At 41.3% G+C, this 230,686-nt stretch carries 243 protein-coding genes, 1 tRNA gene, 1 other RNA gene and 3 other annotated features (2 of these 248 only partly in view); of the genes, 62 read left to right on the forward strand and 183 right to left on the reverse strand.

Annotated features, from left to right (window positions below):
• The 5 genes from ppdK to DYI25_RS08210 form a co-directional block, all read right to left on the reverse strand.
• Positions 1–583 carry the beginning of a pyruvate, phosphate dikinase gene (ppdK, locus tag DYI25_RS08190; protein ID WP_213367907.1) on the reverse strand. Its footprint begins 2,090 nt before the window's first position, so the window shows 583 of its 2,673 coding nt (coding positions 1–583); its start codon is at positions 581–583; its stop codon lies beyond the left edge, outside the window.
• Positions 583–1,401, reverse strand: coding sequence for a pyruvate, water dikinase regulatory protein (locus DYI25_RS08195; RefSeq protein ID WP_213367908.1), 819 nt, complete (start codon positions 1,399–1,401; stop codon positions 583–585). The genes ppdK and DYI25_RS08195 overlap by 1 nt, the downstream gene beginning before the upstream one ends.
• A 14-nt stretch (positions 1,402–1,415) precedes the next feature.
• Complete coding sequence (locus DYI25_RS08200; RefSeq protein WP_213367909.1) at positions 1,416–2,063, reverse strand: CBS domain-containing protein; 648 nt, start codon at positions 2,061–2,063, stop codon at positions 1,416–1,418.
• Positions 2,064–2,667: 604 nt separating this feature from the next.
• Positions 2,668–3,423 carry an exodeoxyribonuclease III gene (locus DYI25_RS08205; protein WP_213367910.1) on the reverse strand — a complete coding sequence of 252 codons (756 nt, stop codon included), beginning with the start codon at positions 3,421–3,423 and terminating at the stop codon, positions 2,668–2,670.
• 59 nt (positions 3,424–3,482) lie between these two features.
• Positions 3,483–4,892 carry a PLP-dependent aminotransferase family protein gene (locus DYI25_RS08210; protein WP_213367911.1) on the reverse strand — a complete coding sequence of 470 codons (1,410 nt, stop codon included), beginning with the start codon at positions 4,890–4,892 and terminating at the stop codon, positions 3,483–3,485.
• 139 nt (positions 4,893–5,031) lie between these two features.
• On the opposite strand from DYI25_RS08210, the gene DYI25_RS08215 reads away from it, so the two are divergent.
• The gene (locus tag DYI25_RS08215; RefSeq protein WP_213367912.1) at positions 5,032–5,925 is read left to right on the forward strand and encodes a DMT family transporter; all 894 of its coding nucleotides are present in this window, start codon (positions 5,032–5,034) and stop codon (positions 5,923–5,925) included.
• On the opposite strand, the gene DYI25_RS08220 is transcribed toward DYI25_RS08215, so the two are convergent.
• The 4 genes from DYI25_RS08220 to DYI25_RS08235 form a co-directional block, all read right to left on the reverse strand.
• A complete protein-coding gene (locus DYI25_RS08220) occupies positions 5,908–7,293 on the reverse strand; it encodes an FAD-binding domain-containing protein (RefSeq protein ID WP_213367913.1) in 1,386 nt (461 codons plus the stop codon). The two genes, DYI25_RS08215 and DYI25_RS08220, sit on opposite strands and share 18 nt — an antisense overlap.
• Positions 7,294–7,398: 105 nt before the next feature.
• Entirely contained in the window at positions 7,399–8,271 is an 873-nt protein-coding gene (locus DYI25_RS08225; RefSeq protein ID WP_213367914.1) for a DUF3307 domain-containing protein, read from the reverse strand.
• Between the two features lie 21 nt (positions 8,272–8,292).
• Complete coding sequence (locus DYI25_RS08230) at positions 8,293–9,036, reverse strand: hypothetical protein (protein WP_213367915.1); 744 nt, start codon at positions 9,034–9,036, stop codon at positions 8,293–8,295.
• Positions 9,037–9,242: 206 nt separating this feature from the next.
• The gene (locus DYI25_RS08235; protein ID WP_213367916.1) at positions 9,243–9,680 is read right to left on the reverse strand and encodes a peptidylprolyl isomerase; all 438 of its coding nucleotides are present in this window, start codon (positions 9,678–9,680) and stop codon (positions 9,243–9,245) included.
• Positions 9,681–10,093: 413 nt separating this feature from the next.
• Here DYI25_RS08235 and DYI25_RS08240 point away from each other — a divergent pair, with 413 nt between their 5' ends.
• Positions 10,094–10,585, forward strand: a complete 492-nt coding sequence (locus DYI25_RS08240; protein WP_213367917.1) for a VanZ family protein — start codon at positions 10,094–10,096, stop codon at positions 10,583–10,585.
• Complete coding sequence (locus DYI25_RS08245; RefSeq protein WP_213367918.1) at positions 10,575–11,054, forward strand: GNAT family N-acetyltransferase; 480 nt, start codon at positions 10,575–10,577, stop codon at positions 11,052–11,054. The genes DYI25_RS08240 and DYI25_RS08245 overlap by 11 nt, the downstream gene beginning before the upstream one ends.
• A gap of 31 nt (positions 11,055–11,085) precedes the next feature.
• On the opposite strand, the gene mug is transcribed toward DYI25_RS08245, so the two are convergent.
• From mug to DYI25_RS08270, 5 genes are all read right to left on the reverse strand, one after another.
• Positions 11,086–11,604, reverse strand: coding sequence for a G/U mismatch-specific DNA glycosylase (gene mug / locus DYI25_RS08250; RefSeq protein ID WP_213367919.1), 519 nt, complete (start codon positions 11,602–11,604; stop codon positions 11,086–11,088).
• A 41-nt stretch (positions 11,605–11,645) separates the two neighbouring features.
• Positions 11,646–11,891 (reverse strand): hypothetical protein, encoded by a 246-nt coding sequence (locus DYI25_RS08255; protein ID WP_213367920.1) that lies wholly within the window; start codon positions 11,889–11,891, stop codon positions 11,646–11,648.
• A 352-nt stretch (positions 11,892–12,243) separates the two neighbouring features.
• Positions 12,244–12,801: a DUF1641 domain-containing protein gene (locus DYI25_RS08260; protein ID WP_213367921.1), complete on the reverse strand. Its 558-nt coding sequence runs from the start codon at positions 12,799–12,801 to the stop codon at positions 12,244–12,246.
• Positions 12,794–15,751 (reverse strand): formate dehydrogenase subunit alpha, encoded by a 2,958-nt coding sequence (gene fdhF, locus DYI25_RS08265; RefSeq protein ID WP_213367922.1) that lies wholly within the window; start codon positions 15,749–15,751, stop codon positions 12,794–12,796. Before fdhF (DYI25_RS08265) ends, DYI25_RS08260 begins: the two co-directional genes overlap by 8 nt.
• 200 nt (positions 15,752–15,951) lie before the next feature.
• Positions 15,952–16,383 (reverse strand): hypothetical protein, encoded by a 432-nt coding sequence (locus DYI25_RS08270; RefSeq protein WP_213367923.1) that lies wholly within the window; start codon positions 16,381–16,383, stop codon positions 15,952–15,954.
• A 181-nt stretch (positions 16,384–16,564) separates the two neighbouring features.
• Here DYI25_RS08270 and DYI25_RS08275 point away from each other — a divergent pair, with 181 nt between their 5' ends.
• Positions 16,565–16,720, forward strand: a complete 156-nt coding sequence (locus DYI25_RS08275) for a hypothetical protein (protein WP_213367924.1) — start codon at positions 16,565–16,567, stop codon at positions 16,718–16,720.
• An 85-nt stretch (positions 16,721–16,805) separates the two neighbouring features.
• On the opposite strand, the gene DYI25_RS08280 is transcribed toward DYI25_RS08275, so the two are convergent.
• Positions 16,806–17,048 (reverse strand): hypothetical protein, encoded by a 243-nt coding sequence (locus DYI25_RS08280; protein WP_167832490.1) that lies wholly within the window; start codon positions 17,046–17,048, stop codon positions 16,806–16,808.
• Positions 17,049–17,310: 262 nt separating this feature from the next.
• Entirely contained in the window at positions 17,311–17,499 is a 189-nt protein-coding gene (locus DYI25_RS08285; RefSeq protein WP_213367925.1) for a hypothetical protein, read from the reverse strand.
• 330 nt (positions 17,500–17,829) lie between these two features.
• Here DYI25_RS08285 and DYI25_RS08290 point away from each other — a divergent pair, with 330 nt between their 5' ends.
• Both DYI25_RS08290 and DYI25_RS08295 read left to right on the forward strand, forming a co-directional pair.
• Entirely contained in the window at positions 17,830–18,078 is a 249-nt protein-coding gene (locus tag DYI25_RS08290; RefSeq protein WP_213367926.1) for a hypothetical protein, read from the forward strand.
• Between the two features lie 143 nt (positions 18,079–18,221).
• Entirely contained in the window at positions 18,222–18,596 is a 375-nt protein-coding gene (locus tag DYI25_RS08295; protein WP_342032511.1) for an energy-coupling factor transporter transmembrane component T, read from the forward strand.
• A gap of 42 nt (positions 18,597–18,638) precedes the next feature.
• Here DYI25_RS08295 and DYI25_RS08300 read toward each other — a convergent pair whose 3' ends face one another.
• The 4 genes from DYI25_RS08300 to DYI25_RS08315 form a co-directional block, all read right to left on the reverse strand.
• Positions 18,639–19,571 carry a c-type cytochrome gene (locus DYI25_RS08300; protein ID WP_213367928.1) on the reverse strand — a complete coding sequence of 311 codons (933 nt, stop codon included), beginning with the start codon at positions 19,569–19,571 and terminating at the stop codon, positions 18,639–18,641.
• Between the two features lie 151 nt (positions 19,572–19,722).
• Positions 19,723–20,151 (reverse strand): ferritin-like domain-containing protein, encoded by a 429-nt coding sequence (locus DYI25_RS08305; RefSeq protein WP_213367929.1) that lies wholly within the window; start codon positions 20,149–20,151, stop codon positions 19,723–19,725.
• A 67-nt stretch (positions 20,152–20,218) separates the two neighbouring features.
• Complete coding sequence (locus DYI25_RS08310; protein ID WP_213367930.1) at positions 20,219–20,818, reverse strand: class I SAM-dependent methyltransferase; 600 nt, start codon at positions 20,816–20,818, stop codon at positions 20,219–20,221.
• A gap of 144 nt (positions 20,819–20,962) precedes the next feature.
• Positions 20,963–22,096, reverse strand: coding sequence for a zinc-dependent alcohol dehydrogenase (locus DYI25_RS08315; RefSeq protein ID WP_213367931.1), 1,134 nt, complete (start codon positions 22,094–22,096; stop codon positions 20,963–20,965).
• A gap of 145 nt (positions 22,097–22,241) precedes the next feature.
• On the opposite strand from DYI25_RS08315, the gene DYI25_RS08320 reads away from it, so the two are divergent.
• Positions 22,242–22,442, forward strand: coding sequence for a hypothetical protein (locus DYI25_RS08320; protein WP_213367932.1), 201 nt, complete (start codon positions 22,242–22,244; stop codon positions 22,440–22,442).
• Positions 22,443–22,445: 3 nt separating this feature from the next.
• Positions 22,446–22,697, forward strand: a complete 252-nt coding sequence (locus DYI25_RS08325) for a sigma-G-dependent sporulation-specific acid-soluble spore protein CsgA (protein ID WP_213367933.1) — start codon at positions 22,446–22,448, stop codon at positions 22,695–22,697.
• Between the two features lie 81 nt (positions 22,698–22,778).
• Here DYI25_RS08325 and DYI25_RS08330 read toward each other — a convergent pair whose 3' ends face one another.
• A complete protein-coding gene (locus DYI25_RS08330; RefSeq protein WP_213367934.1) occupies positions 22,779–23,639 on the reverse strand; it encodes a YihY/virulence factor BrkB family protein in 861 nt (286 codons plus the stop codon).
• A gap of 250 nt (positions 23,640–23,889) precedes the next feature.
• Between DYI25_RS08330 and DYI25_RS08335 the strand changes: the two genes are divergently transcribed.
• Complete coding sequence (locus DYI25_RS08335) at positions 23,890–24,027, forward strand: hypothetical protein (protein WP_213367935.1); 138 nt, start codon at positions 23,890–23,892, stop codon at positions 24,025–24,027.
• A gap of 174 nt (positions 24,028–24,201) precedes the next feature.
• Here the strand turns inward: DYI25_RS08335 and DYI25_RS08340 are convergent, their stop codons facing one another.
• Positions 24,202–24,957 carry a TraR/DksA C4-type zinc finger protein gene (locus DYI25_RS08340; protein ID WP_213367936.1) on the reverse strand — a complete coding sequence of 252 codons (756 nt, stop codon included), beginning with the start codon at positions 24,955–24,957 and terminating at the stop codon, positions 24,202–24,204.
• Positions 24,958–25,109: 152 nt separating this feature from the next.
• On the opposite strand from DYI25_RS08340, the gene DYI25_RS08345 reads away from it, so the two are divergent.
• Positions 25,110–25,889: a hypothetical protein gene (locus DYI25_RS08345; protein WP_213367937.1), complete on the forward strand. Its 780-nt coding sequence runs from the start codon at positions 25,110–25,112 to the stop codon at positions 25,887–25,889.
• Positions 25,890–25,929: 40 nt separating this feature from the next.
• Here the strand turns inward: DYI25_RS08345 and DYI25_RS08350 are convergent, their stop codons facing one another.
• The 3 genes from DYI25_RS08350 to DYI25_RS08365 all read right to left on the reverse strand — a co-directional run bounded on the left by DYI25_RS08350 (position 25,930) and on the right by DYI25_RS08365 (position 31,521).
• A complete protein-coding gene (locus DYI25_RS08350) occupies positions 25,930–26,703 on the reverse strand; it encodes a 3D domain-containing protein (protein WP_213367938.1) in 774 nt (257 codons plus the stop codon).
• A 389-nt stretch (positions 26,704–27,092) separates the two neighbouring features.
• Positions 27,093–29,438: a formate dehydrogenase subunit alpha gene (gene fdhF, locus DYI25_RS08355; protein ID WP_342032487.1), complete on the reverse strand. Its 2,346-nt coding sequence runs from the start codon at positions 29,436–29,438 to the stop codon at positions 27,093–27,095.
• Positions 29,362–31,521, reverse strand: coding sequence for a PAS domain S-box protein (locus tag DYI25_RS08365; RefSeq protein WP_213367941.1), 2,160 nt, complete (start codon positions 31,519–31,521; stop codon positions 29,362–29,364). Before DYI25_RS08365 ends, fdhF (DYI25_RS08355) begins: the two co-directional genes overlap by 77 nt.
• 359 nt (positions 31,522–31,880) lie before the next feature.
• On the opposite strand from DYI25_RS08365, the gene yhfH reads away from it, so the two are divergent.
• From yhfH to DYI25_RS08385, 4 genes are all read left to right on the forward strand, one after another.
• Entirely contained in the window at positions 31,881–32,015 is a 135-nt protein-coding gene (gene yhfH, locus DYI25_RS08370) for a protein YhfH (protein ID WP_079509337.1), read from the forward strand.
• An 847-nt stretch (positions 32,016–32,862) separates the two neighbouring features.
• Positions 32,863–33,039 carry a hypothetical protein gene (locus tag DYI25_RS08375; RefSeq protein WP_213367942.1) on the forward strand — a complete coding sequence of 59 codons (177 nt, stop codon included), beginning with the start codon at positions 32,863–32,865 and terminating at the stop codon, positions 33,037–33,039.
• Between the two features lie 76 nt (positions 33,040–33,115).
• Positions 33,116–33,364: a transcriptional regulator SplA domain-containing protein gene (locus DYI25_RS08380; RefSeq protein ID WP_213367943.1), complete on the forward strand. Its 249-nt coding sequence runs from the start codon at positions 33,116–33,118 to the stop codon at positions 33,362–33,364.
• Between the two features lie 342 nt (positions 33,365–33,706).
• Positions 33,707–34,738: a class I SAM-dependent methyltransferase gene (locus DYI25_RS08385; RefSeq protein WP_249745288.1), complete on the forward strand. Its 1,032-nt coding sequence runs from the start codon at positions 33,707–33,709 to the stop codon at positions 34,736–34,738.
• Positions 34,739–34,771: 33 nt separating this feature from the next.
• Here DYI25_RS08385 and DYI25_RS08390 read toward each other — a convergent pair whose 3' ends face one another.
• The 3 genes from DYI25_RS08390 to DYI25_RS08400 form a co-directional block, all read right to left on the reverse strand.
• Positions 34,772–34,930, reverse strand: a complete 159-nt coding sequence (locus DYI25_RS08390; protein WP_213369613.1) for a hypothetical protein — start codon at positions 34,928–34,930, stop codon at positions 34,772–34,774.
• A gap of 20 nt (positions 34,931–34,950) precedes the next feature.
• Entirely contained in the window at positions 34,951–35,154 is a 204-nt protein-coding gene (locus tag DYI25_RS08395; RefSeq protein ID WP_213367944.1) for a YozQ family protein, read from the reverse strand.
• A 144-nt stretch (positions 35,155–35,298) separates the two neighbouring features.
• Entirely contained in the window at positions 35,299–36,471 is a 1,173-nt protein-coding gene (locus DYI25_RS08400; RefSeq protein WP_213367945.1) for an MFS transporter, read from the reverse strand.
• Positions 36,472–36,679: 208 nt separating this feature from the next.
• Between DYI25_RS08400 and DYI25_RS08405 the strand changes: the two genes are divergently transcribed.
• Positions 36,680–36,850 (forward strand): XapX domain-containing protein, encoded by a 171-nt coding sequence (locus DYI25_RS08405; protein ID WP_213367946.1) that lies wholly within the window; start codon positions 36,680–36,682, stop codon positions 36,848–36,850.
• Positions 36,851–37,279: 429 nt separating this feature from the next.
• Here the strand turns inward: DYI25_RS08405 and DYI25_RS08410 are convergent, their stop codons facing one another.
• On the reverse strand, positions 37,280–39,208 hold the full coding sequence (locus DYI25_RS08410) for an endonuclease MutS2 (RefSeq protein ID WP_213367947.1): 1,929 nt from the start codon (positions 39,206–39,208) through the stop codon (positions 37,280–37,282).
• Positions 39,209–39,890: 682 nt separating this feature from the next.
• On the opposite strand from DYI25_RS08410, the gene DYI25_RS08415 reads away from it, so the two are divergent.
• Both DYI25_RS08415 and DYI25_RS08420 read left to right on the forward strand, forming a co-directional pair.
• Positions 39,891–40,553 carry a Crp/Fnr family transcriptional regulator gene (locus DYI25_RS08415; protein WP_213369491.1) on the forward strand — a complete coding sequence of 221 codons (663 nt, stop codon included), beginning with the start codon at positions 39,891–39,893 and terminating at the stop codon, positions 40,551–40,553.
• A 330-nt stretch (positions 40,554–40,883) separates the two neighbouring features.
• Positions 40,884–41,483, forward strand: a complete 600-nt coding sequence (locus DYI25_RS08420) for an SCO family protein (protein ID WP_213367948.1) — start codon at positions 40,884–40,886, stop codon at positions 41,481–41,483.
• 117 nt (positions 41,484–41,600) lie between these two features.
• Here DYI25_RS08420 and DYI25_RS08425 read toward each other — a convergent pair whose 3' ends face one another.
• A complete protein-coding gene (locus DYI25_RS08425; RefSeq protein ID WP_023627787.1) occupies positions 41,601–41,738 on the reverse strand; it encodes a hypothetical protein in 138 nt (45 codons plus the stop codon).
• Positions 41,739–42,073: 335 nt separating this feature from the next.
• Between DYI25_RS08425 and DYI25_RS08430 the strand changes: the two genes are divergently transcribed.
• A complete protein-coding gene (locus tag DYI25_RS08430; protein WP_213367949.1) occupies positions 42,074–43,693 on the forward strand; it encodes an ABC-F family ATP-binding cassette domain-containing protein in 1,620 nt (539 codons plus the stop codon).
• 51 nt (positions 43,694–43,744) lie between these two features.
• On the opposite strand, the gene DYI25_RS08435 is transcribed toward DYI25_RS08430, so the two are convergent.
• Positions 43,745–43,879, reverse strand: a complete 135-nt coding sequence (locus tag DYI25_RS08435) for a YuzL family protein (RefSeq protein ID WP_213367950.1) — start codon at positions 43,877–43,879, stop codon at positions 43,745–43,747.
• A gap of 103 nt (positions 43,880–43,982) precedes the next feature.
• Here DYI25_RS08435 and DYI25_RS08440 point away from each other — a divergent pair, with 103 nt between their 5' ends.
• The 3 genes from DYI25_RS08440 to modB all read left to right on the forward strand — a co-directional run bounded on the left by DYI25_RS08440 (position 43,983) and on the right by modB (position 45,848).
• The gene (locus tag DYI25_RS08440) at positions 43,983–44,234 is read left to right on the forward strand and encodes a YkuS family protein (protein WP_102263149.1); all 252 of its coding nucleotides are present in this window, start codon (positions 43,983–43,985) and stop codon (positions 44,232–44,234) included.
• Positions 44,235–44,412: 178 nt separating this feature from the next.
• Positions 44,413–45,186: a molybdate ABC transporter substrate-binding protein gene (gene modA / locus DYI25_RS08445; RefSeq protein ID WP_249745289.1), complete on the forward strand. Its 774-nt coding sequence runs from the start codon at positions 44,413–44,415 to the stop codon at positions 45,184–45,186.
• Positions 45,187–45,191: 5 nt separating this feature from the next.
• Positions 45,192–45,848 carry a molybdate ABC transporter permease subunit gene (modB, locus tag DYI25_RS08450; RefSeq protein ID WP_213367951.1) on the forward strand — a complete coding sequence of 219 codons (657 nt, stop codon included), beginning with the start codon at positions 45,192–45,194 and terminating at the stop codon, positions 45,846–45,848.
• 197 nt (positions 45,849–46,045) lie between these two features.
• Here modB and DYI25_RS08455 read toward each other — a convergent pair whose 3' ends face one another.
• The 4 genes from DYI25_RS08455 to DYI25_RS08470 form a co-directional block, all read right to left on the reverse strand.
• Positions 46,046–46,699 carry a DUF4352 domain-containing protein gene (locus DYI25_RS08455; protein ID WP_213367952.1) on the reverse strand — a complete coding sequence of 218 codons (654 nt, stop codon included), beginning with the start codon at positions 46,697–46,699 and terminating at the stop codon, positions 46,046–46,048.
• Positions 46,700–46,762: 63 nt separating this feature from the next.
• Positions 46,763–48,151, reverse strand: a complete 1,389-nt coding sequence (locus DYI25_RS08460; protein ID WP_213367953.1) for an alkaline phosphatase — start codon at positions 48,149–48,151, stop codon at positions 46,763–46,765.
• A gap of 175 nt (positions 48,152–48,326) precedes the next feature.
• Entirely contained in the window at positions 48,327–49,493 is a 1,167-nt protein-coding gene (locus DYI25_RS08465) for a D-alanyl-D-alanine carboxypeptidase family protein (protein WP_213367954.1), read from the reverse strand.
• A gap of 509 nt (positions 49,494–50,002) precedes the next feature.
• Positions 50,003–51,196 (reverse strand): DHH family phosphoesterase, encoded by a 1,194-nt coding sequence (locus DYI25_RS08470; protein ID WP_213367955.1) that lies wholly within the window; start codon positions 51,194–51,196, stop codon positions 50,003–50,005.
• A gap of 138 nt (positions 51,197–51,334) precedes the next feature.
• Here DYI25_RS08470 and DYI25_RS08475 point away from each other — a divergent pair, with 138 nt between their 5' ends.
• The 4 genes from DYI25_RS08475 to DYI25_RS08490 all read left to right on the forward strand — a co-directional run bounded on the left by DYI25_RS08475 (position 51,335) and on the right by DYI25_RS08490 (position 55,979).
• Positions 51,335–51,784: a cupredoxin domain-containing protein gene (locus DYI25_RS08475; protein WP_213367956.1), complete on the forward strand. Its 450-nt coding sequence runs from the start codon at positions 51,335–51,337 to the stop codon at positions 51,782–51,784.
• A 327-nt stretch (positions 51,785–52,111) separates the two neighbouring features.
• Entirely contained in the window at positions 52,112–54,337 is a 2,226-nt protein-coding gene (pflB, locus tag DYI25_RS08480; RefSeq protein WP_213367957.1) for a formate C-acetyltransferase, read from the forward strand.
• Positions 54,338–54,413: 76 nt separating this feature from the next.
• On the forward strand, positions 54,414–55,154 hold the full coding sequence (gene pflA / locus DYI25_RS08485) for a pyruvate formate-lyase-activating protein (protein ID WP_213367958.1): 741 nt from the start codon (positions 54,414–54,416) through the stop codon (positions 55,152–55,154).
• A 90-nt stretch (positions 55,155–55,244) separates the two neighbouring features.
• Complete coding sequence (locus DYI25_RS08490; protein ID WP_213367959.1) at positions 55,245–55,979, forward strand: sulfite exporter TauE/SafE family protein; 735 nt, start codon at positions 55,245–55,247, stop codon at positions 55,977–55,979.
• Between the two features lie 737 nt (positions 55,980–56,716).
• Here the strand turns inward: DYI25_RS08490 and DYI25_RS08495 are convergent.
• Positions 56,717–57,037 (reverse strand): hypothetical protein, encoded by a 321-nt coding sequence (locus DYI25_RS08495; RefSeq protein WP_213367960.1) that lies wholly within the window; start codon positions 57,035–57,037, stop codon positions 56,717–56,719.
• A gap of 181 nt (positions 57,038–57,218) precedes the next feature.
• Here DYI25_RS08495 and DYI25_RS08500 point away from each other — a divergent pair, with 181 nt between their 5' ends.
• The 3 genes from DYI25_RS08500 to abc-f all read left to right on the forward strand — a co-directional run bounded on the left by DYI25_RS08500 (position 57,219) and on the right by abc-f (position 60,472).
• The gene (locus DYI25_RS08500; protein WP_213367961.1) at positions 57,219–57,509 is read left to right on the forward strand and encodes a hypothetical protein; all 291 of its coding nucleotides are present in this window, start codon (positions 57,219–57,221) and stop codon (positions 57,507–57,509) included.
• A gap of 17 nt (positions 57,510–57,526) precedes the next feature.
• Positions 57,527–58,297 carry a membrane protein insertase YidC gene (gene yidC, locus DYI25_RS08505; RefSeq protein WP_213367962.1) on the forward strand — a complete coding sequence of 257 codons (771 nt, stop codon included), beginning with the start codon at positions 57,527–57,529 and terminating at the stop codon, positions 58,295–58,297.
• Positions 58,298–58,774: 477 nt separating this feature from the next.
• The gene (abc-f, locus tag DYI25_RS08510) at positions 58,775–60,472 is read left to right on the forward strand and encodes a ribosomal protection-like ABC-F family protein (protein WP_213367963.1); all 1,698 of its coding nucleotides are present in this window, start codon (positions 58,775–58,777) and stop codon (positions 60,470–60,472) included.
• A gap of 84 nt (positions 60,473–60,556) precedes the next feature.
• Here abc-f and DYI25_RS08515 read toward each other — a convergent pair whose 3' ends face one another.
• The 12 genes from DYI25_RS08515 to DYI25_RS08570 form a co-directional block, all read right to left on the reverse strand.
• A complete protein-coding gene (locus DYI25_RS08515; protein ID WP_213367964.1) occupies positions 60,557–60,907 on the reverse strand; it encodes a fluoride efflux transporter FluC in 351 nt (116 codons plus the stop codon).
• Positions 60,904–61,293, reverse strand: a complete 390-nt coding sequence (gene crcB / locus DYI25_RS08520) for a fluoride efflux transporter CrcB (RefSeq protein WP_213367965.1) — start codon at positions 61,291–61,293, stop codon at positions 60,904–60,906. The genes DYI25_RS08515 and crcB overlap by 4 nt, the downstream gene beginning before the upstream one ends.
• Positions 61,294–61,317: 24 nt before the next feature.
• Entirely contained in the window at positions 61,318–61,902 is a 585-nt protein-coding gene (locus DYI25_RS08525) for a GNAT family N-acetyltransferase (protein WP_213367966.1), read from the reverse strand.
• 153 nt (positions 61,903–62,055) lie between these two features.
• The gene (locus DYI25_RS08530) at positions 62,056–62,262 is read right to left on the reverse strand and encodes a DUF6501 family protein (RefSeq protein WP_213367967.1); all 207 of its coding nucleotides are present in this window, start codon (positions 62,260–62,262) and stop codon (positions 62,056–62,058) included.
• A gap of 68 nt (positions 62,263–62,330) precedes the next feature.
• A complete protein-coding gene (locus DYI25_RS08535; protein WP_213367968.1) occupies positions 62,331–62,534 on the reverse strand; it encodes a hypothetical protein in 204 nt (67 codons plus the stop codon).
• Positions 62,535–62,640: 106 nt separating this feature from the next.
• Positions 62,641–63,309, reverse strand: a complete 669-nt coding sequence (locus DYI25_RS08540) for an SOS response-associated peptidase (protein ID WP_213367969.1) — start codon at positions 63,307–63,309, stop codon at positions 62,641–62,643.
• A gap of 108 nt (positions 63,310–63,417) precedes the next feature.
• Positions 63,418–63,687 carry a hypothetical protein gene (locus DYI25_RS08545; RefSeq protein WP_213367970.1) on the reverse strand — a complete coding sequence of 90 codons (270 nt, stop codon included), beginning with the start codon at positions 63,685–63,687 and terminating at the stop codon, positions 63,418–63,420.
• 173 nt (positions 63,688–63,860) lie between these two features.
• Positions 63,861–64,955 (reverse strand): threonine aldolase family protein, encoded by a 1,095-nt coding sequence (locus tag DYI25_RS08550; protein WP_213367971.1) that lies wholly within the window; start codon positions 64,953–64,955, stop codon positions 63,861–63,863.
• Positions 64,956–64,965: 10 nt separating this feature from the next.
• Positions 64,966–65,517 (reverse strand): GNAT family N-acetyltransferase, encoded by a 552-nt coding sequence (locus DYI25_RS08555; RefSeq protein WP_213367972.1) that lies wholly within the window; start codon positions 65,515–65,517, stop codon positions 64,966–64,968.
• Between the two features lie 193 nt (positions 65,518–65,710).
• The gene (locus DYI25_RS08560) at positions 65,711–67,351 is read right to left on the reverse strand and encodes an AMP-binding protein (RefSeq protein WP_213369493.1); all 1,641 of its coding nucleotides are present in this window, start codon (positions 67,349–67,351) and stop codon (positions 65,711–65,713) included.
• 157 nt (positions 67,352–67,508) lie between these two features.
• Positions 67,509–68,078: an FAD-dependent oxidoreductase gene (locus DYI25_RS08565; protein WP_213367973.1), complete on the reverse strand. Its 570-nt coding sequence runs from the start codon at positions 68,076–68,078 to the stop codon at positions 67,509–67,511.
• Between the two features lie 346 nt (positions 68,079–68,424).
• The gene (locus tag DYI25_RS08570) at positions 68,425–69,558 is read right to left on the reverse strand and encodes an MBL fold metallo-hydrolase (RefSeq protein WP_213367974.1); all 1,134 of its coding nucleotides are present in this window, start codon (positions 69,556–69,558) and stop codon (positions 68,425–68,427) included.
• 317 nt (positions 69,559–69,875) lie between these two features.
• On the opposite strand from DYI25_RS08570, the gene sda reads away from it, so the two are divergent.
• Together sda and DYI25_RS08580 are read left to right on the forward strand one after the other, a co-directional pair.
• Positions 69,876–70,010 carry a sporulation histidine kinase inhibitor Sda gene (sda, locus tag DYI25_RS08575; protein ID WP_167833663.1) on the forward strand — a complete coding sequence of 45 codons (135 nt, stop codon included), beginning with the start codon at positions 69,876–69,878 and terminating at the stop codon, positions 70,008–70,010.
• 211 nt (positions 70,011–70,221) lie between these two features.
• Positions 70,222–71,130 carry a nuclease-related domain-containing protein gene (locus tag DYI25_RS08580; RefSeq protein WP_213367975.1) on the forward strand — a complete coding sequence of 303 codons (909 nt, stop codon included), beginning with the start codon at positions 70,222–70,224 and terminating at the stop codon, positions 71,128–71,130.
• Between the two features lie 939 nt (positions 71,131–72,069).
• Here the strand turns inward: DYI25_RS08580 and odhB are convergent.
• From odhB to DYI25_RS08605, 5 genes are all read right to left on the reverse strand, one after another.
• The gene (gene odhB, locus DYI25_RS08585) at positions 72,070–73,371 is read right to left on the reverse strand and encodes a 2-oxoglutarate dehydrogenase complex dihydrolipoyllysine-residue succinyltransferase (protein WP_213367976.1); all 1,302 of its coding nucleotides are present in this window, start codon (positions 73,369–73,371) and stop codon (positions 72,070–72,072) included.
• On the reverse strand, positions 73,358–76,213 hold the full coding sequence (sucA, locus tag DYI25_RS08590; RefSeq protein WP_213367977.1) for a 2-oxoglutarate dehydrogenase E1 component: 2,856 nt from the start codon (positions 76,211–76,213) through the stop codon (positions 73,358–73,360). The genes odhB and sucA overlap by 14 nt, the downstream gene beginning before the upstream one ends.
• Before the next feature lie 274 nt (positions 76,214–76,487).
• Positions 76,488–76,724 (reverse strand): hypothetical protein, encoded by a 237-nt coding sequence (locus DYI25_RS08595; RefSeq protein WP_213367978.1) that lies wholly within the window; start codon positions 76,722–76,724, stop codon positions 76,488–76,490.
• A 223-nt stretch (positions 76,725–76,947) separates the two neighbouring features.
• Positions 76,948–78,006 carry a tRNA 2-selenouridine(34) synthase MnmH gene (gene mnmH, locus DYI25_RS08600; RefSeq protein WP_249745290.1) on the reverse strand — a complete coding sequence of 353 codons (1,059 nt, stop codon included), beginning with the start codon at positions 78,004–78,006 and terminating at the stop codon, positions 76,948–76,950.
• Positions 78,007–78,149: 143 nt separating this feature from the next.
• Entirely contained in the window at positions 78,150–78,728 is a 579-nt protein-coding gene (locus tag DYI25_RS08605; protein ID WP_213367980.1) for a hypothetical protein, read from the reverse strand.
• A 424-nt stretch (positions 78,729–79,152) separates the two neighbouring features.
• Between DYI25_RS08605 and DYI25_RS08610 the strand changes: the two genes are divergently transcribed.
• A complete protein-coding gene (locus tag DYI25_RS08610; protein WP_213367981.1) occupies positions 79,153–79,752 on the forward strand; it encodes a class I SAM-dependent methyltransferase in 600 nt (199 codons plus the stop codon).
• 94 nt (positions 79,753–79,846) lie between these two features.
• On the opposite strand, the gene trpA is transcribed toward DYI25_RS08610, so the two are convergent.
• The 8 genes from trpA to DYI25_RS08650 all read right to left on the reverse strand — a co-directional run bounded on the left by trpA (position 79,847) and on the right by DYI25_RS08650 (position 87,548).
• On the reverse strand, positions 79,847–80,620 hold the full coding sequence (gene trpA / locus DYI25_RS08615) for a tryptophan synthase subunit alpha (RefSeq protein WP_213367982.1): 774 nt from the start codon (positions 80,618–80,620) through the stop codon (positions 79,847–79,849).
• On the reverse strand, positions 80,620–81,825 hold the full coding sequence (gene trpB, locus DYI25_RS08620) for a tryptophan synthase subunit beta (RefSeq protein ID WP_213367983.1): 1,206 nt from the start codon (positions 81,823–81,825) through the stop codon (positions 80,620–80,622). Before trpB ends, trpA begins: the two co-directional genes overlap by 1 nt.
• A 1-nt stretch (position 81,826) precedes the next feature.
• Positions 81,827–82,444, reverse strand: a complete 618-nt coding sequence (locus DYI25_RS08625) for a phosphoribosylanthranilate isomerase (RefSeq protein ID WP_213367984.1) — start codon at positions 82,442–82,444, stop codon at positions 81,827–81,829.
• Entirely contained in the window at positions 82,434–83,228 is a 795-nt protein-coding gene (gene trpC / locus DYI25_RS08630) for an indole-3-glycerol phosphate synthase TrpC (protein WP_213367985.1), read from the reverse strand. Before trpC ends, DYI25_RS08625 begins: the two co-directional genes overlap by 11 nt.
• A gap of 1 nt (position 83,229) precedes the next feature.
• Complete coding sequence (trpD, locus tag DYI25_RS08635) at positions 83,230–84,255, reverse strand: anthranilate phosphoribosyltransferase (RefSeq protein WP_213367986.1); 1,026 nt, start codon at positions 84,253–84,255, stop codon at positions 83,230–83,232.
• Complete coding sequence (locus DYI25_RS08640) at positions 84,239–84,841, reverse strand: anthranilate synthase component II (protein WP_213367987.1); 603 nt, start codon at positions 84,839–84,841, stop codon at positions 84,239–84,241. Before DYI25_RS08640 ends, trpD begins: the two co-directional genes overlap by 17 nt.
• On the reverse strand, positions 84,822–86,219 hold the full coding sequence (gene trpE / locus DYI25_RS08645) for an anthranilate synthase component I (RefSeq protein WP_213367988.1): 1,398 nt from the start codon (positions 86,217–86,219) through the stop codon (positions 84,822–84,824). The genes DYI25_RS08640 and trpE overlap by 20 nt, the downstream gene beginning before the upstream one ends.
• A 58-nt stretch (positions 86,220–86,277) precedes the next feature.
• Positions 86,278–86,538, reverse strand: a binding site (T-box leader).
• A gap of 60 nt (positions 86,539–86,598) precedes the next feature.
• Positions 86,599–86,845 (reverse strand) — a binding site (T-box leader).
• A gap of 61 nt (positions 86,846–86,906) precedes the next feature.
• Positions 86,907–87,548, reverse strand: coding sequence for an MOSC domain-containing protein (locus DYI25_RS08650; protein WP_249745291.1), 642 nt, complete (start codon positions 87,546–87,548; stop codon positions 86,907–86,909).
• 162 nt (positions 87,549–87,710) lie between these two features.
• Between DYI25_RS08650 and DYI25_RS08655 the strand changes: the two genes are divergently transcribed.
• Positions 87,711–88,985, forward strand: a complete 1,275-nt coding sequence (locus DYI25_RS08655; protein ID WP_213367989.1) for an MFS transporter — start codon at positions 87,711–87,713, stop codon at positions 88,983–88,985.
• Between the two features lie 33 nt (positions 88,986–89,018).
• Here DYI25_RS08655 and DYI25_RS08660 read toward each other — a convergent pair whose 3' ends face one another.
• The 7 genes from DYI25_RS08660 to DYI25_RS08685 form a co-directional block, all read right to left on the reverse strand.
• Entirely contained in the window at positions 89,019–89,789 is a 771-nt protein-coding gene (locus DYI25_RS08660) for an alpha/beta fold hydrolase (RefSeq protein WP_213367990.1), read from the reverse strand.
• A gap of 244 nt (positions 89,790–90,033) precedes the next feature.
• Entirely contained in the window at positions 90,034–90,123 is a 90-nt protein-coding gene (locus DYI25_RS22795; RefSeq protein WP_225649917.1) for a putative holin-like toxin, read from the reverse strand.
• A gap of 161 nt (positions 90,124–90,284) precedes the next feature.
• Complete coding sequence (locus DYI25_RS08665; RefSeq protein ID WP_213367991.1) at positions 90,285–91,085, reverse strand: DUF2935 domain-containing protein; 801 nt, start codon at positions 91,083–91,085, stop codon at positions 90,285–90,287.
• 108 nt (positions 91,086–91,193) lie between these two features.
• Entirely contained in the window at positions 91,194–93,053 is a 1,860-nt protein-coding gene (locus DYI25_RS08670; protein WP_213367992.1) for a PTS fructose transporter subunit IIABC, read from the reverse strand.
• A 15-nt stretch (positions 93,054–93,068) separates the two neighbouring features.
• Positions 93,069–93,980 carry a 1-phosphofructokinase gene (pfkB, locus tag DYI25_RS08675; protein WP_213367993.1) on the reverse strand — a complete coding sequence of 304 codons (912 nt, stop codon included), beginning with the start codon at positions 93,978–93,980 and terminating at the stop codon, positions 93,069–93,071.
• Entirely contained in the window at positions 93,977–94,729 is a 753-nt protein-coding gene (locus DYI25_RS08680; protein ID WP_213367994.1) for a DeoR/GlpR family DNA-binding transcription regulator, read from the reverse strand. Before DYI25_RS08680 ends, pfkB begins: the two co-directional genes overlap by 4 nt.
• 212 nt (positions 94,730–94,941) lie before the next feature.
• A complete protein-coding gene (locus DYI25_RS08685) occupies positions 94,942–95,151 on the reverse strand; it encodes a hypothetical protein (RefSeq protein WP_213367995.1) in 210 nt (69 codons plus the stop codon).
• A 137-nt stretch (positions 95,152–95,288) separates the two neighbouring features.
• Here DYI25_RS08685 and DYI25_RS22590 point away from each other — a divergent pair, with 137 nt between their 5' ends.
• Positions 95,289–95,423, forward strand: a complete 135-nt coding sequence (locus DYI25_RS22590) for a hypothetical protein (RefSeq protein ID WP_274609497.1) — start codon at positions 95,289–95,291, stop codon at positions 95,421–95,423.
• A gap of 49 nt (positions 95,424–95,472) precedes the next feature.
• Here the strand turns inward: DYI25_RS22590 and DYI25_RS08690 are convergent, their stop codons facing one another.
• Positions 95,473–96,102: a LysE family transporter gene (locus DYI25_RS08690; RefSeq protein ID WP_213367996.1), complete on the reverse strand. Its 630-nt coding sequence runs from the start codon at positions 96,100–96,102 to the stop codon at positions 95,473–95,475.
• 139 nt (positions 96,103–96,241) lie between these two features.
• Between DYI25_RS08690 and DYI25_RS08695 the strand changes: the two genes are divergently transcribed.
• Positions 96,242–96,325 (forward strand) — tRNA-Leu (locus tag DYI25_RS08695).
• Positions 96,326–96,604: 279 nt separating this feature from the next.
• On the opposite strand, the gene DYI25_RS08700 is transcribed toward DYI25_RS08695, so the two are convergent.
• On the reverse strand, positions 96,605–96,811 hold the full coding sequence (locus DYI25_RS08700; protein ID WP_041967496.1) for a cold-shock protein: 207 nt from the start codon (positions 96,809–96,811) through the stop codon (positions 96,605–96,607).
• 428 nt (positions 96,812–97,239) lie between these two features.
• Between DYI25_RS08700 and DYI25_RS08705 the strand changes: the two genes are divergently transcribed.
• Together DYI25_RS08705 and DYI25_RS08710 are read left to right on the forward strand one after the other, a co-directional pair.
• A complete protein-coding gene (locus tag DYI25_RS08705; protein WP_213367997.1) occupies positions 97,240–97,860 on the forward strand; it encodes a LysE family transporter in 621 nt (206 codons plus the stop codon).
• A 738-nt stretch (positions 97,861–98,598) separates the two neighbouring features.
• A complete protein-coding gene (locus tag DYI25_RS08710; protein WP_213367998.1) occupies positions 98,599–98,910 on the forward strand; it encodes a DUF6509 family protein in 312 nt (103 codons plus the stop codon).
• A 35-nt stretch (positions 98,911–98,945) separates the two neighbouring features.
• On the opposite strand, the gene DYI25_RS08715 is transcribed toward DYI25_RS08710, so the two are convergent.
• The 5 genes from DYI25_RS08715 to DYI25_RS08735 all read right to left on the reverse strand — a co-directional run bounded on the left by DYI25_RS08715 (position 98,946) and on the right by DYI25_RS08735 (position 102,618).
• Entirely contained in the window at positions 98,946–99,341 is a 396-nt protein-coding gene (locus DYI25_RS08715; RefSeq protein WP_213367999.1) for a cytosolic protein, read from the reverse strand.
• Between the two features lie 40 nt (positions 99,342–99,381).
• Positions 99,382–99,879, reverse strand: coding sequence for a metallophosphoesterase family protein (locus tag DYI25_RS08720; RefSeq protein ID WP_213368000.1), 498 nt, complete (start codon positions 99,877–99,879; stop codon positions 99,382–99,384).
• Between the two features lie 58 nt (positions 99,880–99,937).
• The gene (locus DYI25_RS08725) at positions 99,938–100,474 is read right to left on the reverse strand and encodes a hypothetical protein (RefSeq protein WP_213368001.1); all 537 of its coding nucleotides are present in this window, start codon (positions 100,472–100,474) and stop codon (positions 99,938–99,940) included.
• Between the two features lie 235 nt (positions 100,475–100,709).
• On the reverse strand, positions 100,710–101,600 hold the full coding sequence (locus DYI25_RS08730; RefSeq protein ID WP_213368002.1) for an NAD-dependent epimerase/dehydratase family protein: 891 nt from the start codon (positions 101,598–101,600) through the stop codon (positions 100,710–100,712).
• 163 nt (positions 101,601–101,763) lie between these two features.
• Positions 101,764–102,618: a Ku protein gene (locus DYI25_RS08735; RefSeq protein WP_213368003.1), complete on the reverse strand. Its 855-nt coding sequence runs from the start codon at positions 102,616–102,618 to the stop codon at positions 101,764–101,766.
• A 137-nt stretch (positions 102,619–102,755) separates the two neighbouring features.
• On the opposite strand from DYI25_RS08735, the gene DYI25_RS08740 reads away from it, so the two are divergent.
• Positions 102,756–104,591, forward strand: coding sequence for a DNA ligase D (locus DYI25_RS08740; RefSeq protein WP_213368004.1), 1,836 nt, complete (start codon positions 102,756–102,758; stop codon positions 104,589–104,591).
• A 113-nt stretch (positions 104,592–104,704) separates the two neighbouring features.
• On the opposite strand, the gene dapF is transcribed toward DYI25_RS08740, so the two are convergent.
• The 8 genes from dapF to DYI25_RS08780 form a co-directional block, all read right to left on the reverse strand.
• On the reverse strand, positions 104,705–105,685 hold the full coding sequence (gene dapF / locus DYI25_RS08745) for a diaminopimelate epimerase (protein ID WP_213368005.1): 981 nt from the start codon (positions 105,683–105,685) through the stop codon (positions 104,705–104,707).
• Between the two features lie 277 nt (positions 105,686–105,962).
• Positions 105,963–106,292, reverse strand: a complete 330-nt coding sequence (locus tag DYI25_RS08750; RefSeq protein WP_213368006.1) for a four-helix bundle copper-binding protein — start codon at positions 106,290–106,292, stop codon at positions 105,963–105,965.
• A gap of 90 nt (positions 106,293–106,382) precedes the next feature.
• Positions 106,383–107,174 (reverse strand): hypothetical protein, encoded by a 792-nt coding sequence (locus DYI25_RS08755; protein ID WP_213368007.1) that lies wholly within the window; start codon positions 107,172–107,174, stop codon positions 106,383–106,385.
• Between the two features lie 127 nt (positions 107,175–107,301).
• A complete protein-coding gene (locus DYI25_RS08760) occupies positions 107,302–108,693 on the reverse strand; it encodes a S8 family peptidase (RefSeq protein ID WP_213368008.1) in 1,392 nt (463 codons plus the stop codon).
• Between the two features lie 264 nt (positions 108,694–108,957).
• The gene (locus tag DYI25_RS08765) at positions 108,958–109,737 is read right to left on the reverse strand and encodes an ABC transporter permease (protein ID WP_213368009.1); all 780 of its coding nucleotides are present in this window, start codon (positions 109,735–109,737) and stop codon (positions 108,958–108,960) included.
• The gene (locus DYI25_RS08770) at positions 109,734–110,642 is read right to left on the reverse strand and encodes an ABC transporter ATP-binding protein (protein WP_213368010.1); all 909 of its coding nucleotides are present in this window, start codon (positions 110,640–110,642) and stop codon (positions 109,734–109,736) included. The genes DYI25_RS08765 and DYI25_RS08770 overlap by 4 nt, the downstream gene beginning before the upstream one ends.
• Complete coding sequence (locus tag DYI25_RS08775) at positions 110,642–110,842, reverse strand: PLD nuclease N-terminal domain-containing protein (protein WP_213368011.1); 201 nt, start codon at positions 110,840–110,842, stop codon at positions 110,642–110,644. The genes DYI25_RS08770 and DYI25_RS08775 overlap by 1 nt, the downstream gene beginning before the upstream one ends.
• A gap of 243 nt (positions 110,843–111,085) precedes the next feature.
• Complete coding sequence (locus DYI25_RS08780) at positions 111,086–111,406, reverse strand: DUF4870 domain-containing protein (protein WP_213368012.1); 321 nt, start codon at positions 111,404–111,406, stop codon at positions 111,086–111,088.
• Between the two features lie 183 nt (positions 111,407–111,589).
• Here DYI25_RS08780 and DYI25_RS08785 point away from each other — a divergent pair, with 183 nt between their 5' ends.
• Positions 111,590–112,714 (forward strand): amidohydrolase, encoded by a 1,125-nt coding sequence (locus tag DYI25_RS08785; RefSeq protein ID WP_213368013.1) that lies wholly within the window; start codon positions 111,590–111,592, stop codon positions 112,712–112,714.
• Between the two features lie 274 nt (positions 112,715–112,988).
• On the forward strand, positions 112,989–113,549 hold the full coding sequence (locus DYI25_RS08790) for a GNAT family N-acetyltransferase (RefSeq protein WP_213368014.1): 561 nt from the start codon (positions 112,989–112,991) through the stop codon (positions 113,547–113,549).
• 40 nt (positions 113,550–113,589) lie between these two features.
• Here the strand turns inward: DYI25_RS08790 and DYI25_RS08795 are convergent, their stop codons facing one another.
• Complete coding sequence (locus DYI25_RS08795; protein WP_213369615.1) at positions 113,590–113,754, reverse strand: hypothetical protein; 165 nt, start codon at positions 113,752–113,754, stop codon at positions 113,590–113,592.
• A 200-nt stretch (positions 113,755–113,954) separates the two neighbouring features.
• The gene (locus DYI25_RS08800; protein ID WP_213368015.1) at positions 113,955–114,734 is read right to left on the reverse strand and encodes an SDR family oxidoreductase; all 780 of its coding nucleotides are present in this window, start codon (positions 114,732–114,734) and stop codon (positions 113,955–113,957) included.
• Positions 114,735–114,905: 171 nt separating this feature from the next.
• On the opposite strand from DYI25_RS08800, the gene DYI25_RS08805 reads away from it, so the two are divergent.
• Positions 114,906–115,379 carry an Hsp20/alpha crystallin family protein gene (locus DYI25_RS08805; protein ID WP_213368016.1) on the forward strand — a complete coding sequence of 158 codons (474 nt, stop codon included), beginning with the start codon at positions 114,906–114,908 and terminating at the stop codon, positions 115,377–115,379.
• A 168-nt stretch (positions 115,380–115,547) separates the two neighbouring features.
• Here the strand turns inward: DYI25_RS08805 and DYI25_RS08810 are convergent, their stop codons facing one another.
• The 11 genes from DYI25_RS08810 to DYI25_RS08860 form a co-directional block, all read right to left on the reverse strand.
• Positions 115,548–116,276 (reverse strand): CAP domain-containing protein, encoded by a 729-nt coding sequence (locus DYI25_RS08810; RefSeq protein ID WP_213368017.1) that lies wholly within the window; start codon positions 116,274–116,276, stop codon positions 115,548–115,550.
• 372 nt (positions 116,277–116,648) lie between these two features.
• The gene (locus DYI25_RS08815) at positions 116,649–117,110 is read right to left on the reverse strand and encodes a FixH family protein (RefSeq protein WP_213368018.1); all 462 of its coding nucleotides are present in this window, start codon (positions 117,108–117,110) and stop codon (positions 116,649–116,651) included.
• A gap of 110 nt (positions 117,111–117,220) precedes the next feature.
• Positions 117,221–118,624, reverse strand: a complete 1,404-nt coding sequence (locus DYI25_RS08820; RefSeq protein WP_213368019.1) for a sensor histidine kinase — start codon at positions 118,622–118,624, stop codon at positions 117,221–117,223.
• Positions 118,621–119,301, reverse strand: a complete 681-nt coding sequence (locus DYI25_RS08825; RefSeq protein WP_213368020.1) for a response regulator transcription factor — start codon at positions 119,299–119,301, stop codon at positions 118,621–118,623. Before DYI25_RS08825 ends, DYI25_RS08820 begins: the two co-directional genes overlap by 4 nt.
• A 4-nt stretch (positions 119,302–119,305) precedes the next feature.
• Positions 119,306–120,271, reverse strand: coding sequence for a WD40 repeat domain-containing protein (locus tag DYI25_RS08830; protein WP_213368021.1), 966 nt, complete (start codon positions 120,269–120,271; stop codon positions 119,306–119,308).
• A 136-nt stretch (positions 120,272–120,407) separates the two neighbouring features.
• Positions 120,408–120,692 carry a hypothetical protein gene (locus DYI25_RS08835; protein ID WP_213368022.1) on the reverse strand — a complete coding sequence of 95 codons (285 nt, stop codon included), beginning with the start codon at positions 120,690–120,692 and terminating at the stop codon, positions 120,408–120,410.
• 215 nt (positions 120,693–120,907) lie between these two features.
• Positions 120,908–121,201: a rhodanese-like domain-containing protein gene (locus DYI25_RS08840; RefSeq protein ID WP_213368023.1), complete on the reverse strand. Its 294-nt coding sequence runs from the start codon at positions 121,199–121,201 to the stop codon at positions 120,908–120,910.
• Positions 121,202–121,221: 20 nt separating this feature from the next.
• Positions 121,222–121,587, reverse strand: a complete 366-nt coding sequence (locus DYI25_RS08845) for a rhodanese-like domain-containing protein (RefSeq protein ID WP_213368024.1) — start codon at positions 121,585–121,587, stop codon at positions 121,222–121,224.
• Positions 121,588–121,710: 123 nt separating this feature from the next.
• Positions 121,711–121,974, reverse strand: a complete 264-nt coding sequence (locus DYI25_RS08850) for a metal-sensitive transcriptional regulator (protein WP_213368025.1) — start codon at positions 121,972–121,974, stop codon at positions 121,711–121,713.
• 11 nt (positions 121,975–121,985) lie between these two features.
• The gene (locus tag DYI25_RS08855) at positions 121,986–122,312 is read right to left on the reverse strand and encodes a sulfurtransferase (RefSeq protein WP_213368026.1); all 327 of its coding nucleotides are present in this window, start codon (positions 122,310–122,312) and stop codon (positions 121,986–121,988) included.
• Between the two features lie 309 nt (positions 122,313–122,621).
• A complete protein-coding gene (locus tag DYI25_RS08860) occupies positions 122,622–122,906 on the reverse strand; it encodes a hypothetical protein (protein ID WP_249745293.1) in 285 nt (94 codons plus the stop codon).
• 110 nt (positions 122,907–123,016) lie between these two features.
• On the opposite strand from DYI25_RS08860, the gene DYI25_RS08865 reads away from it, so the two are divergent.
• Complete coding sequence (locus tag DYI25_RS08865; protein ID WP_023627701.1) at positions 123,017–123,256, forward strand: hypothetical protein; 240 nt, start codon at positions 123,017–123,019, stop codon at positions 123,254–123,256.
• A 79-nt stretch (positions 123,257–123,335) separates the two neighbouring features.
• Here DYI25_RS08865 and DYI25_RS08870 read toward each other — a convergent pair whose 3' ends face one another.
• The 8 genes from DYI25_RS08870 to deoD form a co-directional block, all read right to left on the reverse strand.
• Positions 123,336–124,172, reverse strand: coding sequence for a hypothetical protein (locus tag DYI25_RS08870; protein WP_213368028.1), 837 nt, complete (start codon positions 124,170–124,172; stop codon positions 123,336–123,338).
• Between the two features lie 163 nt (positions 124,173–124,335).
• Positions 124,336–124,515, reverse strand: a complete 180-nt coding sequence (locus DYI25_RS08875) for a hypothetical protein (protein WP_213368029.1) — start codon at positions 124,513–124,515, stop codon at positions 124,336–124,338.
• A gap of 64 nt (positions 124,516–124,579) precedes the next feature.
• Entirely contained in the window at positions 124,580–125,494 is a 915-nt protein-coding gene (locus DYI25_RS08880) for a CobW family GTP-binding protein (protein ID WP_213368030.1), read from the reverse strand.
• Between the two features lie 62 nt (positions 125,495–125,556).
• Complete coding sequence (locus DYI25_RS08885) at positions 125,557–127,044, reverse strand: S41 family peptidase (protein ID WP_213369499.1); 1,488 nt, start codon at positions 127,042–127,044, stop codon at positions 125,557–125,559.
• Between the two features lie 212 nt (positions 127,045–127,256).
• The gene (gene copZ / locus DYI25_RS08890) at positions 127,257–127,463 is read right to left on the reverse strand and encodes a copper chaperone CopZ (protein ID WP_144479845.1); all 207 of its coding nucleotides are present in this window, start codon (positions 127,461–127,463) and stop codon (positions 127,257–127,259) included.
• 28 nt (positions 127,464–127,491) lie between these two features.
• Positions 127,492–129,888 (reverse strand): heavy metal translocating P-type ATPase, encoded by a 2,397-nt coding sequence (locus tag DYI25_RS08895; protein ID WP_213369501.1) that lies wholly within the window; start codon positions 129,886–129,888, stop codon positions 127,492–127,494.
• Positions 129,889–130,103: 215 nt separating this feature from the next.
• Entirely contained in the window at positions 130,104–130,961 is an 858-nt protein-coding gene (locus DYI25_RS08900; RefSeq protein ID WP_213368031.1) for a M15 family metallopeptidase, read from the reverse strand.
• A gap of 507 nt (positions 130,962–131,468) precedes the next feature.
• A complete protein-coding gene (gene deoD, locus DYI25_RS08905) occupies positions 131,469–132,173 on the reverse strand; it encodes a purine-nucleoside phosphorylase (RefSeq protein WP_213368032.1) in 705 nt (234 codons plus the stop codon).
• A gap of 181 nt (positions 132,174–132,354) precedes the next feature.
• On the opposite strand from deoD, the gene DYI25_RS22595 reads away from it, so the two are divergent.
• Positions 132,355–132,486, forward strand: coding sequence for a hypothetical protein (locus DYI25_RS22595; protein ID WP_274609498.1), 132 nt, complete (start codon positions 132,355–132,357; stop codon positions 132,484–132,486).
• A gap of 51 nt (positions 132,487–132,537) precedes the next feature.
• Here the strand turns inward: DYI25_RS22595 and DYI25_RS08910 are convergent, their stop codons facing one another.
• Positions 132,538–133,308 (reverse strand): sporulation protein, encoded by a 771-nt coding sequence (locus DYI25_RS08910; RefSeq protein ID WP_213368033.1) that lies wholly within the window; start codon positions 133,306–133,308, stop codon positions 132,538–132,540.
• 160 nt (positions 133,309–133,468) lie between these two features.
• On the reverse strand, positions 133,469–133,642 hold the full coding sequence (locus DYI25_RS08915) for a YozD family protein (RefSeq protein ID WP_144479852.1): 174 nt from the start codon (positions 133,640–133,642) through the stop codon (positions 133,469–133,471).
• A 135-nt stretch (positions 133,643–133,777) separates the two neighbouring features.
• Here DYI25_RS08915 and DYI25_RS08920 point away from each other — a divergent pair, with 135 nt between their 5' ends.
• Positions 133,778–133,948 (forward strand): hypothetical protein, encoded by a 171-nt coding sequence (locus tag DYI25_RS08920; RefSeq protein ID WP_213368039.1) that lies wholly within the window; start codon positions 133,778–133,780, stop codon positions 133,946–133,948.
• Here DYI25_RS08920 and DYI25_RS08925 read toward each other — a convergent pair.
• From DYI25_RS08925 to DYI25_RS09000, 16 genes are all read right to left on the reverse strand, one after another.
• On the reverse strand, positions 133,945–134,643 hold the full coding sequence (locus tag DYI25_RS08925) for a hypothetical protein (protein ID WP_213368041.1): 699 nt from the start codon (positions 134,641–134,643) through the stop codon (positions 133,945–133,947). The genes DYI25_RS08920 and DYI25_RS08925 overlap by 4 nt on opposite strands.
• A gap of 195 nt (positions 134,644–134,838) precedes the next feature.
• Positions 134,839–135,060 (reverse strand): YozE family protein, encoded by a 222-nt coding sequence (locus DYI25_RS08930; protein ID WP_213368043.1) that lies wholly within the window; start codon positions 135,058–135,060, stop codon positions 134,839–134,841.
• Positions 135,061–135,178: 118 nt separating this feature from the next.
• A complete protein-coding gene (locus DYI25_RS08935) occupies positions 135,179–135,370 on the reverse strand; it encodes a hypothetical protein (protein WP_213368045.1) in 192 nt (63 codons plus the stop codon).
• 130 nt (positions 135,371–135,500) lie between these two features.
• The gene (locus DYI25_RS08940) at positions 135,501–135,782 is read right to left on the reverse strand and encodes a YokU family protein (protein ID WP_213368047.1); all 282 of its coding nucleotides are present in this window, start codon (positions 135,780–135,782) and stop codon (positions 135,501–135,503) included.
• Between the two features lie 11 nt (positions 135,783–135,793).
• Positions 135,794–137,227: a lysine 2,3-aminomutase gene (ablA, locus tag DYI25_RS08945; protein ID WP_213368049.1), complete on the reverse strand. Its 1,434-nt coding sequence runs from the start codon at positions 137,225–137,227 to the stop codon at positions 135,794–135,796.
• A gap of 175 nt (positions 137,228–137,402) precedes the next feature.
• Complete coding sequence (locus tag DYI25_RS08950) at positions 137,403–138,803, reverse strand: sigma-54 interaction domain-containing protein (RefSeq protein ID WP_213368051.1); 1,401 nt, start codon at positions 138,801–138,803, stop codon at positions 137,403–137,405.
• Positions 138,804–138,849: 46 nt separating this feature from the next.
• Positions 138,850–139,716, reverse strand: coding sequence for a putative beta-lysine N-acetyltransferase (gene ablB, locus DYI25_RS08955; RefSeq protein ID WP_213368054.1), 867 nt, complete (start codon positions 139,714–139,716; stop codon positions 138,850–138,852).
• Between the two features lie 74 nt (positions 139,717–139,790).
• Positions 139,791–141,212, reverse strand: a complete 1,422-nt coding sequence (locus DYI25_RS08960; protein WP_213368056.1) for an aldehyde dehydrogenase family protein — start codon at positions 141,210–141,212, stop codon at positions 139,791–139,793.
• A gap of 12 nt (positions 141,213–141,224) precedes the next feature.
• Positions 141,225–142,553, reverse strand: coding sequence for a 4-aminobutyrate--2-oxoglutarate transaminase (gabT, locus tag DYI25_RS08965; protein ID WP_213368058.1), 1,329 nt, complete (start codon positions 142,551–142,553; stop codon positions 141,225–141,227).
• A 194-nt stretch (positions 142,554–142,747) separates the two neighbouring features.
• The gene (locus tag DYI25_RS08970; protein WP_213368060.1) at positions 142,748–144,016 is read right to left on the reverse strand and encodes a peptidase; all 1,269 of its coding nucleotides are present in this window, start codon (positions 144,014–144,016) and stop codon (positions 142,748–142,750) included.
• 13 nt (positions 144,017–144,029) lie between these two features.
• Positions 144,030–144,695, reverse strand: a complete 666-nt coding sequence (locus DYI25_RS08975) for a 3-oxoacid CoA-transferase subunit B (protein WP_213368062.1) — start codon at positions 144,693–144,695, stop codon at positions 144,030–144,032.
• Entirely contained in the window at positions 144,680–145,372 is a 693-nt protein-coding gene (locus DYI25_RS08980; RefSeq protein ID WP_213368064.1) for a CoA transferase subunit A, read from the reverse strand. The genes DYI25_RS08975 and DYI25_RS08980 overlap by 16 nt, the downstream gene beginning before the upstream one ends.
• Entirely contained in the window at positions 145,373–146,734 is a 1,362-nt protein-coding gene (locus DYI25_RS08985; protein WP_213368066.1) for an aspartate aminotransferase family protein, read from the reverse strand.
• A gap of 1,189 nt (positions 146,735–147,923) precedes the next feature.
• Positions 147,924–148,904 (reverse strand): S66 family peptidase, encoded by a 981-nt coding sequence (locus tag DYI25_RS08990; protein ID WP_213368068.1) that lies wholly within the window; start codon positions 148,902–148,904, stop codon positions 147,924–147,926.
• Between the two features lie 66 nt (positions 148,905–148,970).
• Entirely contained in the window at positions 148,971–150,437 is a 1,467-nt protein-coding gene (locus DYI25_RS08995; RefSeq protein ID WP_213368071.1) for an NAD(P)/FAD-dependent oxidoreductase, read from the reverse strand.
• Positions 150,438–150,627: 190 nt separating this feature from the next.
• A complete protein-coding gene (locus tag DYI25_RS09000; RefSeq protein ID WP_213369503.1) occupies positions 150,628–150,801 on the reverse strand; it encodes a YjcZ family sporulation protein in 174 nt (57 codons plus the stop codon).
• Between the two features lie 266 nt (positions 150,802–151,067).
• Between DYI25_RS09000 and DYI25_RS09005 the strand changes: the two genes are divergently transcribed.
• Both DYI25_RS09005 and DYI25_RS09010 read left to right on the forward strand, forming a co-directional pair.
• Positions 151,068–152,162 (forward strand): SGNH/GDSL hydrolase family protein, encoded by a 1,095-nt coding sequence (locus DYI25_RS09005; RefSeq protein WP_213368073.1) that lies wholly within the window; start codon positions 151,068–151,070, stop codon positions 152,160–152,162.
• A 63-nt stretch (positions 152,163–152,225) separates the two neighbouring features.
• A complete protein-coding gene (locus DYI25_RS09010) occupies positions 152,226–152,831 on the forward strand; it encodes a DUF502 domain-containing protein (protein WP_213368075.1) in 606 nt (201 codons plus the stop codon).
• 102 nt (positions 152,832–152,933) lie between these two features.
• Here DYI25_RS09010 and DYI25_RS09015 read toward each other — a convergent pair whose 3' ends face one another.
• The 4 genes from DYI25_RS09015 to rsgA form a co-directional block, all read right to left on the reverse strand.
• Complete coding sequence (locus DYI25_RS09015) at positions 152,934–153,434, reverse strand: PTS sugar transporter subunit IIA (RefSeq protein WP_213368076.1); 501 nt, start codon at positions 153,432–153,434, stop codon at positions 152,934–152,936.
• Positions 153,435–153,466: 32 nt separating this feature from the next.
• Positions 153,467–153,901 carry a peptide-methionine (R)-S-oxide reductase MsrB gene (msrB, locus tag DYI25_RS09020; protein WP_213368078.1) on the reverse strand — a complete coding sequence of 145 codons (435 nt, stop codon included), beginning with the start codon at positions 153,899–153,901 and terminating at the stop codon, positions 153,467–153,469.
• On the reverse strand, positions 153,901–154,440 hold the full coding sequence (msrA, locus tag DYI25_RS09025; protein ID WP_213369506.1) for a peptide-methionine (S)-S-oxide reductase MsrA: 540 nt from the start codon (positions 154,438–154,440) through the stop codon (positions 153,901–153,903). Before msrA ends, msrB begins: the two co-directional genes overlap by 1 nt.
• 142 nt (positions 154,441–154,582) lie before the next feature.
• The gene (gene rsgA / locus DYI25_RS09030; RefSeq protein ID WP_213369508.1) at positions 154,583–155,632 is read right to left on the reverse strand and encodes a ribosome small subunit-dependent GTPase A; all 1,050 of its coding nucleotides are present in this window, start codon (positions 155,630–155,632) and stop codon (positions 154,583–154,585) included.
• Positions 155,633–155,990: 358 nt separating this feature from the next.
• Here rsgA and DYI25_RS09035 point away from each other — a divergent pair, with 358 nt between their 5' ends.
• Complete coding sequence (locus DYI25_RS09035) at positions 155,991–156,752, forward strand: DUF4397 domain-containing protein (RefSeq protein ID WP_213368080.1); 762 nt, start codon at positions 155,991–155,993, stop codon at positions 156,750–156,752.
• A gap of 152 nt (positions 156,753–156,904) precedes the next feature.
• On the opposite strand, the gene DYI25_RS09040 is transcribed toward DYI25_RS09035, so the two are convergent.
• From DYI25_RS09040 to ilvA, 10 genes are all read right to left on the reverse strand, one after another.
• The gene (locus DYI25_RS09040; protein ID WP_213368082.1) at positions 156,905–157,489 is read right to left on the reverse strand and encodes a YpmS family protein; all 585 of its coding nucleotides are present in this window, start codon (positions 157,487–157,489) and stop codon (positions 156,905–156,907) included.
• A gap of 35 nt (positions 157,490–157,524) precedes the next feature.
• Positions 157,525–158,328, reverse strand: coding sequence for an SGNH/GDSL hydrolase family protein (locus tag DYI25_RS09045; protein ID WP_249745295.1), 804 nt, complete (start codon positions 158,326–158,328; stop codon positions 157,525–157,527).
• Positions 158,329–158,526: 198 nt separating this feature from the next.
• On the reverse strand, positions 158,527–159,111 hold the full coding sequence (locus DYI25_RS09050; protein WP_213368086.1) for an SCO family protein: 585 nt from the start codon (positions 159,109–159,111) through the stop codon (positions 158,527–158,529).
• Positions 159,112–159,210: 99 nt separating this feature from the next.
• Complete coding sequence (locus DYI25_RS09055; RefSeq protein ID WP_213368087.1) at positions 159,211–160,185, reverse strand: nucleoside hydrolase; 975 nt, start codon at positions 160,183–160,185, stop codon at positions 159,211–159,213.
• A gap of 75 nt (positions 160,186–160,260) precedes the next feature.
• Positions 160,261–161,886, reverse strand: coding sequence for an ATP-binding protein (locus DYI25_RS09060; RefSeq protein ID WP_213368088.1), 1,626 nt, complete (start codon positions 161,884–161,886; stop codon positions 160,261–160,263).
• 167 nt (positions 161,887–162,053) lie between these two features.
• Positions 162,054–162,896 (reverse strand): DegV family protein, encoded by an 843-nt coding sequence (locus tag DYI25_RS09065; RefSeq protein ID WP_213368089.1) that lies wholly within the window; start codon positions 162,894–162,896, stop codon positions 162,054–162,056.
• 219 nt (positions 162,897–163,115) lie between these two features.
• Entirely contained in the window at positions 163,116–163,367 is a 252-nt protein-coding gene (locus DYI25_RS09070) for a DUF2535 family protein (RefSeq protein WP_213368090.1), read from the reverse strand.
• Between the two features lie 582 nt (positions 163,368–163,949).
• A complete protein-coding gene (gene tatC, locus DYI25_RS09075; protein WP_213368091.1) occupies positions 163,950–164,723 on the reverse strand; it encodes a twin-arginine translocase subunit TatC in 774 nt (257 codons plus the stop codon).
• A gap of 102 nt (positions 164,724–164,825) precedes the next feature.
• The gene (locus DYI25_RS09080; protein WP_213368092.1) at positions 164,826–165,029 is read right to left on the reverse strand and encodes a twin-arginine translocase TatA/TatE family subunit; all 204 of its coding nucleotides are present in this window, start codon (positions 165,027–165,029) and stop codon (positions 164,826–164,828) included.
• Positions 165,030–165,201: 172 nt separating this feature from the next.
• Positions 165,202–166,470: a threonine ammonia-lyase IlvA gene (gene ilvA, locus DYI25_RS09085; protein ID WP_213368094.1), complete on the reverse strand. Its 1,269-nt coding sequence runs from the start codon at positions 166,468–166,470 to the stop codon at positions 165,202–165,204.
• Between the two features lie 162 nt (positions 166,471–166,632).
• Between ilvA and DYI25_RS09090 the strand changes: the two genes are divergently transcribed.
• Entirely contained in the window at positions 166,633–166,854 is a 222-nt protein-coding gene (locus DYI25_RS09090; RefSeq protein WP_213368096.1) for a hypothetical protein, read from the forward strand.
• Between the two features lie 85 nt (positions 166,855–166,939).
• Here DYI25_RS09090 and DYI25_RS09095 read toward each other — a convergent pair whose 3' ends face one another.
• The 17 genes from DYI25_RS09095 to DYI25_RS09175 all read right to left on the reverse strand — a co-directional run bounded on the left by DYI25_RS09095 (position 166,940) and on the right by DYI25_RS09175 (position 186,549).
• Positions 166,940–167,671, reverse strand: a complete 732-nt coding sequence (locus DYI25_RS09095) for a lysophospholipid acyltransferase family protein (RefSeq protein WP_213368098.1) — start codon at positions 167,669–167,671, stop codon at positions 166,940–166,942.
• A gap of 190 nt (positions 167,672–167,861) precedes the next feature.
• Complete coding sequence (locus tag DYI25_RS09100; RefSeq protein WP_213368100.1) at positions 167,862–168,347, reverse strand: dihydrofolate reductase; 486 nt, start codon at positions 168,345–168,347, stop codon at positions 167,862–167,864.
• Positions 168,344–169,138, reverse strand: a complete 795-nt coding sequence (locus DYI25_RS09105; RefSeq protein ID WP_213368102.1) for a thymidylate synthase — start codon at positions 169,136–169,138, stop codon at positions 168,344–168,346. The genes DYI25_RS09100 and DYI25_RS09105 overlap by 4 nt, the downstream gene beginning before the upstream one ends.
• A gap of 157 nt (positions 169,139–169,295) precedes the next feature.
• Positions 169,296–169,997: an anthrax toxin lethal factor-related metalloendopeptidase gene (locus DYI25_RS09110; protein ID WP_213368104.1), complete on the reverse strand. Its 702-nt coding sequence runs from the start codon at positions 169,995–169,997 to the stop codon at positions 169,296–169,298.
• Between the two features lie 216 nt (positions 169,998–170,213).
• Positions 170,214–171,317 carry a toxic anion resistance protein gene (locus DYI25_RS09115; RefSeq protein WP_213368105.1) on the reverse strand — a complete coding sequence of 368 codons (1,104 nt, stop codon included), beginning with the start codon at positions 171,315–171,317 and terminating at the stop codon, positions 170,214–170,216.
• A gap of 4 nt (positions 171,318–171,321) precedes the next feature.
• On the reverse strand, positions 171,322–172,959 hold the full coding sequence (locus tag DYI25_RS09120; protein ID WP_213368106.1) for a YceG family protein: 1,638 nt from the start codon (positions 172,957–172,959) through the stop codon (positions 171,322–171,324).
• Positions 172,960–173,525: 566 nt separating this feature from the next.
• Complete coding sequence (locus DYI25_RS09125; RefSeq protein WP_213368107.1) at positions 173,526–174,314, reverse strand: TerC family protein; 789 nt, start codon at positions 174,312–174,314, stop codon at positions 173,526–173,528.
• Positions 174,315–174,506: 192 nt separating this feature from the next.
• Positions 174,507–175,088, reverse strand: a complete 582-nt coding sequence (locus DYI25_RS09130; RefSeq protein ID WP_213368108.1) for a YpjP family protein — start codon at positions 175,086–175,088, stop codon at positions 174,507–174,509.
• Between the two features lie 440 nt (positions 175,089–175,528).
• The gene (locus DYI25_RS09135) at positions 175,529–176,305 is read right to left on the reverse strand and encodes a class I SAM-dependent methyltransferase (RefSeq protein WP_213368109.1); all 777 of its coding nucleotides are present in this window, start codon (positions 176,303–176,305) and stop codon (positions 175,529–175,531) included.
• Between the two features lie 157 nt (positions 176,306–176,462).
• A complete protein-coding gene (locus DYI25_RS09140) occupies positions 176,463–176,897 on the reverse strand; it encodes a BrxA/BrxB family bacilliredoxin (RefSeq protein ID WP_213368110.1) in 435 nt (144 codons plus the stop codon).
• Between the two features lie 82 nt (positions 176,898–176,979).
• Complete coding sequence (ilvD, locus tag DYI25_RS09145) at positions 176,980–178,692, reverse strand: dihydroxy-acid dehydratase (protein ID WP_213368111.1); 1,713 nt, start codon at positions 178,690–178,692, stop codon at positions 176,980–176,982.
• A gap of 204 nt (positions 178,693–178,896) precedes the next feature.
• Positions 178,897–180,027 carry a conserved virulence factor C family protein gene (locus tag DYI25_RS09150; RefSeq protein WP_213368113.1) on the reverse strand — a complete coding sequence of 377 codons (1,131 nt, stop codon included), beginning with the start codon at positions 180,025–180,027 and terminating at the stop codon, positions 178,897–178,899.
• Positions 180,028–180,286: 259 nt separating this feature from the next.
• A complete protein-coding gene (locus DYI25_RS09155) occupies positions 180,287–182,170 on the reverse strand; it encodes an ABC-F family ATP-binding cassette domain-containing protein (protein ID WP_213368115.1) in 1,884 nt (627 codons plus the stop codon).
• Complete coding sequence (locus tag DYI25_RS09160; RefSeq protein WP_213368117.1) at positions 182,167–182,811, reverse strand: HD domain-containing protein; 645 nt, start codon at positions 182,809–182,811, stop codon at positions 182,167–182,169. The genes DYI25_RS09155 and DYI25_RS09160 overlap by 4 nt, the downstream gene beginning before the upstream one ends.
• Positions 182,812–183,124: 313 nt before the next feature.
• Positions 183,125–183,973, reverse strand: coding sequence for a DegV family protein (locus tag DYI25_RS09165; RefSeq protein WP_213368119.1), 849 nt, complete (start codon positions 183,971–183,973; stop codon positions 183,125–183,127).
• 222 nt (positions 183,974–184,195) lie between these two features.
• The gene (locus DYI25_RS09170) at positions 184,196–184,729 is read right to left on the reverse strand and encodes a hypothetical protein (RefSeq protein ID WP_213368121.1); all 534 of its coding nucleotides are present in this window, start codon (positions 184,727–184,729) and stop codon (positions 184,196–184,198) included.
• 131 nt (positions 184,730–184,860) lie between these two features.
• Complete coding sequence (locus tag DYI25_RS09175) at positions 184,861–186,549, reverse strand: formate--tetrahydrofolate ligase (RefSeq protein ID WP_213368123.1); 1,689 nt, start codon at positions 186,547–186,549, stop codon at positions 184,861–184,863.
• A 180-nt stretch (positions 186,550–186,729) separates the two neighbouring features.
• Between DYI25_RS09175 and metA the strand changes: the two genes are divergently transcribed.
• The gene (metA, locus tag DYI25_RS09180; protein ID WP_213368124.1) at positions 186,730–187,638 is read left to right on the forward strand and encodes a homoserine O-acetyltransferase MetA; all 909 of its coding nucleotides are present in this window, start codon (positions 186,730–186,732) and stop codon (positions 187,636–187,638) included.
• A 31-nt stretch (positions 187,639–187,669) separates the two neighbouring features.
• Here the strand turns inward: metA and DYI25_RS09185 are convergent, their stop codons facing one another.
• The 3 genes from DYI25_RS09185 to DYI25_RS09195 are packed head-to-tail and all read right to left on the reverse strand — an operon-like array spanning position 187,670 to position 189,774.
• Positions 187,670–188,371: a DUF2711 family protein gene (locus DYI25_RS09185; protein WP_213368126.1), complete on the reverse strand. Its 702-nt coding sequence runs from the start codon at positions 188,369–188,371 to the stop codon at positions 187,670–187,672.
• A gap of 14 nt (positions 188,372–188,385) precedes the next feature.
• A complete protein-coding gene (locus DYI25_RS09190; RefSeq protein WP_213368128.1) occupies positions 188,386–189,078 on the reverse strand; it encodes an AIM24 family protein in 693 nt (230 codons plus the stop codon).
• A 12-nt stretch (positions 189,079–189,090) separates the two neighbouring features.
• A complete protein-coding gene (locus DYI25_RS09195) occupies positions 189,091–189,774 on the reverse strand; it encodes a class I SAM-dependent methyltransferase (protein WP_213368130.1) in 684 nt (227 codons plus the stop codon).
• Positions 189,775–189,895: 121 nt separating this feature from the next.
• On the opposite strand from DYI25_RS09195, the gene DYI25_RS09200 reads away from it, so the two are divergent.
• Positions 189,896–190,114 (forward strand): DUF3892 domain-containing protein, encoded by a 219-nt coding sequence (locus DYI25_RS09200; protein WP_213368132.1) that lies wholly within the window; start codon positions 189,896–189,898, stop codon positions 190,112–190,114.
• Between the two features lie 39 nt (positions 190,115–190,153).
• Here the strand turns inward: DYI25_RS09200 and mntR are convergent, their stop codons facing one another.
• From mntR to DYI25_RS09220, 4 genes are all read right to left on the reverse strand, one after another.
• Positions 190,154–190,576: a transcriptional regulator MntR gene (mntR, locus tag DYI25_RS09205; protein WP_213368134.1), complete on the reverse strand. Its 423-nt coding sequence runs from the start codon at positions 190,574–190,576 to the stop codon at positions 190,154–190,156.
• A gap of 70 nt (positions 190,577–190,646) precedes the next feature.
• Positions 190,647–192,824, reverse strand: a complete 2,178-nt coding sequence (locus tag DYI25_RS09210) for a DNA topoisomerase III (protein ID WP_213368136.1) — start codon at positions 192,822–192,824, stop codon at positions 190,647–190,649.
• A gap of 184 nt (positions 192,825–193,008) precedes the next feature.
• Complete coding sequence (locus DYI25_RS09215; protein WP_213368138.1) at positions 193,009–193,296, reverse strand: hypothetical protein; 288 nt, start codon at positions 193,294–193,296, stop codon at positions 193,009–193,011.
• A 60-nt stretch (positions 193,297–193,356) separates the two neighbouring features.
• Complete coding sequence (locus tag DYI25_RS09220; protein ID WP_213368140.1) at positions 193,357–194,343, reverse strand: HD-GYP domain-containing protein; 987 nt, start codon at positions 194,341–194,343, stop codon at positions 193,357–193,359.
• A 351-nt stretch (positions 194,344–194,694) separates the two neighbouring features.
• Between DYI25_RS09220 and cspD the strand changes: the two genes are divergently transcribed.
• The gene (gene cspD, locus DYI25_RS09225) at positions 194,695–194,895 is read left to right on the forward strand and encodes a cold-shock protein CspD (protein WP_213368142.1); all 201 of its coding nucleotides are present in this window, start codon (positions 194,695–194,697) and stop codon (positions 194,893–194,895) included.
• Positions 194,896–195,244: 349 nt separating this feature from the next.
• Here cspD and DYI25_RS09230 read toward each other — a convergent pair whose 3' ends face one another.
• Positions 195,245–195,418 carry a zinc-finger domain-containing protein gene (locus tag DYI25_RS09230; RefSeq protein WP_213368144.1) on the reverse strand — a complete coding sequence of 58 codons (174 nt, stop codon included), beginning with the start codon at positions 195,416–195,418 and terminating at the stop codon, positions 195,245–195,247.
• Positions 195,419–195,442: 24 nt separating this feature from the next.
• A complete protein-coding gene (locus tag DYI25_RS09235) occupies positions 195,443–196,099 on the reverse strand; it encodes a reverse transcriptase-like protein (protein WP_213368146.1) in 657 nt (218 codons plus the stop codon).
• A 198-nt stretch (positions 196,100–196,297) separates the two neighbouring features.
• Here DYI25_RS09235 and DYI25_RS09240 point away from each other — a divergent pair, with 198 nt between their 5' ends.
• Positions 196,298–196,705: a reverse transcriptase-like protein gene (locus tag DYI25_RS09240; protein ID WP_213368148.1), complete on the forward strand. Its 408-nt coding sequence runs from the start codon at positions 196,298–196,300 to the stop codon at positions 196,703–196,705.
• A gap of 1 nt (position 196,706) precedes the next feature.
• Positions 196,707–197,645, forward strand: coding sequence for a DMT family transporter (locus DYI25_RS09245; RefSeq protein ID WP_213368150.1), 939 nt, complete (start codon positions 196,707–196,709; stop codon positions 197,643–197,645).
• Positions 197,646–198,059: 414 nt separating this feature from the next.
• Here the strand turns inward: DYI25_RS09245 and DYI25_RS09250 are convergent, their stop codons facing one another.
• Positions 198,060–198,329 (reverse strand): DUF6123 family protein, encoded by a 270-nt coding sequence (locus DYI25_RS09250; RefSeq protein WP_213368152.1) that lies wholly within the window; start codon positions 198,327–198,329, stop codon positions 198,060–198,062.
• Positions 198,330–198,395: 66 nt separating this feature from the next.
• The gene (locus DYI25_RS09255; protein ID WP_213369510.1) at positions 198,396–198,857 is read right to left on the reverse strand and encodes a divergent PAP2 family protein; all 462 of its coding nucleotides are present in this window, start codon (positions 198,855–198,857) and stop codon (positions 198,396–198,398) included.
• 156 nt (positions 198,858–199,013) lie between these two features.
• Between DYI25_RS09255 and sspL the strand changes: the two genes are divergently transcribed.
• The gene (sspL, locus tag DYI25_RS09260; RefSeq protein ID WP_023627620.1) at positions 199,014–199,145 is read left to right on the forward strand and encodes a small, acid-soluble spore protein L; all 132 of its coding nucleotides are present in this window, start codon (positions 199,014–199,016) and stop codon (positions 199,143–199,145) included.
• 327 nt (positions 199,146–199,472) lie between these two features.
• Here the strand turns inward: sspL and DYI25_RS09265 are convergent, their stop codons facing one another.
• The 6 genes from DYI25_RS09265 to DYI25_RS09295 form a co-directional block, all read right to left on the reverse strand.
• Positions 199,473–200,339 carry a 5'-3' exonuclease gene (locus DYI25_RS09265; RefSeq protein WP_213369512.1) on the reverse strand — a complete coding sequence of 289 codons (867 nt, stop codon included), beginning with the start codon at positions 200,337–200,339 and terminating at the stop codon, positions 199,473–199,475.
• Positions 200,340–200,552: 213 nt separating this feature from the next.
• Positions 200,553–201,392 (reverse strand): sulfurtransferase, encoded by an 840-nt coding sequence (locus tag DYI25_RS09270; RefSeq protein WP_213368154.1) that lies wholly within the window; start codon positions 201,390–201,392, stop codon positions 200,553–200,555.
• A 210-nt stretch (positions 201,393–201,602) separates the two neighbouring features.
• Positions 201,603–205,250 carry a dynamin family protein gene (locus tag DYI25_RS09280; RefSeq protein WP_213368158.1) on the reverse strand — a complete coding sequence of 1,216 codons (3,648 nt, stop codon included), beginning with the start codon at positions 205,248–205,250 and terminating at the stop codon, positions 201,603–201,605.
• 299 nt (positions 205,251–205,549) lie between these two features.
• Positions 205,550–206,149, reverse strand: a complete 600-nt coding sequence (locus DYI25_RS09285) for an isoprenylcysteine carboxyl methyltransferase family protein (protein ID WP_213368160.1) — start codon at positions 206,147–206,149, stop codon at positions 205,550–205,552.
• A gap of 1 nt (position 206,150) precedes the next feature.
• Entirely contained in the window at positions 206,151–207,236 is a 1,086-nt protein-coding gene (locus DYI25_RS09290; protein WP_213368162.1) for a type III polyketide synthase, read from the reverse strand.
• A 301-nt stretch (positions 207,237–207,537) separates the two neighbouring features.
• On the reverse strand, positions 207,538–208,311 hold the full coding sequence (locus DYI25_RS09295) for an SDR family NAD(P)-dependent oxidoreductase (protein WP_213368164.1): 774 nt from the start codon (positions 208,309–208,311) through the stop codon (positions 207,538–207,540).
• A gap of 1,413 nt (positions 208,312–209,724) precedes the next feature.
• Here DYI25_RS09295 and DYI25_RS09300 point away from each other — a divergent pair.
• Genes DYI25_RS09300 through DYI25_RS09310 form a run of 3 tightly spaced genes read left to right on the forward strand, consistent with a single transcriptional unit; the run spans position 209,725 to position 212,033 of the window.
• Positions 209,725–209,874: a cytochrome c oxidase subunit 2A gene (locus DYI25_RS09300; protein ID WP_213368166.1), complete on the forward strand. Its 150-nt coding sequence runs from the start codon at positions 209,725–209,727 to the stop codon at positions 209,872–209,874.
• Between the two features lie 27 nt (positions 209,875–209,901).
• Complete coding sequence (locus tag DYI25_RS09305) at positions 209,902–210,378, forward strand: cytochrome c oxidase subunit II (protein WP_213368168.1); 477 nt, start codon at positions 209,902–209,904, stop codon at positions 210,376–210,378.
• Positions 210,378–212,033 carry a b(o/a)3-type cytochrome-c oxidase subunit 1 gene (locus DYI25_RS09310; protein ID WP_213368170.1) on the forward strand — a complete coding sequence of 552 codons (1,656 nt, stop codon included), beginning with the start codon at positions 210,378–210,380 and terminating at the stop codon, positions 212,031–212,033. Before DYI25_RS09305 ends, DYI25_RS09310 begins: the two co-directional genes overlap by 1 nt.
• 382 nt (positions 212,034–212,415) lie before the next feature.
• Here DYI25_RS09310 and asnS read toward each other — a convergent pair whose 3' ends face one another.
• From asnS to DYI25_RS09330, 4 genes are all read right to left on the reverse strand, one after another.
• Positions 212,416–213,807 carry an asparagine--tRNA ligase gene (asnS, locus tag DYI25_RS09315; protein WP_213368172.1) on the reverse strand — a complete coding sequence of 464 codons (1,392 nt, stop codon included), beginning with the start codon at positions 213,805–213,807 and terminating at the stop codon, positions 212,416–212,418.
• Between the two features lie 53 nt (positions 213,808–213,860).
• Positions 213,861–214,094: a binding site (T-box leader), on the reverse strand.
• Between the two features lie 293 nt (positions 214,095–214,387).
• Complete coding sequence (locus DYI25_RS09320) at positions 214,388–215,293, reverse strand: EamA family transporter (protein ID WP_213368174.1); 906 nt, start codon at positions 215,291–215,293, stop codon at positions 214,388–214,390.
• 195 nt (positions 215,294–215,488) lie between these two features.
• A complete protein-coding gene (locus DYI25_RS09325) occupies positions 215,489–216,997 on the reverse strand; it encodes a carboxypeptidase M32 (RefSeq protein WP_213368177.1) in 1,509 nt (502 codons plus the stop codon).
• 129 nt (positions 216,998–217,126) lie between these two features.
• A complete protein-coding gene (locus DYI25_RS09330; RefSeq protein WP_102263356.1) occupies positions 217,127–217,360 on the reverse strand; it encodes a DUF2249 domain-containing protein in 234 nt (77 codons plus the stop codon).
• Between the two features lie 195 nt (positions 217,361–217,555).
• On the opposite strand from DYI25_RS09330, the gene DYI25_RS09335 reads away from it, so the two are divergent.
• On the forward strand, positions 217,556–217,693 hold the full coding sequence (locus DYI25_RS09335) for a hypothetical protein (protein ID WP_213368179.1): 138 nt from the start codon (positions 217,556–217,558) through the stop codon (positions 217,691–217,693).
• A gap of 35 nt (positions 217,694–217,728) precedes the next feature.
• Here the strand turns inward: DYI25_RS09335 and DYI25_RS09340 are convergent, their stop codons facing one another.
• Positions 217,729–220,089, reverse strand: coding sequence for a nitric-oxide reductase large subunit (locus tag DYI25_RS09340; RefSeq protein WP_213368181.1), 2,361 nt, complete (start codon positions 220,087–220,089; stop codon positions 217,729–217,731).
• A gap of 224 nt (positions 220,090–220,313) precedes the next feature.
• On the opposite strand from DYI25_RS09340, the gene DYI25_RS09345 reads away from it, so the two are divergent.
• The 5 genes from DYI25_RS09345 to DYI25_RS09365 all read left to right on the forward strand — a co-directional run bounded on the left by DYI25_RS09345 (position 220,314) and on the right by DYI25_RS09365 (position 223,136).
• Positions 220,314–221,003: a Crp/Fnr family transcriptional regulator gene (locus DYI25_RS09345; protein ID WP_213368183.1), complete on the forward strand. Its 690-nt coding sequence runs from the start codon at positions 220,314–220,316 to the stop codon at positions 221,001–221,003.
• A gap of 107 nt (positions 221,004–221,110) precedes the next feature.
• Positions 221,111–221,350 carry a DUF2249 domain-containing protein gene (locus tag DYI25_RS09350; RefSeq protein ID WP_213368185.1) on the forward strand — a complete coding sequence of 80 codons (240 nt, stop codon included), beginning with the start codon at positions 221,111–221,113 and terminating at the stop codon, positions 221,348–221,350.
• Between the two features lies 1 nt (position 221,351).
• Positions 221,352–221,567: a DUF2249 domain-containing protein gene (locus DYI25_RS09355; RefSeq protein WP_213368187.1), complete on the forward strand. Its 216-nt coding sequence runs from the start codon at positions 221,352–221,354 to the stop codon at positions 221,565–221,567.
• 5 nt (positions 221,568–221,572) lie between these two features.
• A complete protein-coding gene (locus tag DYI25_RS09360; RefSeq protein WP_213368189.1) occupies positions 221,573–222,817 on the forward strand; it encodes a hypothetical protein in 1,245 nt (414 codons plus the stop codon).
• Between the two features lie 13 nt (positions 222,818–222,830).
• Positions 222,831–223,136 carry a metal-sulfur cluster assembly factor gene (locus tag DYI25_RS09365; RefSeq protein ID WP_213368192.1) on the forward strand — a complete coding sequence of 102 codons (306 nt, stop codon included), beginning with the start codon at positions 222,831–222,833 and terminating at the stop codon, positions 223,134–223,136.
• Positions 223,137–223,216: 80 nt separating this feature from the next.
• Here the strand turns inward: DYI25_RS09365 and DYI25_RS09370 are convergent, their stop codons facing one another.
• The 8 genes from DYI25_RS09370 to DYI25_RS09405 all read right to left on the reverse strand — a co-directional run.
• The gene (locus DYI25_RS09370; protein WP_213368194.1) at positions 223,217–223,384 is read right to left on the reverse strand and encodes a hypothetical protein; all 168 of its coding nucleotides are present in this window, start codon (positions 223,382–223,384) and stop codon (positions 223,217–223,219) included.
• A gap of 179 nt (positions 223,385–223,563) precedes the next feature.
• Positions 223,564–224,706, reverse strand: a complete 1,143-nt coding sequence (locus DYI25_RS09375) for a THUMP domain-containing class I SAM-dependent RNA methyltransferase (protein WP_213368196.1) — start codon at positions 224,704–224,706, stop codon at positions 223,564–223,566.
• 133 nt (positions 224,707–224,839) lie between these two features.
• An RNA gene (rnpB, locus tag DYI25_RS09380) (RNase P RNA component class B) lies at positions 224,840–225,226 on the reverse strand.
• Between the two features lie 83 nt (positions 225,227–225,309).
• A complete protein-coding gene (gene gpsB / locus DYI25_RS09385) occupies positions 225,310–225,609 on the reverse strand; it encodes a cell division regulator GpsB (protein WP_213369514.1) in 300 nt (99 codons plus the stop codon).
• Between the two features lie 121 nt (positions 225,610–225,730).
• The gene (locus DYI25_RS09390; protein ID WP_213368199.1) at positions 225,731–226,291 is read right to left on the reverse strand and encodes a DUF1273 domain-containing protein; all 561 of its coding nucleotides are present in this window, start codon (positions 226,289–226,291) and stop codon (positions 225,731–225,733) included.
• Between the two features lie 310 nt (positions 226,292–226,601).
• Entirely contained in the window at positions 226,602–226,919 is a 318-nt protein-coding gene (locus tag DYI25_RS09395) for a CotD family spore coat protein (protein WP_213368200.1), read from the reverse strand.
• A gap of 409 nt (positions 226,920–227,328) precedes the next feature.
• Positions 227,329–228,606 (reverse strand): ribonuclease H-like domain-containing protein, encoded by a 1,278-nt coding sequence (locus DYI25_RS09400; protein ID WP_213368201.1) that lies wholly within the window; start codon positions 228,604–228,606, stop codon positions 227,329–227,331.
• 15 nt (positions 228,607–228,621) lie between these two features.
• A protein-coding gene (locus tag DYI25_RS09405; protein WP_213368202.1) for a DEAD/DEAH box helicase crosses the window boundary here: on the reverse strand, positions 228,622–230,686 show its 3' portion. 212 nt of this gene lie beyond the right edge of the window; the window shows 2,065 of its 2,277 coding nt (coding positions 213–2,277); its start codon lies off the right edge, out of view — the gene reads right to left on this strand; its stop codon occupies positions 228,622–228,624.

Consider the following 230,686-nt stretch of genomic DNA (forward strand, 5'->3'; position numbering starts at 1 on the left):
AAGGCTTTCTTGTATGTTTTGTCACAATATTCTTATAGCCCTGAATGACTTCCTTCCAATCCTCAGCAGTCATTTCCGGATCAGATGCATATCCTTTTGCTTCCCTAGTTTCTTCAAGCAAGCGTTCAAAAAAGAACACATCAACATCAAGGACGACGTCACTGAACATTTGGATAAAACGTCGGTAAGAATCATAAGCAAACCTTGGGTTGTTCGTAAGCTTTGCCATACCCTCGACTGTTTCGTCATTCATTCCAAGGTTCAGGATGGTGTCCATCATTCCAGGCATTGAGAACACTGCACCAGATCGCACGGATACAAGCAGTGGGTTCTCAGGGTTTCCTAGCTTCTTGCCAGTTTTCTCTTCAAGCTCCCCAAGCGCTTCAAGTATCTGTGCCTGTACTTCCGCCGGAATCGTTTTGCCAGCGTCATAATATGCATTACACGCTTCCGTAGAAATTGTGAATCCGAAAGGTACCGGCAGGCCGATATGTGTCATTTCCGCCAAGTTCGCTCCCTTACCTCCCAGAATTTCTTTCATACCGCTATTTCCTTCATTAAAAAGATAAACAAATTTAGACATCAGCCAAAACTCCTCTCACTTTTTAAAATATCGAGTATCAATCCTGCAGTTTCTTCGATCGCTTTATTGGAAACATTGATGACAGGGCAGCCAACACGCTTCATGATTTTCTCTGCATAATCAAGCTCTTCCAGGATTCGTTCATAGCTTGCATAATTTGCCCTCGCACCCAGTCCAAGCGCTTTCAGCCTTTCAGTCCTGATTTCGTTCAGCTTATCCGGCGAGATGATCAAACCGACACATTTACTTCTTGGTATCTGGAACAATTCATCTGGCGGCTTTACCTCGGGAACAATTGGTACATTGGCTACCTTATAACGCTTGTGAGCAAGGTACATCGATAATGGTGTTTTTGAAGTCCGTGAAACGCCAACCAGTACGATATCCGCTCTTAATATGCCGCGCGGGTCTCTGCCATCATCATATTTGACGGCAAATTCAATCGCTTCAATCTTACGGAAGTATTCATCATCGAGCTTTCGCATCATTCCCGGTTGATGGTTTGGCTCCTTATTGAACTTCTTCTCAAAGGCATTCATCAGTGGATTCAGCAAATCCACTGCATATATCCCTTCCTCTTGGGCCCTTTTATCAAGATAAGCCTTGAGAGCTGGAACGACGATGGTATAAGCAATGATTGAACGCCCTTGCTTCGCAACCATGATGACATCTTCAATATCTTCTTCGTCCTCAACATATGAATTCCTTCTAATATCAACCTGGCCTCCGTTAAACTGGGTTGCCACAGCCTTAACTACAAATTCTGCCGTTTCCCCGACTGAATCGGATACCACGTAGACAACTTCCTTCATATCCAAAATGCGCTCACTTCCTAGACAGATTTTTGCTCTGCGATTTCTAGATAAACCTTTGTAATGGTTGTTTTCGTTATTCTTCCGATGACTTCGTATGATTCGGGTTTATGCTTGAGTTCCCGAACGACAGGGAGAGAATCAATTCTGTTTGTAACAAGCTTCTTAGCAGCCTGGACCAATGTTTCTTCAGGTTTCACCGTAATAATGTTTGGCATCCTCGTCATGATGACGCTTACAGGAAGATCCTCGAGATTCTTGTTTCCGATAGCAGCCCTCAACAGGTCTTTCCTTGAGATGACTCCAGCAAGGCAACCTTCAGAATCAACAGCATAAAGCGTTCCTACATCTTCAAGGAACATCTGGACAATGGCATCATAAACAGAAGAAGATTTTTGAACGACAATCGGATGGCCTTTATAGTCATTGACCTTAAGGTTAAGAACTTCTGTCGGTTCAAACAGTCTCTCTTTATCCTTATTGAAAAAATAGCCGACTCTCGGCCTTGCCTCGAGGCTGCCTGCCATCGTCAGAATCGCTAAGTCGGGACGGAGAGTCGCCCGCGTCAACTTCAGCTTTTCAGCAATTTGTTCACCGGTTATCGGGCCATCCTCCTTGACAATTTGGACGATTTCTTCCTGTCGTTTTGTTAGTTTAATAGAACTCACCACCAACGTACCCCCAATAATTAATATGTAACATTATCAAGGATTTTTCTAATGTGTTATCCTTATTAACTTATAGTATATAACATTTAGCGAAAAAGCAAAAGGAAAGGTTTTGATAATTCTTTGAATATATTAAAGAGCTGGATTTGTAGCGTTTTAATGGGATAGATATTAATTTTATAAGCTTAAAATATGTCATACTGTTTCTCATAGTTAAAGGTTGTATGTCTTAACATGCAGATTTTTTGTACTGCTTTTAGTGAAATCGGCGAAAAGTTGTCTGAACCTGGTGCTACTTCTGACAGCCTAAGGGAAATAGGCGATAAGCTGTCTGGACCTGGTGCTACTTCTGACAACTTTAAGGGAAAACGGCGGTAAGCTGTCTGAACCTGGTACTACTTCTGACAGCTTTAAGGGAAATCGGTGAAAAGTTGTCCGAACCTGGTACTACTTCTGACAGCTTTAAGGGAAAACGGCGGTAAGCTGTCCGAACCTGCTGCTTCTTCAGACAGCTTTGAGTGAAAGTAGCAAATAGTTGTACTAAATCATGGAAAATAACCTTAAAAAATCCCCCTGAGCACGGTTCAGGGGGATACAATCAAATTTATAGACTTAGTTCTAACGTAACGGGGCAGTGGTCACTCCCCATGACAAAGCATTCTGCTCCTGCTTCTTTAATTGCAGGTGCCAGTTTTTCAGAAACAATGAAATAATCTATACGCCATCCAATGTTCTTTTCTCTTACTTTATTCATGTAAGACCACCAGGTGTACACATCTTTAGCCTCAGGATGCAGGTGACGGAAGGAATCGACGAAGCCACTGGCGAGTAGCTCAGTCATTTTTCCCCGCTCCTCTTCTGTAAATCCGGAATTTCCACGGTTTGGTTTTGGGTTTTTCAAATCGATCTCATTATGGGCGACATTCAAATCGCCACAAAGGATTACTGGTTTAGTCTCGTCCAATTCAAGTAAGTACTCCTTTAGCTTGTCTTCCCAGGCCAAGCGGTATCCGAGGCGGGCCAAATCACGCTGCGAGTTTGGGGTGTAGACATTAACGAGATAAAACTTTTCGAATTCTAAAGTGATTGCTCTGCCCTCATGATCGTGTTCAGCCGATCCAATTCCATACTTTACTGATAGAGGCTTTTGTCTCGAAAAAATAGCTGTTCCGGAATAGCCTTTCTTTTCAGCATAGTTCCAGAACTGGTGGTACCCTTCTAATTCAAGGCTGATCTGGCCTTCCTGCAGCTTTGTTTCCTGAATACAAAAAAGGTCTGCGTCCGCTTCTTTAAAGAAATCTAAAAACCCTTTACGAGCACAAGCCCTTATTCCATTTACATTCCATGATACTAATTTCATAAATCAATAATCTCCTTGATGTTTTTTCATCCACAGTTAAAAACTCATATTGTTCTATTCTAGCAGTCTTCAATCAGTGATTCTAATATAGTGATTCCCTTTTTGATATCCTCAACGGGTGCATTCGCAAAAGAAAGCCTGAAATGCTGCATTTTTTGGGTTGCATAAATCCGCCCGGGATTAATCAACACACCATTAGCGAGAGCTCTCCTGTACAAATCAGGTAATGAGATATTATGATTCAATTTAACCCATATGAAAAATCCGCCAGTAGGCCTGTTCCATTCAGCAAAACGGCTCAAGTGTTTTTCCAGTGCTTCCAGGGCAGCATTTCTTCGTACCTTTAGCTGTTTTCTTACATTCGATAAATGCTTCTCATACAATCCGCTGGATAGCCATTCTGCGGCGGCACGTTGCGATAAAGAGCTTGAACCGTAGTCGGTCTGCATTTTTAGGTCAGCCAGCCGGTCAATGACCGCTTCCGGACCGGCAATCCATCCAATTCGCAATCCAGGATTCAGGCTCTTCGACAGGCTCCCAAGATACAAAACATTTCCATGCCTGTCATGCGATTTAATGGAAGACGGCGGAGGGGAGTCCAGCCATAAATCGCCGTACACATCGTCCTCAATGATTGGAAGCTGTGCACTTTCTGCCAGCTTGAGCAGTTCTTGCCTTCTTTTTTCCCCCATAAGAGTCCCAGTGGGATTATGAAAGGTTGGATGGCAGTATAACACAGATTTCTTACTGTGATGCGATGCCTTTATCATCTCAGGAATGATGCCCTCATTGTCCATCGGGATTCCATGCAGCTTCATTCCTGCAGACTGGAAAGTGGATAAAGAATATAGATAAGATGGATCCTCGAGGAATACTGTTGACTCTTTTTCCAATAACCCAATCGAAATAAGGTGTAAAGCCTGTAATGCACCCGAAACGACTAAAATGGATGAAGCATGGACCATGATTCCTTTTTGATTTAGGTATTTAGCAATGGCTTCCCGCAACTGTGGATTTCCTTTCGGGTCTTCATAGCCGAACGGCTCCAGTTCTTGTCCAATCTTTGTTAAAACAGTCCTCATATCCTCGAGTGGGAATAAATCTTTTGATAGTTCTCCTTTACTCAGCTGAATTAAATTCTCATTGGACTCTGCCAGATTTATAGCCTGAACCGTCGACAGGCTCGCCTGATGGGTGCCCAGTCCCACTTGTTCATTCCAATTTACTGGAGGTGCAGACCGCATGAGTGTCCATGTATTGTTAACGACTACCGTTCCCATTCCCAACTTACCTTCAACCAGCCCATCAGCAGCCAATTCATCGAGCGCTGTTACAACTGTGCTTCTGTTCACACCGAATTGCTTTGCAAGGTCACGCTGACTCGGGAGCCTGCTGCCAACTGGCCAAATACCGTTTGTAATCTGTTCTTTTATATAATGGATTATCATTTTGTACTTTGGCGCTTTCATGTCTCCTGCTCCAATCAAAATTGGTTGGGTTTAAAATACCCCTATTGGTTGGATACATTTTACCAAGACCCAATTATATTTAAAAGATAAAACTGATTTACTGGGGTAAATTGGATGGTTTTTAACAGGGGTTGATTACATGGACATTAGAATGGCAGCAGCACACTTGCTCGTAATTTTATTATGGGGATCGGCATTTGCGGGGATCAGGCATGGTCTCGAAGGGTATTCTCCAGAGCACTTGTCATTCCTGCGGCTTTTGATCGGGTCAGTCGTACTTGTTTGCTATGCAGCATTAAGAAAAATGAAGCTTCCAGAAATAAAAGATTGGCCAGTGATATTCCTGTTTGGATTCCTTGGATTCGCAGTCTATCAAACAGCTCTTAATTTTGGTGAACAAACTGTCCGAGCTGGCGCTGCAAGCCTGCTCGTTTCTACTTCACCAGTTTTTATTGGTTTATTAGGAAGGATGTTCTTCCAGGAGCGCACCGGGAAATGGTACTGGTCTGGCGCATCCATCAGCATGGCAGGAATTTTTCTCATTTCCTTCGGGGCTGGCGGAAGTTTCGAGCTTGGTATTGGCATACTCCTTATACTAATTGCTTCATTATCTGAGTCAATTTACTTTGTGTTCCAAAAAAAATACTTAGATAAGTATGGAGCTCTACCTTTTACTGCCTATACGATTTGGGCAGCCACTATTTTCATGGGTTTCTTTGCTCCAGGCATAGTTTCCCAGATTACTGAGGCACCAATAGGAGCTACGATTAGCGCTGTTTACCTTGGTCTATTCCCTACGGTGGTTGCTTACTTTGCAATTGCTTATATTACAGCTCAATCTGGCGCATCTGAAGCAGCAAGTTCCCTATACCTCACTCCAGCAGCTTCATTCCTTATTGCCTGGATTTGGCTGGGAGAAGTACCGGCAATCCTGACAATAGCAGGCGGTGTGATTACCCTTTTAGGAGTTTCCCTGACCTATTTCAAGGGGAGGCATGAAATGGCAGAACCCTCTTTAAAAATCAAAGGATAGCTGCTCCGATTCGCCTTCCTCTTTTTTCAGGATGTCCTTTCCTTTGCTTTTTAAGGCCTGGTATTGAAGCCGGGCATGTTTATTCATCTTTTTCACATCAACCATAGGTGCTTCATAGCCAAGCTGATAAAAAGCAGGGTAAAGCCACGGTTCGTGGATGTATTCGTCCGGAAGCTTACTTAACTCAGGGATATATCGGCGGATGAAAGCGCCATCCGGATCAAGCTGCCTCCCAACTTTAACAGGGTCAATGATTTTCATCTTCCTTTTCATTCCCACTTGTTGCTGGACATAGAAATCATGTACTGCTGGTTCGTAGTCTAAATATAACTCTGCCAGGGCAGAGGATGGGTTCCGCTCATCCAGCGATAAAGTATTTGCAATAAAAGACGTAACCATAGCGCGCAACGAGAAATTCATCCATCCCGTTTTATCCAGACTCCTCATGGCTGCATCGATAATCGGGATTCCCGTCCTTCCCTGCAGCCATCGCTGGAACCAATCTTCATTCCATTCCCTTTTGATGTTACTATCATTTGGAAGTTGCTGATCTTTATTTTCTGTACTGCAAATTTTCATTCGGGCAGTAAGCTTTGATAAAAACTCCTCAAGCTGGATTTTATCTTCCTCCAGCTCACATGCTTGCAATTTCTCATCAGTTTTTTGAAAAACAGTTCTGACCGATATATTTCCCCATGTTATATAAGCAGAAAGCCTTGATGACGAAAGCGAGGATGGCAGCGGTTTTTGGTGATTTTCGATGTAGTTTGAGAATCTGCCTTCTAGGAATGAATCCAGCGTTTCAGCAGCCTTCATTTCTCCACCTTGCTGACCAAAGCGGATTTTATTTCCCTTGACTTTGAAATTCTGAAGTTTTTTAAAATCAGTGAACAAAAAATCAGGTATTTTTGACGGTACATCAATCTTGTTTGGAACTTCAGCAAGCAGTTCTTTTAAATAAGAGTTCAAACGATTATTAAATAGCTTACCCGGGACATTTTCAAGTTCAGGACCATAAGAAAACACGCGCTGCTCATTTTGCCTCGCCCACTCCGCAACTATGTCCATTAATCTTATATCATTGTGCAGAAATAAGTTAATAGAATCATAAATATCCAACAATTTATCCAGGACCATCTTCATCTCATTGATTGCGAAAAAAAGTTTCCCGCCCTGGTCCTCTATGCCTTTTGCCAGCTCATCCAGGCTCTCAACAACAAATTCAAAATGGCGGGCGGAAAGCGGCGCCTCCTTCCATAGTGAAGGCTCAAAAACGTACAGTGGCAATACCTCTCCTGCCCTGGCTGCTTCAGTCAAAGGCTGATGATCAGAAATACGCAAATCTTTATTGAAAAGGACGATGTTCATTCGAATCACTCCGTAATTTACTCAAATGCCATGGCACTTTAGAAAGCTCAGTGCCGTCAATATTAAACCTGAAGCTGAAAAACAGAAAAGGCCGCCTAGGCACTTCTAATTTAATATTTCTCTTAAAAGGATTCCGAACATGATACCCATGAACATGGATGTCAAGGTGCCAAGGAGAAAGTATTCCGCCCAGTCACGATCATCCATTTGTTTAAAACGGGCGATTGATTTTGCGGTAACAATGAAGGCGATTGCAGGATACGAGCTGTAGTATGTAAGTAAGATAACCAGAAGTCGCTCGATATAGCCAATCAGCTTCCCGCGTGACATATCGTGTTTATTGAAGATCATATAGCTGTATTGCTCGGACAGCCCTCTTTCACCATTGCTGGTTTGCTGATATGCCGGCTCTTTCAGCTCATTTTTAAAAGTATATTTCCCTTCAAAGGTTAACAGCTGTCCGGGCAGAGAGCCGAGAAGGATGCGGATTAAATGTCCGCTGACTGTTGTCCCCAATATTAAAATAATCACAATGACGAGGATCGTACTAGCAGCGTCCATTTGGCGCCCTTCCTCAAACAGAAGCTTTATAAAACTATCAAAATTGGAGATTAGCGATTTTTGATAAAACAATTGCAACGCTATCAATAGCATGAAAAGATGCAGCAGCTGGTCTAATATAAAAAACCATAGTTTATTTAAATTTTCGCGTGCCGTATATTGATCCACGAGCTTGATTTTTACAAGGTCAATGATTAGATGTGTACTCGTTATGAATAGAACCGGCCAGACGACATTCATTACAGGGTCATTCTCCCGATAAAAAAGGAGCCAGCCTGCCGCGAGCACAGCTGTGTTCACCAGGAAATGATGTAGTATATGCTTTTTAATATTGTTCAGCTTGTCGTGCACCATACGATCAGTCTGAAGGTAAAAATCTGCTAGCAGATGCGCAATAATCAAACTCAATAAAAGCATGCCTTCTCCTTTCACCAGAACCTAGAAGCTGAAAATATCCTGCAACTGGCTTTTTATATTTGTTCTAATGCTTTCTTCAAAAGTCTTCGTTTGGTTAAGTTTCAAATCCGGGAACTCGTTTCCCTGGCTGGCATCTAAAACACTGACGATATCACGGAAACTTCGGAGGACTTGCTCGCAATGGCCCTTCTTAAAATGGCTGTAAACCGTAGGAGCTGAACGATCGAGAAGCTCTGCTACGGCATTCTGCTTTCCGTAAATGAGATAAAGCGAGCACACAAGCCGTTGGATTTCAGTCTGCTGCATTCTCAATACATGCTGCAGCATGAGCATGCCATTCATTAATGTCTGCAAATTAGGATCACCATCGTGTCTTTGAAAAAAGAAGGAATCCCTGTCCTTTTGTTTTTTAAGATGGTCGTTCGCGTTTCTCGCCTGCTTCACCAATGGATGAATCCACTTTTCAATATCAACCTCTTCTACTTTCCTATCCAGACTTCCATAGGCAAGTCCAAAATACGGAAGGTTATTTTGATATTTCCAGAGCAAGCTGAGATAAAAGGCTGTAATAAAAGCGGATGAATACCCTTCGGCCAGAAGAATAAGTTCATCCCCAGATCGGTGTTTAACCTGAACAGACACGTTTTTTCCGTACCAATTTTTAATATATGTCTCAAGCTGCCCTAAATAACTGCTCAATTCCTCACCATACCCTGCAGAAGAAGATTTTGTTACATCCATTATGAATACAGAAACTGGCCGCATTGCCATTCCACCCAACATTTAAAATTAGACTTATTAACCTAATAATATGTAAATTAGATAGTATAGTCAAATTTATTGAATATTAGACTGGACAATTAAATTATTTTTATACAGTTAACCTCTTCTGTATTTTAACAAGAGCGTATGTTCGATTCAATGGGTAAATACGTACAAAAAAAGAGCCCTCAGGCTCTTTTTTTAAATTCTTATTCTTCGGTAACAACGACCTTTTCCATAACATCTCCATTGCGCATCGCTTTTGCCGCTTCTAAATTAGAAGTAACTTTCCCGAATACAGTGTGCACGTCATTTAAGTGTGGCTGTGATTCATGCACGATGAAGAACTGGCTGCCGCCTGTGTCTTTACCCGCGTGTGCCATTGAAAGTGAACCTGGTTCATGCTTATGCGGATTACCTTCTGTTTCACACTTGATTGTGTAGCCTGGACCGCCAGTCCCTGTTCCAGAAGGGCACCCACCCTGACTAACAAAACCAGGAATTACCCGGTGGAAGGACAAACCGTTATAAAAGCCTTCGTTTGCAAGCTTCTCAAAGTTCGCAACTGTACCAGGTGCTTCATTAGGGTAGAGTTCGATTTCGATTTTTTCACCATTTTGCATTTGTATGTATCCTTTTTTAGCCATGAAAATCATCTCCTTATGGTAAAATCATTGTTATCATACCACTATTCCAAATAAAAATAAAAGTATCCACCTTCAAATTGTATTTTTCCAACATGGTTGTGTTAAAATATAACTGCCTCTGCCGGACATTCGCTTGTTGCGGGACACTTAACCACTGTACGGCCGGCAGGGGCCCTGCTTTAGCAGGATGATCAAATACATATTTTCAAACCTTGCCTTGTGGTAAGGTTTTTCTTTTAATTAGAAATTTAATCCAATATAACATTGAATGTAATCTTACTTACATTTTGGGGAATATAGATTTAAATTGTATTCATTAAAACAGTATTTTCGTAGACTTAAAGTTTTTCAAGACAAAGTTTAATCTCAATTATCTAGCAGGTTATTAATTTCAACCATACCAAGGAGAATTTATGCTAAATCTAATAGATTTCAAACATAAAAAATGGATTTCAGCAATATCCTATGCATTATTCATTATATACATCGTCATTGCCGTCATTTTGTTGTTTCTCAGTCCTTACAGACAGTCTGCGTATGAAATTAATTCTGCAGGCACCAACCCTTATAACATCATCCCATTTAAAACAATCACAGACTACATAAAAGCTTCTTCGCACATAAATCAAAGTATCTGGATGTCTAATCTATTTGGCAATGTTCTGGCCTTTTTCCCATTAGGAATCTTCTTACCCTGGTTGTTCAAAAGGTTCATTGGATTTTGGAGAACGATCAGTTCTGTCTTTCTGGCGACTTCATCGGTGGAGATCCTCCAGTTTGCCACTAGAGTTGGCAGTTTCGACATTGATGATATCATTCTTAACACAATTGGCGGTGCATTTGGCTACCTGGTAATCAAGATCATTTACCTACTTATATTGAAGGGGAATACACATGAACATTAGACTGTTAAAAAACGGCGAACAGCCGCCCTGGAACCTGCTCCTCCTGGCTGATCCTTCTAAAGATTTGGTTTCACAATATTTACATAAAGGTTTGTGCTATGTTGCGGAGTCAGATGACAAAGATACAGTCGGAGTAATCGTCATGGTTCAAGTTAGTAATCAAATTATTGAAATTATGAATCTAGCAGTTGATCAATTACATCAAGGTAAGGGTTTAGGGACCAGCTTGCTTAAACATGGGATTCGGTCCGCAACCGAAAAAGGTTATAGTGCAATTGAAATCGGTACAGGAAATTCAAGTATCCACCAACTGGCACTTTATCAAAAAGTGGGCTTCCGAATCACTGGAATAGAGCATGATTTTTTTATAAGGAATTATGAAGAACCCATTTTCGAAAATGGAATCCAGTGCAGAGATATGATCCGATTATCGATGCCCTTGAAGAATGAAGCGCAGTTGGCGGAATAAAAGAGAAAAGGACCTCAAATCAGGTCCTTTTTCACTTGGATATTAAACGTTCCTTTAATAATGGGAGTTCCTTGTAAATCCCCACTACTTCATCCATTTTCATCCTCACGAGGCCGCTTGAGGATGGGGCAATAAAATCGACAGTACCAGCGACGACAGGTTCATCCTGCTTTCCCCATGGAATATCTTTTTTGCCGCTATATTGCTGGTAAACACCTTTACCAACGAAACAAACGATTTTCGGACTGTATTTTTCAATCTTTTGTCTTAGCTCTAGCTTCCCCTGCTGGTATTCTTCTTTTGTAATTTCATCCGCTGCTTTAGTCGGTCGAGCAACGATGTTCGTCATCCCGTAGCCTAGATCCAGAAGCTGATGATCCTCTGTTGAATCGTACTTTCTTGGCGTGATGCCTGCTTCAAAAAGAATCTTCCAAAATCTATTGTTTGGATTGGCGTAATGATGACCTGTTTCGGAAGAACGGATGCTCGGATTGAAACCAACAAAAATGACATCAAGATTTTCACGTAAATGATCAGAAATCGGCTCCATAATCCCCACTCCTCTCCAATTTTTATGTATTATAAATGCACTCACCAATATCGGGGAGGCAGCTCATTATTCTTGCTGATATTCTTGAAAATCCTGAGATGGAACAGAAACTCGTCATAATACATCGTTTCGGCACTTTCAAATGAATAAGCGTCCGAAAAGTGATCCAATAGTTCTGTATCAATATTGTCTTCAAGGTCGCTCAGCCACATTTTATAGCCGTGCTGTTCATAAACATTAGATAAGCCTGCCCAATCGAACATATCTTGCATTTCCTTTTCACCCATTCTATCACTCCTTCAGCTCTCACCTCCATTTTTCCATACTTTCACACACCTTATACAAGGTCCACTAGTCTCTCCCTAGGTATCTCGAAAGCAGGAATTTCATCAACCTTGCTCCTGATTCCTCTAAAATAAGCCAGGTTTATTTAACCTGGCTTCCCCGAACCCTTTATTTTGCTTCTGTCACACGTTCCGGGTGTGTATGAACATTCAGAGAATGATTTCTGATAAAGCCGATAGCCATCCTCTCTGATTGAAGTTTTACTTTGCAGTAATCTCCTTTTATCCAGAAAGCTGAATAATCAAACTTGAAAAAGCAGGCAACAAGCTAAATGCTTGCTGCCTGCCTATTAAGCTACTTATCCTCCAGCGTGCCATTCTGGCTTTGGTGGATATCCTGATTTTCCGGTAGCTGAGTAGTTCTTTCAAGCCCCTCTGTATCTTCACCCATTCCTTTAAGGAACTCAAAAAGCAAAGATAGCGCGCGGTTTATTTCCGGGTCTTTCAAAGAACGGACTATATCATAATATCCAAGTTTGTCCTCACCCTTGCTATCAGTATATTCTGATACTCTAGCAATACCAGAATTCAATTTCAACAGCAAAGGTTCAAGCTGCTGAACATTGATTGTACCGAGAACGCCAACCATCAGCAAAAGGTTCTTGATTGTATTGGTAGCTTCGGGCTTGTCTACTGCTTTTATAAGAACATTCAGGACCTTATCCCCTTCACTGAACAATCCGTCCAAAAGCGTCAGCACCCCGCGCTGATTCATATGCTTAAGGATGTCCATCGACTGTAAAATCGCTTCCTTGTTATCAAGCAAGGCGGTCTCGATTTCCTCCAGGTCCATTTTTCGTTTTTCTTCCTCTGTCAGCTGTATTCGCTTGATGTTAGTGACTGCTTTAGCCATGCTTGGTCCGCTCCTTCTTCACAGAATCTCCAGGAAAGTTATAATCTGGACGTGCCCATTTCTTCTCTACTTGGACGCCGATTTGCGGCTGTGGATTGCCATATCGGAAATTATTCCAGGGCAAAGGATTGACTCCTTCATATTGGAGTATTACCATTTTGGCCTTCGTCTCCTTATAAGCTGGAGTATCCGTGTTTTTATCACCATAGCTGCTTGTAAGGAGATTGATCGCAGCATCGCCCTTGTCATTCATAGGCAAATACACTTCCTTTCCTTGCACTCTGTCGGTAACAGTACACCTGACCTTCAAGTTGCCGTATGGCGATGTCAGCCTTACGAGTGTTCCATCCTTCAAGCCCCTTTCTTCCGCAAGCTCTGGTGAGACTTCAAGGAATGTTTCAGGAGTCTTCGAGGTGATTCCTTCTGACTTATAAGTTAGGTTCCCTTCATGGAAATGCTCAAGCAAACGGCCATTATTGACATGGATATCATATTCCTCTCCATATTGAATCGGAATCGACCATTTTACCGGGTAAAGACGTGCTTTACCATCCGGGAAAGGAAAACCATCTAAATACAATACGGGGCTGTCCGTTCCATCCGGATTTACTGGCCATTGAAGGCTATTGTACCCCTCCAGGCGTTCATAAGTAACTCCGGAGTAGATTGGCATAAGACTTGCTGCCTCTGCCATGATTTCACCAGGATTTTCATAAGTCCAGCCTGCTCCGAGGCGGTTAGCAACTTCAATCAGGATTTGCCAATCTGGTTTAGATTCACCCACTGGATCGAACACCTGATACAAACGTTGAATTCTGCGCTCCGTATTTGTGAATGTTCCTTCCTTTTCAAAGCTAGGACTCGCTGGCAGGACTACATCCGCAAACTGCGCTGTACGTGAGAAAAACACATCCTGGACCACAAAGAAGTCCAATTTTTCATAAGCAGCATGAACGTGGTTGATATTTGAATCAACTAACCCCATCTCTTCCCCTTTGATATAAAGGGCTTTTAGGGATTCGTCATGCATTCCTTCGATCATGTCATGGTTATTGATTCCAGGCTCTTCAGGCAGCCTTGTTCCCCATGCTTGCTCGAATTTTTGCCGAGCTTCATCATCGGTCACCTTCTGATATCCAGGGAGTGAGTCTGGACTGCTGCCAAAATCCCCAGCCCCTTGAACATTGTTATGACCCCGAAGCGGATATGCTCCTGTTCCAGGACGGCCATAGTTTCCGGTAATCAGTAATAGATTGGAAATTGCCGTACTAGTGTCACTTCCTCCAAGATGCTGTGTTACTCCCATTGCCCACAGCGCACAAACGTTTTTTGCATCATGGATGCTTTCAGCTATTTCCATAAGGATTTCTTTTGAAAGTCCGGTAGTTTTTTCTGCATATTCGAGTGTGAACCCTTCCAAACTCTTCACATACTCAGAAAGTCCGTTGACTTTATCATTCAGGAACTCCTCATCTGCCCAGCCCTGATCGATAATATACTTTGTTACTGCAGAAATCCAGACGAGATCACTGCCTGCCATAGGTCGTATAAACAAGTCAGCACGGTCAGCCATTTCATGTTTACGCAAATCAGCAACAATGACCTTTTGCCCATTCAGCTTTTGGGCCCGTTTTACTCTTGTTGCCAGGACAGGATGAGCCTCTGCTGTATTGGATCCAACGATGATGACCAAATCAGCCATCGCGATATCTGTGATTGATCCTGCATCCCCTCCATGGCCAACTGTCCTGAACAACCCTACAGTAGCTGGCGTTTGGCAATACCTTGAGCAATTATCAATATTATTCGTTCCAATTACCGACCTTGCCAGTTTTTGCATCAGGTATGATTCTTCATTAGTACATTTCGACGATGTTATGAACCCAAGAGAATCGGGACCATACTCATTCTTGATATCTTTGAATTTCCTGGAGAGCAGATTAAGCGCCTCATCCCATTCTGCTTCTCTAAAGCTGTCTCCTTCACGAATCAACGGCTTTGTCAGGCGCTCTTCGCTGTTAACGAAATCCCATCCGAATTTACCTTTTACACATGTAGAAATTCCGTTGGCTGGCGCCTCAACCTGTGGCTCGACCTTCAGGATTTCGCGGCCCTTCGTCCATACATCAAAACTGCAGCCCACTCCGCAGTATGTGCAAACAGTCTTTGTTTTCTTGATTCTTGATTCACGCATTGCAGCTTCCATATCGGATATAGCCAGTATGGAACCGTAACCGGTTTCGACATTCTTGGTAATATCAATCATTGGCCTCAAAGTTTCTTTGGCGATTCCTGTCAAAAAGCCGGCTTGGCCTTCCATTCCTTTTTCCATCATCGCGTTACACGGGCACACCGTTGAACAATGACCACAAGAAACACAAGATGATTCATTGATTGGTACATCATTGTCCCAAATGACACGTGGACGGTCCCGTTCCCAATCGATTCTCAGCGTTTCGGTTACCTGTACATCCTGACAGGCTTCAACACATCTACCGCACAAAATGCATTGATCAGGATCATATCGGTAAAAAGGGTTTGATTCATCTTTTTCATATGGCTTTTGATCAAACGGGATGCTCTGGTGATTTATTTTCATTTCCTTTACTGTGTTATGTACCTCACACATCCCGTTATTGTAGTCACAGACTGTACAGTACAGTTCATGATTAAATAGGATCTTGTCCATCGCCATTGTTTGTGCCTTCTTAACATCTGGAGCCACTGTGTCAATGGTATCCGCGTCGTTCATGACCGTCGAGCAAGACCTGACCATTTCTCCATTCACTTCGACAATACAAGTATCACACGTCTCGATTGGTCCAAGGCTTGGATGATAGCATATACTAGGCACTTCAATCGAACTATCTGAAAGGTATTGAAGGATTGTTTGATTTTCTTCGGCCGTCACTTCGGCCCCGTTGATTGTCACATTAATTTTTCCAGACAAAGCCTCATCTTCCTTTCTGTTCTATCAAGAAATCGCTCCCTTTCTCACTACCCAATCCACGAACGACTTTAACCACTTTTCAAAGAGTTTTGGGAAAAAGGAATAAAGACCTTCTGATTCCCAAATAATATTTCTCTTCCACAAGAACAAAAATAAAAGCCCTACCTGGATTAGATCAGGTAAGGCTTTGTTATCAGAGACTATAGAAAGCGGCAGGCATCGTTCCCAGCTTCATCAGAGGAAAGAATATACAGAGACTTTCCTCTGTTGGATTTTTCTTTAGAAAAACCCAGTCTCTCTAAGTCATCGTAATCACCATTCAAGATGATTGCTGAAGCGAAAAGCAATGCCTGCAGATGGAATAGAGAAACATCAATAATATCTGTCAGGGAATCGCCAGGAATGACATCCGCCAGTACAGCCACCCTGCCACGAATCCCAAGTCTTTCATAGACATATTCGATACTATCGGCCATGGTGTCGGAAATCGATGCAGCAGTACCAATGATGTCATTCCAATTTTCATCAAAAACATAAGCATGCCAGGAAGATTGTTTTGAGGCATTTAGAAACTCGATTTTAAGAAATTGCTTGTCTTGATCGAAGTGATAAACTGATTTCAGAACATCCATAGCTTCCCTCCATTAGTGAAGTAGGAATAGTTTCCCACAGCAAGGCAAAGTTAATGAATTAGTTTTGCATGATTTAAATTTGTTAGTAAATACTTACAACGAAGTTACTCGAAGCATGATTTTTTTTGATAAGGGAAATAAGTAATAAACAAATATCAATAGGTGTAAGGAGGACAATAAAATGGAGCCAAATCAAAATAATCTTAAAAATCGAAATGAGGAAAATGAACAGCAGCACAGCATGGTATGCAATGATCAATTATTTTTTCAGGAATTAAGGATAGCAGCTGAAGAAGCAGAACGCGAACGCATTGATACAGATCAAAGAAAGGCATAATAAAAGAGAAAGGCAATTCTGCCTTTCTCCCCATTACTTCATTAACTACTGATTATTTCACCTTTCGAAATTCACGAAAAGCAGCTTAACTAATGAACCGGTCTCTTTCCGCGGCATCTTCTTCTCGTTGTGCTTCTCGTTCTTCATACCAAAATTTAATATGGGTAAGGATCGAGAAAACAAGGAAAAAGTTCATCGACCAGACACTGACAAACGGGGCCATTCCTCCAAACTCAATCGTCTCGTACTGTTTTAAAACCATAACAATATATGACTCAATGAAAACAAGGACAAAGCCGGCTACACCTGCAATTGCCATACGCATCATAATCAATAACCACCTTATTGTATTATCAGATTATTTAAATAATACGACTAATTATTGATTAGCGCAACTATTTTGTTCATTATTTTGCCACATTTACGCATTGACAATTTGGCATAGTTCTTTTTATCCATGGCTCTCTCTTATACTTTGTTGCTTTCTCAACTATTGATTGCATTCCTTGTTTGTCCTCGAAAAGAGTCCCGATACCTATATTAAAATTGGTACAAGAGTTCGAAAAACAACAATCGATGCGAAAACAACCTTATCTATTCAACTTCTTTTGCTTTTGCATGATCTCATATGATTTTTCAATAATATCTGTTAATACATCGCCTTTGTATATTCTGCCGACTTTCGTATTTTCCTGATAGTATTCTACAATTTCATCAAGCTTGTCAGATGTATCCTTGGAGACTCTAACGTTCAATTGAATTCTCTGGGTTTCATTCATGGATTCGGCTACCCTCCAAATACTTCCACTTCTTTATAAAAACAAAAACCTATCATATTGCTAGCAGTTTGATATTATGTAGATATATGTCGCTAAGCATACTGCAACGTCCTCTATTTTAACATATTCCATCATCTTGCAACACTAAGTTATATTAATACTCGGTTTTCCCTAAAGTCTTACAGGGTAATTTATATCGAGATTTGTTTTTTGTAATTGTTCAAGGTTTTTGTTCGATACTGGCACTTGGACAAATTAAGGTTTGAATCTCATCAACACTGATGCCCCATTAAATTATGATAGTTTATTAAAACGACATGGAGATTTTCTATGAAGCTTTCAAAATGGTCGTACACAAAGAGATATAATATCAAAGCACAATTTGACGTTTTTCCAAACTCAGTCGTCATATTCCGTCAAATCAAAGATTATTATTTTGTCTATACTGTTAATTGGTCATTCAGTGACCCGGTTGTTTCGAAAACCGTGCTGGAGGAAATGGAGCGGCTGTTGAATAAAGAGCTCGACACTCTCGAAAGCTACAGTCGGAGAAAGTTTTTCAAGAATGAGTCCGAATGACTTAAATTTTTTAATTTAGCCATTTACAATTCAGACTATTTACATTAAGTTGATTTTGGAAACAACAACTGCATAGATTTTTGCACTAGGAAGCCTTTGGCTGAGATGAACTTTGTTCTGCCCCTTATTACCCGATCTGGATAATACCAGCGAAGATTGCTTATTCCATCATGGCAGGTTATCAATTTCTCCCCTTGATAAAAGATGAATTCGAGATTATCAGAAGTGCCCATCGAATAAGAGGTGCGGGAAGAACAATAACTCTTCTGGATAAACTTAAGCAAATAAAGAATTATGCGATTCCTTTACTGGCAAGCGGAATCATGAAAGCAGAAAGAACAGCTGTTGCAATGGAGTCAAAAGGTTTCACAGGAGATAGGAATAGAGAGTTTCATAAAGTCATAACCGTATCAAAAAAGGGTTGGATACTGTTTTGCTTACTAGTCAGCATAGTTCTCGTAAGTGCTTTTACTTCACACAAGCTTGGATACCCGGCATTGTATATGGGTGAACGCTAAATAAAAACCAGCACCTGATAAAAACAGGCGCTGGGTTTACATTTATTTTTTGATTGTTAGCATTGCTTCCCAATCGATTGTACCATTTTTGACTTGCTCACGTTTTTCCTTATTCATGATGTCTGCCGGTCTCCCGCCTTTTGGCCAGTCGCCTTCATGCCCTTTAAATTCAGGACGGTCATGTGAAAGAATATAAGCTGCCAAATCGATTGCTTGCTGGTCGGATAAAGTTCCACCCTGAGCTTTAGGCATGTTCTTTTGAACGTATCCCGCCATTTTCGTCAATCTTGACATACCTGCACCGTCATTAAAAGAATTTTCTCCCCAAACTGCAGGTCCTGTGTTTGTTCCAGTACCAGAACCATCTGCTGCGTGGCAGCTCGCGCAAGATTGAGCGTAAAGCTTTTCACCATCCTCAACGCTAGGAACAGGATATTGCTTAGGCTCTTTAGGCGCTCTCCAAGACAGCTCTGCACCAGCCGGAACGCCTTCTGACATGTATTGCAAGTACGCGATCATAGCGCGCATTTCTTTACTGTCAGTTGGGAACATTTTTCCGTTCATACTTCGAATCATACACCCATTAATCCGGTCTTCAAGGGTATAGACCTCACCTTCCCGAGGCCTGTATTCTGGATAGACGGCAGAAAGTCCAATCATTGGTGCTTCATCTTTCACTGTGCCTCCATTAGCGTGGCAGCTTGCACATGAAAGATTATTGCCAACGTACTCATCGGCTACTGTATTTGTTTCCATGACTAGCTCATGGCCATATTTAATACTTTCCCCAAGAGGACCATCAGGTACGTCCTCCATGCTTGGCGGATTGAATTCAATTTCTTTGCTGGCACTCTCTGTTTGCGGCTGAGGCGCAGTTGCTGTTTCAACTGCTCCCAGGTCCTGGCTTATTTTCCAGCCAACGAATAATGAACCGAAGATTAAAAACCCAATAATTATCGCAAGACTGTTTTTCATAACATTTTCCTCCTTATGTAATTTCTTCAAATCTGCTAATCACTTTCTCTATACCTATTCTAGTATAGGTAACTCCACTATTTTTACCTTAAATATGTAGAAATAGTGAAAACTATAAGAATAGGAAAAAGGAGCTGGATTTCTCCAGCTCCTACTTTTCTTTTCCTAAATAATACAGGAACCACACAGCGTGGTTTTGTTCATCATAGGCTGCACGCCTGAAAATTTCCTTTATGACCTGATCTGCAGCTTCATCTGCCACTTCATGATAAAAATCAGTTGTTTTTTGTTCATCTTTGAAGGATGATTCAAGTCCTTCAATATACGTTTCCCCACATTCTTCAACCATCTGCGGGCGTGGCTGCTTTCCTGTTAAAGTTGTATAAATTTGTGAAAACTGCCGAAGATGCTTTTTTTCATCATTAAGTATTTCGTTGATCTGCTCCCGCTGTTCAGTATTCGGTGCCATACCTGCAAGCTTTGCATAGCATTGTGTGGCACTGTATTCGCCATTTATAGCTTTAATTAGGTCATTAACAAGCTTTTGGTTCTGTCTGTAATGGTCATAATATGGATACATGTCAAACCTCCCCAAACTATTTTGTATTAGTCTATGGGAGAGGAGAAAAGGGTGTTCTCGGTTCCGCTTATTTTGGATTAAGCCCCTCATATTCAACAAAAATACCCTTTAAATACTTCTTTTCTATTACCACTTTGATTCCGGATTCCTTCATGTAGCGACCTGTATCCCGGTTTAAATGACAGCCATCACACAGCCGTTTCCACGCGGGAGTCAGGACATCCTGCATGGCCGCAAGGGATTTCGACTCAGTTCTTACATGCTCGAAAAGGACAATTTTCCCGCCTTTTTTACATACTCTTCTCATTTCTTGAAAAACCTTTTGCGGCTCACTTACGGAACAAAGAACAAGCGTGGCCACAACAGTATCAAATTCTCCATCCTTGAATGGAAGTGTCTCTGCCCTTCCCTGATAGAACTCGACCGGCAGTTCGACTTCTTTCGCCCTGCGTTTTGCCTGATCAATCATATAGGGATTTGGTTCCAATGTAACCACCCGTTTCACCATTTCATTAGCATAATAAGGAAAATTCGCTCCTGTACCTGCACCAATTTCAAGAACATTCCCTTCTAGTCCAGAAACTATCTTTTTCCTGATCCGCGCTATCCACCTTTTCTCAAGAGGTCCCATGACCGTATCATATAAAACAGCAAACCATTTCCCCAAAATCAATACTCCTATCTGTTACGTTTTTCACCATTATAATAGAAAGGCCCTGCAGAAGCTATTGCTTAAGTCAGGACCTTTTTTATGGCAACACAGATTACCTGCTGCCTATTATTCGATTTTGGTTATTCAATCCTAAGTATGTTAGGGTTTTAAAACTACCTTGATACAATCATTTTTTCGGTCATTGAACATCTCATACCCTTTTGCTGCATCTTCAAGCGGAATTTTATGGGTGATGATATCAGTTGGGTCGAATTCACCGTTTGTGACCATTTCGAATAGTTGTGGCATATAGTGAATAACCGGAGCCTGTCCCATTTTCATGGTGATATTTCGTTCGAAGAATCGGCCAAGCGGGAACATATTGTACCTTAATCCATACACCCCGGTAATTTGTACGGTTCCGAATTTTCTTACAGCTGTATGGGCAATTTCCAGGGCGGAAAGCGTTCCTCCCTGCAGCTTCAGTTTCTGTTCCACTTTTTCCACAACAGACTTCTTTCCATCCATTCCTACACAATCTATTACCACATCCGCACCGCCGTCAGTCAAGTCTTGCAGGAATTTCCCTGGATCATCTTCCTGTGTAAAATCAAAAATTTCTACCTTATTGGTATTTTTAGCATGCATCAGCCTGTAGTCGAGGTGATCGACAGCGATGACTCGTTTTGCCCCTTTCATCCAGGCGAATTTTTGCGTCATCAATCCAATCGGCCCGCTCCCAAGAACAATTACTGTATCTCCCTTTTTTACCCCTGCGTGCTCTACACTCCACCATGCAGTTGGGATGACATCCGACAGGAATAATAGCGATTCATCTTCTAGCTCACATGATTCAGGTACGACAAATGACGTGAAATCAGCATATGGCACCTTTAAATATTCTGCCTGTCCACCAGGGTGGTTGCCATATTGTTCGGTGTACCCAAAATAACCCCCTGTATCCTTGTATTCATTCGTGTTATCACATTGGCTTTCCATCTGATTCTGGCAGTAAAAACATTCACCACATGAAACATTGAAAGGAATGACCACACGATCTCCTTTTTTTAAATTCTTAACGCCGGGACCTGCTTCTTCAACAATGCCCATTGGTTCATGTCCGATGATGTAGCCAGGTCTTAGTGGCATGTTGCCCTGATAAAGATGGAGATCGGACCCGCAAATAGCCGTAGAGGTGATTTTTATGATCATATCCTGTTCATGTTCTATTTTTGGTGCTTCTACATTTTTTACTTGTACGTCTTTAGAACCTTGATAAGTAACTGCTTTCATAAATTCGCCACCCCATTCCAATTAAGTACATTTTATGTTTCCCTCCAAGTCGTCAGAGAAAACACTTATGGAAGCTTTCCTATAATTTGCTTTGTACATAAATTACCCTTCAATAATGCAAGTTATAAAATGGAGGTGTTGAAAAATGGAGCCTAAACAGCCAGGAAATAAAAACCTTCCTGATTTCAAGGAAATGACAGACCGAGTTATCGCTGAACCGGCTAATGGACCCCAGCTGGTCATTAAAACAAATTTGGATCCGAGTGATGCAACCGATGATAATCCTTATTTCAAAAATGATCAAATTACTGATTCTGAACAATTCAAAGAATATTTCGAGGAGTAGACAATGGAAAAAACACAGGCTTACCTACGCGAAATCATTTCCAATTACACGGAAACCTATCCTCTTAGCAAGAAGATCTATGATCGCTTAGAACAAGGTGATTATCCAACTGAGGGGGACTTTGTCAGGGACCTAACCGCTGAAGAAATAGAATTTTTGAATAAAATTCTCCCTGACGCGATTGAATACGCAAAAAATGAATTAGACGAAACAAGAGCACAGCAATTAAATGAAGTATATGAATTGCTTTATTGAACATTGGAAGGGATAGCCCCTTCCACTCTCAAAAAAAAATCTATAAAAATAAACAAAAAAACAGCAGTAAATCTGCTGTTTTTAACTATTTACTGAAGCTGCATGCTCTTCGACGGGCTCTTCACCCATCTTATCCTTGTGGTATATTGCATTGATTTCTCCTCCAAGAACAAGGGCAAGTCCGGTCAGGAACAACCAGAGCATCAAGACGATGACACCACCGATGCTTCCATAGGTAGCTGAATAGTTTCCGAAATTGCTAACGTAAAAAGAAAATCCCAGGGAAATCAGCTGCCAGACTACTGTCGCGAAAACCGCACCTGGTATTACGTGCTTGAATGGATAATGTTTATTTGGAGCTACTCGATATAAACCTGCCAAAACTGCTGCCATAACAACAATCGCTACAACCCATCTTACAATGTTGAAAACAATATCAAATGGCTCTGGAATTTGGATGATTGATTGGACTGTATCCAATATGACTCTTCCGAATACTGGCAAGAGGAGTGCCACAACAAATGCCAAGATCAGCCCGAATGTCAGCATAATAGATACAAGTCTTGCCTTAATGAAAGATCTCGTTTCCTTTACATCAAACGCAATATTCATCGCTCTAATAAAAGCGTTCATGCCACTCGACGCTGACCATATCGTACCTATGATACCAAAGGTTAGTAGTCCGCCGTTTCGTTCACTTACCAATTTGACAACATTATCCCTTAATAATTCAGCTGATTGTGAGGGCAATAATTTATTTACAACATTTATCGCCTTCTGCGGATCGATATTTAAGTATGGGACAATTGCTATCAACAGAATCAGCAATGGAAACAACGAAAGCATATAATAATACGCCTGTTGAGCAGCCAATCCCGTTGCCCGGTCTTTTTTCAGCTCCCCTAGCAGGCTTTTTGCATAGTACTTAAGCTTCTCTTTCAATTATGACTCACCTCTCATTGACATTTAAGTATGCTTGTCTTTTCCCCGTCATGTGAGGTTTTAATCATGACAAAAAATCCTATATATAATGCAAAGAAAAAAAGCGCCAGCCCCGACAAGCGCTGCCCGCCTTTTAGCGCCACGTCCTCCCAAAAGCTACCGCTTTCGGTCGTGCGATGAATCGCTTCGAAGCCTTCCTTGTCCTGTGGCTGGCGGGGCTAGCACATCGTGTGCCACGGAGGGCCGGCCGGTGACGTCGTTCTTCGACTTCATTGGGCGGACCGAAATCGAAAAGTATAGCCGACTGACCAGAAACGCAGAAACTGGAGACTCCGACAAAGAAGCGCTTTTTGCTTCTCCCGCGGAGTTGAAGTTTCGAAGTTTCTAGGAGGCGACACTAGACAAGCGTCTCGAGGAGTTTGGAGCCCGCAGCTAGACAAGCAACTAGAGGGGCTAGACGCTAGAGCTAGATTAAGTAAACTACATGTAGTTATCCACAACTAAATAGATTTTATAATTTCCTAAAAGACAAAAAAGACCATCGCTGGTCTTTTTCACAAATCTACTTATCGTCATCTACATATGGGTCATGTTCGTAAGCAGGAAGGTCGCCAAAGGTTGTCATAATTCCCTCTTCATCCAGCTCGTTTTCGTATTTCTCATGTTGCTTATTTGGGTAAACGGTAACTTCCTTGCCGGTAATATCGTTTCCAACAAAATTCTCAAAATCCTCAACATAGCCTACATTTTCTTCTGACTCAATATAAGTGTCGTTATAGTGATCCTTGGGCGTCATAAAATCAGATGGAGTTTCTGACGTTCCCCAGCTAGAAACCTCTTGCCAGGAATCTTCTGCGTCATAGGCGACATTTTCATCCTTGTTGTCCAAATCAAATTTTCCAAAAGGCGGCATGAGCACCCCTTCTTCTATAGGTCGGTTATGGGAAACAGTCCGTTCTGGCGTATGTTCAATACAAAATGTCGTTTCTGGTACAGCCTGAAGACGCTCATATGGAATTTCACGCTCGCAAACCTCGCACTTTCCATATGTTCCTTTTTCAATGGCCTGAATGGCTTTATCTATACTCTGGATTTGATATTCTACATGATCGTTCAGTGCAATATCTTTCTCCCTTTCATATAACTCAGTTCCTTCATCCCCTGGATGGTTATCATAGCTCGAAAGCTCGCCAGTTGACTCGTGAGCATGTCCACTTGTTAAATCAAAATGGTCATTCGCGTCCAGGTGGGACTCCAAGTTTTTTTTATTTTTGAGAAGCTCTGCCTTGAATGCCGACAGCTGCCCTTTTGTTAGCATATCAGCTGCTCCTTTCTTTAGTGCAGTTTTCATTAGCTTGCTGCAATCTTCCCGATTTAATAAAAGGTAATAAGTGTTATCTTTCCCGCAAGTACCATTATTGCAACAGAAGTCATAGTATATATGACAACTTACAATCAGGAGTGATGCCTATGCCTTTATTTGTAAACGGATTTGTTTCACCACAGATTTTTAGCAATAACGATGATATAGCTGAACAGAGCAACCAGGAGGAATTCCGACTCAATTATTTACAAGAAATCCTTAATGAGCAGCAAAAGCTCAATGGTGAATTGACAAGTAGTGTAACAAAATTCGATCGTACCCTGGAGCATAACAGGCAAGAACAATATACTCAATTTCAAGAGATGGTTTCATTTTTGGCGAAGCAGGAGAATTTTTCAGAAAGGGTCATGGAAAACATCTCTGAACAGAAAGAATCCACAACTGAAATCGATGATAAACTGATTAAACTCGAAGAAATGCACGAACAATTTTCTAAGGCTCTTTTGAATCGGGAGCTGACCAGCGAGGCGGTTTTAAATCAGCTTGCCCATCAGCAATCAATGATTCAGGACTTGAACCGAAAGCTTCTCGAATACGAAGATGTCACTAAAGCTCTGGTTATACAGGCTCAAAAGCAGGAAGAACTGCAGGATATGCTAGCAAAACATGCGGATTTGCAAGGTATCTTCCATGAAACAATTATGGAACGACTCGGAAAACAGGATGCCGTTGGTGAAACAATTTCCGATCAACTTGGCGAAATCAAGACCTCTTTATCGACAAAAGCTAACGCGATCCTTGAAAAAGTCGAAGAACAGACCTCCAAATTCACACAGTTTTTCTTAAGTCTTATCATGCCCAATATCACTCAAAAGAAAATTATCAAAGGAAAAACGTTTAAGACAAAAACAAAACAGGAAAAATAAAAAAGCATTGGCAAATGCCAACGCTTTTCTAAATTATATTTTAGTCCAAAATGGTAACTTTAACTTGCTTTCTTCCCCATTGAAGGGCACCGCTTTGAGTAGGGATAAAGACATCAATGCGGTTTCCTTTAATGGCTCCGCCAATATCTTCGGCAGTGGCATAGCCATAGCCTTCAACATATACTTTAGATCCAAGAGGAATAACAGTTGGATCAACAGCAATTACTTTTGCATTTGGGTTTGCTTTCAGGTTTACACCTGTCTTTGTGATTCCAGAGCATCCTGTGCAATTTGCTGTATAAGCTGTCGCTTCAACGGTAATCTGGTTTGTAGCAGCTGCTGGCTTTGTTGCAGCTGGTTGTGCAGTTACCTGATTTGCAGGTGCTGCTGCGGGCGTTGCTACCGGAGTTGCAGCCGGCTCGGCAGACTTCGTGTTCTCGACCTTCATATCAGCTGGCATATTTGTATATACAGCGAGTCTCATTCCTGGATGAATAAGGTCAGAAGATAATTTATTCCAATCTTTAAGATCATTCACTGTTACGTCATAAGCCTTGGCAATACTCCAAAGTGTATCACCTTTTCTAACTTGGGCATATTTAATAGGAGATACTTCTAGTAAATCATTCGGATGAATTACATCACTCGTTAAGTTATTCCATTTTTTTAGTGAATCTACTGTTACGCCGTATTCCTTAGAAATACCCCAAAGTGTATCCCCCTTATGTACGACGATTTCTTCTGCCTGTGCTTGTGTACCGGCAGCTCCAGAAATTGCCGCTGCTGCAACCAAAGATAATAATGACTTTTTCATTTGTTTGCCTCCCATCGGCTAATTTTTATCACGTGAATTATCGTAACATAGAATTTCGGTACAAAAAGAACAAGCACATTTAAATTGGATTACGAGAATAACAGAATTATAACGAGAACATGTCATATTTACAGAATATTCTGTTTATATAATACTTTCGTAGGAATAATTTCTAGGTGATTTGAAAATTATTCTATATTTTTCTTGTAGAACCATATCTTTCTTCAATAAACTGATTTCTGTTTTAATAAAATAAATGCTTTACATGACATTAAACTTTAGTTCAGTGAAAAATAAGAATAGAGATGATTTTAAGAACATAGCCTTATACGATTAACCAAAATAAAAAAGCTAAAATCCCACGCAGGAGATCTTAGCTTTTTAGCTTATTATGCGATTGTTTCGATTTTAACTGCACATGCTTTAAATTCTGCTGTACCAGAAATAGGGTCATATTCATTCAGGGTAAGGACATTAGTTGGAACCTCGGACCAATGGAAACTCATGAAAACGAGGCCTGGAACTACCTGTTCTGTTATTTTTGCTTTTACTTCAAGAGTCCCTCGCCGTGAACTCACCCTTACGAGATCTCCATCATTAATTTGAAGGCGCAGTGCATCTTCGGGATGAATATCCACGGTCTCCTCTGTTTGTTTAATTTTCACTCCTGCTGCATAGTGCCGCGTCTGTGTATGAGTATTGTACGACTCATACCTCCGGCCAGTCGTCAGGGTGAAAGGAAAATGTTCATCCGACTGTTCAAGCGGTGGTGTGAATTCAACTGGTACGAAACTGGAGCGCTTTTCGTTTTCTTTTTCATCATGGAACCTTTCGTGAAGCACTTTCGTGCCAGGATGAGCTTCGTCTGGACATGGGTAGTGGATTCCATATTCTTTTTCAAGACGTGCATATGATATGCCGCCATACATCTCCCAGACAAGTTCTCTCACTTCATTCCAAATCTCTTCGCTTGAACTATAAACCATCGGATAGCCCATCCTCGCAGAGAGTTCACATAATATCTCCCAATCTTCTTTCACTCCTGGATGTGCACTGACCGCAGTACGTACACGCTGTACTCTCCTGTCTGTATTCGTGTATGTCCCGTCAACTTCGCCCCATGACTTAGCCGGCAGCACAACATCAGCCATCTCAGCTGTCTCCGTCATAAAAATATCCTGGACAATTAGTAAATCTAGTTTTTCTAATAAGCTTCTGGTATGGTTCATATGGACATCTGCAACTAGCGGATTCTCCCCTATGCAATATAATGCTTTGATTTCACCAGTTTCGATTTTATCAAAGGTCCTCGTCTGGGTGTCACCGACTTTTTTGCTGATTTCTATATTCCATTTTTTTTCGAAGCGTGCTCGGTACTCGTCGTCCAATAAGCTTACAGCACCGGTAAGCTGGTTCGGCAAACAGCCCATATCCCCAGCACCCTGGACATTATTCTGGCCCCTTAAAGGCATGATTCCGGAGCCACGCTTTCCAATCTGACCACTCAGCAATGCAAGGTTTGCGATATCGAACACATTGTTTACTCCACAGTGATGCTCTGTAATACCGAGTGTGTAGGCGATCATAGCTTTGTTGGAATTTGCATACAGGCGAGCAACCTCTATAATATCTTCTGCCGCCAAGCCTGTGATTTCAGCTGAATATTCGGGTGTGTAGCGTTCAACCTTCGACAGCAACACATCAAAATCTTCAGTGTGCCTGCCAATGAATCCTTCATCATACAGTTTTTCTGTAATAATAACCCTGATCATTGCGTTGATCAGCGCAATATCTGTACCGACGTTAATTTGCAGATGTTTATGAGCAGACTTGACCATATCAATTCTTCTAGGGTCAATGACGATTATCTTAAGACCACCCTTAGCAGCTTTTTTCATTCTATTTCCAATGATCGGATGGGCTTCTGTTGTATTGGAGCCCATTAATAAAAGTACTTCTGCCTCATCTATATCTTCTACTGTATTCGTTGGGAAACCGCTTCCAAAAACAGTCGCCAGACCGGCGACACTAGGAGCGTGTCAGGTTCGGTTACAGCCATCAATATTATTGCTACCTATAGCAGTCCTCATAAATTTCTGGGTTATATAGTTTGATTCATTGGTTGTGCGGGCACATGCGAACATTGAAACCGATTCTGGACCAAAGTCATTTTTTAAATCAGACAATCGGCTTGCGATGAAACCATATGCTTCCTCCCATGTAGCCTTTACCAGCTCTCCTGCTTTCCTGATCATAGGTGTATTCAATCTTTTCGGCGCATGGACATATTGATAGGCAAAAGCACCTTTTACACATGTTTGCCCTTTATTTACAGGTGCTTCTTTATCTCCCCTGATTTTCACAATCTTATTATCTTCTACTTCTAATATCAAACCGCAACCTGTACCACAATAACCACAGACCGTCTTTACATGGCTAATCGTTGACATAGCTTCCCCCTCCGGCAATTTTACATAAGTACTACCTTTACTTCCATAGTAGTCTAAATCTTCAAAGCGATGTAGAGAAACCAAAAGTATTTTTTGACATATTTCCAACATTTTTTCAACAAATTCTGATTTTGAAAGTCTGGAGTGGTTGCTGGAGTTCAAAAAAAAATAAGGCAGGATCAACTCCTGCCTCATTCCAGACTTTCTATTATGCTGTTTTTGCTGGGAGCATAATTTTGAATGTTGTACCTTTGTTCTGCTCGCTTTCAATATAAACCTTGCCATTGTGACTTTCAATAATCTTGAAGCTGACCATCAGGCCGAGTCCATTTCCATTTTTCTTGGTCGTATAAAAAGGTTCACCAATTTTTTCTAGAGTTTCCGGAGGAATTCCTACACCTGTATCCTTGATGGAAATGACGACATTGTCATCCTGTATTTCTGTTCTCACTTTTAAATCCCCACCATCAGGCATTGCTTCAATTCCGTTTTTAATAAAATTCAAGAATACTTGCTTCAGACGGTTCTCATCACATTCAATCTGGATGATTTCCTCTGTAGCATCGAAATCCAGTTTGACATTCCTTTTTCTAGCTTCAAATTTCAACATTGAAACTACATTTTGGACGATCGGAATGATATTCTGTTCCTCAAGCTCAACAGCCTTTGGTTTGGCAAGAACCATGAACTCTTCAACAATATTATTGACACGGTCAATTTCGTCAAGAATGATTTCGATAAACTCCTGACGTTGTGGTTCTGTTTCGTCAAGCTGCAGGAATTCAGCATATCCTTTCATTGATGTGAGTGGATTTCTGATTTCATGGGCAACACCAGCAGCGAGCTGGCCAACGGCAGCAAGCTTATCCTGGCGGTGCAGCATTTCCTCGGATTTTTTCTTCTCTGTGATATCGTTACGTATGGCAAGGTACTGATATGGCTTACCATTTTCGTTCAAAAAAGGAACGATGGTAGTAGCCACCCAGTAAAAAGAACCATCCTTCGCCCTGTTTCGGATATCCCCTTTCCAAACCTGGCCAGACCCAATGGTTTTCCAAAGATTTTTAAAGAATTCCTTGGAATGCAATCCGGAATTCAAAATGTTGTGGTCGTTACCGATTAATTCTTCCCTGCTGTATTTAGAGATTTCACAGAATTTATCATTAACACTTTTGATGATCCCCTTCTCGTCAGTAAAAGCCACGATGGAAGATTGGTCAAGGGCAAAATTAATATCACTAATCTCTTTCAATGTTTCCTCTAGGCTTGCCTCCGCCTGCTTTCTTTGAGTTATATCAGAACGGATCGAAACATATTGATATGGCCTGCCTTTACTATTCAGGAATGGAACAATCGTGGTATCAACCCAATAATAAGAACCATCTTTCTTCTTATTCCGGATTTCCCCCTTCCAAACCTCTCCAGAACCAATCGTTTTCCACATATCTTTGAAAAATTCCTTTTTATGAAGGTCTGAATTCAATATCGAGTGATTTTGACCTAACAGTTCAGCTTCACTATATCCGGAAATCTCTATAAATTTTTCATTTACATATGTGATATTCCCTTTAGGATCCGTAATCGCCACAATGGCTGATGTATTAAGTGCATCCGTAATATCTTTCAAATTCGTATCTGTAACTGCCAGCCTTTTGCTGATCAACGCACTTGAACCAATCAAACCAGCAAGGATAAGTACCGAGATAAAAACAATAAGATAACCGATCAAAGACTCTGGAATCTCGGTCTGCTGGACAAAACCGTTGCTCATGCTGATTGAAGATGCTCTTGTTAAAAGAAAATGACCTTCAACAATTGCAGCAGTCACGAAAAGAGCGCTTAGCGGCTTAATCCAGCCATGGTTTCCTTGAGTAAAACTTTTCGTAAAGAAAAGCATCCAAAAAGAAAAGTAAAATGACCCGAATACAAGAGCAAGTGCAATCAGTAAAATGAAAGGCTGATAACTAAAATCGAACTTCATTGAGTACATTCCCAGGATATGGACAACTAGAATTGCAAGCATCATGAATAAACTTCCAGCAAGCATATTGATTTTTTTCACCGACTTGCCAGTCATTGCATAGAACGCCATTGCCGTAAAAGAAATAACCAAAATAATTGATAAAATAGTTATTGGAATTCGATAAGACACAGTGCCATTGAGATTCATTGCGAGCATTCCAAAGAAATTCATAACCCAAATCCCTATTCCAAGTGAAAATGCCCCGCCCAAAAACAGGAATCGCTTATTCCGATCAGAAGTTTTTATAAGACTGAATAAATCAAGTGCTGTATAAGATGACATGACTGTCAATAAAATAGCTACTATGAGTAAAATTGGATTGAAGGATAATTCCGGATTATCCATTTAGGCATCATTCCCCATTTAAAGTTTCATTTCGATTGTATGTTAAAACGGAAAAGAATAAAAGGGTTTATTAAATATAATGTAATAACTTTGTCACTTTTATCTATTGACAATTGAAATTTATGGGAATCCGATTCACCTTTGTGGTTGACTTTTCTACAAACAGCCTCACGAACTCATAATCTCTGAATCACATATACCCTCACTACTTATTGACTAATACCCCAAATAGATCATATGAACAAAAACCTATTTTTTAATTTTTTCAAAAAAAGGCTACACAAATTTTCTATTTATGTTTATACTGTACTATAACAGGTTAAGTAAAATATAAATTGTACTATAAAAGGAGGAGTTTTATCATGATGAGTCCGGTTGAATTTTTTCGTAACTTACCAAAGAAGGTGTGCCCTGAATGTGGTGAAGGGATGCATGAACAAGCAGAGTCCTATTTGATGGAATGCGATCGCTGTTTATCGAAAAAAGAGGAATAATGTGAAAAGGCACCTTTTAAAGGTGCCTTTTTATCTAATAAAGAAAAAAAACTTACATAGAAAAAGAAGCTCATTTGCGAGCTTCTTTTTTAACATCTTAGGAGACCCAACCAGCATCAGCCCAAAACATTTTGGAACTATTGAGTTGTATGATCCTCTTACTATAGCCGATGTGTGTTTGTTCCGCATTAAAGTGTCTTACATAAAAAGGTTTACCTTTTTTATGACGACCCTTTACAAACACATTTTTCGGTATAATCACCGAGAGACTCATTATTCCCTTTAGTAATCGTTTAGCACTTTACTTCATTTTTATCATGCATCCCGACTTACCAATCCAGTTGGATGGCAAGCTGCCTTCAAGGATATGTTCTCCTAATGACTGTTTCACCTGAATGTTGTTGAATTCCTTTGAAGCTGGTACCTTTCCAAGTATCGATTGATACTCTGTTGGTTAAAAGCTTCTTTCCAGCGTACCAGTAAAGAATAGGCTGGACTATCGCTTCTTCCCTTTTGAAATGAACCATTTGGGAGGACAACATCATTCTGGTTTAACTTGTGTTCAGATTCAAAATCCCTGCGGCTGGTGATACTGATTTTGTGAAGAGAAGGTAACAACACTTTAGGAATAAACCTTTTTTCGTTCACTACGGAACGAACACAATTGGTTGAGCCTCCTAAGATGTTAATGACTTTCTTTCTACACTTTTATTATACCACCTTATCCACATGTAAACCCTTACATTTGTGACAAATTAATGTCTTTTCCAATATTTATGACACGGGTTAAATTACCCGTATATCCTATATCTCAATACAAAAACTACTCTTATCAGGGGGTGAGACTATGGACATTAATAAAGATAAAGATGATTTAAAAAGGGACAAGGATTTACTCAAATCAACTTACACACCAAATCAACGATATGTGCCAGGAGGATCAGTTGATGAGCACAGAGATTTCGAAGCAGGAAATATTATTCTTACAGGGGATGAAATAAAACAGCAGAATGAAAATTTATGATGGGAGGGTGTCTCCTATAACTACATCCAAGCGTAAACAGCTGATGATAGAAACTTAACGAAAAGAGGTATTCCACTTGGATTTAATCGATCCGAAAAATTTAAAATTTGGTGATGAAGTGTTCGTTATATACCGGAACCCTCATGTACCTTCTGTTTCAAACATAAGAGCTGGTGAAATAGTTCCGCATCCAAAAGATCCTAATGAATTTGCCTTGTTCCTGAACGAAACCTTACATGTAATTGAAGACGATGATGCTCTATTTGCTACACAAGATGCAGCAGAACAAGCTTATTTTGAAGCGATGGACCCATATAACTCTTAGTCACCCCCTTCCTATCCAAGGTTTTAACAGTATTTAAAGGGGTAAAAATAGAAATGCAAGCCAATTTCTATAAGGAGGGATGAAGATGAAAGTTTTATCAGCATCTTCTAAGCTCGTCATTGGCTCTGCACTTGAAGGAGGATTTGTCCATCTAAAGAAAGGCATCCTTACCCCCAACAAAGTGATACGACGTGGAAAGCTTTAAATTGGCAAATCCTCTTTCTCTACAAGCACATCCATCCAGGGGTGTGCTTTTCTTTTTGGAATTTTTAGAAAATTAAAGGGTTTTCTTATCATTAAACGAATTTAATTAACCAATAAAAATGTGTGGGGTGAATCAAATTGCTTCAATTAGAAATGGAACCTGCCTTGGAACCTAATGAAACCCGATTGCAACCTTCTTACAGAATGGACCTCAGAAATTATTCAGAAAAGGAATACAATAAGTTTGTAAAATTGAATACTGTGAATGATTGGAGCCAGCTAAGCTGGAAAGATGTAGGAAGACCATACGAGGTAACTTCCTTTGCGCAGGAAAAGAAGGACTGGGAAGAAGTCAATCATCAAAGTCTTCCGGCGAACATTTCCTGGCAGATGTTCAACAAATCGTTCCACGAATGGTTCGTCAAGGATGTTCCTGCTGAAATGGACAAATCTAAACAAAATTTCATGAAGAGCCTTAAGAATTTCAAGCTCACAGAAACAAAGTCTGCGTTAGGTGAAATGATTAGGATACACCTATGGAACTACGCTCACAGGATTGAGGACGGCATTTGGGACCCGAGGGGCAAACGTGCTTTGTTCGAAGGTCTTGATTTAATCAAGCCAAGAATCCTTTTTCTTGGAGCAGCTGAGGGCTATGAAGCAATGCAATTAAGTTCAATGTATCCAGGCGGTGACATAGTCTTTGTGGATTACGATCCTTTCTGCAAGGATACAAGGTTTGCGGATTTCCCTGACACTTATCCATTTCTGGGAGTCAATCCGTCAACAGGAGGCAACAAAGTCTACCATAAAAGTGATTTTGAGACTGAATACATGGTTGAAGATATTCGCAAGCTCCCTTTTGGGCGGGAATTTGATATCGTCCTTAGCGTCGGATTACTAGAGCACTTCCCGGATTCTTTAAAAAGCGAAGTCGTTGATTGGCATTCGAGGTTCCTAAAACCAGGTGGATATATCATAATGACAACACCCAGGGCTCAGTTAAAATCCAAACTGTATTATGAAATAATGGCCGATGTCATGAACCATACATACAGGGAACTGATGACAGTCGAGCAGATGGGCCTTTATTTATACGAAAATGGTTTGGACATTTTAAGACATGGTTATATCAAAGTCCATAACGGCATCGTAGCACGGCCTAGATAAGCTCAGGCCCTTCTTTAGAAGGGCCTATGCATTTTAAAGATCCGATCTCTTTACCGGTTCCTCTTCGTTATTTGTCTGATTACCAGTACTTGAAGTATATCCTACTCGATAGACAAAATCTTTCTTTTGCTTTAACGCATTTGGCATTTTGTATTGATCACCATTCGATTGGAATTCACCTTTTTGCGACACTTATATCCCTCATTTCCTGCTTACTGATGTCCTCGGTTATTGAATTCATCTTCAGCTCCGGACGAGCGCTCAACTTTTCCGCCGATTTCCCCTTCTGCATAACTGTCGCTAGCTTGTTCATGTGTCATTGCAAGCCCATTTGAGAGTTCATCATTTTTTTGATAATCCGATGTATCATACATACGCCCTGCAAGTTCAAGATTTTTGCCTTTATTCTCTTTCATGAAGTCCCTCCTTTCGTACTTAAATTATTTTTTGATATAAGTACGAAAACCATACTTCTGTTTTCAATAGTATTGAAAACAAAAACCCTTCAAGTAAGAAGGGTTTAATCATCTGCAAATTATAGTAAGTGCTCTTTATCTTCACTAATAACCTGTTCTAAAAGACGTTTTTTTATCATCCTGCAACAACCAGACTGTCAGCAATACACCAATTAAAGTGAGTGCAGCAAAAAATATGTACACCCCATAAATACTGAATTCTTCAAAAATGATCCCGCCGAAGAATGTGAAAAACCAATTGCCCAATCCGTTGCCAACTGCGGAATAAATCGTCACTGCCGTTGCTGTAATATGCAATGGCGTTATATCCCGAATATACTGCAAGCCTGCTGGAATAAACAATCCTAGTGAAAAACCCTGAATTACAGCTGAGGCGTATACAAGTGATAAAGCAGGCTCCGTAAAATAAAAAATCCATCTAACCAATGAGACAAGAGCTGCAATAAAAGCAACCTGAAGCAGTCCTATTTTACGAATCCAGCTTCCGGCAACCCTCATAAATGGAATCTCGGATAACACTGCGATAAGGAATGCGATACCTATACCTGTATATGTGCCACCTCGGTCCTCCACAAACAAACTGAAGTAAAAGTTATTGGCCAGGTTAGGTCCAAAAACCATGAATGTAACCCCAAGGAAAACAAGAAACTTCTTCATCCGCATTAAATCCTTCATCCCTGAGAAAAGCCCGCTCGGACGTCCCGAAGATTCTTTTGGCATTTTCACCGAAAAAGCTGCGGAAACCAACAATGTCAGGAAAAAAGTGTAGAATATCACTTGCGGGTTCCACTCGGACAATCTTCCCATCACAAATACAGCCAACCCAAATCCCAGGGATCCAAATAAACGGACATTGCCATAATTGACTCCAGCCTTGCTTGTGTATTTTAAAGAAATACTATCTGATAAAGGAATGATTGCGCTTTGAAAAACCGCGAGTATCGTCGCTACAATTATGAACGAAAAAAATCCTTCAAAGAAAATATAACCTAAAGCGGCTATACCTGTTATCAAAGTAGTTAAAGTGAGCAGCCGATTATGGAAATTTTTCATGTCGGCAAGCATTCCCCAAAACGGCTGGAAGAAAATCATAATAACTGGTCCAATAGACAGGATAATGCCAATCTGATATCCATTTAAATTTTCAACTTCGCTTAAGTAAACACTTAATAAAGGAAATAAACTCCCTATGCCAAAAAACACAAAAAGATAAAAACCTTGCAAAGTAAAGATGTTGCGCTTAACGTGCTTGTCCATTTGCATCCTCCGTACTGACAATTATAGAGTTATATTTTACCACTATTTCAATATAAGAATAGATCATTTCGTTTTATGCATGATAAAAGAATAAATAAAGCGTTTTCAATTATCGTATGTCATGTTAAAATAATGTTGCTATTGAGTGATCAGACGTCTGCTCACTGAAAAATTCATTAACCATCTTGCCATAAAAGGCGGTGAAAACATGAAAGAAATCATCTTAAGCTTAGTTGCTGGTTTAGCAGTAGGAGTCCTTTTTAAATTTCTGAAACTTCCTCTTCCAGCACCTCCAGTTCTAGCGGGTGTCCTGGGGATTGTGGGGGTTTATTTAGGTGGAGTTGTCGGAGAATGGATCTTGAATTCCTTTAAAGGATGACAGGAACAGCTTTAGCATAGGCTCTTTTCGTATCTTTATAGTATTCAACTTTTAAAAAATACGTATTAAAATGCCTGCCAGCTCGGAAAGCTTGGACGAACAGAGCCCGATGCCCATAAATCGTGGCTTCTTTAAATAGAACTATCCACTGCGGCGAATACAGAGATAGCAAAAATCCACGGATAGCTCCGCGGATTTTTTAATTTCTTTTCATTCGTTTTAATGCATTTTGTCCACACACTGATTGGGATGTTATCTTCTACGACGTTACTTTTTTTATCGAACTGCTATCATCAACATTGCGCTTTTTATCATAAAGATGAATAGGGGAAACCCCTTAGAAGTTCAGAAGAACGTTGCCATACCGAAAAAGAAGAGCCCTTTATAAGAAAGGCTCTCCTTGCAAGTAAATAGAATGATTAAATTTTGTCAAAAATCATCACGTTTAACACTTTCTTCAATATGTTTTTTACTCATCTGGTTCAGCAGCTTTCGGTGCTCCTTGGATTCGAAGATAATACTGAAATCATAATCTTCAGGATAAAGCTCTGATGCAGGCAGATTCAGCTTCAGTCGTTTATAATTTACCTCGATTTTACCGTCCCTGACCTGGACGAGATAATTCCCCTGTCTGTCTGGCCCTTTAAAGATCACTCCCAGCTCTCCTATACTTAAGACATGTACACTATCCCCCATTTCAAATCGCGTTACCTGTTTCTTCGAAATTGCTGAAGACTTCTTTCTCTTGTGCCTGTTTGCAATGATTTGCTGCTCTCTTGCTTTCAACGCCGCAGGGTCATTTGTAAATAACGCTGTATAATCCTTCTCAGATTTGTAGGTTATCGTATGCGCCCGTTCGATCAGCTTCGGATGGATACCAAGCTTCAGTGCAATGGCAAAAGCCTGGCTGTCCCCGCCTTTTCCGATACGCAGGCGGTAAGTAGGCTTAAGTGTCTCAAGGTCAAATTCCATTGAACCATTCATGAAATCCTCATGATTGTCAGCAAAATCTTTGATCTCGCTGTAATGAGTTGTTGCGAATATGGTCGCCCCTTTATTGTTCAGATTCTCAAGGATAGCTGTAGCTAGGCCCATCCCTTCTCCCGGGTCAGTTCCTGAGCCTAATTCATCAAGAAGGACAAGCGTCTTGTCATTGGTTTCCTTCAATATTTCTATGATATTGACAATTCTGGAACTGAAAGTACTCAGATTCTGTTCGATGCTTTGACCATCTCCTATATCGACAAGCACTTTATGAAAAATACCGGCAGTGCTCCCCTCTTGAACCGGCAGAAGCAATCCGCTTTGTGCCATTAACGACAGCAGTCCTGCTGTCTTGATGGACACTGTTTTCCCGCCTGTATTCGGTCCTGTAATGACAAGAGCATGATAGTCTGTTCCAATTTCAATCGTTAACGGAACTGCTTTTTCGCCAAGAAGCGGATGTCGTGCTTCGTTAAATAGAATGATTGGATCGTCATGGATCGCTACTCTTTTTGCATCAATAGACCGGCAGTATTTTGCTTTTGAAAACAGATAGTCATAATGGACCATAGTCTCAATAGCAATCCGAATCTCCTTCTCTTTCCCCTCAGCCAGACCAGTCAAGGCGAACAGCACTTTTTCCACTTCAGCTTGTTCTTCTAAATAAAGCCATTCCATCTGATCCTGAAACGAGCCAATTTCTTCGGGTTCAACAAAAAGAGTGGAACCAGATGCGGATGTATCAAGCACTGAACCTCTTACCTTGCCGCGATATTCCTTCTTCACTGGAACCACATACCTGCCGTTTCTCTGGCTAATGACAGCCTCTTGAAGAAATGGTTTTATTTTTGCAGATTTCAGGAGCTGGTTAAGCCTCTCCTTTAAACGTTCTTCCTGGATTCCAATTTGTTTCCGTACCTTCAACAGGTCCCTTGATGCGTAATCATCAATTTGGCCATTTCGAATACATCTTTGTATCTCAGCAGCAAGATCGGGAAGTTCTTCAATCGCATATACATACGCAGAAACTCTAGGAGCGCAATACTCCTTATCTTTCATAAAACGTCGTATCTTATTGCAGGTTTCCAGGAATGACAGCAGCAGCACCAGTTGTTCTGTCCGTAGCGGTATTCCCTTGTTAAAGCCTTTAAGAACCGTTTCCATCCCTTCAAGACCGTGGATTGGAACACTGGAACTAATCTTGAGAATTTCAATTGCTTCAGAGACTTCCTCCTGCCATGATGTAATTTGTTGCATATTGATGGAAGGCTGCATTTCCCTTGCTTTTATTCGCCCTGATTCAGTCAAAGCAAAGCCGGCGATCTCTTCCTTAATTTTGTCGTAACCAAGAACGGTAAACGTTTGTTCGTTCAAATTTTACTCCTCCTTAAATTTCCGAAAAGCGCAAGCGCCTTGTCCAGCCCCGACAAGCGTTGGAGGCCGATCAATAAAGCCGTTTTTTGACTTCACCTGAGCGGACCGAAACGACTCGAGGGGCTACGCGCTGGAGCTGGACACTAATCGTGGTACAAATAACTTAAATTTTTTATAAATTAAAAAAGCCGCAATGGAACAAAGTCCACAGCGGCTTCTACAAATGCCTTGCAGTCATGGCTGCAGGCATTCCCTTCCAAAAGAAAAAGCTGTGTACAAGTACACAGCTTCTGCTCACGGATATCAAGCATGCTTTACTATGTTCATTGTTCTTAACATTCAATCCAGCACACAGTTAAATAAACCTATTATAGGCCTAAAAAAAGTCCAGATTGACCGTATGAAATTAACGGTTTAGTTAAGAACGACACCTAACATAAAACATACTCCTTAAATAAAAAATTATCTTCTACAATAGATTACTTTCTCTACACCCATTTAGTCAACCTCATTTATCCAATTAAAAGGAAAATTTTAATAAATCCAACATTCTTAAAGTAATGTTCACATTTTCTCTATTGACCTCTTGTTTATATTTCATTTTAAATTAGGATAAACAACGGACGGAAAAGGTGGAGATTGTGTGGCCGGCCAGGAGAATCAAAATAATTTAACATATGAGATGAGCGAATTAATAAAAGCATCAGAAAAAATCATTAAATTTAAAAAAGGTTCTTTTTTATTCCGCGAAGGGCAGGAAGCAAAAGAAATGTTTGTTATTCTGTCCGGTAAGGTACAAATTTCAAAAATGAACGCGGAAGGCAAGGAATTGTATTTAAGATTATGTAATAAAAACGATATTGTAGGCGAACTAACTCTTTTTACAGCAGGTCCTCGATATTTATTTAATGCAAGAGTAGTTGAAGATGGTGAAGCTGCAGCGGTAAATATCGAGACCCTAGAACAAACGTTGTTCAACAATAGCCGTCTTGCTTACCAATTCCTAAAATGGATGAATGACCATATTCGAAAAACCATTACTAAATTCCGGGATCTTGTCCTGCACGGCAAAAAAGGTGCCTTGTATTCTACGCTGATCAGGCTGAGCAATAGTTATGGCATCGAAGAAGATGATGGCATCCATATTAATGTACCAATTACGAACCAGGATTTAGCAAATTATTGTGGAACTGCCAGGGAGAGCGTCAGCCGTATGCTCGGAGAATTACGTGATGAAGGAATCATCTCCATACACAGAAAAAGAATTATCATCCATGATTTACTTTTCCTAAAACAACAAATCGACTGTGAAAATTGTCCGATAGAATTTTGTAATATTGAGTGAATTTGAAAAAGGAAAACACTTTGGGTTTATAAAAATATTCGAGAATGACTGATAGCACCAAGGAGGTAAGGATACAGCCATACCCATCTCTGCTCCGGAAACAGCTCCCTGCCGCTCCCCCTTCCCTGGCGGCTTCTGTGCGCAATGGTGCCGATTGCCAGATCTCTTGAAAAATGTTCGTAGCTTTTAATGCGTTCATAAGCCAGGGTCCTATCATCACACCGGGCATGCCATAATTTTTTCGAAGTTGCTATATTAAACATAGTTCACACAATGTCCATATGATTTTCCTCGTATTTTTTATATCTTTATAAGGGGGAGGATTGTGTTATGAAAAAAATCTATCTTATCAGCTCACTTATTGTGTTAATAGGGATTACATCAGGAATCTCATTTTTTCTAATCCGGGATGCCAATGCACAAATTCCGGAGGATATCACGCTTGTAACCATGGATGAAGAAAACTATACTTTTGGAGAAGAAACAGAGACGATTAAGCTTGTGGAATTCATTTATACTCATTGTCCTGATATCTGCCCAACGACAACACAAAAAATGAACCTGCTGCGTAAAGACTTGATAAAAGAAGGAGTTTACGGTAAGGAAGTACAATTTGTTACTATTACAATTGATCCGTACCGAGATACCCCTGAAGTTTTAAGAAAGTATATGGATAATTTCGGACTTGAAAATGATGGAAATTGGATATTCTTGACTGGTGATCCCGCCGAAATTTTGGAAGAACAACAGAAAATCAAACAGGTTGCCGATACATTCCAATTTCAGTATCGTGACCCAGGGAACGGGTTTTACGTCCACAGTACATTTACTTACTTGATTGATGAGAATAATAAATTCATAAAAAAATTCCCGATGGGGGAAGATTTCAATAAAGATGAAGTGTTCGAAGAAATCATGGACGAAATATAAGCATGCAAAAAAGCGGTTGATTGCACCGCTTTTTTGTTTTCTATTTATTAGTCTTATTATGATTTTCCTGATGACCACTTTAATCGTCTGCACAATGAGGAGAAGCCTGTCTATCACTTAATGTGAATTCACTGTAGTGGGATGTTTCTCTGTTTTTTGCAGGGAGAAAAATTCTGATTTTGGCTTAGTGAAGCTGACTTTAATCCCTGATTCTTTTAGGCGGTTAACAAAATCAACCAGCTGCTTTTTAGCCATTTCAAAAACTCCTTTTATCCATCTTTGTCTATTATTATTTTACATGAAAAATATGAAAAATGTGTGAAAACGAGCAAAAAAATTGACATCAGCTAACAAAAAAAATTATAAATTTCCCAATGGACGCTACGTCGACACTGTGATAATAAGGTACAATTCATCCGATTACTTACTACTCTCGCCTTTTCCCATTTTGATCTCAATAAAAACACCATTCCACAAAAAAACGTTCTCATTCACCTTATTTCCTGCCATCACCCATAAAAAGAATTCGCTCATAGCATTTAAACATGTTATAATCTTTGGGATATATATTAATGGAGGCTACTAAATAAATGATTACAGTTCAAAATGTCGGCTTGAGATATGGTGACCGCAAGCTTTTTGAAGATGTTAATATTAAATTCAATCCGGGAAATTGCTACGGCCTGATCGGCGCAAATGGTGCAGGCAAATCCACTTTCCTTAAAATCTTATCAGGTGAAATCGAAGCGCAAACAGGAAATGTTTCAATGACACCTGGTGAGCGTATGGCAGTATTGAAGCAGAACCACTTCGAATATGAGGATGTCGAAGTGTTGAAAGTCGTCATAATGGGACATGCCCGTTTATATGAAGTCATGCAGGAAAAAGATGCGATTTACATGAAGGCAGACTTCACGGATGAAGACGGCATGAAGGCAGCAGAGCTTGAAGGTGAGTTTGCTGAGCTTAATGGATGGGAAGCAGAATCCGAAGCAGCGATTCTTCTGAAAGGCCTTGGAATTGGCGAAGAGCTTCATGATAAAAAAATGGCTGATATTGGAGGCGGAGAAAAAGTAAAAGTACTTCTTGCCCAAGCTTTATTTGGTAAGCCTGATGTGCTTCTGCTTGACGAACCTACCAACCACCTTGATATCGCTGCGATTCAATGGTTAGAAGAGTTTTTGATCAATTTTGAGAATACGGTTATTGTTGTTTCCCACGATCGTCACTTCTTGAATAAAGTATGTACTCATATTGCCGACCTTGACTTTGGTAAAATTCAGCTTTATGTCGGTAACTATGATTTCTGGTATGAATCAAGCCAGCTGGCATTAAAGATGCAGTCGGATACAAACCGCAAAAAAGAAGAAAAAATCAAGGAATTGCAAGCGTTCATTGCGCGTTTCAGTGCAAACGCATCTAAATCCAAGCAGGCTACTTCCCGTAAAAAACTGCTTGATAAGATATCTCTCGATGATATCAAACCATCATCCCGTAAATATCCATACGTTGGGTTTACCCCCGAACGTGAAATTGGCAATGACTTATTAAGAGTTGACGGAATTACCAAGACGATTGACGGCGTAAAGGTTTTGGATAATATCAGTTTCATTATGAATAAAGATGACAAAATCGCACTTGTTGGGAAAAACGAAATCGCGATTACGACATTGTTCAAAATCCTTACCGGTGAAATGGAACCGGATAGCGGAACTTTTAAATGGGGTGTAACGACATCCCAGGCATATTTCCCTAAAGACAACTCTGAGTTCTTTGAAGGCTGTGACCTTACCCTGGTGGACTGGCTCCGCCAATTCTCACCAAAGGATGACAGCGAAAGCTTCCTTCGCGGGTTCCTTGGACGTATGCTTTTCTCTGGGGAAGAAGTACTGAAAAAAGCAAGTGTACTTTCCGGAGGCGAAAAAGTCCGCTGTATGCTGTCAAAAATGATGCTATCTGGAGCAAACGTCCTTCTATTGGATGAGCCTACTAACCACCTGGACCTTGAATCCATCACTGCCTTGAATAACGGCATGATTAATTTTAAAGGTTCTATGATCTTTTCATCCCATGACCATCAGTTCGTTCAAACTGTGGCGAACAGGATTATGGAGATCACTCCAGCAGGTTTGATTGATAAGCAGATGACTTATGACGAATACCTTGAAAATGAAGAGCTTCAAAAACAAATTGCAGAAATGTACGCATAATATACCCCCCCTCAGGAGATCCCGAGGGGGGTTCTGCTTTGTTATATAAACTTAATCTTTTTTCTGCTTCTTTCGTGATGAAGAAGCCTGCCTGCTCCCTGTTTCACTTACTGTAGTCCCCTGTCCTTCAACCTGTGATGAATTCAACCCAATGGTCGAAGGATCCTTTTTCCTTTTATTACTCATGGCTGCACCTCCCATTGGTAATTAGTATGCCCTTCTATTGTCTGGTGATTGGAATATTTTATACCTGCGCCGGACAACTTAAATTAGTGAGGAGGTGTTATTGATGGCAAGAGTTGGTGTAGAACAATCGCTTACTAACATTTCGGAAGCTTTGCGTGAAAGAGGCCATGACGTCGTTGAATTGCGCTCTGAAGCTGATGTACAGGGCTGTGATTGCTGCGTGGTTTCTGGTATCGATTCAAATGTAATGGGAATGCAGGATGTGTCGATCCAAGGATCAGTCATTGAGGCAAATGGCCTTTCCGCTGACGAGGTTTGCAGCCAAATTGATCAAAAAACCGGACAGAATCAATAGTATTAATGAAACTGCCATCTGGCAGTTTTTTTTCATCTTCCTTACTCCCCAGCATCTCAAATCAATGATATTTTCACCAACTTGTGATAATTTTTGTATGTAGCATCCTTTTTAATTCGATATAATCAGTTATATCTATTGTAAATGTTTAAAAAGGTATTTTGAAAGGATGTCTTGATTGAGGAAATTACATATTTTTCTTTTCACAGCCTTATCACTCTTCATTTCAGGCTGTGCAGATAACAGTGAGACAAATAAAACAGAACTGACCGTCTCTGCCGCAGCAAGTCTCCGAGAAGTAATGGAAGAGGCCGGGCAACTATATATGGAACAAAATCCAGGAATTAGAATTGTCTACAATTTTGGTGGATCCGGTTCCCTGCAGCAGCAAATTTCCCAAGGTGCCCCCGTAGACTTGTTTTTTTCCGCAGCTGAGGATAAATTCGATTACTTACATTCCAAACAGCTTATTGATCAACAACACAGCGTAAAACTTCTCAAAAACGAGCTTGTGCTGATCACACAGAAAGATAACAAGAATATCGATTCTGCAGAATCCCTAGCTAGCGATAATATTGAAAGAATCGCCCTGGGCACTCCCGAATCTGTGCCTGCCGGAATGTACGCGAAACAAGCATTGGTTTCATTGCAATTATGGGGAGATCTCGAGAAAAAAATCATTCCCACTAAGGACGTCCGCCAGGTTCTTTCCTATGTTGAAACAGGCAATGTCAATGCTGGCATTGTTTATAAAACAGATGCACTGATTTCCGATAAAGTTAGGATTATTCCTTTGAATGGAAAAGACCTTCACGATCCTATTGTTTATCCAGTTGGTGTTGTTGCAGGAACTAAGCTTCTTAATGAGTCTATCGGCTTTTTCAATTTCCTAAAAGGACAAGAAGCAATGAAAATTTTCAAAAAATATGGCTTTAAAGCAGCATTGGAATGATTTTTATGAGCAGTGAGTTCTGGAGCCCGATTAAACTTTCCCTTGAAATTGCTTCAGTGTCGGTAGTGTTTGTATTTTTATTTGGCATATTTGCTGCAAGGTTTATGGCAAGGAGGAATTTCTTTGGTAAAACAGCTGTAGAGACGCTGTTAACATTGCCTTTAGTACTCCCTCCAACTGTAGTGGGATTTCTATTGATTGTCATCTTTGGTATAAATAGTCCGATCGGTAGATTAATTGAACATGTTTTCGGCAGTCCCCTTATCTTTAGCTGGTGGGCAGCTGTTATCGCTGCAACTGTCGTAGCTTTTCCATTGATGTATCAATCAGCAAAAACAGGGTTCCTGTCGATTGATCCTGGTGCGGAGGAAGCGGCAAGGGTAGATGGAGCAAATGAGTGGAAGGTATTTTTATATGTTACTCTCCCCCTTTCAGCAAAAACATTAATCACCGGGCTTATTTTAAGCTTTGCCAGAGCGCTTGGTGAATTTGGAGCAACCCTAATGTTTGCCGGAAACCTGCCCGGAAAAACTCAGACCGCCCCAACGGCCATCTATGTAGCACTTGAGTCTGGAAACATGCAATCAGCCTGGCTATGGGTAATTGCCATGGCGGGGATATCGTTCCTTATGCTCCTTTCCACTTCATTATTAAAACAGTAAAGCATGATCACCGTTCTGAAGCTTAACGACATTTATACCGTATCAAAATATTCGTGACGGCACCTGGTTTTCTTGCAATTATACTCTCACAACGAATAAAGGAAGCCATGCTTAAAGGCTTCCTTTTTATAGTATTAACTTTCCGTTTCTCTGCTACAAATAAAGCTCTAAAGGGCATAGAGAGTAAAGATATCCTACTATTTTATAGATACAACAAGCTTTACAGGTTCCCCAATTTTTTCTTTATCCTTACCAACTAGATCCCCTGACAGGATTTCCACCTTTTCGAGGTTATCAAGCTCATCCACTATAAACCCAAGATTCCCCTGCTTCTTTTGTCCTGCTAAAATCTTGCCATGCAGTTCTTCCAGGTAAATGTCATCTTCCCATGTCTTGTGGATTGAATCATTAATATTCACCATTGCAACCGGACCAAAATGATAGCTTTCCTTGGAGTTATTTTTTACTTCCACCCCAATTTTAACAAAATTAAATTCTTCATCATGTGTATACACATGAAAGAAATCAATCAGGCTGTAATCAGGGATAAAATGCAACAATTTAACATCTTTGACTGTGTATTCAATTCCATCGAGATTATAGGTTTTATTGACCTCTTTTACTGCCTTAAGGGTCAATTTACCTTTATCGTCAGTTAGAGAATCCCCTGCTTTTTTCAGTTCCCTGTCATCTGTAACCTGCGGATTCGGTACATACACATCTGCATTCTTCTTAATTGGTTTCTCCGCAACAGTTTCAGCAGGTTTGCTCTCCTTATTTGACTCTGCCTCGGCAAATGAACAACCTGTCAGCAATGAAACAGCCAGCATCAATTGAAGATATTTTTTCAATTCGAAAACCCCTTTTCAAAAACTTCCCGCAGATCCAAGGTTTCTGCGGGAGTAATTAATCAATTATTTTCTCTTGCCGTTTGCAATAATATCAAAAATGTTTTTAGCATTGTCTGTGTTGTCAATCTGTCCATAGAAACGTTCTTTTCCAGGACCGAAAGCATATACAGGTACGTCTTCACCAGTGTGGCCGCCAGTTGTCCAGCCAGTATGAGAACGCTTGTCAAAGATCTTTTCAATAGCGTTGTCGATTTCTCTAGCATCATTTTTTGAAACAGCATCTTTTACTGATTGGATTTCTTCAGCTGTCAACTCAGGCTGATCTACAGACTTAAAATCAATATATTTCTTCAATGTTTCTTCTGCATCTGCGCCATTAGCAATTTGAGCAGCCATGAAGTCCGGAGTGCGTTTTGCAGCCTTGATCGGAGCTCCGAACCAGTTATAGACGCCGTCAGCACCAATTGAATACCCGCCAGTTGAGTGGTCAGCAGTGGCAACGACTAATGTGTGCTTGTCCTTCTTTGCAAATTCGATAGCTGCTTTGTATGCTTTCTCGAAATCTTCCATTTCACTCATCGCAGCAACGATATCATTGTCATGTCCAGCCCAATCGACCTGGCTGCCTTCTACCATCAAGAAGAAACCATCCTTATCCTTGTTCAAACGCTCGATTGCTGATTTTGTCATTTCCTCCAGAGAAGGAGTTTCTTCATTGCGGTCGATCATTTTGTCCATTCCTCGTGGGGCGAAAAGGCCAAGAACTTTTTCATTTTTGTTATTTAGCAAGTCCTGTTTGTTCGTTACATAGCTATAACCATCTTTCTGGAATTCCTCAGTCAGGTTCCTGTCATTACGAACAAAGTTGCTTACTCCTCCGCCCAACATTACATCAATTTTATGCTCACCATTCACCAATTCATCATAATAATCATCAGCAATAGCATTCATATTCTTACGGCTTTCATCATGCGCACCAAAAGAAGCTGGAGTTGCATGTGTAATTTCGGAAGTGGCTACAAGGCCAGTAGCTTTGCCGTTTTCCTTGGCAGCTTCCAGAACTGTCTTCACTTCAGAACCATCATTATCAACAGCGATTGCATTGTTATAAGTTTTGATTCCTGCAGACATCGCTGTTGCAGCTGAAGCAGAATCGGTTACGTTTTGTTCAGGGTCTTCAGGGTAAGTCATCTGGTTACCTACAAGGTATTTGTCAAATTCCGTCTTCTCAGCTTCTGTTGTTTCAGGGTTGTCCTTCAAGTAGCGGTACGCAGAAGTATAGGAAACTCCCATTCCATCACCGATTAAGAAAATAACATTTTTAATTTCTGCACTGGTATTTTTCTCTTCATTTTTCGCTTCTGCGTCAAAAGTACTTACTAAGCTGCCGAACGCTACAGTTGATAGAACAGCGATCGGGAGAATCTTCTTTTTAAAATTTGCTTTAATCATTTCAAGACCTCCAGAAAAGTTATTTACTACGCTTCCTACTATAATGCCAATCTATTAACCTCTTATTAACACACTGTAAAAATACTTTAATTCCTTGTAAAACCTCTTTACAATCATATTTTTCCTTACAAGGAAGAAAACTCCATATCCAGACCAACAAAAAAAGCAGGTTATATCACCTGCTTCGATATCTTCTGCTCTTTTTTTGTTTTCGATTAACCATCCACAGTCCAGCTGCCGCCACTATCACTACTGCTCCTAATATAGTATTAACAGAAAGCAGCCCGCTTTGTTTAGGCTCTGGTGCAGTCTTCTTTACTTCCGGTTTTTTTCCGATCAGTGGTTTAAGTTCAATGGATTGAATGATTTCTCCGTCCTCATTCTCGATCCTTAATATTCCGTCTTTGTCCACCACTCTTTTGCCTTTTTCAATTGGTTCTGTCAAAAGGAGGTCCTTACTTGCTTTGAACTTCAAGTTTCCATTTGTGAAGGTTTCCCCTTTACTGATTTGAGAGGTTTTAAAAGCAGTGAAGCCATAGTCGAATAGCTTAATAGTATCCTCATAAATTTTCCGTTTGTATTCTGATTTCAGCAAAATGGCAGTCAATTTCAACTGGCCATTATCAGCTGTTGTGGCAAGGGTTTGCTTTGATTGGTCCACAAAACCAGTCTTTCCACCCGTTACTCCTTCATAAGGAATTTCACCTTTTAGCATTCGATGATGGGAGAGAATTGTTGTATCCCAAGACTCTCCATCCCACTCCAATTGTTTTGTGCCAAAAATTTCCCGGAAATCCGGATTGTTCATTGCATAGTTTAAAATTAAGCCAAGATCCTTGGCTGTTGTATAATGGTTTTCATCGAACAAACCATGCGGATTGACAAAATGAGTATCCTCTACACCAATATCGCTCTCCAAGAACTCATTTATGTTTTTTGAATAGCTCTCCAGAGAACCATCCAGATGGATGGCTATTGCCAGTGCAGCATCATTCCCTGAATTAATGAGCATTCCTTGGATCAATTTCCTCAACGAAACCTGCTCTCCAGGATTGAGATAAACCCGAGTTCCATCGATATTCTCAATTTCTTCACTAACAACGACTAGCTCATCAAGGTCCGCTGTTTCAATTGCATAGATGGCGGTCGCAATCTTTGTCAGGCTCGCAGGATACATCATTGTTTCTTCATTTTTCCCAAATAGTATGGCACCCGACTGCGTGTCCATCAAAACGGCGGCCTCAGAAGTTAAAACAGGATCACCTGACTCTGCTTTAACTAAACCATTAAAAGAATACGCGCTTATCAATAACAACATAAATAGGGCCAAAAACTTCCTCATCCTACCACATCCAGTGTCCTAATATCTTCACTTATTTTAACAGAATCTTGTCGAAATTTGTTTAGTGTTATTATTTTTTAATTAAACTGGAATAATCGGAAAAGTTTGTAAAGATCAAAGCCCAGCACACATCGTTCTGTTAAATTCGAGTGAGTTCTCGTTGCCTCCTACAAAATACAGATTGTGGAAAAACCATTCACCAATGAGCCCGATTGGCTAACAAAAAATCCATATTTTAGATCATAAAGCCACCTATAGAGCCGATTGGTCACTTAAAAACCCATATTATGGATAAACAAGGCACCAAAACAGACTATTGGCGTCTTATAAATCCTAATTTTGGATAAATCAGTCACCAATACAGGCTGTTGATGCCCAATAAAGCGCGATTTCAAGAAAACAGGTCACCAATAAAGCACATAGGTGACCTAAATGTAAATTATTCAATATCTGACTATTGACTAGGCTGTTTTACCGAAAGAGGACTTCGTCAGACAGGCATTCTGTCCTCAATTCCTTCCGCTAAAGACGATATTTTCCAGATAAGATATATATACGTCATCTCTGGCAAGAGCTGCTCCAAACTCTCTTTTTATAAAGCGTTCAGCTGAATCAAAATTGTCAAAGGGTCCGTGCCGATCTTTACTTTCCTGCTGAACGAAATATCGTGTTCCATCCGTATAAATCAGATACAAATCCCGGTCACGATTTTCGTACAGGCATCCCTTTTTTGAGTCCTTTAGATTATAAGTGTTTTTAAAGGCATCAGGCTTGATTGGATCAAGCGGGAAGGCCTGTTCAATATACCGGTTATAAGCTTCCTTATTCATCGAGCATCCAGATGCTTTGGCGTGTCCGCCCCCCCCAAACTCGCCAGCGACAGCAGAGACATCAACGTCATCATGGATTGTTCTGAAGCTTATTTTCTTTCCTCCTAAGTTCAAAATAGCTATATAATCCAGATGTGGATACTCCTTGCCCAGCTCGTTACCTAATTCCGAATGATAGGATTCCGCATGAACGATGCCTCCATATAGACCATCGGTTTCAATTTGGATGATTTCCCTTTTTTTCCTCCTGATATATCGTTCGATTTTATCCTCTTCCATTTCCAGGAGTTTTTTTTCAAAATCATCATAATCAAAAGTATCTCCAGATGTCAGACGCGGTACCATCCGCTCTTCAAATTCTTCTATTGAAACCATAAAAAACAGGTCATTTAAATTCTTAGCTTTGTAATTCTTAAGGATGTCCCAGTCCCAGGTATCATATTGCCTTACAAGCTCAACAAACTCATCGAGTGATCCATTTTTCACCAGATGATTTCCTTGTACTAAATAGTCATATACGAGTGACGCCGCGCTTGTCAGTGTCCCGGAGTCATCCTCTACTTTTACCAAACCCCAGCTATATTCATTGAAATGCAATGCTGTTTTATGGTGGTCAATCAGCTTTGCCTTTCCCCCATTCTGCACGAACTGATTGATTTTTTCAGTGACTTCATGGTTGACAGATAAATCTGTTATGTAAAGGTGGTCTTCCTTTTTCATGCGGTCATTCATTCTCTCGAAATATTTTTCCACCTGGAAGTTTAGTCCAGAGACAGAATTATATCGGATATCGGCTTTTTCACCGAATGCGAGCCTGAATAAAATTCCGCACGCCACCCCATCTAAATCATTATGCGTAAATAAACGGTACATACTTTCCTCCTTAGTTTGTATCTAATCTATAGTTTGTAGTTGCCCTGTTAATCTATACAAGTGAAATTAAAAAAATTTGACAAGTTCAGCAAGGGGACGAGCATAGATATTTAAGGAGGACAGTAAGGAGGTGAAAACATGCATTTCTTTGTGTTTAAAAGAAAGACATTATATTTTTTCGGGCTAATCGTTTTTATTGCCATCATCGGTTCATTATGGTTTAGCCTAAAGCCTGATGCCACTCCAGCAATAGGCGGGCAAAATGAACAAATCCGGGAAATCCACATGGTAACAGGGGAGTTTAAATCCAGTACGGATGATGGCAAGGAAATTGAAGCATACCGCTGGGACCCAGGTACAATCTTTTTGGAAAAAGGAGAAAAGGTTCGATTGAAAATACTGGGAGTCAACGGTAAAGAACATCCTTTCATTATTGAAGGAACCGATATTAAAGGTGTAGTGAAAAAAGGGGAAGAAACAGTTGTCCCTCTACAGTTTGATAAAGAAGGAACGTACAGGCTGATTTGTCTGACCCACCCTTCAGCAGAACATAATGGACCTATGATCGCCTATATCGTTGTCGATTAATCCAAAAGGAGAACAGGATCTTGCATCCTGTTTTTTCTTTTTGTATGCTTCCGTATTTGACACAAAACATACATAACACTATAAACACGGTACAAAATTTCCTGATAGAATTATATACATAGAAACATTTTTATATAACAGAACAAAAAAACACTCATATAATTATAGTACAGGTTTTATCTTCCGTTACAAAACCAGGAAAACAACTCATATATTAATAGCTTTGTTCATTATTTCACAAATATGTCACACCCATTCTGTTATATACGTAGTATCATTAAAGTGTGGTAACTGTTATATAAACATCTACTTTAGAGGTGAACTTAAATGGAACAATGGAAAGGCTTTAAAAATGGTGCTTGGCAGGAAGAAATCAATGTTAGGGACTTTATTCTAAGAAACTTCTCTGAATATACTGGTGATTCCAGCTTCCTTGAAGGTGCAACTGAAGAAACGCTTCAATTATGGCAGCAGGTAATGGAATTGACAAAACAGGAACGTGAAAATGGCGGTGTTCTTGATATGGATACGAAAGTGGTATCCACCATTACATCCCACGGGCCGGGTTATCTTGACCAGAACAAAGAAAAAGTTGTAGGTTTCCAGACTGATCAGCCATTCAAACGCTCCATGCAGCCTTATGGCGGTATTCGTATGGCGAAAGCTGCCTGCGAGGCATATGGTTACGAATTGGATGAAGAAGTAGAAAAGATTTTCACTGACTTCCGTAAAACGCATAACCAGGGTGTTTTCGATGTTTATACAAAAGAAATGCTCCAGGCTCGTAAAGCTGGAATCATCACTGGATTGCCAGATGCTTATGGACGCGGCCGCATCATCGGAGACTACCGCCGTGTAGCTCTATATGGAGTAGACTTCCTGATGCAGCAAAAGAAGAAGGATCATGAAATGACAAGCAGTGTCATGACTGAAGACACAATGCGCCTGAGGGAAGAAATTTCTGAGCAATACCGTTCGTTGAATGAATTGAAGCAGCTTGCCCAGAGTTATGGCTATGATATTTCCAAGCCGGCATCCAATGCAGTCGAAGCTTTCCAATGGGTCTACTTTGCATACCTTGCAGCGATCAAAGAGCAGAATGGAGCAGCAATGAGCCTTGGCCGGGTTGCAACATTCCTGGATATCTATATTGAACGTGATCTGCAAAATGGAACACTTACTGAAAAAGAAGCACAGGAGATTGTCGATCATTTCGTCATGAAGCTTCGCCTGGTGAAATTTGCTCGTACTCCTGACTATAACGAGTTATTCAGCGGTGACCCAACTTGGGTAACTGAGTCAATCGGCGGAATGGCACATAACGGGCAATCGCTTGTAACGAAGAATTCTTTCCGCTTCCTTCATACACTTGATAATCTTGGACCGGCTCCAGAGCCAAACCTGACTGTGTTATGGTCTCCTGCCCTGCCCGAGAACTTCAAAAAGTATTGTGCTGAGATGTCCATAAAAACAAGCTCAATTCAATATGAAAATGACGACCTGATGCGCTGTGAATATGGTGATGACTACGGAATTGCCTGCTGTGTTTCGGCAATGGAAATTGGTAAGCAGATGCAGTTCTTTGGTGCTCGCGCCAACTTGGCGAAAGCTCTGCTCTACGCCATCAATGGCGGTGTCGATGAAAAGCTTAAGATTCAAGTTGCTCCAGGCTTCAGCCCCATTACGTCTGATGTGCTTGACTATAAAGAAGTAATGGCAAAATTCGATAATGTAATGGAATGGCTTGCTGGCCTTTACATCAATACTCTTAATGTCATCCACTACATGCATGATAAATACAGCTACGAAAGAATCGAAATGGCGCTGCATGATACAGAAGTCCTTCGCACAATGGCAACTGGAATTGCAGGGTTAAGTGTAGTAGCGGATTCATTGAGCGCAATCAAGCATGCAAAGGTAAAAGTAATCCGTGACGAAAACGGCATCGCTGTTGATTTTGAAACAGAAGGCGATTTCCCTAAATACGGAAACAACGATGACCGTGTTGACAGCATAGCAGTTGAACTTGTGAAAAACTTCATGACAAAGCTGCGCAAGCACCCGACATATCGCAATTCTGTCCATACCATGTCAATTCTAACGATTACTTCCAATGTCGTTTATGGTAAAAAGACGGGAAATACGCCGGATGGAAGACGCGCTGGTGAACCATTCGCGCCAGGTGCTAACCCAATGCATGGCCGCGATACTAAAGGAACACTCGCTTCCCTGTCATCTGTTGCAAAGCTTCCATACAACTATGCTATGGATGGAATTTCAAACACCTTCTCCATCGTGCCAAAAGCACTTGGAAAAGATGAAGGCAGCCGTACAAATAACCTTGTTTCCATCCTGGATGGCTATGCAATCAAAGACGGTCATCACTTAAACGTAAACGTATTTAATAGGGAAACTCTGTTAAATGCGATGGAGCATCCTGAAGAATATCCGCAGCTGACAATCCGTGTATCTGGTTATGCTGTAAACTTCATCAAGCTTACACGTGAACAGCAGATGGACGTAATCAACCGTACTTTCCATGAAACAATGTAAATAATTCAAGTGCACCGAAACAGGAGTTGTCTTCCCGATGGCGAGAATTCCTGTTTTAATGAAAGGAGAAAACAGCATGATCGGAAACATTCATTCTATTGAAACCTTTGGAACTGTAGACGGACCTGGGATACGCTATGTCATCTTCACACAGGGGTGCCTGCTGCGCTGCCAATTTTGCCATAATGCAGACACCTGGGAGATCGGCACGGGCAAACAGATGTCTGTTTCCGAAATTATTGATGATCTGAAAGCCTATCTCCCTTTTATTGAAGCTTCTGGCGGCGGCATCACAGTAAGCGGCGGTGAGCCGCTTTTACAGATTCCTTTCATTACCGAGCTTTTCAAGGAGTGTAAAAAAATCGGAGTTCACACGACTATTGATTCTTCAGGAGGATGTTATTCAAGCGCTCCCCTTTTTCAGGAGCAGCTGGCAGAGCTTTTGAATTACACTGACCTGATTCTTTTAGACTTAAAACATATTAACAGGAAAAAACATATCAATCTGACAGGAATGGCCAATGATCATATTTTGGATTTCGCCCGCTTTTTATCTGATCACCAAGTGCCAATTTGGATTCGCCACGTCCTGGTTCCTGGTGTCACAAATGAAATTGAAGACCTTTCCAAACTAGGCGAGTTTATAGGTACCCTGGTAAATGTACGAAAGCTTGAGGTCCTGCCGTATCATAAGCTTGGTGTTTATAAATGGGAAGCATTAGGGCTTGAGTACCCTCTTAAAGATGTTGAACCGCCTTCTGACGATGAAGTGGAGAATGCATATAAGCTACTGACAGCCCATATGTCAGTGAATTAACAGCAGGCCAATTGCCTGCTGTTTTTCTCTGCATACATTTTTGATATTTTTTTAGTATCATAGTGGTAATAGTGATAGTGGAGGTATAGGATGTATCAACTGTTTACAGAAATCAGCAATTTTTTGAGCGGACCATTTTTCACTCTTGTAAATCAGACTGAACAAATCCCCTTATTGGCAAGCTTCCTTTTAGGACTTGTCGGGGCTCTTGCCCCTTGTCAGCTGACAGGAAATCTCGGTGCAATCACCTATTATGGCAACCGGAGTCTGCAAACAAAAAGCCAGTGGATAGAGATTGCATTTTTCATACTAGGTAAAATACTAGTCTTTACAGTGCTCGGACTTGCGGTCTGGCTAATAGGACAGAGCTTCCAGCAAGTTTTGCCAGGGTTCTTTGCGTGGTTCCGGAAACTGATGGGTCCACTATTCATCCTGATCGGTCTGTCACTTATTGGTCTCTTCGCATTTAATTTTATCAACCGCTTGACTTCTGATTTGCCACAATGGACAGGCAGCGGAAAAACAGGCTCTTTTTTAATGGGGGTAAGCTTTTCAATCGCATTCTGTCCTACGATGTTTTCCCTATTCTTCTTTACGCTTATGCCGATCGTGCTGAGTACATCATACGGAGCAGTCCTGCCTTCTGTTTTTGCCATTGGTACTTCCATCCCGCTGATGATCTTTGCAGCAATCATTTCATACATCGGCCTGAATGGGTCATTGATGAAAAAAGGGCGTAAGCTGGGTTCAATGGTACAGAAGATAGCCGGGTACATTTTAATCATCGTTGGGATATTTGATACGGTCACTTATTGGGGCTTGTAAATTACTTCACTGAAAAACTGACTAAATAACGTCCGGTTCTTGACAGCATTGACCTCTTATCCTGAAAAGCTGTCACAATATCGAGCTTTTCTTGACAGCTTTGCCTCTTTTCTCTGAAAAGCTGTCACAATATCGAGCTTTTCTTGACAGCTTTGCCTCTTTTCTCTGAAAAGCTGTCACAATAACGAGCTTTTCTTGACAGCTTTGCCTCTTTTCTCTGAAAAGCTGTCACAATATCGAGCTTTTCTTGACAGCTTTGCCTCCTTTTTCTGAAAAGCTGTCACAATATCGAGCTTTTCTTGACAGCTTTGCCTCTTTTCTCTGAAAAGCTGTCACAATATCGAGCTTTTCTTGACAGCTTTGCCTCTTTTCTCTGAAAAGCTGTCACAATATCGAGCTTTTCTTGACAGCTTTGCCTCCTTTCTCTGAAAAGCTGTTACAATATCGAGCTTTTCTTGACAGTTTTGCCTCCTTTCTCTGAAAAGCTGTTACAATATCGAGCTTTTCTTGACAGCTTTGCCTTCGTAACCTGAAAAGCTGTCAAAATACATGCAATTTCATAATAATTACTAAGTCGTTCCGTAACTATGTTGATTGCTGAACTAAAGTATATGACTGAGCAGTTACCTGTTCAAGAAAAGCAAGCAATCTGTGAAATGCGATAACCACACCCTTGTCATAACCAAATAAAATTCTGATTTTCAAAAGCCATGGACTCGTCCATGGCTTTTATGTTCTTATGCTATATTCATATTTTCCTTATATCCAGGTTCACAGTTGATGCAAACTGCCTCATCGTAATCATGAGTGTTTACGTCCTCAGGATTATACTCGATTCCACATAGTGCGCACTCTACCATTTCTTCCGCATCATATTCTGCAACTTCTGGAATAGCGTCATTGACCTTGAGTTCCCCTACCCAAACGCCGCTAATAGTAGACATTTCATTTTCAATGTATTCATTCGCTGCTTCTTCTGTTTCCCATATACCATGGTCCCACAGCATTTCGTCAGCGTCACCTGAATTAATCATTAATCCGTATACTACTTTTTTCATGATTGCCACCCCTTCTCGGATTGGGAAGTTTGTTCTATATACATAGCCACTATTCTAATCTTTAAAACCCCCACTATTTGGGAAATGAAACTTTTTTCATTTAATTCCGTATATATTATATGAATTGCTCAGATTCGATTTTTCAAATATAATTGAACAATGATTGAAAAGAGGTGATGGCATGCTATTGGAATTTTATGCTCAGTCCGTTGATGCAACAGCCGTTTATAGTGTTTATTTGACTTTGCTTATCAGCATGTCGATGTCCGTCTTCTGGATTTTGCGTGAAGCCTCTATTATCCAATCATTTTTATTGCGAATCAGGCTAAAGCCATCCACTTCTGAAACAGCTTTTAAAAATAAAGCTGAACTTGGAATGAGGTTTCACCTGCAATTTCTTAAGCGAATAAAAATCAAAATAGATCCTGGTGATGAAGACAGTCATTTTTCTCCGTTAGTTAAAAATAGCTAATATTTAGGAGGAGAAAGATGAAAAAGCTATACACCATGATTTTCGTTCTACTTTTATCATTACTATTAACAGGATGCCAGGCACTGACAAGCGAGGGATCGTTCTTCCAGGCTACGTTTATTAATCCATTCACCTGGCTGATTCATATGTTTGCAGGCATTACAGGCGGAAGCTACGGTCTGGCAATTATTTTGATCACCATGCTCATCAGGCTGGTGTTAATGCCCTTAATGTTAAAACAATATAAAAATCAACAGAATATGAAAGAAAAGATGGAAGTACTTAAACCTGAGATGGATGAGATTCAAAAGAAGCTTAAAGAAACAAAAGAACCTGCTGAACAACGGAAGCTACAGCAGGAAATGATGGGGCTATACCAGAAACATGGGGTAAATCCCCTCTCTGTTGGCTGTCTGCCGATGCTGGTCCAGATGCCGATTTTAATGGGGCTATATTATGCGATTAGCGGTTCTGCCGAAATTGCCAGCCACTCCTTCCTCTGGTTTAACCTTGGACATTCTGATATATGGATCACTGCAGCTGCCGGACTGATTTATTATCTGCAGTTTAAGGTGTCCATGTCCAATGTAACTGAGGAACAGAAAAAGCAAATGAAGTTTATGGGACTCATGTCACCAGTTATGATCGTGATGTTCTCATTAAACGCACCATCAGCACTTCCCCTTTACTGGACAGTTGGCGGGATGTTTCTGATTGTACAAACACTCCTCGCAAGAAAGATTTATGAAAAAAAGGAAAAACCAATGAAAATAGAACACCAAATTTAAAATATGACAGGCCTGGGAACTTACTTCCCGGGCTTTTTTAATAGTATCAGGAAGTATAAATTTTTCACTTCGTGAATTGAACAGCTCCAGCACTTGTCGAAGCTAACCAAGGCGCCTATGCTTTTTTATGGAATATTATGGTTGACAGCCGACTTTTCATCAAGTTATACTTTGAATTAATGATATCTGAAGGGAATGGTAAAGAGCCGATGAAATACTAATCTTATTTTCTGCCCGTTTTTCTAATATGAAAAAACGTGTTGCCCGGAAATAGGATTAGTCTGCTCATTTTGCCATTCCAAGTCGATTTATACCCTAATCAAGCATAATGCCTTTAGGCATTACTATGCCTGTTTTGTGGCGATTGAATCTATTGTGAATGCTTAGCAGAACCTTCCGGGAACTCCTGGGAGGTTTTTTTGATGGATAAAATACTCACCTTCATTCAATAATCACAACTCGAAAGGTGGAATTTTTATGACAATCATGAAAATAAGAGGTATTCAGAAGAGCTTTAATGAACAGCAAATATTACAAAATGCAGAAATGGATATAAAACATAACAGCCGTTTTGGCCTTGTCGGCAATAATGGCGCTGGTAAGACTACACTCGCAAATATAATTTATGGGAGCATCACCCCTGATAAAGGAATGATTGATACTTTTAACAACAATATGAACATCGGCTATCTCAAGCAATCAACAGAATATTCAATTCATGAATTGGAGAATCCCTTTTCTCTGGCGGAAAACGGCCTCTTCGAGCTCTCAAGTCATTTAGGATTAAACAAGGATGTTGATTGGGTTGATCCTGATTGGGAAAAATTAAGTGGCGGAGAAAAGTTGAAAATTTCACTCGCAAGTATCTGGGCAAGCAGACCTGAACTCCTCATACTCGATGAGCCAACAAACCACTTGGACCTGCAAGGTGTAGAATGGCTGATTGATGAAATAAAAACCTTTAAAGGAGCCGTAATCATCATTTCCCATGATCGATATTTCCTCGACCGGACCGTGACTGAAATTATCGAAATAGAGGATGGCACAACAAATTTATTTCATGGAAACTACACTGCTTACCGCAAGGAAAAAGAGAAACTATATGAAATACAGCTTCACCAATACGGAATACAGCAAAAACATAAACAACAAATTGAACAGCAAATGGCCAATCTCAAAAACTGGTCGGAAAAAGCCCATCGGGATTCGACGAAGCAAGAAGGCTATAAAGAATACTATCGTATGAAGGCAAAAAAGATGGATAATCAAATAAAATCGAAGATGAAAAGACTCAATCAAGAGCTTGAAAAGAACGAGGTTAAACCACCAAAGGAGGAAGCTGCGGTTCGCTTCGAATTTCAGGACAGTCGAAAGCGAGGAAAACGGATATTAGAAGCCCGCGATCTTTCAAAATTCTTTGGCAGCCGCTGTTTGTTTGAAAAGAGCCATTTTTATATGAACCACGGAGAGAGTATGGCTCTGTTGGGTACAAACGGAAGTGGTAAAACAACCCTTATTAAAATATTGCTTGGTGAAGACACACCTTCATCAGGTGAAGTTTGGGTCAGCGAAACTGTAAGGATTGGATACCTCAGCCAAGATGTATCAGACCTCCCTCCCGATAAAACGGCACTGGAATACACAGGACTTACTGACAGAGAATCCATCGGCAGAGCGAGGACGATTTTTGCCAATATTGGACTCCATGAAGAAAAGCTTACGGTCCCAATCAGCTACCTCAGTCTTGGCGAAAGGACGAGAATAAAGCTAGTGATGATGCTCTTGGATGAAATCGACTTGCTGATATTAGACGAACCTACCAATCACCTGGACCTTGCAAGCAGGGAAAGTCTCGAAAAAACTTTGATGGACTTCCAAGGTTCCATTTTGGTTGTCTCACATGATGTTTATTTTATAGAGAAAATCAGTGAAAAACTTTTATTGATCGATAACGGGAAAATTAGCAGAAAAGAATTTGGTATGAAAGAATTTAACAATCAAAAATCTTCTCCAAATTTAAGCAGTAAGAAAAAAGAAGAACAATTGATGGTCGTGCAAAATGAAATCAACGCCATTGTCGGCAGGCTATCTTTCATGAACAAGGATGAGTCTGGATATGAGGAACTCGACAACGTCCTTGCCGAGCTATTGAAAAAGAAAAGAGAACTAATATAACTCGGTAGATAGAAAAAACACCAGCTATGTACTGCACCTCCATTGTTAGACACAAAACTAACAATGGAGGTACTTTTTCCTTTCTCATAAAAATCTGCCAATAAATAAACCTGCCACTGCACTGAAGAGACCGCCGACATAGGTACCTATTACATAGACCAATACAGCTTTGCTTTGTTTGTTGTTGATCAGCTTAACTAAGTCCACATTCAGTGTTGAAAAAGTGGTGAACGCTCCCATGAAACCAGTGGCAGCAAAAAGATATAGATTCCCCTGCATTCCTTGACCGACAATCAACCCGAGCAGAAAAGAGCCAAGGAGGTTCACTGTGAGTGTAGCAACGGGCAGAATCGTTTTTGGCATTAACTTTTGGACACCGAACCTTAAGAGAGCTCCAGACATTCCGCCTAAAGCTACCAATACAAAACCAATCATTTTCCAGCCTCCCTGCCCGACACTGCGCCAAGTTTGTACCCTGACGCTGCAAGGGTCAGCCCGCCAACCGCACTGAGCATAACATAAAGCAATGCCAACCCGACGCTGCCGTTCTCTAACATGACCAGCGTCTCAAGACTGAAGGTTGAAAAAGTCGTGAATGATCCTGTCAGACCAGTGCCAATTGTTGCCGACAGTACAGGATTTAGATTGCTTCTCGCTATGATGCGGGCCGTGAACCAACCTAAGAACAAAGAGCCTGCATAATTGGCAATTAACGTCCCTATGGGAAACCCATTATTTAAAATATTGCTTGTGCTAAGACTGACTAAGTACCGCAATAGGCTTCCTAACATTCCCCCAAGCCCTACTCCTAAATATACCAATGATATAACCTTCCTTTTGCACCGCTATACTTGATTCAATTTTTCCTGCAAACCTGTTTTAACCTTTGGCCACTCTTCTTTAAGGATGCTAAAGATGACCGTATCTCTTACATAACCGTCAGAGATAATTCGATGTTTCCGCAGCACCCCTTCTCTTTGGGCACCGAGACGGGCGATAGCCGTTTGCGAGCGTACATTCCTGGAATCGGTACAAAATTGCACCCTGTTCACTTCCATTTTTTCAAAAGCATTTTGGAGCATGAGCAATTTCGTTTCTGTATTAACGCTAGTTCTCCAGTATTCAGGACTGTACCATGTCCAGCCAATCTCAAGTGATTTATGTGCTTCTGAAATATCAAGATATCTCGAACTGCCAACTATTTTACCCGTTTTCTGTTCAAGAACGGTAAATGGTATTTGCGTTCCTTTCTCTCTTTCTGCCAGCGCTGCTTCTATGACCTTTTCCATCTCGTCTTTACTTCTAACCTTCGAAGATGTAAATTCCCAAATAGACTGGTTTTGCCCTGCTTGCCATAACTCATCCAGTTGCCCGGTTTCCATTGGCAACAGCTTTACAGTTTTACCTTCCAGAGTGATTTTTTTATCCATCTCCCCAACTCCCATTTGGTCGTATATTCCTTTATCATACCACTGGTGAATATAGTCAGGGAATTCCTTCTTCACTAAAAAGAGGAAATGGACAGGTCCACTCCAGCGCAGTCATAAAAACAGGCTGCACGGTCTCCCGGGCAGCCTGCGAACTTAATTTACCTCTTCGAAATATTCTTTGTAATAACCGCCAACCTTGCCGGAATTATCAACAATGAAATAAAATTCCTCAGTCTCGTTTTTCACTTCATATACCTTTCCTGATGTCAGCTTGTTATTTACAATGTACTTTTTTGCATCTGTGTGAACGCACTTTAGAGTCTTAATCGTTTCGCGTTCAGCCCAATTCGTGTGGATCATCTTCTGCACTTCCTTTAAATGAGTTCATACTCTATAGTATAAAGAAAAGATGATCGAATTAGCAATAGTTAGCTGGCATTCGCTTCTTCACCTGCTATTTTTAAACCACGGACTTCCGATTTATCAAAAGTCATTGTTTCACCAGTAATTACATTTTTCAAGGTTATATAACAAACATCACAGATTACATCTTTGCGAATATATTGTAAAAAAGAAAAACGTTCATTTTTGTAAATTAATTCATAAAAACCGTTTTTAGTAAAACCATTCATGTTAACCCCTCTTTCCAGGATGATTTCATCTTGGTGTTTGGCTGTGTCTTTCTATACCACAATCAAGACTTGTATTAAACATCCTAGATTTAAAGGAGATTTCATCCTACAAACTGTTAATCGGAGCAATTAGTTCCATTCCTTCATTTTTAGCCGAATTAATGGCGGTGGAAACCGGGTAAGCTTCCATCGAGTCAGCATCATATGGAACCAGTAGCTTTTTAAGCTTTTGAGCTTGATCCATAGAACGGTCAAGCCATATTTCAAGCTTGTCTTCCGAAAGAATCACAGGCATTCTGTCATGGATTTTTCCGGTGACATCATTTGGACTTGTAGTGATAATAGTGCAGGAAGTAATGTCCTTCCCATCTTTACTCCAATTCTCCCAAAGCCCGGCTAACACGAAAGGTTTTTTGTTTTTCATCCCAAAACGGTATGGCTGCTTTTGTTTGCCGTCTTTTTTCCATTCGTAAAATCCATCAGTAAGAATCAGGCATCGCCTTTGTTTAAAAGCATGCTTGAAACTCGCTTTTTCATCGACTGTCTCGGCACGAGCATTGATCATTCTATAGCCGATTTTTTCATCATCCGCCCAGAAAGGAATGAATCCCCACCTCATTCTGGTCCCTATTCTCCCATCCCCATTATCAATCACCGTCAAGATGTCTTGTCCAGGAGCTATATTGTACCTCGGATCGATATCATCTGAGAAATCGAACTGAAATTGCTCCTTTAAAGAACCTATGTCCTCAAACAATGAAAAACGTCCGCACATTTTCTTTCCTCCATCACGTATTTTTTACTATAATTCCCGTCCTTTTCAGGATGTAACATCTTCTCGTGTAAAAAAATAAGCCAGGCTTTTTGTTGAGCCCGGCTTAATCTATATCTTTTCTGCATTCAGATTCTTTTTTATTTTTGCCCTGAGAGCAATATTCGCTGCTACCAGGAATGGGATGATTGATGCAATCGTAAATCCAAGCGCATAGCCCGATATACTTTCATTTAAAACTCTATCGTTAATGCTAAACCCTAGAAATGTTATACCAATGCCGTCCCCATCCACATGGTCAATGACCGACCAAAGCTCAATTCCTTTAATAAGAAATAACACACTTATGATCGACAGCATTAAGACCCATAGCCATTTCATGCGACCATACCCCCATAATCCCTAAAACCTCACAAAGGTTCAGGTGTATACACTATATTATAGGGAGTTATGGTATTATTTAATATAATGCTGGTGCAGTTGTAACAAAATGTTCAAAATGATGTTCAAAATTTCGTCAATCTGGTATAAATTATTTGCTAAATTGAAATCTATCAAGAAGGAAATTTATTCTTCATCATTTCATCAAGCTGTAAAAATGCTTTTTTCACTGCTTCTTTCGGAACTTCCTCATAACGGTCACCAATACTTACTTCAAAATAACATGAGTATTCGTCAGTTGACTTTAGGTGATTTATGATTCCCACCCCTGTTTCACATATCACTTCTGTTAAAACTGGTTCTATTTCCTCTTTAGGATGAGGAAAGTGCACATGAAACATGTTGGAAACCGGAACATCGGGGAGTGTGGATACATGATGACAAGAATTATAGAAACCAGCTAGATCCTTTGCGTTTTCGTAATACTCCGGCATTTTGTCAGATTTCATTTCGAAATAATGATCTGCAGAAATGATATATGGGTACAGGCTAATTAAATCGCCGCCATACCTCCTTTTCCAGATCTTTGATTTACCGATGAACTTCTCCTCGCCCGCCAGGATTGCACCGGCAATCCCACCTATTCCCTTGTAAAAAGAGAGATAGACACTGTCAAAAAGCTCACTCACTTCAGAAGCTGTCTTCTCATAGTAGGGCAGGACTTCCAGAAGTCTGGCTCCATCAAGATGCAGCTTAATACCATTCTTTCGACAATACCTTGAAATAGCTACAAGAGTTTCATAGCTTGGCAGTTGACCGCCAATTTCCCTTTGCGGCAATTCCAGCAGAAGGCAAGCAACAGGGTCTTCCATGGATAACACGTCTTCAAGCTCGATAACACGGGTTTCGTCCGCAAGCAAAACTGACTTGATCTTATGTAATTCCTTTAATCCGTCCTCCTCGTGGATTTCCAGGTGGCTTAATGGGTGGTAGGCGACTGTTGCTAATCCTTTTTCATCACACCAAATACGCAATGCGATTTGCTGGGCCATCGTTCCGCTTGGGAAGAAAACAGCCTTTTCCTTGCCCAGGAAAGCAGCCATTTTATCCTGAAAGTCTTCAATTACCTTACCTGTTCCATAAATGTCACTATCAAGCTGCCCGTCGACTTTTTCAAAAGCGTCCTTTAAGACTTGGACGGTTCGCCTGCCATGGCCGGGCAATTGGTATGTTGATTGATTAAAAGCTTCCTGTAATGCACTAATCATTGCTTATCCCTCAATTCAGATTATTTAACCGCCCCATCACAATCATATTATAAAAATTCCCATCAGATAGCAGTTTGTCGTCCTTCAAGATGCCCTCGACTACAAATCCGAGCTTTTCATAGAGCCTCATGGCACTTTCATTAGATTCCATCACATGGAGAGTCATTTTTTTAATATCGTTCTCATCTGCCCAGGAAATCGATTCCTGCAAAAGGTTTTTTCCGATCCCATAGCCCCAGAATTCTTTTAATACACCTACCCCAAATTCGACCTTGTGCCTGAACCTTTTCAAATCATTGCCAGCACATCTTGAAAAACCGATAAGCCTTCCATTCGTTTCCGCAACCAAGAATATGTTTCTAGCACTCTCCGTGTCCGCTTTAATAATAGATTGAAAACCTTTCGGATCAATGAAAGCCTCACCTGGTTCCCTGTCTAGATTTTCAGTTTCCCCATCAATTTGCAGCCTTAAATCAGACAAAGCCTCTGCATCCGCTTCGACTGCAGATCGAATTGTATAATTTAAACTCTTAATATTGAAATCTTTTCTGCTTATGAGCATTGAAGTTCCTCCATAAAATACCTTTTATTTAATTTTAGACATTTAGCGTTCATTTGTATAGAGAAGGGAAAGTTCTAGACAAAGCAAACCACTTCTTCGACAGCTACTGCTATCTACCTTATTTGAATCTCAAGGGTCAATGGCAAAGACTAAGAAAAAAGGATGGAATCCCGAGATTCCACCCTCTTGCTTTTTATACTCTCTTCAACTCTTCCACTGCTTCCATCGCCTGCTCTCTTAGCTTGAACTTTTGAATTTTCCCTGAAGCGGTCATTGGATAGCTTTCTGTGAATTCAATATATCTCGGTATCTTGTGTTTAGAGATTTTCCCTTTGCAATATTCTTTGATTTCATCTGCTGTGGCAGACTCTCCATCTTTTAAAATGATCCAGGCCATGACTTCCTCGCCATATACGCTGTCTGGAATGCCTACTACCTGGACATCAAGAACTTTTGGATGTCTGTAAAGGAATTCTTCGATTTCGCGTGGGTAGATATTTTCCCCGCCTCTGATGATCATATCCTTTAGTCTGCCGGTTACGCGGCAATAGCCGTTTTCATCCATTACTGCCAGGTCTCCTGTGTGGAGCCAACCTTCTTCATCGATCGCTTCACTAGTGGCATCAGGATTTTTATAGTATCCATCCATTACATGGTAGCCACGAGTGCATAGTTCTCCCTGAACTCCCCTTGGAACTTCCTCCATCGTGCCTGGCTTTACAATTTTCACCTCTACCTCAGGAAGGGCTTTTCCCACAGTTTCTACCCTCAGTTCGAGTGGATCGTTAGTCCTTGTCTGCGTAATAACAGGAGAAGATTCTGTTTGGCCGTAGGCAATTGTTATTTCCGTAGCTCCCATTTTTTCATTGACAGCTTTCATCACTTCAATCGGGCAATTGGAACCAGCCATGATGCCTGTTCTCAAGGAAGAAAGGTCATATTTTTCAAATTCCGGATCATTCAGCTCGGCGATGAACATGGTTGGAACTCCGTGAAGCGCAGTACACTTTTCTTTTTCGACGGTCTCAAGAACTGCTCTTGGACTGAATTCCTGGACCGGCACCATTGTAGCGCCAACTGTGGCACAAGCCAGCGTGCCCATGACACAACCGAAGCAATGGAAAAATGGCACTGGAATACACAGTCTGTCTTGGTCCGTAAGCTTCATTGCAGATGCAACATTATACGCGTTATTGACAATATTGCTGTGGGTAAGCATAACTCCCTTTGGGAATCCAGTCGTACCTGATGTATATTGCATATTTATGACTTCACTCTGCTTTAGAGTTGCCATTTGCTTGTCGAGTTCTTCTTCTGTCACATCATCAGCCATATCCAGGATATCCTGCCAGCTGTACGTCCCCGGAAAACGTTTTTCTCCCATTACAATGACATTTTTCAAATACGGCAGAGTACTGCTTTCAAGCTTGCCTGGTTCACTCGTTTTCAGTTCTGGAACAATCTCGTACACCATGTCAATATAAGACGCGTCTTTAAATTGTTCCATCAATATGATGGTTGTGGAATCAGACTGCTTTAGAAGATATTCCAATTCTGCCGTCCTATAATTTGTATTGACCGTAACTAGAACTGCCCCCATCTTTCCGGTGGCGAATTGCGATACCACCCATTCCGGAGTATTTGATGACCATGCAGCAATGTGCTCACCTTTTTTCACTCCCAGTTTCATCAATCCTCTGGCAGCTTTGCGGCATAACATATTGAACTCCTTGTAATTCATCCTCAGGTTTCGGTCAGCATAGACAACAGCTTCGTGTTCTGGGTAATTCTTAGCCTGAACCTCCAATAATTCTCCTACAGTGTATGGCAGCAAATTCTCCAATCTATTAACCTCCTCAATAAGTTAAAATATGTAAGCGTTTACTAATTACTATAACACCCTAGTTTGAATATTCAATATTTTAAAAATATATTCCTTCCTTTTTCCTAAAAAAGATAAATAAAAAAACAGGGAAATTTCCCTGCTTTAATTACTTATCGTGCCACATATAAGTTTTTCCAGTTTCCTTTGACACGATTGAAATACCTATAGAAGCGCCATGTCCAGCAGCAATGACGGATTGACTAGAAAGACCCGCTAACAGGCTTGTGATATAAAGATTAGGGAGTTTTGTTGTTCCATCCGGGTCAATTCCCAATACCTTTTTTATTTTCCCGCTTGGCACCTTCTCATTTACTGCCAGCTTGAACCCAAGACCTTCAAGCAATGAAGTTTGAAGGTTCGTGGCAATAACCAAGTATTTTGAAGCAAGCTCTTTGCCGTCCGTTAAATTGACTGAGTAGCCGTTATCATTCCGTTGGACAGTTTCCACTGCACCCTCAATCCATTCAGTGCCTGCAGCGAGAGCCTGGTCTTTAATGTTTTCCAGGAGTTCTAAACCGGTGATTTCTTTCATTCCCGGATAATTAAAAAGCTTTGAAACTTGTTTGATCTGGGATTTCCCTGAATCGATGACTGCCGTTTTTAACCCGCCCTGGGAAGTGTAAATGGCTGCCGATCCACCTGAAATCCCCCCTCCAATCACTAATACATCTAGCATTTAATACTCCCCCTGATTTGGAAATGAACCATTATGTAGCCTTCCTTTTATCATTAAAAGGAGGCTTATTTTTCGAAAAAGCGCCTTCTTAAAATAATTTAGAAATCAAATAAATGACTCCTGCCAGGAGCCATACGTACGTGGCCGGTCATATAGGGGGAAAGCCGGAGAACTTCCCTTTTTCCTCCTCACCTGTACGCTTTGGTCCAATGCCTCAGGAGCCGCCTGCACAATGGTTATTCTTCGTATTTTCTTCCAAGATCTTCACCTCACATGCATTACAACGTACACCACAACCTATGATAGACATAAAAAGAGGAAAGCATTGCTCTCCCCTTTTGGTTTTTTAATGAGTGTGGTGGACAGCGCAGCGGTTAGGGCCGATTTCAAGCTCCATCGCTTCTTCAGCTGTTACATCTTTAACACCGCGATTGATTGCCACGATGTCCTCAAAGTTTGGTGGTGTTTCGCTGGAAGCGGATTGTGCTACATGGTCGACAAACTCTTCAACTGTTTTGCCTTCCATCATTTCATTTTGCGTTCTGATCAGACCTAACTGGCTTCCAATGAATCCTTCAGCATTCACTTCGTCATCGAAGCTTGCGTAGTGGCCAGGCAATACAATTACATCATCCGCAATCTGGGAAACCTTGCTATAGACTGTTTCATAAAGGTCTTTTGCCCACTCAGCAGCTTTTCCGCCTAGATCAGGACGGCCAAGACCATTAACAAAGATAGTGTCTCCTGAGAATAAAAGTTTATTATTCACAAAGAATGAAACACTGCCAGGGGTATGACCAGGCGTCTTAACAGCCAAAACTTCTAGTGTGATGTTCTCAAATTCAATTTTATCATGCTGTTCTAGCGCTTCAAAGTCAAATACCGCGCCTTCACTCTTCATCAAATAATATTTTGCTCCAGTGGTATCAGCTAGCTGCTTGCCTCCTGATAAGTGGTCAGCATGCAAATGTGAATCCACAATATGCGTAATTTTAACATTTTCCTTCTCAGCAATTGCAGTGTAACGGCCTGTAAACCTTGATGGGTCAACTACAAGTGCCTCATTTTCAGATAGGACCATGTAAGATAGGCAGCCCTTGCCGACACGGATAAACTGAAGTACTTTAATTTCCTCATCCTTATACACTTCAACTGGATACAAAAATTCACTCCATGACTTCATTCCGCCAGAAAGGTATGAAGCGTCAAATCCCGCATCAGAAAGCATTTCGGCAACCATTACAGATGACCCTTCCTTAGCACAGATTACCACGATGTCTTTATCTTTCGGAAGCTGATCAACCACTTCGTCTACACCATCGATTAAGTCAAAGTAAGGGATATTCAGGTATTCAATATTTTCCCCTTCAACCTTCCAGTCTTCAAAGTCCTTTACATTCCTTACGTCAAAAATAAAAAATTCTTTTTTGTCTACTACCCATTCATTCAATTTTTCAGCTGTAATTGCTTGCAATCCCATTTTAATTCCTCCCAGTGTTAAAAATTAATAAGTCGAGTATCAAATCCCCACTTAATACCCTTATGGGTATATAATAGTATGTTGAATTATAAATTGCAAGCTTTTTTTGTTTAATAATGTGACTATGATGTTTTGTCCAAATTCCATCGTAAAAAATAAAGCTTTATCCTAAACTAAGCCGCCTTCCAAAACAAGAAAAAATTTCTAATAAAAATTCTTCATAATGGGTTTTCAAATATGTAATAAACCTTTACAATGAATGAAACTATACAATATAGTTTGAAAATTCAATCCATTCTCACCGAGGAGGAATGCAAATGAAAATTATGAGCAATGAACAGTTGGTGGTCTCGTATCGTGATGCATTAAAGTCGGAAAATGATAAAGAATGGGCAAAAATTTTAAAAACAGAAATATCCAAAAGAGGACTAAGGCCATTTAAAAATCGTTAAACAGAAACAAGAAAAAAACATCTAACCCGTGAACTATCCGCTTTGCTGCCTGAATGGCAGTGAAGCGGTTTTTTTATTTCCTGGAGAGAAAGTTAAATCGCTTTGCTGCCCCAAATAACAGTTGAAAAAAGTTAACAAAAAAGTTAACAAAAAATTCACAAATCCGAATATGAGTATAGCTTAAAATTAGCTTATAGAAAGGAAGTGGACCATGCTACTAAAAGCACGCACCGAACCAATGGAATTAATCGCATTGCGGCATTTAAACAGAAGAATGGAGTTATCTTCGCAGGAAAAGTTCCATCTTTGGACTATGGAAAAGGGTTATACTGGAGAAGTGATATTCGACCGGATGACTGAAAATCTAGCAGAAGAAAGGTATATCATCGACGACCTCCTTCTTCAAGTGAATAACTCTTACTTCCAGCTGGATAAAGTAATCATTGCGCAGGATGGAGTTTATCTTATCGATATCAAATATCACGAAGGCGATTACTATCTCGAAGGGGACAAATTATATTCCGTCCATAGTGGTCGAGAGTACAAAAACCCCGTCATTCAATTGACACGGAGCGAAACTCTTTTCCGGCAACTGCTCCAAAACCTCAAAATGAATCACCTAGTCCGTGCCTCCGTCGTCTTCAACAATCCTGAATTCACCCTCTACCAGGCCCCGATGGATCAACCGATCATTTTACCAACACAAGTTAAGCGGTTCATAAAAGAATTAAACAGCACTCCCTCTAAATTGGATGAAAACCACAAGAAACTCGCCCAAACATTGCTTTCAATACATCAGATGAAAAATCCATTTGCCACCTTGCCTAAGTACCAATATGAACAACTCGAAAAGGGAATGCATTGCGGGCAATGCGAATCTTTGAATACCGAAATCGGTGATTTCGACCTGGTTTGCGGAAAATGCGGTACCTATGAAAGAATCGAAAAGGCGATCGTGCGGCATATAGAGGAAATCAAGGTGCTGTTTCCTGAAAAGAAGATTACCACCCAAACCGTTTATGAGTGGTGTAATCGGAAGGTGAGTAGGAGGACGTTTTTGAGGGTTTTAAAAAAGAACTATAGAGCAGTTGGAAAGACCAAGGATGCTTATTTTGAGTGAAATGCAAGTTGGTCTGGATCAGCGGGCGATTCTTAAAAGATTTGAATGCTTTATTTTTTGGATTCGTCCGAATAATGAGGGATTCTTGACAGCTATCAGCTCTTCTCTTTAAAACCTGTCATAAAAGCGTCGCTCTCTTGACAGTTTCAGCTCTACACTTTCAAACCTGTCACAATAACGTTGCTTTCTTGACAGCTTCCGGCTCTTCACTTTCAAACCTGTCATAATAACTTCGCTTTCTTGACAGCTTTCAGCTCTAAACTTTCAAACCTGTCATAATAACTTCGCTTTCTTGACAGCTTTCAGCTCTATACTTTCAAACCTGTCATAATAACTTCGCTTTCTTGACAGCTTTCAGCTCTACACTTTCAAACCTGTCACAATAACTTCGCTTTCTTGACAGCTTTTAGCTCTACAATCTCAAACCTGTCATAATAACTTCGCTTTCTTGACAGCTTTTGGCTCTTCTCTTTAAAACCTGTCATAATAACTTCGCTTTCTTGACAGCTTTCAGCTCTTCCCTTTAAAACCTGTCACAATAACTTCGCTTTCTTGACAGCTTTTGGCTCTTCCCTTTAAAACCTGTCACAATAACATCACTTTCTTGACAGCTTTTGGCTCTTCACTCTCAAACCTGTCATAATAACATCACTTTCTTGACAGCTTTTAGCTCTACAATCTCAAACCTGTCATAATAACAACGCTTGACAGCTTTCGGCTCTTCACTCTCAAACCTGTCATAATAACGTCGCTTTCTTGACAGCTTTTGGCTCTTCTCTTTAAAACCTGTCACAATAACTTCGCTTTCTTGACAGCTTTCGGCTGTACACCCTGAAACCTGTCTTAATTACGACCATCGCCATCCATACCTCCAGACTCAAACATCTGTCTAATGATAAAAAAGCACTGCCGAAAAAATTCCTGGCAGTGCTTTAATAGTTAACCCTGTAACAGCAATGATTCTGGGTCTTCCATCAGTTCTTTAATTCGTTTTAAGAAAGTGACGGCTTCCTTTCCATCAACAATCCGGTGGTCATAAGATAGTGCGATGTACATCATCGGCCTGTTTTCCATCCGTTCTTTATCGATGGCAACGGGACGCAGCTGGATTGTATGCATTCCGAGAATCCCTACCTGCGGACCATTGATGATCGGTGTTGAGAGCAGTGATCCAAATACGCCTCCATTGGTGATTGTAAAGCTTCCTCCCTGAAGGTCCTTCAAGGAAAGTTTGTTTGTGCGGGCCTTTTCAGCCAATTCGTTTATATCACTTTCAATTTCGGCAAAGTTTTTTCTGTCGGCATCCCTGATGACTGGGACAACTAGTCCTTCATCAGCAGCGACAGCGACTCCTATGTCATAAAACTTTTTGAGGACGATTTCATCTCCCTGGATTTCAGCATTCAAGTAAGGAGTCTTTTTCAATGCTGCCACAACTGCCTTCGTGAAAAATGACATAAATCCTAAGCGAACATCATTCTCCTCATAGAAGCGGTCTTTCCATTTCTTTCTCAATTCCATAACGGCCGTCATATCAACTTCATTGAATGTCGTAAGCATCGCCGCTGTCTGTTGAACTTCGACCAGCCTGTTTGCGATAGTCTGGCGTCTACGTGACATCTTGATACGCTCGACCCGGCTGTCATCATCTGCGTTTCCGGAAGGAGCAGACTTTGGCGCTGCTGCTTTTTCATTAGGCGGCTTTTGAGTATTTTTCTGCTGAGGAGTATATGCCTCCACATCCTGTTTCCTTACTCTGCCAAGCGGGTCCTGAGAAGCTACCTGGCTCAAATCAATGCCCTTTTCCCTTGCCAGCTTTCTTGCTGCAGGGGAAGCGATGATCCGCTCCGGCGCTCCGTCAGTATTGGATTGATCTACGGATGCGCTGATTCCGGTCTTTTGTCCTTCGACCGACCCATTTTCATGCTTGACAGGTTCATCAGGTGACTCGGTTTCCCTGCCTGCGTCCGCTTGGGCAGAATCATTCCTGCCATTATCAACAGCCTGTTGTTCTCCAACAATTGCGATTGCTTCCCCAACCTTCACTGTATCCCCTTCTTCAGCGAGGAGCTCAGTTAATACTCCATCATAGTCAGAGATAATTTCAACATTAACTTTATCGGTTTCCAGTTCAACGATATATTCACCTTTCTCGACTTGATCACCCTTTTTTTTCAGCCATTGGGCAATCGTTCCCTCGGTGATTGATTCGGCCAATTCAGGAACTTTAATCTCTGCCATTTTGATTTCCTCCTCCATTTTTCCTTGTCAGTGCATCACTTACAATTCTTGCCTGCTCCAACTTGTGGATGTTTGGATCTCCCTCTGCCGGGCTTGAACGTCTTCTCCTGCCAATATAGGAAGCTTCTATCCCTTTCGGGGCAGCTTCATTGATTCTCGGCTCAACAAAGGTCCATGCACCCATATTCTTTGGTTCTTCTTGAACCCAGACAATTTCTTTTAAGTTCGTATAACGACCAAACATTTCTTTTAATAGTTCAAGCGGGAAAGGATAGATTTCCTCGATTCTTAATACATGCAGCCATCCATGCTCTTCCGGTTGTATCTTTTCAGCGATGTCTATGCTCACTTTTCCAGTGCACAAAACCACTCGCTCTACTTTTTCTGTCTGCCCTCCAAGCCCTGGCTGTTCTATGATCGGCTTGAAGCTGCCTTCGGCCAATTGGTGTGGGTCCGCTGCAACCGTGGTATTTCTCAGCAGGCTCTTAGGTGTCATCAACACTAGAGGTCGGACTGCTTCCTGCTTTAAAATCGCCGCCTGTCTTCTAAGGATATGGAAATATTGAGCCGCGGAGGAAAGGTTTGCAACAGTCCAGTTATTTTCAGCGGCAAGTGTTAAAAATCTTTCTACTCTTCCGCTTGAATGCTCTGGCCCCTGGCCTTCATATCCATGAGGCAGAAGCATGACCAGTCCTGATTTTTGTCCCCATTTCGCTCTGCCAGCCGCCACAAACTGGTCGAACAAGACCTGAGCAGCATTTGCAAAATCCCCATATTGCGCTTCCCAAAGGACTAAAGTTTCTGGGGCGAATACATTATAACCATATTCAAAACCCACTACAGCTGCTTCAGAGAGCGGGCTGTTATGAATGGAGAAGGACGCTCTTGCATCAGGCAAAATATGGAGAGGTGAGAATTGCTCTCCAGTTTCACTATCATGCAAAACCAGGTTTCTCTGCGCAAAGGTTCCTCTCTCAGAATCCTGTCCAGTAAGTCTGACTGGTATGCCATCTTTAATGATGGAAGCAAACGCTAAAGTTTCCGCCAGGCCCCAGTCTATTTTACCGTCCGCAGAAAAGGCATCTTTCCTTCTTTGGAGGATTTTCTCTAGTTTATTGAAGACATTGAATCCTTCAGGCCAGTTAAGGAGATCCGCATTTATTTTACTTAATACCTCAATTGGCACTCCAGTTTCTATCTGTGGTATTCCCATTTCCACTACTTCCGGGATATCAGGTTCGTTGGTTACTTCCTTTTCTTTTTTTGGAACCTTTTCGTATGCTTCTGTCAGCCTGGTCGAGACTCTTTGCTCAATCTCGGTTCTTGTCTCTTCTGACATGGCACCTTGGTCAACGAGCTTATTTCCATAGATTTTCTTCACTGTCGGATGTTTGTGGACAAGCACATACAATTCAGGATTAGTGGTCATTGGCTCATCCATTTCGTTATGGCCAAATCGTCGGTACCCAATTAGGTCTATCAAGAAATCCTTTCCGAAGGTCTTTCTGTACTCAAATGCCAGCCTGGCTGCCATCAAGCATGCCTCCGGGTCATCAGCATTTACGTGAATAATTGGAATTTCATATCCCTTCGCAAGGTCACTGGCATAACGAGTGGAGCGTGAATCCATTGATTCGGTCGTGAATCCAATCGTGTTGTTAGCGATGACATGAATCGTTCCGCCAGTTTTATATCCATGCAACCGGCTCAGGTTCAACGTTTCAGCCACAATTCCCTGCCCCGGGAATGCAGCATCACCATGGATCAGGATGGCCATTGCTTTCACCGGATCATATTTAGCGTAACCGGGTTCGATCCTGTCATCCTGTGCAGCGCGGGTAAAGCCCTCTACCACTGCACCTGCAAACTCCAGGTGGCTCGGGTTATTGGCCAGTGTCAGTCTGGCGTTTGCTGTGTTGTCCGACTTTATTTTCCGATCAAGACCAAGGTGATATTTAACATCGCCAGTCCAGCCGAAATTAATCCCGATTGATCCTTCTGATGGGACCAGTTCTTTGTTTGGTGCATGCTGGAATTCAGCAAAAATCATTTCATACGGCTTACCCAGAACATGGGCAAGGACATTGAGTCTCCCCCTGTGGGCCATTCCAATATTTATCGTTTCAACACCATTATTCACTGCCCCAGCAATGACTTCATCAAGAAGGGGCACCATCGAATCCAGGCCTTCGATGGAAAACCTCTTTTGCCCAACGAAAGTCCGGTGCAAATACTTTTCAAAATTTTCGACCTCTGTAAGACGTTCGTATAAACCGATTTTTCTTTCCGTTTCGACATCAGGAATTAGTTCACCAGACTCAACCCTCTTCCTTAGCCATTCTTTTTCAGCCATTTCATTTACATGTTCAAATTCATACGCAATCGTATCGGAGTAAACTTTTTTAAGAAATTGAAAAGCATCTTTCCCATTCTTAATAGAAGATGGGGCACTCGGACAAATAAGCTCTACTGGAATTTCCGTCAAATCAGCTTCATTCAGTCCCCATTTCTCATAGTCCTCAAGTTGTGGATCTTCGCTGCCAGACTGCAAGGGATAAATATTTGCAGATAAATGGCCGTAAGAACGAATATAATCAGCATATCTTAATGCAGCTGCTATTTTTACCGGAGACCCTGCTGCCTTTCCAGCAGGAATCACTTCATTACTCTCTTGTGATGCTATAGATTGAATCTTAGAATGCTGTTCAAAATATTCCTTGATATCAGCATCAACGGAATTAGGATCTTGAAGGAACATTTCATATAATTCATCGACATACCCTTGGTTTGGACCATGAAATCCCGGCCATATTGCTCTGTTTCCTGAAACTGGCTTTTTCACAAGAAAACCCCCTTGCCATTTCTAATATTCGCTAATTATCAGTTACCCTGTCGTGCTCATTTTTAACTGTTAATTCAAAGAATAATAATATTATTCAGATATCAAACGTTTACATTAATATTTTAACATGATATTTTCTTTTAACCAAAGGTTTTGACTATCATGATAGTGTTAATTAAATAACAAAATTTTATTATTCCAGAAAAACTATCCCTTTTAAAAAGGACAACAAAAAAACCGGTTAGACCGGCTTTTTGAATTTGTTCCTTATTATCTATAAACTCATCATAGTAGCATACATATTTTTTGGTGCAAAAAGGTTATTTCTTTTTTCAATCTGACTAGGCTCGATCATTTCACTATGTTCCACAGGCAATTCAATATGCCCGCATGTGATGCACTTCTGAAATCTTGCTCCAGCTGTGAAAACGTCTACACCATCATTGGTTGTAAAACCCACATGCTCCTCGTGCAATGAAAACCGGTGGTGGCATTTTTTCGATTCGCGCATATTTCATCCTCCTGTTAAGTTCCTCATTTAATTATATATCAAATATTCAGAATTTTGCGTGACAAATATCATAATTAAAACTCAATTCGCAAAATAATTACAGCGTGCATTCAGAAGGGTTCCAGGCCTTTTCAGACAAATTCCCTATTTAGAGCAAAAATTAAAATAGAAAAAGGAAAGCATTATAATGCCTTCCCTACTTAATTACCTTTTATTCTTAATTTTAAACCGCTGTTGAGTCAGAAAAAGTGTTTTGGATTTCTTTTTCAATATTTTTGATGACGTCGGAGTCGTCTGCATCAATTTCATTAAAAGGTCCCTCATAGTCTAGAAGTGCGTGGTTATATCGAGGGTCATAATAATGGACAAGTAATATCTCGATTAATTCTTTATAATTTTTTTCTTCAAGGGCAATCGCAAGGGATGGTGAAACTTCATGATTGATTCGTTTTATAAGTTTTGATACCTTCTCCCTGACTGCCTCTTCAAACCAGGCTTCTCCCATAAAAGGTTGTACATATTCAATGTATATCCGCTCGACTCTTCTAGATATTGAGCTTTTCACCAGGTAATGGATTCCATTCACCTTTTTCTCGAGCATTTCTACCGGCTGGGCTGCACGCCCGATCCTTTTGCTCTCCGCTTCAATGATAAAGTAGTTGGAATCTTTTATTTCATTCAGCCTTTCAAATAACAAAGCATCAAATATTTTTTGATTGTGTGCCTCTCCCATGCCAATCATTCCAAAAATGGATCCTCTATGGTTTGCCATTTGTTCCAGATCGACAACAGGGTATCCCTTTTCCTGGAGAGCCTGCAATATGTCCGTTTTGCCAGTACCTGTCATTCCATGCAAAACAATGGCCTTTTCAGGCAGCAATTGAGGAATTCTTTCCAAAATATATTCCCTGTATGCCCGATAACCGCCCTCCAGTCGCAATGCAGGTATTCCTGCGTATTCCAGGAAGGAGGCAACAGACTTGCTCCTCATCCCGCCTCTCCAGCAATGAATCACAGGTTCAGCACCTGTCTTCTTGAGGTCCTTTATCTCGCCAAGCAAGCGTGGAAGCTTAGGAGAAACAATTTCCATTGCCCGCCATTTGGCCGCTTCTTCACCGGATTGCTTATAAAGTGTGCCTATTTCCTGTCTTTCCTCATCTGTGAATAATGGTATATTGACCGACCCGGGTATTGCCGAATCACGATGCTCGATTGGCGCCCTGACATCGACTGGTATAAATTCTTTTGAGCTGATTAATTCTTGTACTGATATGTCTTTCATTTCTCGATTGACCTCCATGGTCTCTTGTGTGAAACTACATCTATCTATTGTACCTAAAATAAGCAGAGTTTTCACCATTATAACCTTAAATCCATCCTATCCTATCATTTTATGCAATAGAAAAAACCGCAGAAGATCTGCGGTCAACACGAAAACTGCTTGCCAACCAGTTCACTGACTGCCCGGCAGAATTCTTTCCATTGGTTCGGAAAGGAGTCAAGTCCCCTGCTTTCATATGTTTTTCCTTTCGTTTTTAGCTGTACTGACCAACTGGTACCGTCCACTACAATACCTTCTGTTTGGTAATCTTCTTCCCACTCCCATAACTTCAAAGGGTATAGTTTCTTTTTAAAATCTTCCACGCTGCCGAATGTACCAACGTTAAGCGGTCCGGAAGCTTTTGAATCCAGATGCCATTCGAAGTAAGTAAAGATATTCCTTTTAAAATCTATTCTCACCCTCATTTCAGGACCAGGATATCCATGCAAAACAACTGTCATAAAAACAGGCTCTTTATCTGGCCTTATTGAAACGATGTCATCTTTTAATAGAAATAATTCTTTATTGCTGCTAACAAGTGTTTTTATATAGGAAGGTTCTACTATATCCTTCCTCTCACTGACAATACTTTGATCTTGTTCACTCATTTCCTTACAAATTACTGGTATCGTCGCATTTCCCTTTTTTCCTAAAATGTCGAGAATCGCTTCGTACATTTTCATCTCGTTCAACGTCCTTTTTTAAAACTAAATATTTCGTCTTTTTAATTTTCAACCATAAAACTTTAAGTAAAGTATATACAACAAATATTTGAATGTACTGTAACAAATCGCACGCTTTTTTTAAAAAATAATGATTATTTCATCTGACAAATTCAGCCATTTTTTTCAACAGCCCCCATCTTTGTGTAGTATATTGTCTTTTTCTGCGCTTTCCCGAGAAATAATTTTCAGAATAGACTGTCATTATTACCAGACATCCTTTTATCGATTTCCAAAAGTCAACACCTGGTTTCAGTAAATATTGGACCCTTAAAAGGATAGACATTATAGGCATCAAAAGGTTGTGAAGTTTAAAAATAAGCGATAACTGGTATATAAGAAAAAAACAAAAATTATGGGTTAATCAAAGCAGGAGTGACTGTAAATGATGGATTCAATGGCAAAGCAGTTCGAGAAGCCAAGAGGGATACTTGGTAAGCTTGCAGGAACGATCATGTATTTTGAGAATCGGAAAATTAATAGATGGAGCATACAAAAGCTTCAAGTCCATAAAAATGACCGTATTTTAGAAATTGGGTTCGGTCCCGGATATGGCATTAAGACTTTGATGTCAACTTACCGCGGAATAGAGGTAGATGGAATAGACATTTCCTCCAAAATGAAGAACGAGGCGACAAAGAGAAATAAAGAATGGGTTGAACAAGGGAAAGTACATTTGACTATAGGCGATGTTGCCGACTTTCAACCAGATTATTCATACAATAAAATCATTTCCGTAAATAATTATCCACTCTGGGACAAACCACTGACTTCCTTAAATCACCTGCTCCGATTGTTGAAGCCAGGAGGAAGAATAGTCCTTACTGTCCAGCCGCGCGAAGAAGGATCGACGGCTCAAACAGCAAAACAACTGGGAGAAATGATGAAAAAAGATTTGCTTAGTACCGGATTCAAAAACCCAGAGGTATCTTATCTGCAGGTAAGACCAGTTTTGACTGTATGTGTCACCGCCGAAAAGGAATAGCCGCTGCTTGGTAGGCAGCGGCTATTCTAGTAAAGGTTTTGGATGATTACCATAGAGATGCCAATATGCTAATGGGTTCTGCTATTCATTAACACTAGGTCAAACTAACCTCTTCAGCAGTACGCACGAGCTGTTTAATTCCAGCCAAATCCCCTTTTTCAAATAAATCAATAATTTTACTTCCAACTATCACGCCATCACAATGCTCGCACACTTCTCTGACTTGTTCAGCGTTTGAAACTCCAAACCCTGCTAACACCGGGACAGGGCTGACACTTTTTACAGAGTTCAGGAAAGTGGCCAGCTCCCCGCTGAAATTGTTTCTTGCACCTGTGATACCGGTTACGGTTACTGCATAAATGAACCCTGTTGCCCTGGAGCCAATTTCTTTTATTCTCTCAACTGGTGTTGTAAGTGTCACCAGCCTGATTAAAGAGATTCCATGCTGCTCAAGCGCTGGGAGAATGAAATCTTCCTCCTCAAGCGGAAGGTCGGGGATGATGCAGCCTGATGTTCCAGCGTTAGCAGCATCCTTAGCAAACTTTTCAATCCCATAGGCTACAAGGGGATTCAAATAGGTCATCAGAATAAGAGGGATCGAGATTTCAGTTTTGAAGCTTTGAATATTCTCCAGTACCTTTCTCAACGTCGTTCCATTGCTAAGCGCCCGGATACCAGCTTTCTGTATTGTAGGTCCATCCGCAACAGGATCAGAAAAGGGGATACCAATTTCTATGGCATCGGCACCACACTCTTGTAAAAACAGCAACTTCTCTTTAAGGCTTTCGAGCCCACCATCTCCAGCCATTATATATGGAACAAAAGCCTTCTTTCCTTTTTCAGTCAGAGCTTTTTTAATACTATCCATTATTCCAGTCCCCCAATCCTGTCTTTTATTGTCTGTACATCCTTATCACCACGGCCAGATAAGCAGACAACGATACTCTCAACTTTGCTCATCCGAGCGGCTAGCTTCACTGCGTACGCAATGGCATGAGCGCTTTCCAATGCAGGTATGATTCCCTCTAATTTTGAAAGCAGTTGAAATGCATGAAGTGCTTCATCATCCGTTACGGATTCATATTTGATTCTATTAATATCATGCAGGTAGCTGTGTTCAGGTCCAATGCCAGGATAGTCCAGGCCAGCAGATATCGAATGCGCCTCCTGAATTTGACCGTCATCATCCTGAAGAAGGTACATCATCGCACCGTGAAGGACACCCGGTTTCCCTTTAGATAGTGATGCAGCATGCTTGTCAGTTGCCAGGCCGAGACCTGCAGCTTCCACACCATAAATAGATACACTTTTATCCTCAATGAACGGATAAAATAAGCCAATTGAATTGCTGCCCCCTCCAATACATGCAACAAGTGCATCAGGAAGCTTCCCTTCCTTTTCGAAAAATTGCTGTTTTGTTTCTTTACCGATGACACTTTGAAAGTCACGAACCATTTTTGGGAATGGGTGAGGGCCCATTACAGATCCAAGGATATAGTGAGTATCGCGGACGTTTGTAACCCAGTAGCGAAGAGCTTCATTGACCGCATCCTTCAATGTACCGCTGCCAGCATTCACACTTATTACTTTAGCTCCAAGAAGTTCCATTCTGAAAACATTTAATTGCTGACGTCTGATATCCTCTTTACCCATGAAGATGACACATTCCAGATTCAACAAGGCACAGACTGTTGCTGTTGCAACTCCGTGCTGCCCAGCCCCTGTTTCAGCAACGATCTTCCGCTTCCCCATTCTTACTGCAAGCAGGGCCTGCCCAACAGTATTGTTGATTTTATGAGCTCCTGTATGGTTGAGGTCCTCGCGCTTTAGATATATTTTCGCTCCACCAGCATGCTCCGAGAGATTGCCAGCCAGGTATAATGGCGTTTCTCTCCCGACGTAATCCTTCATTAATATTTCCAGTTTGCTATTAAACTCCTCGTCCGCCAGCGCTCTGTTGTATTCCTTCTCCAATTCAAGAACAGCATGCATAAGTGTTTCGGGTACAAACCTGCCTCCGTAATTTCCAAAATGCCCCTTTTTATCCGGTAAATTATAAGTACTTGCACTCATCCTACTTTTCCTCCCCCGACTTTTTTGCGTTATAGATAAATTCTTTTATTTTTAGTAAATCCTTTTCACCATTGCTTTCGACTCCGCTGCTTACATCAACCATGATGGGCTTAACCTTTGCTATCGCCTGTCTGACATTTTTAGGATTCAGGCCGCCCGCTAAAATGATATTTGATTTTAAATGGCCAAATAGCTTTGCCTGTTCCCAATCAAAGCTCGAACCATTCCCTCCGCGGTATTTCCCTGGCGGACTGTCAAGGAGGATATAGTCAGCTTTTATTGTTTCAACTTTCATTAGATCCTCCTGCGACCTTACGGATTGAGACCTAATTAGCGGGAGGCCGATCGTTTCATATTCACTTGGATTTTCGTCACCATGAAGCTGTATATGTGTCAGGCCAGCCGTTCTGGCGATTTCTTTTACTATTAGAGCATCTTCGTTTACGAAGACTCCTACCTTCCAGACGTGTTCCGGTAACTCATCAATAATCTTTTTTGCCTGAAAAACTGTTATTTGCCTTTTGCTCTCTGCAAAGACAAATCCAAGAGCATCTGCACCGTATTCCACAGCATGACTCGCTGCTTCCACTGTTTTAATTCCGCAAATCTTAACCTTCATGTAGATCCCTCACGATAGGAACAGTGAACTGAGTGAATGTATTTTTAATATCTGATGAAGTCATAAAAGTCTCACCAATCAATACTCCACTTGCTCCTGCAGCTGATGCCCGGGCAATGTCTTCCCTTGTTTTCATTCCGCTTTCGCTGATTAGCAAGGCACCTGCCTTTTTAACATGCGGACCAAGCTTTTCGGTATTTTCCATATTGACCTCGAATGTTTTCAAATTACGATTGTTGATTCCGATTAAAGCAGCGTTTATTTCTAACGCCTTCTCAAGATCTGTCTGATCATGGATTTCAACGAGGCATTCGAGCCCTATAGATGATGCATAAGTGTGCAGTTCCGCCAATTTTCCCACAGACAGAACTGAAGCAATCAACAAAATCACATCTGCCCCGGCAGAACGTGCCCTGTCTATTTGTATTTCATCTACGATAAAATCCTTGCACAGAATCGGCAGGTCTACTACCTCTCTTACTTTTCTCAGATCATCAAAGGAACCTTTGAATCCCTTTTGATCTGTTAATACTGATATAGCTGTTGCTCCCGACTCGGCATAGAGAATTGCTTGCTGTCCAGGATCCAAGTCAATGTTGATGTCTCCTTTTGAAGGGGAGGCTCTTTTGAACTCCGAAATGATTGCAATATCTTCTGCTCCCCTTAACGCTTTGATTAACGAACGGGTTTTATAAGGGAAATCTGGAAAAACCTCTGTCGCCTTCTTTAATACTTCTACTTCTGTTTTTTTTCTTTCAATAATTGAGTCGAGTATTGTACCCATTTCAGCCCACCGCCTTATTATTTCGTTTGCTGATGTCAATCAGATTCTCCAATTTCCGAAGCGCATTGCCCGAATCGATGCTTTCGGCCGCCTGAGCGACTCCCTCAAGTATTGATGGGGCATGACCCGCAGTATAAATCCCAATTCCCGAGTTCAGAAGCACGGTATCACGGTGTGCTCCTTTCTTGCCTCGAAGGACATTCAACAATATCTCCGCATTATCCCTAGCATCACCGCCGCGAATACTGGCATTGTCGTACTCTGGCAAATTCACTTCTTCAGGTTGAAGTTTCATATGCCTGATTTCACCTTGAGTTACTAACACCATTTCGTTCACACCTGAAAGGGAAGCCTCATCCATCCCACCCGCTCCATTAATGACAATAGCGCGCTTCCTGTTCAGGTTCGCAAGTACATGGGCAAACTTATCAAGTAAATCCCTGCGGTAGATTCCAAGCAGCTGATAATCAAGCTGGACAGGATTCGTGAGAGGCCCAATCAAGTTAAAGATCGTCGGAATTTTCAGGTCCCTTCTTACTTTCATGATCTGTTTTAGTTTTGGGTGGACATGTGGTGCAAAAAGAAAAGCAATCCCATTTTGTTCAAGAATTTCTTCTGTAGCTTCGGGAGAGAAGTCAAGGCTAACCCCGAGCGCCTCGAGAACATCTGCACTCCCAGTCTTGCTCGACACGCTTCTGTTGCCATGCTTGGCAACCGTAATCCCGGCACCAGCTATAACAAAGGCTGAAGTAGTGCTAATGTTGAAGCTTTTTGAACCATCTCCTCCTGTTCCACAATTATCCAGAACATTCGGTATTTTCTTTGTAAAATTCAGTGCATGCTTCCTGATTGCCTTTACTAATCCTGATACTTCCTCTGCTGTTTCTCCCTTTGATTTAAGACCTGTTAAAAAGGATGCAATCTCACTGTCTGTTATATCCTGTTTAAAAATTCCCTGCACTGCTTCTTCCATTTCATACTCCATGAGTGATTTACCTTCTATGAGCTTTTCAAGATAATGCTTCATAAGCTAAAGTCTCCCTTCTGATTTCAGCTAAAAAATTCGATAAAATTTGCTTTCCACTCACCGTTCCTATTGATTCCGGATGGAATTGAAGACCGTACAGCTGATAAGTTTTATGCTTAATTGCCATGATTTCTTTGTCATCAGCCGCTTCAGCAAGGACTTCAAAATCTTCACTCAAGGTTGTACGGTCTATTACCAAAGAGTGATATCTCATGACTTCTGGTTTATCTTCTAAATTTTTCATAAGTGATTTTCCGTTATGATATAACGGTGACTCCTTACCATGCCTGATTTTTTTCGCCTTGATAATCGAGCTGCCATATGCCTGACCAATCGCCTGGTGGCCAAGACAAATCCCCAGGATCGGGATGGATGGAGCCAACTGTTTCACAACTTCGATGCATATTCCAGCATGTTCAGGCCTGCCAGGACCGGGTGAAAGAACGATTCCCTCAGGCTCCATTTCCAATATCTCCTCAATGGTCACTTTATCATTGCGCACTGTTAACACTTCAGCTCCCAACTCACTCAAGTATTGGTAAAGGTTATATGTGAATGAATCATAATTATCGATCAGAAGTATCATTAGCGGCCTCCATCAATGCTTTTAATTTATGGTTCGTTTCATCAAACTCTTTTGTTGGATCTGAATCATAGACAATTCCAGCACCCGCTTGAAGATATCCTTTGCCGTCCTTCACAACCAGGGTTCGAATCGCCAGTGCAAAATCCATGCTTCCACAAGCAGAAAAGTAACCGACAGCCCCTGAGTAGACACCCCTTTTTTCAGCTTCAAGTTCGTTAATAATTTGCATCGCTCGTATTTTCGGTGCACCTGATACAGTCCCTGCAGGAATGCATGCCGCCAGTCCGTCAATCGGATGCGCATTTGGCAGCAGCTTCCCGCTCACTTCAGAAACTAGATGCATGACGAACTGATATCTCTCTACCTCCATGAATTTTTTGATCATGACACTGCCAATTTCACATATCCTGCCTAAGTCATTCCTTGAGAGATCGACAAGCATTTTATGTTCAGCCAATTCTTTTTCATCCTGCCTTAATTCGATTTCTTGCAAAATATCTTCCTCTGCCGTTCTCCCTCTCGGTCTCGTACCGGCAATCGGATTAGTAGTGATAGTCCCATCTTGAAATTTCACAAGACTCTCAGGCGAAGACCCTGTGACCATATAACTTTCAAAGTCAAGAAAATACATATATGGCGACGGATTGTTCACGCGCAATTTACGATAAAAAGAAAACGGGTCTCCTTTTGCGTCTCCTGTTAACCTTCTCGATAATACAACCTGAAAAATTTCTCCCTCTTCAATAAGGGACTTTGCTTTCCGAACTGTATCTTCAAACTCCTCCTTGTTTTGTGACGCTTTAAAGTTTTTCAAAGAAAATGTCTCGGAAGGCTGCTTTTTGCCGGCTGAACTTAGCTCTGCTTTGCGGCTCGTTATTCTCTCCAATAGGTCTTCATTGCCATAGCCGGGAAAAGGAATCCCAATTAGGTTAATCTTTTGTTTCAGGTGATCAAACACAATGACTTCATTGAAGAACATCAAATGGGCTTCCGGCATATCTAGAGAATCCTCTTTAAGTAATCCAATCTGTTCAAATTCACGAATGAAATCATAGCTCACATAGCCCACACCACCGCCGATAAAAGGGATATCCGATGCAGGGTTAATTTTTGGAAGCATTGTTTTAACCGCTGTCGAGAAGGGCTCATCAATATGGACTTTAGTTCCTTCTCTAACCAGGTATGTCTCACTCTTCTCGTTTAAAAGCTCAAAAACTGGATCACAGCCAATAAAAGAAAATCGTCCTGAGTCATTATGCTTATGGGAACTTTCGAGAAGGAATTTTTTCTTTCCAGAAACCATCTGGTATACAGATATTGGGGTTAATGTATCCCCTTCAATCTCTTCAATAATGATATTTGGTGATTCAACCTTCATATAAATCCTCCTTTAGAAAATAAAAAAGTCCTCTATACATGCACAAAGATTGTGCTGTATAGAGGACGATTACGATTGGACCGCGGTGCCACCTCATATTGGAGCCATCTGGAGCTCCCTCTCTTCAGGTACAGGAAAACCAAAAAGGCTTATCTTTATACCCTATCCTTTTAACGGCGGAATCCCGGGCAAGCCCTACTGTTATTTCAGGCTGCCTCTCGCAAGGCCATTCGGCAAGTATTTCTGTACCGGTTCACACCATACCCGGCTCTCTGTAACGGAAATAATCCTGCTTACTCTTCTTGCTCAACGAGTTTACATAATAATTTTATTGGTATGTTCAGAAAAACAAAAAGGGCCCCCCATCCTTATTGATTACAATAAGGACGAGAGACCCGTGGTGCCACCTTAATTAGCTGTAAAACAGCTCACTTAACAGCATCGAGCACAAAATGCTTAATGCCTGCCTTTTATAACGATAAGGTCATTTCGCCAGAGCCTACCGCCTAAAGGGTTCGGTCTGGAAGCTCGGAAGTCCATTCGCTGGTACATTTACACTGATTCCCACCAACCATCAGCTCTCTGAAGTACCTGATCCAGTTACTACTCTTCGTCATCGCTCATTAATATGTTATTCATTATATTAAAGCGGTGATTCGTAAATGTCAAACAAAAAAATTAAATATTTTAATTTTTCTGCATTAAGAGCTTCTCAAGGTTTTTCTTCCAGTCTTCTGCCAGTTCTTCGATATTCACGAGTTCTTCAATCGCCTTATAGTTTTTCCTTTGGTGAAAATAAATTTCATTGGCTCTTAATATCGAATAGTTATTTTGCTTCCTTTCCAACAAAACTATTTCGGAGTCATCATAAACCATTCCCTCTTGAAGAACACGGAAGAAATACCCCGTAAAACCAGTCTCGACTACCCTCTTAAGCAGTTGGCCAATATCGTTATTCTTCGAGATTTTTGCACACGGCACCCTTCCCTGTGAGACCTGGACAACGGCTTCTCCAAGCCGGTATGTATCACCTATATAGATATCGGATTCGGTCATTCCTGAGGCAGAAATATTCTCTCCAAAGGTTGGAAGTGCAAAGTCTTTTCCGAATTCACCAGACCATTTTGAATAATGCTCTGCTGGATAAAAACAAACAGCCCTGTCAGGTCCTCCGTGAAATTCTGTTGCTGCCACGCCATCTCCGTGGAAGGAATCTTTTGATAGGAACGCTTGTGTCACTCTTTTTTTCCCAATCGCTGATAGTTCTTGTTTGCCATCCCAGGTCCTAAGCTCTGGAATCCCGACGTTCAGGTACATTATTTGTGCCATAATTCCACCAACCTTCAAGTCTTTTCCAATTATTTTATCCTTTTCCCTGCAAAAACTCCATAAGGATTTTTCGCAGAAAGATTTTCCCATAAAAAGACATCAGTTTTTTCTGCGGTTTAAGTCCACACTAAAAATAGTTTGAAAAAAGGCAGGTTACCGATCATGAATCATATTGAGAACTTGTTTCCTAAATCCGGTGGGGTTTCAAATAAAAAAGAGAAGGATACAAAAGAAGATCAAGTGAATAATCAAAAATGGGCAATCGTCTCCATTGCATCCATTCCACTTGTGATGACGCTTGGTAATTCGATGTTGATTCCCGTTTTGCCTGTCATGGAAAAGAAAATGGGTATTTCTTCTTTCCAATCAAGCTTAATCATAACGGTCTATTCGATAGTAGCTATATTCTTAATCCCGCTTGCAGGGTATTTATCTGATCATATCGGCCGAAAAAAAGTCATTATTCCAAGCCTGATCATAACTGGGATTGGTGGAACTATTTCTGGATGGGCTTCGTGGCAAATGAACGATGGGTATTGGGTTGTCTTAATTGGAAGAGCCCTTCAGGGGGTCGGAGCAGCCGGTGCTTTTCCGATTGTTTTACCATTGGTTGGAGACATGTTCAAGAACGATGATGAAGTTAGCGGTGTGCTAGGAGAAATCGAAACTGCAAACACGCTTGGGAAGGTTCTCAGCCCAGTATTAGGTTCTTTCCTTGCTGGATTCATCTGGTTTATCCCTTTCTTTTCAATACCAGTTTTCTGTGCCCTTTCAATAATCATGATGATGTTACTTGTTAAAAGTCCGAAAAAGAAAGAAAAACCATTGCCTTTCAAGGATTTCATAAAAAAAGTGAAACTGATTTTTACAGAGAATGGGCGTTGGCTGTATGCCATCTTTTTTATTGGGGCGATTGTCATGTTCGTTCTGTTTGGCGTCTTGTTTTACCTGTCCGATATTCTTGAGAACAATTATGGAATAAAGGGTTTGAAAAAAGGACTGGTTCTTGCCCTGCCATTAGGGGCTCTTTGCCTTTCATCTTTTATCACAGGCAAAATGATAAAAAAGAACATGGTACTCATGAAGTGGATTACATTTTCAAGTTTAGTGCTGCTTGGTATAGCGATCGCACTCCTGAGTTTTTCAAAGGAACTGTGGTTTATCATCACAATGTTTCTTGTTGCCGGCATTGGAATTGGAGCTAGCCTGCCACCACTAGATGCCCTTGTCACTGAAAGTATCGAAAAGGAAGAACGAGGAACTATTACATCCATATATAGCTCAATGAGGTTCATTGGAGTCGCAGCCGGCCCGCCTGTCATCGCTCTAATGATGAAAAGTTCGAGTAAGCTCATATTCATTGTCCTAACTGCATTAAGTATTGCAGCCGCTCTAGCAACATTCATTGCAATCAAGCCAGAAAAACAAGAGACGTAAAAAAACGCATTGCAAATCAAACAATGCGTTTTTTTATCGCCAGGCAGATTGCTTTTCCAAAAACATAGCTATTTCTGTATTGAACTCCTGCCACTTCTTAACAGGAACCTGATGTGAAACTTTTGGAATAATTGTTCTATTGAAGTCTTCAAGTTCTCTTTCATATGCCCTTAAATGCTGATTGATGAAATCTCTTGAGCCATAGATCAGCAGCAAAGGTACATTCAAATTTTTCAATCTTCCAATGCAAGAGTAATTCAACGATTCGTGATAAAAATGAAACCAAGTCTCCAAATCTGCCTTCAGCATATGTTCAATGAGTTCAGCCCTGTAGTTCTTTTCAAAGGTATGTGCGGTTGCAATCACCTTCGCCAGGGTTTTAGGGGAATTTTTCACCAAATACATCCCCATTAAATGCTCATATTTCAACGAAGGTGAATTTACCTCCGCAAAGCCGCCAGACAGGATAATTGCTGCAGTTCTTTCTGGGTAAGTCAGGGCGAATTCCTGGGCGATGCTTCCTCCGGAGGAATATCCACACAATGCCACTTTTTTCAGGCCTATAAAATCTGCCAGCTTTAAGACTTCTTCTGCATATTTTTGGATGGTAACTTTTTTTAGTAAAGCTGTTGACTCCCCATGACCGCTTAAGTCAGGAAAAACAACCTTATATTGTTCGCTCAGTGGTTTCTGAAATCGAAACACCTTTCTCCCCATACCAGGTGGATGTAGAAAGATAATCGGATCTCCTTCCCCTATCTCATCGAAATAGAGATCACCATACTCTATTTTGCATCTAGGCATCCGCCATTCACTCCCTATGCATGGATTTATACAACTTCATTAGTATAGCCAAATAGTAAAACATCTCATGCATCAAGGCTCTTATAACCGTGACATTGACAGCCTTGTATGGTATTCTTGTATTGTATATATGTAAAGAATGACCGCCGGTGTAGGCCCACCGGCAGTCTCCGCAATAGCCTTTCCCTTAGAGGATCGGCAAAGAAGCAGCTGGACCTCTCACTGTATTACAGTTAAGGGAGGTCTATTTTTTTTGGCTCAACGTTAGAATTGCGAGGATCAAACTGGCAAATGAAAACATCGCCATAAAGGTCTCGAATACTGTCAAAGGCATCACCCCCTTCCTGCGGGGCTACCCGACCACCCATGAGATTTGACTATTGCTTCTCAAGTATAACATAACCTTGTCCAAAATAAGAACATCTGTTCTATACCAAAGAAAAATTAGGGCTAAGATACTAGATGAAATGGAAATCTATCTAGTATCCGCCAGGTTCAGTTCGTCTTCAACCTGGGCTTGCCAGGATTACAGTCCGGTTGATTCATAGAGGCCGCTTCTGCGACTTTTGATAAATAATAGCATTCTTCCCTGAACATATGGTCAGCCATTAGCGGAGCAAAGCTTCCCAATGCCTGTTCAGTTAACTCCAGTTCCTTTAACTCATCAAGAAATTTCATAAACAGTTGAATTTCTAGTGATACTTCTTGATTCATCCTTTGCAAAGCTGGAAAAGAGGTTAAATTCGTTCTCAAGTAGCCAGTCATCTCGACTGCTTTCAAATAGAAATCCTCAAAATGCTTCATATATTTCTCACTCTTTGCCTTCATGCGTTTCTCGACCTGGTCAAGGTTGCTTTGAATGGCACCTGCATGACCTGCAGCATCTAGCAGCCAGACAGTATGGTGGTGCAATTCGTGAAAAATTGGCGGTACCTCTCCCCTTTTAAGATACTCAAGAACTCTGATATATTCCTCGACCTCGTTTACCATATGGTTTATAAAGGTAGGGCCAAAATGGATTTTTACATTGCCAGTCAGCATTTTTTCAATTAGCTCCAGCTTAAATTGCCGGATTTTCTTCGCTTCTTCATCCGCTCTCATGCTCAAATGAATGAGATCTGTTGTTTCCACCCTTTGAAGGAGCCTATCAAAAGTATTGATAAAGTATTTTGCCGTTTCGATTTCCTCTTGCTCTACAGGTGCTAGTGCCTCATGCAGGAATCTCCCATGGTCACCAAGTACCTGAAGCCAAAAACGATGCTCAAACAAGGCAGCACTTTCGAAATCATTCACCATTTCCAGTTTCCCCCTTTACAATTCACTTCATAAAAGCTTATATGCTAATTAATATAAATATTCATAACAAAATGGCCTGCAGATATTTTAATCTGCAGGCCGTTATTTTTATTTTGTAACTGGTTTCTTCAATATTCCAAGCAGGATTGCTGTGACGATAGAACCGATGAGAATTGCAGCCAGGTATAACAGCCATCCTCCTTCAACGAGCGGTACAACGAACAATCCGCCGTGAGGAGCTCTCAGTCCAATATTAAACATCATAGTCAATCCTCCGGCAACAGCCGATCCAGCCATTACTGAAGGAATAACACGCAGTGGATCTGCTGCTGCAAATGGGATAGCACCTTCTGTGATGAAAGAAAGCCCCATAATATAGTTAGCCTTTCCTGCATCCTGGTCTTCCTTGGTAAACTTCTTTTTAAAGAAAGTTGTCGCAAGTGCGATGCCAAGCGGAGGCACCATACCCGCTGCCATGATTGCAGCCATTGGCTCATATACACCGTTTGCAAGTAAGCCAGTTCCGAAAACGTAAGCTGCTTTATTAACTGGCCCACCCATGTCAAATGCCATCATTAAACCGAGGACAATTCCAAGTAATACAGCATTCCCAGTCCCTAATCCTGAAAGCCAATCTGTAATTGCCTGATTCAAGGCACCAACTGGTTTGTTTACCAAGAACAGCATGATGAACCCTGTTAAAGCAATACCGAACAATGGATACAAGAGAATTGTCTTTATCCCCTCGAGTGAAGCAGGAAGTCCAGCGAATAGTTTCTTCAATCCCAACACGAGATATCCCGCAAGGAATCCAGCTACCAAACCGCCTAGGAATCCACCGCCGCCAGTTGCAGCGAGCAAGCCACCGACCATACCCGGAGCAAAACCAGGTCTGTCAGCAATACTTAGGGCGATAAAACCTGCAAGAATTGGTACTAACAATCCAAAGGCACCGCTACCTCCGCCGATGTCCATTAACGCTTTGGCAATTGGGTGATAGGATGGATCCTCAGGGTTAAAGGCATTGTAGCCAAACATAAATGAAATTGCAATTAAGATACCGCCGCCGACAACAAATGGAAGCATGTTCGATACGCCATTCATAAGATGCTTATAGACTCCGCCACGCCCTTCTTTCTTTTCGGACGATGGATTGCCCGAGGCCTGGTATAGTGGTGCATCCTTTTTAACAGCTTTTTCAATCAAGTCCTTTGGTTTACGGATTCCGTCGGCAACAGGTACATCAATTAATGGCTTTCCGGCAAATCTGTCCATATCTACCTTTGTATCAGCCGCAATGATGACTGCTTCAGCGTTTTCAATGTCTTCTTTTGTTAGGACATTTTTCGCCCCGCCTGAGCCATTCGTTTCAACCTTGATATCTACGCCCATTTCAGCTGCTTTCGCTTTTAATGAATCTGCAGCCATGTAAGTATGGGCAATTCCCGTAGGGCATGCAGTTACTGCTACTATGAATTTTTTATTATTCCTTGCAACCTTCTCTTCGGTTTCTTCCTGGTCATAGCTGTTAATAATTTCAATCACATCATCAGCTGTTTTTGCACCAAGAAGTTTTTCACGCGCTTCTGAATTCATCAAAATGGAAGAAAGTCGTGCCAGTGCTTCTAAATGGGTGTTGTTCGCTCCTTCAGGTGCTGCAATCATGAAGAACAAGTGTGCAGGCTGTCCGTCCAATGATTCATAATCGATTCCATCCTTTGATCGGCCAAAGACAATTGTCGCTTCTTTTACGACTGAAGTTTTTGCGTGTGGAATAGCAATCCCATCCCCTACGCCTGTTGTGCTTTGTTGTTCACGTTTTAGGATCGCTTCTTTAAAAGCATTGCGATCTGTAATCTTCCCTGCCCCATCAAGAACTCCTACAAGCTCATCAACTGCATCTTGCTTCGCTGAAGCCCTCATGGATAATAGAATTGTCTCTCTAGTCAGCAATTCTGTGATTCTCATTTTTTCTCCCCCTTACTAGGTGTTTAGTATTTTTACTTCTTGAAGAAGTTGTTCAACTTTATCTGGTGTACATAATCCGATTGAAAAAGCCGTTGCGCTGCCTGATGCAACACTATAGCGGAATGCCTCTTTTCGGTCTCCAGTTTTTAGATACTGAGCGACGAATCCAGCAACCATTGAATCCCCGGCACCTACTGAGCTTTTGACTTCACCTTGAGGAACAGCTGCTTTATAGGCATCGTGTTCATTTATATAGACGGCACCTTTCCCGGCCAGTGAAACGATGACATTTTTAGCACCAGCTTCAACTAGTTTTTTTCCATAAAAAATAGCTTCGTCAGCATTGGTGATTTCCTTGTTGAACAACTGCCCCAATTCGTGGTGATTAGGCTTGATCAGGAATGGCCTGTAGTCAAGAATGTTTTTTAGCAAGTCACCTTCTGCATCTACGATTACTTCTGCCCCAGTCTTCTTGCAGATTTGGACTATCTCTTCATAAATTGATTCAGGCATGCTGGAGGGAATGCTTCCAGCGAGGACCAGGTAATCCTCATTCCCCATCTGCATGATCTGCTCCTTCAATGATTCTATTGCCAAGGTTGATATCTCTGGGCCGGGGGCATTTATTTCTGTTTCTGATCCTGCCTTTAGCTTAATGTTGATCCTTGTATCACCCTCAACTTTTACAAAACTTGTTTGTACGTCTTCCCCGATAAGAAACTCCTCGACATACTTGCCGGTGAAGCCTCCAAGAAATCCGGTTGCTTTGTTATCCACTCCAAGGGATCGAAGGACCCTTGAAACATTAATCCCTTTACCGCCGGGAAGCTTTGTTTCGTTTGAACTTCTATTCAAACCGCCTAGTTGGATTTCATCTGCTTCAACGATGTAATCGACAGATGGATTAAGAGTAAGAGTGTATATCATGGTGTCACAACCTTTATTGAAGTTTTGCTCGTATATTGTCCTTTAAGGTCTTCATCAATTGTATTGGTGATGATTGCTGCCTCATGCAAGTCTGCTATTTTTGCGAAGGTAATCTCGGAAAACTTACTTTCATCAGCAAGTACAAATGACTCACGTGACAAGGACATTGCTTTTTGCTTGATCATTGCTTCTTCCTGGTCTGGTGTCGTATACCCAGAATGAGGATGGATTCCATTAACTCCGAGGAAGCATTTATCAAAGCGGTACTGTTCCAGACTTTCCAGTGCTCCTCTTCCGATGATCGCATTTGTTTTTGGTTTGGCGTATCCGCCTATCACATACGTTTCTATATTTCTTTCAAGAAGCTGCGGTAAATGCATGAGACCATTGGTGACCACTACAATATCTTTAACCGAAAGAAAATTGATCATTTCGAAAACAGTCGACCCGGCATCAAGATAAATACTGTCACCTTCTTCCACAAGCCTTGCAGCATAATGAGCGATTTGCTTTTTTTCTTGAAGGTATTTGGTGGATTTTTCAACCATGCTTGGCTCCTGGAGTTTGCCCCTCAATCTGGCAGCTCCGCCATGCACTCTTTTCAGGAACTTCCCTTCCTCAAGGATTGTCAGGTCACGCCGGATGGTTGACTCTGAAGCCTCAGTTAGATCAACTAGTTCCTGTATTTTTACAATGGGTTTTTCTTTTATTATTTGTAATATGAGCTGGTGGCGCTCAGGTGTTAACATGAGCCATTCCTCCTACTTGCTTCGTATTTACATCATAATGTAATCGATTACAGAAATCAATCATTTTCTTTCAAAAACAATCATTTTTAATCAAAAAATATAAAAAACATTAATGTTTATGAATGTTTTCAGAAAATTAAAAAACCCTCCACAAGTGGAGGGTAAGCTTCATTAACAAATAATGTGGGAAAGATCAAATGAATTTTACCTTGTCATTCTGCAGTCTGTTGAGTTTGAGTTGTGTTTTGAACTTGAGTTACCGCACTTAATGCAGATGAAATTTCATTTGATGCTTGTTTAATTGCTTCCTGAGCCAGCGTAGGATCGGAATTTGCTTTTTCAATCGCTTTTGTCAATAATTCTTGGGTAAGCGTTACATTAGCTTTAGCTTGATTTAGCTGATTAACATCAATTTGAGGCATGAAAGATCTCTCCTTTAATTTTTTTACTTTTTTATAATGAGCATTTGCTGAATTTTTATAATGGTAAAAAATACCCGAAAACCTTCATCATATTTTTGTTTCTAAATTGAAACTATATAAATGTGGAGGTGTCTAAATTGGTGAACAAAGATAGGCAAAATAAAATAAAATATAGTATATGGGATACAAGAGTTGACGAGAAACAACGTAAAATCATTGAAAAATCACCTGAACTCACTGATGGTTTCAACAACAGAACAAGCAAAAAATAGGTGCGGAAAAAAACTCCATGAGGGAGGAAGATGGTCCATTAAATTTACCTTATAATAGTGCTGCTATTCCCTGAAAACCGAAATATACTCCAAATCCCAATAATGAAAGCCCTGATAATATTGAGATAACCCTTAAGCTTCTATAATTCAAAAATTTCCTGAATCCAGTAGTTATTGCGGCTACAAGTATATCCCACAATGCCAATCCAAGAAAGATCATACTGCTATAAACCAACAAATCGGTGCGACCATAGCTGCTGGCGGTTTTGGCCAGGACTGACCCATAAATCCCCAACCAGAACAGGATTGATAAAGGGCTGCTTATCGACATCAAAAAACCTGTAAAAAAACATTTCATCAATGATTCCTGTCCTCGGCTAAACGCAAGGTTAATATCATTCGCCTTCACGATACATTCAATCCCTGAATATGTAAGGACGAATCCACCAAACAGCCACAGGAATATTTGGATGATGGGCATGTCCAAAAAATTCACAAGGCCCAAATAGATTAATAGCATAAAAATAGCATCGGCAATCATTGATCCTGCACCGACGATCCATGCATGCCAGAAACCATTTTTGATGCCCTTGTCCAATCTGGCGGAATTGACCGGTCCAATTGGTGCAGCCAATGTTAACCCAAGAAAAATATAGCTTACTAGTAAACTCACACTCAATTCCTCTTCCTCCAGCACACAGAAACTTTGTAAATTGTATGCCGTGAAATAAAAACTTAATACAACATGTCCAGTTTCCCTCAAAAAAATGAATTGAAATTGCTTTTTCCTGTGCTATAATTTTTTTAAATACTTATTCGCGGGTGTGGCGGAATCGGCAGACGCGCTAGATTCAGGTTCTAGTGGTGGCAACACCGTGGAGGTTCAAGTCCTCTCATCCGCATACAAAGAAGGTGCCTAGAAATGGGCACTTTTTTTGTTTATAAAAAAGGCTATTTTCGCATTAAATGTTGCTTTTCGATCAAGTAACTGCTTCAGCACCCTTAATGGTATCGGGGCTCTTTTGAGGAGGCTTCTGAGCTAGAATTTGCATCAATACTCGTAAAAACCCAGGTGCCGGTTTTTACTTTCGCTGTGAAAGCAACAAAGTTTACGAAAAGAGCGTTAAAAAAAGAAAAAAACAGCCTGGAATCATCCAGACTGTTTTCACCTTATCTTATCATTATCCGATTAGATTCTGACTATGGTTGTTAACCACTTCAAGAACCTTAGTTGTCTGCTCCATATCACTTTGACAAATTGGGCAAGCGGGGACATTGCTGCTTTTAAAATTGTCGCGAACCCAGCAATTGCAATCATCAGAAGTACATACCCATACTTTCGTTTCAGCGGTTACGATCTCTTCAGGCGGTTTTCTTCCAAATGCCATTTCCTCACGCTCCTATAGGTTTAGTTATGGTCCTTTTCGATTTTGAAGGCTTCCACTACATCATCCAGTTGATTGTCAGGATTTTCGAAAAAAAGGAAGCAACAAAATATTCGAAAAGACCTTATCATCGTTCGATTGATAAAAAAATTCATTTATTATAAAAAGCCGGCAAATGAAACTTTTTATAATAAATGAATGCTCCGAAAGTTGATATCTATTCCATTTTACCACACTTTCTTATTTTTACCAAAAGTGACACATTGGCAGTGCCTGCGCAACAGTTACTAGTATATTCTTTTCATCCAAAATTTATTAAAACTGCCCTTAAAAAATACATTGATTATACAGAAATAGGTTGTACACCTTCAGTATTCTGAATAGAAATAGTACAAGCAAATTACGCTTTGACTATTGGAGGTATTTTAAAAGTGAATGTCTTCTTAGGCTATATTTTCCTTGGATTATCACTCGCCGCCCCAATTGGCCCTGTAAATGCAGCGCAGATGGACAAAGGGATCAAGAGCGGCTTTTTTCAAGCCTGGCTTCTCGGCTTAGGTGCCCTCACAGCAGATATTATCTATATGCTGACAGTCTATCTTGGAGTAGTTAAATATCTGGAGACTCCGTTCATGCAATCTTTTCTCTGGCTGTTTGGATTCTTTGTCTTGATATATACAGGAATAGAGACGATCATCGGCTCAGGTAAAATCGTCATCGATAATCGAAGCCAGGATTCTGGTTTCAAGTCTTTTTTGTCTGGGTTTATCATGTCTATTTCCAATCCACTGACAATATTATTTTGGCTGGGGATTTACGGATCTGTCCTTGCCAAGACCGCTTCATCTTACGGAACTGGCGAACTTGTCATTTACAGCTTTGGCATCATACTAGGCCTTATTCTCTGGGATATCGTTATGGCCGCTATTTCCAGCAGCTTCCGTAAGCTGCTTACAACAAGGTTACTGACGATTATTTCCCTTATATCTGGAATTTCATTAATTGGCTTTGCTCTGTTTTTTGGATATCAAGCATTGAAGCTTTTTCTTTGAAAAAGAGTGCCATGAGAAGGAAGTCCCATATCCTGAAAAGCTGTCATAATAACAACGGATTCTTGACAGCTTTGACTTCATTTCATGAAAAGCTGTCACAATAACAACGGATTCTTGACAGCTTTGACTCCATTTCCTGAAAACCTGTCACAATAACAACGGATTCTTGACAGCTTTGACTTCATTTCCTGAAAAGCTGTCACAATAACAACGGATTCTTGACAGCTTTGACTTCATTTCCTGAAAACCTGTCACAATAACAACGGATTCTTGACAGCTTTGACTTCATTTCCTGAAAAGCTGTCACAATAACAACGGATTCTTGACAGCTTTGACTTCATTTCCTGAAAACCTGTCACAATAACAACGGATTCTTGACAGCTTTGACTTCATTTCCTGAAAAGCTGTCACAATAACAACGGATTCTTGACAGCTTTGACTTCATTTCCTGAAAAGCCGTCTAAATAACACAGGAATTTCTTTGTTTATAAATCGCAGATACATGACTGGTCTCTGTCCAGCGCATAAACTCCGGCATGTTCCTGGTTTCAAGCACAGCGCATGCAACAGGACTCATATGGTTATGTTTCCGGTTTAGGTTTCCACATACTGCTCCGCTTTCATTAGGTCAGAAAGCTGCTCTTTGTCCAGCATTCTTTCTCTTACCGCGAATTTCTTGATTGTTTTCGGGGTTTTCGATATATAATAGAGGTGACAAAATTAAAAGGATGAGCATTCATGAATATTACCGGACATACTACCGAGATCCTTGATGATCCATTTGGACTTCTTACAGGGAACAGATATGAATATTTTTTAAATATCGAGGTAGACGAAGAGGATGAGCTCTATACTGAAAAAGGCCTGCTATTGAAGGTGCTTTTCCTGGTAAACGGAGAAGAAAGACGGATCCTGCAAAGCTATTTCATTGAACAGGAAACAGAGAAGGTCCTCGATTTTGAACTTGAAGATGATGAAGTGGTGCAAGTAAAAAAGTATTGTGAGGAAAACTTGCCAGCTGAGGATGAAAAAGAAGAGGAATCAAACTAAAAAGAGCAGAAATTCTGCTCTTTTTTTATTTGTAATTATACCTCTACTGTCTTACCTTCCTCAACAATATGATAAAGGAGATGGGCAAGGTGTTGAACAGGTCCAAGTTCCCCCTCTTCTTCGTTAAGTTCTTCAGTAAATTCCAGGTCATTCAAATACAATGCTGAAAATTCATAGAAATCCTTCAGTTCGAAGCCGTAACAGTTCGAAGGCTCCTCCTTTTGTTCCTCATATTGAAGCATCAAATAAGACTCTTGTCCGTCTTTATCTTCCGCATCAAAAAAGACAAAGAAACCAATATTCGTATCCAAATCAAATAAATGGCGTGTTCCACCTTCAGTAGCCTGGTCATAATCTTCGCTGCTTAATTTCTGGACCTTCATCGTTTCAACCTGATCTTCTGCGTGAAATTTCACATCAAATGTTTTCATAGTTGCATAACACTCCTATCTATTTTTTCCATAAGTTGAGTTAATTCTTTTCTTTAAAAAAGATATGCTCTGCCCTAATTACTTCTCCGACTGTCAGGATACCATAAGAGAATTCCTGCTGTCTTCTTTTATCAGTCGGTGAGCCGGGATTAAAGACAATCACGCCATCGATTTCCTTTACGACGGGAATATGGGAATGACCATAAACGATGCAATCAACTTCGTCTTCAGCGAATGTTTCCACTGCCCTTTTTTCGGTTGTTTTCCCAGTACCGTGTCCATGGACAATCCCAATATGAAAATTACCTGCTCTTAAGATTTCTTTCGACTTGAGCATCCTTTTAAGTTCAGGTCCATCGACATTTCCAGTGACTCCAATAATGTGCCCATACTGTTTTAGCTCATTATAAAGCTCCACGGTCTGCCAATCGCCAGCATGAATTATGTAATCACAATCTTCAAGGTCTATGAGCAGCCTCTCTGGCAGCCTCTTTGCTTTTTTCGGCATATGAGTGTCAGAAATGACCACGATTTTCATGGCTGGACGCACTCCCTTCGCCTGTTATTCCCTGTTATATTACCCTGATGGGAATGGATTAACCATTCTCAGGATCTTTATATTTAGTCACATTAAAATAATCATTCGTATCATTATAACCATTGAACTCAATATCAAGGTCATGAAAATATCGGTGAAGCTGAAGTAATATCTTCTTATCTTTTATCCCATCTTCAATGGTTCTAGAGTAATTTGAGATTGTTTTAAAGTCAGCTTGGAGCGCTGTATTGTCTGTTTCAACAGTTGCCAGAACAGATATGATTTCAGAAGCGATCTCCCTCTGCTCCTTCCATTCAACAGAATTGATCCCGCCCCAACCGAGAGTATCATTATATTTAGTATGAAATTCACGAATGAAGCTGCCTACTGTTGAGTATTTATCACGTTCAGACTCTTCCTGGAATACTGCGACAGTCTGACCTCCGTTTTTAAGATTGCTTGAAACACTTTCGCCCCTGACATCTTGATGATTCCTTGTCTCCCACATTGTATAGCCAGCATATAAACCAAAAGCCAGCAAAAACAGACTTGCAGGTAAAATCATAAGTTTCCATTTGCCCTTCTTCTTTTCCATCTGCCTGCCCCCTGTAAAAAACAACCATTTGTTCGTACACCGCGATTAATTGTTCTTAATATAATTTGACACCAATGACAAAAAACCTTTTATTATTTCCCTCCCCTGAGGTTCTTTGAGATTGCTTTAAGGGCATAAAATGAAAAGCATAAACCTCTAAAAAGGATGGATCTTGGGGGGATTTAGCCTTTAAAAAATGGAGAAAACCAGGTGCATCACCTGGTTCTATCTTAACTCAGTTATACTGTTTAATATAATATTTAATCAATTGACCAAGTAATTGATTTAGATCGGTGAACACATAGCCAAGCCCTGCTGCAAGTGAAGTGTCGATCGACCAGGAGCCAGGCAATGCATATGGGGATACAATGCCAGTATCAGTGCTATTCTCCAGTATTACCTCTTTATTGGCCACCCTAGCTATTTTTTCAACCAATTCGCGCAAGCTTATATCTTCTGCCGACCCTGGATTGATTGGCCCTTCTAAATCTGAATACCCTATTTCCAACAGAAAGCTTGCGGCTTCATCAGCATGGATGAAGCTGTAGCGCAAATCAGGATTAGGTATTCCAATTGGTTGGCCGGAAAGTACTTTATCCACATGGAACTTAAGGCGCTCTGTGTAATCATCTTCAGAGACGACAATCGGAAAGCGAACGGAAACAACTTCAAAATAACCAAGCTGGTGGAATACCGCTTCAGAGGCTCTTTTCGCCTCTTTGTAACCTTCATACCCTGGGTAATCCTTTCGACTTTTGTATGTTACTGGATATGTATAGGCATTGAAATTCCCTTCTACATGTTGTGTACCAAACTCATATACAGCTTGAGTAGAGGTAAAAATATAGCGGCGCACTTTCCCTTTTAATGCATCTGCTGTATCTTTCGCCTCCATTGGCGAAAAACAGGATTGATCATACACTAGGTCCCATTCTTTACCCTCAAAGGCCGCTACCATCGTCTCTTTCTTTTCCCGATCGATAACAAGCCGCTTTACATTTTCACCAAATGGATCACTTTTTGTTCCTCTTGTGGCAATCGTTACCTCATTGCCATTCTCTATCAGCTTTTGCACCAGTTTTTTCCCAAAATACTGGGTTCCTCCAAGGACAAGAACTTTTCTCATCAAAAATCCCCCTTTTCTATATTGATTTATTCTTCTTTGATTTCGGATTTCCTTTAAATTTACTGCAAAAGACAGGTTTCTGTCTGCTGAGCAATTGAAAAACCGGCTTCAAATATATCGAGGCCGGCTGGGTCATATAGATGCTTTCTTTGTCCTTGCTTCTTTAAGCTTGCTTCTTTTCCTTTGCCTTTGGTTTTGCAGCTGTTTTTTTCTTTTTTGCAGGTGGTGCATCTTTCTTCTTTTCTGGCTTAGTACGGTCAATGGAAGCCTGAAGCGCTGCCATAAGATCGGTAACATTGGAAACAGGCTCTTTTTCTGTAGGTGTGACCACCTCTTTACCAGTACGTTTCGCTTCAATCAACTCTAATAAAGCAGTTCGATAATCATCCTTGTATTTATCTGGTTCAAACTCCGTTGTGAGCTGATCGATAAGCATGATGGCAGTTTCCAGTTCCTTGTCTGTTACTTTATCTTCAGCTGGTACATTCGGCACATCTACAGCATTTCTAACTTCATCCGGGAAATGAATTGTTTCCATGACGAGCGTATTGTTATATACCCTAACTACAGCCAGCTGTTCCTTGGCCCTGATAATAATCTTTGCAATACCGACTTTTTCTGATTCCTGAAGAGCCTTCCTTAACAGGGAGTATGCTTTTCCGCCCCCTTCGTTCGGAGACATGAAATAGCTGCGCTGAAAATAAATCGGATCGATTTCAGATATTTTTACAAAGTCGATTATTTCCACGGCTTTATCTTCATTTTCTTTTCTTAATGCTTCAAGATCTTCATCCTCAAGGATGACAAACTTTCCTTTTGTGTATTCGTACGCTTTTACGATATCCTCATTTTTCACTTCTTTATCGCAGCCAGGACAAACCTTTTCATATTTAATTGGAGTATGGCACTCTTTACATAGATTCCTCAGTTTGACGTCTTTATCCTCAGTCGCCGCATGTAGCTTAATCGGAATATTGACTAAACCAAAGCTGATGCTTCCTTTCCAGATTGTATGCATGACGTTCTCCACCTTATTGTTTTATTAATAATTTGCTTTAGAATCGATTTATCATTCGTAAAAACATTTGCCAGCGTACTAGTTTGAGGTTAAACAGGAACAATATAAATACGACTGGTGTGAAAGGATGGGGAATAATGCCGAAACCAATGCTCCCTACACTGGCATTCGAAACGCCACAAGGAGATGAATGGCGTTATGAGATCAAATTTGATGGCTTTCGGGCCTTGTTGACATGGGATTCAGAAATTGAACTTACAAGCCGTAATGGAAAACCGCTGCTGCCGTTGTTTCCAGAATTAACTGAGTTCCTGACTGCCAAAAAAGAAAAGTTCCAGAAATTCTTGCCTCTGACATTCGACGCAGAATTAGTTTTCCTGGAGAATCCATATAAAGCGAATTTCGGAGCAATCCAAATAAGAGGAAGAATGAGGTCCCAGGAAAAAATAAAAGCTGAATCAGACAGGAATCCTTGCAGGCTGATGGTTTTCGACCTTCTGATGGTAAGAGGAAAAAATATAACATCCGAAAGTTATAAAGACAGGCGGACAAAACTTAAATCCTTGTTTTCAGAGCTTGGACTGCCACTCTCTCCCAACCACCAAAACCCCGACCTGGTGCAGCTTGTCCCTAGCGAACCTGAATTAGAAAACCTATGGGAAAAAGTTGTCATCTATGATGGAGAAGGGATTATCGCCAAACAATATAATAGTAAATGGGAGGAAGGTAAACGGACGGAAGCGTGGATTAAAACGAAAAACTGGAAGTATGTTTCCTGCTTTGTGACGGCATATGAAAAATCAAATGGATACTTTTATATATCTGTTTACAAAGATTCAAAAATATATCAAATCGGACTTGTGATTTTTGGGTTCAAGCCCGAGGAAAAAAATGCCCTGCATCAGATCATCAAGCAAAATAAAAGCGATGAAGACACTCAATTCATATATGTAGAACCTGGAATCTGCCTTGATGTAAAATACCTGGAAATCTATGAGGATCAACTTCGTGAGCCTCATTTCCATCAGTTCCGGTTCGATTTAAGGCCAGATTCCTGTACTTATGAAAAATTCGTTTTCCAACAAAAGAATCTGCCCCCGGATATTGAAATTACCCATCCAGACAAGCCGATTTGGGAGGAACCACCGTTCCAAAAGGTTGATTACATCCATTATTTAAGGGAAATTTCTCCCTATATGCTTCCATTCCTGGAAGACCGGCTGTTGACGGTGATCCGCTATCCTCACGGTATGTTTGGCGAAGCCTTTTATCAAAAAAACGTTCCTGATTACGCACCGGACTTCGTCGAAACTTCGAATTCTGAAGGCATCGAGTATATCGTCTGCAATAATATGAAAACCTTGCTTTGGCTTGGGAATCAAATTGCTATTGAATTTCATATTCCCTTCCAAACGATCAACAGCAAAGGACCTGATGAAATTGTCTTTGACCTGGACCCACCATCAAGGGACCATTTCCATTTGGCGATTAAGGCTGCTGTTTATATTAAAGAGGTATTAGATGAATTAAAGCTGATCAGCTTTATAAAAACCTCTGGAAACAAAGGACTGCAGGTGTACATCCCGCTTCCAGATAATAGCTATAGCTACGATGAGACAAGATTGTTTACCTCCTTTATCGCGAACTATCTTGTTTCAAAAGACCCAGAATCATTCACGATTGAACGTTTAAAGAAAAACAGGGGCAATCGATTATATGTTGATTACATCCAGCATGCTGAGGGCAAGACGATTGTCAGTCCATATTCTGCCCGCGGGAAATCTCATGCAGGTGTAGCCACTCCGTTATTCTGGGAAGAAGTGAATGATAATTTAAAAATCAAGGATTTCCATTTGGGAAATATCATTCAGCGCGTGCAGAAGTTAGGCTGTCCGTTCAGGACCTATTTTGCCGCAAAAGAAGAGCAGAATTTTGAACCGGTCCTGAATGTATTAAAGTCAAAAAAATCCTGAGGAAGTTCCTCAGGATTTTTGCTTGTCTTAGCATTCCAATTGAGAAGCATAAAAAATGCGGATTCACCAGGTCGTGTGCTTATAGCAAAACCATATGTGTAAACAGCCTTTAGTTAAAACTGGCTAAGATACTTTTTAGCATGCTCCTGCAGCCTGCTATACAGGGTATCTTCGTTAAATTCTTCCTGTTCAAGTATTTCAGCGAGTATTCCTTCTTTTGTAAAATTAACATCAATTTGAGCTGCGTAAACAAAAGTAGCATTGCCGATCAAATCGATTGTATAAGTCTCACCTTCTTTATGGACAGCGCATTGAACCATCCCGCCATTATTGTACACATTAATTGGCTGGTCAAGTTCGTTCTCCCCCATCAGACATGTGACAAGTGTGGATGCTGACATAGCTGTTCCACAAGCATTAGTATAGCCTACTCCCCGTTCATAAGTTTTTACAAAGATACTCCCCTTTTCAAGCAGCCTTATAAAACTGACATTGACGCCGTCAGGAAATAAATCATTAGGATTGTTTACCTTTTCACTCAATTCAGTCTGCAAATCGGATTCCAATTGCTCTTTGCTGACTACAGTCGTTAGGTGAGGATTAGGTACTGCGAGTGCTGTAAACGTCAATTCCTCAGATAACTGCGGGATTTTCTCCTGAATCAGTGTTTCCTGGTCAAGCTTTAACGGCAAATCCTTCAGTTCAAAAGTTACCGGTGAGATTTCTACCTGGTAGGTTGGGATATCACTGAAAATCGCCTCATGCTTTTTCACCTTGAGATTGGCTTTCATTGTTTCAATCACGGCTTCATCCACGCCTAGCTTCTCGCAGACATAACGGCCTGCACAGCGAAGTCCATTGCCACACATGGATGCCTCTGTACCATCAGAGTTAAAAATCCGATATTGGGCATCTGCAACCCTGCTTGGACGGATGAACAGGATTCCATCCGCACCTAGTGACGATTCTCTGTCACAAAGCGCCAATGCAAGATCACGCCTTTTGAAATCATCAAACTTATAATTCCGGTCAGTTTCATCTATTAATAAAAAGTCATTATTTGATCCATGACATTTAATCAAATCAATTAACATGCTAACGCCTCCATAATCCATCGTTATATTACAAGATGCCATAAATAATGGAATTGTTCAATAATGAAAGTCAAAAGGGGTATAATTCGTGTCATTTTTCATCAATTCGCATTTCCCTTTTACCCTATAGCTTTGGTAAGACACATTTGAGGCAATGCAGCGCTCCTGCTTTTACCCTTTTTCTCTGTTCAGGCGATTTTCGGGCAATGCACGGCGTCTGCTTTTACCTTGTAGCATATAAAAAGAACCAGCTTTTGATTTGCTGGTTCTCCTGGTATTAAGATGCTATTTTCCTGCATTCTTCAGCGCATTTAAAGCAGGCTTCGGCGCATTTTTGGCAATGATCATGGTCATGCTTTTTGCATTCATTGCCGCAAGCGTCACAAATTTCCGCACACAAGCCGCAAATTTGGTTCACAAAGTGGCTGTTTGTCTGCATTGCCGTTACTGCCATGCCACAGATTTCAGCACATTCCCTGTCCATTCTGATGCACTCTGCCATCATTTTCACATTCTCTTCTTTTAAACAGGAATCAAAACAAACATTACATGATTCAATACATTCTATGCAAGCCTGGATACAATCATGATATTGTTGGTTTTCCAAGTTCCCAACCTCCTTCTAGTTTCTATCTATCTGTTAACCTCTAGGAATCCAAGATAAACTTAACTTAAGGAAATGGAAATAATTTTTAGATTAATGATCATAGTACATATAAAAACTGGCGAGAGCAGCAAATACAGCCAGCCTCTCTTCCTGTCCCATCGTGTAGTCGAATGATAAAACAGGGGTATTGGCTTCTTTGAAAAAACTGGTCCACTCCAATGGCATCCAGCCTTTTTGCAGCCTGGCTGTCGTTTTGCCGTCTTCACGAACAATTTTCAAATCATGAATCAGGCCAGAAAATTTCTCGATTTTTAACTTTACACCGCCATTTATGACGGACGAACCAATAATCCCTTTATTCTTCTTTTTTGGAAAAAATATACCAATAATATCATTTTGTGCATTCAGCATTTTAAATCTATTATGCTCCTGTTTCAGTCTTCCTTGCAGATTTCCTTTCGAGTCATAGATTCCAATTTGTTTCTTTATTCTTTTATCTACAAAATAAGGAATAAACCAACGGTAGTTTCTGGTATGGAGTTCTCTTAATTCTCCGGCCAGCATTCCGTCGGGAGTAAAAAAGAGTATTCTTACTGCAGGCGCAGGAGCGAAGGCAATAAGCAGGTTGTTTTGCTCAAGGAGGTGTTTATCATCATATCGATGAAATGCTTCCGCGCTCTCTTCTGATTTGTTTTTATATAAAATATAGCGATTGTAGTGGAGGAAAACTAAAAACAAGAATGGTACTGCCACTAGGAATAGAGGTATATTCCAGGAAAACAGCAAGCTTAACGACAAAATCATCGTAAGAAGACCAGCTGATAAAATAGAACCGTTTAAACTAACATAGGCGGTTTTCTGGTAATATTGCCGGATACTCATATCTATTAACTCCTTGAGGAAAATCTATTTCGTCATTCTAAGTCTATTAATCGAGGAGCCCAATCATTCTACCTTTTTTCAGCATAAAAAACCGGACAGGAGCTCCCCCATCCGGTTTGGCATTTGATTATTTTAATTTTAGTGCATTTACTGCATTGATCAGACCATAGCCAGTTTGCTCGTCATACCCTGGTTTGAATAAATCTTCAGCTGAGTTTTGGATGATTGCCTTGACTTGAGCTGGAGTAAGTTTGTCCTTACCATGCTTAGCGATTACGACACCAGCAAGTGCAGCAGTTTTCGGTGCTGCCATTGAAGTTCCGCCTTTACCTCCGTATCCATGGCCGATTACTTCCTTTGTATTTGGATCTAATAAAGGCACAGTGCTATAAGCAAGGTAACTATTATCTCTTCCTGTACGAGTAACAGGATCATAATTCGGTCCAAGGTCGCCGCCCGGTGCCATTACGTCAATTTTACCTACGCCATAGTTAGAGTAGAATGCAAGATTCTTCAAAGCGCCGCCAGCAGAAACTCTGATCATTGTCTGGCTGCTCGGGCTTCTGTGAGTTGAACCTGTATCATCTCCTGATAATTTACCAGGACTGCTAAGATCGACAGCGTTATTTCCTGCAGAACCGACAACAGTCACTCCCTTTTTGATTGCGTACTGGATTGCGCGATTGAATAATTGAACATCAGCTACGATATCCTTCGTTGCATATGCAGGATCCTGGAACCAGTCATAACCACCAAGGGACATGTTAACTACATCAACATTATCGTCTGCGGCTGTCATTAAAGCCTCTGCGATGTGGGATGTTGCTGCACCGCCAGTTGGTCCAAATACTCGGTATGATGCTACCTTAAGGTCTGGTCCAACCCCAAGAGCTTCACCTTTTGCCGCAATTGATCCGGCAACATGGGTTCCATGGCTGTTCTGGTCGATTGGGTCGGAATATCCTGGTACAAATGATTTACCACCTGCGTAATTATCTTTCAAATCAGGGTGGTTATAGTCAATCCCTGTGTCGATTACACCTACAACGATATCTTCACCATCAACAGATAATCCAGTTCCTCCTGGAAGCTTCCATGATTCACCGTTATTTGTTACTTGCTTGATATCCCACATATATTGATTATAGAAATCTGCGCCTTCAGTAAGGTCTTCAACCGCTACTGTCTCTCCTTCAATCGTTTGTTCAGGATAAACAGTATTCTCCACACCAGCTTCTAAAACAAGAGATGATTTCTTCACCTCATTCAAAAAGTTGGCATTTTTTGAGGTAACCTCCACGGCACCAAGCTTGTCCAATTTATCTTCCACCTGGCCGCCGGCTTTTTTGATCGCTTCCGCATAACCTGCTGGAAGTCCCTGCTGGTCTTTAAATATAACAAGGTATGTATTTTCTGTATTTGTTTCTGCTTCCCCTTTCGTTACACCAGCATTAAAAATTGTAGCCGCTCCCAGAAGGACAGCGAGTGTTCCTGCATAAAGCTTTTTTCTTGTCGACATATTACCCCTCCTTTTTTCTTAATTTTCATTATATTTAAAAATCAAACTTTAGCAATATAATGAATTCGACATCTAAATCCAGTATTTATCCAGAAAATTAGGTATAATTTATTATTCGTAAGTTTACCTTTGAAATAATATCCTGTTGAAATATGTTAAAAGAACCATTTTAACATATTTATTATCTAAATATTTCGACAAAATCATAGTAAAAACAGTTCTTCCTTCCTAGCAAAAAAATAAGATCCGGTCATTGACCAGATCTCAATCAGCAAGTTCTTTCCTTTTTAAAAAATATATAGCCAATCCAATAAACACAAAGATCATCGATAAAGTCATCCCAGTCGCTGGCCAAACATGCTCTGGCCACTTTTCGGTAATTAACCTTTCAGAAACATAGGAAATGAGCTGTGTCGGACTCCATTCGAGAAGATGCTGGAAGGAACCTCCTATTATCGTAAAAATAAAAACTGTAACAAGCGCTACCATACCGGCTGCGACTGGCTGCATGAACAGGGCACTGCAAAGGATTACGAAGGACAACACCAGTACGATCCATAATGAATATAGTCCGAACGATTCCATGAAACGGCCAAATGAAATAAATTCAAACAAAACGCCAATATAATACCAGCTTGCCAACATTCCCAGGAACAACGATATGACGATTAATATAAGTGCAGCTGCCCATTTTGAAGTGATATAAGAGACATAGGAAACTGGTTTTACGAGGATCAGCTGTGCAACACCGCTCTTTCTCTCACCAGCAACTGTTCCCATCGTGGAGAGGACGATTACCAATATTCCGATCATCTGGTATTCTCCCAAACTCATGATAAAGACTTCTTGAGCGGAAGGTTCGGGCATTTCAAATACTGCCCCTTCTGGAAGGCCGCCCACAGAATTAAGGATCTCCGGCAAATAGTAGGTGGTTAGTGGATCCATCACTCCAAGCAAAATAAATGTGATCGGCATCCAAATCCATTTGTAGTTCCTTGCCATCTCCAGGAATTCTTTGTTTATTAAAGTGAACCATTGCTTCATTTTTGCACCACCTTCATGAATACATCTTCAAGACTGATTGAACCGATTTCGTATTTAGTGAGCGGCCAATTCTCTCTAGCTGCCTGGCTCAGGATAACCTCTTTAACTGCTTCAAGATCTTCAGTGTAAATACTTGCTTTATTGCCTTCCATTTGAATTGAATCAATCTGTGGAAATTCTGAAAGTTTTTTTAAAAAGCTTGAGGCATCCTTGCTAAAAACAAGATCAATTTTTGACTGGTGATATTTCTCCCGAAACTCATCCATTGTCCCAGACTCAATGATTTCTCCATTGTGGAGGAACAAGATGCTTTCACACACCTCTTCCGCATCATTAAGGATATGAGTAGAGAATAATACAGTCGCTTCCTTCTTAAGTTTTTCAAGCAGTTCGAGTACTTCTCTTCTACCGAAAGGGTCCAGGGCAGAAACTGGTTCATCCAGCATGATCAGTTTCGGCCTGTGTATGATCGCCTGGGCAATACCGAGGCGCTGCTTCATCCCGCCAGAAAACTTGCCGATTCTCCTGTTTTTCGCATCTGCAATGCCCACAAGCTCCAGTAGTTCCGATGACCGTTCCTTTGCTTCCTTTGATCCCAACCCTGATAGCTTCCCAACATACTCTAGAAATTCCCTGGCTGTCATCCAGTCATGGAATACAGGATGTTGCGGGAGATAACCAATCAACCGTCGATGGTCACCCCTTTGCTTTTCTCCCACGAAAGAGATTTTTCCTTTGGTTGGCTCAAGAAGCCCAGAGAGCATTTTCAGTGTAGTCGTTTTCCCTGCACCATTTGCCCCAATCAAAGCTACACATTTACCATTCTCAAGCTCGAAATTCAACCCTTTAATCACTCGCAAGTCCTTAAAACTCTTTTCCAAATTCTCTACTCGGACTAGCGGCATTATTGATTTCTCCTTCCTATCACGAAATACAGGATAGGCCCGATGATGTTTACCAATAAAATAACGATTGCCCAAACCCATTTCGGACCGTTTGTTTTTTCAATTTTTATTAAATCAACCACCGCAACAATCAATAAAATTACCTGTATGATCAATATAGGTGCAAGTAAAGCCCAATTTAATTCAGCGAATAATTCCATTTTGATAACCTCCTCATTTGTTTTACACCCATAAGACGGCTGAAGTGAAAATTCGTTCAAAAAAATTTGAAAATGGAATTTTATTATAAAGGGCTACTTTTGCATTGATTGTAGCTTTACAGAACATGTACTTAAATCAGTTTTCTTAAGTGATCCGGGCGCGTTTCGTCAACAGTCCAAAAAAGCATAAAAAAATATCCGGCATATACCTGCCGGACATTTTGCATTTTAAAGGCATTTTTTTTAGAGAATCCTGAAAATGAATGGAATTCGATATTCCTGTCCTTCATACGCTTTTATCGCACCTACAATGGTGAATATCATGGCTAAAATCCCGATGACCCATAACATGAAAATCCCAATCAAAAGAATGACAAGAATTCCGCTAACAATTCCATAAACAGTATAAGAAATAAAAAAGTTCATATATTCCCTTCCGTGGTAATCAATATAGCTTGAATCATCCTTTTTAACCAGCCAGATAATCAGCGGCCCAAGAAAAGCAGTAAAAAAGCTAATAACATAAATACCTGCCGCAATAAGCCTTTCATCATTTTTCGGCATTGTCTTTCTCCCTCCAATACTCTTATATTTAACTTTACGGAAAAACAGTAAAAAAGTTTCATTATCGATGTACTTTTTCATTATAATGAAAATTAAGGGTTTTCATTCCAAGAGAATCTAAAATAACTTGACCCTTGAATACTCGCCAATGTGCAAGAAAATAAAGACAGGATAGGATGGAAAATGAACAGAATACTTCTTAAAAACGCAAATGTAATGTCAATCACTTCTGAGCCAATACCAAATTGTGATGTTCTCATAAATGAAGGAAAAATATTAAAAATTGAAACTGATCTTGCGGTCGAACCTGGCGATGAAGTGATTGAATGCAGAAATAACTTTTTGCTGCCAGGCTTCATCGATGTCCATACTCATCTCGGCCTTTATGACGAAGGTACAGGTTGGGCCGGAAATGATGCAAACGAGACGATCGAACCGATGAGCCCTCACGTACGGGCGATTGACGGGGTCTACCCGCTCGACCCTGCATTTGGCGATGCACTTAAATATGGTATTACCACTGCTCATGTTATGCCAGGGAGTGCGAATGTAATCGGTGGAACTACGTCTGTTATTAAAACGGCTGGAAAAAACATTAAGAATATGATCATCCAGGAGACAGCAGGACTTAAAATTGCACTAGGTGAAAACCCGAAACGGATTCACAGTATGGGGAATAAAGATTCCATCACACGTATGGGAATCATGGGGATGCTAAGGGAAGCCTTTTACGAGGCGATGAATGCTGACAATCCTGAATCCTTGAGGGTTAAGCCGATCATTAGAGCATTGAAAAGGGAAATCCCTGTAAGGATCCATGCCCACAGAGCTGATGATATCATGTCTGCAATCAGATTTGCGGATGAATTCAATCTGGATTTGCGAATCGAGCATTGTACGGAAGGCCACTTGATTGCAGAAGAAATGGCAGGCCTGAATTTAAAAGTTTCGGTAGGTCCAACACTCACCCGCCGTTCTAAGGTGGAACTTAAGAATAAGAGCTGGAAAACCTATCAGGAATTGACTGACCATGGTGTTGAAGTATCTGTCACGACAGATCACCCATACACCCCGATCCAGTACTTAAATCTATGTGCGTCCATCGCAGTGAGGGAAGGATTATCCGAACAAAAAGCGCTCGAAGGAATCACGATTTTGCCAGCAAGGAACCTGCGGGTTGATGACCGTGTCGGCAGTATCGAACCTGGGAAAGACGCTGATTTGGTCCTTTGGAATCAACATCCATTCCACTTCAACGCAAAGCCTATGTGGACAATGGTCAATGGGAAGATCGTTTATCAGAATTAGTCGAAAATCGGTGTAGATTCTTGGCAAAAAAACACAGAAAAAAAGGGTGAAAAACCTATTTTCTTTTTTTAAAATATCCTGTATTATACTCTTTGGAAATAAAATTTCATAAAGCAAAGTGATTAGGGAAGGCAAATGGTGCGCCACCAGTATCCTGGTTCTAGTGGGTTCGATTCCCACCCCGAAATTTTTTAGCAACTTACAAAAAATTTCGAGGGTGGCCGTGTAGTTACATTCGCACGGGATAGGACTGCCCTGCGTGGAGGGATACAAAATGCTCAAAAAACGCGATCTACATGATTGCCACGAACTATTTGAGCTGATGGCGCATCCGGAGGTCTTCCCTTTTGTGCGCCAAAAGGCACATTCATATGAAGAATTCGTATTCATTACAAAGCAAACGATTGAAGCCGAAGAACAAGGAGAATTAATCTCCCGTACCATCCTTGACGAATGGGGAGCGCCAATCGGCACGATCAACCTTTTTGATATCCAGGAAGGAGCCGGTTTTTTAGGCACCTGGCTGGGGAAGCCGTTCCACGGAAAAGGATACAATACATTGGCTAAGGATGCTTTCTTCCAGGAGTTATTTTATGAAATTGGTATTGAGACCATTTTCATGCGCATCAGGAAAGTCAATCTCCGTTCCATTAAAGCGGCAGAAAAGTTACCTTATGTGGTGAAGGCGAACGAAACCCGCCAGCACATTTATGAGCAACTGAATGCTACTGGAGATATTTATGATCTTTATGAAATCCCTAAAGATCAATATACACTTTACCTGAAAAGGTCTGGTGTCCAAGAAGAAGGAGCAGCTCAATTGCTGGAGGCTTAATTTAATGATATTTAAAAACGCCCTAAAAAAAGGGCGTTTTCTAATTCAGCAGATCCTGCCCTTTTGTTTCTTCCCGTTCCGATAAGGAAGCTTCAGATAGGAATACTTCAAGTTCGGCATCCGTCAACGTTTCATACCGTCCATCCTCAAAGAAAACCTGCGTCTGATTTGGATTGATCCTATTCATGTTAAACCCTATTCCCATTTTAATCACCCCGCGTAAGTAAACTAAATACTAATAATAATTAGATAATTCAATTCGATATGACGGCTAATTGCTATTAGTTTTCCCATCCTCCTTCGCGTTATTCAAAAAGGCTCCTTTTCGTAAATGCCAACATGCCATCCGCCCTGTTACAGAACCAAAATTAAAAACGCCATGGTTGACGTTTTTAATGGATCATCCTATAGATTCCCACGAAAAGCTTTTCCGAGCACATCTTTTCCACCTGTGATAGGGATGATACTGCCGGTTATAAAACTGGAATCATCATTCGCAAGAAAGCTTATAACCCTTGATATATCCTCGCCGGTACCCGGTCTACCTACTGGTACAGAAGAGTCCATGGTATCCAAAGATTCACTGATTGCACTTTCTTTCCACTCACCTGTTATGTCACCGGGACAGACCATATTGGCTGTAATTCCGTTTTCCCCTTCTTCTAAAGCAAGCGTCTTTGTCAAAGAAGCCAATCCTGACTTAGCTGCTGCGAAAGCTGATCTGTAAATCCACCCAGGGGCCGACTCCACTCTGTCGAAGCCAACTGTAATGATTCTTCCCCACTTCCGTTCTCTCATTGAAGGTATAAGCAATTTTGATAAAAAGAAAACCGCATTTAAATTGCCATTAATTAAGTAAGTCCATTCATCGACCTGATAATCAGCCATTTTTTTTCTTTCTGAAATATATGGTCCTGCATTATGAACGACAATATCAATTGCAGTGAATTCCTTCAAGGCCTGTGAAACAATCTTCTTACAGTCCTCATAGTTTGTGATATCACCCTGAACACAAATATTCTTTGTGTTGAACCGTTCCGATAATTCCGCAGCAAGCTGTTCAGCCTCTTTTTTGCTGTTCCGATAATTGATGATTATGTTTATCCCCTCGGCAGCAAGCTGCAGTGCTGTTCGCCTTCCTAAACCGGTGGCACCTCCAGTAATCAAAGCCGTTTTATTTTCCACAACCTGTACCCCTCATCTTCATTAGATTACTTATCACTATACTAAAAAGAAGCAAGCTGTTTTGCAACTTTTAACTATTATATCCTGACAACAGGTTGACTTTAACCGCTGGGCCGGTGCCTGCATATAATATCCATATCGAAGATGGTCAGCTTGAAAGGCGGGATATAATTGTTTCCATGGAATTTATTGCCGTTCGACCGAAATACACAGAAAAAGTTTTTGGAAATGAAACCAGAAGAAATTGAAAATTATGTCCAGCAAATGATGGGCAAAATGGTCCAGCCTAATATGCAAGGGATGTTAAAGCCTGAAGAATGGCTTAAAGGGATGCAGCAGCAAAATTCACCTGATCCGGTCAAACCTACTACCGGATTAAATACAGAAATGTTTGAAACTCATGATTTTGTTTTTGTAAGGGTTCCACTAAAAGATGAAGCTTTGCTTAAACAAATGAAGCTTTTCTATACTTCAAATCAAGTAATTATTGAACACATTCCTGATCTGTCAGATAAGCATACACTAGTATTGCCAGCAACCGTTAAGCGGAAAGGAGCAGCAGCAAACTACAGGGATGGAGTACTGGAATTAAGGCTTCAAAAAATCGTGGATTTACAATATGCTGAAATCGACATTTCAAATTGATTGTCACATAAAAAAGTCAGTTCTGCATTAATTTTTTAGTATTCTATAAGGCATAGGGGCTCTTTTCAAGGAGCCTTATGTACTGGAATGGTGTGGTTGTGAAACCAACAAAGTTTACGAAAAGAGCCTAAAAAAAGAACAGCCTGGTGGCTGCTCTTTTTCATTTTATTATTTTCCAATGAACATTTGTGTCCAGTAGTTGCCTGTTGCTACATGGCCTACACCAATGTGTGTATAGCTCGAGTTTAAGATATTTGCACGATGGCCAGAACTATTCATCCATGCATTTACTACTTCCTCTGGTGTACGCTGGCCCATAGCAATGTTTTCACCAGCTGAACGATATGAGACTCCAAACTTTTTCATCATATCGAAAGGTGAACCGTAAGTTGGGCTAGTATGGCTGAAATAGCCTTCGCTTTGCATATCGCGGGATTTTTCCCTTGCCACTTTGCTTAGTTCAGTATCAAGTGCAAGTGGTTTTAAACCATTCTTTGCTCTCTCCTGATTTGTCAACTCAACGACTTTTTGCTCGTAAGCACTAACAGCTGAAGTAACAGGTGCTGTTACTTGCTCCTGGGCAGGTGCTTTTGCAGGCTCCTGAGCTGGTGCAGGAGTTGGCGCTGGAGCTTCTACTGGTTGTTGTACAGTTGTTGGAGCTGGAGTTTTTACAGGCTCCTGGACATTTGTGTTAGCTGGCTGAGCTTGTTTCAATGAAAATTGATAGTTCTTAAAGAACTTTTGTAAAATAGAATTGATATGCTCATTATTTAAGTTTCCGCTTTGATAATAGTAAACTTTCGTCTGTATAGTAGATGCATCTGCTTTATCCATAGCTGGATTTGCTGCGAATAAAGCCGCTGCTGCAAAAACTGTAAGAATCATTTTCTTCTTCATTCCCGAATTCCTCCCGAAATTTAGTTTGTCTCTCACTTGCAAACTAATCATATCACGGGCTTTTTGTAATAAACCTGGAATAAAACGGGAAAACTATTATTATTTTAATAATACTTTTTCTAGATATTTCCATAAGACCTTGAAAGTTAGGAATTAAAAGGCTTGCAAAAAGATTTATCATGTTCTGTTTTGATTGTAGTATTTTCCTATTCATTTTTAAAATACCAGCTAAACCACAAAAAGGAAAAATGAAGTTATTGACAGTTTTTCAATCGACATGGTTCATGACATTTTTTTCGTTTATATGTCAATCATTCAAGTATATTACACGGGCGCAATCCATAAAAAAAGGGGCAATCGCCGCTTTTCCCTTTAATGTCCACCCTCTGTATCATGATCATTCATTTCGTCCATTTCAGTGGATTTTCCACTTTCTTCTGGCTCACTTGGACTCCCGACCACAAATTCACTTTTTGGCATATTGTGCATGCTCCGCGCTGTTACGTGAGCAATGATATAGTAGGTTCCTTCTTCTTTAAAGGATTTATTCAAGCGATAAATTCCGTTTTCATCGTGTTCTACTACTATCTTTTCGTGTTCTTCTGCCTGTGACCGCCAGATTTCAAATTTCACCTCGTCGGCATCCTTTACTTCTTCTGTACCATAAGTAACTTTAGCCTCGAAAGTGATCTCTTCATTTAATTCGGCTTTTTCAGGATTTGCAGTAAGCTGAACGTCCAGAAATTGCGGTTCGTCTTCTACATCCTGCTGTGAACATGCTGTCGCAAACAAACCTAGCAATACTGTCATTAATGTAACCAAAAGTCGTTTCATTCAATATACCCCTTAAATAATATTGTTGTTTTACCCTTATTCTTAAATTCGAAAGGATGAATTAACTGCGCTAAATTTCATTCCAAAAACACGGGATGAAGTGCCAATCTCTATAATTCGACGGCAGGAAAATAGAGATTGATGGTCGTTCCTTTTCCTGGCTCACTTGTTATTTGCATTTTGCCATCATGCAGCTTCACTAATTTATCAACAATCGCCAGACCAAGTCCAGTACCACCATCTGTCCTCGACCTTGCCTTATTCACTCTATAAAAGCGTTCAGTGAGCTTGTTGACGTCCTCTTTTGGTATTCCTATTCCAGTGTCTTTAATTTCAACTTTACATCCATAGGAATACTTGGAAAGTGTGACAGAAATCCTTCCCCCACTGTCTGTATAGCGAATCGAATTATCGATGATATTCTGGAAGATCTGTTCAAGTCTACCTTCATCTCCGTTAATGATAATATCCGGATCAAGACCAAGAGTTAAGCTGATATTCTTTTCTTTCATGGATGGACCATACTTGATAATAAAATCCTCAATGAGCTGTGCCAGCGGAAATGGATTTTTTATTAATCGATATTCATCCGCATCCAACCTCGATAAGTCCAGCAGATCCTCAACGAGCTTTACCATCCTGCCAGATTCCCTGTTAATAAGCTTTAAGTATTTATTTTTTTCATCCGTTTCTTTTATCATCCCAGTTTCCAGTGCTTCGCTATAGCCTTTTATATAGCTGATTGGAGTCCTTAGTTCATGAGAAACATCGGCGAGGAATTCCCTCTTTTTCTCATCTTCCTTTTGAACGGACTCGGACATATGATTGAAGGCTTTTGCAAGCTGTCCTATTTCATCGTCTGATTTGATGTTGACACGCGCAGAGTAATCTCCTCCAGATACTCTTTCGGCTGCTTCTTTCATAGCAGCCAGAGGCCTGGTAAGCCTGTGAAGCATTTTAAACCCCAAAAAGGCAGCAAGGACAATGAATAATACTCCGCCAATCAGCCATAAAAAAGAGAAATCAACGGTTAACTCAGATATTTTAGCAAGAGGAACATATAAGTAAATAATTCCTTCAAGACGGTTATTATCAAGGAGTGGAATTGCCACAGCAAGGATTTTCCTGCCAAACCTCTCCTCAAATCCTGATTTCATGACAGGTTCACCTTTCAAAAGCAGTTCACGGTCTTCCTTTCCAATCAATGTTTCATAATCAATTGAATATGGAAGGCAGGCGCTTAACTCTTTTGGATTACTGACAAGAAAAACCTCAGATTCTGATTTTTCATTATACCAATCAACTCGCTGCCTCATTTCATCGGTCAATGGACCGCCTTTATAGTCGCTCGCAAGGCGGTTGCCTTCTTCTATCAGTGACTCTTCTACTATGTCGACATAGAGCTTTTCATAAAATAGATAGGACAAAAAAAAGGAATACAATACGGTCACCAGGATTGTCGCGGTAACCGTCAGCCAAAGTTTTTTAAACAGGCTGTCGGAAAAAGAAATCATGTTGCTGGCACCTCAAATTTATACCCGACACCCCAGATGGTTTGGATATAGTCTCCTGTCCCCAATTTCATCCTTAGCGTTTTGATATGTGTGTCGACTGTTCGCAAGCTGCCATGGTAATCCATTCCCCATACAAATTCCAGAAGCTGCTCCCTGCTTAAGGCCTGTCCCTGATGCTGAACGAGAAAAACGAGCAACTCGAACTCTTTGAGGGTAAGCGGGACAATATCTCCTTCCACACTGACTCTTCTTCCTTTTTTATCAATGTTAATCTTGCCTAGAGTCACTGTATCTTCATCATTCTTGACAAGAGATGTCCTTCTTAACACAGCATTGATTCTGGCTACAAGTTCACCCGGACTGAAAGGCTTGACTATATAATCATCTCCTCCAAGCTGGAGCCCTCTTACTTTATCCCATTCTTCCCCTTTAGCTGATAAGAAGATGATCGGTACTTGTGAAAAAGTACGTATCTTTCCGCAAACGGCAAAGCCATCTTCAAAAGGCATCATAATATCAAGGATTACGAGGTCGAAATCTTCTTCATGAAGTTTTCTCAATCCTTCTGCTCCATCAGCAGCATGAACACATCTGAATCCAGAATTCTCCAAATACATTTGGATTAGATTGCGCATATCCTCTTCGTCATCTATGATTAAAACATTTATGGGATTCATATTGTTATCTCTCCCTCGTAACTATTTGGAATGGCCCGTTGCCAACTTCCAGCGTTTTTTCAATGGATAGGCTTTCCGGGTCAATTATATACACTTCGTTGCTGTCATACCCAGCAACAATAAGCTTATCTGCAAAAAAATTAATTTCAAACGGATTCGCACCCACCTTTAAAGAACCCTTCTTTGTTCCGTCCTCAGCCAATTTATATAGCATATTCGAACCATGGCTCAGGACAAATATATCATCTTCATCCTTGGTGAAATCCACAGGCATTACAGGAGCTGAAATCTCTTTTATTAAACGGCCATTATTAAGGTCGTATATGTGGATCCGCTCTTCAACTTCAGTTCCTTTACCATGCCCGCCAATCCATAGCTCACCTTTTTCCCTGCACATTAAAGCGCCAGCTGCTGCAGGATGGATCTCAAACCCTGGAAGCCGCTCTTTATTTTTCAAATCGACTATGCTTAGCATTTCTTGATTATAACTGATTGCATAGAGCTTTTTCTCGGCCTCAAGAAGTGTCAACGGCTCTTTTTCTACCTTGACTTCATCCAATTCTGTTCCATCAATATCAAAAAATCGGACACTGTCCCTTTCCTGGTCTGCAAATGCTATTTCGGCTCCATCTCCAACTAATAGTGCATTCACGATTCCTTCTCCAGTTTTCCAGGATTCTATCTTCTTACCTTTGCTTAATGAATACAAGTCGATAGTTTCCAACGCTTTTCCATAGAGCAATATTGTATCCTTATCAGGAAGGATCAGTCCTCCGATGTACGGGCGGTCAACATTCCAGTCAGGTAATTTCTCATCCTTTTCCATTTCATAGAATGAAATTGTCATTTCCTTTATGTTAATCGTTGATATAATTGAAGAATCTCTCGGGATAGGCTCAAAAGATTCGAAAGAACAGGCAGATAAAAAAACAGTGAAAACCGTTGCGGCGATTTTAAAAATCAACTTCATAATTTACCTCTTTTCTCTCACAAGTATCTCACATTATTATATCTCTAATTTGTGATAATTCTATGAAATCGAAACTCTGTTAGTGAAAAAGAAAAAACTTGCCGCTCGGGGCGGCAAGTCATGAAATATGTAAATGTTATTTTGTCAATACTGCCTTTTTAACGGCTAATTCTTTCAGTTCTTCAGCAAGCACTTCAAGCTCCCATGGGCTATCAGATTCAATAAGGAGCTCATTAGGTTTCAGGCTGATTTTAAAATATGAATCATGGAAACCTCCAGTGAACTCAATTTGCTCCAAGGATATTATGCAACGATGGTCATTTTTCTCAACCCAGCATCCCTTAACAAGCAAGTCATGGATCCCTTCTACATGAACACTTTCTCGAACAAGTTCCAACTCTACATGGCTTAAACCAGACATCAGAATTCCTCCTTGTTACTAATTGTCGAAATTTTCTCTTCTTTCTCAGTGTACGAATAAAGCTACACACAAGCAAGCATATTTCGACATTTACTGGGAAAATCTTTATCAATATTTATTCAACATGGCATGGTTAGACAATTATAAGCTTGCTAACAACCAGGCTTTTATTCCCCAAAAAAATAGAGACGGCTATTGCCATCTCTGTTTGAGTTTTATTCAGTTGGACCTTGCCAAGCCATCATGCCGCCTTGCATGTTGATCACATTATAGCCATAGTACTCAAGGAATTGAGTTGCTCTAGAGCTGCGACCGCCTGAACGGCAAACCATTACGTAAGTTTTGTTCTTGTCTAATTCATTCATCCTGAATTCCAGCAGTCCTAGTGGAATATGGATTGCTCCTGGAATTTTCCCTTGTGCTACTTCATTTACTTCACGAACATCGACAACTTCGAATTCATTGGAACCCAGTCCATTTTGTACTTCTGTTGGTGTCATTTGACGCATTTCAATTTCCTCCTTAGTTATTACCAGGCGCTCATGCCGCCCTTTACATTAGTTACATTTTTAAATCCAGCTTTTTTTAACAACTTGCTTGCCTGGCTGCTGCGCATGCCACTCTGGCAAATAACGATAACATCTTTATCCTGTGATAGTTCTCCTGTACGATTAGCAAGCTGTTGTAACGGGATATTCTTGAACCCTTTGATGTGATTTCCTTTATATTCTCCAGGAGTCCTTACATCAACGTATTGCACTCCAGCCTTCTTTGCTTTCATCATTTCTCCTAATTGTGCTGTCGTGATTTGATTTACTCCCTTAGTTGGAGCGAAGCGGCTCCATAAGAAAGCTACTGCAAGGACAACAATCAATACATTAATTACTACATCCATCCGTGTGCACCTCTTTATCATTTTAGTTAGTCATGATTTTGCGGGGATGGAATCAAGCTCATCCCTAATACCCATATGGGTATTTTAAGTGACAAAAAACACCTTGTCAAGAGTAGAAATCGATTATTTTCTGCTCTTAACAAGCAATTCTACAGCATCATTCACAGCCTGGGACGTTTCTCTTCCTTCTTGTAAATCGTTGATCAGGCATTGCTCAAGATTCTTGCTGACAATTAATGCAATGGTACGGTCAACTGCAGAACGGATGGCTGATAATTGTGTTACGACCGATTTGCACTCTTCCTGTTCTTCAAGCAACCGGATGCTGCCCCTAACCTGTCCTTCGATTCTTTTCAAACGATTGACAACTTCTTTATTGTACTCCACCTTGCCACCTCCTATTGTGATGGGCCAGTAATTGTATATCCTTTAACATTGTAACCATACCTTTTTAGCAATCTTGCACCAAAGTTCTTTTCCAATTCATTGGAAGCAATGATGACAATATGCCTGTTTGGTATTTCTTTTATATATCTTTTCAAATATCCACATGGAATATTAATAGCACCATTTACTGGATTTTTTGCAGAATCCTGATAGTCTCTAAGATCGACAAATACTGCATCCTTTTCATAATCTTTTACCGCCGGCAGATTCCTAACTGGAACATAGCGGTTGAAAACTAAGGTAACCAAAAGGAGACTGATGATTAAACTTGTGAGCAACTACTCATCACCTCTTGTTATAACTTGTGCATTACTGAACTTATAATATAGATATTATACCATACGGGGTATAAAATCAATAGTTAATGATGATATTTTTTGACATTATTTTTACTAAAACACAAAAAAAAGAAGCAAGGATTCCTTCCTTCTTTTAAAATTCTATATCATTTTGGAATCACACACACCAACAATTAATGCCAATTATCCACTCCCAATGCACACAATGCTTATGTCCCGTGAATTTGATTTTCATATTTTGAGTGCTAGAAATCACTTACTTTTCTGGTTGAAGCGGCGACCTGCGATTTACTTTCCAGCTTCATCCTGGATTGCCTCAGCCAATTCCATATGCAACTGGATCAACATGATCTTACTTTCACTTGCCAATGATGCTTCTAGAATTCTTTTTGTGGCAAGGAAGTATTTTTCCATTAATGTCCTTCTTGCTCTCGGATGGGAATTTTCATCTTTCAAATCTCTGTGAATAGCTTCTCTAAGTATGTCTTCTGGCACCTGGTCAGATTGAAGTTTTCGATTGTTCCATATTGTCCTGTATTCATCAAGTAACTTTTCATAATCCATTGCTAGCATCCTGAAGCCTCCTGTAGATATATAACATGAGCAAACCCTCACTAGTATATTTACATATTTCAGGCAAACAATGCAAAAAATAAGTTAAATTACATTAAAGGAGACTAACTATGAGCAAACCTTATCGATGCCCTAACTGCAAGACCAACAGAACTAGATTCAATATGATTTCCCAAGTTCCGCAGCCTGTAAAATTAAATCCGCAATCAGGAGAAATTGTGGAGCAATATTCAAATGACCAGCTCGAACCTTTTCATCTCCCATACAAAGGTCCAGAATTGAAAATCCAGTGTGCAGCCTGTGGACTTGTTGAGGATGAAAAAACCTTTGCCAAGTTTGGTGAAAGTTAAAGATAACATAAGCGCGGGTATGGTATGAGCCACTAATGGAAATTGATTAAAAAAAGCTTGAGATTTCCTCAAGCTTTTTTTAATCGCTTACCTTTATTCCGTTTTCCTCAAAAAACTTTATTGAATCCACTCTCCATTGTTCATTAGGGATGAACCTCACCAGGTTGACTTCACCGTTAAAAGTCTTGCCGCCAATCCCTTTCAGCTGCCAATTAACCTCAACAGGAACAGTCAGGCTTAACTGATCTCCCACATCCTCGGCAGGCAAAACTTCCATTCTCGAAATCCTGATATTCTCGATTTTGTACAGCACCTTCTCCCACTCAAGGTCTTGAAGGGAGACCAAAGAAACGATGTTACGGTCCTGCTGTTTTAATCCTGCGATATACGCGTTTACCAAATCGTACGGGTCAGTTTGTTCCAGGTATTTTTCGAGCTTCCCAGCTGACTTCAGGATCATCAGTTTATGGGATAGATCCATGAAATTTGTCCTATGAGTCGTGCTCCCATAAAAATGGATGCAAAAATGACCCGGAAAGTTATTCTTCAAGGCTCCACCGCCATGTGGCATTCCATGCATTGAGGCTGCGATTTTCACATCCTCTGAGATGACAATAATCGCTCTCCGCTTCCAGCTCCATTTCCCTTGATAAATCTTCTTCATGATTGCAGTATCTTTTGGAGTTAAAGGCTGTACATCCGCATGGTTGCTTCCCGCCCTTCTTTGGACCCGAAATTTCATGCCTGTTTCCAAATCGACCACTGTGAATTTGCTGTACCTCGGCAGAATTTCATTAACATCTTCCCACTGTGTCATTTTGATCCGGTCCATTTTCCGAGATTTCTTGGCTTCTATGCTATTTCCGGTAGAAGCAAGAAGAACAATTGTCATTATAATTATTTTTATTGCTCGCATTTATAATCATCTCTTTTTTCACGGTTTAAATTGTGCATTTAAACTAAATTCCAACACAATAAAATAATGCTTCATGAAAGTTTTTGCTTTTTTGCTTTTTACTATTCAGATGGACCTACTTTTAGACAAACAAAAAACCCAGCAAAGCATAGCTGGGTAAAAGTTACTCATTTTTATGGTTTTCTACATATTCCCTTGCTTTGTCAATCGCAATAGGGATTGCTTTTCCATCTTCATATTGTTCTTCCTCAACAAGTGCGTTCGCTATCTCGATAGCTTTCTCACGGACATCAGGGTCTAGGTTCTTCATTGAAGCTGGATAATCATTGCTTGTCCAAGGCATTTTATCCTTCCTTTCCATCGAAGATATACCTTTTTTACCCTATGTCCAGCAATCGAAAACAAACTTACCTTTCAAGTTCCTTCAGCTGCTGTTCAAGCAGGCTCCAGTCTGTTACCTGGCCAATGAAAACAAGATTGAGCGGCATTTTCATATATTCTTTCATATATAATGGCATTCCGTACGAATACTGGAATAGCTCCGGATATTGGGAATGGTCAAATAATACATATCCTTTTATCCGGTATATGGAATCCGGCAGTGCCCTTAAAAAATCTTCAAAATCCTTCTGGCTGACGGCACCCTGGAATTGATACACAAACGTACTTAGCCTTAAATCTGCCTGAACATGCGACGCAGCACCTTTAGCTTTTTCGGTATGAGCCAATCCCTCCAACAGTTTCATTGGCATTTTCGAATAGGTGCTTAATATACTTTTAGCTTGAGGATTAAGGCCTTGAATGTCCATGCTGATTTTTGCCAACTCTGCTTCACTGAGTAAATCTGATTTATTGACAATGATAAGATCGGCATGCTTCACTTGTTCAAGCAAAAGCTGATGTACTTGAGGGTCTAATGTCGTCCTATTAAGCCACTGCAGGCCATCGACCGTTGTTATGATTCCTTTGATCGCAAGCTTGTCGGCAAACAATGGGGAAAGGACAGCATCCAAAACTTCAACAGGATGCGCAGCGCCAGTGGTCTCTATATAAATCGCATCGAGATCGTGATCAAATAACAATCCCTGAAGCTGGGATTCGAGCTTATCCTGAATGGTACAGCAAATGCATCCTCCCAAAAGCTCTTTTAAAGGAACATCCGTGTCAACGGCGTCTGAATCAATCGATACACTGCCAAGCTCATTCATCATTACTGCAATCGTCCGTTCGCGATCTTTTTCATGCTGTAAAATTTGCTTAAGTAGTGTCGTTTTACCGGTGCCCAGGAACCCGGACAAAATGTATACCTCTGCTCTTTTCATTTTCTCATCCGCCTATCTTTTCTATGTAATGGAAAATCTCCAGCAAAAGCTGGAGATTCATTTTATTTATTCATTTCCTGCTTTAATACTTCTATTGCTTTTTGAATTTGCGGGTCGTCATTCTTAATCTGTTCGCGTAGAGCATTCATTAATTCAATAGTCGAGCTTCCTTTAAGGATTCCCGTTTCTTCAAGCTCTTTAGATTTTTGGAATGCGATGACAGCTTCCTTTGTCTTTTCATCATAGAAACCATCCTCACGACCTGGATCAATCCCTAAAGCTTTCAGCATCTTTTGTGCAGCCCTGACTTGTTCAGAAGCTGTAGATACCTTCAATTCAGTTTCCGGATCGATAAACGGTAATGATGCATATTCGGGCATTGCGACTTCATGGTCTGGTTTGATGCCCTTCTTATGAATCCAATTACCTTTTGGTGTCAGCCACTTTTCTGTCGTGAATTTCATATTCGATCCATCTGAAAAATCCTCCGCTCGCTGGACTGTCCCTTTGCCGAATGACTTTTCCCCGACAAGCGGAACTCCGGCTGATTCACTGACTGCTCCTGCAAGGATTTCAGATGCACTCGCACTTCCCTTATCAATGATGACAACTAAAGGAAGGTTATGATCATTTTTGTTTTCTGATGCATATTTCTCAACATTGCCTTCGCGGTCTTCAACCTGGAAGAGAATTTCCCCTTCAGGTACAAAGAGGCTGGATATTTTAATTGCCTGATCCAGGAGTCCGCCTGGATTTTGACGAAGGTCCAGGACTAGGCCTTTCATTCCTTGTTTCTGAAGGTCATTCAAAATATTCACTAGCTCATTTGAAGTGTTTTGTGAGAAATTCGTAATCTGTACTTTTGCAATTCCATCGTCCATCATTTCACCATATACCGTTTCAATCGGTATAGTGTCTCGGGTTATTGTGACGTCAACTGGTTTTTCTCCACCCTGACGAAGAATGGACAGTTTTACGTCGGTGCCCTTTTCTCCTCTTATTAGAGCCACTGCTTCAGTCGTGCTCATTCCTTGAAGACTTTTCCCGTCTACAGACATGATTTTATCCTCGGGTTGAAGCCCTGCTTTTTCCGCAGGAGATCCCTTCAAAGGACTCACGATGAAAATGAACCCATCTCTTTCCTGGATTTCTGCTCCAATTCCCTCAAATGAGGACGACAGACTCTGATGGAAATTCTTTGCGTCTTCCTGACTCATATAATCCGAATATGGATCGTCCAAAGATTCAAGCATTCCATCTATCGCACCATTTATTAGTTTTTCCTGATCGACTTCCTGGAAATAGTCATTTTTCAAAGTATCATATGCGTCGTAAAGCTTTGCAAATTCTTCTCTTTCCCTAATTACCTGCACTGCTGGCTTGTCCTCGCCGAAAGCAAGTGCAAAGGTAGTAATACCCGCTGTTAAAAAGACTAGAAAAAATAACAGCATTGCAAAGTGGAACTTTTTTATCCGAAGAAAACTATTCTTGGCCTCTGCTTCTGCAGCCTTTTCTTGACCCTTTAGCTCTTCTTTGTTTTCTTCATTCATATTTTGCTGATCCAACCCTTTTCACCACTTTCCAATCAAGCTTAAAATCCTTAATGATTAGGATAACATTTTTACTGTGAAATTAACAGAAAAATACGTAATGGTCAAAAACCTAGAATACACAGGCAATGTTGGACAATTCTCGAAGTGAATTATATACTTTCTTATCCCATAAAAAAAAGCAACGGTTTGAACACCGCTGCTTTTCATTACTATTCTACATCGTAACCTTGATCTTCAACTGCTGCCTTCATCTTGCTTACTTCTGCTTTTGAAGCATCATATTCTACTTCAGCTTTTCCTTCAGAAAGAGATACGACGACGCTAGCTACTCCGTCTACACCCATCAAAGCATTCTTAACTGCCTTTTCGCAGTGTCCGCAAGTCATTCCTGATACATTTAAAGTTGTTTTTTCCATTTAGAATCTTCCTCTCTTATTCATTAATTTATAACTTAATCCGCTTCAAACGAAGGGAATTAGTCACTACAGAAACTGAACTGAATGCCATTGCAGCACCCGCCACCCATGGAGCCAGGAGACCCATGGCAGCAATCGGGATACCCGCTGAGTTGTAAGCAAGAGCCCAGAACAAGTTTTGGCGGATGTTTTGCATTGTCTTTTTACTTAAGGAGATTGCTTTTGGAATTAGCGTCAATTCACCGCCGAGAATGGTGACGTCAGCCGCCTCGATGGCAACATCCGTTCCTGTTCCGATGGCGATTCCAATATCAGCAAGAGCAAGTGCTGGCGCGTCATTGATTCCATCGCCGACCATTGCCACTTTCTTTCCTTTCAGCTGAAGTTCTTTTACATGGTTCGCTTTTTCTTCAGGGAGTACTTCTGCTATTACATTGTCTACACCAACCTGAGCAGCAATCGCTTTGGCAGTTCGTGTATTGTCACCAGTAAGCATATATACTTCAATACCCATGTTTTTGAGCTCTTCAATCGCCGTTTTCGCTGTTTCCTTGACTGTATCGGCAACAGCGACGATTCCGTTCAATTCATTGTTGATTGCAATCATCATTGCTGTCTTGCCTTCAGTCTCCAGTTTTTCCAACCGATCTTCATATTGTGCGAAGTCGATACCCTCTTTGCTCATCAGTTTTCTGGTGCCGACAAAGACTTTCTCACCATTGATGGTTGCTGCGATTCCGTGTCCCGGTATCGCTGAGAACTTATCCATTGGCAATACCTCTATATTTCTTGCGTTACCATATTCCACAATTGCTTCTGCAAGAGGATGCTCGGAAGCTTTTTCGGCAGATACCAAATAGTTAAGAATCTTTTCCTCGTCACCGAAAACTTCAAGATCGGTTACACTTGGTTTTCCTTTAGTAATTGTTCCCGTTTTATCAAGAACAATAGCATCGATTTTGTGAGTAGTTTCTAAGTGCTCTCCGCCTTTAAAAAGAATCCCGTTTTCCGCACCTTTTCCCGTTCCGACCATGATGGAGGTTGGAGTTGCGAGACCGAGTGCACAAGGGCAGGCAATAACGAGCACGGCAATAGCTGTTTCAAGGGCTGATGCAAAGTCACCAGGTGTGATTACAAAGTACCAGACAAGGAATGTAACGATTGCGATTGCGACAACAATCGGTACGAAAATTCCAGAAATCTGATCTGCCACACGCTGGATTGGCGCCTTGCTTCCCTGAGCGTCCTCAACGACCTTAATAATTCCCGCCAGGGCCGTATCCTTTCCGACCTTTGTTGCAGTCATCGTCAAAGTCCCATTCTTATTAATGGTAGCACCAATCAAAGAATCGCCAGCTGTTTTTTCAACAGGAATTGATTCGCCAGTGATCATCGCTTCATCAACAGCGGACTGGCCGGATATGACCTTGCCATCGACAGGAATCTTCTCTCCTGGTTTAACGATGATTGTATCTTTTACTCTTACTTCTTCAATCGGGATTTTAATCTCCTCGCCATCCCGGATGACAGTCGCCTCTTTAGCCTGCAGGCTTAGAAGCTTGGAAATCGCTTCAGTTGTGCGTCCTTTTGCAAGGGCCTCAAACAGTTTCCCAACAAGGATCAAAGTAATCAGGATTGCACTTGTTTCAAAATATAAATGCGGCATATAATTCGGATTTCCAATTGTTTTAATAGCCTCTGCAAGACTATAGAAATATGCAGCCGATGTACCAAGAGCCACCAGGACATCCATATTCGCACTCTTGTTCTTGAGCGATTTATAGGCCCCCACATAAAATTGCCCGCCAATCCAGAATTGGACCGGAGTTGCCAATAATAGCTGGAACCACGGATTCATCAATAGATGTGGCATTGGTAGCCCCGTATCCCAAGGAGCGTGGCCGATCATTGTATAAAGAAGCGGAAGTGACAAAAGGATGGAAATATATAACTTTCTTTTCTTTCCCTTTATTTCCTCTTCTTTTTGCTGCGCTTTTGCTTCCCGCTGCACTTTTTCCTTTGCATCATAACCAAGATCCTGGATTTTCGAAATGATTTTATCAGCTGACAGGACAGCACTATTAAATTCAACTGAAGCAGACTCGGTTGCAAGGTTAACGGTTGCTGATACCATTCCGTCCATTTTGTTTAGTACCTTTTCAATCCTTGTTGAACATGCTGCACAGGTCATGCCGAAAACATCCAAATCCATTTTTTCGTTTCTAACACCGTACCCCAGATCGTTGATTTTATTGAATATATCGTCAGGTTTTATTTTTTCAGATTCATATGTGACTGAGGCATTTTCCATCGCCAGGTTCACGGTTGCTTCTACGCCTTCCATCTTATTAAGGACCTTCTCAATCCTCGTGGAACAGGAGGCACAAGTCATACCCGTTATGTCGACAGTCATTTGTTCTTTCATCATCTACACCTCGTTTCGATTGAAATAAATTTTATCTTCTACACCAATTACTATACCCCTGTATAGTATATTAATCAACCAAAAAGTTTGTGTTTTTTTTATTTTACCCTTAACTGTGGATAATACAGTTAAAAATGTCACATTTACCTGCAGAGAGGCGATTTCTTTTTTTCATCATTTCAACACAAAAAGCCTGACATTCGCCAGGCTCTTCATTATATTTTCTTCACATTTTCGAAGTATTCTTCAAGTGTCCAATCATTTTCATAAATCTCGGTTGCAGCCTTAATGCCGACATACCTGAAATGCCATGGCTCATACATATAGCCTGTTAAATTTTCTTTACCCCTAGGGTATCTTAGGATAAACCCGTATTTATGAGCATTGTGGGCAAGCCACACCCCTTCTTTTGTAGAACCGAACTGTTCATTCAGATTAAAGTTGTTCGTCTTGCTTGAGATATCCATTGTCAAACCTGATTGATGTTCACTGCTGCCAGGTCTTGCAACGGCCTGAAGTGCTTTTTCTTCGCCGACCTTGTTGACTTCAGCATTAAAAAGTGTTTCCTGGCGGCCATATGAACGGTAACCGGAAACAGCAGCGAGTTCAATTCCGTCATTCCTGGCACCCGCAAACATATTTTCCAGGGCTTTCGCAGCCTCTTCCCTCATCAAGCTCTTTTCAAGCTTTGCATCTCCAAAAGAAAATGGAACATTCGGACGAACTAAATCAGCCGGAATATAGTCTTCTGGCAACCCGAAAATTTTGTTAACGAGTGACATCGTGTTTTGCGGGTTCTGGATAATATTCTTTCCGTCTGTGTTCTGAACCACATTGAAGTAAGCCGCTTCAAGTGTCAATTCATCTTCTGCGGGCTTGTCCTCCTCAGGGAGTTCATTAACCTCGTTATCATCTGGACCTTCATCTCCAACCCCTTCAACTGGTTGATCAGCCTGTCCATCTTGGCCAACTAGTTTTTCTCCCAGGTAAGGGATCTTTTCCAAGTAAGGCTCTATAGGGGCACAACCTGTCAATAAAATCGGCAATGCGAGAAACAGTAATATTTTTTTCATTATGTCCACCAATCTTCAACAATTTAAGGCAATAACACCATTCTAACATTTTTCAACAAACTTTCGAATGGCCTTTTTTCCCATTATCCTTGTTCATCATTTTGCCTGATTTAGGAATTTACAAACATCATGTGTGGTTTGAATTAGATCGGGATGTATGAAAATGTTAGCTATGTCTTTTAAACACAGGTTCTTAGACATTTTCGCATCACTCTTACTTCAAGATGTCCATTAAACACAGGTTCATAGACATTTCCGCATTACTCCGACTTCAAATTGTCCATTAATTACAGGTTCTTAGACATTTCAACATCACTCCGATTTCATAATGTCCATTAAACACAGGTTCTTAGACATTTCAACATCATCCGATTTCAAAATGTCCATTAAACACAGGTTCTTAAACATTTCAACATCACTCTGATTTCAAAATGTCCATTAACAAGGCTCTTTGGAAAAATTCTCATAAAAAAACCCTCTCCAATCATGGAAAGGGTTTTCAAATCATTACTCTTTGATTGCCGCTTCAAGAGCTACTTCAATCATCTCATTGAATGTAGTCTGGCGCTCTTCTGCAGTCGTCTCTTCTCCAGTAAGGATATGGTCGCTTACTGTAAGAATTGACAGGGCTTTACGATCGTATTTAGCAGCCAGGGTGTAAAGTGCTGTTGTTTCCATTTCAATAGCAAGAATCTGGTACTGAGCCCACTTTTCCAATTCAGCATTATCATTGTAGAACTGATCTGCAGTGAAAACATTTCCAACTTTAAGGTTCAAACCTTTTTCAAGGCCTGTATTGTACGCTTTGTACAATAGATCAAAGTTTGCTGTCGGAGCAAAATCAACACCACCAAATGTAAGGCGGTTCATTTGAGAGTCAGTCGAAGAGCTCATTGCCAGGATCACGTCACGGACTTTTACATCCTTTTGGATTGCTCCGCATGTTCCTACGCGAATCAGGTTTTGGACATTGTAGCTATTCATCAATTCGTTGATATAAATCGAAATAGACGGAACACCCATGCCTGTCCCTTGTACAGAAACTCTTTTACCTTTATATGTGCCCGTGTAGCCGAACATATTTCTGACTTCATTATATAACTGTGCATTTTCAAGGAATGTTTCAGCAATGTATTTCGCCCTTAATGGATCTCCAGGAAGCAATACCGTTTCTGCGATTTCATTTTCTTTAGCACCAATATGTACACTCATTATAAATCCTCCATCCTATAGGTTGCTACCTCAAAACTATACCACAATATAGTTAAGCAGGAAAATCTTCAGTTTCATGACAATTTTATTAACGGGCAAGCTAAAAATAGCTTTACCAAAGCGGAAAGAAAAAATCCGCAGCACCAGTAATATAAAAAACGAAAAAGAAGGTGATCGAGCAATGGGCAAAAAGCACCGCAACCGAATCAACTCACCTAAGAAAAATAATCATATTCCTCCTGAAGCAATTGTTGCTGAACAGGAAGCACACGGCAAAGAATATTCAACAACCGGGAGAAAGAGAAGGGGATAACAAAAAGACGATGAAGCAGAAATTGCTTCATCGTCTTTTGCGATTCACATCTTAGCAATAACGCTCTAACATGTGCTGGAAACTCTGCTTTAATGATGGAAGGTCAGAAGCATGGATGTTCATTCTTACATATGTTTCATCCATTCCCATCGCTTCCGACAAGAAGCCTCCAAGTCCCCTCGCCTTGCGGTCAACTTGCATTAAAAGCTCGATTTCGTTCTCGCTGTTTGGATAGAAAATTACCTCTAATTCATCCAATCGTCCTCTAAATGGACCTGATGCTGGGACGAATTCAAACTCCTGCACGAACGGCATATTTCTGCGGAGATGTCTTGGTGCTTGCTCGCACTCAGCTTCCCTCAACCGGAAGCCAAGGTCGCTAATCGCATTAAACACCCCATGCATCAACTGATTAGGCACTACCGTCAAATAATCTTTATCGCTAGGATCAACTGCATTTTTGATATCTAGCCCAGTCGAGACCCAAACCTTCGTCCTGCCCATCGATAATGGCATTTCCAATGGAAGCCTGAAAGAGAAAGGAATTTCCTTTGTCTCATTTTCTTTGATTATGAATGACTGCGTCAGCTTAAAACGATCAATTTGGGCTGTGGCTGTATACTTTTTATCATCTGCTTCTTTTATATATGTTGTATGTAAACTCAAATAGATATCATCTATATTCTGTTCGGTGTTTCCCCCGCGAATTTCTACAATTCCACGTACTTCTTCTCCTGGCATCACCCGGTCCTTTTCCAGCTTCGTATCGACTTTAGCTGCTCCTATGCCTACACTGGCAAAAACCTTATTAAAAAATGACATACCCTTTGCCTCCCTGATTTTACATTTTTCTTTCATATAGATGTATACGATTATAAATAGAGAGAGTTTCACTGAAAAGGGTGTTTTTTTAAAAAAGTTCTCATTCAAAATATAAAAAGGCAGATTCATCTGAACCTGCCCATAAGTACGGGTAACTTACCTAGTCTATATCTTCTTCCTCATCGATAATACATTTTTCAATCAGATATTCGAATGTGATATCCGCCATCTCTTCTAGTTCTTCCTCTGTGGGAACGTATCCCCTTTTTACAAGTTCATGAAAGAAAAATTCAGCAATTTCTTCTGTATCGATAATAACCTCAATCTCTTTCACAGATTCGCCCCCCTTTATTCCAAATGTATGTGAAGTGCACATGTTTAATGCCAAGCTAAATCAATTTTCTGAAAATTGTTCTATTGCTTTTGGACAAGCATAGAATGGAATAAATCAAATTAGGAGTGAACTGGTATGGAGAGACTTAGTACTTTTGCGGAAATGTTTGTAGAAGATGTCAACAAAGAAGATAGTATGGTTGTTGGATTTTTTGGGACCATTGTGAATATTTTATTTAAAGCTTTCCTATTGGCAGGAATTCCTTTTATTGCTTATGTGCTGCTTGAATTCGCAGGATTATTTTAAACATGGCTTTTTCCATCATTGTTAACGAGCATTGACAGTTTGCGAAGGATGACTCTCATTACATGGGCGTACTCTTCATCTTTGAACCACTTATATAAAATCCGGTAATCATTATATATATCAAGCAGATTATCGATCGTCATCCTCTTTTGATTGATTTTCCGCAGCTCTTCTTTTTCACCTGCGCGTGGCTGATGAGACTTTTTATCGAGGTTGACGGATGGCTTTACTTCTTTATTGGACGAAAACAGTAGGCCCAGCTTCTGGATAAACGTATCTGCACTGTCCGAATCTGCAACAAGTGTCAGTTCTTCTTCTCCGGCTTCAAGCCATTCTCCATCTTTAATCCTGGACAGTTCATAAATGACATCCTCCCAGGCATCTTCTTTATATCTCCAGATTTCGGTTCGAAAACCGACAACCTTAAATAGGTCTGAACCATAACCTTTTACCTGTACTAAGTCCCCAAAAAAATATTTGTATTCGATGTCGATTTGCTCCTTTTCAAGCAGCTTCCCATCGTACTCAGAGACCATTTGCAAACTTGTTTCCAAATACAAGCCCTCGCTCTTATTTATCTCATATACATGAAGGCCATCAAGCCATTTTATATCTGTCACTTTCCCCACAGTCCCATAAATAGTGATCACGACTGTATCACCGATGTTAAACTTAGGTTTCTTCCGTTTTTCCATTTCCTCCATCCTCTCAACGATGAGTCGTGAATTGTGATTACAACAGTATATGCATTTTTCTGAAAATCGCTACGCCTAGATGGTGGATGTGCCGGATGGATTTGAAGAAATCATAGTTTACGCTGAAGGAACACTGGGTTTTCAACTTCATAATAAAAGTAAAAAAGACGCTTGCAGATAACCGCAAGAGCCTTTTTAGCTTTCTGATATCAAATATTCCTCCCAGGCCTCGTCAAACACAGCCATACTTTCAGGATAATGTCCATTCATTTCTAAATAAGAGCTGATTTCATTATAATCCTCCGAGTTTTTTGGGAACGAGAGGTCATCGTAAGCGGAGTTTGCGAACCTGCTAATCGCATCCTTTGGTTTGGTGGATCGGTATTTCATGAGAAAGTGGTAAAAGCTTTTATACATATATAAACGCCTGCCTATTGTTTAAATTAGTTTGTCCATACTATAACGGATTTGTTCAGTGTACGTCCACTTTAATGCAACAAACAGAGCACCTTCCGATTAGGAAAGTGCTCTGTTTTCATTGCCATCTAGCTGATTTAGCCATCTCTAGCAGTGCCCATATTATATTGAACATTAAGATTGCTACGGTGATTGGCACGGCATGGAGCCAGTTCATTCCGAATTTCTCCTTGATCAGCCTAACATAATATCCGCAAAAGAATAAGACAACCATTGCCGCTACCAGCATGATGGATAAAGCGATATACATCTTCTCTCCCCATTTCCAAGTGAATACTCCCCCCTCTATTATAATGAGAAGGGAGTAACTGGATAAAAAGGGTGTATGAAACTTTTGTGAACAATATGCTGGATTAGGTTATATTTATCACACCAAGATATCAGGATGAAAAATCAAAGTAATTCCGTTTCAGTAGCCTGGGCTGAGCCATCAATTCCTCAAAGGTGACTACTTTGCCGAGTTTTTTCGTATCGATTAAAAACAATTGGTCTTCGATTTCTTTTGTAATTAACTCGGTCTGATAAATCATATTGCAGTCAAGGCAATTAATGGCAGGAGTTTCATTGATTTGAATTGCTTTTGTTCCATCCGGAAGTTCCCAATAGACCTTATCCGCTACAGCTTTGGTATTTTCACTGCTGCACCACTCGCATTTCCCCATCTTTCAACCTCCTATTCCTTTGTGGATGGGACTGCTCCTTGCCCATCAGCTGCTTCAGTTGTCGTTTTTTTCTGTTGTGCCATAAATTTCTTTTCCTTTAATTCATCACGTTTATCTCGCTTATCCTTCAATGAAGCATGATTCGGGTCTTCCTCGTACTTTTCTCTGCGGTCGAGCCTTCCAAGACCTTCTGGAATCAGGTTGAATTCACTGTCGTTCATGATAGCTGCGATTCCAGTGTTCGATTTTTTCTTTTCATAGTCTGGATACACTTGTTTAAAGTAACCCTCCGCTCTGCCTGGAACATAATTTTCAGGCTCAGGATATGAAGTGATTACACCTTCAAAATTGCGGAGAACCACTTTTTCAGGGCTCTGGGAAATCAGGTAATTGGGCTGCAAGGAGATTTTTCCGCCTCCACCTGGAGCGTCGACCACAAAAGTCGGTACAGCATAGCCGGATGTATGCCCTCTTAAGCCTTCAATGATTTCGAGCCCCTTCGTGACTGGTGCGCGGAAGTGGCCAATGCCTTCAGACAGGTCACACTGGTAAATATAATAAGGTCGGACACGGATTTTCACGAGGTCATGCATGAGCTTTTTCATAATCGGGACGCTGTCATTGATTCCTGCAAGTATGACGGATTGATTACCGACAGGGACACCGGCATCAGCAAGCATCTCACAAGCACGCTTTGAATCTTCTGTGATTTCAATGGATGTATTGAAGTGTGTATTCAGCCAGATTGGATGGTATTTTTTGAGGATTGAACATAGATTCTCTGTTATTCGCTGCGGGAATACGACAGGTGCCCGGGTTCCAATCCTGATGATTTCAACATGGTCGATTTCTCGAAGGTTTTTTAGAATATATTCAAGGATATTATCATTGATCAAAAGTCCATCTCCGCCTGAAATCAGTACGTCACGTACTTCTGGGGTTTCCCTGATATAGTTGATAGCAGCATCAAGCTGTTTCTTAGCAACACCCATGCCGATTTGCCCGGAAAATCGGCGGCGTGTGCAATATCGGCAATACATAGAGCATTGATTTGTGACCAGGAATAATACTCTGTCAGGATAGCGATGAGTCAACCCTGGTACAGGAGAATCCTCATCTTCATGCAATGGATCTTCAAGATCGTATTTCGTTTTGTGTATTTCCTTGGAGATTGGCACAGATTGCATCCTTACGGGACACCGAGGATCATCCGGATTCATCAATGAAGCATAGTATGGTGTTATGTTCAATGGAATTGTTTTTGTTGAGATCCTTACTCCCTCTTCTTCGTCCGGAGTAAGATTTATGACCTTTTTTAAATCATCGAGAGTTCTGATTGTATTGGTAAGCTGCCAGAGCCAGTCATTCCATTGCTCTTCCGTTACATCCTTCCACAGTTCAATATCCTTCCAATGTCTTGAAGGTTTATATAAAGTCTGTTTCATCCCAATTCCCCCTAGTTATTTTTATAACTATTTATCATGCAAGTTCCGTGCCAAAAGCGACTGATTATTCTGAATTTAGGAATCATGCCTTCCTGCAAGGGTTTGAGAAAGATGCTGGGGAAATAACATTCAAAAAAAAAAATAACCTGCTGAATTTTCGGCAGATTATAAAAGGTTATATATTCAATTTTTTCATTTTATATTGAAGCGTCTGTCTCGGAATATCCAAGAGGACTGCTGCTTGTTGGATATTGCCGCCTGAAGCATCCAGCGCATCATTGATTAATTGGATTTCTAGCTCTTTAAGATGCTCCCTCAAAACAAAAGATGTACGTATTTGTTGATCAGAAACAGCATCCGGCTGAATGTTCTTCAGCATCATTGGCAAGTCTTGGCCTGTCAGCATACTGCCTTCACATACATTCATCATGTATTCAATTGTATGCTTCAGCTCCCTGACATTTCCTGGCCATTGATGTTTAAGAAAAATTGATTTTACATGTTCATCCAGTCCTGAAACGTGCTTCCGCAACTGTTTGTTATATTGGCTGATGAAGACATCCGACAAATAAAGGATGTCCTCTTTCCTTTGTCTTAAAGGCATCAATTCGAATGTCAATACATTCAGACGATAAAATAAATCCGTCCGCAGCTGGTTCGCTTCCATTGCCAGACCAGGGTATACATTCATCGCGGAGATTACCCTGACGTTGACAGAGGTAACATTCGTACTGCCGATTCTTCTGACAGCACCATCCTCAAGGACACGAAGAAGCTTAGCCTGGAGATCGAACGGCATCGAATTCAGCTCATCAAGGAAAAGCGTTCCACCGTTAGCCAGCTCGAACAATCCAGGCCTGTCCACTGCTCCAGTATAGCTTCCCTTTGAGGTGCCAAACAGGATGCTTTCTAGCAGGTTTTCCGGAATAGCCGCACAGTTTTGGGCGATAAAAGGTCCGGCTGCTCGACTGGAGGCTTTATGGATCGATTGGACAAAAAGTTCCTTTCCTGTCCCGCTTTCTCCATACACAAGAATCGGAGAATCAGATTTTGCCAGTTTCTCAGCCTTCTTTTTAATCATCTTAAAATGCTTATTATTTGTAAGCAAGTCACTGAACGTATATCCCGATTGCTGTTTAATGGTTTTCGTCCCACGATGGTTTAGACTCTTTTGGATTTCGACCAGACGTTCAGAAAGTTGCTTGATCTGAGAATAATCCTTTGCAATTTCAACTGCACCAATTAATTCTCCCTGTACAAAGATTGGGAGGGTTGAATTCACAGTGTCAATCTTCCGTCCATGCAAATTAACAAAGGATTGGGTTTCATTATAGATTGGTTTCTTCGTTTCAATTACTTTCAATAAAGTGCTGGATTGGTCGTTCAGTGAAGGGAATACACTAAGGAGCGGCTTTCCAATCACTTCGCTGATTTCTAGTCCATCGTGCTTGGCAGCTACTTCATTATAGAAAATGGTAATCCCGTCGGTATTCACGACATGGATTGCCTCGTCGATGCACTTCAATATTGCGCTTAAGATTTCTTCCGTCACATTGGATACTGAGTTCAATCTCATCACACTCCCATATTGAGTATATGACAGAGTGCCGAAAAACTGTCTATCACTGCCCAAAATTTGGCGATTTTGCCAAATCTTTTACCCAAACATTCATGTTTTCAATTTTATCATAGATATACACATTGTTCACCAACCTGCCTCGGTAAGCATAACCAAGTTGATACAGGGCTGCGTTCATCCCAAATGATAAAGCCCTGGCTATGGAGTAAGAACAATATATGCCATTTTCAATTAGCTCATCCTCAAGGCGGGCCAGGAGCACCTTCATCAGTCCGTGCTTTCTATGCTCTTTTAATGTTGCGCAATCAGTCATCTCTGCATTTTTATAAAAAGAGTCCACCTCTGCTGATGCTGCGCTTACAACCTGACCATCATGGACAAATCCGTAATATAAGGTTCCTTCTTTCATTGTTTTGACGATATACTCAGGGTCATTCAAAGGTGTGGGATAAATTTGGAAGACCGCTTTGTATAAATCAGATAAGCCTTTAGCATCTGCTTCGTCCATTTTTTTCAAAACATAATCATTTGGAGGGGTGATGTTCTGTGCCGGTTCTGCCAGATGGTAAACACTTTTGATGATTCCGTCCTCTTGTAGCCAGTGCGGCGAAGTCCTCCTTTCGTCACTGTAAAACTTCGAAAAGAACATACAATCTGAACCCAGGAAGAATCCATCAATACTTGCCTCAAAACCGAAACCTCTTTCAAGCAGCTGAGTAAAATGTTCTCTTCTTCCTTTGATAATCAATTTGTCAGCCTTTTCTTTTTCTACTAGCTCTTCAGCTACACCCAAAATATTTGATAAGCTGCCTAAATAGTCTTCAACTCTGACCCGCTTATTCTGTTTATCTATATAAACAGTCAGGTTATAATTCTTGTCAGATAAGATCATCGTTTTCCCTAAATGCATCTTCATCTCCCCCAATTACCTATATTGAAAATTCCAATCGTATGAAAAGCCTGGCTTTAGGCCAGGCTGACGGTTCAATCTAGTTTGATTGATACAAGCTTCAGTTCGGTCATTTCTTCTAAAGCGTATTTAATCCCTTCTCTGCCGGTCCCGCTCATTTTTACTCCGCCATATGGCATATGGTCTACCCGGAAGGTCGGAATTTCATTGATCATCACTCCGCCTACATGGAGGGCTTTGGCAGCTTTGAAAGCTTTTTGAAGATCATTCGTATAGACACCTGCCTGCAACCCGAACTGTGAGTCATTGACCTGAGCAATTGCGTCATCAAATTCCCTGAAGGTGTTGATATGGACAACCGGTGCAAATACTTCCTCACAGGAAATTTTATCAGTGGGCTGCGCATTAAGAAGCACAGTTGGTTTCAAGATTTGTTTTTCACTTTCTCCGCCATATACAAGTTCCGCTCCATTTTCCACCGCGTCCTTAATCCAGGCCTTTGCCCTTGTCACATCATTCTCGCTGATCATTGCGGCAACATCGGTTTGTTCATCAAGAGGGTCTCCCACCTTCAGGCTGCCAGCTTCTTCAATGAACATAGAAACGAATTCATCAGCGATCGTTTCGTGGACGAAAATCCTTTGTATAGAGATGCAAACCTGCCCCTGATTTGAAAAGGCTCCAGTAACGATTCTTGGCATTATCCTTTTAAGATCAGTTCCTTTATCGACAATCAACGCGGAGTTGGACCCGAGTTCAAGAGTTACTCTTTTAAGGCCTGCATTTTCGCGGATATACTTCCCGACCACAGGGCTGCCGGTAAAGGTGACCATTTTTACCCGGTCATCTGTAATCAGCACATCACCGACACTTTTACCGCTGCCAGTCACTACATTTAGAGCTCCAGCAGGCAGTCCTGCCTTATGGAAATAGGAAGCAATTTTATAGGCCGATAATGGGGTCTGACTGGCTGGCTTAAGGACTACCGTATTACCAGCTGCAATTGCCGGTCCGACCTTGTGGGCTACAAGGTTCATCGGAAAATTGAAAGGAGTTATCGCAGCAATAACACCTAGCGGCTCCCTCACAGTATAGGCAACTCTACCCTCGCCTCCAGGTGCAGCATCCATTGGGATCGTTTCGCCATATAGCCTTCTTGCCTCTTCTGATGCAAAAGTATAGGTCATGATCGTGCGGTCGACTTCACCAAGAGCCGCCTTCAATGGTTTGGATGATTCCTCCGCAATCAGCCTGGCACACTCAACCCTGTCTTCCTGGATTAATTCAGCCACTCTCCGAAGGATATCAGAACGCTTGTGAGCTTCCATCTCTGACATCTCCGTTATAGTTCCAGCAGCTGAATCGATTGCTTTTATTACATCTTCCTTGCTTGCCTCTGCTACATCGGCAATTTTTTCTCCATTAAAAGGATTTGAAAGCTGACGGTATTTTTCCGTTTTCACATTCTCTCCGTTAATCCATAAATTCTGTTTCATAGGTTCCCCCTCCTACCGCTGGCAGCATTCCGTAATGACTGATTCAAGCACATCGAACCCTTCCTCAATTTGATCATCTGTTATGACAAGTGGAGCTAAAAGCCTGATTACATTTCCATAAAGACCTGCGCTCATTAAAATCAATCCCTGTTGATGTGCTTTTGCAAGTATTTCCCGAACGATCTGTCCGTTTGGTTGATCATTCTCACCGAAAAATTCGATTGCACACATCGCTCCTAATGAACGGATATCACCAATCTCAGGGAAACGGTCTGTCAGCTTGCCGAACCTTTCTTGAAATTTCTCTCCGAAGAAATTTGCCCTTTCAAGAAGTCTTTCCTCTTCTATCATTTTAACGACTTTTAGTGCTGCTACACAACCGAGAGGACTTCCGCCAAAGGTTCCGCCAATTTCCCCAATTCCTGCAGAGTCCATAATTTCAGCCCTTCCAGTGACCGCACTGATTGGCAGCCCTGCAGCAATCGATTTTGACATGGTCATTAAATCAGGGACAACACCGTAATGCTCCATCCCAAACAACTTTCCTGTCCGGCCAAAACCGGTTTGGATTTCATCTGCAATAAAAAGAATTCCATACTGCTCACAGATTCTCTTCACGCCTTGAACAAAGGATTTGGATGGAATATTAAAACCGCCCTCACCCTGGATCGGTTCCATTATGACCGCTGCAATTTCCGTCCCTGGAACCTCGCTGAGGAAAAAAGTCTCAAATTTTTTCAGCATATATGCATCCAATTCATCAGGTGCCATGCCTTTTTCCTGGGAATACACCGGATATGGCCATTTATATGTTTCGGGAGCGAATGGCCCGAACTGGAATTTGTATGGTTTCACCTTGCTAGTCAGTGACATTGCCATATAGGTCCTTCCATGAAAGCCACGTTCAAACGAAATGATTCCTTTCCGACCTGAATATTTCCTGGCTATTTTTATTGCGTTTTCTACCGCTTCAGCTCCGCTGCTCAGAAAGAAGGTTTTTTTATGATGATCACCTGGAGTGATTCTATTGAGCAATTCCGACAGTTCTACGTAAGGTTCGTACATCATCACATGGAAACAAGGGTGAAGATAGCGGTCAATCTGCTCATGAAGTGCACTTACAACTTCTGGTGGACAGTGGCCAACATTCAGAGTGCCGATTGCACCCGCAAAATCAATGAATGTATTTCCATCGACATCCGTCAATAATGCACCTTCACCTTTTTCCGCAAACGACTTGATCGTGTTGAACGGTCCAACAGGGATATTTCTTTCTTTTCTTTCCAACAATTTCAGGGCTTTAGGACCAGGTATGGACGTCCTTATCTTGATATCTCCCATTTGTAGACTCCCCCCATCTTGAATCCCGGCTGTTATCGCGTTGGATATTCCTTTTCGGACAATGTTCAGGTCCGTATTCTCATTAGCCCACGTGGCTCTATTCGACGAGACTTCTAAAATAGAAATGGATTAATACTCGCTGGAAACCAGAAGCCGTTTTTTTCGTTAAAGCAACAATGTCTGCGATTAGAGCCTTATTCACTGATTTCACACCACTTTAACAGTGCCAGCGCTATGATTTCAGCCGCTTCAAAAACATCTTCAAGCTTGATATATTCATTTGCCTGATGTGCCGTTTCCGTAACCCCTGGTCCAAAAACCACTACAGGCACTCCGCCGACCTTGGAAAGGATTCCGCCGTCAGTAGCCCATGGGGACGCTTCGATTAATGGTGACTGTTCCTTAACGCCCCTAAAGCTTTCGGAAAGAACATGAATCAGTTCATGCTCAGGGTCCAGGTCGCCTGGCAGCCAGCTTGCACCAAACCATTCAAGTTCAGGCATGTTTTCTTTTAACCAAGGATCTTCGTTGCAGACATCGACAATGGCTTCATACATTTCAACCTTTGCCTCTTCTTGTGTTTCATTTGGTGCAACCCCCATCCTGCCCTCAATAATCGCTAAATCCGGTACAGATGATGGCCAGTCTCCAGAATGGATTTTTCCGATATTGATAGGAATTGGAATGGGTATGCTTTCAAAAAACGGGTCTGTGATTCTTCCATTTCTCTGAGTCTCCAAGCTTCTCAATCTATCAATCACCAGCATCGCTTTTTCAATCGCATTGACACCTTCATACCTTGTACCGCCATGCGCCCCTTTTCCTTTCACAGAAATCCTGAACCACATCGACCCCTGCTGTTTTGGAAACAGCTTCATATTAGTCGGTTCAGGGATGATTGCAGCATCTGCTTTATACCCACGCAAGACTGTGGCAAGTGTTCCCGCGCCACCGCTTTCTTCTTCAATCACACTTTGAAAAATCACATCGCCCTTTAATTTAATCTCTGAATTTCTTATTGCCTCTATCGCCATAAGCAATGAAGTTGTACCACCCTTCATATCTGTCGAACCTCGGCCAAACAGCTTGCCGCATTCGATATGTCCGCTGAATGGGTCCCTATCCCAATCTTTTGGATCGCCTGCAGGGACAACATCGATATGTCCATTTAGGATCATCGACTTGCCTCCACCAGTCCCCCTCATGATTCCTACAGCATTTGGATTTCCATTGAAGTCTTTCCGATCAGAACAAAAGGACGGATGAACAGTCAGACCGTTATCCCCGATTTCCCAAATATCCATTTCTAGTCCCAGCTCGCGGCATTTTTCTATGATGACCGCCTGCGCTCCACTTTCATTCCCTCTTGTACTTGGTTCCTGGACCAATTTTTGCAAAAGCCGTGTCCCTCTTATTCTGCTTTCTTTAATGTAATTCCTCACCTTTTGCTCAGCAGATTGCATGATATCAGCCCCTTTAATATTCAATAATCCGGAGATCCTCGACGATTGAAAAATCGCATGCGGTCTTAGCGGTAACTTCAGGAATTGTATGTGGTGCAAAAAGTTCAGAGAGAATTATAGAACCTTCAATTATTTTAAATACTGCGAGGTCGGTGATAATAATGTCGACACAGTTTTCGGCGGTCAAAGGCAATGTGCATGATTCGACTATTTTGGGTACACCATTTTTGTCTGTATGATTCATCAATACTGCTACTTTTCCTGCCTTTTGTGCTAGCTCCATCGCTCCGCCCATGCCCGGAACCTTCTTTCCGGGGACGATCCAATTTGCAAGGTCTCCATTTTGGCTAACCTGCAAGGATCCTAGAATAGTAAGGTCAACCCTCCCTCTCCGAATCATTCCGAACGCCACAGAACTATCACAATAAGAGGAACCCTCCATGACTGTTACCGGGAAACCACCTGCGTTACACAGGTTTTCATCCTCAAAACCCTTTTCGGGCGACCTTCCCATTCCAACAATTCCATTTTCAGCATGGAACATCACCATCGTTTTTTTTGCAAGGTGGTTTGGTACTAGAGAGGGAATCCCTATGCCTAGATTGACAACCATGCCCGGAGAGATTTCTTCGGCGGCTCGTCTGGCCATTCTATTTCTGACATCTATTCCCATGCCCATTTCCAATTCACCCCTCCAGAAGGAATTACCATATCCACGAATACACCTGGCGTCACGATTTCTTCAGGATCCAGGCTTCCAAGAGGAACTATTTCCTCAGCTTCCGCTATCGTGAAATTTCCAGCCATCGCCACGAGCGGATTTGTATTCCTGGCACTTTTATCGAAGACAAGGTTTCCATAAGGGTCTGCCTTTTTGGCATAAACAATCGAAACCTCTGCAGTCAATGCTGTTTCAATCAAATAATCTTTGCCGTTCAAGGTCATTCTTTTTTTGCCTTTTGCAACGAAGTCATGATCAACGCCTACATCTGTCAATATTGCGCCAAGACCCATTCCACCTGCCCTGATCCGTTCCGTCAGAGTTCCCTGTGGCGAGAACTCAACCTCCAGTTCACCCTTTGTCATCAGTTCACCGGCTACTGGATTTGACCCAATATGGGAGGCGATCACTTTCTTCGCCTTGCCTCGGCTGACAATTTTCCCAATGCCGATTTCAGGGAAACCTGTATCATTTCCTATCAGCACAAGATCTTTTATTTCTTTTTCAAGAATGCCATCAATCAGGTCGGGAGGTGAACCGACTCCACCAAATCCGCCAAACATCAAAGTCATCCCATCATAAAAATGCTCCATTGCCTGCTCAAGCGTCGCAATTTTCCCAAATGGATTTTCCATCTACTTTTCAACTCCATTTTCATAAGGAAATCCCAGTATTCTATACACTTCAATGAATGTTGCTTTCAGTAAGGTGATTAACTCGTCAATCTCACGTTTTGTGATGGTCAGCGGCGGTGCGATTATCACTGCATCTCCTGACACACCATCCAGGCCAGCGCCTGCAGGATACAACAATATCCCATGATCCCTGCCCGATTTTACAACTAACTCTGTTAACTTCATGCTTCGTTCGAACGGGATTTTTGCGCCTGGCAGCTTGACAAATTCAAGACCAAGCAGCAAGCCTTTGCCCCTGACATCTCCTATAAAATCAAACTGATTTTTTAACTTAACAAGTTTATTTTTCAGGTAAACTGACTTTGATTCCACATCACTTAAAACTTTATTGTTCTCAAGGTATTCCAATACCGCCAGCGCAGTGGCGCATGATTGTGGATTTGCGCTAAGTGTATGGCCGCTCATTATCGATTTAGAGCCATTCAGAATTGGCTCCATGACGTGATCACTGACGACCGTCGCTGCGATTGGGGCATATCCTGCGCCCATTCCCTTACCGAGTGCGACAATATCGGGAATGACGTTCCAGTGTTCCGATGCCAGCATCGGCCCTGTTCTGCCAAAGCCTGTCATCACTTCATCCGCAATGAATAATATATTGTTTTCGTCACAAATCTTTTTAATTGTTTCATAGTAACCTTTCGGGGGAGAGATTGCCCCTCCAGCAGCGCCAATCACCGGTTCTGCAATAAACCCGGCAATATGGTCGGAACCAATCCGTTTTATCGCTCCTTCAAGCTCCATCGCACATAAATAACCGCATTCAGGTGCTGAGCTTTGATATGGACAGCGATAGCAATATGGAGGTGAAATCGACGGAAATTCCTCAAGCAATGGGACAAATCTTGCTCTTCTTCCTGGATGTCCTGACATTGAAAGAGCACCAAGAGTGATCCCATGATAGCTAATCCATCTAGATAAAATTTTTGTTTTAGACTTAATTCCTTTCTCCTGCCAGTACTGGATCGCTATTTTCAGCGCCGTTTCTGTTGCCTCTGAACCACTATTTACAAAGAAACTCCAATTTAGATCCCCCGGCAAAGCTTCAGCAAGTTTTTCTGCCAGCTTTTCAGCTGCCTCACTGGTGAATTGAGAGCGGTAGACAAAAGACACCCGTTTGGACTGTTCATGCATTGCCAATATAATTTCCGGAACTCCGTGTCCAATATTTGCCGTAACAGCCCCGGATGCAGCATCAAGGTATTTCTTCCCATCTTTATCAAAAAGAAAGATACCTTTTCCATAGTCAATCTCTGGATAGCTCTCATCCAGGGCAGGTTTGATCAAGTAGGACGGCTTCATAACTTCACTCCATTCACCGCAATTAAATTAAATGGACATTCTGTAAATTGTATGAAGTGAAAAGGGGAATCTTTCTTGAAGATGTAAAAAATAAGTGGTATTAGCCTGGGATTTTTACTAAGGGGAGGACGGAAATATTTCCGAAAATGAGGACTAGTTACTTTGGACAAATTCTGCTCTTCCGTTGGCTATTCTATCCGAACCCGGGGTTTCTTCGGACAAAACCTTCTCTTCCACCAGCTGTTTTGTCTGAACCTGGATTAAATTAAGACAGGTTTGGGTGCATCTGGCTAAAGCTGTCAAGAAAGTGGTGGTATTATGACAGGTTCAGGCGCATCGAGCCAAAAGTTGTCAAGAAAGTGGAGCAATTAAGACAGGTTCAGGGGCATCTGGCCAAAAGTTGTCAAGAATACAGAGGATTTATGACAGGTTCAGGGGCATCGGGCCAAAACTGTCAAGAAAGTGGAGCAATTAAGACAGGTTCAGGGGCATCGGGCCAAAAGTTGTCAAGAATACAGAGGATTTATGACAGGTTCAGGGGCATCGGGCCAAAAGCTGTCAAGAAAGTGGAGCAATTAAGACAGGTTCAGGGGCATCGGGCCAAAAGTTGTCAAGAATACAGAGGATTTATGACAGGTTCAGGGGCATCGGGCCAAAAGCTGTCTAGAAAGTGGAGCCATTATGACAGGTTCAGGGGCATCGAGCCAAAAGTTGTCAAGAAAGTGGTGGTATTATGACAGGTTCGGGGGCATCGGGCCAAAAGCTGTCAAGAAAGTGGCGGTATTATGACAGGTTCGGGTACATCGAGCCAAAAGCTGTCAAGAATACAGTGGATTTATGACAGGCTCGGGTGCATCAGGCCAAAAGCTGTCAAGAAAGTGGTGGTATTATGACAGCTTCGGGTACATCGAGCCAAAAGCTGTCAAGAATACAGTGGATTTATGACAGGTTCGGTTGCATCAGACCAAAAGCTGTCAAGAAAGTGGTGGTATTATGACAGGTTCGGGGGCATCGAGCCAAAAGTTGTCAAAAAAGAACTTGGGACTACTTCTAGACGATACCTGCCCTTTCAACAGCCTCTTATCTGAACCTGCATCCAGCCCTCCCCTCCTTATATTCCTGATAGTTTATCAGCAATTTCCAGGCAGAAAAAGACACCTGTAAAAGGTGTCCTGAAAAGTGTAAAATCCTATTCATTTTGTTCAATAAATATTTCGGTTTCGCTATCCACGGCTTTTACTGTAGCAACTGCCCCGATCGGCAGTGTTGCAAAAGGCTGGACATGCCCAAAATTGACATTTGCGATAATTGGTATATTCCGCAGCTCTTCCTTACTGGAAATGATCTTTCTTAATGCCTCTTCGGTAATATTGGAGTTCTTTTGGAAACGCCCAATCAAAAGTGCTTTTATTGAAGCAGCATCCGGAAGATGAAGCAGCGATTGCAGGTCCCTGTCGAAGCTCCTGGAATGGCTTTCTTCATCATCTTCAATGAATAGGATACTTTCTTTCAAGGAAGGCATGAAATCTGTACCCTGCAGAAGGTTCATCGTACAGAGATTCCCGCCGATCAATCTTCCCTCAGCTTCTCCTTCTTGGAGGATTAGGTATCCACTCTGTTCATGAAATGTCCGATTTTCCTGGTCGAGATACCATGCATCGTCAGACCAGGTTTTAGATGGAACTATCTCATATGGGGAATCATTGGTGACTGCCTCCAAAAACGATTCCAAAGTATATTCAAGTCCATGCTTGACGCCAAAGCTAGAGAAATGGGGTCCTGAATAGGTAACGAGACCAGTTTTTTGATAGATTGCCAACTGCAACGCTGTAATGTCACTGTATCCGCAAAAAACCTTCGGATTAGCAGCAATCAGATCGAAATCAATATATTTTAGCAGTTGATTAGAATTATAGCCGCCAATTGCCGTTAGGATCCCTTTAACATTTGGATCTGCAAAAGCGTCATGCAAGTCCTCGATCCTTTCAGCAATGGTAGAGCTGAAAAACTCGTCATGCGCATCTGCGTTCTTCCCGAATGTCACATTGAATCCCAATTTAGTCAATCTTTCAACAGCCAAATCGACCTGGGCTTCCTTCAAAATGATCATGCTGGTGGCTGGCGCGATTACTCTTATTTCATCCCCTGGCACTAATTTAGGTGCAAACATTATCTCCCCGCCTCTTCTATATATATAATTTTATTCTATCAGAGAAAAGGAAGGGTGTAAGCATGTTTAGACAAGTGCAGGCTCTGTTTTCCGGCCATCCTTGGTTTTTTCGATTATGTCGGTCGCAATCCAAACTCCGCATGCGCTCGCCTGTGCCAGTCCCCTCGTGATCCCGGCTCCGTCCCCTCCAACATACAGGCCGCGAATTTCCGTTTCAAACCTGTCATTCAACTTGGGCCTTGCGGAATAGAATTTCGCCTCCACTCCGTAAAACAAAGTATGGTCTGAAGCAAGTCCTGGAGTAACTTGGTTCAGCGCTTCCGTCATTTCGATCAAACTTTTCAGCGTGTTATATGGAAGGACTAGTCCTAAATCTCCTGGAACAGCTTCCTTCATAGTCGGTTCTAAAAATCCTTCTTTAATTCTTTTTTCCGTTGATCGTCGCCCTTTTAAAATATCACCGTATTTCTGCACAATCAGTCCTCCATTTGAAAGACTATTTGCTAACCTGGAAATTTCATGAGCATATTCATTGGGCTTGTCGAATGGCTCAGAAAATGTATGTGATACAAGCAAAGCAAAGTTAGTATTTTTGCTTCCTAGATTAGGATCTTTGTAGGCATGTCCATTTGCAAGCATGATACCAGAATGGTTCTCGACGACAACATGTCCAGATGGATTGCTGCAGAATGTTCTCACACTAGTTCCTACGGACGTATTGAAAATAAATTTACCTTCGTATAAATGTTCATTTATTTCCTCCATGACGACATTGGACGTTTCAACACGAACACCAATATCGACCTGGTTATTGATCATCTTAAGCCTTCTCTTTTTCAAAAGCTGTGTCAGCCATTTGGAGCCATCCCTTCCTGGGGCGACGACAACTTTATCTGCGAAAATCTTTTCACCGCTTTTCAGCTCAACACCCATAACCCTATGGCCATCAGGAGTTCTTTCGGTAATCAAGTCTTCAATTTCTGTCTTGAAGGCCATATCCACCTTATCTTTTAAATACTCAAAAATATTTTTCAGAATCTCGAGATTCTGTTCGGTACCAAGGTGGCGTACCTGAGCTCTCAGCAGCTTCAAACCTGCAGCATATCCCCTGCGCTCGATTTCTCTGACCTTATCTGTCATAGGATCGGTTATGCTTTCAGTTGCACCATGCTTGAGGTTGATTTCATCTACATATTTTATTAGTTCGACAACTTTTGAATCTGGAAGGTAATCCGTCATCCATCCGCCGAATTCACTTGTAATATTGAACTTTCCATCAGAATATGCCCCGGCACCGCCAAACCCATTCGTGATCGAACATGCCGGCAGGCAACCCGCAAAATCCTTCTTCCCGGCTGGCGGCGGGCATTTCTCAATCTTCTTCTGCAAAATCGGGCAGTTCCTCCGATAAATATCGTGACCTTTATCAACTAGCAATACCTTCGCGCCAGGCATCTTCAACGATAATTCATAGCAAGTAAAAATACCTGCCGGACCTGCTCCAACGACAATCACATCATAGTTTGTATTCATTCAGCATCCCCCGCCAATCAGTTTTTTGCTTAACCATTGGTAAATATAACAAATGACAGCAAAGGAGTCAACTAAAATCACGAACTATATTTCATAAATCATTAAATAATGTTCGTGTTTAAATTAAAAAATAAGGGATTGCCTGCTGTCAGACAACCCCTCAAGCTATTTTTATCTCAGTTCATTGTTTTTACCAGTTATAGCTGCAGCACGCACCAATGATGATTAACAAGATGAACAATACAACGATCAATGCAAAACCGCCGTATCCATAACCAGCACCTGCCACTCCTGCATAAGGATAACCTCCGCCACAGAAAGTGCCATAAGCTGGTCCTGTTGCAGCTGGTGCAGTTACAGGCATTGGGGCATTATCATATCCGTACATTAAAAACCACTCCTCGTTTGTTTTTGAATTGCTTTCCCTTTACGGTATGATATGGGTACTTGACCCGTTTGTGCATTAGCCTATTTTTTTAAATTTAACGTTTTGCTCTGTAAGATGGAGATGGATATCCTTTAAAACCCTTATAAAGTCACACTCAAGTAAGAAAATTTTATTTTCAATGGTCCAGTTATAGCGGTTAAAATAATGATAAAGACCTTTTTTCCGGAGGGATACCAACAAGAATGAAATCCAACCCTAAAAAAATATTCAGTGTAGTTTTCCTTACCGCCGCAGTTATTTCCTTTTTAGCGATACAGTCAGACCATTCTTTTTCCGAAGATTTAACAGTATATGAAAAAATCAAAGCAGGTTCATCTTTTAATTATTTAATAATCGGAGACAGCATTGGACGAGGTGCTGGCGCAGAGAATAAAGATTTGCGCTGGTACAGCCAGCTAGAGGTGCTTCTTGAGGATTTCAGCGGGGCCCGGGCACGCAGGAATATGATCGTCCAAAGCGGAGCAACCTCCTTCGAAGGAATTTACAAACTGCAAAAGTCTCCAAAATTCCGGGACATTGAACTCATCTTCATTGTTTTTGGAGAAAATGACCGTAAGTACATGGCACCCGAGCAGTTTACTTATTTTTATGAAAACTTAATTCGTAATGCAAAGGAGCGTTATCCTGGCTCAGAAATCATCACCATCATTGAAAGTCCCTTAAAACAAGAACAATTTGCGGAAACGATTAATAGAGTTTCCGCCCATTACGGAGCAAAGCCACTGGACATGCGCATTCCTTTCAAGCAATCAGGGATGCTGACAGAGCAGCTTACGACTGATACAGTACATCCTAACGGTAAAGGATATCAGTTGTACGCTTCTGCCATTCTTGACCTGATCAAGAATAATATCAGAATAGATGCCGAGATTGCCAGTCTGCCTAAACCCTTAACCAGGGATCAAACCTTATACCTGTCTGAAAGAAAGCATGTATCTGACAGCAATGGATTCACCATCGAAAATGGTATAAATATTAGCAAGAGACCTGGAGATTATCTAGAGTACGAGTTCGACGGCTCCATTCTTGGGGTAAAGGCAATTCGAAGTCAGGACGGGGGAAAGCTCAAGGTTTATATTGACGGGGAATATGTCAGGACAATTTCCACCTGGTGGCCTTTTACTCGTGAAAGGTATCTATATATCGCAAGCGGCCTGGATAATGGGGGACACACTGTTCGTTTTGAAACCGCAGAAAATGCTTATCCAAACACCCCCACTGAAAAGACAGTCATCCAGATTCAATCGATTATCCTCGCCAATGTTAAGAAAAAATAATCATAGAAAAATCCAGTTAAAAAGTGTATGATACTTCCATATGTTTTGAATAAGGAGTTTACAATGAAAAGTGTCCTAAAGAATTTCATCAATGGGATCCTGACAATAGTCCCGATCATTCTTGTTATCTATGTCACCTATAAAACCTTCATGTTTTTAGACAGCCTTCTTGGAAATGTTTTGAAACCATATTTGCAAGAACGGTACATTCCTGGTATCGGCCTTCTGACAACGCTTATCCTGATCACCATTCTCGGGTGGTTGTCCACTCGCTTCATCACCGGAAGTATCATCAAGCTAATTGATAAACTACTGGAAAAAACCCCATTTGTAAAAACGGTTTATTCTGTTATAAAAGATACGGTCCATTCCTTCCTTGGTGAGAAAAAGTCGTTTTCCAAGGTAGCTTTGGTTACGATTCCCGGAACCAATATGAAGAGTCTTGGCTTCATTACTACAGAAAACCTGAAGGCATTCCATGAGCCATTATCAGAGCATGTTGCTATCTACGTGCCCCAAACGTTCCAGGTAGCAGGTTTCACCTTCCTGATCCCCAAAACCGACGTGGAAATCATTGATGTCAAGCCCGAAGATGCAATGAAATTCATCCTCTCTGGCGGAATGACTTCTTCTAATGGCCAAAAGTCTGTTAACGAAAACAGCCGCTGATTCAGCGGCTGTTTTTCTTCAGGCTTTTTGAGGGTTCCATTCCACTTCTACCTGATAGGTTCATAGTTCTATTCGATTATGCACGAACACGGGTTTACACAACTATTCAAAGGTCACTTCCAGGATTGGTGTCGTACCATTTTCAACATTTCCTTCTGTTAAAACTTTTAAAGAGGCAGCCTGGTCTGAGTTGGTGATAATGACTGGTGTTACAGCACTCTTTGCCTTTTCGCTTATAATTCCGATATCAAAGGTCACCAGCTTCTCCCCTGCCTTCACTGTATCCCCTTGCTTCACATGCGTTTCGAAGCCTTCTCCCTTGAGGGAAACAGTCTCCAACCCAATATGGATCAATATCTCTGCTCCGTTTTTTGCCCTGATTCCTACAGCGTGCTTAGTCGGGAAAACCTGCATGATTTCACCATCGATCGGCGATACAACAACCCCTTCTGTTGGCTCAATCGCCAATCCGTCCCCCATCATTTTTTCAGAAAAAACAGGATCCGGAACTGCACTTAAATTGACTGCATTACCCGTAATTGGTGCTACCAGCTGGATTGTTTTAAGCGGCTCTTCTTTTTTTCCGAATAGCTTTTTAAACATACGTATCATCCCTTCCATTCTTAGAGGTTTGATTAATCCTGGAACAGCTTGAGGTATTCTCCATACCCTTCCTCTTCCATTTTTTCTTTCGGAACAAACCTCAGAGCTGCCGAATTAATGCAGTATCGGAGCCCATTCTCTCCGGGACCATCATCAAACACATGGCCCAAATGAGAATCTGCTGTTTTACTGCGCACTTCAGTCCTGACCATAAAATGGCTCAGGTCCTGTTTTTCGATTACTTCTTCCTCCATGATCGGCTTTGTGAAGCTTGGCCAGCCGCAACCCGCATCATATTTGTCCCGTGAACTAAATAATGCCTCGCCTGAGACGACATCGACATATATTCCTTCTCTCAGATCATTCCAATATTCATTCCTGAATGGAGGTTCTGTCCCATTATTTTGCGTAACCTCATACTGCATGGGGGTCAATCTTTTCTTTAACTCCTCTGGATTTTTCTTCATTATTTCTTTTCCCCCCAATGATTCTTTATAAAAGCTGATCGTCCTGAACCGATATGATAAGCATTGTATCTCTCAGGGTTTTTCTTATAATATCCCTGATGATAGGTCTCCGCAGGATAAAATGTTTTTGCCGGCAGAATTTCTGTCACGATAGGCTTTGAGAATACACCGCTTTCCTCAAGCTTATTTTTCGATTCTTCCGCTAACTGTCTTTGTTTTTCATTATGATAAAAAATCGCGGTTTTGTAAGACTGTCCCCTGTCGTAAAACTGACCTCCTGGATCGGTCGGATCTATTTGCTGCCAGTATAACTCCAACAGCTTTTCATAAGGAAAAATATCTGAATTGAATGTGATTTGTACTGCTTCATAATGACCGGTTGTCTCGCTGCAAACCTGTTCATATGTAGGATTCTCAGTTGTGCCTCCAGTATAGCCGGAAACAACGCTGACAATCCCCGGCTGCTCATCAAACGGCTTGACCATACACCAGAAACAGCCTCCGGCAAATGTCGCAAGCTCTTGATTACCTTTTTCCATATTGACACCTTCTTTCAAGCTTTGGATGAAATAATGAAACACTCTACTCAAATACTTATTCCCTATTGTATAACTTTTCAAGCAAAAAACACATTCAGAACCCTTATACAGAAACAGCCCCTTCCAATGAAGGGGCTGTTTCTTATTTCCGTTTGTGCTTTACACTATGGCGGACTTCCTTACTGATGTTTTTCCAGTGCCTTTTTTCTTCAGCTTGAGCCTTTTTATCTAGCTTCCTGTCAATATAGGCCAGTTCTTTTTGCAGCTTTTTATAGCTGAAAAGCCTGTTTTCATCGAGACGGCCTTCGCTGATGGCTGACCAAACTGCACAGCCCGGTTCGTTTTTATGCGTACAATCTCGAAATTTGCATGTATCAGCAAATTGCTCAATATCCGCGAAGCTTTCGTTGATTCCTTCTTCACTTGACCAAAGCTGGATTTCCCTCATTCCCGGTGTGTCAATTAGTATCGCTCCACCAGGAAGCAGAACCATTTCCCGGTGGGTCGTAGTATGCTTGCCCTTATCATCGCTTTCCCTAATTTCCTGGACCAGCTGCTTTTCAAATCCTGTGAAGTAATTGACAAGGCTTGACTTGCCGACTCCTGAAGAACCTATTAAGGCGACTGTTTTACCGGGAGCAAGAAATGGTTTTATTTCCTGGATTCCCGTCCCCTCGAGAACGCTTACTGCAATTACAGGTACCCCGATAGCCACTGTTGAGACTTGATCCATCTTGTCCTTTAAATCTGTCACTAAGTCAGCTTTGCTCAAAATGATGACAGGGTTTGAACCACTTTCCCAGGCAAGCAGCAGGTATCGCTCAATCCTTCTCAGATTCAAATCATCATTAAGTGAATTTACGATGAACACTGTATCAACATTCGCTGCGACAATTTGTTCCTCGGTAACCTGCCCTGCAGCCTTTCTGGAAAACTTGCTTTTACGCGGCAAGATTCCCTTGATTATCCCTCGCTTTTCCCCTGGAGAAGTTTGCACGGCAACCCAGTCACCAACTGCCGGCAGGTCTTCACGGCTGATTGCATCAAATGTCAATTTGCCAGCTAGAGTGCAGAGGTATTCTCCATCTTCCAGCCAAACCCGGTAACTATGCTTATGCTCTAACGCAACTCTGCCCAACTTGAATCCATCAGGATAATTTTCATTAAAATGGCTGTTCAATTCAGCCGTCATTCCGATATTTTCAAAATTCTTCAAATCGATTTTCCTCCATCACGCTTTTAGTAATATAAAAAACCACAGGCACGCACAGCCCGTGGTTCATAAGCATGGAGAAAAAAGACTAATAGTCGATTGTTCCGCTTAGGTTAGGGGGCCGTGCAACAAGTAACGGTCATCATCAATACATTTAACATTCTGCTCATTGCACTCCACCTACCTCTCATTAAGTTACTTATAGTATATGGAAAAACATTCCTCATGTAAAGCATAAATTATAACTTTTCAAAAACAACTGACTCTGATTCGCACCTATTGCGCCCAATTTGCATATTTTACATTTGAGCATTCAATAAATTTAGGAGTGAGGGGTATGTCGATTAGGAACCAGAATGATTACCTGCATAAAGCGGCCATGTATGATTTATTGGCTAATTACTATAAATACCTTGATCCAAATATGCACGTTATGTATTACCACAAGCACCTGCGAAATTTGAATAAGGCCGTCCAGTTAATGCGCTCTTATACTGTTCCGGCTAGTCCATCCAACACATTACCATCCATGATGCGTTTTTTGCACGCTTCTCCGGCGGTGAAGGATGTCGATATTTATTTGAATGGCAGCCGAGTGCTCCGCGACTTCAGTTATAAAACCAACAGCAGCCATATGCAGCTCCCGCCAGGCAAATATCAAGTCGACATATATCCTGCAGGAGAAAGCGTTTCTACTGTGATCAGCAAAAAGATTATAGTCGAACCAGGAAGGATTTACACAGCTGCAATTACCGGGCCAGCCAATAACCTTAGGCTACTAACATTTGAAGACAAACCACAAACACCGGTAGGAGAAACTAAAGCCAGATTTATCCACCTTTCTCCGGATGCGCCGGCTGTAGATATCACAGGAAAAAATGGAGATGTCATATTTCCGAACGTGCCCTATAAACAGGCTACTACTTATCTGGCCCTGACCCCTATGACCGTTACGCTGGAAGCAAAAGTTGCCGGAACTAAGAATACGGTAGTTACCATCCCCGATGTCAAATTGGAGCCTAACAATGCGTACACAATCGTTGCGGTGGGCACTGCAAAAGGAGAACCTCCAATTGAAGTAATCTTATTGCAAGGTTAATGAGGCCGGGTGACCGGCCTCACTTTTTTCTGCAAAGAGTTCATTTCACGCTTCTAAATGACACTTACTATCAAAGTTTCATATTTTCCTGCTCTTTTCCTCACCTTGAAAAGCGCAAAATATAAAAAGAAGGCACCCTAAAGAGTACCTTCTTAATCTGCTGGAACAAGCAGGGTAAATTTAATGTTGTCCTTTGTTAAATCAAATTCATTTACACGGACCTTGATATCACTTTTCAGCTTCAGCCTCTGCATAGATACGTATACTCTTTCTTCCTTTGGCTGGATGTTTACAGCATCCGGCAAATCGTAGCTGTCCCGGACAAATTTAAGTACCGTTGATACAGGAAGTTTAAGTTTCCCTACTGAAATTGATCTCTGTTTTAAAATTAAATCACCATTTTTCAATGCCTGCGGTTCAAAGGTCAGCCTCAATTCCAATTCTTGACTGAAGAGCGGAAGCGTTCCATATAATTCTACCTCATCTGTCAGCAATACTTGATAATCGATCTGACTTTTTTTTGCTTCTTCTTCTAAGTAATGATTAATAACCCTGTTTAAATCCCGTTTGTTGGTCGATACATTAAATGCAACATCATCCTGATCAGCACCATTCGTTCCTTGCTCTAATTTTGTTTCCTCAACTGGTGAGGTGATGAGGCCCCAAACTAATAGGAGGGCTGCAGCCATGATACCTAAAAGAATAAAAAATCCGATTTTCCACTTGTTATTTCTCATTAATCTTTGTAACTCCTCTTCCCAGTCTTATGACGTTAGTCAGTCATCGAGTCAATGACCTGCTTATCAAGGATTTCATATATCCGATCAGCAATTAATTGGTACCCACGGTCATTTGGGTGAAAATAATCAGTATATAACAGATTTTCTTCATTATTAAGGAAAATATCATGAATGTCGACAAAGTAAGCATTTCCGTCCTGCCCAACTATTGAAAGGCTTTGAAAGTTCCATTCATCCACTATTTGGTTCATTTCCTTTACATCCGCAAACCAGTTGTAAAATGGATTATAGAGTCCGACTAAAACGATAGGAGCTTCTTGATTTTGGTTTCGGATTGATAAAAAGATTTTCTGCAGCTGTTCTGCAAACAACTTTTGTTCTGTTTTGAAATGATTTAGTTTCAGACTGGAAAAATTCTCTTTGACAACCTTCATTAAATCATTCCCGCCGATTGTTAATATAATCAGGTCGGCTTCCTTTATAGAAGATTGTACATTTTTGTCTTTCAGCCTTTTCAGAAGCTGGTCAGTCCTGTTTCCTCTCACACCAAAATTTTCGAAATTCGCATTCTTAATGGTCTTTTCTTTTTCAAGCTGCTCGGCAAGGTATGGGATATATCCTCCCATGTTCGTACTGTCTCCTACACCCTGGGTGAGTGAATCCCCCGCAGAAACAATATGCAAATCCTTTGGAAAGAATGAAGTCGGCAATGCTTCCTTCAATTCCATTCCCGTTTCCTTGACCTTATTGAAGTTCCCTTTCTGCAAACTTTCAAACTGGCTGCAGGATCCTAATATCATGGCCAGTGTTACATAAAGTAAGGTGAATTTCTTCAACAATATTAATCACCTACCTTTAAAAGTATAATCATTATATCATTTAATGCCTTTTCAGACGTTTCTCACGCATTATATGCCATCTTTACCCTTATCTGCCGCATCTACAACGTACTAGAAGGATGAAATGTTTATTTTAATTTATTCAAGCTGGGTAAGCTTATTTCTTGACCCAAAAAAACAGGCCACATATGCGGCCTATTGAAGTGCTTTAATATCTTCAATTATTTGTTCAAAAGGGACTTCTTTCAGCCCAGTATAATATTTCCTCATATCCCCGTTTTGATCGACAAGATAAAAATCAGTGCCATGAATAACCTGATCCCCTGTCTCCGGTTTCTTGACAAGTGTTTTGAAGTTTTCAAGTGCGAATTTTTCTATTTCTTCTTGTGTATAGCCTGTAAGGAACGACCAGTTCTTGAAATCAACATTGAATTTCTTGCCATACTCCTTAAGTGCCTCAGGATTGTCGACAGCAGGATCTACACTGAAGGAAACAATCTCGACGTCCTCAAGTCCTTCTTCCTTAATTATATCCTGAAGCTTCGCCATATTGGCCGTCATTGGCGGGCACACATCCGCACAGTTCGTAAATATAAAGCTGGCCATCCAGACTTTCCCTTTCAAATCCGCTTTACTAACAGATTCACCATTTTGATTCGTGAAAGTAAAATCCTCGATAGGATAGTTCTTCGCATCCTTTAGGCCGCTGTTTCCGCACCCCGCAGCAAATATGACTACTGCCGTAAGCATGAGGATCGTATAAACCTTTTTCAAAACCATCACCTGCAATCTTTCAAATAATGTCCATAGACAATTCTAGCAGACGCATTTGAGAGAAGAAAGAAAAAGGTATGAAAGAAGTATGAAAAATTACATCATTTATCCTGTGCCATTATCGATTTGTGAATTTTTCATCGTTGTGAAGAAATCTCTAATGAAGTTTGTATAACTAAAGTTAACAGCTACTTTATGGACTGGATAATCTGCTTTATCATTTGAATCCCTAAAATCTCCTATGCTCTGCCCAAATGCCTCTCCCCTGTTAACGACAATTTTAACAGGAATATCGTGGAAAACTACTCGTTCTTCATTCAATAACGCCCATAGGGTCAGAACATCGTGGAGAGGAGCCCCAGTCAAATCAGGATTCCTCCCCTTATAAAACTTGTAGTAATAGTCAAACATTGGCTTCACTAGTTTTCCTACTTCACTACCTATAGATTGGTAATGTTCATCAAGCTCATTGATTAAGGCAGGCGTCACAATCGATCCACTTGTCACATTAAGCGGAATGATTTTCACAGGAGGTTTTGCCTGTGCCATAACGATATTTGCTGCATACGGATCACCATAAAAATTCGCTTCAGCCACTGGCGTGACATTCCCAGGTTCATTGAATGCACCACCCATAATGTAAAAATCTTTTACTTTTTTCATAGTTTCAGGATAGAGAATGAAAGCAGCTGCAAGCGATGATAGCCTGCCTACATTGACTATAATGATTTCATCCGGGTTTTTTTCGATGATTTCCTGGATGCCATGGAAGTTTTCAAGAGTGTAATCCACTTCAATATCAGGAATGATTGGCCCCAGCCCCTCAATGCCGTGGACGTCCGGTACATATTCAGGCCTTTCTCCTGTCAATGGCAGTTCTGCACCTGCAAAAGCTGGAATATCAGGCCTCCCTGTAAGCTTCTGCAAATAAGCTGCATTTCGCAGCGCATCTTGTTTTGATACATTGCCGTAATCGGCGACTACACCAACCAAATCTATTTCTTTATTAAAAAACGCATATAATACAGCGATATTATCATCTATTCCGAAATCACTAAAGAAAAGCACTTTTTTCACCAAGGTCCGGTCACCTCCTTTTCAAATTATATTTTGACATTTTGAAAATAATGGCAAAAATTTAAAAAGCCCTGAATTTTACTCAGGGCTTTCCATTAATAATGGGACCATTATCTCAAAAGTGGTACCTTCTCCTTTTTTACTTGATACCTTTATTTGTCCTTTCATTCTTTCAACTATCTGGTAACATACCATCAGCCCCATGCCTGTCCCTCGCTCCTTCAATGAATAAAAAGCCGTACCAAGCCTTGATAGTTCCTCTGCAGTCATGCCAATGCCTGTATCTTCTATGATAAATACACCGAAATCTCCTTGCTTTTTCAGTGTCATGCTAAGCTTTCCGCCATCACCCATCGCCTCAATACCATTTTTTAAGATATTGATCAGCACTTGTTTTAATTCACTTTTATTGCCCCTGATATTAACCTGGTCCCTTATTTCAATATGCAAGGAAATGTTTTTTGACATCATGGCGTATGAACTCATCAAATCCATGACCTGCTCCGTCATCTCGCTCCCATTAATGATTTCAAGCTTTCCAACATCAGGTCTTGCCAGGCTCAAATAGTCATTTATTATTGTCTCTGCTCTGTTTAGTTCTTCAATCATCAGTTTTAAATACATATGATCTTCTTCACTCATCTCTTTAGAAAGGAAAATCTGTAGAAAACCTTTCACAACAGTCATAGGATTTCTGATTTCATGGGCAACAGAGGCAGCCAACTGGCCTATCGCGTTCATTTTCTCAGCACGCTGAAGCTCCTGCTGAAGTTTTGTACGTTCGAATATATCCTCCATTGTGTTAATCGCTTCCTCTAACAATAGGGATTCCTTATCCTCCAGCGATGTTTGGCCCAATTGCTTTGATGCGGCTGAAACCCTCTCGAATAGTTGGGAGAGCTGGGAAGCCATCTCATTAAACTTTTTACTTAATAAACTTAACTCTGATTGATCATGAACAGGCAGCGTGACAGTAAAATTGCCAGAACTGATTTCCTTTATGCCAAAAAACAAGTCATCTACTGGTTTCATGACCTTCTTAAGGCCCCAATTCAGGATTACATAAACAGCAGCTAAGATGGCGGCCATCTGCAATAATAACAGCAAGAGAATTTCCATTTGATTATCCTTGATGACGGATGCCTTTGCATCTATTCCAAGAATGGCTACTACATTTCCATTATGATCAGTAATCGGGGCAAAGGATGAAATCCAAGACCCATATTGATCAGTGAAAATATCCGTACTCGTTATCGCCCTCTTTTCTCGGGTATTTCGATATGCACTTATAAATTCTTCCCCTGCATCATAGAACATTAGAGAATCGAATGAGTAATCCCTATAAATATCAGATGCAGACAGTATGTAAACTTTTTGATTTGGATATTCTTCAGGCAGAATAATATAAGCCCCCAGGAATGAAGCACTTTTATCGCCTACCATGGTCAGGAGTTTTTCTAGCCGCCTGATCGATGGGTTGGACTCATCCCTAAACTCATTTGCCTTTCTAATATCTTCAGGGTCCAGTGTAGATGACCAAATTCCTGCGACTCCTTCAACCTTGTCAGCCATTTGACTTTTCAGTTGTTTGGACTGCAGGTAGAAGCTTGTTCCCATTATGGACACCACAACGACAGTTGTGATCATAAATGAAAACATCAATATCTTTTTAAATAACGGCAGGTTCTTAACATTAAGCTTCATATTTTCATTGTCACATTCCGTTCTATCATAAAGTGAATATTTGAAAATATTCGACACAACCCAATAATTATCCTGTATATTTAAAAAACTTTGATTAGTTAAAGAGGCATAAAAAGGTCCTGAAGCTGTAAACTTCAGGACTTGAACGATAGATCCTTTGATATCTTTTATTCAAAATAATACATGAATCCTATGGCGCCTGGGCCGGTATGAGTACTTACAATTGGCGTTGTTTCTTCGATGAAAAAGTCATCATATCCTGAAGTTTCAAAAATGGTTTTCTTTATTTTCTCGGCGAGGTCTTCTCCTTCTGCATGAACAAGCCCTACTCCTTTAATGGTTTTACCCTCTGTATCTGCGGCAAATTGATTTCTAAGGTACTTTACAACTTGCGAATGACTTCTTGCTTTAGAGACAGGTGTATATTCTCCACCTTCGAGTGAGGCGATCGGTTTAATGTTCAATAAAGAGCCGATCATTGCCTTTCCTTTGCCAATCCGGCCTCCCTTAACTAAATTCTCAAGGGTATCAACAACGACAAAAAGCCTGGTCTTTTCTCTTATCTCATCTAACCTTGTTACGATTTCTTCAGCTGATTTACCGTCAGCGGCCATCTGGGCAGCCTCAAGAACTTGAAAGGCCAATGCTTTTGAAATAAAGCGGGAATCAACCACATTTATCTTTGCACTTGTCATCTGGGCGGCACTTTCTGCAGAACGTACTGTACCGCTCATACCGCCTGTCATATGTATTGAGATGATTTCAAAACCATCCGCGGCCAGCTCGTCATACACCTTCAAAAATTCCCCGGCAGGGGGCTGCGAGCTCTTTGGCAATTCATGAGAAGCTTTCATCTTTTCCATGAATTCTTTTGGGCTGATATCCACTCTATCTAAATAATTTTCACCATTAATAGAAATTGATAATGGGACAACGATAATCCCCCACTTTTTGATGAGCTCATCATTCAAATCACAAGTAGAATCAGTTACAATCTTGATTTTAGTCATAAATTCACATCCCTATCAAAAACACTCCACTATGACTATTATACCTATTCTCATATGCAAATTAAAATTATTTACATACATTCTTGTAGTACAACTTAGAATGCTAGCAACACACTTTCAGTAAATATAGTAGATTCGGACCCACTCTTTATGATTAGGCAATAACGAAGCTATAAAAGAACAAAAGCGCCCTTTGTCAGGCGCTTCAAAAATGAATCATCAGGCGTTATTTTTCAATTCAGCCGATTTGAATAACTGCTCATAATCCGGCCACTTCATAACTCTTTTTAAATACTCTTTAAAAGAATAAAACTTTTTTGCGTTTCTTTCCTGGTAGATTGCTGTTATAAAAGTTTGCAAACGGACTTGGATAATAAAATAATAGGTGCTCTCTTCTTCCAACACAGGAATGTCCACGACTTTAACCTTCTGTCCAACAACATTTTTGAACTCTAGGCTTTTGAATAACAAAATATCAATCCTCTTTTATACCCGTTTGATTATATTATACCCTAAACCCTGGTCGAAATGTGTCTGTTTACGCGGATAATAATATTTTTTTTAGTCTCTTTTCGTAAACTTTGTTTCGATTAAAGTAAAAGCCAGCACCTCGTTTTTTTACAAGTTGGCGGTGTTAAATTAGGCTGTTGATTTCCGTTCCAGGCGCTTTGCTTTCCGCGGGAAGAATTATGAAAAAGCCTAACTGCCGGCTTTTTCGAAGAGCAAATTCTTCCTTGGGGCTGGCGGTGGGCCTCCTCGGAGCAAGCTCCTGCGGTGTCTCACCTGTCCAGCTGATCCCGCAGGACTTTGATTAAACTTCCTTAAACCTGCCCACGCACGAGGGAAATGCGTTAGCATTTTCGGAGGAGTCTGCGCGCCTTCCACTTCAATCAACAGGATTTAAAAACAACAATAAGCTTTAACACAGAATTGTTAATATTCGCTAGAGGGTCTTAAGCAAGGATTCTGTTCTGAGTACAAAAAAACGTGTGGAAAATCCACACGTTTGATTGACTGGTTTTACTGCTTGTGATTATTGGTCCATATCCGTTTTCACAAGGATGATTCCTCATCGTTTTCCTCTTCCATATCACCGTATTGCTCTTGCCACTCTTTTTCCTTCTTGAGCTTCCGTCTGTAAACAAATTTGGATAAGTTCACGCTGATTTCATACAAAACCAGCAGCGGAATCGTAACAAGGATATCTGACATGAAATCAGGCGGTGAAATGATGACTGAAATCACAATAAGTATAAAGTAAGCATACTTTCTGACCTTTACTAGAACGTAAGGATTAATAACTCCAAGAGATGTCAAGAACATGACGACAACCGGCAATTCGAACAAAACTCCAAATGGTAATGTCATGTTCATGATGAACTTGAAATACTTTTCCGCCGTGAAGTTCGTTACAAGCATATCCCCGCTAAGTTCCACCAGGAAATTAAGAACTGTCGGGAAAATCACAAAGTAGCCAAAAGCAAGGCCAACGATGAATAGGATGAATAACGCCGGGATATATGAAAGCGATATTTTCCTCTCAATCGGTCTGAGCGCTGGTTTGACAAAAAGCCAAATCTGGGTGGCCAAAACCGGAATCGTACCTGCAATAGCGATGATGGTGGCAAGCATGAAGTAAATCCATACGATATCACTTGGACCTAAGACTATTAACTTAACGTCCAAGTCCCGGACAAAAAAGTTATATATTTCTTTAACATAGAAAAAGCCTATACCAAAGAAAATAATGAATGCTACAGCCGAAATGATCAGCCTGTTCCGCAGCTCATCGAGATGATCCACCAGATTTAATTCTTGATCTTCCATATAACAATCCCCTGCCAATTCCGTTTGGTGCACTTCTTGAATAAAGCCTGTCATTTACAAGCCTTTTAAGGAAAAAGGTGTAAGACAAAAGCATCTTACACCTTATTTAGTAACTTTTGTAATTTCCTTCTTTTCTTCTTCAAATTCATCCATGACATCGCTTGTCAATTCACGAGTTGACTTCTTGAATTCTCGAAGCGTCTGGCCAAAAGCACGGCCGATCTCAGGAAGCTTTTTAGGTCCAAAGATAATTAAGGCTAAAACAAGGATTAAGATTAATCCAGGAACTCCGATGTTTGATAACATATCAACATCTCCTTTTTCATATTGTAAATCTACTATGATTATAGTACTTTTACTCCCCAAAGTGGAAGAATGCTGTGAAAGTTCATAAGAAATTCACAAAGGGCTCCGTAATCTAACTATGTGTGACATTTCTTATTTTATAACATCTATCCTTAATTATCTATTATTAATATTATACCAGTAAATTAAACAACTGATTATCCTTATTCAATTCCATGAAGGCAAAACCCTTATTCTCCATGCTGGAAATCAGCCTTTTGTATTCATGCTTATTCTTCAATTCGATTCCTACAAGTGCAGGCCCGCTTTCTTTATTATTTTTCTTTGTGTACTCAAACCTGGTGATGTCATCCCCAGGTCCCAGGACATCATCGAGGAATTCACGCAAAGCACCTGCACGCTGCGGGAAATTGACAATAAAGTAATGCAGCAGTCCTTCATGGAGCAGCGACCTTTCCTTAATCTCCTGCATCCTGCTGATATCATTATTGCCGCCGCTTATGACACATACAACAGACTTTCCCTTTATCTCATCTCTGAGAAGATCGAGGGATGCAATTGGCAAAGCTCCTGCCGGCTCAGTCACAATCGCATGCTCATTATATAGCTCCAGAATGGATGAACACACTTTCCCTTCAGGAACTGCAACAAGTCTATCGACATTTTCCTTGCAAATTTCATATGTCTTACTGCCAACACATTTTACAGCGGCACCATCTACGAATGTATCGATTTCTTTTAAGGGGATAACACTATTTTGTTCAAAAGCAGCATTCATGGATGCTGCACCGCTAGGCTCAACGCCAACTAGCCTGGTCGTCGGTGATACGCTTTTTATATATGTACTCAATCCTGCCATCAAGCCTCCGCCACCAATACTAGCGATGATATAGTCAACAGAATTCTGACAATCATTTAAGATCTCCACTGCTACGGTTCCCTGTCCCGCCATTACTTTTTCATCATCGAAAGGGTGGATGAATTCCCTTCCTTCTTTTTCAGCACATTTACGCGCCTCCCGGTAAGAATCGTCGAATGTATCCCCTACCAGGACAATCTCAACGAACTCACGCCCGAACATTTCGACCTGGCTGATTTTTTGCCCAGGAGTTGTCGCAGGCATAAAAATTTTCCCATTCACTCCGAGCTGTCGGCAAGCGTATGCTACACCTTGAGCATGATTCCCTGCACTTGCACATACCACACCATTATCAAGCCCTTCTTCCCACAATAACTTCATTGAATAATAAGCGCCCCTTAGCTTGAAAGAGCGGACATGCTGCAAATCCTCGCGCTTCAAATAAATATCAGCTTCATATTTTTCAGACAATCGTTGATTCAATTGCAATGGAGTGTGGGCAACAACCTCTTTCAGATGCCGATAGGCAATCAAGATGTCCTCTACACTCACCCATTTTTTCTTCATTGTTTCTTGTTCCATTCTGTCACCCTCACTTTGCAAAATATTAATTTGTCCATTATAACATGAAAAATATGCATGTCGATTGAATTTTTTAAATATTTAAAATTATAGGCTTTCATGTTGAATAAAATGGTAGTAAAATAACATATAATAACGAAAATACGCTGGAGGGAATGAGAAATGGAATTTTTTTTAAACAGTTATGACGGGGCTTTACCGGTAGAAGTTACACTTGATGAGGATAATGGCCGCTACATGATTCGGAAAAGTGATACAAGCGGGGAGTACTTCAATAGTCCGCTGGAAATGGTAAAGTGGATTCGCGACAACTTCAAACCAGATGATTTTTGCATACCTGCAGAATTCACCCAAATGATGAAAAGCCTTGCACAATTTGAATAACAACTCCATAAATTCATCCAGCCATTTTTCTGAAAATGAACAGCCCCTGCGACATGCAGGGGCTGTTGACATTTTAAGGAGTCATTTATGAGGCAATCCTTTTTACTTTCCGGGATTGAATGATTATATCTCTTATTTCTTCAGCAAGGGAAATTAAGTCTTTATCCTTATATTGGCGGCTGTATACCGGAGGACTTATAATGACTTTTATTTTTGCAGGTTTGACAAGACGGCCGTTTTTCTCGAATACATCAGCCGTACCCTGGATTGAAATTGGCACGATCGGAACCCCAGAATCTTTGGCAAGTCGGAAGCCTCCTGCTTTAAAAAGACCTACAGGACCACCCTTGCTTCTCGTTCCTTCCGGAAAAATCACGAGTGAATTCCCCTTATTTAAAAGTTCCACCCCTGAAATAATTGAGCCAGCTGCTTTTTCACGATTCTTCCGGTCAATAAAAACACAACCAATAGCTTCCATCCAGGACGATAAAACCGGAACCTTCTTCACTTCAATTTTCGAAATGAAGCCAAAAGGTTTTTCAATGACCCCAATTAGTACTGGTATGTCAAAATTACCTTCATGGTTACTGGCAAACAACACCGGACCTTCAGGTATATTATGAAGTCCCACTATCTCCACCTGTGACCCTGTCATTCCCATGAATGTTTTTGCCCATTTTTTTGGCGTCTCATGAATCAGTTTCTTTTTAATATCTGGTTTCAAATCTTCCGGCAATCTTTTTAATCTAGAAAGTCTGGGTATGGTGTAAACAAGAAAGCCACCCATATACAAAAAACACGCAATTAATCGAAGCATTGTTTCCTCCTAAGGTTATTCTGTTGTCATTATACTGGATTTAATGTTACCAGACTATATGTATCGGAAAATTATGCAGAAAAAGAGCAGTCCTAAATGACTGCTCAGAGTTAAACAGGAGGTGTGGAATAATGACATTCCACACCTCCTGTTTTCAATAATTTAAAGAGTCCTTAAAGCGACTGCATTCCTACTTCCGCTTATAAATTAAAAACTCATAGTCATAGGGGTTTTTTTCATCCTTCAGTCCGATTTCCCTTGATTCAAGCTCCCACTTTTCTATGTCAAAAACCGGAAAAAAGGTATCTCCTTCAAACTGATGATGGATCATTGTTAAATAGAGCTTGTCCGCCTCTGGCAATACTTCCTTAAAAATCTCCGCACCGCCGATGACGAAAACCTCTTCTTCTTTTTCCTTTGCATAACCCATGAAATCTTCAATGGAATTCATGACTACACAACCATCCTGCTGGTAGCTTTCATCACGTGTTACGATGATATTTTCTCTTCCAGGGAGAGGCTTGCCGATCGACTCGAACGTTTTTCTCCCCATCATGATTGGATGTCCCATCGTTACTCGCTTGAAGAACTTTAAATCTTCTGGGAGCCTCCACGGGAGCTGGTTATGATATCCGATGACTCGATTTTCATCCATTGCCCAAATTAACGATATCATACACTGACAACCCCTTTGATATGTGGATGCGCTTCATAATTGACCAACTCGAAATCTTCATATTTAAAGTCAAATATTGACTTGACTTCAGGGTTGATTTTCATTTGCGGCAATGGCTTAGGATCCCGGGTAAGCTGCAGTTTAACCTGCTCCACGTGGTTCGAGTAAATATGGGTATCCCCGAAAGTATGGACGAACTCGCCCGGCTCAAGATCGCATACATGAGCGACCATCAATGTCAGCAAAGCATAGGAAGCGATGTTGAATGGCACGCCCAGGAATACATCTGCCGATCTCTGATATAGCTGACAGGAAAGCTTGCCATCGGCTACGTAAAACTGAAACATACAATGACATGGAGGCAGAGCCATTTTATCGATTTCAGCCACATTCCATGCATTGACAATCATCCTTCTCGAATCAGGATTGGTTTTAATGGTATGGATCAATTCGGAAATCTGGTCCACCGTTTCTCCATCTGCACCTGTCCACGACCGCCACTGGCTGCCATAGACCGGGCCGAGTTCGCCTTTTTCATCTGCCCATTCATTCCAGATGCGTACCCCATTTTCCTGCAGGTACTTCACATTTGTATCGCCATTCAGGAACCAAAGGAGTTCATGAATGATTGATCTCAAGTGGAGTTTTTTTGTTGTTAGCAGCGGAAATCCATCCTGGAGGTTAAAGCGCATTTGATAACCGAAAGTACTGATAGTACCGGTACCTGTACGATCTTCTTTTTTCACACCAGTATTCAAGACATGTTCGCAAAGCTCTAGATATTGTTTCATGAATCTCCCTGCCCTTCAAAACGTTCGATTTCTTTTTCTTATTTTAGCAAATAAATCACCAATGGTGGAAGAATATATCCTTATTTCGAATTCTCTTATTACTTTGCTATTTGATTCCATATTCCCTGCCGAAATGCACTAGAATAGCAAAAAAGGCCTACTTGAGGCCTTCGATATATTGATAGGTTTGCGGTGCAGCTTCCCTAAGCAGTTTTGCCGGCAATCCGCCAATATAGAACATCGCAAAGCTTTCGGCAAAGTATTCCTCAGGGTAATCTAGGAAATAGGCACGGCCTGGGAAGAGCAGCCGGCTTTCAAGCTTCCAGATTTCCAGGAACCTTTCCTCCTGCCTGATTCCGTCATAAACATGGCGGTCAAGTGAGTGTGCAAATTCATGCAGTTCGAGATTGACAGAACCGTGTCCCTTTCCTTTTTCACTGCTGCCAATTTTCACAAGAACGGTCCTAGATCCTCCAATCCCGGGTACCTGATCCCATGTCTTTTTAGATGTATAGCCTCGCGGAACGATCCCCTTCAAGTGGCTCGCCGTTGGATTATCCGTCAATCTGCCTTCAAATAACTTCACTTTAATATTGCTGTCTACCGCTTTTAGTATCATGTTTTCAGGAAGAATCGTAAGCCTGTTAATAATCTTCGCCGCTTCTGCCTGGTCAAAGTCCTTTTCTGGCAAAACAATCAACTTACCAGCAAGACGTACGTCTTCAGGCTGCAGAGATTCATATAGTAAGGATTGTTTAGGATATTCATATAGAAAAATGCCATCCATATTGGCATTCGAGCTGCCGAGCAGCGTGAAGGAAAGTACGATAACCAAGAATATTTGAAAAAGCCTTCGCATTTATTTTCCCCTTCCCTGGTGTTTATTTCTCGAGGTGTAAAAATGGTGGATTTTCTGAGGGAATTACCCATTAGTAATCTACTAAAATTATAACATATGACCGCTTGCCTGCTGGCTGAGAATTTCAGGAAGGTACTAACGCATTTCATTATAATTTCGCAATCAAAAAAACCCATCCAAACCAGATTTGGATGAGTCATTCAAGTTATTAAGCAGTTATTGCTGCTTACTATTCTTAAAGTTTTCCTGAAGCTCATTTAAGCGTTGCTTCCCTTCTTCACGGAGGCGCTTATTTTCTTCCTCAATGACCTTTGTTTCCTGCATCCCCTTCAGGATAATATTAAAGCATTCTTCAATCGTCTCAACCTTGATGCCTGGTGTACCTGATAGGCGGGCAATATCAACATTTTGACTGGCAATATTCCGGGCATTCCTGATCATTACCTCATTCGTCCGCCGGTCAAGCTCTTTCATTGAATCAGCCACCAACTTTTGCCTCTTTGCTGCAACGGCCTGTATCAAACCATTCTTGAAAATGGGAATGGTCGTTACAAATGCCGAGTTGATTTTTGCAATGAGCTTCGCATTACCTCGCTGAAGCAGCTTTACTTGAGGCGCAGTCTGCATAGCGACCATTTTTGCAATTCCAAGGTCATAGATTCTTTGTTCAAGGAGCTCAATCACATTACATAGTGAATCAAGTTCCATTGACCTCATTTGATCACCATTCAAAGCATTTTGTTCAAGTTGCGGAAGCTTGTTTGTTTTCAATTCATTCAGCTTCAGTTCTGCAGCCACCACATATTTCTCAAGTGTTAAGTAATATTGATGGATCTGTTCATACATGCGTTCAAGCATAGTCGTTGTTTCTGCCATCTCATGCTGGTATTTTGAGATTTCCACATATACCTGTTCTATTTCCATTCCCATCGACTGGTATTTGCTATACAGCCTATCCATTGTCTTTTCTCTTCTCTTGAATAGCTTGCTGATCAGTCCTCCGGAAGTTTTTTCAAAATCCTTTTTGTCAAAATGATCCATTATCTTGCCTAGATGGTTGAGCAGTTGTCCTGAGTCCTCTACATTGTTCGTCCGCATAACACCAAGGATTTGATCAGATAACCGGGAAACTTCAACAGCTGGCTCCTTCCCGTATTCGAGAATGTTGATGATATCATGTTCATCAATGCTCCGTGCCAGCTTCTGTACCTCAGGCTCATTCCTCAATGCCAACTTTATATCGGAAACCGTCGCTTCACTCAACTGCACCTTCGACTTGTCAATTGAAGGGCTGACATTTTGATCATGAGCAGGATTCATGAGCTTAATCTCTCCTTAGGATTTTTAAGATCCCTTGATAAATTACTTTTTTAATGACGGAAGGTTCATTTAGCTCTTGTTCAAATACAACATCCTCCAGCCAGTGGGATACGAATGCGCTCTTATCGATGTATTTTTCTATATCACTGTGACCAGCAGGGTTATAAATTACTAAATCAACACCAAATTGATTTAATAACAGCAGAAGTGCAGCATCTGGCCTGGTCAGCGATCCGTTAAGCTGGTTATTAAACACTATTAACTTTGGCACGTTTTGGGAGTAATCGAACTTCTGAAGCATCTTCAATACAAATTCCGGTATCTGCATCGCCTGGTTGAACAAATATACCTTGACATCATCCTCACTCTCACTATTCTGCGGCTTCAGTGTTGGCATGGCACATAGATTTCTGATTGCAGAGGCAAGGCCTTTTTGCAGACCAGAAGGCAGGTGGTTATACTTCCAAACACGGGCACCTGCCATCTTTTCCGGATTTAACAGGCCGTCATTGTCTAAAGACTTATGATAATGGAATCGAAAGTCATTGTTTGCACCCGGAGAAAATGGAAAACTTTTAACGAGAAATGTATTTTCTTGCAAAATTAATCCATGGAAGCGATTCCAATACTCACGGCGACTACTGGTAACCCCATTAATTTTTGCAAACAAGGCAGGAATCTTAACCGTTCTGTTCTCCACTTCAAAATATGGTCTGATCATCGCCTTTTCCCTGCCAACTAAAAACAATTCGTCATACGTTGTCTTCAAGGTAATGGCTTTGGGTTCGTAATCTCTCAACTGCCATGGTTTATAAAAAAACGTTCCTTCATAGTTTAGGATTTTTTCAATTTCCCTTGATGCCAGGTATGCCACCGTAGTGGTTTGCATACTCTTTTCCATTGGAAACGGTTTCGGATTACCTGTCTCCGGGAAAATATGGACAAAGGCATTCAACCTATCCAGTGCGGTTATTGCTAATACGTCATTTCCCGCCGGTGTGAAAGTAACCAGATCGCACCCAAGTTCGATCAGAAAGTATAATAGGTACTGATGGCTTTTCCGATAGTTTCCATACCAGAGAAAAGCAGGCATATCCCATTCAGGATCTGCTTTCTTTAGATGGTGATTCAGAAGGTGGAAGACCCATCCAATGACATCGTTAAGAACAGTAATGAACTCATTGCTCTCAAGCCCGCCTTTTTCCGTTCTTGCATATAGATCGATCATATTAATCGCAGCTTCTCTTGTTTGTCTATTGATCAGGAAGTTATCTAATGTGGGCAGTAACTTTTCTTGATCCAGCATTTCCACAAAGCGTTTTATTGAGAAATTTTGTTCATCGCAAAATTCGTATATTTTTTGTATTGATTTTAAATGGGGGTGATTGATTGAATTTTTTAATGAATGATCGCTTAACAAGATCAGCCTGTTTGAGTGAACATAGTCATACAATTGGTTATAATATTCCACTTCATCATGCGGAATACCGATGAACCTGGCAGTGACTTGGCCGATATGTGTGAAAGGACCTTCTATTTGATAAAATGGCCGCTCACTTGCAGGAGTATTTAACAGGTCCAACCAATTGTCGTATGTAACAGGCAATCGATGTATGATTAATTGGTTTATTGGTGAATACATAGTATCACTTCCCGATGAGGACGATAATCTAAAATTAATGATTAGGATTTTTAAATTGTCTGATTATACTAATAATCATACCATATAAAGAAACGTCTTTTGGGCTTGTAATAGCAGTACGGACAAGAACCTCAAAAGTTTCAAGAAAGTTCGTAAATCCCGATTTCACCTTTATTCCTGTCCATGCATATAGATGAATACTTAAACCTGGAAGGTGAATTCACATGCGCTTTATTTATAAAAGAGAGCCTATTGAAAATTTGCAGTTTGAATTACGGAAAGTCAGCCAAGTTATGTGCTCTGGTGGTCTTGTTTTGTTTGATTTATTGTTTTATTCACTTATTCTCACTCTCTTAATCACTCCAGCAGCCTCCCCGTTCCTCCACTTCACAGGCAACTTTTTACTCATATATGTATCATTTGCCTGCATATTCTTATTTGTCAGGAGGACATTAAGAGAGGTCTCTGAGTATCACGAAAAGTAGGATTCGAGTCCCATTTTATTTCAAAATTAGTTGCATGGAATGAAAAAAAAGGAACAGACCTGCATCCGTTCCTGAATTCCATTATTGGACATTCTTTTGCTGCCCGTTTACTTCAGCTTTTTTCTTATTCAAGTAGTGGACGACAAATGTTGCCGTAAAAGTGATCAGCAACAGGATAAAGAAATAGGCATGTTCTATATGGATGCCGAATACACCAGCTAACATTTTTGCGGATATGATAAAAATCAGGATGTAGGCAGTTGTCTCAAGTTCAGGTATCCGCTCAATCAATCTAAGGAATACTCCCGCAACTCCTCGCATCATCAAAACACCCAGCATACCGCCAAGAAGCAAGACCCACACTTCCTCGCTGATGCCCAATGCCGCCAGGACACTGTCCACAGAGAAGGCAATATCCATTAATTCCACTGCAGCAACTGTACCCCAGAATGTACCAAACAACCGGATCAGCAGTCCGCTCTGATTGATCCCTGCAACTTCCCCGTTTTCCTGGCTCTCCCCTTTTTTCTTTTCGATAAAGTATTTGATTGCAAGCCAGGCAAGATAACCTGCGCCGATTACTTTCACCCACCAGAACTCGATTAAATATACTCCTACTCCAATGGCTATGAATCTGAACGCATATGCGCCAAGCAATCCATAGAACAACGCTCTTTTCCTTTGTTTCTCCGGCAAATGTTTTACCATCACAGCCAGCACTAAGGCGTTATCAGCAGATAAAAGCCCTTCAAGGATGACGAGTGTACCGATTAACCCCCAGCTGACAGGATCCGTTAAAACCTCGACCCACATATCCCAATTAAAAAACTGGACATAAGTATCAACAAACCCTTGTAGTATGTCTGCCATTCTAGATGTTCCTCCCATTTTTTTGGTTCTTAGGCTCTGTATAGAAAAACCCAGCATCAGCCGGGCCTCTATAAAAACTTATTTCGTTTTACTTAATTTAAGTCCTAAATCAGCCAAAATAAATGAGATTCAATCATGTTTTATTGATCATTACGCAGTATTCCGGAGGTTAAAATCCGTCAATCTTTATCCTCAGCTTCTCCATTTAGGCGGGGTATTTTTAGCCCAAAATATTCTCCCAAGCTCATAATGGTTCTGGAAGTTATCATGATAAGTGTGGTAGTGGAAATTAAACCAGAAACCATCCTTCGGCGGCTGGTCCCTCCGCACGTGGAACCGGATAATGTCCTTTCCATTATCGCCGATTATATGGAATATTTTTTCCGACTCACCACCACCAGGCATTTCGGTGATACGGAGAGAATTCAGCTTTTCTCCAGGATACTGGATAGCTACCATTTCAATCGCCTTTTCGATGTTTGGCAAAACACTTTGCCTGAATTCATCCTCAATCACAGGACCAATTTTTGCACCGAATTTCTGAAAAGATTGTTGTTCCGCTTCCATCATTGCTCTATGAATGAACGCGTCCTTCTCCGCGTCCTCATCTAGGGGAACACCCAGCGAATCAATGAAACTTGTTTCAGTGGCGGTCGATTTTTCTGATCTTTCAGCGGTAGTTGTCAGAAACCCATTCACCTGGGCAGGAGACACCATCCCAAAAGTGACAATGGAGATCATGACAACGAGCGATTTGCGCAGCCATGCGGGCATGTGGATCACATCCTTATGTAAATAAGAAATAATTAACTTTAAAAATAGCAATCTGCCTAATTATATATTGTTGCGTAAAAATAGCTTGAACTGGGAATAATATAATAAATTTACTTAGTATTATTATAACTTGTTTATACGTAAAATTGGGCAAAGGGTTTCAGATTTTTCAAAAATGGTAATAAGGAAATATTAGAGGCTTCATTACTGAAGTGAAAAAGGGAGGTCAAAAGTATGGAGTGGACATCGATCTTTGTTGCAACCAGCCTATTTATGCTCGCTTATTTTGTCTATTTGGCAATTGCTGATTAATCCGTAATTGAGATGAGATGGACGGACAGTATCATCTATTTATTATCCGTCACGAGAAAAATAATGGCATCTGACCATTTTCAAGAATGGGTGGAATTTGTTACATACAAAAAGAATGAGGTTATGCCTCATTCTTTTTCTATGACTCCAAAATGGAATTTAGCTGTTTTTCTCCTGTATACTTTGAAACCAAACTCATCGAATCGCTTGCTTCTGAAATGGTCTTTCAGGACTACTCGTTTCCTGGCAACACGGTATGCTTGTTCAATGACTTCTTGTGAGAGTCCATCATATACAGCGAAGTGGGACAGGCCTCTGATTCCATCTGACTCTAATATGGATTCATCGAACATTGGATCAAAATAAACACAATCGACACTGTTGTCTTCCTGACCCTTAAGGAACTCTATTGAATATCCTTGCATTACTTTTATTTTGTCCATAGATTTATTAATTGCTTCATATCCTGAATCCCATGCTTTGAGTCCAGTTTTAACTAAATATGCAAGCTCCGGTCTTGCTTCTATACCTGTTACAGATCCTGACTCACCTGCAACAAAGCTAGCTACGATACTATCCGAACCAAGACCGAGCGAACAGTCAAGAAAACTCATCCCTTCTTGCAGTTTAACTGCATCTATGAGAGGATCGCTTTCCCCTTTCATTAATCTTTTAATTCGGAACATAGCGGAATTCGGGTGAAAAAAGAAAGGCTCTGCAGCTCCCAGTGGAAAAAGCTCAAGCCGGTCTTTGCCAACTACCAGGCAGTCATCCTTAACTGTTTCCTGGATCGCCGATACTGACCTTTTTTTCCTAGGGATGAAATCCGCTTTTAGCTCGAGGGCTATAGCTCTCGCTTTAGCTGTCATATTCTCATTTGTCCTGCCTGCTGTTGTCACAAACACATCTAACACTCCCGGACGCTATTTAAATACAAAGAAAAAGGACGTCAATAGACATCCTTTCCAACTTTTATTCCATCGCTGTTTAGGGTCATAACTACAATGCTCTTTTAGAGTTGCCCCCTGAAAATCTCCCTTTTAACTCTGAAAACAACAGAACCTAGCAATGAGCATCAAAGGCAGATGTTAAGTTATCCATGATTGCTTCCATAGGCTGTCCTTCGATATCATGGCGAGGAATAAAGTGAACAACTTCTTTGCCTTTCAACAATGCCATTGAAGGTGAAGATGGCTCAATATCTGTGAAGTACTCACGCATTTTTGCAGTTGCTTCTTTATCCTGGCCAGCAAAAACAGTCACAAGATGATCTGGTTTCTTCTCATTTCGTAAGATTGCTTGGGTTGCTGAAGGACGAGCTAGACCCGCAGCACAACCACAAACAGAGTTAACTACGACAAGCGTTGTTCCTTCTGCATTTCCCATGAACGCTTCAACATCATCCACAGTAAGCAATTCTTTGAAACCGGCACGTGTCAATTCCTCACGCATCGGCTTTACCATTTGTCTCATATATTCTTCATATGCCATTGACATAAATAATTCCCTCCCAAACGATAGTTTGCAGTGTTAGCATACTATATTATTTATACCAAACGCAATAAAAGAACGTCTCATACTAGGAATGAACGGGCTCCTGGACTGACTTTCCTTCAAAATGATCCGTTACGGCACCTTTGGAGGAACAAGATACAAGTCTGGCGTATTTAGCCAGTACTCCTCTCTTTGGAAGTGGCGGTGGAGTCCAGTTTTGCCTACGAGCAGCTAGCTCTTCCTCACTTAAGGCAACTGAGATCAGCCTTTGTTCACTATCAATCGTAATCATATCTCCATCTTTAATCAGTGCAATCGGACCGCCAACCTGTGCTTCAGGGGCAATATGGCCAATAACCAGCCCATGGCTGCCTCCCGAGAATCTTCCATCCGTAAGCAATGCAACACTTTCTCCCAGGCCTTTTCCGACGAGAATTGCTGATAATGACAGCATCTCTGGCATTCCTGGTCCGCCTTTTGGTCCCTCATAGCGAATAACCAATACATCTCCTGCGACTACTTCATCCGACATAACTGCTTTGGATGCTGACTCCTCATCATCAAAAACTTTTGCAGGTCCAGTCATGTTTTTCACCTTCAAACCAGATACCTTTGCTACTGCGCCATCTGGAGCAAGATTTCCTTTTAAAACAACGAGTGGACCGTCCTTCCTATAAGGCTCAGCTGCAGACCGGATTACTTTTTGGCCAGGTTTTAAGTCAGGAAATTCCTTAAGATTCTCTTCGAGTGTTTTTCCCGTAACCGTAAGGCAATTACCGTGCAGCATTCCTTCTTTCAATAAAAGTTTCATTACTGCCGGAACCCCTCCGGCCTCAAAAAGGTCTTGCATGACATATTTACCGCTTGGCTTCAAGTCAGCAAGATGAGGTACTCTTTCCTGGATTCTATTGAAATCATCTAGTGTCAGGTCGACTTCAGCAGCATGGGCTATTGCCATCAAGTGAAGAACGGCATTTGTGGATCCGCCGAGAGCCATTACGACCGTAATGGCATTTTCAAATGCTTCCTTCGTTAAAATCTGTCTTGGGCGAATGTCCTGCTCCAGCATCTGATAGACTACTTCACCAGCTTTATAGCAATCTTCCCGCTTTTCATCGGTTTCCGCTGGATGTGATGAACTTCCCGGCATGCTCATTCCGAGGGCCTCAATTGCGCTGGCCATAGTATTAGCTGTGTACATCCCTCCACAGGAACCTGAACCTGGGCAAGCATGACATTCAATCTTATGAAGCTGTTCATCACCGATTGCACCCTTGTTATATTGACCAACACCTTCGAAGGCGGACACTATGTCAATGTCCTTCCCATCGAGCTTGCCAGGCTTAATCGTACCGCCATAAACAAAAACAGAAGGAAGGTCCATTCTTGCAATTGCCATCATACAGCCAGGCATATTTTTATCACAGCCGCCAATTGCGACGAAACCATCAAGGCTTTCCCCCTGGACCACTGTTTCTATCGAATCAGCAATTAAGTCACGACTAGGAAGCGAATAGCGCATTCCGTCCGTTCCCATCGAAATTCCATCGGATACAGTGATCGTGTTGAAAATTAGCGGCGCCCCGCCTGCCGCCCTCGCACCTTCTTTCGCTTTCACTGCAAGCTTATCAATATGTATATTACAAGGAGTCACCTCACTCCAAGTACTCGCTATTCCAATCATCGGCTTCCTGAAATCATCATCACTGAAACCAACCGCCCGAAGCATAGCCCTGTTCGGAGCCTTTCTTGCATCATCACTAAATACATGGCTCTTGATTCTTAAGTCTTTTCCCATTGAATGTCCCTCCCGATTTTTTATTCACTACAATACCTGTTTTCTCGGACAATTGCAATAATTATCTAAATATTTTCATTATTAAAAATAAGTAAGCGGATACATTTTCACATTACTTCAGTGCAAGGTGAAATTCTTTTTTTTGCCTACAAAAAGACACCCTGGACATAATTGATGAACATCCTGGGTGTCTTTATAAATGTTTTATTGTTTTCTGGCTTCGGTCATCTGTTTCCAGACAGAGCCTTTAGCTTCTTCTCCATGCTCGATACGGGCAATCGCCAATTTCACCTGCATGCTTACTTCGAATTCAGAATCATCTTCCGCACTCTTCAATGAAGGCACTGCTCTTTCATCACCAACTTCATATAGGAACATTGCCGCCCTCCAGCGGACAAGCTTACTTGGGTCCTTGAGCGCTTCCATCATTTCATCCATTGCTTCCAAGAAACCAAGATCAGATAAGCAGTCACCCGCTGTCCTGCGCACCGTGACTGTTTTATCTTTCAAGGCTTTGTACAATAATGGCAAGACCTTTTGGTCCTCAATCATTCCTAAGTAAACTGTAGCCAGACGGCGTATAGAGGCTTTCTCATCCTGTAACGCTTTTTCAAGCACCGGCAGGTCCTCTATAGTCGGATCTTCCATTTGCTCAAGAAGCTGATACCTTATCCGCCAATCGGGGTTGTCCAAATCTGCTTCTGTTACCCTGATTTTTTTCTTTGCTGCTTTTAGCTGAGCTTCCTGGCCGGGATTTTTGGCCAGCTTTACTAGTTCCTCCAGCCTCTCAGGAGGATATGCTGCTAAAAGTTCTTCCACTACGTCATTTCCTACCTGATCAAATTCCCCATACCGGACTCCAAGCTCTTTCCATCTGCGAACCATGACAACGTTATCATCCGGAGTCTGTACCTCACCTACTTTTTTCACAAATAATTCTGGCAGTCCAAACCGCTTCTCTTCTGTGCCGTCCGTAAGTTTCACTTGCATAGGTATTCCTTTATATATTTGTACAAGAACTTTTACTTCTCCAAAATGCTCATTGATTTCAGGTGAATCGTCCCCTGATTCCTCTGCATCTTCTCCAAACGCTTTCCTCACCTCAGGGAGGATTACTTTCCAGTCATATTTTGCATTTCTTTCGACTGCCAGGAAATCTGCAACATGGTAAACCCCTTTTACCCCTTCAATATCAAGTATGCTCACAACGACTTCCGGTGCCCCGGCCGCTGAGTCCTTTTTATAGTTATTGCTCTTGCCCATAGGAAGTTCTTCATCCAGGTTGATTTTCATCGTATTCGGGCTTGGCGTTGGTTCAATTGATACAATTTTCATATTCCCACCCCTTTATATTTTTCAGGAATGAAGCCATTTTAACATAATGAAGGTTAGATAGCATTTCACAGCCCTTCAGACCGATGTCGTTCTTGGTTCAGACAACTTTCCTGCTTTTTCCACTGAAACTATCGGAAGTTGCTCAGACTTCTGACTACTTTTCCTCTTTTTCCGCTGAACCTGTCCGAAGTTGCAATATATATTCATGGGATGAGGTCCTTTTAAAAGATAGAAAAAATAAGACCTGGGATTCCAGGCCTTATTCGTTTTCGGCGAGCTCGGATAAATAGCTCCACCTTTCAATTAGATACTCTAATTGCTCATTCAACTCTTTCTCTTCATTCACAAGGGCCTGGCCCTTTTCAAAATCACTTCCGATATTGGCCATTTCCGCCTGCACTTCTTCAAGGCGCGCTTCTGTACCTGCAATCTTATCCTCAATTTCTGCCCATTCTTTTTGCTCCTTGAAGGACAGTTTCTTTTTCTTCGGCTTTTCTGTCTGCTCTACCTTTTCCTTCTTAGGGACTGAAGGTGCAGACTCTGGTTTCGGCCGCTTTTCAAGGTATTCTGAATAGTTGCCGTAGTGCAGGTCTGTCTGACCATTCCCTTCGAGTACAAGCAGCAAATCGACGACCTTATCAAGGAAGTAGCGGTCATGGGAGACGGAGATGACGACACCTGGGAATTCTTCCAGATAATCTTCCAACACAGTTAAAGTCTGTGTGTCCAAATCATTCGTAGGCTCATCCAGCAGAAGGACATTGGGTTCTTCCATTAAAAGCTTTAACAAGTATAATCTACGTTTTTCGCCACCGGAAAGCTTCCTAATAAGAGTTCCATGTGCATAAGGAGGGAACAGGAATCTCTCGAGCATTTGAGCAGCTGAAATTGTCTTTCCGTCCGTTGTATGGACTATTTCTGCTGTTTCTTTCAGGTATTCAATCACCCGCTTATTTTCGTCCATATCTTCATTTTCTTGAGTATAGTAAGCGATCTTTACGGTTTGCCCGGTAATGATTTCACCATCATCAAGCATGATCCTGCCTGCGAGTATATTTAGCAAAGTAGATTTCCCTGTCCCGTTCCGTCCGATTATCCCTAGTCTGTCCCCAGGCTTCACGAGAAGATTGAAATGATCCAGAATCACTTTATCTTCGTATTTTTTCGTTGCTTCCTTTAGTTCAAGCACCTGTTTGCCCAGCCTGCTGCCACTTAAAGAAATATCGAGTTTCTCGGATGACTTTACATTTGACACTTCTTCATCTAGTTTGTCAAAGCGCTGAATGCGGGCCTTCTGTTTAGTTGTCCTCGCCTTAGCCCCGCGCCTGATCCACTCGAGTTCCTGCCTGAACAAATTCTTCTTCTTTTCAAATGTTGCGGCTTCGTTCTCCTCACGGATAGCCTTGGCTTCAAGGAAGCTGGCATAGTTGCCTTTATAACTGTAAAGATTTCCCCCATCAAGTTCAAAAATCCTGTTTGTTACTCTGTCAAGGAAATAGCGGTCATGCGTGACGAGCAGGAGTGATCCTGAATATCTAGATAAGTAGTCTTCAAGCCATTTTACCGTCTCGTAATCGAGGTGGTTCGTGGGCTCATCAAGTATCAGCAAATCCGGAGATTCAATCAACACCTGAGCGAGTGCGACACGTTTCTTCTGCCCGCCGGAAAGCTCGCCCATTTTTTTGGAGAAGTCTGAAATCCCAAGCTGCATGAGAATGGATTTTGCAGCAGTATTGGCATCCCAGCCATCAGAACTATCCATCCTCCGCTGCAAGTCATAAAATCGTTCCTGAAGTCCTGGGTCATCAGGTTTTTTGCCTAATTCAGAGAGAATAATCTCATAATCTCTCATCAGCTTTAAGATAGGCGCATCCCCGCTGAAAACCTGATCAAGAACCTTTTTATCCGGTTCCATTTCAGGCTGCTGGGATAAAAATGAAATTTTATAATCTTTCGCAAATATGATATCGCCAGAATCCGGCTGGTCGATGCCAGCCACAATTTTGAGGAGGGAAGATTTTCCTGTTCCGTTCACACCGATCAAACCGACTCTCTCACGCTCGCCGATTGTAAAAGATATCCCCTCGAAAAGCTCTTTTTCCCCGTATGTTTTCGTCACGTTTTCAATCGTGATCATTTTCATGCCTTACCATTCCATTCACTGTAAAATTGTTCAAGGAAAGTCTCCATGAATTTATGCCTTTCCTCTGCAAGTTGTCTCGCATGCTCAGTATTCATTTTATCTTTAAGCTTTAAAAGCTTCTCGTAAAAGTGATTGACCGAAGAACTGTCGCCATTTCTGTATTCCTCTAGCGTCATCTGTCCCCTTACATTCAGGTCAGGCTCGTAGATCGGATGGCCTTTCTTTCCGCCGAAGGCAAATGTCCTTGCAATCCCGATCGCACCAAGGGCATCAAGGCGGTCAGCATCCTGGACAATCTCCGCTTCCATACTATCAAGCTCTATCACCCTGCCGCCTTTATAGGAAACTGACTCGATACAACTCTTTATCCTTGAGGTAGTTTCGCTTTCTAATTGTATGCTTTGTAAAAATGAATCAAGTTTCATCCATCCGGCTTCTTCCGATTCATTCAATTTATCATCTGGAATATCGTGAAGCAAGGCGGCCATTTCAATGATGAACCAATCTCCCTGCTTTTCCTTACTCCATATAAGACGGGCATTCTTCCTGACCCTGTCAATATGGTGCCAGTCATGGCCCGAAGAATCCTTGCCCAGCTCAGTTTTTACAAATTCCTCTGCCATTGCTATTTTATCTCTCATATTCTGCACCTACTTTCCTACCGAACCCATTTTACCACAGAAATGGTCAGAGATAGGTGCATATATATTTGGAACAGTAATTGGCGGTTTATGTTATCCCCCTGTTTATAATACCAGCCTGTCTATCTGACATTCTCTTCTTGGTTCGCTCTGTTTTTGTCCATTAGAGAGATCTTCTATCGGACACTTCCTCAGGATTCTGCTTTCTGTTTGTCCGATAGAGGATTTCAATCAAACACTATCTCTATAAATCCCAAAATTTATTGGATTGATCTTTTTTACGGTCCTAAAGAAAAAAGTGCCAAATTGGCACTTATGCATCTGCATTATTCCAGCTGATCCCGATTGTATGTTCACCAGCATGTACACCGATTACAGCTCCAATTGGGCAGCTGAGGAAACGGATATCAGGAAATTTTGCTTCAAGCTCGCTTTGCCATTCGTCAGCAACCTCTTTATGCAGGCCGTAGAGAATGTACACTTCCTTAACTCCGTATTTCTCGTTGGAGAGGTTCAAATAATCAAATATTTTCTCTCGCGCTTTTTTATCGCTTCTGACCTTTTCCTTTGTATTCAAAACGCCGTCTTCAATACTGATGATAGGTTTAATACTCAGCATGCTTCCTAGATAGAATTGCATACCTGACATACGGCCGCTTCGATGCAGCTGCTCCAGGCTCCCAATCATCACATAGGTTTCATTGGACTCACGGACGATTTCCAGCTTCTCCTTGATTTCCTCGATTGATGCCCCCTGTTCAGCTAATGCAATTCCCTTTTTTAATAGGGACGTCAATGGAAAAGTGAGAATTTTAGAATCAAAAGTAATTACAGGAATATTGACGGCTTGTGCAGCCTGTACACTTGAGGCGACTGTTCCGCTCAGCTTGGATGAGACCAGGACTGAGAATACGAGATCATATTCTTTTCCAAGCTTTTCATATAGTTCCATAAAGGCGCCCACAGGCGGCTGTGATGTTTTCGGGGCCGTTTTCAGCGTCTTTAATCTTTTATATAATTCCTCTGCAGTCAAATCCCTTCCATCAAGATATTCTACATCATCCAATACAATGGTCATCGGTACTTGATATACATCGGGATGGTTCTTTAACTCCTCATCCAGGTAGGCTGTACTATCAGTAACCCAGGCGATTTTCTTCAAACAATCTCCCCCTTTTTTTATTTTTCAGTTCTATTAACTGTCATGATTACCAAATACCCGCCAATTCCCTCACAGCATCCTATACTCACTAAAGGACATAAATGCTTGTACAAAAAATGTGGCTCTCACAACGAATAGAACTTTTAGTCTATATTTAAATCTACTCGTTAATAGACTATTCTGAAAACAACACAGAAATTCCTGCCATGAAGGCAGGAATTATTATTCACTCAATAATTTTTTTAATTTTTCCAGTGAAGCTATCATATAATCGATCATTTCTGATAAATCGTCGATCTGTTCTTCGAAAACCAGGCGGTTGAAGGAGACCTTCGCATGGGTTTGGATGCGAGATTTATTCTCCAAAGGGTTCATCACTGCGGTTTGCATAATCGCCCGATCCCTTCCCCATATATTTTCAAGTACTTTCTGAATTTCCTTAAAAACATCCATATCATTTTTATGAAAAAGTGAGAAAGAAATATTCACTTTACATCCTGCAAGCTGTTTGGCGTCCACACTTTCCAACAGCTCTGCAGATAGGTTCTCCAATCCGGCTTCGATGGTCATCATTGCTGACAACAAATTCGGTTCATATCCTCTTTTAGTGAAAGAAATCTCATATTTACGCGACAGCTTGGCGGTATTAATCCAGTCATTGCGGTCAATCACGATTATTTCTCCGCTCAAATCCCTGTCATATATATCGCCTTCGATTACGACTTTAATGTTTTCATAAGCTGTCGGGTCAAACAAAAGCTTCCACTCCTTTTAAGCATTTGATTGCATATTAAAAATGGCCAGCCCAACCGTGGGACGCCGGCAAGAAAGAAATCCTCACGTCCCATTATGCCAGTCGGGACTGACCATGTCGGTTCAAACTATTTTTAGAACAATCCTACAGCGTTGCCCTCTTCATCAACATCCATATTCAATGCCGCCGGAAGCTTCGGTAACCCAGGCATTGTCATTACTTCACCTGTCAATGCTACGATGAATCCAGCACCTACTGACGCCTTCAATTCTCTAACTGTAATAGTGAAGCCTGATGGTCTTCCCAGTTTTTGAGGATCATCTGATAATGAGTATTGCGTTTTAGCCATACATACTGGCAGGACACTCCAGCCATATCCATCAAAATCAACAAGCTGTTTCTTAGCTTTCGGTGAAAACTCGACTCCATCAGCACCATAAACCTGAGTGGCAATCGTCTTGATCTTGTCCTCCAGTGAATCGGACAAGTCATAAAGATGGGCAAAGGTATTTTCGCTTTTTTCAATTACGTCAAGAAGTCTCTCTGCAAGCTCAACTCCGCCAGCGCCGCCTTTTTCCCATACTTCCGTCAAGGCAACTGGAATCCCTGCATTCTCACACAGTTCTTTCAAGGTATTTGTTTCAAGCTCTGTATCTGTAATGAATCGATTGATGGCAACAACATATGGCAAGCCAAAGCTTGAAATCGTCTCAACATGCTTTTTAAGGTTTGTGAAACCATCTCTTAAGGCTTTTACATCTTCGTTTACTAATTCTGTTTTCTTCATTCCACCATGCATTTTCAAAGCGCGTATGGTAGCAACAATAACAACAGCTGAAGGATCAATCCCTGCTGTTCTTGCTTTGATGTTCAAGAACTTTTCTGCGCCAAGATCAGCACCGAATCCTGCTTCCGTTACGACGAAATCAGCAAGTTTGGATGCAGCCTCAGTCGCGATGACACTGTTGCATCCATGGGCAATGTTCGCAAATGGACCACCATGGATCAATGCCGGAGTATGTTCGATCGTCTGGACAAGGTTTGGCTTGACCGCTTCCTTCAATAACAGAGTCAATGCCCCTTCTACTCCAAGATCGCCTACAGTAACAGGCTGCTTGTCATAGTTATAAGCAACAACCATCTTTGAAAGACGGAGTTTTAAATCCTTCAGGTCGCTCGCAAGGCAAAGGACAGCCATGATTTCTGATGCAACCGTAATATCGAAGCCGTCTTCACGAGGAACACCCTGCATCGGCCCGCCAAGTCCGATGACAACTTTCCTTAGTGCACGGTCATTCAAGTCGAGCGCGCGCTTCCAAACAATCCTGCGCTGATCGATGTTCAGCTTGTTACCTTGTTGCAGATGATTATCAATCAAAGCAGCAAGCGCATTATTGGCCGTCGTAATCGCATGCAGGTCCCCTGTGAAGTGAAGATTGATATCCTCCATTGGAAGCACCTGCGCGAAGCCTCCACCTGTTGCGCCGCCTTTGATTCCCATAGTTGGTCCTAATGAAGGCTCACGCATGGCAATCATCGTTTTTTGACCAAGTTTGTTCAATGCATCCGCAAGACCGACCGTTACAGTTGATTTGCCTTCACCAGCAGGAGTAGGATTAATCGCAGTAACAAGGACGACCTTGCCGCTTTCTTTTGTTTTTAACTTAGCCAAAGCTTCTGAAGACAGCTTCGCTTTATACTTACCAAACAGCTCAATATCATCAGCATCCAGGCCTATGCTCGCTGCAATGTCAACAATCGGCTTCATTTTACTATCACGAGCAATTTCAATATCTGACTTAACTTGAATATTTGTTCCCATTTCCAATCCCCCCAGATATTCTCTATATGCTTACCATTTTATATTTTACCATCATAGAATTACTATCAGGCAAAAAATATTTATTTGTCATAAAATTTCCTCTTTAGTCAATTGCTCCACGAAAGAATTCAGACTATAATAAAAATTATTAATTTTAGATTACGAAAGGGAGGTTATACTTTGCCAATAAAAATCCCGTTGCACTTGCCAGCGAAAGAAATTCTGGAAAAAGAAAATATTTTTATCATGGATGACAGCCGAGCTGCAAAACAGGATATCCGGCCGTTGAATATATTGATCCTGAACCTAATGCCCGAAAAAGAAAAAACAGAAAGGCAGCTGCTGCGGCTGCTCGGGAATACGCCACTCCAAGTGAACATAACATTTTTAAAAACCGCTACATATGATTCTAAAAATACATCACACTATCATCTGGAAGAGTTTTATCAAACCTTTACAGAAGTTAGAGAAAAGAAATATGACGGCATGATCATTACGGGTGCACCAATCGAGTTGATGGAATTTGAGGAAGTCCACTACTGGGATGAACTGAAGGAAATCCTCGACTGGACAGAGCAGAACGTGACGTCCACATTGCATATATGCTGGGGAGCACAGGCTGCTTTATATCATCACTATGGCATCAATAAATATGCCCTTCCCAGGAAGTGCTCAGGCGTATTTACCCATAGGGTCCTAGACCCTACCGAAGAACTCTTACGGGGGTTTGACGATGAATTCATTGCTCCCCATTCAAGGAATACGGATATTCCCAAAGAGACGTTACAAAATCATCCTGACCTGAGGCTGTTGGCTTCTTCAGATGAGGCCGGCGCATTGATTGTTTCCAGCAAAGACAGCAGAAGAATCATGATTACCGGGCACCTTGAATACGAAGCTACAACCCTTGCAGAAGAATACTTAAGAGATAAGGAAAAAGGCATTGAAATTGACATGCCAGAAAACTATTTTCCACATGATAATCCCGAAAAAAAACCGGCAAACCGCTGGAGGTCACATGCCCATCTGTTCTTTTCCAATTGGCTGAACTATTATGTATACCAGGCTACTCCTTATGATTGGGACTAGAAGAGGCATCGACAGAGTCGATGCCTTTTCTCTATGATTCATTGTTATTAAAATACTGATAGTGATGATTTTGCCAGATCAATGGTGTTTCTTTCTCAAAATATACTCCCTCAAAACTAGTGTCTTTTAAGCAATCCAAGGTTTCTTCTTTTGTAAAGAAGACCATTGCGGACTCATCAAAGTAACATGTGAAGGTGAATTCTTTGTGTTCATCCATTAGTATCATTGGACCTGAACAGAGGAATAATTTTCGTTCCAGGTTTAGATCTTTTAACTCAAAAACACCTTCACCATCTATCAACTTATTATAAAAGATTTTTGTTGCTCCTTTGGAGGCCAGGACCCTTAACAAGTCATCAATCAATAGGACAGAAAATTGGTCCTCATATGGAAAGAAGAAGTCTGGCTCGATAGCCCTCTGTATTCTCTCGACCAAATCCATCCTTTGGTACACTTTAACACCGCAGCCGCCAGTCACATATGCTGTTACTCCGATCGAAACATCAGATATCCTGTCTAATCGGGCTCTATTCTGAATTTCCTTCCAGCTGACCGGGGTGGCAAACCTGTAAACTTCCTCATCACTTGGTGCGTCAATAGCGTTCCAGCCAGATTCCATCTTAAAAAAAGGATAGAAAATAACTGCGGCTGACCTGTATCCTTCCGGAAGTAAATCCATTAACGGCTCATTATCCGGCTCTTTTCCTATTGGATAAAAAAATTCTATATGCATTTACTTAACCCCTATTAACCCTGCGGAGCATAATATACTTCTTCAAAAGGCTGGACGACAACGAAGCCTTCACCGCTGAATTTCATCTGTATTGACTCGCCGCTTCCACGGCCGAGGAATGTTTTGAATGAAATATCTGTTACGAATTCAGGCTGGAGATTACCAGACCAGGCTACTGTTGCGTTCGGGTCTGTATAAACAGGGTTATCAGGAGTGACAAGCAGGGTCAGCGGCTCATAATGGGATGTGATTGCCACCATTCCTGCACCTTCCAGGCGGACATTGAACAATCCACCCGACAGCATTCCGGCAACCCGGCGCATCATCTTGATATCCCAGCTGATGGAAGGCTCGAATGCCAGCAGGTCATTACCGTTTACGAAGATGGCTTCATTTTGCAAATGCAAGATGGATATTTTCTTTCCCTGGTCAGCTAAATAAAGTTTTCCATTGCCGTTTGCTTTCATGAGTGAAGTACCTTCACCTGTTATTGCCTTTTTGAACATTTTTCCGATCCCGTGTTCAAGCACTCCCTCGCGTTCAAACTTGATTTGTCCTCGATACGATACCATCGCTCCAGCTTTTGACCAGACCTGGCCATTCAGGTTGATTTCCAGCATTCGCGGTGTTTCCAACTCAAATAGTCCTTCCCCTTTATCCTGCTGCTTTGTATTGTTCACAAACTCCTCGATTGAATACCGACTCATGATAATACCTCCTTATTTTAAAACCTGGAACATGAAAACCCACATAAATGATAGTGACTGCTGAAGCTCTACAGGCAATGAACCATGTGGAAGCTGCTCAGCCGCTTTTTTAAAAACACCGAATTCACCAGCTTTTCTCCAGCCATTTTCCAGTGCCAGCCTTTCCAGCTCCCAGGGCATGATCGTGTTACAGATTACTTCATCTCCATAAAGTCTCTTGAAGCTGTTCTTCCTGGGCCCTGCAGTTGGTCCAAGGATGCCTATGCAGGCATAGCCATCCGGCTTGAGGATCCGAGCCATTTCTTTTAAAGATTCATAAGGATGGTTCGTCCATTCTAATGAATTGATTGCCATAACGGCATCAAAATGGTTATCGGGGCTTCCGCATTCCGATAGGTTCGCCTTACAGAAAATACAATGCTCATTCCGCGGATTCAGCCTGGCTTTCTCAAGCATCTCCTCAGATACATCGATTCCGGTGACCAGAAAGCCTGCTTCTGCCAACTTTTCCGATCCTGTTCCATCTCCGCAGCCTAAATCACAAACCATGGATCCGGATGAGACAAACCTTTTGATGAATGGAACAATATCCTTGCGGCTTCCAGTTTCCCACATTCCTCTGCTTCTGGAATTCCACGAGGCAGCCATACTGTTCCACTGTTTTTCAGATTCCATTTTCCAATCGAAGGTACCCATAAGTTCACCTGCCTAGTTTTTAATTCCTATAATAATTATTTCGTTATGGAAAAGGGAATTCCTCTTAAGTTTAATTATCTTGAAAAAGTGCAAGACTAGGAGGGTGAAAGGAGAGATCAAATTGGAACAGGAACAATTAGTTGCCATACATAAAAATAGCTCTGGTGAAATCATCAGTTTCCAGACATCGAGCGGAAGGATTATATCCTATCGAAAAGCTTTGCTAGAAGCCAACACAGGAATAATCTCGGGAGTCAATATCTATGAAGGTGGAGATGGCACAACGTCTTTAGTTTCAGAAGATGGATCTGGCTTTGAGCAATATCCAGATATATATTAGAAATGCAAAAACACCTGACAGCATTGTCAGGTGTTCAATTTATTCTTCGTCATTTTGTTTTTGGATGGCCCTCAAAGCATCGACCCTTGATTCGTCTTCCTCAAAAAATTGTACAAGGTCTCCGATCCTGTCGATTGCATCCCAGCTTAAATGATGTTCAATACCTTCTACATCATTATATATATTTTCCTCTTTTACGCCGATCACCTTCAACAATTGCTCTAGTAATTCATGACGGTCGACCAGCCTTTTGCCGGTTTTGTATCCTTTTGGAGTCAGAACAAGCCCCCGATATTTCTCGTAAACCACGAACTGATCTTTATCCAGCTTCTGGACCATTTTTGTCACTGAGGAGGGATGGACCGATAATGCCTCCGCGATATCCACTACCCGGGCATATCCTTTTTGTTCTATTAAAATAAATATTTGTTCTATATAATCTTCCATACTAGGTGTTGGCATCCCATGACCTCCAATGCTTAAACAATAGCCATATTAAAGTGTACTATAGAAGAACAAGGGTGACAAGGCGTTATCCACCTTGGTTAACTGGCTGGACAGCTAAATCGAATTTCAGCTTATTTTCCTCTCCATCCCAATATAGCTTCGCATTGAAGGTTTTATCCTTGCTCTGGAAACCTTCGATCACATCCGTGCTTCCTTCTGCCAGCAGCTTCTTGATGTTCTTTTGCGTTACTGTCTTGCCAAGGATCTGTTTGGAAAGAGTGAAATTACATTTTGTTTTCTGATAGTTTGAACAGCCATAGAAGGTTCCCTTGTCCACAACCATGCCATCACACTTTTTACACTTCCCAAGATTTGTGCTCCGTCTTGAACGCCCGCCTTTTTTCCCGGGCACGAAGGCGTTTGTGAGTTCTTCGGAAAAAGTCCAGCCTGAAGAGCCTTCGGAGGTTTCAGAAACAAGATGTTTAATCATTTTTGATGTCTGCTCAATGAACTGCTTGGGCGACGCCTCTCCCTCTCCTATTTGATGGAGCCGCTGCTCCCATTTCGCTGTCATTTCCGGTGATGCCAGGACTTGTCCTCCCACGGCGGCAACGAGGATTTTTGCTTTGGCTGTCGCATATACAAGATTTTTACGAACTTCAATATACGCCCTATCCTTAAGCATCGTAATGATGCCCGCTCTCGTTGCTTCAGTTCCAAGTCCTTCAGCTTTCATCAAAACTTTTTCAAGTTCCTTGTCTTCTATATGCTTTCCAGCTGTTTTCATTAACGTAATCAACTGTCCCTCAGTCAGCCTCTTTGGCGGCTGAGTCTTGCTTTCCTTTACCTCCGATTTCATGACCGTTCCGGTTTCCCCCTGCTGGACAGCAGGCAACTCTGGTTCCTTGTCTGAGTCTTTTTGCGGGAGTACTTTTTTCCAGCCTTCATCCAGCTGGACTTTCCCCTTTGATATAAACTCAGCTCTTCCCTCCACGACTGTCTTGATCGTTGTATATTCGGCGATGTATGGTCCGTAGTGGGCTGCAATCAGTGTCCTTGCCAGCAAATCATATAATTTCAACTCGTCCCCTGACAGCCTGCTTAGAGTAGGAACTTGTTCAGTTGGGATGATTGCGTAGTGATCTGTGACTTTTTTTTCATTCACATAGCGTTTATTATTTTTTATCGATGAATTTGGTAATGGAAAGAGCTGCTGATAATCAGGATTAGCCTGCAGTTTATTCAATATCGCAGAAAAGCCTTCTGCTTCTCCTGGGGTTACATGCCTGGAATCAGAACGCGGATACGATACTATTCCTCTTTGATATAATCCTTGTAAAATGTCCAGCGTCTTTTTAGGTGACATTTTAAAACGTCGATTGGCTTCCGCCTGGATCGCAGAAAGATTATAAAATAGCGGCGGCAGGAATTCTTTTTTCTCGGAAGTAACTTCTGCGGCTTCTGCAGGTTTCCCATCGCAAAATGCAGCAATTTTCTCGGCCATTTCCTTCGTTTTGATCCGCGAATCACCGTCTTTTTCCCATTTACCGCTATACTTTTTGCCATTGAAATTGAATTTTGCGAGCACTTCCCAAAATGGTTCCGATACGAAGTTTTCTATTTCCAGCTCGCGTTTCACAATTAAAGCCAGAGTAGGTGTCTGCACCCTGCCGACAGAAAACACATCTGAATAGCCTTTCTTTTGAAGAAGGAGTGTGTACAGCCTGGATGCGTTCATTCCGACAACCCAGTCAGCACAAGCGCGGGTATAAGCTTCAAAATACAAATTTTTTGTATCTGATTCATTTAAAAGGTTCTGGAAGCCTTCTTTTATCGCTTTCGGTGTTAGCGAGGAAATCCACAGTCTTTTCATCGGCTTCATACAGTTGGCAAGGCGGAGAATATTCCTGATAATCAGTTCACCTTCCCGTCCAGCATCACCTGCATGGATGATTTCAGAAACCTGTGGATCGGTGGCAAGCTTCTTTATGATTTGAAATTGCTTTGCTTTCGATTTGACGACTTCATACTTGAAATTTTCTGGTATAATCGGCAGTGTATTAAGCGACCATTTTTTCCAGCCTGGATTGTATTGCTCGGGTGCTGACAATTCCGTTAAATGGCCGATTGCCCATGAAACGTATGCACCTTTAGGGAAAATTTCATTAGGAAGTATTTCAATGAAGCCTTCCCTTTTTTTCATTTTGAATACGGAGGCCAGCGTTCTGCCCTGGTCAGGCTTTTCCGCAACAATCAATTTCATATTTTCCTCCTGAAAAACTGTTATATGAGCATGCTTTTTAAACTTCGCATTCTATTTTATCTTTTTTTCGACAAAAGCGTAAAGGACTTTTATTACTTCTTCTCGTACATCAATAATTGAACGTGTATTAAACCAGCCGTAAAAATCAAACAGGCAGCTGAAATAATCAGCTGCCTTAAAGATATTATCCCTCAAATGGCTCAACTATGTTGTTGTCATTGATATACCATCGATTCCTGTTTACGACTGCAGAAACGGTTAAAATCAGCGAAGGAACTTTTTCAATCCGGACCACGATTGCGCCGACCAGTTGCTGGAAAATCACGAAGGATTCTCCGTGGCTGAATGCTGCCCACTGGGGACCCATTATGGCAATGGAACGAATGATTTCTTCCTTTTCTGTTTGTTCAAGTGAAAGATGCGAAGAGAAAATGATAATCCAATCCTCATCACCTATCGAAAAGCGGTACATGCCCTCACCCTTTTAATTCATCATCATTGACTATTAAAAGATATGAACGGCTTCAGGAGATTATACCCCAACAATTGAATCATTTAATACTCTAGAAATCCTTAACCCGCGATTCAGCCGCAAATCAACGAGTGTGTCCCCAGTTTGAATCAGTGCCCTTAACGGTTCAAATGGGTCAACCATCAAGATTGTCCCTTCTTCACCGTCACTAAGGAGAACACGTCTTCCGACAAGGCTATCCATGATCCTATACAGGAAAACGAGCATGATTTTGGGATCGAATTTTCCGAATACATCGTTTTGCATCTGGGAAATGACAATATGGAAAGGCTCTGCCTGGTGATATACCCTTGAAGATGACATGGCATGATATACGTCTGCAATTGCGACTATTTTTGCAAGCATGTCTATCTTTTCGCTACGCAAGCTGAACGGATATCCTCCGCCGTCCTCACGCTCATGGTGTTGGAGAGCAATCAACGCGACTCTTTCATTCAGTTCTGGAATGTCCTTCAACATCCGGTATCCATACACCGTATGGCGTTTCATTTCGATATACTCTTCCTGTGTGAGCCTGCCTGGCTTATTCAAGATATTAGCAGGGACACGTGCTTTCCCTATATCATGGAGTGTCGCTCCCAGAGTAAGATCATTCAACTCTGATTGGCTTAAACCCAGCCACTTTCCAATCAATGTAGAAATGATGCCGACACAGACTGTGTGCCTGTAAGTATACTCATCTTGGGCCTTCAGCTCATAGAACAGATGATAAATATGGGGGATTTCTGCCGCCTGCCTGATCACAGGCATGATATCATCCTTGATTTCATCGACAGGCACAACTCCTGTCTTAGCGACGATATCGAATATTTCTTCCATTTGCCTGGAGGCGTCATCGATTTTCTTTGAAATATCATCAAGCTTTTTATTTACTGCTATCTGAGGTGTGTGGTCCTGAATGGCATTGCCATTCCTGATTGTATCCAATAATGCATCAATTTGATGATCAGTTAAGGACGTGAACGCGGATGGAGTGGTCTTCTTCATTAGTACCCTCCTCTGAGCTTTTAAACTTATAGAATAATGACTTTTTCCTCTCTGTTTATATTTAAAACAAATGTAAACAGAGTTTTATTAAGAAAATAATAACAAATTTTACCGAAAATAGGAACTAACACGGGGTGAATTTCAATATATTTTAAATTAACAAAATTTTACGATTATTCAATTTGTAATACGCTTACATTCTTGACTGAATCAATCCCAATATTGTATATTTAAGACATCATTTAATAGAATATATTTGCCATGTCAAAACTGCAGGTGTATCCATTAGATGATAATATTCAACTTTGGCACATATTTTGTGCTGCGAAAGACATGGGAGGATAGTTTAACATGCAAAACGGTAAAGTAAAATGGTTCAACAATGAAAAAGGTTTCGGTTTCATCGAAGTAGAAGGCGGAGACGATGTATTCGTTCACTTCTCAGCAATTCAAGGCGAAGGCTATAAGTCACTAGAAGAAGGTCAGGATGTTTCTTTTGAAATCGTTGAAGGAAACCGTGGACCACAAGCTGCTAACGTAGTAAAACTATAATTTAAAATGTTGAAGGCTGGCGCCCGACGCCAGCCTTTTTTGATTTATTTGAGTGCCTCGTGAATACCATCCAATTGGAATCTGTTTATGGACATTTTGACTTCGGACTCATACTGAAATGTCTATTAAATGGACTTTCTTAGACATTTTGACTTCGAACTCATACTGAAATGTCTATTAAGTGGACTTTCTTGGACATTTTGACTTCGAACTCATACTGAAATGTCTATTAAGTGGACTTTCTTGGGCATTTCAGTTTCACTCATCCTCTAAAATGTCCATTAACTGCTCGATCTGGGACATTTCTGCTTCGCTTATTACAAAAAATCCGTTCAACATGACAGATTCACTAAAGTTTCTGTCCGCACTTTTTTATTTTTTCCCCAACGGTGCATTCATTGATGCAGAATCGATGGGCATATCTTTTTCCGTTTTCTTGCCGATGATGCTTTTTCAGAAAGCACCCATTGCAGTAAGTATTGAGCAATGTTTCTACCTCGGCAAGGATTTCATTACGAGTCAATCTATTCCCGCCTTTCCTTCCTGGTTATAATATTTGCATTTTACTGTTTATCATTTTACCCTGCAATGCCTGTGTCGCCAGTTTGTCTGCCTCTTTATTTTCTTTTCTGCCTATAGGATTGTATTTAGGATACAATCTAAGCTCCTTGATCTTATTCTCGATTCTGTCGAGCCAGCGATTGAGTGTTTCTTCATAGCAAGGCCACTCCCCTTCAAGCTGCTTTAGAACAACCTGGGAATCTCCTTTGATGTCACAGGTCATGTTCTGGACACCCATTTCCTCAAGGATGGTGAGGGCAAAATATAGAGCAGCATATTCTGCTTCATTATTCGTTTCAAGCTCATCGAAAACTTCATTGGCACGCAGTCTATACTTCTTCTTTCCTTGCTTGAAGTAGATTATGGTCCCGAGTCCTGCTTTATGACTATAATTATCAAAACCACCGTCAAAATAAACGGTAAGATCATGAGGTTCTTCTTCTACTTCTTCAAGAAGCTTGCGCATTTCCTTTAATGTCCACGAAGTACCGATTTCATCTATAAAAGAAATATCTCCAGCTTTACCTGATTTCTCCAACTCTTCACCGGCCTGCAGTGCATGCTCACCATCAAGAAAATCAGAGTTGAAAAGGATGGGCTCTATACCTTTTGCTTTATATTCCCACTCCAATTTATATTTCATGACTTCTCCCCCGCTTTCTGATCTGTTTTTTTACTCCGTCAAATGGGTTATTTTTAGTTATCTTACCCATTTTTTGAACACGTTACAATGAAAAAGGGACGATGGGATTGAATTGGTGACAGCAATTTTTTATAAATTATCGATGCTATTATGATACACTATCTATTATCTGTAAAAACCAACCGGGAGTGATCTTAGTTGTTCGAAGTGTATATTGATGGTGCTAGTGCTGGCAACCCTGGTCCAAGCGGTGCTGGCATTTTTATTAAAGGAGAAGGGGAAGTTTATAGATACTCTATTCCTCTTGGTGTCATGTCAAACCATGAAGCTGAATATCATGCATTTATAAAAGCATTGGAAATCTGCCTTGATAAAGGTTTTAATGTTGTATCCTTCAGGACTGATTCACAGCTTGTAAATGCAGCAGTTGAAAAAGAGTTCGTCAAAAATAAACTTTATGCCCCCCTTTTGGAAAAAGCATTGATGCTTTCTAGTCAACTCGATCTCTTCTTCATGAAATGGATTCCATCCAGTGAAAATAAGACAGCTGACGATTTGGCAAGAAAAGCGGTAAGGGAAAACAACATGAAAGGAACCGAAAAATAAGATGAAAGCATCAACCTTCGCGGACTTAAGCTTACTATTCGTAGCCCTCATCTGGGGCGCAACATTTGTTCTTGTGCAAAATGCAATTTCTTTCCTTGAACCACAATCCTTCAATGCCGTCCGCTTTGGCCTGGCAGCAATTCTATTAGGACTTTGGCTTATGGTTTTTGAAAAAGATCAGCTAAATAAACTGGATAGAAAATTAATTTTATCAGGGATCATGCTGGGATTTTGGCTGTTCATCGGCTATGCATTCCAAACATTGGGCCTGTTGTATACCACCTCATCCAAGGCTGGCTTTATAACTGGATTAAGTGTCGTCCTGGTACCATTGCTAATGATCGGGATCTTAAAGCAGCGGCCAAGCTTGAACTCTATTGCAGGGGTCACAGCAGCAACTGCTGGACTTTATCTTTTAACAATGTCAGATGTGTCTAGCCTTAATATTGGTGATGCCTTTGTCCTTATTTGTGCAGCAGGTTTTGCTTTGCATATCGTATTTACAGGAAAATTCAGCAGCAGTTATCCAACACTCCTTTTGACGACGGTCCAAATCTCAACTGTGTCGGTTCTATCTGCAGTAGCTTCTGTCCTATTTGAGGATTGGAAAAGGGCATTCAACCCTGAGGTCATTTTTTCAGCGAATGTCATGATCGCCCTGCTCGTTACATCTATATTAGCGACTGCACTTGCGTTTTTTATCCAGACAAATTTCCAGAAGCATACGACGGCTACTCGAGTTGCCTTGATTTTTGCAATGGAACCAGTTTTTGCGGCTATTACGGCTTACTTCTGGGCCGATGAGCGTCTAACATATAGCGCACTTGCCGGTTGTGCGTTAATTTTTGCCGGTATGGTTTTCGCGGAATTGCCATCTGGCAAATTCGAAAGCATTTTTCGTAAGGTATTTCCAAAAAAAGAGGCTGATTTCAAAGCATAACGCTTTGGAACCAGCCTCTTCTTATAATTTAGTTTCTAAAATTTCTGCTTCGAGAATTGTCCAGCTCCAGCGCCTAGCCAGTTTTCATCCCAGAGAGGGCTTCCTCGAGTATCTTGCGGAAAGCGTCAGCTTTGAGCAGCTCGAGTCGCTTGTCTACTTTCGCCTCCTAGAAACTCCTAAGCTTCATCTCCTCCGGCAGAAGCAAAAAGCGCTTATTTGTCGGAGTCTCCAGTTTCTGCGTTTCTGGACAGTCGGCTATACTTTTCGGTTTCAGTCCACCAAATGAAATCAAAGAACGACTTCACCGGTCGGCCCTCCGTGGCACACGATGTGCTAGACCCGCCAGCCACAGGAAGTGGCGTTTTTAGGCGGGCAGCGCTTGTCGGGGCCGATCAAATGCGCCTTCGCTTTTCGTTATACGGCCAAAAGCTCGATTTTTTTTACGTAGTGTAACGCTGCTTTGCGGGAATGGATATTATTTGAAGCGAATGTTTCAAGCAATGAAACATAAAAGCTTCCATCAAAACCTTTTTGAGCTTTTAATGTAATTTCAATTGCGGCATTGGTGATTTCATCGGTTGAATTCGTATATTGCTGACCGAAATAAATAAATCCAATGGCATCCTCACCAAACTGGAACCCTTTGCTCTTCAAATGAAGCAAGTAATCTTCAACTGTCCGCACTGACTGAATCAATCCTCTCTTCAAGCCGACTTCTAGTAAAATTTTACCGCATAATTCGAGCTTTTTCTACCGTTTTTTCGTTAAAAGATATCCAGCAAATCCCATAGCCATACCAAGGAGGGCTCCACCAAGTACTTCTTTCGGCTGATGGCCAAGCATTTCCTTCAAGGGATCGGGAGACTTTTCTTCGAACTCTACAGGGTCATCTTCATGGATTTTGTCCATCAATTCATCAAGGTCATTGACTTTTAAAGTGAGTTCACCCGTTTGTCTTCTAATTCCCTGAGCATCATACATAACGATCATTCCGTAAACCAGTGACAGTGCGAAATCAATCGATCGTACCCCTTTTGTAAGGGCTACATATGTTGTTAAAGAAGACACACCGGCTGAATGGGAACTTGGCATTCCACCTGTAGCCAAAAATATGTCAGGCTTCCATTCCTTTGTCTTTGCATAATGAATCGGTATTTTTAAAGCCTGAGCCAGGCCTATACTTGATATAGCAATAACTGCGCCTTTATTCATCATCAGTCACCTCCATGTTATTTTGAAGAAAAATGATTGCTTTTATTCTTGCCCGTTCATAATAAGGATTAAGCTGTAATAAGCGGACAACCTATAAAGGTTATTTCACTTTTATGATCATTTTTAAACAAAATTTATATGGAGGGATATCTGACTATGAGCAAAAAGGGAAACAGAGGAACAAAGGCACCTGGGGTCAATCCACAAGGTTATGGACAGGATGCTGAATTTGCTGAAGAGCCAAAGTCAAAGCTAGAAAATGCCGCTAAGAAGAAGAATACAAAATAATAAGAAAAGTGCTGGAGGGCCGACCAGTGAAGTCGCCCTTTGCTTCATTGGGCGGACCGAAGCGAGGGGTAGGCGCTGGAGCTAGAAATCTTTATAAAAGGCTGTTTTCGTAAAGATTGTTGTTAAAATCCTAAAGCCGATTTTAACGTAATAGAACGCCATTTTGTAGTTCGGTATTAAGTTTGCTTGCTCTTTTCTCATACTAAGAGGTTACTTTGGGAAGAAGAAAAGTTCATTCACTCCTTTTTTGTAATCCATAGCAACAAAGTTTGAGAAAAGAGCCTTATAAAATAAACAAAACGGCTGGTATAAAACCAGCCGTTTCCTTTAAGCGTGCATTGTTTCGTGTTCGAACAGTCGGTGCAGTCCTCTAAGTTCTACTTCATTGAACTTGGCAAGAAGCTTTTCCGTGTCAATTTTATATCTAGCGTCGTCCATCTTGCATTCAACAGGGACATCACATTTGATTTCAGCGAGCTGCCTGCTTAAATGAAGCATTTCAAGGTCAGCCTCGATTTTAGCTCGCTGTGATTTTGTCAATTGATGCAGATTCGCGATGACACCTTCTACATCCCCATGTTCCTGAAGCAACTTAATGGCGGTCTTTTCACCGATACCACGGACTCCAGGATAGTTATCACTAGGGTCTCCCATGAATGCCTTCAAATCAATCATCTGTTCAGGCCATATTCCCTTTTCAGCAAACAGGCTTTCACGATTATGAACCAGGTAATTGCCATACCCTTTTTGAAGAAGAATAACAGATACACGATCATCAATCAGCTGGAGGATATCCTTATCCCCTGTCAGGATTGTAACGGCATCCACGTCCTTAACCGTCCTGGCAATCGTCCCGATACAGTCATCCGCTTCATAGCCGACCAGACCAATATTTGGTACATCCAAAGCTTCCACTACCTCTTTAACAAGGTCGAACTGTGGCAGCAGCTCGACAGGCGCATCAGGTCTATTTGCTTTATAATTATCGAACATTTCCGTACGGAAGGTTTTACTGCCCATATCCCAGCAGACAACTGTATGGGTAGGCTTGAAATTTGCAACTGCAGTCGCAAAGTGTTTGATGAAACCGTGGATCGCATTTGTAGGGACCCCTTTGGAATTTATCATGAACTGTCCAGAAACAGCTGTTGCGTAGAATGCTCTGAACAACAAAGCCATCCCGTCAACTAGCATTAGAGAAGTTTTATTATTTTCCAAGTTGGTACCTCCATTAGGAAATTTTGAGACATGGCTCTATTTTAAAAGCTTGAAGCCTTAATTAAAAGTGAACTTTGATATTATAACATAACTCTCGGAGTTCTCTTGTATATTCCGAAAATAACCATTCTTCAATTATTGATCTAACACTGTGTAGTTGAATCTAAAAAGCAGCCTTTGCCCCCAACATCATTCACTCTTGAAGGAGACTGGATTTTCTTTGTAAGAAACCCAATCGCTGTAACTTCCAGCATAAAGCCTGACATTTTTGAATCCAGCTTCTTTTAAAGCGATATAATTCGGCGTTGCTGTCACACCAGATCCGCAATAAACTATGATTGGCTGATTATGATCCAGATCTGTAAATCTCTTTTCCTGATCGGCACGAGACTTAAAATATCCATTTTCAAAGCCTTCCATCCACGGTTTATTGACTGCTGTTGGAATGTGGCCAGGAATCCTGTCGATTGGCTCCTCGATTCCAAGGTAGCGTTTGCTTTCCCGTGAATCTATAAGGATGGCACTCCCTGTCCCTTTGAGTGCGATATCTTTTACCTCTTCATAAGAAGCCAGCATATCCCTGTTTTTCTTAATTGTGTAATTTGTTTTTGGATAATGCGGTACGGAATCCTCAGTTGGATAACCAGACTTCTCCCATGCATCGAAGCCTCCGTTAAGAATATAGACTTTTTCATGGCCAACATATTTAAGAAGCCACCATAACCTCGAAGCGAATGCTCCTTCCTTGCCGTCATAAACAATCACCGTTGTTTCATTATCAATCCCGGCATCCTGCAGCCGTTCGTTAAACTGAATTGTTTCCGGGAGCGGATGTCTGCCGCCATGCTCTCCGACTGAACCAGACAGGTCTTTTTCAAGATCAAAATAAATCGCACCGGGAATATGACTTCGATCAAATAAAAGCCTGCCCTCATCAGGACTCCCCAGCTTGAAGCGACAATCGATTACCCTTGTGTTCTCGTCTCCAAGATGCTCACTAAGCCATTCAGCATCAACATGATTTTGCAAGGAAACCACTCCTTATGTTGTTTTTTTTGCCATCAATTTCTTCACGTGTTCTTTCGGATCCCAGCAGGCAAATTGATAATGGCTCTTCGTTTCGTAGCCAAGCCTGCGGCAATGGTATTTCATTTTCCCACCCAGTTTTTCAGCCTGAAAATTAACACAAGTAGCACATGCATGAAATCGGTTTCTGGTCATCCTTGTACTCAACCTTTATTAATAGTTTTTAATATTCAACAGTGCGTTTTTAACTGTATCGATGGAGAAGTTATCTTCAAGCGCAGATGTGATACCTTCAAAATATTCGGTGATCTGCTCTGAAAAATCATTCTGGACTTTTTCAAACTCACGGTTCAATTCAGGCAGATAGTGATCTTTCAGCCTTGCATTCTCTTTTTCAAGGTAATCCCCTGCTGGTCCGTGTAAAAGCTTTTCAAGTTCATCCGCCATCAATTTCTTTTCATTCTTCTCAAAGAAGGATTTAGGATTTTTAAACATTCCAAGCGTCTTTTTTAATTTAGTGCGATCCATTCCCTGGTACGCAGTTTCAAACTCGATTCCGGTTAATGGACCATTTTCTGCTGCAGAAATGGAAACTGAAGAATTAATTTTCATTAATTCAGCTAACAGAGCTTCCTGGAACTCTTTCAAGACTCGGACAATGAACGCCTCGGCCCTTAAAGAGGTTGCTCTCATTTCCTGAGCCAGGTCATAACCAATGCTCTCTATCAACTCATCAAGCGCTGTTTCAAGCGCCTTCTTCATATTGCGTCCATCATCCTTCAAAAGCGCAGGATTGAATGCCTCCCTGAAGAATTCACCGAAACGGATAAAGACACGCTGGCGAATATAATAAGTCAATTCATCGGTCTCCTGAATCAGGCGTTCTTCAAGCACTGCTGGTTTCTTATGGGACAACAGACGAAGCATTTCTTCTTTTTCAGATAGCAATTGCCGCAGTTTATCAGCCCTCGCTGCCTTGTCTTCCTCAGCTGAGCGGATCATTTCCTCGATCACACTGACAGCCTGGCGCCATTTTGCCTCTGCAGCTTCTACAGCCATATTCATCAGGTCATTTGCTATGAATGTATAAAACGCCTTTTCAAATTGATTAAACATCAGGTCTCCACCAGTGTTTTGTTCCAGTTTTTCATTTAACCCCTTCAAACTGGAAACTGGGAATAGATGCGGTTTCCTGATTCCGTATTGGACAAGCTGGTCCTCAACATACTCTAACACTGCTTCCTGTTCTTCCTGCGAATTCGCTAAATCAACGGCATTGACAATAAAGAACATTTTATCAAGCTCAAAGGTATCCTTGACCCTTCCCAACTGAATCAGGAACTCCCTATCCGCTTTTGAGAACGCATGATTATAGTAGGTTACGAATAAAATAGCATCCGAATTCTTGATATAATCGAAGGCAACTCCTGTATGGCGGGCATTGATTGAATCGGCACCAGGCGTATCAACAAGGGTTATCCCCTCTCTCGTAAGCTCGCAATCATAATAGACCTCAATCCACTCGACAAAACAGGATTTTTCCTCTTCAGCAACATAACCTCGGAATGATTCAAGATCCACAAACAGCTTCTCTCCGAAGCTGTTTGTGAAAGCGCTGAACCCCTTGGCAAAAGCCTGGAGGAATGAGTAATGGGTCTTTTCTGCTGCACTGTATCCGCTATCCTCGGATTTAAGAGTATTGATTTGATCGATCGCTCGCTCGAAATCACTTGTGTTCTTCCCGAATAATCCTAGAGAACGCTCCAATTCTTTCAGCAATTCATCCTCACTTTTGATTTTTACGATTACCGTTCCGTGGGGATGCTCAGTTGTCACTGGCTTAATTTTATTGATCGCCGCAGTTGTTGGATTTGGTGATACAGGCAAAATCCGCTCCCCTACCAGCGCATTCGCGAAAGAAGATTTTCCGGCACTAAACGCCCCAAACAAGGCAACAGTGAATTCTCTTTCTTTTAACCGTGTAGCTTTATCCTTCAGTTCACGGGAGATTTTTTTCAATCCAGGTATAGCTTCAATCTGTTCAGAAGCAAAATTCATTTTGCCGACCAGATGCTGTTGTTCTTCGTGAAATTTCGCTATGCCATTCCCTTGATCGACATGAGCTTCCTGTACTGATGGAACCGCCTTTTCCCTGCCAGTGTTGGATGAAGAAAGATCATTATTTATAATCACTTCCGGCTCATCTTCGGCAGCTCTAAAAATAATGTAGTCTTCCTCTTTATATTCAGCCGGTTCACCATACAGGATTTCCGATACATGTCTTCGTTGTTGGGCAAGGTTTTCCCGGATAGCAGCCAATGCTTTCCAAGCTGATAAAAGCTTCTCGAGATTTTCTTCTTTGTTGAGAAGTTCATTTACCTCCTCATCATCATTACCTTTTACGTAGTCGATGAATAGTTCCTTAATGGGCTCAAGCCCTCTTCTTGCAAGATTTTTCAATGCCTCAACGACATCATTCGTATAATTGAGGACGTAGTCCCCTGAAAGTCTGGCACCAGGTTTAACGGCATCAGAGAGCAGCTCTTTTTGGAACTCAATCTTGAAACCATTTGCTGTTGTCTGCAGTTCCGTGTGCGAAAGATTATGTTTCTTGAACAGCTTGGATAAAAAATCCTTGATATGCCAGTCGAGCTGGGATTGTACTTTATCCTCCAGGTCTCGATAGAAATTGTCCAATCTAGCTGTTCTTTCCTGTTCCGTTTTTTGTTTTGAAAATAACAAGCCCACCTTGAAATCTGGCTGTCGGGCCTGCAGATAAGCCTCGGCCAATTCCCTTGTCTGGAAAGGCATTAAGTACGCGTTTTTTAAGATATCATTTAGTCCAGTACGAAACTCCTGTTCAGGATCTCGCTCACTCTTGATACTTTGGATATACTTTCTTATATTATCGAGTTCATCAGATAGCTGTTGACGCTCGCTGTCAGACACTCCTGCCAGGATTGTCTCAAATTGACCAAGTTCTTCAGATACATCCTGCTGAAGACTTGCCAAATGGTCCTCCGACAGCTTTTCCATCGACTTAAAAATTGAAACTGGCAGTATTTCTTTTCTCTTGCTCTTCCGCTCCATGATAAATGAACGAAGCTCTTGAAATTGGTTATGGGACGATTCAGGGTCCTTCAGCGATGTATAAAAGATCCCGGCATGCTTTACTCCCCAGTCAGCAAAAGAATTTTCAACACTTTTCTTAAATTGTTCAAACGACAATTCTGCATCCTGATGTTTGTCTACCTGGTTAATGATCAAATAGAGTTCTTTTCCCGCATCCGTTAATTCCTTCGTAAAAAGAAAATTCAATTCGGATTGGACATGGTTATAATCCATTACATAAAAAACGATGTCTGACAGATGGAGCGCCGATTCAGTCGCAATGCGGTGCGCATCATCAGTAGAATCAATTCCCGGTGTATCCATTATGACTGCCTGTTCCAGGAACTCCTCCCCTTTATGGCTGATTTCAATAGAATGGATTTGTTCGCCATCCTTGCAGTACGTCTTGACGGTTTCATAATCATACGGTGCCGGATACAGGCGTGAGCCACCGTCTTTGAAGATAACCTTGGCATATTCAGAACCTGATATAATCCGTACCAGATTCGCACTGGTCGGTATTGGGCTGGATGGCAGAATGTTGTCGCCGATCAGCCTGTTGATCATGCTCGACTTACCTGCAGAAAAGTGTCCGCAAAAAGCGATTGAAAATTCCTCTTCAACTGCTTTCCTTCCCAATTCCCTTACTTTTTCAGCTGTATCATCGTCGTGATTTGATTTCATTAAATTATATAGCGATAAAATCTTTCCAAGAAGCTTATGATCTTGTTGCGCAATAGTCTGGCCCATTCCTCTTACCCCTTGTGACAAATTTGTGAATAACTTTATTTTATATGATTTGTCGGTCTTTTCCTATAATTTCATTTTCATAACGGCAAAAAAGAAAAGCCCGGACATCAGTCCGAGCTTTCCATCTAAATGAGAATATTGTTTATTAATGGGGTTTTAGTACATTACTTAAAACATATTTCATAAGTAAGGAATAAGCAGCTATGGTCGAGACAACTAACACGGAAACCATTGGTACGACACCGTCCTTAAGGTTCTTTTTAACTGAGAATAATTTTCATCTTAAGGAAAGTGTAGCACTACTGATTATCATTTTCAATGGAATCAGATGAATTGTCACACTTATTTAACAAATTCGGGACGAAACGCCCCTTCTTGGAAAATTCAGTTTCATACTTTGTCAACTCTCTCAATGCCTTTTCCTCAGCAGGAATCCTGATTGATAGAATCAGGATATTCAACAAAGTAAAGATTCCCATTGTGATATAGGCATTGAACATTAATGGAATAACAATCAACTCAATTGCAACAATTAAATAGTTTGGATGCTTGATGATTTTATAGGGTCCTCTCTTGATGACATTCGCTCCAGGGAGAATGATGATTTTTGTATTCCAGAACCTTCCCAATGAAGAAAGTGCCCAAATTCTCATTGCCTGTGTAAAAATAAACAGCGCAAGTAAGATTGGCCAATAATCCGACAGGTTTCTACCCAATAGGGTTACTTCCAAAATAAAAAAGAGGAAAAAAGCTGTATGGATCGACACCATCGCGGGATAATGCCCTTGTCCGAATTCAAGTGCCCCCTGGCTTTTCATCCAGGCTTCATTTTTTCTGGCTATCACAAGCTCTGTTATCCTCTGAAAGATAATCAATCCTACAAATATGAGGAATATCATGTTATTCCCACCTCATCAAGAGCAATTCCGAGCTAAAACCTGGACCAAGTGCAGCACCCAGTCCAAGATCGCCTTCCTCTGCAGTCTCCATGAACCTTTTTAATACATATAGTATTGTCACTGAAGACATATTCCCATATTCTTTTAAGACTTCCTGTGATGTCTCGGTCATTGTTTCAGGGAACTTCAGAGCAGAAACATACGCATCCAGGACTTTCTTTCCTCCTGGGTGAGCAATAAAATGATCAAGATCTTGAACGTCAAGACCATTGGTATTTAAAAACCTTAAGACATTTGGCTGGAGCCAGTTTTCGATTATCGTCGGTATATCCTTGGAAAATACGACATAAAGTCCCTCATTTTTCACTTCCCACCCCATAACATCTTCAGAATCAGGCATGGTTGTGGACTGTGTACCGATAATATTAGGTGCAGCATTTTTTTTCATTATATTTTCATAACCAGAATCATCACCACAAACCAGAGCACACGCAACCCCGTCCGCAAACAGTGAAGTACCGATCAGATTGCTTTTTGTACGGTCGTTCCGCTGGAAGGTTAAACTGCACAATTCTATTGATAGCACAAGTACTTTTGCTTCTGGATATGCAAGACAGTACTCATATGCACGCGAGAGCCCTGCTGCCCCACCAGCACATCCCAGTCCCCAAATCGGAATCCTTTTAGTGTATTGTGATGACGGGAGGATATTCATGATTCTCGCATCAATGCTGGGCGTCGACAAACCCGTGCTGCTGATTGTGAAAATAGCATCGATTTCTTCAAGATGAATTTCATCATTCAAAAAATCGTCATTCTTCAAACATCTCGAAATTGCCTTAGCTCCCAGATCTACAGCTGTTTCTATATACGCATCGTTCTTCTCTTCAAATGTATGATCCACTTCGAACCAGTCCAAGTCTTTGGCAAAATGCCTTTTCTCGATTTGCCCATTTTGAAAGACGGTAAGCAGACGGTTTATATCCTTAAAGGACTCCTTAAATAGTTTCTCTGCAAAGTCCATTACTTTTTCCTGTTCAATAGAATATGGCGGCACGGCTTCCGCGATGGATATAACTCTGGGCATATTTATACTCTCCTCACATCTATGTACGGTTACTTTTTCCATTTACCCGAAGAGTATGCAATCAAACTATGATTGGAGGAAAACGAAAAAAAAGCTTTCCCCAAATAGGAGAAAGCTAACGTTTTGAAGGAGTTGCTGTGCATGTTTATTATACAATGCTATAAAACCATATACATTATAAAATCTTTACCAGTTGACAACTCAGTGTTCTACTACACTTTGTCGACCTTTTCGGCTAAGCACATCTCCCTTTAATCTTAGGGTGCTTTTCGGTAAATAAGCTCCTCTACATTGCTCTTAATCAGAATCCATGAATCGTCATTCCACCATCGACAAATAATGTTTGTCCGGTCACATAATTTCCTGCTTCTGAGCTCAGGAAGACGACTGGTCCTACTAGCTCGGGCAATTCGCCGATTCTCTTCAACGGTGTAACTGCCAGGATGTCATTCACATATTCCTCATCGGCTAAAAGCTTTTCAGTCAGGGGTGTTTTGAAATACCATGGTCCGATTGAGTTCACATTGATTCCGTGTTGTCCCCATTCCATCGCGAGCACCTTTGTCATCTGCATGAGCGCTGCCTTAGTAGCCGCATAGACGACACCGGTCCTGAGAGCTACTTGCCCAGCTACAGACGCGATATTAATGATTTTGCCCCCTGATTCATGTTCCTTCATGATTTTCCCGGCTTCCTGGGACATCATGAATGCTGATTTCAAATTGGTATCCATGATCTTTTGCCATTCTTCATCCGTCGCCTCTAAAGCCTTTGAGCGGATGTTCATGCCCGCATTGTTGACAAGGATATCTATCTTTCCCCATTCAGAGATTACTTTAGAAACCGAATTATGTACTTGATCCCTTTTTGTCACATCTGTCGGGAGCACAAGAGTTTTATTTCCCAATTTTTCAATTACCGAAGAAGTTTCCTTGAGATCTTCCTCCGTTCGTGCAAGTAAGGCAACATCTGCTCCAGCTTCAGCCAGACCGATTGCAATCGCCCGGCCAATCCCTCTGCCAGCACCAGACACGACCGCTGTTTTTCCTTTCAAATCAAAAGATGGCAAAAACATACCTATCATCCTCCCGCTCTAAATTGAGTTAATTTTAACATAATACGCAGGAAAATAAGGTTTTCTCGCCTAGCAAAAGGCAGTTTTCGTCTTATTTGTTACTTTTCAGACAAGCCATTACATTCGTATTATTACAGTCTTCGCACACTTTTTGTCTGGACATCTGAATTGATATGGCATCATAACGTACAAGCAAAAGGAAATAAGCCGAAAGAAAAAGCACCAAACGAGGTGCTATTTTTCGTTGGACTGCTTTTGCACCTCAATCCAGATTTGTTTTTCTGCTGCTCCCCCACATTTTTTACATACGCTCACTTCATCATAAATGAGGCGGCAATGTTCACAATAAAACTTCTGCATTTGTACCACTTCCTGAAAGATCCATTTTCTATTAGTTTATTAGCAAAACGCGAAATGGTGATTCCTTTTATCTTTGTTGCTAAATCGTATGTAAGCATATAACCTTTAATCGGTGTTAGGATTGAAGGTTTCTTAATCGATGGATTATTTTAGTCATTAGTTTTAGGAAAAATCGTTTAAATGTTTTTAAATGTCCACTTTTATTCAGTCAGCTTTAAGGATAAAGAGGACAAGCTGTCAAAAATCCTCAGGTATTTTGACAGGTTTGATGCTGCAGAAGCCAAAGCTGTCGTGATTCCTCTGTTATTTTGACAGGTTTTATGCTGCAGAAGCCAAAGCTGTCATGATTCCCCTGTTATTTTGACAGGTTTGATGGTGCAGAAGCCAAAGCTGTCATGATTCCCCTGTTATTTTGACAGGTTTGATAGTGTAGAAGCCAAAGCTGTCATGATTCCTTGATTATTTTGACAGGTTTGATGGTGCAGAAGCCAAAGCTGTCATGATTCCCCTGTTATTTTGACAGGTTTGATAGTGTAGAAGCCAAAGCTGTCATGATTCCTTGATTATTTTGACAGGTTTGATGGTGCAGAAGCCAAAGCTGTCATGATTCCTCTGTTATTTTGACAAGTTTGATGCTGCAGATGCCAAAGCTGTCATGATTCCTCTGTTATTTTGACAGGTTTGATGGTGTAGAGAACAAAGCTGTCAAAAATCCGCGGTTATTTTGACAGGTTTCAAGATGAAGAGGGCAAAGCTGTCAGGAATCCACTTTTATTCAATGTCAAGTCGTTCTGTCACATCTCGATCTGTTCCCCTGTACTTTTGCTCACTTTTTCACAAAATTGTTTTCACAGATTATTCACATTTACCCCTCGTTCCATGTGACTTAAATCACTGTATTGACGCGTTTTCACCATTAACATAGTAAATACATCAGGTATGAACAATTTGTGAACTGTCCGAAACCATATTTACGTTTCCAAATTGTTTTGTATTATGAGAATGTACTTATCATTTTTAAACGAACATTTTTTACGAAGGGAGTGGACCGGAATGGCTCAGCCTGGAATTGGGAAGAAAACACAAACAAAAGTGGAAGACCAATCTTCCTTGAAAGGAACACTTGCATCCGTTTTCTTGTTAGGATTCTTTTTAATCGTTACTTGGGTAAGCGTTTATTTCTTATTTGTAGATCGTTTCTAAGAGATACCAAAAGGGGAGAAAGAAGTTATGCACATTCATAAATTTGAGAAAATCTGGCTGATATTCGGAATTACGACATTGATCGTATTCCTATCTGTAATTGGGGTTAGCGCCTTCTATTTAGGCAACCAGCCTCCAAGCTGCCTGGCAACAATCAATCCTGAAAAGGTAGATACTACAGCACCTTTCGATGAGCCAGGATTGAAGAAGGTTGAAGGAAAAGAATGGGATTACGAGCTTGTTTTCGTAGCCTCCGCTTTTGCCTACAACCCTGGACAGGTAGAAGTTCCAAAAGGAGCTAAAGTGAAAGTAATCGCGACTACAAAGGATGTCATTCATGGCTTCCAGGTTGCGGGCACTAATATCAACATGATGCTTGAGCCTGGCTATATCAGTGAGTACGTCACAACGTTTGATAAAGCCGGCGATTATCTGATTGTTTGTAATGAATATTGTGGTGTCGGACACCACATGATGTCGTCTAAAATCAAGGTGGTGGAATAATGAATACAACATCAATCAATCCAAAAGTTGACCGCCGCGACGGCAAACTAGCAATGGCCCACTTCTATGTCGCTTTCATCGCCCTTGCAATCGGCGGACTTGCAGGTTTGCTCCAGACACTTGTCCGATCAGGAAAATTCGAATTACCTTCATGGACTGGGTATTACCAGATCCTTACAATCCATGGTGTTGTACTTGGACTGGTTCTAACAACATTTTTCATTATGGGATTCCAGCTATCTCTTGTGAGTAAAACATCTGGAACATTAACTGATAAACAGCGAAAGACTGGCTGGATTGGTTTCTGGACGATGACAATCGGTACTGTTATGGCAGCTATCATGATCCTAACAAACCAGGCTTCTGTCCTATATACTTTCTACGCACCATTACAAGCACACGCACTCTTTTACTTAGGACTTACACTTGTAATCGTCGGAAGCTGGATTGACGGAGCCGCATTGATTATGGCTTATACTTCATGGAGAAAAGCTAATCCTGGAAAGCCTAGCCCATTGCTGACTTTCATGGCACTTGTTAACACGCTTATGTGGATTGTAGCGACGATTGGTGTCGCGGCAACTGTATTATTCCAACTGCTTCCTTGGTCACTAGGCCTTGTAGAGCGTGTAGATGTACTGGTTAGCCGTACATTGTTCTGGTATTTCGGCCACCCTCTTGTGTATTTCTGGCTATTGCCTGCATATATGGCTTGGTACGCAATCGTGCCAAAAATCATTGGTGGAAAGATTTTCTCTGATTCATTAGCAAGGATGTCGTTCATCCTGTTCCTGTTGTTCTCGATTCCAGTAGGTTTCCACCACCAGTTGATGGAACCGGGTATTGACCCTGCATGGAAATTCCTGCAAGTAATACTGACATTCCTTGTTGTTATCCCGTCATTGATGACCGCATTTTCATTGTTTGCGACATTTGAAATGTTTGGACGTTCAAAAGGATCTACTGGTCTATTTGGATGGGTGAAAAAGCTTCCTTGGGGAGATGCCCGATTCGCAGTGCCTTTCATCGGAATGCTTGCATTTATACCAGCAGGAGCTGGCGGACTTGTCAATGCATCCCACCAGTTGAACCAAGTAGTACACAATACAATCTGGGTTACAGGACACTTCCATTTGACCCTTGCAACTTCCGTCGTCCTGACTTTCTTCGGGATTTCTTATTGGCTGGTCCCTCACCTTACTGGAAGGGTACTAACAAAAGCTATGAATAAACTTGCCATTATCCAGGGGATTGTTTGGGCAATCGGAATGACATTCATGTCTGGGGCAATGCACGCAGCCGGCCTGCTTGGAGCCCCACGCCGTTCATCATTCTCAACCTACGGCGGTTCAGAGCAAGCTGCTGAATGGATTCCTTACCAGGTTGCACAGGCAGTTGGCGGATCCATCCTGTTCCTTGGAATCATTCTTATGCTTTACATTTTTATTAACCTTGCTTTCTTCGCACCTAAAGGTGAAGAAGAATTCCCTGTAGGAGAAGTTGCAGATGAAGCAGAAAAAACTCCGATGGTTTTTGAAAACTGGAAGCTATGGCTCGGTATCACAGTTCTTTTGATCCTGTTCGCTTACACTATACCGTTTATCGATATGATTGAGAATGCACCGATTGGATCGAAGGGATATAAGTTCTTTTAGAAAATCAATTTACCTGTATCATAATAATGGGTTCTCTTTTAGAGTATAAAAAGCAAAAAATTAACCAAAAGAGGGTATGAAATCACAAAAGATTTCACACCCTCTTTTTTATTGTTATAAAAGCATTTATACGATTAAACAATATAAGCTAAAGCTAAATAACACAATAATTAGCATGCTGATCTTGTTCATTCTCACCCTGTTTTTTTACACACGAAATACCTGGGATTAAATCGATCATAACCTGATGTCTTTCAATATAAGGGTTTGCCAAATAATATAATGTTTTAAATATAGTGTGGAACTTTATGGTAAAATCATAGAATAGCTTATTCGACTTCCTTGAAAAAAAATAGGATGCCGAAGCATCCTATTTTTTAAATTAAAATTCCGCATTTCCTGGTGTACGAGGGAATGGTATGACATCGCGGATGTTCTTCATCCCAGTTAGATACATAACAAGTCGTTCGAACCCAATACCATACCCAGAATGCTTTGTGCTACCGTATTTTCTAAGCTCTAGATACCACCAGTAATCTTCTTCCGACATACCAAGTTCCTTAATTCGATTTGCAAGGACTTCTTCTCTTTCCTCACGCTGGCTTCCCCCGATTAACTCGCCAATACCGGGAACCAAAAGGTCAGTCGCAGCAACTGTCTTGCCATCCTCATTCGCTCTCATATAAAATGCCTTAATTTCTTTCGGATAGTCGGTTACGAAGACAGGACGCTTGTAAATTTCCTCGCTTAGGTAACGTTCATGTTCGGTTTGCAAATCCGTACCCCATTCAACAGGGTATTCAAATTCCTTACCTGAGTTCTTTAATAATTCTACAGCTTCGCTATAAGTAACCCTTCCGAAATCTGATTCCAATGCATTCTGCAATCTTTCAATAAGCGTTTTATCAATAAAGCTGTTAAAGAAGGCCATTTCTTCTGGTGCATGCTCAAAAACGTAATCAATGACATACTTGACCATTTCTTCTCCTAGGTCCATGATATCCGGTAATTCTGCAAAGGCAACTTCCGGCTCGATCATCCAGAATTCGGAGGCATGTCGTGCCGTATTGGAATTTTCTGCTCTGAATGTCGGACCAAAGGTATACACATTACGGAAAGCAAGAGCAAAGCTCTCGACATTTAATTGACCGCTAACGGTTAAGTTGGTTTCTTTGCCGAAGAAATCTGCACTGTCATCCACTTTTCCGTCTTCGGTTTTTGGAAGCTTGTTCAAGTCCATTGATGTCACACGGAACATTTCCCCTGCTCCTTCAGTATCGCTTCCGGTAATAATCGGTGTATGTACATATACAAACCCTTTGTCTTGAAAGAATTTGTGAAGGGCATAGGATGCAAGAGATCTTACTCTGAAAACAGCTGAGAAGGCGTTGGCTCTCGGACGTAAATGAGCAATTGTTCTCAAGTATTCAAGGGTATGTCTCTTTTTTTGTATAGGATAATCTGTATCCGATAATCCTTCGACTACAATTTTTGTCGCTTTAATTTCAAAAGGCTGCTTCATTTCAGGAGTTGGAACAAATTCACCTTCTACTAATACAGAAGAGCTGATAGGCAACTTCGTAATTTCTTTGAAGTTATCAAGGGTATCCTCAAAAACAACTTGTACACTCTTAAAGAATGTTCCATCGTTCAACTCCATAAAGCCAATGGTTTTAGAATCACGAAGAGTACGGATCCATCCTGTAATTTGAATAGTTTGGTCTTTAAAATTTTCTTGATTTCTGTATAAATCTTTTACTACGGTCTTAATCATAATGAGCCTCCTTATGGTAATTTTTCGCAATAAAAAAAGCCTTCTATCCCCAAAAAAGGGACGAAAGGCTGAACTTCCGCGGTACCACCCAAATTGTCATAAAATGACCAACTTTACTAATGCATATCCCAGTCTATAACGTGCTGGAAACGTCTAAGCCTACTCACGATATCCCTTTCGGTTAGAACTCAAAGGTGTTCTTCATTTATGCATCATCACCAGGCTTCCACCGTCCCCGGCTCGCTATCGAATATAGCAAAAACTACTTTCCTTTTCATCGATTTAATAATATGTAGTTTTCAAAAGGATTTTTACTGTAATAATTTATCACAAAACATAATCTTTTGTCTAGTTGCCCCCTAATTTATATACATTTTCCCCTAAAAATCATTGTTGAACAAGGTATACAATCTAAAGTGAAACAATATATTTAAACTTTAGTTTTAACAATAAAAAGGACCTTGGTTTGAACCAAGCTCCTTTCTCTGTTAATTGGTACGTTTATTATTTGCTATTCACATAAGAATTGCTGTGCTAGTTGCTATGTTTTATCATGTTTTGCACTTCAAAAGAGATTGAATCACACAGTGAGGTGCTTTTTTTGCTTCCTGATCGGAATTGAGATATTGATAGATATTACAGATAAGATAATCAAGGCTGATCCGAGCACCTGAAGACCGCCCAGCCTGTCACCATACACCAGTATTCCCAGCATGGTGGCAATGACGGGTTCCAGTGTAGCAACTACTGCAGCAGTACTGCTTTCTGTCCTTTCAAGGCCCCAGGAGTATGCAAAATATGCAACCACAGTCGGGAAAACCCCTAACCCTATCGCATAAAGCCACGCATCCCCAGTGAAAAAGACAGCTGCCTTACTGACTATACCAGTTGTCGGAACCAGGGCAGCCGAGGCCACAAGGAATGTATACAAAGTGACCGTAAAAGGATGGTACCGTCTTAATGCAATCTTGCCAAAAATACTGTAAAGAGCGTAGCCGAATCCTGCCCCTAGGCCAATAAGGATACTGGAGACAGAAAAAGACGTTCCCCCCTGCCCTGTAATACCTGCGGCAAGCGTACAGCCGATGACTGTCATGACAATCGCAAACAGTTTCTTCCTGTTAATGCTTTCTTTCAGGAAAAGAAATGATAATACCGCAACAAAAGCAGGAGAAGTATACAGTAAAGCCACAGCAATCGGAATGTTCATCAGGTTGATTGCCGTAAAATAAGACCAATTAAAAAACACAATGCTTAAAATCCCTGTACCCACAAAAAGATACAAGTCTTTCACCCTGATTTTTAAATGACTTCGATAAAAAACAATTCCCACCAATATCAAAATAATGGCTGCAGTCAACACACGGATGGCCACAATCTCCATGGCACTGAATCCGGCATTATTCAGGCCTTTTACAAAAAAACCAATCAGGCCCCACATAGCCGCAGCAAATGCGATCATAAAATAAGGCAATTTCCCGTACATACATTCACCACACAGAAAAGATGGCAGGAAGACTGCCATCTTATTTTCTAAATGCTGTCCAAACACAAATTATTACTATACTAAAATTTAGGCTCCGTCCCCTGCGAGATTTCACACTCTTTTCAAAGGGTCATAGAAAACCAAAAGATCGAGGTACGGACTTTTAATGAAACGAGACTTTGATAAAGGGTCTTACTAGATCAGCTGATAAACTTTATTGTATTTTTCGTATAAATAATCAACTAAGTACTGAGCATTGAGCCCCTCTCCAGTTACATCAGTCATTATTTCAAGTGGTTTTTTCATTTTTCCATGTTTGTGGACGTTTTCTGTCATCCATTCTTTTATCGGCTGAAGGTTTCCTTGTTCAAGCAATTCCTCATAGTTCGGCAAATCTTTTAGCATGGCATTCTTGAACTGAGCGGCATACATGTAGCCTAAAGCATATGATGGGAAGTAGCCAAAGCTGCCCCCAGCCCAATGAACATCCTGAAGCACACCCTTTGCATCATTTTCTGGCCTTATGCCGAGATACTGCTCATATTTGTCATTCCAGATCCTTGGTAGATCCTTAACTTCTATTTCATCATTGAACAAGCCTTTTTCGATTTCATACCGCACCATCACATGCAGTGGATATGTCAGCTCATCTGCCTCAATCCTGATCAAGCTTGGCTTGGATTCATTGACTGCACGGTAGAAATCTTCTACCTTTACACCGGAAAACTGACCTGCTGAGAACTCCTGCAGCAAACTGTAGTTGTGCTTCCAGAAAGAGTAATCGCGTCCAACAAAATTCTCATAGAAAAGCGACTGTGATTCATGTATTCCCATTGAAGTACCTGAACTTAAAGGAGTTCCTACTAGCTCATCAGAAATGTTTTGTTCATAAAGAGCGTGGCCGCCTTCATGGATTGTACCGAAAACCGCTGTCCTGAAATCTGCTTCATCATATTTCGTCGTAACCCTTACATCTCCTGGGTTAAGCCCCATCGCGAATGGGTGGACGGTTTCATCAAGTCGACCTGCATCAAAATCATAGCCCATTTGTTTCAGGATCTCGAGGCTGAAAGCACGTTGCTTTTCTTTAGGAAAATGTTTGAACAAGAACTCTGTTTCAGGTTTATCTGTTGAACTAGAAATCTCCTGTACAAGCGGAACAATTTTTTCACGAAGGTCTCCAAATACCTGGTCCAAAACCTCGACCGTGACCCCTGGTTCATACATATCAAGCAGCGTATTGTATTTATTCCCTTCATATCCCCAGTAACCAACGAATCTCTTTGTGGTATCCACTAGTTTTTCAAGATAAGGTCTGAACATTTCAAAATTGGACTCAGCCTTCGCTTCCTCCCAAACGCTTTCAGCTTTTGATTGAAGTATCACATATTCACGATATTCCTCTGCAGGTATTTTCTTATTACGATCATAATCCTTCCTGCACTCATCCAGCGTTTTACGCGTAATCTCAGATAAACTTGGTTCATTCGAAAGCCTTGCTATGTAAGAAGCCATTTCTTCAGAAGTTGACATGTTAAACAGCTCGGATGAAAGCACTCCGATCACTTCAGAACGCTGGCCTGCTCCTTTTTTCGGAGCACCAGTCCTTAAATCCCAGTAAATCAAGGAAAGCGCCTCTCCATAGGCAGTCATTTTTTTGACATAATCCAAAAATTTCTTTTCTGTCTGCTTTACTTCACTCATCCATTTCACCCCATTTTTCTATTTCCTGTTTATCTTATCATACTTTTCTGAATCTTAGTTTTATGAAAAAATAAAAACAACAGGCGAACCTGTTGTTAAATAGAATCAGAGGATGTTTTTTTCTAACTGTTACTTCGTTTTTCCGATTGCCACACGCCATGTTTCTGGGCCTTCTTCAAGATACTCCCAAGAAAATGTCTCCGGACGCTCCATCATGAATTGGTATTGCAGCGGTCTAGGGTCATGATCATTGACTATTTGCATGAATTCTCCCTTTTTCAGAGAATCAAAGTTCTGGAATATCGTAGGGTGTTTTTCCCGTGGTGCATAATCAGGTACATTGATAATAACGTTGAAAGTCATATCCCTCTCTCCTTTAAGTTCTAATTTCTTTACATCTTCATTATAAATTCACTAAAACCCTTTTGTAGTGAGCGCGGTCACAGTTTGACTATGACTTCTTTCATTCAACAGGATTAGTTACATCAAGATTCATCTGTTAAAAAAAAGAAGATCTTCTTCTATTAGAGAGAACTTCAAAATCGGGAGGTGTTTTTTGTGAAAGAGTTAGTGGGCAGCTGCAATCGTTGTGGAATAGAAATATTTTGCATGGATGGTTTTTTGGAAGGTGTACATAAAGATGGAATAGTGCTTTGTTTTGAATGTGAAAAAGAAGAAGAACAAAAAACATCATAAAAACCGCAAAGCTATGGAGCTTTGCGGTTTTCCTATTATTCTTCATCTACAGCCAAGTCTTTTACTGGCAGCTGTTCCTCTTCTTTATGTGTCACTTTACGAAGGTTGAAGAGTGCTTTTACACTGAATACTGCCAGTGCGGCAACACCAATCAAGAAGATTGTATCAGGGATCGCTCTCAGAGTCAGGAGCATTTCAACCGTTTCTTGCTGTAAAAACTGAGATGAACGTGAAGCCGCATAACCGTTAAAGTATGCTTCTTTTAACTGTAGATATCCCACAGGCAGCAAGGACAGGAATACCATGCCAGCCAAGCCGACGTTCAGCATGATGACAATGAATTTCACCCACTTGTCGCTCCACTTTTCAGGCTTGACGATATTGCGCAATGAGTAGATCAAGACTGCACCTGCGAACATACCGTACACACCCATCATCGCCGCGTGGCCATGCGCCGGTGTAAGGAACTGACCGTGCTCAAGGAAGCTTACTGCAGGCAGGTTGATCAGGAAGCCAAGTACCCCTGCCCCAACCAGATTCCATATTGCTACTGATATCAAAAACCAGAAAGTACCTTTATAAGGGAAATCAACTCCCCCATCTCTCATCATTTTATACTGCTCATATGCTTCCAGAATCAGTAAAGTCAACGGGATAACTTCAAGAGCTGAGAATACAGAACCGAGCGCTATCCAGGCTTCGGAAGAACCATTGTAATAATAATGGTGGCCGATACCGATGACGCCTGCTCCCATTAGCAGGATCAACTGGAAGTATAAAGCCCTTATTGTTGATTTTTTTGTGACAAGCTTCATTTGGACCATCAAGAAACCAATGACCACGACTGCGAAAACCTCAAATATGCCTTCAACCCACAGATGGATGATCCACCAGCGCCAGTAGTCAGCAAAGGTATAGTGTGTACCAGGATTGATCATGAAAGCAAAGAAGTAGAATGCTGGTACTGCAATCGCTGAGTAGAACAGCAGGTGAATCAAGCCGCCTTTATCAGATTCCCTCTTCAAACCGCTCTTGATGCCGCGGAATACGATGAATAGCCAAATCAGCATACCGAGCGCAAGAATGAACTGCCATATACGCCCTAGCTCCAGATATTCCCATCCCTGGTGACCTAATAGGAACCAATTGTTTCCCAGATAGCCGTTTGCACCAAGCCATTGGCCAATCATGCTGCCGGCTACGAGTACAACCAATGCCCAGAATAGAATATCGACCAGCAATCCTTGCCTTTTTGGTTCATGGCCGCCGACTAGTGGAGCGATAAAGATGCCCATTCCAAGCCAGGCTGTCGCAATCCAGAAAATGGCGAGCTGCAAGTGGAAGCCTTTTGTAATGTTGAATGGCAGGATATCATGGACCCATTTCATTCCAAAGAAGCTGTCAGGCTCGATATAATAGTGCGCCAGCAGTGCTCCGAACATTGCCTGGACAAAGAACAGCACGGATACTACCGCAAAATATTTACCTGTCTTCAATTGTGAAGAAGTAAGCGGAAGCTTTCTCAATTCGATTTTAGGGAAGTTCCCAGCTGTATAAGCTTCTTGCATCCCTAAATGATAGCGATAGAAGACAAACAGGATTAATCCTACGAACAGAATCAATATTGTTACGCTAGCCCCGCTCCACCAGATTGCCGAGAATGACATCGTGTTTCCTGCGTCCTCATAATAGGGCCAGTTATTTGTATAAGTGATTACATCGTCTGGTCTTTCTGTACTTGAAAGCCATGCGGTCCAGAAAAAGAAATCACCGATTTGTTCAATTTGGTCGCCCTTCGATACCCATGCGCGCTCTCCGTCCGGCATATGCTTTTCCTGAATTAACCCTGGTTTTAGCCCCCACTGGTCTCCATCAGTAAAAATAGTATGATAGAATTCCCTGACTTTTTCGTGTCCATATATTTGCGCATCTGTCAGGACCAGCTTATCAGTATCAGGCACATAACGATTTTCACGCATTTCCTTCATGACAGTGTCTCGGATGATCGTTTGTTCATCCCCCGTTAATTCTTTGAAAGCTTTACTATATTTTTGTTGTGACCTGAAATCTTGCATTCCTTCAGTATAAATCTTCAGTGCTTCTGCTGTATAATCAGGCCCCATATATGAACCATGCCCTAATACAGTTCCATAATCCATCAAACCATATTTCTGGAAGACAGCCTGCCCTCCCATGATGCTTTCTTTCGTTAATATAATCTCTCCTTTTTCGCTTGTGACTTCAAGCGGTCTCGGAGCCATATCTTTAAAGATCCAGTAACCTCCTGTCAAGAGTACTGTAAAGCTAACTAATAATGTAATGATGAGTACGGATTTCAACAGTGAGTTTCTATTTTTCTTGACTGCCTTCGTGGATGTTCCATGCTGGATTTCCATCTACCATACATCCCCTTCCCTGTTTGATTTACACCATAAGCATAAAGAGAAACGGATGTTATGTTTGTGAAGTACCTCATTTGATTGGTGTGATTTTTCCCACAGCAGTGAGAATTATTTTCAAAAAAACTTCAAAATATGATTCAGGTCACTTAGCCCTCCTTGATAGCTTGATAAAATTTATGGTAGATACTTAATCCAATAAACAGAGGAGAAGATTTGATATGCATATATCTCAAATCAGGCAGCAATTGAAGGAAGTTCCTATTTTCAAAGAATTATCAACAGAAGAGCTGGATCCGATTGTAGAAATTGCCCAGCCAAGATTCTTTAAAAATAAAATGTATGCTTTCATGCAGGGAGATCCGCTTGACCGGGTTTTCTTCATCTATTCAGGGAAAGTGAAGATTTATAAAACAGATTCATCAGGCAGAGAACAAATCGTTTCAGTCCTAGAAACCGGTGAAATGTTCCCTCATGCCGGATTTTTCAGGAAAGGTCAGTATCCAGCGCACGCAGAAATTATGGAGGATACCCAGATGATCATCGTACCGATCTCAAAATTCGAGGAAATCCTTGTTGCCTACCCCGAACTTTCTATTAAGTTATTCCGTGTCCTTGGCGAGAAAATCGTCGACCTGCAGGCCAGACTCGAGGAACAGATTCTTCATAATACGTACGAACAAATCATCATGCTTTTGCTGCGCCTATGCAAGACAAATGGAGAAAAGAGAGAACATGGATATAAATTAACCACCCATTTTACCAATAAAGAATTCGCCAACATGATTGGTACCTCCCGGGAAACCGTAAGCAGAACCATCAACCATTTAAAAAAGAAAGATTACCTAAGCCTGAATCCTGAGGGCTATTACCTGATCGACCATGAAAAATTGCATCAGGAATTGTTTTAAAAAGGAATTATATTTTTTTACTGTTAAGTGATGCGCATCACGGAAGTAAAGAATGAAAATGATTATCATTTAATCATACCAACTACAGTATCGAGGAGCTGAATGATATGGAACACAAAACGATTGAATTGGATGTGCGTGAGGATATCAATAACAAGCTGGAGCCTTTCCAAAAAATCATGGAAGCCATTGGTGATTTGAAATTGAATGACGTCCTGGTGCTTCATGCTCCTTTCAAGCCTGTTCCGCTATACGGCGTTTTAAAAGCAAAGGGATTTGAGCACAAAGTTGAAAAAATCGAGGCAAAACATTATAAAATCACTTTTACCAAAACGGGAGGGAAATAAGATGATAATGGACAATAGAGGTCTAGAACCGCCACAGCCGATGATGAGGACACTGGCAAAGCTGGAAGAGCTTGAGGAAGGACAGACACTTATCATCATCAATGACCGTCGTCCGATGTTTCTGTTCGAGCAGCTTGATGAACTTGGGTTTCTGTATTTGACCGAACAGCAAGAAGATGGAAGCTATCGCGTGACTATTTCCCGAAATGCGGGGTGATTGAAGTGTTTCAGCATAGCAGTGGTAACGAGACAAATATTAAGCTTCCTTTTTCATTCATCGGCTTCAGCATGCTCGCGTTAATTCTTTCACAGCTGCTGATTCTGCTGAACGGTGACCTTCTTATTTCTGGCGTGTTCCGATTGCCGGCAATCTGGTCCGCTGCACACCTTTTCGTACTCGGCTGGGCTTTGATGGTCGCTATGGGTGCGATGTACCAGCTGGTCCCTGTCGCATTCCTTACACCGATTTGGAATGAGAAATTCGGTTTTTGGCAGTTGGCGATAACTACTGCAGGTATAGTATCTTTCTCTGCAGCACTGTATCTTCGCCCACAGGATGCCCTGATTCCAGGAATCCTGACATTGCTCGGAATTTTGATGTTCATTTTCCAGATGTTCATGACGCTTAAGAGCCAGGCGAAACCAAATATCCTAACTTTGTTCGTCGGTACTGCACTATTTTCTCTCCTGGCTACAATTTCACTGGGAATCACGCTGGTCATGAGCATGAAGACAGGTTTTGCTTCAGAATATTATCAAGCCATTTTTAAAACACATATCCTGTTAGGTACAGTTGGCTGGTTCTCATTATTGATCTTCGGCTTTTCTTATAAAATGGTACCGATGTTCTCACTTTCACACGGGTATCCCATGAAACCTGCACCTTACGTATTCGCTATTTATTTTGCTGGCATTATTATTTTAATAGCTTCATTCATGACGGGCAGCCACTTGCTCGAAGTGCTGGGAACTCTCATGCTATTTTCCGGCTTCATGATTTTCACCTGGCACGTCAAAATGATAATTGATAAGCGTGTGAAGAAGAAGCTTGACCGCCCATTCATGTTCGCCTTATTTGCGATTGGCTGCGGGGCTTTAATCCACTTTGCCACTTTTGCTGGAAGTGCCGCGAACCTTCTTTCAAAAATGGCAGGGCCGATTATTCTATTATATTTAATCGCCTGGATTGCATTCAGCATTATCGGTTACTTGTATAAAATCGTTCCATTCCTGTGGTGGACTCATAAATACAGCAAGGAAATCGGCAAAAAGAAGGTACCTGCATTAAAGGACATGATGGATGAAAAGTTGGCGCTTCCACTCTTCCTAATGTTCACTGCCGGTACGACTCTTCTTTTTCTTTCATTTATCATCAAGCTTATGCCCATCTTTTACGTCGGCCAGGGATTGATTGTTATCGGGGCTGTCCTGTTCAGTTACATTATCGCCAAAGTGGTAACTATATAAGGAGGAGTTAGAAATGACAGAATTAAAGGATAAAATCAGGGGAAATTTAAAAACTGTGATAGACCCAGAATTGAATATTAATGTTGTGGATCTGGGCTTGATTTATGAAATCGACGTTCCAGAACCTCGCACAGCAAGAATTTTAATGACACTTACGACTCCAGGCTGCCCTCTTCATGACAGCATCGCCAGCGGCATTAAATATTGCGTACAAGGCATGGAAGAAATTGACCATGCAGACGTACAATTGACGTGGGAGCCAGCTTGGACACCAGACCGTATGACGGAGGATGGCAAAAGATTGCTTCAGGGGTTTTAATTTAGTTTATGGAGAATTAAGAATCAAAGAGCAAAATAAAAAGAAACGCTTGGGATCCAAGCGTTTCTTTGCAAGTTTGTTTATTTAGCATTTGAAAGACCAAATGACAATGCCTGACGAAAGTTGTTCTCTGCTTCCTGCAATTCAGCCAGCTGGAATTCATCAGCCTGGAATTCATTACGCAAAGCCTCTGTACTAGTTGAAAGAGCTTTTGAGATCCTTTGGAAATCGATAAAAGAATAATTCATTGCCATCCCTCCATTTCATACAAAATACAGATATAAATGTATTTTATTCATCTGCTCCCTTATTTATTCCAGGAAGTTAGCCTTAGTTTTTCTTAAAGGCTTTTTCACATTGATGGCTGATATTCTAACATGTGCTTAAAAACAACAAAAAGCCTCCTGGTCGACAGGAGGCTTTTTCCTTATTTATCTAATCTTGGAGGGCGTTTGCCCCAGTACTGATAGTAATCTGTCCGGATGAACCCATTGAACAGCTTCCGTTTCTTTGTTGCCGGCTTTCCGTACACTTGTTCAAAGTCCTCATTGGATGTCAGGATATAGATGGACCATGTGTCAAGCGGAGCAAAGGCCTTTCCCATCTGGCTGTACATTTCTTCAACAGCTTTCTTTTCACCCAATCGCTCCCCGTATGGAGGGTTGCCAACAATGACGCCATACTCTTTTTTTGTCGTAAAGTCCTGGACACGCATTTGCTTGAATGAAATCAAATCGCCGAGCCCTGCTTCAAAAGCATTCTCTTCTGCGATTTTAACCATGCGGTGGTCGATATCCATCCCGCTGATATCAAGAGGCTGATCGTATTTTGCAAGGTCCTCCGCTTCCATCCTTACCTCGTCCCAAACTGAATCAGGAAAAATTGGCCAGGCTTCTGAAACAAATTCTCTGTTAAAACCCGGTGCGATATTTTGACCGATTAATGCAGCTTCAATCGGAATTGTTCCAGACCCGCAAAACGGATCAACGAATGGTTTGTCCGGATGCCAATTTGTCAGCTTGATCAGGGCAGCTGCAAGTGTCTCCTTCAGTGGAGCCTCCCCCTGGCCAGACCTGTATCCGCGCTTATGCAGGCCGCTTCCGCTGGTGTCGATTGTCAAAGTCACGACATCCTTTAGCAGGGCAACCTCTATTTTGAACAATGGGCCGTTCTCTTCAAACCATGTAGTTTTTTTATATGATTTTCTCATTCGTTCAACAATTGCTTTCTTGACGATGGCCTGGCAGTCGGATACGCTGAAAAGCTTGGATTTCACAGACTTACCCGAAACAGGAAATTCAGCATTCTCTGGTAAAAATTCTTCCCATGGGAGTGCCTTCGTTTTTTCAAATAATTCATCGAACGTATAGGCCTTGAATTCGCCAATCTTAATCTTGATTCTGTCGGCCGTACGGAGCCACATATTGCTTCTAGCTATTGCTCTGACATCACCTTTATAAGTGATCTTCCCATTTTCTACTTGACATTCGTATCCAAGGTCACGGACTTCCTTTGCGACGATTGCTTCAAGGCCCATCGCTGAGGTCGCGATTATATCAAAATTCTTCATCGTTTCACCCTTTATATCCAATATCTTATGTATCACATTATTAAATTGCCCAATCACACTAAATATACATAAAAAAAGCTCTCCTGGCAAAAGGAGAGCTTTAGTAAACACTCATACAAATCCATTAATAACGTTCTGTAAGCCATGTTTTGTACCTTCGTACTACAAACGACCAAAAGTCTCGTACTCCGGCGGTAATCATCTATCTACAGATGAAAACATCTGTCCTTCCCTTTGTTCAGTTCCTCCAGGAAGGTGCCCCTACCATCGTTTGGGTTTCTCGCTCGTGGGGTTTACCTCGTTCCACCCTTCCGATTTCTCGGAAGGCTCCGTCACTGTGGCACTTTTATAGGTATTCATGCCATATCGTTGCCGACTTAGGCATTTTCCCGGCCGTCAGCCGAGCATGAGCCCGACTGCCCTGGCTTATGAATTGGCCAGGCACGAACACTACAGGCATCTCAGCCTGTGCGAGCATGGACTTTCCTCTGCAGCAGAACTGCAGCGATTACCCGAACGCTATTAACAGCTACAAGAAACATTATATGAAATATAAGTTTAAAAAGCAATGGTAATACATTTCAAAAACTAGCAGATGCTGGATTAATCGTAAAGTTTATCCCCGAAAACATGCTTTTCTAGATTCGAAAGCCTTTTAAGGATATCGAAATTCGTTGTTCCAGCTGCCTGTGTGCTAGGGCGGCGTGAAGCTTCATCAAGCTGCTTTTTCAGGCGAAGATTGTCCTGTTGAAGCTCTTCGATCTCCTGCTGCATCGCTTCATAGTCCTTAATGATCGTATCCAGAAACTTATCAACATCTTCTGGTTTGTAACCACGCATAGCTGTTTTGAATTCTTTTTCTAAAATATCTTTAGCAGTTAACTGTATTTTATCGGATAGCATTCCATTCACCTCAATATACCCCAATCGTCACATTTATTTTTTCAAAAACAAGGCGATTTGTCAATTTTTCTTTTATATGGCTCTTTTCGTGGCTTCAAAAGCAGGAAATGGAGCCTTTTAGTTAGAAACCTTGCTGCTTCAATTGTTCCTCTTCAACCACCATTTGTAAATCGTATAATGTAATTAATCTTAAATCATATTCGTTTGTTTCTTGAAATTTTTTGGCTGTTTCGTATATGAATTTTGGACTGCCTTCTTTTTCGGGATCATAAAGCAGGACCAACAAGTCGCTTTTCTCTATAAAAAATTGATTCTTCAGCCTGAATTGCCACGGTTTTTCGTAAGGCTTTTTAGTGATGGAATCAACATGGTCAGCTCCAGCCAGAACGGATTCATACCACTCCTTATTGGCTTCTTTCCATGTTTCCTCCTGATTAAGGAAGGGAGTGAACACGGACAGTTTTAAGTCAGGATATTCTTCCTGGAGATCGAATACCGCCTCACCAGCCCATAATTCAACACCGAGCTGCCCGCTTATCATCACCCATTCAAGTCCTTCCTCAATTAATGGGATCAAACTTTTTTTTATCGCCATTTTTATGTATTCAGCTGACGGATGATCATGCTGGAATACGCCAAGTTCAAAAGGTTTATAACCAGATATTGCAGCTACTTTTGCCATGTGATCTCCTTTGAAACATTGATAAGTCATAACTCCATATTGAAGGTATTCCCTTTTAACAGTAAATATTACACCTGAAATTTTCAATTAAAAAGCTATTTACACACTGATTGTTGCTTTTTTAACATGTATTTGCTTTCGCAGTCTTTTATAGGCGTCGGGGCTCTTTTTGAGGAGACTTCTATACTTGAAATGATACAATACTCGTAAAAACCGAAGTGCCGGCTTTTACTCTTGGTTAACAAAGTAACATAATTTACGAAAAGAGCTTAAAAAAACAAGGGCTGCAAGAGCCCTTGTTGAAGTCATTTTATCGACCAAATCCTGGACCGCCAAATCCTGGTCCACCAAATCCTGGACCGCCAAATCCTGGGCGAGGTCTCGGACCAACTGGAGCCACTCCGCCTGGCACCGGACCAGGTCCGCCATAGTGGTTCTGGTGTGTCACCTGATTAACCGTGGACTGAGTTTGCGGGAAGTAATGGACATGATCATAATTGATGTGGTTTACGTTTGTAGTATGTGTTGGATGAACATGTGGAACCACATTATTGGTAAAACTATGGTTCACACAGCACTTAGTAGGATGAACTACTGTTGGCAATACATGTGTTGGCTTGCAGTGCATAGTGCATAACTCCTTTCATTTAGACTTATTCTTTACATTATCAGCCTATGTTGAAGTGATGCGCCTTGTACTAATGAAAACACCTATTTTTCAAGAGAAATTGCAGTGCAAGCAGCTAGTGATTTCAGTGAAATCACCTAATGAAATTCTTAGAGGAATGTGTAAAAGTTGTCCTTCAACCCGCTGAAAATAACAGCAATCAGGGTAATCACAACAAAATAGAGAACTAATACCGCTTTATACATCAAACCAGCCCCGTAAAATTATATTGTTTTAAAACACCATACAATTTTACATTTTACAATGTTGAAACCATTCATACAACAGGATATTACAGGATTTGAGCTGATAAATGTTAAAATTTTGTTACAATTCAAGGTTCCTTGACGAAACCTCAGATAATACGAGTTTATTTTGGCGAATTTTGCGCTTGCCCGGGAAATTCTTTTCGGGAAATCCTCTGAATCCTTTTTTCGAGCTCCTGGTTAAAAATCATGTCCCTTTTTGTTGCAGCCTTTTCTTCCTTCTGAAGTTCCTCGGCAATACGACAATATTTTAAAGCAAATTCAAGGTTTTTTTCACGATGCTCGAAATGTTTGGCCAGCTCGATGCATGCTTCTTTCCGTTGCTTTTTTGTCCCTTTGGCTGCACTTTCTTTCCACAGCGAGACTGCCTTCTGCCATTCTTTATGCTTTTTATGCTCAAAGGCAAGTGCGTGCTTAGCTGAAATTTCTTCCTCATTTCCATCATCCAGAAGTCCAGTGAAGGCTTCCTTCGCTTTATCAGACTCGCCAAGATAGGAAAACCAGCGTCCTACCTCGAAAGTTTCCCGTGGTGTTTGGCTGCTGTCCCTCCCGAGAATCTGGAAGGTTAAATGTGTATAGAGAGTCAGTAATGAAAGGATGTCAGTTTCATTGTGCTTAATGACACCCAGCAATCCTTCAGGGTTCTTCCTCTCCAGGAAGTCAAAATAAATCATTGGTGCCAAAAAGCCAGGAATGTCATCCTTTCTTTCAAGACCCAATACCTCCTGTTCCACTATGCTCAATTTCATCCGTTCAATCTTATGCTTCCATAATCTCCTCGCTGCATGATACAGATCAAAATGGCCATAGGATGGCAGCTTGGGCACATGGTCACGTACAAGGGTGTGCCTCGTTTTGACCTGAGGCCAATCGAAAGCCTTACCATTGTACGTAACCAATGTCCTGTAATCGGCATTCATCAAAAAGCTCTGGTAAAGAGCGACTTCTGCTCCCGGATTCGGCAGGATATGCTGTTTTAATTTCACCGAATCCCCTGAAATTGACGCATGGCCAAGCAGGAAGATGGTATTGCCTGTCCCTCCCCCAAGTCCGGTTGTTTCGGTATCAAAAAACACCAGTTCGGCAGGACCGTGGCCCACTGCAGAAAGCGGATGCTTTGTCTGCTCCTTGTTCCAGAGTGAAACAGCCTCGAGCAAATCTCCGAATTGGTAATGTCCGTGCTGATGGCCAAGCGGATAACTCACTTCCCTGACTAGACAATATTGCCCATCAAAATAGAAGGGGGAAACCTGTTCCTGCTCCCAGACGTCAAGAAACGGGATTTCTGGTGTTTCTTCAAATTTGGCCGGTTCGGCCTTTGGCTTTTCAATCCCGCTTTTTATATGGGGTTTCAGCCGGTTCAATTTATTCTTGAGACTCATATTCCCCCTCCTTCCCTACACAGCTGCTCTAATGAATAAATCCAGTAATTTTGATACGTCATTTTTAGAATGAATAGATGCAGTATCCGTTCCGATGCAGGACGGGCACCCGTCGGAACACTGGCAATTCATGACCATTTGTTTGGTTTGGTTCAGAATCTCTTCGATTCCGGTATATATTTTTTCGCTTAGCCCTATCCCTCCAGGGTAGCGGTCATAAAAGAAGATTGTTGGCTTTTCGTTATGGGCAGCCTTTACCTGCGGAACTACATGTACGTCAGAAGGGTCACACATCACGAATAATGGCGCGATATGCTTCAGTGCCTGAGATGTCCCAATTAACCCTTCCTCCAGACGGTCATGGCCAAATTCGGACAGTTCTTTATTCAGTGATATCCATGCTGAGCTTGTGTGGAGCTCTTCTTCAGGGAGAAAAATTGGTCCTGAGCCAATATTCTCATGTGTTTCAAACCTGATCTTCTTGAAAATCGTCGCCATTGCTCTTACGCTGACATCTCCATAGCCGATCTCTGTTTCTGCATTGCCCCTGTGCTTGTCTTCCTCCAGAACACTTAGCTGGACGGCGAGATTGGCATCTGTAAAATAATCAACATCGACTTCACGCACAAACGCCTTCTTCTCCTCCCAATCAAGCTTTTCCACCTGGAATTGGATTCCTTGATGGAGATAAATGGCTTCTTCATGCAGCAGCGTCATCGCTGAAAAAGTATCCATTTCTCCAATTACCCTGACATTGGCTACATCAGATTGGTCAATGATCACAACATTTTCCTGTGATGCTGAACGCAGACTGATATTGTGAGCCGGGAATGCATCATTCATCCAGAACCATTTATCTCCGTTCTGGTGGAGGATCCGCTCCTCCGTCAAATATTCAAGTATTTCTTCAATTTCAGCAGCACCAAAAGTGTCGCCCTTTTTGAATGGCAATTCATAGGAAGCACATTTGATATGGTCAATCAAGATAATTAAATTATCAGGATTGATTCTCGCCGTTTCCGGACTGCGGTTGAAAAAGTAATCAGGATTCTGGATAACGTACTGATCCAGCGGACTGGAGCTGGCTACCATGATGACAACCGATTCCCCGTGGCGGCGTCCTGCCCGGCCTGCTTGCTGCCATGCACTCGCAATCGTTCCCGGGTATCCGTTCATGATACACACCTGAAGCTGGCCGATATCTACACCAAGTTCAAGTGCATTGGTGCTGACAACCCCGTAAATGTCACCGGAACGGAGGCCCTTTTCGATTTCGCGCCTTTCTGTCGGAAGGTAACCACCCCGGTATCCTCTGATTGCTTTTGGGCCTAGCTTGTGTTTGACCAAATCCTGAAGATAAGTCAGCAGGATTTCTACCCTCACTCTGCTTCTTGCAAACACGATGGTCTGGATCTTATTTTTCAAAAATTCACCTGCAAGCCTTCGAGTTTCAAGAGTTGCACTCCTGCGGACATTGAGCGGAATATTGACAACTGGAGGATTATAAAATAAAAAGTGCTTCCTTCCTGAAGGAGCTCCATTATTGTCGATCAGAACCATGTCCTTTTCTGTCAGACCCTCAGCCAGTTCCAGCGGGTTTGCAATCGTTGCTGAAGTACAAATAAAAACGGGATCGCTTCCATAATAATTGCAGATTCTCTTCAGTCTTCTTATGAGATTTGCCACATGGCTGCCGAAGACTCCCCTGTAAATATGCAATTCGTCAATGACGACATACTTTAGATTCTCAAAAAGGGAAACCCATTTTGTATGGTGTGGCAGGATCGCAGAATGGAGCATGTCCGGATTGGTAATAACGATATGCCCTGCCCTTCTGACCTTCTGCCGAATATTAGAAGGAGTGTCTCCATCATATGTATAGCTATTGATCGCCAGCTCCGCCTCCTGGATCAGCTCATTAATTTCACTCTTTTGGTCCTGGGCAAGTGCTTTTGTCGGGAACATATACAGCGCTCTAGCATTTGGATCTTCAATGATAGTTTGAAGTACCGGCAGGTTATAACACAATGTTTTCCCTGAAGCCGTCGGCGTGACAGCAACAATGCTCTGCCCCTGCATG

This window comes from Mesobacillus boroniphilus (genome assembly GCF_018424685.1).
GTDB lineage: Bacteria > Bacillota > Bacilli > Bacillales > Cytobacillaceae > Mesobacillus > Mesobacillus boroniphilus_A.

Excerpts from the sequence above, each read along its gene's own strand:
- DYI25_RS08975 (WP_213368062.1), bottom strand. The coding sequence starts at position 144,695 with ATGGGCATGGGAATAGATGTCAGAAATAGAATGGCCAGACGAGCCGCC.
- DYI25_RS08770 (WP_213368010.1), bottom strand. The coding sequence starts at position 110,642 with ATGCCGCTAGTCCGAGTAGAGAATTTGGAAAAGAGTTTTAAGGACTTG.
- DYI25_RS08220 (WP_213367913.1), bottom strand. The coding sequence starts at position 7,293 with ATGAACATCGTCCTTTTCAATAAAGATTTGCGTATTTCTGATCATCAG.
- DYI25_RS09040 (WP_213368082.1), bottom strand. The coding sequence starts at position 157,489 with ATGAGAAATAACAAGTGGAAAATCGGATTTTTTATTCTTTTAGGTATC.
- DYI25_RS09110 (WP_213368104.1), bottom strand. The coding sequence starts at position 169,997 with ATGCGAAGGCTTTTTCAAATATTCTTGGTTATCGTACTTTCCTTCACG.
- DYI25_RS08550 (WP_213367971.1), bottom strand. The coding sequence starts at position 64,955 with ATGATTAGTGCATTACAGGAAGCTTTTAATCAATCAACATACCAATTG.
- DYI25_RS08830 (WP_213368021.1), bottom strand. The coding sequence starts at position 120,271 with ATGAAGTTGATTTTTAAAATCGCCGCAACGGTTTTCACTGTTTTTTTA.
- DYI25_RS09010 (WP_213368075.1), top strand. The coding sequence starts at position 152,226 with ATGAAAAGTGTCCTAAAGAATTTCATCAATGGGATCCTGACAATAGTC.
- DYI25_RS09390 (WP_213368199.1), bottom strand. The coding sequence starts at position 226,291 with ATGGCAAAAGTAGCTGCAATATCTGGTTATAAACCTTTTGAACTTGGC.
- ablA (WP_213368049.1), bottom strand. The coding sequence starts at position 137,227 with ATGAAACAGACTTTATATAAACCTTCAAGACATTGGAAGGATATTGAA.
- DYI25_RS09340 (WP_213368181.1), bottom strand. The coding sequence starts at position 220,089 with ATGGAAATCCAGCATGGAACATCCACGAAGGCAGTCAAGAAAAATAGA.
- DYI25_RS08910 (WP_213368033.1), bottom strand. The coding sequence starts at position 133,308 with ATGTCATTTTTTAATAAGGTTTTTGCCAGTGTAGGCATAGGAGCAGCT.
- DYI25_RS08785 (WP_213368013.1), top strand. The coding sequence starts at position 111,590 with ATGAACAGAATACTTCTTAAAAACGCAAATGTAATGTCAATCACTTCT.
- DYI25_RS08700 (WP_041967496.1), bottom strand. The coding sequence starts at position 96,811 with ATGGCATTTGGAAGAAAACCGCCTGAAGAGATCGTAACCGCTGAAACG.
- DYI25_RS08825 (WP_213368020.1), bottom strand. The coding sequence starts at position 119,301 with ATGAATCCCATAAATGTTTTAATCATAGATGACGAAGAGGATATGCGC.
- gpsB (WP_213369514.1), bottom strand. The coding sequence starts at position 225,609 with ATGCTATCCGATAAAATACAGTTAACTGCTAAAGATATTTTAGAAAAA.
- DYI25_RS09370 (WP_213368194.1), bottom strand. The coding sequence starts at position 223,384 with ATGAATTATTCTTTTATCGATTTCCAAAGGATCTCAAAAGCTCTTTCA.
- DYI25_RS09130 (WP_213368108.1), bottom strand. The coding sequence starts at position 175,088 with ATGCCCGCATGGCTGCGCAAATCGCTCGTTGTCATGATCTCCATTGTC.
- DYI25_RS09235 (WP_213368146.1), bottom strand. The coding sequence starts at position 196,099 with ATGAAATATAAATTGGAGTGGGAATATAAAGCAAAAGGTATAGAGCCC.
- abc-f (WP_213367963.1), top strand. The coding sequence starts at position 58,775 with ATGACAATCATGAAAATAAGAGGTATTCAGAAGAGCTTTAATGAACAG.
- DYI25_RS08895 (WP_213369501.1), bottom strand. The coding sequence starts at position 129,888 with ATGAAAGAACAAATGACTGTCGACATAACGGGTATGACTTGTGCCTCC.
- DYI25_RS08720 (WP_213368000.1), bottom strand. The coding sequence starts at position 99,879 with ATGAAAATCGTGGTCATTTCTGACACTCATATGCCGAAAAAAGCAAAG.
- asnS (WP_213368172.1), bottom strand. The coding sequence starts at position 213,807 with ATGATTAAGACCGTAGTAAAAGATTTATACAGAAATCAAGAAAATTTT.
- mnmH (WP_249745290.1), bottom strand. The coding sequence starts at position 78,006 with ATGAAAGACATATCAGTACAAGAATTAATCAGCTCAAAAGAATTTATA.
- DYI25_RS09355 (WP_213368187.1), top strand. The coding sequence starts at position 221,352 with ATGATAATGGACAATAGAGGTCTAGAACCGCCACAGCCGATGATGAGG.
- DYI25_RS09210 (WP_213368136.1), bottom strand. The coding sequence starts at position 192,824 with ATGAAATTGATTGTTGCGGAAAAGCCTGACCAGGGCAGAACGCTGGCC.
- DYI25_RS08725 (WP_213368001.1), bottom strand. The coding sequence starts at position 100,474 with ATGGAAAAGAAGAAGGGCAAATGGAAACTTATGATTTTACCTGCAAGT.
- DYI25_RS09350 (WP_213368185.1), top strand. The coding sequence starts at position 221,111 with ATGGAACACAAAACGATTGAATTGGATGTGCGTGAGGATATCAATAAC.
- DYI25_RS08790 (WP_213368014.1), top strand. The coding sequence starts at position 112,989 with ATGCTCAAAAAACGCGATCTACATGATTGCCACGAACTATTTGAGCTG.
- DYI25_RS08405 (WP_213367946.1), top strand. The coding sequence starts at position 36,680 with ATGAAAGAAATCATCTTAAGCTTAGTTGCTGGTTTAGCAGTAGGAGTC.
- trpE (WP_213367988.1), bottom strand. The coding sequence starts at position 86,219 with ATGAAGGTTGAATCACCAAATATCATTATTGAAGAGATTGAAGGGGAT.
- DYI25_RS09090 (WP_213368096.1), top strand. The coding sequence starts at position 166,633 with ATGGAATTTTTTTTAAACAGTTATGACGGGGCTTTACCGGTAGAAGTT.
- DYI25_RS08545 (WP_213367970.1), bottom strand. The coding sequence starts at position 63,687 with ATGAAATGGCTATGGGTCTTAATGCTGTCGATCATAAGTGTGTTATTT.
- msrA (WP_213369506.1), bottom strand. The coding sequence starts at position 154,440 with ATGGAAAAAGGTAATCAAGAGCTTGCGACATTTGCCGGAGGCTGTTTC.
- DYI25_RS08540 (WP_213367969.1), bottom strand. The coding sequence starts at position 63,309 with ATGTGCGGACGTTTTTCATTGTTTGAGGACATAGGTTCTTTAAAGGAG.
- DYI25_RS08290 (WP_213367926.1), top strand. The coding sequence starts at position 17,830 with ATGAAGCTTTCAAAATGGTCGTACACAAAGAGATATAATATCAAAGCA.
- DYI25_RS09330 (WP_102263356.1), bottom strand. The coding sequence starts at position 217,360 with ATGACTTTCAACGTTATTATCAATGTACCTGATTATGCACCACGGGAA.
- DYI25_RS08565 (WP_213367973.1), bottom strand. The coding sequence starts at position 68,078 with ATGCTAGATGTATTAGTGATTGGAGGGGGGATTTCAGGTGGATCGGCA.
- DYI25_RS09295 (WP_213368164.1), bottom strand. The coding sequence starts at position 208,311 with ATGTTTTTGCCATCTTTTGATTTGAAAGGAAAAACAGCGGTCGTGTCT.
- DYI25_RS08655 (WP_213367989.1), top strand. The coding sequence starts at position 87,711 with ATGAATCATATTGAGAACTTGTTTCCTAAATCCGGTGGGGTTTCAAAT.
- DYI25_RS08760 (WP_213368008.1), bottom strand. The coding sequence starts at position 108,693 with ATGTCGACAAGAAAAAAGCTTTATGCAGGAACACTCGCTGTCCTTCTG.
- DYI25_RS08230 (WP_213367915.1), bottom strand. The coding sequence starts at position 9,036 with ATGCGGCCAGTTTCTGTATTCATAATGGATGTAACAAAATCTTCTTCT.
- msrB (WP_213368078.1), bottom strand. The coding sequence starts at position 153,901 with ATGAAGAAAAATCCAGAGGAGTTAAAGAAAAGATTGACCCCCATGCAG.
- DYI25_RS08260 (WP_213367921.1), bottom strand. The coding sequence starts at position 12,801 with ATGGCTAAAGCAGTCACTAACATCAAGCGAATACAGCTGACAGAGGAA.
- pfkB (WP_213367993.1), bottom strand. The coding sequence starts at position 93,980 with ATGATATACACTCTTACTCTTAATCCATCTGTCGATTACATCGTTGAA.
- DYI25_RS08765 (WP_213368009.1), bottom strand. The coding sequence starts at position 109,737 with ATGAAGCAATGGTTCACTTTAATAAACAAAGAATTCCTGGAGATGGCA.
- DYI25_RS09095 (WP_213368098.1), bottom strand. The coding sequence starts at position 167,671 with ATGCTTCGATTAATTGCGTGTTTTTTGTATATGGGTGGCTTTCTTGTT.
- DYI25_RS09300 (WP_213368166.1), top strand. The coding sequence starts at position 209,725 with ATGGCTCAGCCTGGAATTGGGAAGAAAACACAAACAAAAGTGGAAGAC.
- trpC (WP_213367985.1), bottom strand. The coding sequence starts at position 83,228 with ATGGGTACAATACTCGACTCAATTATTGAAAGAAAAAAAACAGAAGTA.
- DYI25_RS08990 (WP_213368068.1), bottom strand. The coding sequence starts at position 148,904 with ATGTTTGCACCTAAATTAGTGCCAGGGGATGAAATAAGAGTAATCGCG.
- DYI25_RS08555 (WP_213367972.1), bottom strand. The coding sequence starts at position 65,517 with ATGCTCATAAGCAGAAAAGATTTCAATATTAAGAGTTTAAATTATACA.
- DYI25_RS08865 (WP_023627701.1), top strand. The coding sequence starts at position 123,017 with ATGAGCAAACCTTATCGATGCCCTAACTGCAAGACCAACAGAACTAGA.
- DYI25_RS09185 (WP_213368126.1), bottom strand. The coding sequence starts at position 188,371 with ATGCATATAGAATTTTTTTATCCAATAGGAAAAGAGCCGGATAATGAG.
- pflB (WP_213367957.1), top strand. The coding sequence starts at position 52,112 with ATGGAACAATGGAAAGGCTTTAAAAATGGTGCTTGGCAGGAAGAAATC.
- DYI25_RS08940 (WP_213368047.1), bottom strand. The coding sequence starts at position 135,782 with ATGGGGAAATGCGAGTGGTGCAGCAGTGAAAATACCAAAGCTGTAGCG.
- DYI25_RS09035 (WP_213368080.1), top strand. The coding sequence starts at position 155,991 with ATGTCGATTAGGAACCAGAATGATTACCTGCATAAAGCGGCCATGTAT.
- DYI25_RS08920 (WP_213368039.1), top strand. The coding sequence starts at position 133,778 with ATGGAGAGACTTAGTACTTTTGCGGAAATGTTTGTAGAAGATGTCAAC.
- DYI25_RS08860 (WP_249745293.1), bottom strand. The coding sequence starts at position 122,906 with ATGCTAGCAATGGATTATGAAAAGTTACTTGATGAATACAGGACAATA.
- DYI25_RS08475 (WP_213367956.1), top strand. The coding sequence starts at position 51,335 with ATGCATTTCTTTGTGTTTAAAAGAAAGACATTATATTTTTTCGGGCTA.
- DYI25_RS09050 (WP_213368086.1), bottom strand. The coding sequence starts at position 159,111 with ATGGTTTTGAAAAAGGTTTATACGATCCTCATGCTTACGGCAGTAGTC.
- DYI25_RS08960 (WP_213368056.1), bottom strand. The coding sequence starts at position 141,212 with ATGAAACAGAATTTATGGATTAACGGAGAGAATGTGAAAACGGAAAAA.
- DYI25_RS09305 (WP_213368168.1), top strand. The coding sequence starts at position 209,902 with ATGCACATTCATAAATTTGAGAAAATCTGGCTGATATTCGGAATTACG.
- DYI25_RS08670 (WP_213367992.1), bottom strand. The coding sequence starts at position 93,053 with ATGAGAATCACAGAATTGCTGACTAGAGAGACAATTCTATTATCCATG.
- DYI25_RS08640 (WP_213367987.1), bottom strand. The coding sequence starts at position 84,841 with ATGATACTTCTGATCGATAATTATGATTCATTCACATATAACCTTTAC.
- DYI25_RS08715 (WP_213367999.1), bottom strand. The coding sequence starts at position 99,341 with ATGAAAACATTTGATGTGAAATTTCACGCAGAAGATCAGGTTGAAACG.
- DYI25_RS09320 (WP_213368174.1), bottom strand. The coding sequence starts at position 215,293 with ATGTACGGGAAATTGCCTTATTTTATGATCGCATTTGCTGCGGCTATG.
- DYI25_RS08605 (WP_213367980.1), bottom strand. The coding sequence starts at position 78,728 with ATGAAAATGTACGAAGCGATTCTCGACATTTTAGGAAAAAAGGGAAAT.
- DYI25_RS08395 (WP_213367944.1), bottom strand. The coding sequence starts at position 35,154 with ATGAAAGAGAATAAAGGCAAAAATCTTGAACTTGCAGGGCGTATGTAT.
- DYI25_RS08215 (WP_213367912.1), top strand. The coding sequence starts at position 5,032 with ATGGACATTAGAATGGCAGCAGCACACTTGCTCGTAATTTTATTATGG.
- DYI25_RS08870 (WP_213368028.1), bottom strand. The coding sequence starts at position 124,172 with ATGCGAGCAATAAAAATAATTATAATGACAATTGTTCTTCTTGCTTCT.
- DYI25_RS08795 (WP_213369615.1), bottom strand. The coding sequence starts at position 113,754 with ATGGGAATAGGGTTTAACATGAATAGGATCAATCCAAATCAGACGCAG.
- DYI25_RS09060 (WP_213368088.1), bottom strand. The coding sequence starts at position 161,886 with ATGAAGCTTAATGTTAAGAACCTGCCGTTATTTAAAAAGATATTGATG.
- DYI25_RS08305 (WP_213367929.1), bottom strand. The coding sequence starts at position 20,151 with ATGTATCCATATTATGACCATTACAGACAGAACCAAAAGCTTGTTAAT.
- DYI25_RS09290 (WP_213368162.1), bottom strand. The coding sequence starts at position 207,236 with ATGCCCAGAGTTATATCCATCGCGGAAGCCGTGCCGCCATATTCTATT.
- DYI25_RS08500 (WP_213367961.1), top strand. The coding sequence starts at position 57,219 with ATGCTATTGGAATTTTATGCTCAGTCCGTTGATGCAACAGCCGTTTAT.
- DYI25_RS08350 (WP_213367938.1), bottom strand. The coding sequence starts at position 26,703 with ATGAAAAAGTCATTATTATCTTTGGTTGCAGCAGCGGCAATTTCTGGA.
- DYI25_RS08285 (WP_213367925.1), bottom strand. The coding sequence starts at position 17,499 with ATGAATGAAACCCAGAGAATTCAATTGAACGTTAGAGTCTCCAAGGAT.
- DYI25_RS08835 (WP_213368022.1), bottom strand. The coding sequence starts at position 120,692 with ATGTCTGGTTTAAGCCATGTAGAGTTGGAACTTGTTCGAGAAAGTGTT.
- DYI25_RS08925 (WP_213368041.1), bottom strand. The coding sequence starts at position 134,643 with ATGGAAAAACGGAAGAAACCTAAGTTTAACATCGGTGATACAGTCGTG.
- DYI25_RS08730 (WP_213368002.1), bottom strand. The coding sequence starts at position 101,600 with ATGAGAAAAGTTCTTGTCCTTGGAGGAACCCAGTATTTTGGGAAAAAA.
- DYI25_RS08400 (WP_213367945.1), bottom strand. The coding sequence starts at position 36,471 with ATGGACAAGCACGTTAAGCGCAACATCTTTACTTTGCAAGGTTTTTAT.
- DYI25_RS09140 (WP_213368110.1), bottom strand. The coding sequence starts at position 176,897 with ATGTCAATGGCATATGAAGAATATATGAGACAAATGGTAAAGCCGATG.
- DYI25_RS09215 (WP_213368138.1), bottom strand. The coding sequence starts at position 193,296 with ATGTACCGCTTTTCGATAGGTGATGAGGATTGGATTATCATTTTCTCT.
- DYI25_RS08625 (WP_213367984.1), bottom strand. The coding sequence starts at position 82,444 with ATGAAGGTTAAGATTTGCGGAATTAAAACAGTGGAAGCAGCGAGTCAT.
- DYI25_RS08465 (WP_213367954.1), bottom strand. The coding sequence starts at position 49,493 with ATGAGGAAGTTTTTGGCCCTATTTATGTTGTTATTGATAAGCGCGTAT.
- ablB (WP_213368054.1), bottom strand. The coding sequence starts at position 139,716 with ATGCATTTAGGGAAAACGATGATCTTATCTGACAAGAATTATAACCTG.
- DYI25_RS09175 (WP_213368123.1), bottom strand. The coding sequence starts at position 186,549 with ATGGGAACAAATATTCAAGTTAAGTCAGATATTGAAATTGCTCGTGAT.
- DYI25_RS08375 (WP_213367942.1), top strand. The coding sequence starts at position 32,863 with ATGGACATTAATAAAGATAAAGATGATTTAAAAAGGGACAAGGATTTA.
- sda (WP_167833663.1), top strand. The coding sequence starts at position 69,876 with ATGAAAATTATGAGCAATGAACAGTTGGTGGTCTCGTATCGTGATGCA.
- DYI25_RS09105 (WP_213368102.1), bottom strand. The coding sequence starts at position 169,138 with ATGAAACAATATCTAGAGCTTTGCGAACATGTCTTGAATACTGGTGTG.
- DYI25_RS08680 (WP_213367994.1), bottom strand. The coding sequence starts at position 94,729 with ATGTTAACACCTGAGCGCCACCAGCTCATATTACAAATAATAAAAGAA.
- DYI25_RS09265 (WP_213369512.1), bottom strand. The coding sequence starts at position 200,339 with ATGCTAGTTGACGGGATGGCTTTGTTGTTCAGAGCATTCTACGCAACA.
- DYI25_RS08970 (WP_213368060.1), bottom strand. The coding sequence starts at position 144,016 with ATGCAATCTGCTGAGCAAAAGGTGAGGAATTACATTAAAGAAAGCAGA.
- DYI25_RS08495 (WP_213367960.1), bottom strand. The coding sequence starts at position 57,037 with ATGAAAAAAGTAGTATACGGATTAATGATTAATTCAGGTGACGCTGAC.
- DYI25_RS08810 (WP_213368017.1), bottom strand. The coding sequence starts at position 116,276 with ATGAAGAAGAAAATGATTCTTACAGTTTTTGCAGCAGCGGCTTTATTC.
- DYI25_RS08650 (WP_249745291.1), bottom strand. The coding sequence starts at position 87,548 with ATGGCACAAATAATGTACCTGAACGTCGGGATTCCAGAGCTTAGGACC.
- DYI25_RS08980 (WP_213368064.1), bottom strand. The coding sequence starts at position 145,372 with ATGGAAAATCCATTTGGGAAAATTGCGACGCTTGAGCAGGCAATGGAG.
- DYI25_RS08270 (WP_213367923.1), bottom strand. The coding sequence starts at position 16,383 with ATGGATGTTCTGAAATCAGTTTATCACTTCGATCAAGACAAGCAATTT.
- DYI25_RS08820 (WP_213368019.1), bottom strand. The coding sequence starts at position 118,624 with ATGATTTCTTTTTCCGACAGCCTGTTTAAAAAACTTTGGCTGACGGTT.
- DYI25_RS09115 (WP_213368105.1), bottom strand. The coding sequence starts at position 171,317 with ATGAATCCTGCTCATGATCAAAATGTCAGCCCTTCAATTGACAAGTCG.
- cspD (WP_213368142.1), top strand. The coding sequence starts at position 194,695 with ATGCAAAACGGTAAAGTAAAATGGTTCAACAATGAAAAAGGTTTCGGT.
- DYI25_RS08610 (WP_213367981.1), top strand. The coding sequence starts at position 79,153 with ATGATGGATTCAATGGCAAAGCAGTTCGAGAAGCCAAGAGGGATACTT.
- DYI25_RS08525 (WP_213367966.1), bottom strand. The coding sequence starts at position 61,902 with ATGGATAAAAAAATCACTCTGGAAGGTAAAACTGTAAAGCTGTTGCCA.
- DYI25_RS08930 (WP_213368043.1), bottom strand. The coding sequence starts at position 135,060 with ATGTATAAAAGCTTTTACCACTTTCTCATGAAATACCGATCCACCAAA.
- DYI25_RS09120 (WP_213368106.1), bottom strand. The coding sequence starts at position 172,959 with ATGTATTCACCAATAAACCAATTAATCATACATCGATTGCCTGTTACA.
- DYI25_RS08325 (WP_213367933.1), top strand. The coding sequence starts at position 22,446 with ATGGAAAAAACACAGGCTTACCTACGCGAAATCATTTCCAATTACACG.
- DYI25_RS09160 (WP_213368117.1), bottom strand. The coding sequence starts at position 182,811 with ATGAGAGATAAAATAGCAATGGCAGAGGAATTTGTAAAAACTGAGCTG.
- DYI25_RS08885 (WP_213369499.1), bottom strand. The coding sequence starts at position 127,044 with ATGAATGAAGAAAACAAAGAAGAGCTAAAGGGTCAAGAAAAGGCTGCA.
- DYI25_RS08245 (WP_213367918.1), top strand. The coding sequence starts at position 10,575 with ATGAACATTAGACTGTTAAAAAACGGCGAACAGCCGCCCTGGAACCTG.
- DYI25_RS08900 (WP_213368031.1), bottom strand. The coding sequence starts at position 130,961 with ATGAAAAAAATATTACTGTTTCTCGCATTGCCGATTTTATTGACAGGT.
- DYI25_RS09325 (WP_213368177.1), bottom strand. The coding sequence starts at position 216,997 with ATGAGTGAAGTAAAGCAGACAGAAAAGAAATTTTTGGATTATGTCAAA.
- DYI25_RS08415 (WP_213369491.1), top strand. The coding sequence starts at position 39,891 with ATGAGCGAATTAATAAAAGCATCAGAAAAAATCATTAAATTTAAAAAA.
- DYI25_RS08255 (WP_213367920.1), bottom strand. The coding sequence starts at position 11,891 with ATGGGTGAAAAGGAAATGCAAGATATGTTCGATTGGGCAGGCTTATCT.
- DYI25_RS09310 (WP_213368170.1), top strand. The coding sequence starts at position 210,378 with ATGAATACAACATCAATCAATCCAAAAGTTGACCGCCGCGACGGCAAA.
- DYI25_RS09400 (WP_213368201.1), bottom strand. The coding sequence starts at position 228,606 with ATGAGTCTCAAGAATAAATTGAACCGGCTGAAACCCCATATAAAAAGC.
- DYI25_RS09255 (WP_213369510.1), bottom strand. The coding sequence starts at position 198,857 with ATGAATAAAGGCGCAGTTATTGCTATATCAAGTATAGGCCTGGCTCAG.
- DYI25_RS08470 (WP_213367955.1), bottom strand. The coding sequence starts at position 51,196 with ATGTACCGTTTATTTACGCATAATGATTTAGATGGGGTGGCGTGCGGA.
- DYI25_RS08280 (WP_167832490.1), bottom strand. The coding sequence starts at position 17,048 with ATGATGCGTATGGCAATTGCAGGTGTAGCCGGCTTTGTCCTTGTTTTC.
- DYI25_RS08320 (WP_213367932.1), top strand. The coding sequence starts at position 22,242 with ATGGAGCCTAAACAGCCAGGAAATAAAAACCTTCCTGATTTCAAGGAA.
- DYI25_RS08845 (WP_213368024.1), bottom strand. The coding sequence starts at position 121,587 with ATGGATGTAGTAATTAATGTATTGATTGTTGTCCTTGCAGTAGCTTTC.
- DYI25_RS08205 (WP_213367910.1), bottom strand. The coding sequence starts at position 3,423 with ATGAAATTAGTATCATGGAATGTAAATGGAATAAGGGCTTGTGCTCGT.
- DYI25_RS08995 (WP_213368071.1), bottom strand. The coding sequence starts at position 150,437 with ATGAATACAAACTATGATGTGATTGTCGTTGGAGCAGGTCCGGCAGGT.
- DYI25_RS08435 (WP_213367950.1), bottom strand. The coding sequence starts at position 43,879 with ATGAGTAATAAAAGGAAAAAGGATCCTTCGACCATTGGGTTGAATTCA.
- DYI25_RS08430 (WP_213367949.1), top strand. The coding sequence starts at position 42,074 with ATGATTACAGTTCAAAATGTCGGCTTGAGATATGGTGACCGCAAGCTT.
- DYI25_RS08345 (WP_213367937.1), top strand. The coding sequence starts at position 25,110 with ATGCCTTTATTTGTAAACGGATTTGTTTCACCACAGATTTTTAGCAAT.
- DYI25_RS08740 (WP_213368004.1), top strand. The coding sequence starts at position 102,756 with ATGCCGAAACCAATGCTCCCTACACTGGCATTCGAAACGCCACAAGGA.
- DYI25_RS08460 (WP_213367953.1), bottom strand. The coding sequence starts at position 48,151 with ATGATTAAAGCAAATTTTAAAAAGAAGATTCTCCCGATCGCTGTTCTA.
- DYI25_RS09345 (WP_213368183.1), top strand. The coding sequence starts at position 220,314 with ATGCATATATCTCAAATCAGGCAGCAATTGAAGGAAGTTCCTATTTTC.
- DYI25_RS09195 (WP_213368130.1), bottom strand. The coding sequence starts at position 189,774 with ATGGGTACCTTCGATTGGAAAATGGAATCTGAAAAACAGTGGAACAGT.
- DYI25_RS08665 (WP_213367991.1), bottom strand. The coding sequence starts at position 91,085 with ATGGTGAATGATTTCGAAAGTGCTGCCTTGTTTGAGCATCGTTTTTGG.
- DYI25_RS08535 (WP_213367968.1), bottom strand. The coding sequence starts at position 62,534 with ATGAATGGTTTTACTAAAAACGGTTTTTATGAATTAATTTACAAAAAT.
- DYI25_RS22595 (WP_274609498.1), top strand. The coding sequence starts at position 132,355 with ATGGGCAAAAAGCACCGCAACCGAATCAACTCACCTAAGAAAAATAAT.
- DYI25_RS08985 (WP_213368066.1), bottom strand. The coding sequence starts at position 146,734 with ATGAAGCCGTCCTACTTGATCAAACCTGCCCTGGATGAGAGCTATCCA.
- DYI25_RS08225 (WP_213367914.1), bottom strand. The coding sequence starts at position 8,271 with ATGCTTTTATTGAGTTTGATTATTGCGCATCTGCTAGCAGATTTTTAC.
- DYI25_RS09065 (WP_213368089.1), bottom strand. The coding sequence starts at position 162,896 with ATGACTAAAATCAAGATTGTAACTGATTCTACTTGTGATTTGAATGAT.
- DYI25_RS09365 (WP_213368192.1), top strand. The coding sequence starts at position 222,831 with ATGACAGAATTAAAGGATAAAATCAGGGGAAATTTAAAAACTGTGATA.
- DYI25_RS08515 (WP_213367964.1), bottom strand. The coding sequence starts at position 60,907 with ATGATTGGTTTTGTATTGGTAGCTTTAGGCGGAATGTCTGGAGCTCTC.
- tatC (WP_213368091.1), bottom strand. The coding sequence starts at position 164,723 with ATGGAAGATCAAGAATTAAATCTGGTGGATCATCTCGATGAGCTGCGG.
- sspL (WP_023627620.1), top strand. The coding sequence starts at position 199,014 with ATGAGCAAAAAGGGAAACAGAGGAACAAAGGCACCTGGGGTCAATCCA.
- DYI25_RS09220 (WP_213368140.1), bottom strand. The coding sequence starts at position 194,343 with ATGAAGAAGACCACTCCATCCGCGTTCACGTCCTTAACTGATCATCAA.
- DYI25_RS08685 (WP_213367995.1), bottom strand. The coding sequence starts at position 95,151 with ATGCCTCAAATTGATGTTAATCAGCTAAATCAAGCTAAAGCTAATGTA.
- DYI25_RS08340 (WP_213367936.1), bottom strand. The coding sequence starts at position 24,957 with ATGCTAACAAAAGGGCAGCTGTCGGCATTCAAGGCAGAGCTTCTCAAA.
- DYI25_RS08735 (WP_213368003.1), bottom strand. The coding sequence starts at position 102,618 with ATGCATACAATCTGGAAAGGAAGCATCAGCTTTGGTTTAGTCAATATT.
- DYI25_RS09000 (WP_213369503.1), bottom strand. The coding sequence starts at position 150,801 with ATGCCTGTAACTGCACCAGCTGCAACAGGACCAGCTTATGGCACTTTC.
- yidC (WP_213367962.1), top strand. The coding sequence starts at position 57,527 with ATGAAAAAGCTATACACCATGATTTTCGTTCTACTTTTATCATTACTA.
- DYI25_RS09155 (WP_213368115.1), bottom strand. The coding sequence starts at position 182,170 with ATGAAAATGATCACGATTGAAAACGTGACGAAAACATACGGGGAAAAA.
- DYI25_RS08815 (WP_213368018.1), bottom strand. The coding sequence starts at position 117,110 with ATGAAACGACTTTTGGTTACATTAATGACAGTATTGCTAGGTTTGTTT.
- DYI25_RS08275 (WP_213367924.1), top strand. The coding sequence starts at position 16,565 with ATGGAGCCAAATCAAAATAATCTTAAAAATCGAAATGAGGAAAATGAA.
- rsgA (WP_213369508.1), bottom strand. The coding sequence starts at position 155,632 with ATGACGGCTGAATTGAACAGCCATTTTAATGAAAATTATCCTGATGGA.
- ilvA (WP_213368094.1), bottom strand. The coding sequence starts at position 166,470 with ATGGAACAAGAAACAATGAAGAAAAAATGGGTGAGTGTAGAGGACATC.
- DYI25_RS08210 (WP_213367911.1), bottom strand. The coding sequence starts at position 4,892 with ATGAAAGCGCCAAAGTACAAAATGATAATCCATTATATAAAAGAACAG.
- ilvD (WP_213368111.1), bottom strand. The coding sequence starts at position 178,692 with ATGGGAAAAGACTTAAGAATCAAGAGCCATGTATTTAGTGATGATGCA.
- copZ (WP_144479845.1), bottom strand. The coding sequence starts at position 127,463 with ATGGAAAAAACAACTTTAAATGTATCAGGAATGACTTGCGGACACTGC.
- DYI25_RS08660 (WP_213367990.1), bottom strand. The coding sequence starts at position 89,789 with ATGCCTAGATGCAAAATAGAGTATGGTGATCTCTATTTCGATGAGATA.
- mntR (WP_213368134.1), bottom strand. The coding sequence starts at position 190,576 with ATGCCAACACCTAGTATGGAAGATTATATAGAACAAATATTTATTTTA.
- DYI25_RS08425 (WP_023627787.1), bottom strand. The coding sequence starts at position 41,738 with ATGGCTAAAAAGCAGCTGGTTGATTTTGTTAACCGCCTAAAAGAATCA.
- DYI25_RS08935 (WP_213368045.1), bottom strand. The coding sequence starts at position 135,370 with ATGTATATCGCTTTATCCATCATGCTGGTAGCGGCAATGGTTGTCTTA.
- DYI25_RS09285 (WP_213368160.1), bottom strand. The coding sequence starts at position 206,149 with ATGATATTCCTCATATTTGTAGGATTGATTATCTTTCAGAGGATAACA.
- DYI25_RS08880 (WP_213368030.1), bottom strand. The coding sequence starts at position 125,494 with ATGAAAAGAGCAGAGGTATACATTTTGTCCGGGTTCCTGGGCACCGGT.
- dapF (WP_213368005.1), bottom strand. The coding sequence starts at position 105,685 with ATGTTAATTGATTTGATTAAATGTCATGGATCAAATAATGACTTTTTA.
- DYI25_RS09375 (WP_213368196.1), bottom strand. The coding sequence starts at position 224,706 with ATGAAGAATTTTGATATAATCGCGACCTCAGCGATGGGCCTTGAAGCA.
- DYI25_RS08440 (WP_102263149.1), top strand. The coding sequence starts at position 43,983 with ATGGCAAGAGTTGGTGTAGAACAATCGCTTACTAACATTTCGGAAGCT.
- DYI25_RS08595 (WP_213367978.1), bottom strand. The coding sequence starts at position 76,724 with ATGCGCGAATCGAAAAAATGCCACCACCGGTTTTCATTGCACGAGGAG.
- pflA (WP_213367958.1), top strand. The coding sequence starts at position 54,414 with ATGATCGGAAACATTCATTCTATTGAAACCTTTGGAACTGTAGACGGA.
- DYI25_RS08365 (WP_213367941.1), bottom strand. The coding sequence starts at position 31,521 with ATGGATAATCCGGAATTATCCTTCAATCCAATTTTACTCATAGTAGCT.
- DYI25_RS08300 (WP_213367928.1), bottom strand. The coding sequence starts at position 19,571 with ATGAAAAACAGTCTTGCGATAATTATTGGGTTTTTAATCTTCGGTTCA.
- trpD (WP_213367986.1), bottom strand. The coding sequence starts at position 84,255 with ATGAAGCATTATCTTGAAAAGCTCATAGAAGGTAAATCACTCATGGAG.
- DYI25_RS09125 (WP_213368107.1), bottom strand. The coding sequence starts at position 174,314 with ATGGCAGACATACTACAAGGGTTTGTTGATACTTATGTCCAGTTTTTT.
- DYI25_RS09080 (WP_213368092.1), bottom strand. The coding sequence starts at position 165,029 with ATGTTATCAAACATCGGAGTTCCTGGATTAATCTTAATCCTTGTTTTA.
- DYI25_RS09395 (WP_213368200.1), bottom strand. The coding sequence starts at position 226,919 with ATGCACTGCAAGCCAACACATGTATTGCCAACAGTAGTTCATCCTACT.
- trpA (WP_213367982.1), bottom strand. The coding sequence starts at position 80,620 with ATGGATAGTATTAAAAAAGCTCTGACTGAAAAAGGAAAGAAGGCTTTT.
- DYI25_RS08490 (WP_213367959.1), top strand. The coding sequence starts at position 55,245 with ATGTATCAACTGTTTACAGAAATCAGCAATTTTTTGAGCGGACCATTT.
- DYI25_RS09100 (WP_213368100.1), bottom strand. The coding sequence starts at position 168,347 with ATGATATCGTTAATTTGGGCAATGGATGAAAATCGAGTCATCGGATAT.
- DYI25_RS08315 (WP_213367931.1), bottom strand. The coding sequence starts at position 22,096 with ATGAAAGCAGTTACTTATCAAGGTTCTAAAGACGTACAAGTAAAAAAT.
- DYI25_RS08950 (WP_213368051.1), bottom strand. The coding sequence starts at position 138,803 with ATGAGATTGAACTCAGTATCCAATGTGACGGAAGAAATCTTAAGCGCA.
- DYI25_RS09280 (WP_213368158.1), bottom strand. The coding sequence starts at position 205,250 with ATGGGCCAGACTATTGCGCAACAAGATCATAAGCTTCTTGGAAAGATT.
- gabT (WP_213368058.1), bottom strand. The coding sequence starts at position 142,553 with ATGGGAGATATCAAGATAAGGACGTCCATACCTGGTCCTAAAGCCCTG.
- DYI25_RS08775 (WP_213368011.1), bottom strand. The coding sequence starts at position 110,842 with ATGGAATTATTCGCTGAATTAAATTGGGCTTTACTTGCACCTATATTG.
- DYI25_RS08840 (WP_213368023.1), bottom strand. The coding sequence starts at position 121,201 with ATGCGTCAAATGACACCAACAGAAGTACAAAATGGACTGGGTTCCAAT.
- DYI25_RS08420 (WP_213367948.1), top strand. The coding sequence starts at position 40,884 with ATGAAAAAAATCTATCTTATCAGCTCACTTATTGTGTTAATAGGGATT.
- DYI25_RS08530 (WP_213367967.1), bottom strand. The coding sequence starts at position 62,262 with ATGATCCACACGAATTGGGCTGAACGCGAAACGATTAAGACTCTAAAG.
- DYI25_RS22795 (WP_225649917.1), bottom strand. The coding sequence starts at position 90,123 with ATGCCTTTGACAGTATTCGAGACCTTTATGGCGATGTTTTCATTTGCC.
- DYI25_RS09150 (WP_213368113.1), bottom strand. The coding sequence starts at position 180,027 with ATGAAAATTGTATCAATTGAACCAACGCCAAGCCCGAATACGATGAAA.
- DYI25_RS09190 (WP_213368128.1), bottom strand. The coding sequence starts at position 189,078 with ATGAGTCGGTATTCAATCGAGGAGTTTGTGAACAATACAAAGCAGCAG.
- DYI25_RS08570 (WP_213367974.1), bottom strand. The coding sequence starts at position 69,558 with ATGGGATTGCAAGCAATTACAGCTGAAAAATTGAATGAATGGGTAGTA.
- odhB (WP_213367976.1), bottom strand. The coding sequence starts at position 73,371 with ATGGCAGAGATTAAAGTTCCTGAATTGGCCGAATCAATCACCGAGGGA.
- trpB (WP_213367983.1), bottom strand. The coding sequence starts at position 81,825 with ATGAGTGCAAGTACTTATAATTTACCGGATAAAAAGGGGCATTTTGGA.
- DYI25_RS08580 (WP_213367975.1), top strand. The coding sequence starts at position 70,222 with ATGCTACTAAAAGCACGCACCGAACCAATGGAATTAATCGCATTGCGG.
- deoD (WP_213368032.1), bottom strand. The coding sequence starts at position 132,173 with ATGAGTGTACATATTGGTGCTAAAGAAAATGAAATCGCAGAAACGGTA.
- DYI25_RS09005 (WP_213368073.1), top strand. The coding sequence starts at position 151,068 with ATGAAATCCAACCCTAAAAAAATATTCAGTGTAGTTTTCCTTACCGCC.
- DYI25_RS08710 (WP_213367998.1), top strand. The coding sequence starts at position 98,599 with ATGAATATTACCGGACATACTACCGAGATCCTTGATGATCCATTTGGA.
- DYI25_RS08240 (WP_213367917.1), top strand. The coding sequence starts at position 10,094 with ATGCTAAATCTAATAGATTTCAAACATAAAAAATGGATTTCAGCAATA.
- DYI25_RS08875 (WP_213368029.1), bottom strand. The coding sequence starts at position 124,515 with ATGCCTTGGACAAGCAATGATTATCCAGCTTCAATGAAGAACCTAGAC.
- DYI25_RS09245 (WP_213368150.1), top strand. The coding sequence starts at position 196,707 with ATGAAAGCATCAACCTTCGCGGACTTAAGCTTACTATTCGTAGCCCTC.
- DYI25_RS08755 (WP_213368007.1), bottom strand. The coding sequence starts at position 107,174 with ATGAGTATCCGGCAATATTACCAGAAAACCGCCTATGTTAGTTTAAAC.
- DYI25_RS09015 (WP_213368076.1), bottom strand. The coding sequence starts at position 153,434 with ATGTTTAAAAAGCTATTCGGAAAAAAAGAAGAGCCGCTTAAAACAATC.
- DYI25_RS08235 (WP_213367916.1), bottom strand. The coding sequence starts at position 9,680 with ATGGCTAAAAAAGGATACATACAAATGCAAAATGGTGAAAAAATCGAA.
- mug (WP_213367919.1), bottom strand. The coding sequence starts at position 11,604 with ATGGAGCCGATTTCTGATCATTTACGTGAAAATCTTGATGTCATTTTT.
- modB (WP_213367951.1), top strand. The coding sequence starts at position 45,192 with ATGAGCAGTGAGTTCTGGAGCCCGATTAAACTTTCCCTTGAAATTGCT.
- DYI25_RS08780 (WP_213368012.1), bottom strand. The coding sequence starts at position 111,406 with ATGCCGAAAAATGATGAAAGGCTTATTGCGGCAGGTATTTATGTTATT.